Origin of the sequence: Methanomassiliicoccus sp. (assembly GCA_012719175.1) — an archaeon.
Lineage (GTDB): Archaea > Thermoplasmatota > Thermoplasmata > Methanomassiliicoccales > Methanomassiliicoccaceae > UBA6.
The window spans coordinates 1-230,686 of record JAAYAX010000004.1; the positions used below are offsets into that span (position 1 = coordinate 1).

At 56.3% G+C, this 230,686-nt stretch carries 226 protein-coding genes, 4 tRNA genes and 1 pseudogene (1 of these 231 cut by a window edge); 117 read left to right on the forward strand and 114 right to left on the reverse strand.

Features of this window, described 5'->3' with window-relative positions:
- The 3 genes from GXX95_00420 to GXX95_00430 all read left to right on the forward strand — a co-directional run.
- Window positions 1–324 (forward strand): hypothetical protein (locus GXX95_00420; GenBank protein ID NLT36610.1); only part of this gene is annotated, 324 nt, incomplete at its 5' end.
- Between the two features lie 206 nt (window positions 325–530).
- Window positions 531–836: a hypothetical protein gene (locus GXX95_00425; protein ID NLT36611.1), complete on the forward strand. Its 306-nt coding sequence runs from the start codon at window positions 531–533 to the stop codon at window positions 834–836.
- A 296-nt stretch (window positions 837–1,132) separates the two neighbouring features.
- Window positions 1,133–1,552, forward strand: coding sequence for a phosphate-starvation-inducible PsiE family protein (locus tag GXX95_00430; protein NLT36612.1), 420 nt, complete (start codon window positions 1,133–1,135; stop codon window positions 1,550–1,552).
- 109 nt (window positions 1,553–1,661) lie between these two features.
- Here the strand turns inward: GXX95_00430 and GXX95_00435 are convergent, their stop codons facing one another.
- Window positions 1,662–2,213, reverse strand: coding sequence for a DUF937 domain-containing protein (locus GXX95_00435; GenBank protein ID NLT36613.1), 552 nt, complete (start codon window positions 2,211–2,213; stop codon window positions 1,662–1,664).
- A 170-nt stretch (window positions 2,214–2,383) separates the two neighbouring features.
- Between GXX95_00435 and GXX95_00440 the strand changes: the two genes are divergently transcribed.
- The 4 genes from GXX95_00440 (at window position 2,384) to GXX95_00455 (ending at window position 8,643) form a co-directional block, all read left to right on the forward strand.
- A complete protein-coding gene (locus GXX95_00440) occupies window positions 2,384–4,780 on the forward strand; it encodes a DUF87 domain-containing protein (protein NLT36614.1) in 2,397 nt (798 codons plus the stop codon).
- A gap of 164 nt (window positions 4,781–4,944) precedes the next feature.
- Complete coding sequence (locus tag GXX95_00445; GenBank protein NLT36615.1) at window positions 4,945–6,210, forward strand: phenylacetate--CoA ligase; 1,266 nt, start codon at window positions 4,945–4,947, stop codon at window positions 6,208–6,210.
- A complete protein-coding gene (locus tag GXX95_00450) occupies window positions 6,207–7,655 on the forward strand; it encodes an aldehyde dehydrogenase family protein (GenBank protein ID NLT36616.1) in 1,449 nt (482 codons plus the stop codon). Before GXX95_00445 ends, GXX95_00450 begins: the two co-directional genes overlap by 4 nt.
- Window position 7,656: 1 nt before the next feature.
- Window positions 7,657–8,643, forward strand: a complete 987-nt coding sequence (locus tag GXX95_00455) for an NAD-dependent epimerase/dehydratase family protein (GenBank protein ID NLT36617.1) — start codon at window positions 7,657–7,659, stop codon at window positions 8,641–8,643.
- A 680-nt stretch (window positions 8,644–9,323) separates the two neighbouring features.
- On the opposite strand, the gene GXX95_00460 is transcribed toward GXX95_00455, so the two are convergent.
- Window positions 9,324–11,309 (reverse strand): PQQ-binding-like beta-propeller repeat protein, encoded by a 1,986-nt coding sequence (locus GXX95_00460; GenBank protein NLT36618.1) that lies wholly within the window; start codon window positions 11,307–11,309, stop codon window positions 9,324–9,326.
- Between the two features lie 288 nt (window positions 11,310–11,597).
- Here GXX95_00460 and GXX95_00465 point away from each other — a divergent pair, with 288 nt between their 5' ends.
- The 3 genes from GXX95_00465 to ccsA are packed head-to-tail and all read left to right on the forward strand — an operon-like array spanning window position 11,598 to window position 15,773.
- Window positions 11,598–12,530 carry a hypothetical protein gene (locus GXX95_00465; GenBank protein ID NLT36619.1) on the forward strand — a complete coding sequence of 311 codons (933 nt, stop codon included), beginning with the start codon at window positions 11,598–11,600 and terminating at the stop codon, window positions 12,528–12,530.
- Window positions 12,521–13,801 carry a 4Fe-4S binding protein gene (locus GXX95_00470; GenBank protein NLT36620.1) on the forward strand — a complete coding sequence of 427 codons (1,281 nt, stop codon included), beginning with the start codon at window positions 12,521–12,523 and terminating at the stop codon, window positions 13,799–13,801. Before GXX95_00465 ends, GXX95_00470 begins: the two co-directional genes overlap by 10 nt.
- Before the next feature lie 4 nt (window positions 13,802–13,805).
- On the forward strand, window positions 13,806–15,773 hold the full coding sequence (ccsA, locus tag GXX95_00475) for a cytochrome c biogenesis protein CcsA (GenBank protein ID NLT36621.1): 1,968 nt from the start codon (window positions 13,806–13,808) through the stop codon (window positions 15,771–15,773).
- A 28-nt stretch (window positions 15,774–15,801) separates the two neighbouring features.
- Here the strand turns inward: ccsA and GXX95_00480 are convergent, their stop codons facing one another.
- Together GXX95_00480 and GXX95_00485 are read right to left on the reverse strand one after the other, a co-directional pair.
- Window positions 15,802–17,019, reverse strand: a complete 1,218-nt coding sequence (locus GXX95_00480; protein ID NLT36622.1) for an MFS transporter — start codon at window positions 17,017–17,019, stop codon at window positions 15,802–15,804.
- A gap of 170 nt (window positions 17,020–17,189) precedes the next feature.
- Window positions 17,190–22,529: a PAS domain S-box protein gene (locus GXX95_00485; protein ID NLT36623.1), complete on the reverse strand. Its 5,340-nt coding sequence runs from the start codon at window positions 22,527–22,529 to the stop codon at window positions 17,190–17,192.
- A gap of 617 nt (window positions 22,530–23,146) precedes the next feature.
- On the opposite strand from GXX95_00485, the gene GXX95_00490 reads away from it, so the two are divergent.
- Window positions 23,147–23,860, forward strand: coding sequence for a class I SAM-dependent methyltransferase (locus tag GXX95_00490; protein NLT36624.1), 714 nt, complete (start codon window positions 23,147–23,149; stop codon window positions 23,858–23,860).
- Window positions 23,861–24,002: 142 nt separating this feature from the next.
- On the opposite strand, the gene GXX95_00495 is transcribed toward GXX95_00490, so the two are convergent.
- The 5 genes from GXX95_00495 to GXX95_00515 all read right to left on the reverse strand — a co-directional run bounded on the left by GXX95_00495 (window position 24,003) and on the right by GXX95_00515 (window position 29,917).
- Window positions 24,003–25,133 (reverse strand): hypothetical protein, encoded by a 1,131-nt coding sequence (locus GXX95_00495; protein NLT36625.1) that lies wholly within the window; start codon window positions 25,131–25,133, stop codon window positions 24,003–24,005.
- A gap of 90 nt (window positions 25,134–25,223) precedes the next feature.
- On the reverse strand, window positions 25,224–25,730 hold the full coding sequence (locus GXX95_00500) for a hypothetical protein (protein NLT36626.1): 507 nt from the start codon (window positions 25,728–25,730) through the stop codon (window positions 25,224–25,226).
- Window positions 25,731–25,797: 67 nt separating this feature from the next.
- The gene (locus tag GXX95_00505; GenBank protein ID NLT36627.1) at window positions 25,798–26,019 is read right to left on the reverse strand and encodes a hypothetical protein; all 222 of its coding nucleotides are present in this window, start codon (window positions 26,017–26,019) and stop codon (window positions 25,798–25,800) included.
- Between the two features lie 210 nt (window positions 26,020–26,229).
- Window positions 26,230–29,211, reverse strand: coding sequence for an FtsX-like permease family protein (locus tag GXX95_00510; protein NLT36628.1), 2,982 nt, complete (start codon window positions 29,209–29,211; stop codon window positions 26,230–26,232).
- Window positions 29,198–29,917, reverse strand: coding sequence for an ABC transporter ATP-binding protein (locus tag GXX95_00515; GenBank protein NLT36629.1), 720 nt, complete (start codon window positions 29,915–29,917; stop codon window positions 29,198–29,200). Before GXX95_00515 ends, GXX95_00510 begins: the two co-directional genes overlap by 14 nt.
- A gap of 382 nt (window positions 29,918–30,299) precedes the next feature.
- Here GXX95_00515 and GXX95_00520 point away from each other — a divergent pair, with 382 nt between their 5' ends.
- Complete coding sequence (locus tag GXX95_00520; protein ID NLT36630.1) at window positions 30,300–31,631, forward strand: hypothetical protein; 1,332 nt, start codon at window positions 30,300–30,302, stop codon at window positions 31,629–31,631.
- Window positions 31,632–31,755: 124 nt separating this feature from the next.
- On the opposite strand, the gene GXX95_00525 is transcribed toward GXX95_00520, so the two are convergent.
- Complete coding sequence (locus GXX95_00525; GenBank protein NLT36631.1) at window positions 31,756–33,384, reverse strand: hypothetical protein; 1,629 nt, start codon at window positions 33,382–33,384, stop codon at window positions 31,756–31,758.
- 305 nt (window positions 33,385–33,689) lie between these two features.
- Here GXX95_00525 and GXX95_00530 point away from each other — a divergent pair, with 305 nt between their 5' ends.
- A complete protein-coding gene (locus tag GXX95_00530; GenBank protein ID NLT36632.1) occupies window positions 33,690–34,196 on the forward strand; it encodes a hypothetical protein in 507 nt (168 codons plus the stop codon).
- Between the two features lie 191 nt (window positions 34,197–34,387).
- Window positions 34,388–35,071, forward strand: coding sequence for a class I SAM-dependent methyltransferase (locus tag GXX95_00535; GenBank protein ID NLT36633.1), 684 nt, complete (start codon window positions 34,388–34,390; stop codon window positions 35,069–35,071).
- 26 nt (window positions 35,072–35,097) lie between these two features.
- Here GXX95_00535 and GXX95_00540 read toward each other — a convergent pair whose 3' ends face one another.
- Entirely contained in the window at window positions 35,098–35,922 is an 825-nt protein-coding gene (locus tag GXX95_00540) for an alpha/beta hydrolase (protein ID NLT36634.1), read from the reverse strand.
- Window positions 35,923–36,154: 232 nt separating this feature from the next.
- Between GXX95_00540 and GXX95_00545 the strand changes: the two genes are divergently transcribed.
- Window positions 36,155–37,435 carry a hypothetical protein gene (locus GXX95_00545; protein ID NLT36635.1) on the forward strand — a complete coding sequence of 427 codons (1,281 nt, stop codon included), beginning with the start codon at window positions 36,155–36,157 and terminating at the stop codon, window positions 37,433–37,435.
- Between the two features lie 166 nt (window positions 37,436–37,601).
- Window positions 37,602–38,036, forward strand: coding sequence for a hypothetical protein (locus GXX95_00550; GenBank protein NLT36636.1), 435 nt, complete (start codon window positions 37,602–37,604; stop codon window positions 38,034–38,036).
- 89 nt (window positions 38,037–38,125) lie between these two features.
- On the opposite strand, the gene GXX95_00555 is transcribed toward GXX95_00550, so the two are convergent.
- The 6 genes from GXX95_00555 to cfbA form a co-directional block, all read right to left on the reverse strand.
- Complete coding sequence (locus tag GXX95_00555) at window positions 38,126–41,596, reverse strand: PAS domain S-box protein (GenBank protein NLT36637.1); 3,471 nt, start codon at window positions 41,594–41,596, stop codon at window positions 38,126–38,128.
- 260 nt (window positions 41,597–41,856) lie between these two features.
- Window positions 41,857–43,212, reverse strand: coding sequence for a hydrogenobyrinic acid a,c-diamide synthase (glutamine-hydrolyzing) (gene cobB, locus GXX95_00560; protein NLT36638.1), 1,356 nt, complete (start codon window positions 43,210–43,212; stop codon window positions 41,857–41,859).
- Entirely contained in the window at window positions 43,209–43,988 is a 780-nt protein-coding gene (locus tag GXX95_00565; GenBank protein ID NLT36639.1) for a P-loop NTPase, read from the reverse strand. Before GXX95_00565 ends, cobB begins: the two co-directional genes overlap by 4 nt.
- Window positions 43,985–45,070 carry a Ni-sirohydrochlorin a,c-diamide reductive cyclase catalytic subunit gene (gene cfbD / locus GXX95_00570; protein ID NLT36640.1) on the reverse strand — a complete coding sequence of 362 codons (1,086 nt, stop codon included), beginning with the start codon at window positions 45,068–45,070 and terminating at the stop codon, window positions 43,985–43,987. The genes GXX95_00565 and cfbD overlap by 4 nt, the downstream gene beginning before the upstream one ends.
- Window positions 45,067–46,362 carry a coenzyme F430 synthase gene (gene cfbE, locus GXX95_00575; protein NLT36641.1) on the reverse strand — a complete coding sequence of 432 codons (1,296 nt, stop codon included), beginning with the start codon at window positions 46,360–46,362 and terminating at the stop codon, window positions 45,067–45,069. Before cfbE ends, cfbD begins: the two co-directional genes overlap by 4 nt.
- 2 nt (window positions 46,363–46,364) lie before the next feature.
- Window positions 46,365–46,763: a sirohydrochlorin nickelochelatase gene (gene cfbA, locus GXX95_00580; protein ID NLT36642.1), complete on the reverse strand. Its 399-nt coding sequence runs from the start codon at window positions 46,761–46,763 to the stop codon at window positions 46,365–46,367.
- A 189-nt stretch (window positions 46,764–46,952) separates the two neighbouring features.
- Here cfbA and GXX95_00585 point away from each other — a divergent pair, with 189 nt between their 5' ends.
- From GXX95_00585 to GXX95_00615, 7 genes are read left to right on the forward strand one after another with little or no spacing between them, the layout of a single operon-like run.
- Window positions 46,953–47,561 carry a bifunctional precorrin-2 dehydrogenase/sirohydrochlorin ferrochelatase gene (locus GXX95_00585; protein NLT36643.1) on the forward strand — a complete coding sequence of 203 codons (609 nt, stop codon included), beginning with the start codon at window positions 46,953–46,955 and terminating at the stop codon, window positions 47,559–47,561.
- Complete coding sequence (locus GXX95_00590) at window positions 47,562–48,872, forward strand: glutamyl-tRNA reductase (protein NLT36644.1); 1,311 nt, start codon at window positions 47,562–47,564, stop codon at window positions 48,870–48,872.
- Window positions 48,823–49,791: a porphobilinogen synthase gene (gene hemB, locus GXX95_00595; GenBank protein ID NLT36645.1), complete on the forward strand. Its 969-nt coding sequence runs from the start codon at window positions 48,823–48,825 to the stop codon at window positions 49,789–49,791. Before GXX95_00590 ends, hemB begins: the two co-directional genes overlap by 50 nt.
- On the forward strand, window positions 49,788–51,062 hold the full coding sequence (gene hemL, locus GXX95_00600) for a glutamate-1-semialdehyde 2,1-aminomutase (GenBank protein ID NLT36646.1): 1,275 nt from the start codon (window positions 49,788–49,790) through the stop codon (window positions 51,060–51,062). The genes hemB and hemL overlap by 4 nt, the downstream gene beginning before the upstream one ends.
- On the forward strand, window positions 51,059–51,934 hold the full coding sequence (gene hemC / locus GXX95_00605; GenBank protein ID NLT36647.1) for a hydroxymethylbilane synthase: 876 nt from the start codon (window positions 51,059–51,061) through the stop codon (window positions 51,932–51,934). Before hemL ends, hemC begins: the two co-directional genes overlap by 4 nt.
- 3 nt (window positions 51,935–51,937) lie before the next feature.
- Window positions 51,938–52,681, forward strand: coding sequence for a uroporphyrinogen-III C-methyltransferase (cobA, locus tag GXX95_00610; protein NLT36648.1), 744 nt, complete (start codon window positions 51,938–51,940; stop codon window positions 52,679–52,681).
- Window positions 52,678–53,478, forward strand: coding sequence for a uroporphyrinogen-III synthase (locus GXX95_00615; protein ID NLT36649.1), 801 nt, complete (start codon window positions 52,678–52,680; stop codon window positions 53,476–53,478). The genes cobA and GXX95_00615 overlap by 4 nt, the downstream gene beginning before the upstream one ends.
- 119 nt (window positions 53,479–53,597) lie before the next feature.
- Here the strand turns inward: GXX95_00615 and GXX95_00620 are convergent, their stop codons facing one another.
- Together GXX95_00620 and cbiQ are read right to left on the reverse strand one after the other, a co-directional pair.
- Window positions 53,598–54,788, reverse strand: a complete 1,191-nt coding sequence (locus GXX95_00620; protein NLT36650.1) for an ATP-binding cassette domain-containing protein — start codon at window positions 54,786–54,788, stop codon at window positions 53,598–53,600.
- 3 nt (window positions 54,789–54,791) lie between these two features.
- Complete coding sequence (gene cbiQ / locus GXX95_00625) at window positions 54,792–55,589, reverse strand: cobalt ECF transporter T component CbiQ (protein ID NLT36651.1); 798 nt, start codon at window positions 55,587–55,589, stop codon at window positions 54,792–54,794.
- Window positions 55,590–56,218: 629 nt separating this feature from the next.
- Between cbiQ and GXX95_00630 the strand changes: the two genes are divergently transcribed.
- From GXX95_00630 to GXX95_00655, 6 genes are all read left to right on the forward strand, one after another.
- Entirely contained in the window at window positions 56,219–56,476 is a 258-nt protein-coding gene (locus GXX95_00630) for a response regulator (protein ID NLT36652.1), read from the forward strand.
- A gap of 305 nt (window positions 56,477–56,781) precedes the next feature.
- Complete coding sequence (locus tag GXX95_00635; GenBank protein ID NLT36653.1) at window positions 56,782–57,192, forward strand: hypothetical protein; 411 nt, start codon at window positions 56,782–56,784, stop codon at window positions 57,190–57,192.
- Between the two features lie 371 nt (window positions 57,193–57,563).
- Window positions 57,564–58,169, forward strand: coding sequence for a hypothetical protein (locus GXX95_00640; protein NLT36654.1), 606 nt, complete (start codon window positions 57,564–57,566; stop codon window positions 58,167–58,169).
- Window positions 58,166–58,810, forward strand: coding sequence for a hypothetical protein (locus tag GXX95_00645; GenBank protein ID NLT36655.1), 645 nt, complete (start codon window positions 58,166–58,168; stop codon window positions 58,808–58,810). The genes GXX95_00640 and GXX95_00645 overlap by 4 nt, the downstream gene beginning before the upstream one ends.
- A 336-nt stretch (window positions 58,811–59,146) precedes the next feature.
- Window positions 59,147–59,377: a hypothetical protein gene (locus tag GXX95_00650; GenBank protein ID NLT36656.1), complete on the forward strand. Its 231-nt coding sequence runs from the start codon at window positions 59,147–59,149 to the stop codon at window positions 59,375–59,377.
- A gap of 239 nt (window positions 59,378–59,616) precedes the next feature.
- On the forward strand, window positions 59,617–60,174 hold the full coding sequence (locus GXX95_00655) for a TATA-box-binding protein (GenBank protein ID NLT36657.1): 558 nt from the start codon (window positions 59,617–59,619) through the stop codon (window positions 60,172–60,174).
- A 116-nt stretch (window positions 60,175–60,290) separates the two neighbouring features.
- Here GXX95_00655 and GXX95_00660 read toward each other — a convergent pair whose 3' ends face one another.
- Window positions 60,291–60,716 carry a hypothetical protein gene (locus tag GXX95_00660; protein NLT36658.1) on the reverse strand — a complete coding sequence of 142 codons (426 nt, stop codon included), beginning with the start codon at window positions 60,714–60,716 and terminating at the stop codon, window positions 60,291–60,293.
- A 331-nt stretch (window positions 60,717–61,047) separates the two neighbouring features.
- Between GXX95_00660 and GXX95_00665 the strand changes: the two genes are divergently transcribed.
- Window positions 61,048–61,743 (forward strand): MBL fold metallo-hydrolase, encoded by a 696-nt coding sequence (locus tag GXX95_00665; protein ID NLT36659.1) that lies wholly within the window; start codon window positions 61,048–61,050, stop codon window positions 61,741–61,743.
- Window positions 61,744–61,864: 121 nt separating this feature from the next.
- Here the strand turns inward: GXX95_00665 and GXX95_00670 are convergent, their stop codons facing one another.
- A complete protein-coding gene (locus tag GXX95_00670) occupies window positions 61,865–62,233 on the reverse strand; it encodes a dinitrogenase iron-molybdenum cofactor biosynthesis protein (GenBank protein ID NLT36660.1) in 369 nt (122 codons plus the stop codon).
- A gap of 216 nt (window positions 62,234–62,449) precedes the next feature.
- Window positions 62,450–62,959, reverse strand: coding sequence for a DUF134 domain-containing protein (locus GXX95_00675; GenBank protein NLT36661.1), 510 nt, complete (start codon window positions 62,957–62,959; stop codon window positions 62,450–62,452).
- Between the two features lie 237 nt (window positions 62,960–63,196).
- Between GXX95_00675 and GXX95_00680 the strand changes: the two genes are divergently transcribed.
- Complete coding sequence (locus tag GXX95_00680) at window positions 63,197–63,685, forward strand: DUF2124 family protein (protein ID NLT36662.1); 489 nt, start codon at window positions 63,197–63,199, stop codon at window positions 63,683–63,685.
- 81 nt (window positions 63,686–63,766) lie between these two features.
- On the opposite strand, the gene GXX95_00685 is transcribed toward GXX95_00680, so the two are convergent.
- Window positions 63,767–64,312 carry an inorganic diphosphatase gene (locus GXX95_00685; GenBank protein NLT36663.1) on the reverse strand — a complete coding sequence of 182 codons (546 nt, stop codon included), beginning with the start codon at window positions 64,310–64,312 and terminating at the stop codon, window positions 63,767–63,769.
- Window positions 64,313–64,543: 231 nt separating this feature from the next.
- Here GXX95_00685 and GXX95_00690 point away from each other — a divergent pair, with 231 nt between their 5' ends.
- The 3 genes from GXX95_00690 to GXX95_00700 all read left to right on the forward strand — a co-directional run bounded on the left by GXX95_00690 (window position 64,544) and on the right by GXX95_00700 (window position 66,925).
- Window positions 64,544–65,323 carry a GNAT family N-acetyltransferase gene (locus GXX95_00690; protein NLT36664.1) on the forward strand — a complete coding sequence of 260 codons (780 nt, stop codon included), beginning with the start codon at window positions 64,544–64,546 and terminating at the stop codon, window positions 65,321–65,323.
- A 107-nt stretch (window positions 65,324–65,430) separates the two neighbouring features.
- Window positions 65,431–65,946, forward strand: coding sequence for a DNA-deoxyinosine glycosylase (locus GXX95_00695; GenBank protein NLT36665.1), 516 nt, complete (start codon window positions 65,431–65,433; stop codon window positions 65,944–65,946).
- A 283-nt stretch (window positions 65,947–66,229) separates the two neighbouring features.
- On the forward strand, window positions 66,230–66,925 hold the full coding sequence (locus GXX95_00700; protein NLT36666.1) for a zinc ribbon domain-containing protein: 696 nt from the start codon (window positions 66,230–66,232) through the stop codon (window positions 66,923–66,925).
- A 38-nt stretch (window positions 66,926–66,963) separates the two neighbouring features.
- Here GXX95_00700 and GXX95_00705 read toward each other — a convergent pair whose 3' ends face one another.
- A complete protein-coding gene (locus GXX95_00705) occupies window positions 66,964–67,413 on the reverse strand; it encodes a hypothetical protein (protein ID NLT36667.1) in 450 nt (149 codons plus the stop codon).
- Between the two features lie 398 nt (window positions 67,414–67,811).
- Between GXX95_00705 and GXX95_00710 the strand changes: the two genes are divergently transcribed.
- The 4 genes from GXX95_00710 (at window position 67,812) to GXX95_00725 (ending at window position 75,191) form a co-directional block, all read left to right on the forward strand.
- Window positions 67,812–69,683, forward strand: a complete 1,872-nt coding sequence (locus GXX95_00710) for a hypothetical protein (GenBank protein ID NLT36668.1) — start codon at window positions 67,812–67,814, stop codon at window positions 69,681–69,683.
- Window positions 69,670–71,910, forward strand: coding sequence for a hypothetical protein (locus GXX95_00715; protein ID NLT36669.1), 2,241 nt, complete (start codon window positions 69,670–69,672; stop codon window positions 71,908–71,910). The genes GXX95_00710 and GXX95_00715 overlap by 14 nt, the downstream gene beginning before the upstream one ends.
- A 339-nt stretch (window positions 71,911–72,249) precedes the next feature.
- Window positions 72,250–73,779 carry a hypothetical protein gene (locus GXX95_00720; protein NLT36670.1) on the forward strand — a complete coding sequence of 510 codons (1,530 nt, stop codon included), beginning with the start codon at window positions 72,250–72,252 and terminating at the stop codon, window positions 73,777–73,779.
- A 656-nt stretch (window positions 73,780–74,435) separates the two neighbouring features.
- Entirely contained in the window at window positions 74,436–75,191 is a 756-nt protein-coding gene (locus GXX95_00725; GenBank protein ID NLT36671.1) for a hypothetical protein, read from the forward strand.
- Between the two features lie 159 nt (window positions 75,192–75,350).
- On the opposite strand, the gene GXX95_00730 is transcribed toward GXX95_00725, so the two are convergent.
- Window positions 75,351–76,841, reverse strand: coding sequence for an amino acid permease (locus GXX95_00730; GenBank protein ID NLT36672.1), 1,491 nt, complete (start codon window positions 76,839–76,841; stop codon window positions 75,351–75,353).
- Between the two features lie 193 nt (window positions 76,842–77,034).
- Here GXX95_00730 and GXX95_00735 point away from each other — a divergent pair, with 193 nt between their 5' ends.
- The 4 genes from GXX95_00735 to GXX95_00750 all read left to right on the forward strand — a co-directional run bounded on the left by GXX95_00735 (window position 77,035) and on the right by GXX95_00750 (window position 81,208).
- Window positions 77,035–77,931 (forward strand): AsnC family transcriptional regulator, encoded by an 897-nt coding sequence (locus tag GXX95_00735; protein ID NLT36673.1) that lies wholly within the window; start codon window positions 77,035–77,037, stop codon window positions 77,929–77,931.
- 81 nt (window positions 77,932–78,012) lie between these two features.
- The gene (locus tag GXX95_00740) at window positions 78,013–79,011 is read left to right on the forward strand and encodes an ABC transporter ATP-binding protein (protein NLT36674.1); all 999 of its coding nucleotides are present in this window, start codon (window positions 78,013–78,015) and stop codon (window positions 79,009–79,011) included.
- Entirely contained in the window at window positions 79,008–79,658 is a 651-nt protein-coding gene (locus GXX95_00745; GenBank protein NLT36675.1) for an ABC transporter permease subunit, read from the forward strand. The genes GXX95_00740 and GXX95_00745 overlap by 4 nt, the downstream gene beginning before the upstream one ends.
- A 218-nt stretch (window positions 79,659–79,876) precedes the next feature.
- On the forward strand, window positions 79,877–81,208 hold the full coding sequence (locus GXX95_00750) for a hypothetical protein (GenBank protein NLT36676.1): 1,332 nt from the start codon (window positions 79,877–79,879) through the stop codon (window positions 81,206–81,208).
- A 228-nt stretch (window positions 81,209–81,436) separates the two neighbouring features.
- Here the strand turns inward: GXX95_00750 and GXX95_00755 are convergent, their stop codons facing one another.
- The 3 genes from GXX95_00755 to GXX95_00765 all read right to left on the reverse strand — a co-directional run bounded on the left by GXX95_00755 (window position 81,437) and on the right by GXX95_00765 (window position 82,801).
- Entirely contained in the window at window positions 81,437–81,880 is a 444-nt protein-coding gene (locus GXX95_00755; GenBank protein NLT36677.1) for a DUF1801 domain-containing protein, read from the reverse strand.
- 383 nt (window positions 81,881–82,263) lie between these two features.
- Window positions 82,264–82,500, reverse strand: coding sequence for a hypothetical protein (locus GXX95_00760; GenBank protein ID NLT36678.1), 237 nt, complete (start codon window positions 82,498–82,500; stop codon window positions 82,264–82,266).
- Between the two features lie 106 nt (window positions 82,501–82,606).
- On the reverse strand, window positions 82,607–82,801 hold the full coding sequence (locus GXX95_00765; GenBank protein NLT36679.1) for a 4-oxalocrotonate tautomerase: 195 nt from the start codon (window positions 82,799–82,801) through the stop codon (window positions 82,607–82,609).
- 177 nt (window positions 82,802–82,978) lie between these two features.
- On the opposite strand from GXX95_00765, the gene GXX95_00770 reads away from it, so the two are divergent.
- The 4 genes from GXX95_00770 (at window position 82,979) to GXX95_00785 (ending at window position 88,071) form a co-directional block, all read left to right on the forward strand.
- On the forward strand, window positions 82,979–83,347 hold the full coding sequence (locus GXX95_00770; protein ID NLT36680.1) for a helix-turn-helix transcriptional regulator: 369 nt from the start codon (window positions 82,979–82,981) through the stop codon (window positions 83,345–83,347).
- Between the two features lie 257 nt (window positions 83,348–83,604).
- On the forward strand, window positions 83,605–84,498 hold the full coding sequence (locus GXX95_00775; protein ID NLT36681.1) for a hypothetical protein: 894 nt from the start codon (window positions 83,605–83,607) through the stop codon (window positions 84,496–84,498).
- A gap of 9 nt (window positions 84,499–84,507) precedes the next feature.
- Entirely contained in the window at window positions 84,508–85,650 is a 1,143-nt protein-coding gene (locus GXX95_00780; GenBank protein ID NLT36682.1) for a fibronectin type III domain-containing protein, read from the forward strand.
- A 126-nt stretch (window positions 85,651–85,776) separates the two neighbouring features.
- A complete protein-coding gene (locus GXX95_00785) occupies window positions 85,777–88,071 on the forward strand; it encodes a fibronectin type III domain-containing protein (protein ID NLT36683.1) in 2,295 nt (764 codons plus the stop codon).
- A 1,276-nt stretch (window positions 88,072–89,347) separates the two neighbouring features.
- On the opposite strand, the gene GXX95_00790 is transcribed toward GXX95_00785, so the two are convergent.
- On the reverse strand, window positions 89,348–89,593 hold the full coding sequence (locus GXX95_00790; GenBank protein NLT36684.1) for a hypothetical protein: 246 nt from the start codon (window positions 89,591–89,593) through the stop codon (window positions 89,348–89,350).
- Between the two features lie 61 nt (window positions 89,594–89,654).
- On the opposite strand from GXX95_00790, the gene GXX95_00795 reads away from it, so the two are divergent.
- Window positions 89,655–90,014, forward strand: coding sequence for a hypothetical protein (locus GXX95_00795; protein NLT36685.1), 360 nt, complete (start codon window positions 89,655–89,657; stop codon window positions 90,012–90,014).
- A 597-nt stretch (window positions 90,015–90,611) separates the two neighbouring features.
- The gene (locus GXX95_00800) at window positions 90,612–91,274 is read left to right on the forward strand and encodes a hypothetical protein (protein NLT36686.1); all 663 of its coding nucleotides are present in this window, start codon (window positions 90,612–90,614) and stop codon (window positions 91,272–91,274) included.
- 198 nt (window positions 91,275–91,472) lie between these two features.
- On the opposite strand, the gene GXX95_00805 is transcribed toward GXX95_00800, so the two are convergent.
- The 7 genes from GXX95_00805 to GXX95_00835 all read right to left on the reverse strand — a co-directional run bounded on the left by GXX95_00805 (window position 91,473) and on the right by GXX95_00835 (window position 98,752).
- Window positions 91,473–92,258, reverse strand: coding sequence for an ABC transporter permease (locus tag GXX95_00805; protein ID NLT36687.1), 786 nt, complete (start codon window positions 92,256–92,258; stop codon window positions 91,473–91,475).
- The gene (locus GXX95_00810) at window positions 92,255–93,274 is read right to left on the reverse strand and encodes an ATP-binding cassette domain-containing protein (protein NLT36688.1); all 1,020 of its coding nucleotides are present in this window, start codon (window positions 93,272–93,274) and stop codon (window positions 92,255–92,257) included. The genes GXX95_00805 and GXX95_00810 overlap by 4 nt, the downstream gene beginning before the upstream one ends.
- A gap of 920 nt (window positions 93,275–94,194) precedes the next feature.
- On the reverse strand, window positions 94,195–94,797 hold the full coding sequence (locus tag GXX95_00815) for a YraN family protein (GenBank protein ID NLT36689.1): 603 nt from the start codon (window positions 94,795–94,797) through the stop codon (window positions 94,195–94,197).
- Between the two features lie 180 nt (window positions 94,798–94,977).
- On the reverse strand, window positions 94,978–96,063 hold the full coding sequence (locus tag GXX95_00820; GenBank protein NLT36690.1) for a hypothetical protein: 1,086 nt from the start codon (window positions 96,061–96,063) through the stop codon (window positions 94,978–94,980).
- 261 nt (window positions 96,064–96,324) lie between these two features.
- Window positions 96,325–96,930, reverse strand: a complete 606-nt coding sequence (locus GXX95_00825; protein ID NLT36691.1) for an acetate uptake transporter — start codon at window positions 96,928–96,930, stop codon at window positions 96,325–96,327.
- A gap of 71 nt (window positions 96,931–97,001) precedes the next feature.
- Complete coding sequence (locus GXX95_00830) at window positions 97,002–98,096, reverse strand: hypothetical protein (GenBank protein NLT36692.1); 1,095 nt, start codon at window positions 98,094–98,096, stop codon at window positions 97,002–97,004.
- A 2-nt stretch (window positions 98,097–98,098) separates the two neighbouring features.
- Entirely contained in the window at window positions 98,099–98,752 is a 654-nt protein-coding gene (locus GXX95_00835) for a cobalamin-binding protein (GenBank protein ID NLT36693.1), read from the reverse strand.
- 254 nt (window positions 98,753–99,006) lie between these two features.
- Between GXX95_00835 and GXX95_00840 the strand changes: the two genes are divergently transcribed.
- The gene (locus tag GXX95_00840; GenBank protein ID NLT36694.1) at window positions 99,007–99,252 is read left to right on the forward strand and encodes a ribbon-helix-helix protein, CopG family; all 246 of its coding nucleotides are present in this window, start codon (window positions 99,007–99,009) and stop codon (window positions 99,250–99,252) included.
- 34 nt (window positions 99,253–99,286) lie between these two features.
- Here GXX95_00840 and GXX95_00845 read toward each other — a convergent pair whose 3' ends face one another.
- Entirely contained in the window at window positions 99,287–99,586 is a 300-nt protein-coding gene (locus GXX95_00845; protein ID NLT36695.1) for a hypothetical protein, read from the reverse strand.
- A gap of 1,042 nt (window positions 99,587–100,628) precedes the next feature.
- On the opposite strand from GXX95_00845, the gene GXX95_00850 reads away from it, so the two are divergent.
- From GXX95_00850 to GXX95_00915, 14 genes are all read left to right on the forward strand, one after another.
- The gene (locus GXX95_00850; GenBank protein ID NLT36696.1) at window positions 100,629–101,036 is read left to right on the forward strand and encodes a fasciclin domain-containing protein; all 408 of its coding nucleotides are present in this window, start codon (window positions 100,629–100,631) and stop codon (window positions 101,034–101,036) included.
- Between the two features lie 1,082 nt (window positions 101,037–102,118).
- Complete coding sequence (gene heR / locus GXX95_00855) at window positions 102,119–102,895, forward strand: heliorhodopsin HeR (GenBank protein ID NLT36697.1); 777 nt, start codon at window positions 102,119–102,121, stop codon at window positions 102,893–102,895.
- A 1,255-nt stretch (window positions 102,896–104,150) separates the two neighbouring features.
- Window positions 104,151–104,414 (forward strand): hypothetical protein, encoded by a 264-nt coding sequence (locus GXX95_00860; protein ID NLT36698.1) that lies wholly within the window; start codon window positions 104,151–104,153, stop codon window positions 104,412–104,414.
- Window positions 104,404–104,790, forward strand: coding sequence for a hypothetical protein (locus tag GXX95_00865; GenBank protein NLT36699.1), 387 nt, complete (start codon window positions 104,404–104,406; stop codon window positions 104,788–104,790). Before GXX95_00860 ends, GXX95_00865 begins: the two co-directional genes overlap by 11 nt.
- Window positions 104,790–105,026 (forward strand): hypothetical protein, encoded by a 237-nt coding sequence (locus tag GXX95_00870; protein ID NLT36700.1) that lies wholly within the window; start codon window positions 104,790–104,792, stop codon window positions 105,024–105,026. Before GXX95_00865 ends, GXX95_00870 begins: the two co-directional genes overlap by 1 nt.
- A gap of 123 nt (window positions 105,027–105,149) precedes the next feature.
- Complete coding sequence (locus GXX95_00875) at window positions 105,150–105,743, forward strand: hypothetical protein (GenBank protein ID NLT36701.1); 594 nt, start codon at window positions 105,150–105,152, stop codon at window positions 105,741–105,743.
- A 1-nt stretch (window position 105,744) separates the two neighbouring features.
- Window positions 105,745–106,044: a hypothetical protein gene (locus GXX95_00880; GenBank protein NLT36702.1), complete on the forward strand. Its 300-nt coding sequence runs from the start codon at window positions 105,745–105,747 to the stop codon at window positions 106,042–106,044.
- Window positions 106,045–106,218: a hypothetical protein gene (locus GXX95_00885; protein NLT36703.1), complete on the forward strand. Its 174-nt coding sequence runs from the start codon at window positions 106,045–106,047 to the stop codon at window positions 106,216–106,218.
- A 2-nt stretch (window positions 106,219–106,220) separates the two neighbouring features.
- Window positions 106,221–106,841 (forward strand): hypothetical protein, encoded by a 621-nt coding sequence (locus GXX95_00890; protein NLT36704.1) that lies wholly within the window; start codon window positions 106,221–106,223, stop codon window positions 106,839–106,841.
- On the forward strand, window positions 106,841–107,002 hold the full coding sequence (locus GXX95_00895; protein NLT36705.1) for a hypothetical protein: 162 nt from the start codon (window positions 106,841–106,843) through the stop codon (window positions 107,000–107,002). Before GXX95_00890 ends, GXX95_00895 begins: the two co-directional genes overlap by 1 nt.
- A gap of 539 nt (window positions 107,003–107,541) precedes the next feature.
- On the forward strand, window positions 107,542–110,223 hold the full coding sequence (locus GXX95_00900; protein ID NLT36706.1) for a hypothetical protein: 2,682 nt from the start codon (window positions 107,542–107,544) through the stop codon (window positions 110,221–110,223).
- Window positions 110,224–110,283: 60 nt separating this feature from the next.
- Window positions 110,284–111,360, forward strand: coding sequence for a site-specific integrase (locus GXX95_00905; GenBank protein ID NLT36707.1), 1,077 nt, complete (start codon window positions 110,284–110,286; stop codon window positions 111,358–111,360).
- 483 nt (window positions 111,361–111,843) lie between these two features.
- Window positions 111,844–112,662, forward strand: a complete 819-nt coding sequence (locus tag GXX95_00910; GenBank protein NLT36708.1) for a sensor histidine kinase — start codon at window positions 111,844–111,846, stop codon at window positions 112,660–112,662.
- The gene (locus GXX95_00915) at window positions 112,628–112,945 is read left to right on the forward strand and encodes a hypothetical protein (protein NLT36709.1); all 318 of its coding nucleotides are present in this window, start codon (window positions 112,628–112,630) and stop codon (window positions 112,943–112,945) included. The genes GXX95_00910 and GXX95_00915 overlap by 35 nt, the downstream gene beginning before the upstream one ends.
- 97 nt (window positions 112,946–113,042) lie before the next feature.
- Here the strand turns inward: GXX95_00915 and GXX95_00920 are convergent, their stop codons facing one another.
- Window positions 113,043–115,961, reverse strand: a complete 2,919-nt coding sequence (locus GXX95_00920) for a class I SAM-dependent DNA methyltransferase (GenBank protein ID NLT36710.1) — start codon at window positions 115,959–115,961, stop codon at window positions 113,043–113,045.
- A gap of 256 nt (window positions 115,962–116,217) precedes the next feature.
- Between GXX95_00920 and GXX95_00925 the strand changes: the two genes are divergently transcribed.
- From GXX95_00925 to GXX95_00975, 11 genes and pseudogenes are all read left to right on the forward strand, one after another.
- Window positions 116,218–116,814, forward strand: coding sequence for a hypothetical protein (locus GXX95_00925; GenBank protein ID NLT36711.1), 597 nt, complete (start codon window positions 116,218–116,220; stop codon window positions 116,812–116,814).
- The gene (gene terL, locus GXX95_00930; protein NLT36712.1) at window positions 116,783–118,150 is read left to right on the forward strand and encodes a phage terminase large subunit; all 1,368 of its coding nucleotides are present in this window, start codon (window positions 116,783–116,785) and stop codon (window positions 118,148–118,150) included. Before GXX95_00925 ends, terL begins: the two co-directional genes overlap by 32 nt.
- Before the next feature lie 47 nt (window positions 118,151–118,197).
- On the forward strand, window positions 118,198–118,371 hold the full coding sequence (locus GXX95_00935) for a hypothetical protein (protein NLT36713.1): 174 nt from the start codon (window positions 118,198–118,200) through the stop codon (window positions 118,369–118,371).
- Complete coding sequence (locus tag GXX95_00940) at window positions 118,368–118,916, forward strand: hypothetical protein (protein ID NLT36714.1); 549 nt, start codon at window positions 118,368–118,370, stop codon at window positions 118,914–118,916. The genes GXX95_00935 and GXX95_00940 overlap by 4 nt, the downstream gene beginning before the upstream one ends.
- Entirely contained in the window at window positions 118,907–119,137 is a 231-nt protein-coding gene (locus tag GXX95_00945) for a hypothetical protein (GenBank protein NLT36715.1), read from the forward strand. The genes GXX95_00940 and GXX95_00945 overlap by 10 nt, the downstream gene beginning before the upstream one ends.
- A gap of 520 nt (window positions 119,138–119,657) precedes the next feature.
- Window positions 119,658–119,873 carry a hypothetical protein gene (locus GXX95_00950; protein NLT36716.1) on the forward strand — a complete coding sequence of 72 codons (216 nt, stop codon included), beginning with the start codon at window positions 119,658–119,660 and terminating at the stop codon, window positions 119,871–119,873.
- Window positions 119,874–120,333: 460 nt separating this feature from the next.
- Window positions 120,334–120,540, forward strand: a complete 207-nt coding sequence (locus GXX95_00955) for a hypothetical protein (protein ID NLT36717.1) — start codon at window positions 120,334–120,336, stop codon at window positions 120,538–120,540.
- Between the two features lie 454 nt (window positions 120,541–120,994).
- Window positions 120,995–121,081: pseudogene (locus tag GXX95_00960) on the forward strand (cell division protein SepF).
- A 1,769-nt stretch (window positions 121,082–122,850) separates the two neighbouring features.
- Complete coding sequence (locus GXX95_00965) at window positions 122,851–123,813, forward strand: hypothetical protein (protein ID NLT36718.1); 963 nt, start codon at window positions 122,851–122,853, stop codon at window positions 123,811–123,813.
- A 242-nt stretch (window positions 123,814–124,055) separates the two neighbouring features.
- Window positions 124,056–124,694, forward strand: a complete 639-nt coding sequence (locus GXX95_00970) for a recombinase family protein (protein NLT36719.1) — start codon at window positions 124,056–124,058, stop codon at window positions 124,692–124,694.
- Between the two features lie 357 nt (window positions 124,695–125,051).
- A complete protein-coding gene (locus GXX95_00975; GenBank protein ID NLT36720.1) occupies window positions 125,052–125,252 on the forward strand; it encodes a hypothetical protein in 201 nt (66 codons plus the stop codon).
- Window positions 125,253–125,454: 202 nt separating this feature from the next.
- Here the strand turns inward: GXX95_00975 and GXX95_00980 are convergent, their stop codons facing one another.
- The gene (locus tag GXX95_00980) at window positions 125,455–126,225 is read right to left on the reverse strand and encodes a hypothetical protein (protein NLT36721.1); all 771 of its coding nucleotides are present in this window, start codon (window positions 126,223–126,225) and stop codon (window positions 125,455–125,457) included.
- Window positions 126,226–126,373: 148 nt separating this feature from the next.
- Here GXX95_00980 and GXX95_00985 point away from each other — a divergent pair, with 148 nt between their 5' ends.
- The 4 genes from GXX95_00985 to GXX95_01000 all read left to right on the forward strand — a co-directional run bounded on the left by GXX95_00985 (window position 126,374) and on the right by GXX95_01000 (window position 130,487).
- A complete protein-coding gene (locus tag GXX95_00985; protein ID NLT36722.1) occupies window positions 126,374–126,637 on the forward strand; it encodes a hypothetical protein in 264 nt (87 codons plus the stop codon).
- An 87-nt stretch (window positions 126,638–126,724) separates the two neighbouring features.
- Window positions 126,725–126,913, forward strand: coding sequence for a hypothetical protein (locus GXX95_00990; GenBank protein ID NLT36723.1), 189 nt, complete (start codon window positions 126,725–126,727; stop codon window positions 126,911–126,913).
- Window positions 126,914–127,108: 195 nt separating this feature from the next.
- Window positions 127,109–129,325: a bifunctional DNA primase/polymerase gene (locus tag GXX95_00995; GenBank protein NLT36724.1), complete on the forward strand. Its 2,217-nt coding sequence runs from the start codon at window positions 127,109–127,111 to the stop codon at window positions 129,323–129,325.
- 184 nt (window positions 129,326–129,509) lie between these two features.
- Entirely contained in the window at window positions 129,510–130,487 is a 978-nt protein-coding gene (locus GXX95_01000; protein NLT36725.1) for a site-specific integrase, read from the forward strand.
- Here the strand turns inward: GXX95_01000 and GXX95_01005 are convergent.
- Window positions 130,469–130,541: transfer RNA gene (locus GXX95_01005), tRNA-Ala, on the reverse strand. The genes GXX95_01000 and GXX95_01005 overlap by 19 nt on opposite strands.
- A gap of 509 nt (window positions 130,542–131,050) precedes the next feature.
- Between GXX95_01005 and GXX95_01010 the strand changes: the two genes are divergently transcribed.
- Window positions 131,051–131,353: a hypothetical protein gene (locus tag GXX95_01010; GenBank protein NLT36726.1), complete on the forward strand. Its 303-nt coding sequence runs from the start codon at window positions 131,051–131,053 to the stop codon at window positions 131,351–131,353.
- Complete coding sequence (locus GXX95_01015) at window positions 131,329–132,624, forward strand: amino acid permease (protein ID NLT36727.1); 1,296 nt, start codon at window positions 131,329–131,331, stop codon at window positions 132,622–132,624. The genes GXX95_01010 and GXX95_01015 overlap by 25 nt, the downstream gene beginning before the upstream one ends.
- Window positions 132,625–132,947: 323 nt before the next feature.
- Here GXX95_01015 and GXX95_01020 read toward each other — a convergent pair whose 3' ends face one another.
- Entirely contained in the window at window positions 132,948–133,328 is a 381-nt protein-coding gene (locus tag GXX95_01020) for a DUF3795 domain-containing protein (GenBank protein ID NLT36728.1), read from the reverse strand.
- A gap of 256 nt (window positions 133,329–133,584) precedes the next feature.
- On the opposite strand from GXX95_01020, the gene GXX95_01025 reads away from it, so the two are divergent.
- Both GXX95_01025 and GXX95_01030 read left to right on the forward strand, forming a co-directional pair.
- Window positions 133,585–134,172 (forward strand): thioredoxin family protein, encoded by a 588-nt coding sequence (locus GXX95_01025; GenBank protein ID NLT36729.1) that lies wholly within the window; start codon window positions 133,585–133,587, stop codon window positions 134,170–134,172.
- 100 nt (window positions 134,173–134,272) lie between these two features.
- Window positions 134,273–134,557, forward strand: coding sequence for a hypothetical protein (locus tag GXX95_01030; GenBank protein NLT36730.1), 285 nt, complete (start codon window positions 134,273–134,275; stop codon window positions 134,555–134,557).
- 234 nt (window positions 134,558–134,791) lie between these two features.
- Here the strand turns inward: GXX95_01030 and GXX95_01035 are convergent, their stop codons facing one another.
- Window positions 134,792–135,049, reverse strand: a complete 258-nt coding sequence (locus GXX95_01035; GenBank protein ID NLT36731.1) for a hypothetical protein — start codon at window positions 135,047–135,049, stop codon at window positions 134,792–134,794.
- A 386-nt stretch (window positions 135,050–135,435) separates the two neighbouring features.
- Between GXX95_01035 and GXX95_01040 the strand changes: the two genes are divergently transcribed.
- Window positions 135,436–138,906: a PAS domain S-box protein gene (locus tag GXX95_01040; protein ID NLT36732.1), complete on the forward strand. Its 3,471-nt coding sequence runs from the start codon at window positions 135,436–135,438 to the stop codon at window positions 138,904–138,906.
- A 107-nt stretch (window positions 138,907–139,013) separates the two neighbouring features.
- Here the strand turns inward: GXX95_01040 and GXX95_01045 are convergent, their stop codons facing one another.
- Both GXX95_01045 and GXX95_01050 read right to left on the reverse strand, forming a co-directional pair.
- The gene (locus tag GXX95_01045; GenBank protein ID NLT36733.1) at window positions 139,014–139,511 is read right to left on the reverse strand and encodes a flavodoxin; all 498 of its coding nucleotides are present in this window, start codon (window positions 139,509–139,511) and stop codon (window positions 139,014–139,016) included.
- 104 nt (window positions 139,512–139,615) lie between these two features.
- Complete coding sequence (locus GXX95_01050) at window positions 139,616–142,231, reverse strand: pyruvate, phosphate dikinase (GenBank protein ID NLT36734.1); 2,616 nt, start codon at window positions 142,229–142,231, stop codon at window positions 139,616–139,618.
- A 235-nt stretch (window positions 142,232–142,466) separates the two neighbouring features.
- On the opposite strand from GXX95_01050, the gene GXX95_01055 reads away from it, so the two are divergent.
- Window positions 142,467–142,928 carry a hypothetical protein gene (locus GXX95_01055; protein NLT36735.1) on the forward strand — a complete coding sequence of 154 codons (462 nt, stop codon included), beginning with the start codon at window positions 142,467–142,469 and terminating at the stop codon, window positions 142,926–142,928.
- A gap of 85 nt (window positions 142,929–143,013) precedes the next feature.
- Here the strand turns inward: GXX95_01055 and GXX95_01060 are convergent, their stop codons facing one another.
- Window positions 143,014–143,520 carry a hypothetical protein gene (locus GXX95_01060; protein NLT36736.1) on the reverse strand — a complete coding sequence of 169 codons (507 nt, stop codon included), beginning with the start codon at window positions 143,518–143,520 and terminating at the stop codon, window positions 143,014–143,016.
- A 132-nt stretch (window positions 143,521–143,652) separates the two neighbouring features.
- On the opposite strand from GXX95_01060, the gene GXX95_01065 reads away from it, so the two are divergent.
- Window positions 143,653–144,492: an MBL fold metallo-hydrolase gene (locus GXX95_01065; GenBank protein ID NLT36737.1), complete on the forward strand. Its 840-nt coding sequence runs from the start codon at window positions 143,653–143,655 to the stop codon at window positions 144,490–144,492.
- Here GXX95_01065 and GXX95_01070 read toward each other — a convergent pair whose 3' ends face one another.
- The 5 genes from GXX95_01070 to GXX95_01090 all read right to left on the reverse strand — a co-directional run bounded on the left by GXX95_01070 (window position 144,493) and on the right by GXX95_01090 (window position 147,807).
- Window positions 144,493–145,854 carry an adenylosuccinate lyase gene (locus tag GXX95_01070; GenBank protein NLT36738.1) on the reverse strand — a complete coding sequence of 454 codons (1,362 nt, stop codon included), beginning with the start codon at window positions 145,852–145,854 and terminating at the stop codon, window positions 144,493–144,495.
- A gap of 91 nt (window positions 145,855–145,945) precedes the next feature.
- Window positions 145,946–146,902 carry a tyrosine-type recombinase/integrase gene (locus GXX95_01075; protein NLT36739.1) on the reverse strand — a complete coding sequence of 319 codons (957 nt, stop codon included), beginning with the start codon at window positions 146,900–146,902 and terminating at the stop codon, window positions 145,946–145,948.
- 74 nt (window positions 146,903–146,976) lie between these two features.
- Window positions 146,977–147,321 (reverse strand): hypothetical protein, encoded by a 345-nt coding sequence (locus GXX95_01080; GenBank protein NLT36740.1) that lies wholly within the window; start codon window positions 147,319–147,321, stop codon window positions 146,977–146,979.
- Window positions 147,318–147,530: a hypothetical protein gene (locus GXX95_01085; GenBank protein NLT36741.1), complete on the reverse strand. Its 213-nt coding sequence runs from the start codon at window positions 147,528–147,530 to the stop codon at window positions 147,318–147,320. The genes GXX95_01080 and GXX95_01085 overlap by 4 nt, the downstream gene beginning before the upstream one ends.
- Window positions 147,531–147,654: 124 nt before the next feature.
- Window positions 147,655–147,807: a hypothetical protein gene (locus GXX95_01090; GenBank protein ID NLT36742.1), complete on the reverse strand. Its 153-nt coding sequence runs from the start codon at window positions 147,805–147,807 to the stop codon at window positions 147,655–147,657.
- 144 nt (window positions 147,808–147,951) lie between these two features.
- Here GXX95_01090 and GXX95_01095 point away from each other — a divergent pair, with 144 nt between their 5' ends.
- Window positions 147,952–148,116: a hypothetical protein gene (locus tag GXX95_01095; protein NLT36743.1), complete on the forward strand. Its 165-nt coding sequence runs from the start codon at window positions 147,952–147,954 to the stop codon at window positions 148,114–148,116.
- A gap of 91 nt (window positions 148,117–148,207) precedes the next feature.
- On the opposite strand, the gene GXX95_01100 is transcribed toward GXX95_01095, so the two are convergent.
- The 3 genes from GXX95_01100 to GXX95_01110 are packed head-to-tail and all read right to left on the reverse strand — an operon-like array spanning window position 148,208 to window position 149,098.
- A complete protein-coding gene (locus tag GXX95_01100) occupies window positions 148,208–148,495 on the reverse strand; it encodes a hypothetical protein (GenBank protein ID NLT36744.1) in 288 nt (95 codons plus the stop codon).
- Complete coding sequence (locus tag GXX95_01105) at window positions 148,495–148,779, reverse strand: hypothetical protein (GenBank protein NLT36745.1); 285 nt, start codon at window positions 148,777–148,779, stop codon at window positions 148,495–148,497. The genes GXX95_01100 and GXX95_01105 overlap by 1 nt, the downstream gene beginning before the upstream one ends.
- 1 nt (window position 148,780) lies before the next feature.
- Entirely contained in the window at window positions 148,781–149,098 is a 318-nt protein-coding gene (locus GXX95_01110) for a hypothetical protein (GenBank protein ID NLT36746.1), read from the reverse strand.
- A 172-nt stretch (window positions 149,099–149,270) separates the two neighbouring features.
- Between GXX95_01110 and GXX95_01115 the strand changes: the two genes are divergently transcribed.
- Together GXX95_01115 and tcmP are read left to right on the forward strand one after the other, a co-directional pair.
- Window positions 149,271–149,657, forward strand: a complete 387-nt coding sequence (locus GXX95_01115) for a MarR family transcriptional regulator (protein NLT36747.1) — start codon at window positions 149,271–149,273, stop codon at window positions 149,655–149,657.
- Window positions 149,657–150,547: a three-Cys-motif partner protein TcmP gene (gene tcmP, locus GXX95_01120; GenBank protein ID NLT36748.1), complete on the forward strand. Its 891-nt coding sequence runs from the start codon at window positions 149,657–149,659 to the stop codon at window positions 150,545–150,547. Before GXX95_01115 ends, tcmP begins: the two co-directional genes overlap by 1 nt.
- On the opposite strand, the gene GXX95_01125 is transcribed toward tcmP, so the two are convergent.
- Entirely contained in the window at window positions 150,548–151,447 is a 900-nt protein-coding gene (locus GXX95_01125; GenBank protein NLT36749.1) for a hypothetical protein, read from the reverse strand.
- 307 nt (window positions 151,448–151,754) lie between these two features.
- Here GXX95_01125 and GXX95_01130 point away from each other — a divergent pair, with 307 nt between their 5' ends.
- On the forward strand, window positions 151,755–152,054 hold the full coding sequence (locus GXX95_01130; GenBank protein ID NLT36750.1) for a hypothetical protein: 300 nt from the start codon (window positions 151,755–151,757) through the stop codon (window positions 152,052–152,054).
- Window positions 152,055–152,176: 122 nt separating this feature from the next.
- Here the strand turns inward: GXX95_01130 and GXX95_01135 are convergent, their stop codons facing one another.
- The 4 genes from GXX95_01135 to GXX95_01150 form a co-directional block, all read right to left on the reverse strand.
- Window positions 152,177–153,166 (reverse strand): serine protease, encoded by a 990-nt coding sequence (locus GXX95_01135; protein ID NLT36751.1) that lies wholly within the window; start codon window positions 153,164–153,166, stop codon window positions 152,177–152,179.
- Entirely contained in the window at window positions 153,166–153,339 is a 174-nt protein-coding gene (locus GXX95_01140; GenBank protein NLT36752.1) for a hypothetical protein, read from the reverse strand. The genes GXX95_01135 and GXX95_01140 overlap by 1 nt, the downstream gene beginning before the upstream one ends.
- A gap of 98 nt (window positions 153,340–153,437) precedes the next feature.
- Complete coding sequence (locus GXX95_01145) at window positions 153,438–153,752, reverse strand: hypothetical protein (GenBank protein NLT36753.1); 315 nt, start codon at window positions 153,750–153,752, stop codon at window positions 153,438–153,440.
- Window positions 153,749–153,958: a hypothetical protein gene (locus tag GXX95_01150; GenBank protein ID NLT36754.1), complete on the reverse strand. Its 210-nt coding sequence runs from the start codon at window positions 153,956–153,958 to the stop codon at window positions 153,749–153,751. Before GXX95_01150 ends, GXX95_01145 begins: the two co-directional genes overlap by 4 nt.
- Before the next feature lie 246 nt (window positions 153,959–154,204).
- Between GXX95_01150 and GXX95_01155 the strand changes: the two genes are divergently transcribed.
- The 3 genes from GXX95_01155 (at window position 154,205) to GXX95_01165 (ending at window position 156,873) form a co-directional block, all read left to right on the forward strand.
- Entirely contained in the window at window positions 154,205–155,854 is a 1,650-nt protein-coding gene (locus GXX95_01155) for a site-specific DNA-methyltransferase (GenBank protein NLT36755.1), read from the forward strand.
- Between the two features lie 89 nt (window positions 155,855–155,943).
- Window positions 155,944–156,429 carry a DUF4352 domain-containing protein gene (locus GXX95_01160; GenBank protein ID NLT36756.1) on the forward strand — a complete coding sequence of 162 codons (486 nt, stop codon included), beginning with the start codon at window positions 155,944–155,946 and terminating at the stop codon, window positions 156,427–156,429.
- 81 nt (window positions 156,430–156,510) lie between these two features.
- On the forward strand, window positions 156,511–156,873 hold the full coding sequence (locus tag GXX95_01165) for a hypothetical protein (protein NLT36757.1): 363 nt from the start codon (window positions 156,511–156,513) through the stop codon (window positions 156,871–156,873).
- A gap of 6 nt (window positions 156,874–156,879) precedes the next feature.
- On the opposite strand, the gene GXX95_01170 is transcribed toward GXX95_01165, so the two are convergent.
- From GXX95_01170 to GXX95_01365, 40 genes are all read right to left on the reverse strand, one after another.
- On the reverse strand, window positions 156,880–157,122 hold the full coding sequence (locus GXX95_01170; protein ID NLT36758.1) for a hypothetical protein: 243 nt from the start codon (window positions 157,120–157,122) through the stop codon (window positions 156,880–156,882).
- Between the two features lie 9 nt (window positions 157,123–157,131).
- Window positions 157,132–157,464 (reverse strand): hypothetical protein, encoded by a 333-nt coding sequence (locus tag GXX95_01175; protein NLT36759.1) that lies wholly within the window; start codon window positions 157,462–157,464, stop codon window positions 157,132–157,134.
- Window positions 157,465–157,468: 4 nt separating this feature from the next.
- The gene (locus GXX95_01180; protein ID NLT36760.1) at window positions 157,469–160,009 is read right to left on the reverse strand and encodes a hypothetical protein; all 2,541 of its coding nucleotides are present in this window, start codon (window positions 160,007–160,009) and stop codon (window positions 157,469–157,471) included.
- A 115-nt stretch (window positions 160,010–160,124) separates the two neighbouring features.
- Window positions 160,125–161,255 (reverse strand): hypothetical protein, encoded by a 1,131-nt coding sequence (locus GXX95_01185; protein NLT36761.1) that lies wholly within the window; start codon window positions 161,253–161,255, stop codon window positions 160,125–160,127.
- Between the two features lie 12 nt (window positions 161,256–161,267).
- The gene (locus GXX95_01190) at window positions 161,268–161,939 is read right to left on the reverse strand and encodes a hypothetical protein (GenBank protein NLT36762.1); all 672 of its coding nucleotides are present in this window, start codon (window positions 161,937–161,939) and stop codon (window positions 161,268–161,270) included.
- Entirely contained in the window at window positions 161,936–162,766 is an 831-nt protein-coding gene (locus GXX95_01195; protein ID NLT36763.1) for a hypothetical protein, read from the reverse strand. Before GXX95_01195 ends, GXX95_01190 begins: the two co-directional genes overlap by 4 nt.
- On the reverse strand, window positions 162,763–164,175 hold the full coding sequence (locus GXX95_01200) for a hypothetical protein (protein NLT36764.1): 1,413 nt from the start codon (window positions 164,173–164,175) through the stop codon (window positions 162,763–162,765). Before GXX95_01200 ends, GXX95_01195 begins: the two co-directional genes overlap by 4 nt.
- A gap of 3 nt (window positions 164,176–164,178) precedes the next feature.
- On the reverse strand, window positions 164,179–167,367 hold the full coding sequence (locus GXX95_01205) for a phage tail tape measure protein (protein NLT36765.1): 3,189 nt from the start codon (window positions 167,365–167,367) through the stop codon (window positions 164,179–164,181).
- Window positions 167,348–167,554, reverse strand: coding sequence for a hypothetical protein (locus tag GXX95_01210; GenBank protein NLT36766.1), 207 nt, complete (start codon window positions 167,552–167,554; stop codon window positions 167,348–167,350). Before GXX95_01210 ends, GXX95_01205 begins: the two co-directional genes overlap by 20 nt.
- Before the next feature lie 29 nt (window positions 167,555–167,583).
- The gene (locus tag GXX95_01215; GenBank protein NLT36767.1) at window positions 167,584–168,042 is read right to left on the reverse strand and encodes a hypothetical protein; all 459 of its coding nucleotides are present in this window, start codon (window positions 168,040–168,042) and stop codon (window positions 167,584–167,586) included.
- 9 nt (window positions 168,043–168,051) lie between these two features.
- Entirely contained in the window at window positions 168,052–168,384 is a 333-nt protein-coding gene (locus GXX95_01220) for a hypothetical protein (protein NLT36768.1), read from the reverse strand.
- A gap of 9 nt (window positions 168,385–168,393) precedes the next feature.
- Window positions 168,394–168,804: a hypothetical protein gene (locus GXX95_01225; GenBank protein NLT36769.1), complete on the reverse strand. Its 411-nt coding sequence runs from the start codon at window positions 168,802–168,804 to the stop codon at window positions 168,394–168,396.
- 89 nt (window positions 168,805–168,893) lie between these two features.
- A complete protein-coding gene (locus tag GXX95_01230) occupies window positions 168,894–169,673 on the reverse strand; it encodes a hypothetical protein (protein ID NLT36770.1) in 780 nt (259 codons plus the stop codon).
- A complete protein-coding gene (locus GXX95_01235; GenBank protein ID NLT36771.1) occupies window positions 169,670–170,050 on the reverse strand; it encodes a hypothetical protein in 381 nt (126 codons plus the stop codon). The genes GXX95_01230 and GXX95_01235 overlap by 4 nt, the downstream gene beginning before the upstream one ends.
- Window positions 170,047–170,370, reverse strand: a complete 324-nt coding sequence (locus tag GXX95_01240; GenBank protein NLT36772.1) for a hypothetical protein — start codon at window positions 170,368–170,370, stop codon at window positions 170,047–170,049. Before GXX95_01240 ends, GXX95_01235 begins: the two co-directional genes overlap by 4 nt.
- The gene (locus GXX95_01245) at window positions 170,367–171,137 is read right to left on the reverse strand and encodes a hypothetical protein (protein ID NLT36773.1); all 771 of its coding nucleotides are present in this window, start codon (window positions 171,135–171,137) and stop codon (window positions 170,367–170,369) included. The genes GXX95_01240 and GXX95_01245 overlap by 4 nt, the downstream gene beginning before the upstream one ends.
- Window positions 171,085–174,750, reverse strand: coding sequence for a hypothetical protein (locus tag GXX95_01250; protein NLT36774.1), 3,666 nt, complete (start codon window positions 174,748–174,750; stop codon window positions 171,085–171,087). Before GXX95_01250 ends, GXX95_01245 begins: the two co-directional genes overlap by 53 nt.
- A gap of 4 nt (window positions 174,751–174,754) precedes the next feature.
- Complete coding sequence (locus tag GXX95_01255; protein ID NLT36775.1) at window positions 174,755–175,114, reverse strand: hypothetical protein; 360 nt, start codon at window positions 175,112–175,114, stop codon at window positions 174,755–174,757.
- 9 nt (window positions 175,115–175,123) lie between these two features.
- Window positions 175,124–175,675 (reverse strand): hypothetical protein, encoded by a 552-nt coding sequence (locus GXX95_01260; GenBank protein ID NLT36776.1) that lies wholly within the window; start codon window positions 175,673–175,675, stop codon window positions 175,124–175,126.
- 35 nt (window positions 175,676–175,710) lie between these two features.
- Complete coding sequence (locus GXX95_01265; protein ID NLT36777.1) at window positions 175,711–176,592, reverse strand: bacteriocin family protein; 882 nt, start codon at window positions 176,590–176,592, stop codon at window positions 175,711–175,713.
- 1 nt (window position 176,593) lies between these two features.
- Window positions 176,594–177,493 carry a hypothetical protein gene (locus tag GXX95_01270; protein ID NLT36778.1) on the reverse strand — a complete coding sequence of 300 codons (900 nt, stop codon included), beginning with the start codon at window positions 177,491–177,493 and terminating at the stop codon, window positions 176,594–176,596.
- 2 nt (window positions 177,494–177,495) lie between these two features.
- Window positions 177,496–178,560, reverse strand: coding sequence for a hypothetical protein (locus GXX95_01275; GenBank protein NLT36779.1), 1,065 nt, complete (start codon window positions 178,558–178,560; stop codon window positions 177,496–177,498).
- A 71-nt stretch (window positions 178,561–178,631) separates the two neighbouring features.
- Complete coding sequence (locus tag GXX95_01280) at window positions 178,632–178,778, reverse strand: helix-turn-helix domain-containing protein (GenBank protein NLT36780.1); 147 nt, start codon at window positions 178,776–178,778, stop codon at window positions 178,632–178,634.
- Between the two features lie 2 nt (window positions 178,779–178,780).
- The gene (locus tag GXX95_01285; GenBank protein ID NLT36781.1) at window positions 178,781–179,440 is read right to left on the reverse strand and encodes a hypothetical protein; all 660 of its coding nucleotides are present in this window, start codon (window positions 179,438–179,440) and stop codon (window positions 178,781–178,783) included.
- Window positions 179,437–180,828, reverse strand: coding sequence for a hypothetical protein (locus GXX95_01290; protein ID NLT36782.1), 1,392 nt, complete (start codon window positions 180,826–180,828; stop codon window positions 179,437–179,439). Before GXX95_01290 ends, GXX95_01285 begins: the two co-directional genes overlap by 4 nt.
- 155 nt (window positions 180,829–180,983) lie before the next feature.
- The gene (locus tag GXX95_01295; protein ID NLT36783.1) at window positions 180,984–182,456 is read right to left on the reverse strand and encodes a hypothetical protein; all 1,473 of its coding nucleotides are present in this window, start codon (window positions 182,454–182,456) and stop codon (window positions 180,984–180,986) included.
- Window positions 182,416–182,910, reverse strand: a complete 495-nt coding sequence (locus GXX95_01300; protein ID NLT36784.1) for a hypothetical protein — start codon at window positions 182,908–182,910, stop codon at window positions 182,416–182,418. Before GXX95_01300 ends, GXX95_01295 begins: the two co-directional genes overlap by 41 nt.
- Before the next feature lie 666 nt (window positions 182,911–183,576).
- The gene (locus GXX95_01305) at window positions 183,577–183,759 is read right to left on the reverse strand and encodes a hypothetical protein (protein ID NLT36785.1); all 183 of its coding nucleotides are present in this window, start codon (window positions 183,757–183,759) and stop codon (window positions 183,577–183,579) included.
- Window positions 183,760–184,040: 281 nt separating this feature from the next.
- Window positions 184,041–184,274: a hypothetical protein gene (locus tag GXX95_01310; protein NLT36786.1), complete on the reverse strand. Its 234-nt coding sequence runs from the start codon at window positions 184,272–184,274 to the stop codon at window positions 184,041–184,043.
- Complete coding sequence (locus tag GXX95_01315; protein NLT36787.1) at window positions 184,274–184,438, reverse strand: hypothetical protein; 165 nt, start codon at window positions 184,436–184,438, stop codon at window positions 184,274–184,276. Before GXX95_01315 ends, GXX95_01310 begins: the two co-directional genes overlap by 1 nt.
- Window positions 184,435–184,767 carry a hypothetical protein gene (locus GXX95_01320; GenBank protein NLT36788.1) on the reverse strand — a complete coding sequence of 111 codons (333 nt, stop codon included), beginning with the start codon at window positions 184,765–184,767 and terminating at the stop codon, window positions 184,435–184,437. Before GXX95_01320 ends, GXX95_01315 begins: the two co-directional genes overlap by 4 nt.
- Window positions 184,764–185,090 (reverse strand): hypothetical protein, encoded by a 327-nt coding sequence (locus GXX95_01325; GenBank protein ID NLT36789.1) that lies wholly within the window; start codon window positions 185,088–185,090, stop codon window positions 184,764–184,766. Before GXX95_01325 ends, GXX95_01320 begins: the two co-directional genes overlap by 4 nt.
- Complete coding sequence (locus tag GXX95_01330; GenBank protein ID NLT36790.1) at window positions 185,087–185,311, reverse strand: DUF4102 domain-containing protein; 225 nt, start codon at window positions 185,309–185,311, stop codon at window positions 185,087–185,089. The genes GXX95_01325 and GXX95_01330 overlap by 4 nt, the downstream gene beginning before the upstream one ends.
- On the reverse strand, window positions 185,308–185,577 hold the full coding sequence (locus GXX95_01335; protein ID NLT36791.1) for an Rrf2 family transcriptional regulator: 270 nt from the start codon (window positions 185,575–185,577) through the stop codon (window positions 185,308–185,310). The genes GXX95_01330 and GXX95_01335 overlap by 4 nt, the downstream gene beginning before the upstream one ends.
- Entirely contained in the window at window positions 185,577–186,521 is a 945-nt protein-coding gene (locus GXX95_01340; protein NLT36792.1) for a hypothetical protein, read from the reverse strand. Before GXX95_01340 ends, GXX95_01335 begins: the two co-directional genes overlap by 1 nt.
- On the reverse strand, window positions 186,518–186,676 hold the full coding sequence (locus GXX95_01345; GenBank protein NLT36793.1) for a hypothetical protein: 159 nt from the start codon (window positions 186,674–186,676) through the stop codon (window positions 186,518–186,520). The genes GXX95_01340 and GXX95_01345 overlap by 4 nt, the downstream gene beginning before the upstream one ends.
- Window positions 186,673–186,999: a hypothetical protein gene (locus GXX95_01350; GenBank protein ID NLT36794.1), complete on the reverse strand. Its 327-nt coding sequence runs from the start codon at window positions 186,997–186,999 to the stop codon at window positions 186,673–186,675. Before GXX95_01350 ends, GXX95_01345 begins: the two co-directional genes overlap by 4 nt.
- Window positions 186,996–187,238, reverse strand: coding sequence for a hypothetical protein (locus GXX95_01355; GenBank protein ID NLT36795.1), 243 nt, complete (start codon window positions 187,236–187,238; stop codon window positions 186,996–186,998). The genes GXX95_01350 and GXX95_01355 overlap by 4 nt, the downstream gene beginning before the upstream one ends.
- Complete coding sequence (locus tag GXX95_01360; GenBank protein NLT36796.1) at window positions 187,235–187,417, reverse strand: hypothetical protein; 183 nt, start codon at window positions 187,415–187,417, stop codon at window positions 187,235–187,237. Before GXX95_01360 ends, GXX95_01355 begins: the two co-directional genes overlap by 4 nt.
- Window positions 187,414–187,770, reverse strand: a complete 357-nt coding sequence (locus GXX95_01365; protein ID NLT36797.1) for a hypothetical protein — start codon at window positions 187,768–187,770, stop codon at window positions 187,414–187,416. Before GXX95_01365 ends, GXX95_01360 begins: the two co-directional genes overlap by 4 nt.
- 795 nt (window positions 187,771–188,565) lie before the next feature.
- Between GXX95_01365 and GXX95_01370 the strand changes: the two genes are divergently transcribed.
- From GXX95_01370 to yjjX, 9 genes are all read left to right on the forward strand, one after another.
- Complete coding sequence (locus tag GXX95_01370; GenBank protein NLT36798.1) at window positions 188,566–190,095, forward strand: hypothetical protein; 1,530 nt, start codon at window positions 188,566–188,568, stop codon at window positions 190,093–190,095.
- 70 nt (window positions 190,096–190,165) lie between these two features.
- A complete protein-coding gene (locus GXX95_01375; protein ID NLT36799.1) occupies window positions 190,166–190,528 on the forward strand; it encodes a winged helix-turn-helix transcriptional regulator in 363 nt (120 codons plus the stop codon).
- 177 nt (window positions 190,529–190,705) lie between these two features.
- Complete coding sequence (locus GXX95_01380) at window positions 190,706–191,122, forward strand: winged helix-turn-helix transcriptional regulator (GenBank protein ID NLT36800.1); 417 nt, start codon at window positions 190,706–190,708, stop codon at window positions 191,120–191,122.
- 125 nt (window positions 191,123–191,247) lie between these two features.
- Window positions 191,248–192,105: a phosphoserine phosphatase gene (locus GXX95_01385; GenBank protein NLT36801.1), complete on the forward strand. Its 858-nt coding sequence runs from the start codon at window positions 191,248–191,250 to the stop codon at window positions 192,103–192,105.
- Between the two features lie 226 nt (window positions 192,106–192,331).
- A complete protein-coding gene (locus GXX95_01390) occupies window positions 192,332–193,021 on the forward strand; it encodes a hypothetical protein (GenBank protein NLT36802.1) in 690 nt (229 codons plus the stop codon).
- A 66-nt stretch (window positions 193,022–193,087) separates the two neighbouring features.
- Window positions 193,088–194,425: a signal recognition particle protein gene (gene ffh / locus GXX95_01395; protein NLT36803.1), complete on the forward strand. Its 1,338-nt coding sequence runs from the start codon at window positions 193,088–193,090 to the stop codon at window positions 194,423–194,425.
- The gene (gene trmY / locus GXX95_01400; GenBank protein NLT36804.1) at window positions 194,422–195,009 is read left to right on the forward strand and encodes a tRNA (pseudouridine(54)-N(1))-methyltransferase TrmY; all 588 of its coding nucleotides are present in this window, start codon (window positions 194,422–194,424) and stop codon (window positions 195,007–195,009) included. Before ffh ends, trmY begins: the two co-directional genes overlap by 4 nt.
- A 186-nt stretch (window positions 195,010–195,195) precedes the next feature.
- Window positions 195,196–195,390 (forward strand): DUF2116 family Zn-ribbon domain-containing protein, encoded by a 195-nt coding sequence (locus tag GXX95_01405; GenBank protein NLT36805.1) that lies wholly within the window; start codon window positions 195,196–195,198, stop codon window positions 195,388–195,390.
- A gap of 2 nt (window positions 195,391–195,392) precedes the next feature.
- Entirely contained in the window at window positions 195,393–196,358 is a 966-nt protein-coding gene (yjjX, locus tag GXX95_01410) for an inosine/xanthosine triphosphatase (protein NLT36806.1), read from the forward strand.
- On the opposite strand, the gene GXX95_01415 is transcribed toward yjjX, so the two are convergent.
- The 7 genes from GXX95_01415 to hmgA form a co-directional block, all read right to left on the reverse strand.
- Complete coding sequence (locus tag GXX95_01415; protein NLT36807.1) at window positions 196,359–196,583, reverse strand: hypothetical protein; 225 nt, start codon at window positions 196,581–196,583, stop codon at window positions 196,359–196,361.
- A gap of 188 nt (window positions 196,584–196,771) precedes the next feature.
- Complete coding sequence (locus GXX95_01420) at window positions 196,772–199,138, reverse strand: AAA family ATPase (GenBank protein NLT36808.1); 2,367 nt, start codon at window positions 199,136–199,138, stop codon at window positions 196,772–196,774.
- Window positions 199,139–199,179: 41 nt separating this feature from the next.
- A complete protein-coding gene (locus tag GXX95_01425) occupies window positions 199,180–200,100 on the reverse strand; it encodes a hypothetical protein (protein NLT36809.1) in 921 nt (306 codons plus the stop codon).
- Window positions 200,101–200,221: 121 nt separating this feature from the next.
- Window positions 200,222–200,308 (reverse strand) — tRNA-Ser (locus GXX95_01430).
- 40 nt (window positions 200,309–200,348) lie between these two features.
- Entirely contained in the window at window positions 200,349–202,004 is a 1,656-nt protein-coding gene (locus GXX95_01435; GenBank protein ID NLT36810.1) for a phenylalanine--tRNA ligase subunit beta, read from the reverse strand.
- Between the two features lie 35 nt (window positions 202,005–202,039).
- Window positions 202,040–203,092, reverse strand: a complete 1,053-nt coding sequence (gene amrS, locus GXX95_01440; protein NLT36811.1) for an AmmeMemoRadiSam system radical SAM enzyme — start codon at window positions 203,090–203,092, stop codon at window positions 202,040–202,042.
- A gap of 91 nt (window positions 203,093–203,183) precedes the next feature.
- Window positions 203,184–204,332 (reverse strand): hydroxymethylglutaryl-CoA reductase (NADPH), encoded by a 1,149-nt coding sequence (hmgA, locus tag GXX95_01445; GenBank protein NLT36812.1) that lies wholly within the window; start codon window positions 204,330–204,332, stop codon window positions 203,184–203,186.
- Between the two features lie 230 nt (window positions 204,333–204,562).
- On the opposite strand from hmgA, the gene GXX95_01450 reads away from it, so the two are divergent.
- From GXX95_01450 to GXX95_01470, 5 genes are all read left to right on the forward strand, one after another.
- Entirely contained in the window at window positions 204,563–204,976 is a 414-nt protein-coding gene (locus tag GXX95_01450; GenBank protein NLT36813.1) for an S-adenosylmethionine decarboxylase, read from the forward strand.
- Between the two features lie 210 nt (window positions 204,977–205,186).
- Window positions 205,187–205,264, forward strand: a tRNA-Ile gene (locus GXX95_01455).
- A gap of 669 nt (window positions 205,265–205,933) precedes the next feature.
- The gene (locus tag GXX95_01460) at window positions 205,934–206,080 is read left to right on the forward strand and encodes a hypothetical protein (protein ID NLT36814.1); all 147 of its coding nucleotides are present in this window, start codon (window positions 205,934–205,936) and stop codon (window positions 206,078–206,080) included.
- Between the two features lie 222 nt (window positions 206,081–206,302).
- Window positions 206,303–206,380 (forward strand) — tRNA-Ile (locus tag GXX95_01465).
- Window positions 206,381–207,041: 661 nt separating this feature from the next.
- A complete protein-coding gene (locus tag GXX95_01470) occupies window positions 207,042–208,160 on the forward strand; it encodes a hypothetical protein (protein ID NLT36815.1) in 1,119 nt (372 codons plus the stop codon).
- A 9-nt stretch (window positions 208,161–208,169) separates the two neighbouring features.
- Here the strand turns inward: GXX95_01470 and GXX95_01475 are convergent, their stop codons facing one another.
- The gene (locus GXX95_01475) at window positions 208,170–209,078 is read right to left on the reverse strand and encodes a DNA-processing protein DprA (protein NLT36816.1); all 909 of its coding nucleotides are present in this window, start codon (window positions 209,076–209,078) and stop codon (window positions 208,170–208,172) included.
- A gap of 475 nt (window positions 209,079–209,553) precedes the next feature.
- On the opposite strand from GXX95_01475, the gene GXX95_01480 reads away from it, so the two are divergent.
- The 3 genes from GXX95_01480 (at window position 209,554) to acsA (ending at window position 213,963) form a co-directional block, all read left to right on the forward strand.
- Window positions 209,554–210,069, forward strand: a complete 516-nt coding sequence (locus GXX95_01480; protein ID NLT36817.1) for a hypothetical protein — start codon at window positions 209,554–209,556, stop codon at window positions 210,067–210,069.
- Between the two features lie 1,063 nt (window positions 210,070–211,132).
- Complete coding sequence (locus GXX95_01485) at window positions 211,133–211,369, forward strand: hypothetical protein (GenBank protein NLT36818.1); 237 nt, start codon at window positions 211,133–211,135, stop codon at window positions 211,367–211,369.
- A gap of 812 nt (window positions 211,370–212,181) precedes the next feature.
- Complete coding sequence (gene acsA, locus GXX95_01490) at window positions 212,182–213,963, forward strand: acetate--CoA ligase (protein ID NLT36819.1); 1,782 nt, start codon at window positions 212,182–212,184, stop codon at window positions 213,961–213,963.
- A gap of 511 nt (window positions 213,964–214,474) precedes the next feature.
- Here the strand turns inward: acsA and GXX95_01495 are convergent.
- Entirely contained in the window at window positions 214,475–214,939 is a 465-nt protein-coding gene (locus tag GXX95_01495) for a phage tail protein (GenBank protein ID NLT36820.1), read from the reverse strand.
- Between the two features lie 684 nt (window positions 214,940–215,623).
- Here GXX95_01495 and GXX95_01500 point away from each other — a divergent pair.
- Together GXX95_01500 and GXX95_01505 are read left to right on the forward strand one after the other, a co-directional pair.
- Complete coding sequence (locus GXX95_01500; protein ID NLT36821.1) at window positions 215,624–217,393, forward strand: cation:proton antiporter; 1,770 nt, start codon at window positions 215,624–215,626, stop codon at window positions 217,391–217,393.
- Window positions 217,394–217,544: 151 nt separating this feature from the next.
- Window positions 217,545–218,948, forward strand: coding sequence for a response regulator (locus tag GXX95_01505; GenBank protein NLT36822.1), 1,404 nt, complete (start codon window positions 217,545–217,547; stop codon window positions 218,946–218,948).
- Between the two features lie 58 nt (window positions 218,949–219,006).
- On the opposite strand, the gene GXX95_01510 is transcribed toward GXX95_01505, so the two are convergent.
- The 6 genes from GXX95_01510 to GXX95_01535 form a co-directional block, all read right to left on the reverse strand.
- Window positions 219,007–219,171, reverse strand: coding sequence for a rubredoxin (locus tag GXX95_01510; GenBank protein ID NLT36823.1), 165 nt, complete (start codon window positions 219,169–219,171; stop codon window positions 219,007–219,009).
- Window positions 219,168–219,683, reverse strand: a complete 516-nt coding sequence (locus tag GXX95_01515) for a cation-binding protein (protein ID NLT36824.1) — start codon at window positions 219,681–219,683, stop codon at window positions 219,168–219,170. Before GXX95_01515 ends, GXX95_01510 begins: the two co-directional genes overlap by 4 nt.
- A 60-nt stretch (window positions 219,684–219,743) precedes the next feature.
- On the reverse strand, window positions 219,744–220,127 hold the full coding sequence (locus GXX95_01520) for a YbhB/YbcL family Raf kinase inhibitor-like protein (GenBank protein ID NLT36825.1): 384 nt from the start codon (window positions 220,125–220,127) through the stop codon (window positions 219,744–219,746).
- A 194-nt stretch (window positions 220,128–220,321) separates the two neighbouring features.
- Window positions 220,322–221,356, reverse strand: coding sequence for an LD-carboxypeptidase (locus GXX95_01525; protein NLT36826.1), 1,035 nt, complete (start codon window positions 221,354–221,356; stop codon window positions 220,322–220,324).
- Between the two features lie 2 nt (window positions 221,357–221,358).
- Window positions 221,359–221,784 (reverse strand): ACT domain-containing protein, encoded by a 426-nt coding sequence (locus GXX95_01530; protein ID NLT36827.1) that lies wholly within the window; start codon window positions 221,782–221,784, stop codon window positions 221,359–221,361.
- On the reverse strand, window positions 221,784–223,064 hold the full coding sequence (locus GXX95_01535) for a phenylacetate--CoA ligase (GenBank protein ID NLT36828.1): 1,281 nt from the start codon (window positions 223,062–223,064) through the stop codon (window positions 221,784–221,786). The genes GXX95_01530 and GXX95_01535 overlap by 1 nt, the downstream gene beginning before the upstream one ends.
- Before the next feature lie 213 nt (window positions 223,065–223,277).
- On the opposite strand from GXX95_01535, the gene GXX95_01540 reads away from it, so the two are divergent.
- Both GXX95_01540 and GXX95_01545 read left to right on the forward strand, forming a co-directional pair.
- On the forward strand, window positions 223,278–223,802 hold the full coding sequence (locus GXX95_01540; GenBank protein ID NLT36829.1) for a hypothetical protein: 525 nt from the start codon (window positions 223,278–223,280) through the stop codon (window positions 223,800–223,802).
- Window positions 223,803–223,922: 120 nt separating this feature from the next.
- Entirely contained in the window at window positions 223,923–224,975 is a 1,053-nt protein-coding gene (locus GXX95_01545; protein NLT36830.1) for a PAS domain-containing protein, read from the forward strand.
- 13 nt (window positions 224,976–224,988) lie between these two features.
- On the opposite strand, the gene GXX95_01550 is transcribed toward GXX95_01545, so the two are convergent.
- The gene (locus GXX95_01550; GenBank protein NLT36831.1) at window positions 224,989–226,506 is read right to left on the reverse strand and encodes an MBL fold metallo-hydrolase; all 1,518 of its coding nucleotides are present in this window, start codon (window positions 226,504–226,506) and stop codon (window positions 224,989–224,991) included.
- 446 nt (window positions 226,507–226,952) lie between these two features.
- On the opposite strand from GXX95_01550, the gene GXX95_01555 reads away from it, so the two are divergent.
- From GXX95_01555 to cooS, 4 genes are all read left to right on the forward strand, one after another.
- Entirely contained in the window at window positions 226,953–227,390 is a 438-nt protein-coding gene (locus tag GXX95_01555; GenBank protein NLT36832.1) for a fasciclin domain-containing protein, read from the forward strand.
- Between the two features lie 764 nt (window positions 227,391–228,154).
- Entirely contained in the window at window positions 228,155–228,331 is a 177-nt protein-coding gene (locus GXX95_01560; protein NLT36833.1) for a CooT family nickel-binding protein, read from the forward strand.
- On the forward strand, window positions 228,332–229,126 hold the full coding sequence (locus GXX95_01565) for an AAA family ATPase (GenBank protein ID NLT36834.1): 795 nt from the start codon (window positions 228,332–228,334) through the stop codon (window positions 229,124–229,126).
- A 134-nt stretch (window positions 229,127–229,260) separates the two neighbouring features.
- Window positions 229,261–230,686, forward strand: the 5' portion of a protein-coding gene (gene cooS, locus GXX95_01570) for an anaerobic carbon-monoxide dehydrogenase catalytic subunit (protein NLT36835.1). 437 nt of this gene lie beyond the right edge of the window; 1,426 of the gene's 1,863 nt are visible here — the first part of the coding sequence; it begins with the start codon at window positions 229,261–229,263; its stop codon lies beyond the right edge, outside the window.

The following is a 230,686-nucleotide window of genomic DNA, read 5'->3' on the forward strand; positions in this document are numbered from 1 at the left end:
CAGTTCCAGGAACCACGTACGGGTGAGACCGCGGAGGAAAGAGCGGTCAGGACGTTCTCAGGGATGGATTATGAGAAGGCATCGGCCAGTGCGAAGACGCTTCGCGAGGAGGTCGGTCAGTTCAGATATCCTCGCACCGGGCCAGAGTGCGAGCGAGGTCCAGGCGACACATCCCAGGGAGCAGGCGTTGTCCACAAGATGATGACCCGAGAGGAGGCTGGTCTTTACATGGACTGCCCCCTGTGCGATGTTGCTCTCAGCGGCGAGACCGAAGAGGACCTTTCTGATAAGCTTAAGGCCCACTTCCAGGAGCACCACCAGTAGACGATCTTCCATGGGGGGCTACCCCCTTCCAGGTTTTTTTCTAGCACCAGTACAAGGGAGGCACTGTGAAAATTCAGAAGGACGTATACTGACAGGAGTATATATCGGATTAGGCGAAGGTTCGTTTTTTTCTCACAAAGAGACCATAAAGTAATTAATCGCGCTGCCTTCGTCATTACGGTGATTTACTGGCAGAGAAGGTAGGATTGCTAAGCAAAATACGCAAGGCGCTCGGAGGCTCACCGAGCGACCGCCCTCATGAAGGCCAAGGTACCGTTGCCGAGGCTCCGGTGCGAGAACCCCTGGATATAGTTCGTGATACTGCCAGGGACCTATGCTCCGATGCTTGGCTGGCTAACAGCATGACCCTGGAGATAAAGGCCGAGGGCGGGAAGAAGACGCTCGTGGCAACACCGGCAGAGGCCTTGCCGTTCGTCAAGGCCGCCTACGCGATAAGGAAGGACGAGCTCCCCGCGGAAATGAAAGGAATGTTCGAAAGCTTCGCTGGATGAGCACTTCCTCTCTCAAACCCCCTTCCCAATTTTAATACGTGGGCAACAGGTCCCTCATCTTGGTCGATGGCCTGAGATCAGGGGCTACGCACGCTTCTAAGAATGAGGGGATCCTCTTTTTATCAAATCAGCAATATTGTACATTTTATTTGTCCAGTCGCTCTTATGCCGACGAGGGGCGTGCAGTCGAAAAAGTGCGCAGAAACCTAACTCAGCCACTCATTGAAAGAAATGATAATATGATATTCTTAATATAAATATAATAATAATAAGGTACTGGAGCAATGCAAAACCTGATGACGATCCTGCCAGTCTACAAGAAGATTGTGATGTATACCGCCATCGCCGTTATAGGTTTCGTCATTTTCCTCATTTTGCTGTCTACGATTATGGATGTTCTGGGTTCGACTCTGAACAAGGACCTGCTCATCTCCACCAGGATGACCGTCCTCAATCTCATCGGAAACTTCCTGTTGCTGGTGGTGTGCGTGGAACTCATGGACACCCTGTACGCCTACGCAGTCAAGCAGCAGATACATGTTGAGATCGTCATACTGGTCGCGTTGACCGCTGTCGCCAGGGAGCTGATAGTCTTCAACTACGAGACCGTCAGTGCCGAGGTCCTCATGGGAGTGGGAGCGGCAATACTGTCGCTGTCGATATCGTATTTCCTGATACGCCGCTGCAAGGTGAAGCCGGAAGGTGAAGCGGTCTAAGCGCGTGGAGTCGATCATATTCCCTGAAGCGGAGCGCCGACCGCATGTACTTCTTCCCTGGCATTAGCTTACTCTATCTCATATAGCCTGGTCCGAATATCGGGACGGATTACTTGAATAGCGCCTTTAGCTTGGCCAGGAAGCCAGTCTTCTCTCCTGCGCCCCCGGTGATCTGCTTCATGATGTCCGCCATGTCCGGAGAGGATTGCATGGCCATCTTGGACTGGTCACCAAGGAATGCGGTCAATCCCTTGTCATCCATCTTCTGCGACGTGAACATCTTGCTTACCTTGGCCATTATCATGGGTACAATCATCGCTAGCACCTGCCCTATCGCCGAGGCCGGCAGCCCGGTCTTTTTGGCAATGGCGTTCTGTATGGGGGCAAGCTGACCGCCCAGAAGGCCGCTGAGCATATCTGAACCTCCGGCCGACCCTCCGCCGCTGAGCATGGCGGCCATGTCTCCCGTGGGGTTGGCGGCATCCGCCTTGGACATCATTCCCTTGAGCATATCCAAGCCACCGGGCTTCGAAGCGTTATTGGCCATGGACCCTAATATGGCGGGGATACCCATCCCCAGCGCGGACTTTACGGCGCTAGAATCTCCACCTACCGTCTTGCTAATAGCTGAAAGGTTGTCCCCCGAGGACAACATTCCCATCAGACCCTCACTGATCGATTCCATGAAAAGGGAAAAGGACTCAAAGGTTATCATTTGTTGCATTGGTAAAAGACCAGCATGCTGGTAAAATCCGAGAACACCTGGACCCTGGCCGCGCATCATAAGCTATTTGTGCGATGACCCTTATAAAACGACGAGAGGAGCGGTCGATGCAGGACTTCGAGAAACTTGGGATATTCTACCTGGGACGTGAGTACGATCTAGCTAAAAAAGCGGCGAAGGAGAACCTTCTCCTTTATGACTCCAAAGACCTGGTCACGCATGCCGTCTGTGTGGGGATGACCGGGAGCGGCAAGACCGGCCTGTGCATATCCCTCCTGGAAGAGGCCGCCCTGGACGGCATACCTTCGATCATCATTGACCCCAAGGGGGATATGACCAACCTCCTGCTGACATTTCCCCAGCTGCGCAAGGAGGATTTCGCCCCGTGGGTCAACGCCGAGGATGCTGCCAAGAAGGGCCTGTCCCTGGACGAGTATGCGGCCAAGCAGGCCGAGTCATGGAGGAACGGCCTGGCCTCCTGGGGGGAGGACGGTGCCCGCATCCAGAGACTGCGCGATGCGTGCAGCTTCAACATCTACACTCCCGGGAGCAATGCCGGGACGCCATTGTCCATCCTCAAGTCGTTCTCCGCTCCCCCCCTGGAGATCATAAAGGACGAGGAGATGCTTCAGGAGCGGGTGAGCACGACCGTCACCAGCCTTCTAGGCCTCATAGGCATCGAGGGGGACCCCATCCGATCACGGGAGCATATCCTGCTCTCCACCATACTCTCGGAGGTGTGGAGGAAGAACGCCGATCTCGACCTCGCAGGCCTCATCCATCAGATCCAGTCGCCGCCTGTAAAGCAGATCGGGGTGCTAGAGGTGGAATCCTTCTACCCCTCCAAGGACCGATTCGCCCTGGCCATGCAGATCAACAATCTGCTGGCAGCTCCTGGCTTCCGCCTCTGGCTGGAGGGCGATCCCCTGGATATCAGGTCCTTTCTCTATGACGCCAACGGGAAGCCCAAGGTGTCCATTTTCTCCATCGCCCACCTCAGTGATGCCGAGCGTATGTTCTTCGTGTCCTTGCTCTTGAACCATGTGGTGGGGTGGATGCGCACCCAGTCCGGCACCACGAGCCTGAGGGCCATCCTGTACATAGATGAGGTGTTCGGATACCTTCCTCCGGTCGCCAACCCTCCCTCCAAGCTCCCCTTGCTCACCCTCATGAAACAGGCCCGGGCGTTCGGCCTGGGGGTCACCCTAGTCACCCAGAACCCGGTCGATTTGGATTACAAGAGCCTTTCCAACACCGGAACCTGGTTCATCGGGCGGTTGCAGACCGATAGGGACAAGCTCCGCATCCTGGATGCCCTGGAGGGGGCGTCCGCGGGAACGGGCACTCGGTTCGACCGTGGCCAGATGGACGAGATCATCGCTGGCCTGGGCAACAGGGTGTTCCTGATGCACAACGTCAATGATGATGTCCCCACGGTCTTCACTTCGAGGTGGGCTATGTCCTACTTGCGCGGCCCGCTGACGAGGGAGCAGATCAAGGTCCTAATGGATCCCATAAAAGCATCCTCACCTCGCCCTTCCCCGTCACCGACGGTCGCTGCCGTGACCTCAAGGGGCGCGATGGCTACCACTGCCACTTTCACAACCGGGGTCCAGCGTCCTGTGCTTCCGGCGGAGATACCACAATACTACCTGCCTGCGGGGACCTCTGCGGGAGGACAAATGTACCGGCCCATGATCTTGGGATCCGCTACGGTAAGGTTCGCTGATGCCAAGAAGAAGGTGGACGTGACGCGGGACATGTCCTTCGTGGCACCTCTGACCAACGACCCCATACCTCTGAGCTGGGACAACGCCAGGCCTCTGGACCTGGACCTGTCGGCCCTGGGAAGGGCACCGGTCGAGAGGGTCAGCTTCACCGAGCTCCCCCCAGCTGCGTCCAAGACCAAGAGCTACACCTCTTGGGAGAAGGAGTTCCAGGGCTGGCTGGCCAGGAGCCAGACCCTAGATCTGTGGTGGAGCCCCAGCCTGGAGAGGTTGTCCATGCCAGGGGAGAGGGAGAGCGACTTCCGGATACGCCTACAGCTGGCAGCGCGGGAGGTCACCGACGACAGCATGGAGAAGCTGAGGAAGAAGTACGCCCCCAAGTACGCCGCTCTGGACGAGAAGATACGCAAGGCCCAGATAATCAAGGAGAAAGAGCAGGAGCAGGCACGCAGCCAGAAGTACCAGACCGCCATGACCCTGGGCTCCTCCATTCTGGGAGCCATGGTGGGAAGGAAGGCGAGCACTGCGGCCAGTAAGTCGGCCAAGCAGCTCAGCCGCTCCTCCAAGGAGAAGCAGGACGTGGAGTATGCCAAGGAGAACCTGGAGGCCTTGAAGGAGCAGCGGGACAGGTTGGAGGAGGAGTTCCAAGTGGACGTAAGGGCTATGAGCTCGCGCATCGATCCGTTGACGGAGAAGTTGGAGATCATGTCCATCAAGCCCACGAAGACCAATATCACCACCAAGCTTCTGGCGCTTGTCTGGAACCCCAACCCCTGAGGTACGCGTCTCGCCTCCCGAAGGCTTGACCGCGCTCCTGTCCAATCGCAGGATAGGAAAGGGGAGCGAGCAGGTCTCATGCAATTCGCATGTCCGGCCTTGGACATGTGCCGCAGCCGAATAGCCGATTCCATAAAGATACTGGGTCAGTATATCTGCGTCAAATGACGGTCGAGGAAATTTTCCAGAGGGCCCGGACCAGCGCCCTCCTCTCCGATCCATATGTCAAGAAGGTGTGGAGCTTGGTCCACGAGGACCTCTTTTCCCTCCCTCCGGACACATTGGCAAGGCTCAGGAAGGAGCTGATGGGCGAATGCCTGAGGTTCTTTCAGAGGCGCAGCCCCTATTACGCCGACCTGTTCGAACGCACTGGTATCGATATCCGCGATCCCGATTTGACGGACCTGTCCCACATCGCCGTTCCTTCCGATATGCTCAGGGGCGATGGCCACAGGAGGTTCCTCATACCTGGTGTGGAGGAGGAGGGAGAGACGTTCTCCTCCTCCGGCACCAGCGGAAGGGCTCCGGTGAAGATCTACCGCAGCCCCTTGGACCTGGCCATCATGGTTCAGGCCAACACAGCATTGTTCGAGCACGTTTACGGGGGAAGCCTGGAAGCAGGAAAGGGCATCGCCCTCTTCATGGCGGCCCCCGAGCTGAGGTACAGGCTGAGCTTCGTGGCTTTTGTGGCCCTGACGCTGGAGTCCAAGGGGATCGATCTGCTCTACGGGATGGACCTGGAGGAGGGAAGGGACGGCGACAAGCCCTGGACCAAGCTCACACCCAACACCTCCAACATCATCAAGTTCCTGAAGAGCAAGGCCGAGCCCAAGCTCTTCTTCACGGCCCCCGCAGGGGTCCACCTCCTCACCAAGAAGATGGATGAACTGTCCTGGGGAAAAAGGTTGATGCAGAGGTTGGCCACGGGTACGCCCCCAGTGAAGCTGGGTAGGGGAGGCTTGATAGTCACCGGAGGTGGCACCAAGGGGTTCGACGATCTCCCGCCGTATAACGACATCGTGGATAACGCCCGGAGACAGTTCACTGCCCAGGAACGGGACGGAACCGCGGTGCCCGCTCCGTTCATGGACGTCCTGGGGATGACGGAGACCCTCACCGCTTTGATAGATCGGCTGGGGGTCATGGCCAAGGTGCCGCATCCCTTGTCCACCGTGTTCCTCATCGACCCCGTTACACTGGAACCACTTGAAGAGGGGGACACGGAAGGGTTGGCATGTCTGTTCAACCCCTTCGTCACATCTTGGTTGGAATGCTTCTATCCTGGGGACCTTATGACCTCCCGACCCTCCACCTCTTTCTACGGCAGGGAGTTCACCTACCAGCGCAGGCTGACGGTGAAGGAGGGATGGAGCCTGCAGAGGGCCTGCGGAGGCTCCATGGAGGAGATGATGACGGGAGGTCAGAGATGAGGCTTGTCCCTTGGATGTTGGGGAACGAACCGGAGACGGTTGTCACGACAGCGACCGAAGTGGAGGTGGAGGAGCTTACAGAGGGGTCGATAGACAATTTCCTGTCCGCAGGCCGAGCGGTGCAGGCAGAGCTGTGCAAGGTGCCCCTGGCCGCGCGTCTGACAGTACTGCACCAGCTGGGAGATATCTGGAGAGCCCGCAGCATGGATGGAGAGCTGCGCGGTGTACGATCGGAGCTGATGAGGTCCACCGGCTACTCCGAAGCGAACATGGACCTGGAGATGTCCCTGGTACCTCAGGCCCTGGACCAGGGTTCGTTGGAAGAGAACATCGACCTCTCGCTTCCCGGGGGGCGCGATAGCACCGAGCGATTCGTTCCCCTGGGGAGGTCGGGGGAGGTGCGCCACCTACCTGCTGGCCCCGTCCTTATCATAGCCTCGGGGAACTCCATCGTTCCTGCCGTGATCCCCACCGCCCTATCTCTGGCTTTGGGCAACTGCACCATGGTCAAGCCTTCCATGGCGAACCATCATGCCCTGCAACAGGTTTTCGAGCCCCTGAGGGAGCTGGCCTATCACGATCAGGCGGCGAACCTCATGGCCCAATCATTGGCCGTGGCCTACTTCACCCATGACAGCCCTCGCCTGCGACATCTCCTGAGCAACGGCGAGCTGGGCGTGGTGAACTACTGGGGCGGTGAGCCCGGCCGCTCCGAGGTCCTGGTGAGGGCAGCGACCAATCCCCACCATCCTCGCTGGCTGTCCCACGGCCCGCTGACCGGCTTCGCCATCATCGCCCAGGAAAGATCTGATGACAGGACCGCACGGGGGCTAGCCGAGAACATGGTCCTGTACGAGCAGCAGCTGTGCTCCTCCCCCACCCTGGGGGCGTTCATAGGAACAAAGGACGAGGCCGTCGATTTCGCTAGTAAGGTGGCCGCACACCTGCAGGAGATCGGAACTAAGCATGCGACCGCTCAGAGCGATGACCTCGGCTTCATCCGGGCCAGCTCCCTGAGGATCATGGAGCTGTGCGGTTCCACCGTCCTGCGGTCAAAGGATGGCAGTAATCCCTGGTCGATCGCCGTGACCCCGGGCGGGAGCGTTCTCGACGAGGCACTGATATCATTTCCAGCCTACGGACCTCATGTCCGAAGGCGTTTCATGGAGCTGGTGGTCGTGAGCGACACCGCCACTGCTGTGGACCTCATCGCTCGCCTGCCGGGGATGAAGGCATATCAGGGTGTGGACAAGGTGCAGACTGTAGGCCTGTCCCTGTCCGAGCATCAGCACGCCGAGGCCAAGGCGGCGCTGTTGGCCACGGGGGCGTATCGGCTGGTGCCTCTGGACGACATGTACCGCAGGGACCCTGCAGAGCCGTACGACGGCTCCCCTCTGGCGTCCCTGTTCGCATATGCCATGTACCACCGGGCCCGGGGGCCATGAGATGCGCCTGCTGGTCACCGGGGCCTCTGGCTTCCTGGGAGGCCATCTTTGCGAGGCGCTGTCTGGGAAACATGAGATAGTGGCCATGGTCCGGAAGGGCAGCGACACCTCCCTGCTGACCCCCCTGGGGGTGGAGCTGCGCTGCTGCGACCTAGCCGACCCTAGCAGCCTAATAGGGGTGGCCAGGAACGTGGACGCGGTGGTACACCTCGCCGCCTACTACACTTTCACAGGGGACGAGGAAAGTTACCGCCGCATCAATGTGGAGGGAACCCGCGCCCTTCTCGCTTCGATGATCAACAGTGGTGTCGCCCGCATCGTCTACTGCTCCTCCACGGAGGCCCTGGGGCCCACCGGGGCGGAGCCCGCGAACGAGGACCGTACCCCAGCTCCAGTGTACGCTTATGGACGCTCCAAGGTTCAAGGGGAGGAGCTGGTGCGGGAGCATGCTTCTAGGGGAATAGATCATACGATCATCCGACCGTCAGGCATCTATGGGCCTCGGAACTTCGAGGACATCTCATACTGGTTCATTTCTGCCTTCGGAGGCTCAGTGATGGGGCGCTTTGTAGTGGGTGACGGGCGAAGGCTCCTCCAATTCGTCCATGTGGACGACGTAGTGCAGGGGTTCCGCCTAGCCCTGGAGAACCCCCGGTCCATCGGGAGGACTTATCATATCTCCGACTCCCGAGCCTATACCTACGATGAGATATACGCCATGCTCGCAGCGATATTCGGGCGCAGACCCCCCCGCCTGCATGTCCCGGTCCCTGTGGCCAAAGCCCTGGTAGCCCCTGTGGAGGGTCTGAACAGGCTGATGGGTAAGGATTCCTTCATGTTCAGGTCGAGCACGATGGAGACCTTCCGCGAGGACCGTAACTACAGCATTGAGCGAGCCAGTATGGAGTTGGGATACTCTCCCCGCTGGTCACTACCGGAAGGGTTGGAGGCCACGGTCCGATGGTACCGGGAGAACGGCTACTTGTGAAACAGACGTAGTTCCAGTATCAGGGAAGGCTATCTAAGGAAGACCACATCTGGGTGAGTGCTCCACCTTTGTTATGAGAAAAAATGCTGAGGGGTTCAACCCCTGCAATTCAAAATGGTTTCATTTCTTGGTCCAGCGGATGCTTGGTAGCATCCCCTACGGGAACTTGATCCTCGCCCCAGTCCGGACTCGGATCAATATGGCCGTCCACAAGGCTGCGAATCCTATGACCAACTCATTGCCGAATGCCAACTCTAACATGTTCACCACTCCTCCGAACCTGCCTTGGGGGGCCTGATATAATGATTGGGAGGGTGCCCTATTTAACAATATTCTATTCGATAATATTTAAAATGCCGTCGATCGTAAATGCTGGACGCATCAGTATCAAATTTGACCATTCTTCTATAAAGACCGAATGGCACCAAGGTACGGCAACCCGCCATCGCTCGAGGTCAGCCCTCCAACGGCCCGTGGACGAAACAACACATTTTTCTTTCCCTATCGACACATATTGCCCGGTCAGCTATGTTGATACTTGGTAATGAGAACACGATGTCCTTGACATCCGTTTTCATATTATGAGGGGGGAAAAGGTCCCCTTCTAGGATCATTTGGGAAAGGTGTATGGGAGCCGCGCCCCGTCGTCCTGATCACCGCAGGCGAACCCTAAGGTCGACCTACCTTTTCCTTTCCTTTGCCCTTCTTATCCCCAGGGTCAACGCCAAGATGACCGCCAGCGCGATGATGCCCGCTCCCCACATCGTCCACCCTGATAACGTTACGGGGGAAGGGTCGGTGTCATCTATGGTGCCTCCAGGCTCCGGACCTGAATCCTGCGTCGGGCCTCTCAATACCACCATCTTGGTGAGCTCGCTTCTCAAGCCGGCAGAGTCTGTGATGACCAGGGTCACCTTATGGGCCGTGGCGTTCTCATAGGTATGGTCAACGTTCATCCCACTGGCCATTTGGCCATCCCCAAAGGACCAATTGTAGGTCAACCCCCCTTCCCCTCCATAGGATAGGCTGCCGTCGAAGTGCACGGTGGTACCGTTCACAGTATAAGCGAAGGAACTGACAGGAGGAACGATCCACTGCAGGTCCTCGAAAAAGAACGCATAAACGCTGCCCTCGCTCGATGTTAGGTATAGCATGTTATCGGAGATAGAAGGCGAGCTGGTTATGATCTGGGAGGGTTCGATGACCTCCTCCCATTCGACGAAGCCATGACTATTGACGGCCACAAGCCGGCCGCTGTCGCCCGTGGTCACTACCAGGGTCATGCCGTTCATAGCCAGGGGTGATCCGATGGGAACGGAGGGATCCAGAGGAGCGGTCCACTGGGGTTGGCCATCCAGAGATACCGAGGTCATCCCGTGAGAGGAAACGGAGACCACGCCATCGGGCGTGACCGCCGCAGAGCCTGGAGTGGGAGCGGTGGGGGCTTCCCATATGAGCGCCCCGTCGTACGATACCGCGGCCATCCCCCCGCCCGTGGGAATGCTATCTGTGTAGTTGGTATAGGTGATGACGACCCTATCGTCCAGTGCCACCGGCGAGCCGGTTATGGTGCCGCCTATGGTAACGTTCCATACCTCACCGCTCCCATTGCTCGCCATGGCGTACAGATTGCCGTTCTTTCCGCCGACCAGCAGCAGGTCCTTGAAGGCCGCGGGGGAGGACGCGAAAGTTGAGGGCACATTCATCGACCAGTAGAGGGAGCCGGACCTCGTTACCGCTAACAGCTCCCCGGGGTTGCCGGATATGATGATGAGGTTGTCGCAGACGATGGGGGATGTGACGTTGTCATCGGTCTTGCCTGTGCAGTAGGTCCATTTAAGATTGCCGTTCTCAGCATCGAGCGCGTACAGAACCCCATCGGCGGAGTGAACGTACACTGTCCCGTCCCACAGCAGGGGCGCGGCATCCTGGTGACCCTTCCCCACCTCCACCTGCCACAGCACATCGCCGGACTGAGCGAAGCAGAAGAGCTTGGAGCTGGTAACGTACGTGTCCATGACGCTGACGTGGACCCCGCTGCTGAGGGCGTACAGCCGGCCAGCCCCAGAGATTACGGGAACATCGATGGCCCCATTGCCTAGGTCCAGGCGCCACTTCATCTCCACTCCTGTAGCATTATAGGATAAGGCACTGCCCGAGTTCAGGAAATCATGCCTCTCGCTTATCCACGGGTCCCGGTGCTGCGGTGTGGCCGTTGGAGGCCCCATGTACGGATACCGCGTGTACATCAAGGCGATGGCCTTGGTGGCGAGGGGATCTACATCATCTATCATACTGGAGGTCCAGGTCCACTCGTCGACCTCATCGCTCCACTTGAGGAGTCTCCAGATATCATAAGGGCACACGGGACAGGAGTAGTTGTAGGTGCCGGTGTAGCCGTCGATGCTCGTGATGTAGTGGCCATTTGGCATTTGATATGAACTGCTCTCGGCCAGGCCCAACATGGCGGTGGCGTTCTCATACACGTCGAACCCGGTCATGCCCTCGGTCACGGGGACGTCTGCCCATAGTATCCTGCCGTTTCCGAAATCGATCAGAAAAGCGCATGTCGAGGGCTCCTCCGCAGCTGTGGCTGGTCCGCTGATGCAAAGGACCATCATCGAGGTGATCAGGATCGTTGCCACCGCTCTCTTAATTAGACCCACCGTAGGAGGCTCCTCCGTTACTCAGCGGTTTTAAGACATATTGTAAGTATAAGAACGCTCCTGCCGGACGCGCTCCTCGATCGGGGGGTAAGATGCCCTCGATCGATCAAGGTTTTAGGATGTACGTCGGATCGGAAAATTTATCGAAAATACACGAGAAGGCTACTTTTTTTATTATTGTATGAACAGAATGTTCTTTGAACCGCCCATTATACTGGTCATGATTACCTATTGCGATATTGACGGGCGAAAAGTTAAAGTTCTAGTACGTCTCCTCGGGACGGAAAAATGAGCAGACGACCATACCTTTTGGCTCTGGCCGCCGTAGCTTTCGTAGTTACATTACTCTTAACGCCTGTCACGGGATGGGCCGGGGGTGGCGGTAACAGCAATTTTCAGGCAGGCGATTGCAGCTGCCATGGCGCGGTTAGTAGTGCCGTCGTCAGCATGTCCGCGTCCCAGACCATCCTCTCACCGGGCGAGCAGGTTGTCGTTACCGTCACCGTCACCGGCGGGGAGGCGGAGAACAACCCCCTGGGCGTTATGATAGTTTCCAAGCTGAGCGGGGGGAACACCATGCCCACTGACTATGGATGGGCCATAGTGTCCGATACCTGGTCTACCCAGTACAATTACAACGAGATCACTGTCTACAAGGGAAGCGCTGAGTTCGTATGGACCCTGGAAGCGCCCGAGAAGCCTGGAGTGTACTCCCTGTACGCCAGGATGGAGAACAGCGATAATGGCATAGGATATTACAAGGACTACTCTGCGGGCATGGCCTTCACTGTCGAAGACGGCTCCTCGTCCGACGATACCTCCACCTTCCTATCGATCCTGACCCCGGTCAACGGGACCACCTTGAGCGGAAGCGTAACCATCGATGCCACCGTGGCAGCCAGCGAGGCCGCTGACATCACCTCGGCCAACCTTGAGATCGATGGCTCCCCCGTCGAAAGCACGGACGGCTCCTCCTACAAGTGGACGGTGAACACCTCTGATCTGCAGGACGGTGAGCACACGATAAAGGTCACTGCCATCACCACGACTGGGGAGACGGTGTCTAAGGAGGTCGATGTGACCGTGAGCAACCAGGCAGCGTTGATTGCGCCATTACAGCAGTTCAATCTCACCCTGGCCGATATCGGGTTCTTGACCGTGGTCGGCTTCATATTTGCCATCGGCATTATGGAGCTGAGGAGAAAGAACAGATGGCATTGAGGAACCCTCTGAAAAACACCCTCACCCTTGACAGATCCAAGCTCCCTGGCCCCTTGAAGGGCCGCACCCCTTCGCAGGTTTCCAACGTGCGATTGCCGGAGGCTGAGCAGCCTACCGCAGAAAACGTCAGGCCGAAATTGCCGAAGACGGTGTGGCGGAACAGCGAACGGTACCTGGGCTTGATGGCAGGCTTCTTCCTGTTCATCGCTCCCTTCGCGGTGTTCACCAGGCTGGCATATGGCATTGTGGGGTCAACCGATGAGGCGACTATACACTCGATCTGCTTCAAACTGCCGATGGAGCTTCTGATCAATGGGTCAGTTCCTGCGAGCATCGGCCCTATCGCTCTCGGCACCATGGTCGTGATCCTAGTGGTCGCGCTCCTCTTTGGTCCTCTATTCTGCGGACGTCTATGCCCGGTAGGGGCCATGAGCGAGATGCTCAGCAGGATAGTCCCGATCCCGGACCGATATCGCATGCGGATCCAGAACACCAAGGTAACCGCCAGCCTGCGCTACGGTTTCCTCGCTGGGTTCATCATCGTGGGATGGGCTATGGCCGGCCCGGTGGCCCAGTGCTCTTACGGGGTGGACCTGGGAAGGTTCTGCAGCCCCGCTCTGATGGAGTACATGTCGCTCGGTCTGTTCTCCACCGCTCCTGAGAACTTCTGGAACACCGGTGCTGTCCTGACCATGATAGTCTGGCTGCTCCTTGGAGGGATCATGATGGTAGGAGGACGAGGATGGTGCCTGTTCTTCTGCCCCCTGGGGGCGATATCGGGCATATCCCATGCCATCGGTGCCAAGCTCGGCTTCTATCGCCTGGAATATGAGGCCACCAACTGCCGGAACTGCCGGAAGTGCGAGGTCAACTGCCCCATGTGGGCCATAAGTATGGATGGCAAGATCGAGAGGTCGCTGTGCATAGGTTGCAGGGAGTGCGTCAACAACTGCTCCTTCAATGCCTATCACGGTGCCTATGGTAGAACCGGAGAGATGATACGAAGGAAGGTGAAGGACGTGGTGTCGAGGGTCCGTATTGCGAGCACTTTCATGCTGGCCGCGGCCACAGCACCCCTTGCGTACATGTTCACCGGCCCCTGCGCGGCCACGGGATGCGCCGCCTGTCCCCTGGGAGGTGCCTGCGCCGTATCCATCCCTCTTCTATATGGCGGTTTGCTGCTGTCGCGGACATCCACAAGGTTGAAAGCCGCCTGGTCATCGCTGCGAACCCGGCTCCGGAGGGATGGCCGAGAGATACGGTCGGAGTGAGTCGATGAACCTCGGAACGGTACTACTGGCGGCGGCGGCCGTGTCGGCCCTTGCGGCCAGCGCTGGCGGAGGCCTGTTCCTGGCGCGCGGGAACGGTCGATGGGAGCGCATCTCGCGTTACAGCGCCCTCCTGTCGCTAGCCTTCCTCACCGCCGTCTTCATTCTCATGGCCTACCTCTTCCTCACATCCGATCTCAGCATCGAGTATGTGTGGTCTCACTCTTCAGTGGGCATAGATCCCTTCTACAAGCTCGTGGGAGTGTGGGCGGGCGGTGAGGGCGGCCTTTTACTGTGGGCCTGGTTCATGTCCCTCGCCTTGGCCGTGGAGACACTGTTGGAGGGACGGCGGGGGCTCGGTCGTAGGTTCTCTTCAGCTTTTCGGATGGCGGCCGGCAGCATGGTGCTCCTCTTCGTACTGATCGTCATGGCGGCGGACCTCTTCGCCCTTACCGAAGCCTCTGAACTTGCACTCCACCCCCAGGGCCTGGGTATGAGCCTGTCCCTGCAGACCCTGGAGATGGCCCTCCATCCCCCTCTGGTCTTCGCGGCCTACGCGTTCTGCGTGGCCATATTCTCCGCGTCCATAGCCCGCTTCCTTTCTCTCGAGGATGATTGGCTGAAGGTGGCCCTTCCTTGGGCCAGGTTGGCAGGCCTCCTGCTTGCCCTGGGAATCGTGGTCGGAGCAGTGTGGGCCTACTACGAGCTGGGTTGGGGAGGATTCTGGGTATGGGACCCCGTGGAGACCGCCTCCCTACTCCCCATGCTCGTCGTCATGGCCTTCCTGCATGCGCATAGGTCCCGCGCCGCCGCTCAGGGATATCTGCTGCCTTTACTGGGCGTTCTCTCCTTTGTGTACGTGCTTCTATCCTCGTTCATAACCCGCACTGGCGGACTGTGGGGGTCCTCGGTGCACACCTACGGCAGCTCGGTGAGCGGCTCTATGGCCTCCCGCTTCCTCACCGTGATCGAGGGGGACAAGAGCATCATGGGCCTGTTCATCGTCATCGTGCTGCTCCTTCTCATCGGATGTGTCCTCAGCTACCGCATGTCGAAGAGGGAGAGGGTTAGGGTGGAGGACAGTGTCCTGGGTACGGTTGTCCTCCACGTGATGTTCTCCGTCCTGCTGCTCCTGCTGCTTATAAAGAACGTGGGTCTGGACCAGGGGGAGAACTTCATGGACTTCACCGAGAAGACCTCGTACCTGCTGACGATTATGCTCATAGCGCTCCTGGTGATGGAATCGTACCCCCGGTTGGGACGGCGCAAGGCTCTGATGCTGGGTACGGGCATCGGCCTGGCATCGGTCATGCTGGCCGTGGTCGCATTGGTGACAGGAAGCATTCCCCTGCCTGTTGCCATCATCCTCCCGCCGGCCGGGGCGACACTTACTGCATCGTTATTCCGGCTCGTAAGAACGGACCGTTCCCCGGCACGGCGTTGGATCAGGAGGGCAGGGCCGATACTGGCCCATGTGGGCCTGGTCATCGTGGTGCTGAGCTTTCTGATCTCATCGTACTACCAGTCCTCGTTGCCTGAGGACAGGGAGATCATGGGAATAGGGGACCAGGTATCGTTGGGCGACCGCACGGTGAGCCTCCTGGAGCTCGCGTCGGAACCATGGACATCATCCGCGGGGGTGCCGGGTGAGGTACGCACGGCCACCTTTGAGGTGACCGGCGGAGGGGGGACGCGAGTGGTCTCGGTGTCCAACCATTATGAGAACGGTTATTCTGGGTCCCTGCTGGTCCATGGAGGCACCCAGGTCCTAAATGGGCTGTCCGAGGACCTCTACCTCAGCTTCGATTGGATGTCCAACGAATCGGCCTTGGTGCAGGTCCGCCTCCTGCCAATGGTCAGCGGGGTGTGGCTGGGCTCGGCGCTGCTAATCATGGGCATGTCCATGATGCTCATCGCCACATCGTTCAGGGATGAGATGGACATCATCTCCGATCGGGCGCGCTCTGGAGATTGAACGAATTGATCCGATCCTTCTTAGGACCTCATGGTAGCGGCGGTTCGGACATGTGGCGGTGACGGGTGAATAGGAGCAGAAGGGCCAGCGCCAGCAAGCTCATCGCCCCGCCGTAGGCGAAAGTGATCTCAGGGCCCAGGGAATCCCATAGGATGCCGGCCAGGATACCGCCGGGTAGCATCACCAGCCCTACCGCGGTGTGGTAAATCCCTAGTGCGGTTCCGCAGAGGTCCCTCGGCACGACATCGATGACAAAGGCCTTGAACACCCCCTCGCTGGAGCCTTTGTACACACCGTACAGGATGAAGCCCAGCGCGAGCAGGGGCAGTCCGTCCGCCAGGCTCAGTGTCAGACAGGTGGTGGCAAAGAGAATGAAGGAGAACGCCAGGACCGGCCTCCTCCCCCAGCGGTCGGAGAGGATGCCAGAGGGGATGGACATGATCACGAAAACGACGTTGTACAGAATGTACAACAGTATCGTGGTCACTGTGCTGGACCCAAGACCTTCGGACCTAAGAACGAAGAACGCGTAGCTGATCTCCCCCAGGAAGAACACCACCACGACCAGTGCGAGGAGCCAGAAGTCCCTGCCTAGCCGCCTGGAGTCCCTGAAGATGCTGGTGGTGCACCTCTGTACCTTGCGGTCACCCTCCCTCACGTACAGAACGATGATGGCGACCGAGATCACCGCGGGGATCGTGGCCAACAGGAACACTGTTCGGAACGTGCCCTCGGTCACGGTGCCGGCGGCCAGCAGGATCGGCAGTATCAAAAGAGGACCTATCACTGCGCCCATGGAGTCCATGGCCTTATGCAGCCCGTAGGCCCTGCCCAGGTCCTCCTTTCCTGTGGAATCGGCGATGAGAGCGTCTCGAGGGGCGGCCCTTAGCCCCTTCCCGACCCTTTCCGTGATTCGGACACCAAGCACCTGCCAGTAGGATGCGGTCAGGACTAGGAGGGGCTTCGCCAGGGTGCTCAGACCGTACCCTGCGGTGAGGAACGGTTTCCTTCTGCCAAACCGATCGGAAAAGCGTCCAGACACCACCTTGAGGAGGGATGCCGTGGTCTCCGCAGCCCCCTCAATTAGGCCTATCACCGCCCCGCTGGCACCAAGGCCTGCCAGGAACAGAGGCAGTAGGGGGTAGATCATCTCGCTGCTGGCGTCGTTGAGAAGGGAGACCAGGCCGAGAACCAGCACATTGGTGGATATGCCCGTAAGCAGCCCCCTGCGCCTCTTGCCAGCCAATGAAAACCCTCCCTATGCTAGTGGTCGGCCACTGGAAATAACTTGCTGTTCCACAGTGAGCAGGGAGGGAGGCGAAGCGAGCATGGGACACAATGAACGATCGCATGGCCTATGGAACCATGAAACTGGACGTATCCGTGAGGAAGGGCCGATAGTTAGCGTGCGAGGTCCTAAAGATAAACGCCTCGCATCCCGTCCCTGGGGACGGACATGACGAAGCGAGCCCCCTTTCCCGGTTCGCCCTCCTCGGTCATGTTTATATCGGTTATGGCCAAGATCTCCCTCGATAGGAACAGGCCCAGGCCGTGATTCTTCCCGAAACCTCTATTGAACAGCTTGCTCCGGATGTCCGCAGAGATGCCCAGACCATCGTCCTCGCATACGATGGCGTGAACCCCGTCGACCTTCTCCACGGAGAAGCGTATGGTCGTGGCCTTCTCACCGTGACGGATGGCATTGTCGATGAGATTGTAGAAGACCTTCTTGATGAGAGGATCGGCGAAGACCTCTACCCCTGCTGGGACATCATTGACGATCCGTAGCTTGCTCGGTGGTACGTCCGCTACGCTGTCGATTACCAGGGCCTTCAGGTCCTGCCAAATGGCCTCGCGTACACCTATCTCCTCGTAAGCTTCGGCGAACTTGATGATGGCGGTCATGCTGTCCGCCGATGCTAGGGCCTTTTCCATGTAAACATCGAACGAAGGGTCCGCTCTCTTCATCTTCGCCAGGGCCATGTTGCCCGTGAGGGCGGTCATCTGGTTCTTCAGATCGTGCCGGGTGATGTTGTTCAGGAGGTTCAGCTTTTTATTGACCTGACGAAGGGCCTCGGAGGTCCTGATCCGCTCCGTAATGTCCCTGACCGCAGCCACGTGGACTTGGTTCCCCTTCCATGTAAAGTACCGACTGTTGACCTCCACTGGGAACATCCGGCCATCCTTTCTACGGTGGTATTCCAGAGGTATGATCACACTGCCGTTCCTGTTCTCGATTATCTTGCTCTCTGGTTCTCCCCTCTTTGCCAAGAGGTCGCGTGTATACGATTCCAGAAGCTCCTTGTGGGTGTAACCGTACATCTCGCTCGCAGCGGTGTTGCATTCGAGGACCCTTCCCGTTTCGTTGTCGATCAAGAATACGGCCTCGCTTCCTAGCTCGAAGAGCTCTTGATACTTCTCTTCCCCCTCCTTCAGGGCCTCATTGATCGCCTGAAGTCGCTTCTCTGCCTCCACTCGCTCGGTGATATCTATTACAATCCCCTGAATTTTGGTCACTATCCCTTCGGAGTTCCTCTCGAGGTAGGTGCGTTCGTCCACCCAGTGGTAGTCTCCGTCCCTGCTGCGGATACGATAAATACCTTCGTAGCTGTCCTCGCCCTGACGGATCTTTTCATCAAAGGCGGCCTTTAAGCCATCGAGGTCATCGGGATGAACGATGTCGGAGAAGAGCAATGAACCATTGAGGAACGCCTCCGGCTCGTACCCGAACCTCACGACGTTCCCGGATACCAGCTCCACCGGCCATCCCTCCTCGGCCCGCCAGCGGAACAGCATCACCGGGCTGTTCTCCACGATGAGGTTGGCCTCACGGAGAGCGTCATCAGCCAGCTTACGCTCGGCGATGAACCTCGCCTGCTGTATGTTCTGGTAGGCTATGGATGAGAGCTGGTTGGCCAGAGCGAAGAGGGTGTGCGCGATGTGCTCGAACCTCTCCTGAGGCATGACAGGCACCTGAAGGAAAGCCTCGCGGAACTGTGAGTCATCTACGCCTATTTCGCGTGCATACTCCACCATCTCCTCCTCGGTCTGAGCCTCGTTTCGGACCTGGCCGATCAACCAGTTAGCGATATGGCGGCCGCCGACGGTGATGCTCGCTCCCGCCCCCCACAGTCCGGCGCTCAAACAACGCTTGATCGTCGGTCCAGAGGGATTATGACCTCCGATTAAAGAGTCGGACGCGATACACTTCTGGCGCCCCTTCTCGTTCTTGCGGATGAACTCTGCACAGAAATGCGTGAAGTTGCTGGGACGGGTGATGGGGGTACCGTCCGGTCGGGTCAGGAGTACCCCGACGCCCCAGGCCTTCCCAAGCAGGTCCTGAAGGTGCTGGAGCTCCTGTATGTTGAAAAGGTCCTCGAAGACGATTTCCTCCATCTCGTCCAGAGGTCTGGTCAGCGCCAGTATGCGCTTCTCTAAGGCCTCCTCGGCTCGCTTCCTGTCCGTGATGTCCCGTAGGATGATCAGAGACCCGTCGTCATTGTTGAACCGGTAAGGCACGGCAGCGACCTCAACATCGACTGCTGTCCCGTCAAGCTTGATATAGACCTCGTCCGTCTTCTCCGTGGGCCTCTTCTCGACCTCGAGCTGGTATTTCCGCCTCCTCAACGTTGGTCTGAAGCGAGGATCGACGCGGTCCGAGACATAGGTCCCTAATATGTCATCTGCCGAGGAAGCGCCGAACAGTTCCATGGCGGCTGGGTTCAGGTATTTTATTCTGTCATCTACGATTATGAGCATCGCGTAAGGCGCGTTCTCGACCAGACGCCTGAACTTCTCCTCGCTCCCTCTCAACTCCTCCTGGATACGCTTACGTTCGGATATGTCCCGGAACACCAGCTCAACTGTAGACTTTCCTCCTTCGAGGAAGCTCGCGGCCGTGACCTCGACGTCAATAAAGTCCCCATCGAAGCAGATGAACTGCTCTTCGAGGATCGGCACCACGGTCCCAGGTTTAGCATACAGCTGTCGTATCCTCATCTCCGCTTGTTCCTTGGATTCAACGGTCAGGAACTCGACCAGGTCCTTTCCGATAAGAGCCTCCCTGTGCTCGGCACGAACGAGTCTGGCCGCTGTATCGTTGGCGAAGATGATCTTGCCATCACGGTGTGTGATCCTGGCGTCGAAGGACCTTCCCAACAGCCTGCGGTTCCGCTCCTCGCTCTCCTGCAAGCCCTGCTCGGCCAGCTTTCGCTCTGTGATGTCGATCACGATACCCTGGTAGTGAGTGACCCCGCCATCGGCATCGCGTTCCACCACGGTGCGGTCCTCCACCCATCGGTAGTGCCCGTCCTTGGTCCTGATGCGATAGGTCTGCTCGAACTGATTATTCCCGCTTCTAACGCACTTTTCAACCTTCTCAGCGGTGTGAGCCAGATCATCCGGGTGTATGATCGACGCATATTTTATCGATCCATCGAGCAGTTCCTGGGGATCATAACCGAACTGGGTGATGTTATTGGATACCAGCTCCACCGGCCATCCCTCCTCGGCCCGCCAGCGGAACAGCATCACTGGGCTGTTCTCCACGATGAGGTTGGCCTGCCGCAGGGCATCCTCCGCCCTCTTCTTCTCCGTGATATCGGTGGCCGTGCCCAGGATCCCGAAGACCTTTCCGTCCTTATCCCGCAGTGGGACCTTGCTTGTATCCAGCCAGCCGAACCTACCGTTAAGTCGTTGCTGCCTTTCGATGATGTGTAGCTTGGGTATCCCGCTCTCCATGACCTCAAGGTCGTCCGCCCTGTAAGCGTCTGCCTCGGTCTCGGCCCAGGGCAGGTCATAATCGGTCTTTCCGACATATTCAGAGGGGTCATCGAAGCCCACATTAGTGGCTGATTCCTTGTTCGCACCCAGGTAGACAAGGTTGCGGTCCTTCCAGAACACCACCCCAGGGAAGTTATCGATGACGATCTTGAGCATCTGCTCCGAGCGCTGCAGGGCCTCCTCGGCCTCCTTCTTCTCCGAGATATCACGACTATAGCCCATCACCCCGATGACCTCTCCTTCGGAGTTCATGTAAGGCGCCTTCCAGGTGGAGTATGTCGTCCTACGGCCCCTTATCATGCTGGTAGCCTCGTAGGTCCTGGCTTGGCGTTCCTTGATCACTTCCTGATCTTCACATCTTACCTGGGCGGCGACCTCGGTGCCAAATAGAGCTTCATCATCCTTTCCTAGCACATCATCGCTGTCCATCCCAAGGAGAGCGGCCCCTCCGGGGTTCATCATCATATATCTTCCATCAAGATCCTTTATGTAGATGGCATCGGGGATGTTCTCGGCGAAAGAGTTGAGGAGGTTATGATGCTCCTTCAGCTCTTCCTCGGCCTTTAGCTTACGCACGATGCGCCACATCCCGTCCATGAGAAGGGAAAGATCGGTCGTATCCTCTTCTGTATAGTCGCTTTCTTTATTGGCCACGCCTAGGACCGCCACTATGTGGCCACGGTCGAAAACGGGAACGGTCATGAAACGCTCGATCTTCACATGACCTGTGGGCAGGCCTCTCTTATTGGTGTGAGGTTCGCTGTAACGATTTACGATGATAGGCCTCCTTTGGCGTAGAGACTCCGTCCACGAACCCGTCTCCTCTATCCTGTATGTATTGGACTTGTTGGCCACCTTGCATTCTTCCATAGCCTGTTTCGACCAGTTCTGCATGTTCAAGGCCGTCTCGTCCTCGTTCACGAAGGCCACAAAGCCCAGCTTACTATCTGACAGTGAGATACAGCAGTTCATTGCCCTCTCGCAGAGGTCTTTGGATGTAGCTCCCGTCATCTGGGAAAGATCGTAAAGCGTATGGTTCCGGGCCTCCACTCTCTTCAGGGCATCCATGGCCTTCTCCCGTTCCCTCCTCATCCGCAAGGTGATGATCCCGAATGCAAGATCGCCCGCCATCTCCTCCAGAAGCTCCACCTCTTCCGAGGTGAAGCCATCGGTCTTGTCAGAGTAGATCATCAGGGCACCGAACGCTTCCATACTGTCCATCAGAGGAATGGCGATCAAGGAGCGGTAACCGTTCTTCAAGGCATGATCCCGCCAAAGGTCATACCTACCATCGTTCAACACGTCCTGTATGAAAGTTGTCCGTCCGGTCTTGATGCTCACGCCCGCAGGTCCGGTACCCCTCTCGTCATCGCCCCAGGTAGCTCTGACGCTCAGAACGTACTCTTCGTTGCAGCCGCTCCAAGCCACTGGGCGTATGTCCTTCTTTTCATTATTTTCCGCCAATCCCACCCAGGTCAATCGATATCCAGCGATATCGCAGACGATCCGGCAAATGGAGTCCCACAGCTCCTGTTCGCTCCTGGCCTTTATTACGGCACGAGCGCATTCCTTTATCGCCATCAGCTCACGGTTCAGCCGGCGCATCCTGGAGTCCAGAAGCAGGATGTCCGTGATGTCCCAGATGGCCCCCGACATTCTTACGGTCGACCCTTCGGTCTCTTCCATTATCTCCGCCACGGAGAGGACGATCTTGTTGGGTCCACCATCGGCAGGCACGACCTCGAACTCCATATCGTGCTCCTTCCTCTCGTTGAACAGCTGCCTCAATGATAGGCGTACCTTTTCAATGTCAGCGATGCAACGACAGATGGTCTCTATCGGTACGTATCCGTCATCCGGCACGATTATCCCGAAGATCCTGCCGATCCCCTCCGAGACCCATATCCGGTCCTTGTCTTTTTCCAAGGTGTATATCCAAGAGCCGGTGAGAACAGGATCCTGAAGTTCGTCCAACCCCCTCCCTCTCGCCTCGTTGCGGTCTCGGGACAGCCTTCTTCTAATGGCCCGCCTCGTCAATCGCTCCATTTTTGAGGTCAGATGGTTCTTCGAATTATCATTATCATGATCTATGTTTGGACCTGAACCTGCAGAGCTTATGCCGATCGCCTCCGAGGAAGAATGGTCGATGTAAAGCCGCATCTCATTGCTTCTCTAGAGGAGGATCGAGGATCCTTAGGTCTCATGGAAAAATGCCTGTCAGTTGAAGACCATGCAGGCGGAGTTGGTCCATACACTATGGATCTCAGCGTATCTTTGAACAGAGGCCTGCACCTAGGCATGAGCATATAGTTCATCCGCTCTTCTATCCCGGCCTCCGGTGCCATTTCGAATCACCCTTTAGAGATATATGGAAAGTACATCTGAACGTGAAAAACCATGAGACCAGGGGTTATTTATCTTTCGAGGTAATTGTCTAACAATGAGACGGACCTACGTAGATAGATGCCCTTCTGGATGCTATATGGAACCTAGATTCGATAATAGCCGGAACTAATCGCTTGATATGATGATGTTTATCGATTCATTCCAGGGAGAGAACGGATTAATGAGACAACAGCGAAGATGATAAAATGGATGAGCAGGGAAGGAGGATGGCCGAGATAAGATCGAACTTCTCAAAGAGCTCGGGAGAATATGATCAGTGGATTAGGAAGGTGATACCCCGATACGATGAGATGCTGGATGTCATCATCAACTGTGTGCGGCTCCCGGAGGGAAGGAGGTTACGGGCCATAGACATCGGCTGCGGTACCGGAACCCTGTCCGCGAAGCTTCTGGCGTCCCATCCCGCAGTGGAGCTGACCTGTCTGGACATGACAGAGGACATGCTGAACATGGCGAGGGAGAGGCTCAAAGGACACAATGGCGTCAGGTATCTTCTTCACAATCTTTATGAATTTGAGTACGATGGACCTTACGACCTGATCATCTCTTCCCTGGCCCTGCACCATATGGTCACCGATGAGGACAAGATCGATCAGTACCGTAGGATCTTCCAGGCGCTCTCTTCTGGAGGTTCGTTCTTCAATGCCGACGTGGTTCTCGCCTCCGATGAAAGGACGCAGGAACTCTATATGGAAAAATGGGCTGATTTCATGTATCATGGACTCCCACGGGAGGAGGTCGACGGCTCGGTCCTACCCCGCTATCACCGGGAGGACTCTCCGGCCAGACTAACAGATCATCTTAAGTGGATGAAGGATGCTGGCTTTTCGAAGGTGGACGTGATCTGGAAGTACTACAATTTCACGGTGTACGGTGGAATGAAGCCTTCTGCCCATTAATGCTCCCAGTCGGGAGGAGGGTCTGATGACACCGGCCGTGCTGAAAAAATATCCTGGTCCTGGACAGACCGGTGAAGATCAGGGATCTCCCCATGCTTGGTGAGAAGGAGAACCGTGAACAGATGTCCAGGAAGTGGGGCCGTCAATGCACGTGGGTCAGTGCCTCTTCGTCAAGAACGACGCTTAGATTAGGACCCACGACATACACTGGCCAGTAACCAAAGAAGTTGTGCTCGAAAAGATCGTAGATCACGATGCTGTAGAAGCTGGTCTCCGCATGATCAAGTATGTCGCAGCTAATGGTATCGGAACCGGTGTCACGGGCGAGAGAGAGGGCCTCCTCAACCGGAGCCAGGGCGTTCACTCTGATACTATCGATCCGATCGTTCAGCAGTGTGCGCGACATCCTCCTTCCGGAGATTGACTGAAGATGGCGCATAAGCACGATCTCGGCGATGAAGACCACGACAAGTATCAGGAGGTCAGAATCCACATTGATCTTCATGAAGGTCAACAGCTCCTCCCAGGTGCCACCGGGGAAGAGGATTGCACCTATGAACAGGAGCCCAAAGATGGCAAAGAAAAGGCCCACTATGGCGATGACGAACAGCACGGCCGTTATGCTCTCCCTGCGGGCGCTCTCGAACCTTCCTTTGAACCTGCGGGCAGTGCGAGCGAGCCCCCTCTCCTGAGGTTCCAGCACCACGAGTAGAATGAAGAAAAGCAGTATGACGATCATCTGCAGGATGAGATTGATGGCGCTCACCGGGTCGCTCCCGGGGGCGATGAAGCCGTAGTACCCTCCGAACAAGATGCCTGACCCGAACAGCACGAAAAAGCTCGGAGCCAGAGGGACCATCCCGCTGAGGAACATGGTGATGAGGATCTCCAAGCCCAGGACCTTCTTCTTCTTGACGATGTTCAGGAACGGGTCTTTGACCGTTCGTAGGGACAGATATTCCTTGCCCCATCCTTCCTGGTGCACGGTGCCCTTGGTGGTGGGGACGAACCAGATGATGAAGTTGAAGCTGTACAGGAGGAAGGCGACCAGGGCCCAGAAGAGGAAACCAATGGGATAGATTACGACGATGACCGCGGCCATCGCTAGTATGAGCAGGGAAATGACCCATCCCAATGCCTCGCCCCAGCGTGGCTCGTTCACGTCTGACAGCATCCGCTCCTCCCTGTGGACCTCATCTATGACCTCACGGCAGAACCTCTCTGCTTCCTCCAGGGTGCAATCGGACGCCTCAGCGAGCGTCCCTATGGCCATGTCAGGGTGTATCGCTCGATGATATTTACATGCCTTTCCTTGCAGCTGTCTTCTCGGCCCGTTCCACTCTGCTTTTTCAGGCAATGATGCTCAGCAGCCGCTCATGAAGGGCCACATCATTCTTAGAAAACTTACGATGGTGGCCACATTAGCACCGGAATTGATCAGCTGGTCCGATATACCCCACAGCTTACGCCGGGTACCGACCTTGTTGGCTTTACCCGTGCGGATATCGTCCAGCAAGGACCGGAGCTCCTCCCGAAGCTCACAGATCTCCTCCTCGAACTTGAGCTCGAGATCAGAGACACGCGACTCCAGCGCCTCGATGGTGAGGGCGAGCTCATCGTAATCGATGCCCGGGCCATAGGGGAGGTCGAGGGCATCGTATCCGGAGTCGGTGATGATGACCCTTCCTCCTACGATGTCCACATACCCCAGGCGCCTCAGCCTGGCGATGGTCGCTATGCATGCCTCCTGGTCCCTGCCCATGAGCTGACCGAGCTCATGCAGCCTGACACGCCGGCCTGATCCCTGCCGGGAGGTCCTAAGGAACATATCCTTCAGGAACAGGGACGCTTCCTTCTCCACTTCCATCATCTTCCAATATCCTCCATTGCACCTAAGTTCTCCATCCTCGAGGGGTAGCATCTGCGCTCATGTTACCTCACCGGCGGCACGCTCCGCAGGTCCCGCATCCATCCCTGGACGGCAACCCCCGGTTCTCTTGGCGGCCTGGGGTAAGTCCCCCTCCCTCCTTGCTGATGGTATGCAGCGCGGCCTCCACCATGAACAGCGCTGGGCATTGTTCCCGGTGTTCCGCCCCTACCTCATCCTCGATCCAGTTCTTCAGGATCGTCCAGTACGTCTCCAAGTGCTCTCCGTCCATGCTATCACATAATCCTTACCGGACGCGGGAGTTAAATGAGTGACAGGGAGAGGTGCCCGAAAAACGAAAAGCCAAAGGGACGGTTTCCACAAGAGGGTCGAGAAACGACTGGGAGAAATGAAATCGCCGAGACGTGAGCATGCCCCGTGAGAGCTGTCTCCGGTCCGAAAGTACCCTCCAAGTTCCGGCGTGCACCTTACGTCTTTGTGCTCACTCGAACCTCAGCACCTCGGCCGGAGATATCTTGCTCGCGCCCCTGGCTGCAGGGAAAACACTGAGCAGGGTCGCCAGGAACGCACCGATGCCGACGACGATGATCTCCACCCACGGAATGACGAAGTCGTAGCCCAGCTCCTCGAAGGCCTCCAGGTACACGGTGTAGCCGATGGATATGCCCAGAAGGGTACCTATCACGATGCCCAGGAAGGAAATAAAGGAAGATTCCAGGGCGAAGTTGGTCACCACCATCCTCTTCGTATAACCGATGGCTCGCATCATGCCGATCTCCAGGCGTCTCTCCCTGATGGAGCGGACGGTGATGATGCCCAGGCCGGTCACGCCTATAATGAGGCCTAGGCCGAGGAAGGCCCGGAACAGAGTGAACACTCCATTTATCTGCTGGACGATCTCCTTGGCGACGGTGTCTATGGGTATGGTCTGCATCCCATAGGCCAGGAACTCCCTCTCCAGAAGAGCGGCCTGCTTGTCCACGTCCAGTCCATCCTGGACATTGATGAGGTACACTCCCGCGTTGGTGATGTTGAGACTATCCCGCATGAACACATGGCTGACGAAGAGGCCAGTGAGGACGGGCTGCTTCATCACCCCCACCACCGTGAAGGAGTAGCTGCCGTTGGATGTGGTCATGGTGATCACATCCCCGATATCCGCCTGTGGCCCGGCTGTGAAATCGCTCATCTCGGTGCTGAGCATACTGCCGTCCACAATGACCAGGCTAGTATTGTCCAACACACCGTTCCACACCTCGTCCTCGGTTGGAAACCGCTCCTTGTCCCAGTCTGCCAGCCAATAATTGCCTTCAGTATAGATGCGGCTGTCGAAACCCAGGATGTTGTAGACCGTCTCGTTCATCACCAGATTTCCTGAGGAGTCCGTAGTGGACGTCTTCAGCAGGCCGCTACCCGTTTGCATGGAGACCACGTTGGTTATGTTCTCCCCATTGATGAACGAGGTAGAAGCATTGGTCCGCTCCCACAGGTCCCCATCCAGAGGCGTGAGGGGGTTGGTGGTGGCGATTATGTCATAACCCCCCGAGGTCTCCGCGGCCAGCTTTGGTATGCCCACGTCCAGAATTGCTGACACCACGGACAGGGTGGTGATCGTGAATATGACCAGTCCGAATATGAAGATGGTGAGGGCAGTGCGGAACTTCGACTTTAGGGGGTAGGAGATCGCGGTCTTCACCACTGCCCTGTAGGCCTTCTTGACGCGCAGGACCTTGGTGAAGAACCAGATGATCTCGTCGGAGTTGAACATCACCAGTATCAAGGCTGCGGTAACCATGAAGATCCCCGCGACCACGAACAGCTCGATGAAGCCGGAGTAGGGGAAGATGGAGAACGGCAGGGGGAGCCATATGAAGAGCGTGGCCACGCCCGCGATGTTCCACGCGATCCTGTCGCCCACGGCCTTGCGCAGCAGGAAGCCCAGGGACATGGTCGCGCAGGAAAGACCGGTCATACTGAAGAGCTGTGACTCCAGCATTATGCCGACAGCCATGAGGACCGCGCCGAGGGCGAAGAGCATAAGCCCCATTATCCAGCCTTTGCGGTCCTCACGCGAGAGAGGCGGCTCCGGGATGTTCCTGACCGCCCTGACGATGTTGAGATGGGATATCCTGCGGGTGGTGATGTACACTACCAGGAGGGTAAGGATGAACCCGATGAGGTAGGATAAGGCCAGTGAGATCGGGGTGAAGGTGAAGTAGTCGGCCAGGGGCAGGTCGCCCAGGTCGATGCTGGCCGCTGCCATGTTCACCAGGACATATGCAAGAAATAGTCCCACCAGGGTCCCTATGCCTGCTGCCAGAGCCGCGTACAGCATGCCCTCATAGGAGAAGACCCGGACCAGTTGCGACCGCTTCATGCCCACGGCGCGCGAGATCCCTATCTCGCTCTTGCGCTCCTCCCCCAGCATGGTGAATATGTTGACGATGAGGGCGATCCCGGCAATGATGGAGAACGATCCCAGGAGGAAGAACAGGCTGGTGTAGGTGGCCATGTTGTCCAGGCCCTCATCGATGATCTTCTGCCTGTCCAAGGTTATCGTGAGACCTTCTTCCTGGTAGTTCTGGAGGGTGGTGTTTAGGTTCTCCCGGGCACGTTCGAAATCCCCCTCCCCTTTCTCCGCCAAGGACAGGAAGAGGATGTTCTTGTGATCGGGACTGCCGGCCAGGTCCTGAGAGGTGGCCAGGTCGAGATAGGTTTGCGGTTTCAGGCCATAGCTTCCCAGGCCCTCATACAGGACTACGCGCTGCACCACTACGTCGATCGTTATGTAGCCGTTAAGCAGCGTGAGGTGATCTCCGATCTTGGCGTCCATCTCCGTGGCCAACTTCTCGTTTATATAGGCCTCCCCTTCCCCGGGAAGCTCCCTGATCCGCTCTCCGTTTATGTCCTTGAGCTCGTACGAGGTCAGGAGGCTGTCCGTTAGGCCCATGTAACCGGCCCCGGCGTCCGAGAGCTGGGTCTCGTTGTCCAGAACTCCGGCGGAGGACCACACGAAGGATTCCACGATCTGGACGTTCTCAATGCTTCTAAGGTCCTCCTCCAGCTCTCCGACCAGAGTGGAGTTTAACATGACGTTGCCCAGTTCGCCTGGCGCCTCAATAACGAAATCGGCTCCCCCGCTGCCCTTGGTGGTGTCGCCGATTATCATGTTGTCAAGGGTGTCCCCCACGATGAAGGAAGCGGAGATGATGGCCGTCCCTACCATGAGGCCGCAGATGACCAGCACGGTAGTGCCTTTCCTCCTGAGGATATTGCGGCTTCCGATGATCAAGAGGATGCGGTTCCTCATAGCGTCCAGAAAGATGAACGCTACCACCAGCACGATGCCTACCAGAAGCGCGTAGGGTGTTGGCAGCATAAGCAAGGCGACGACGAATAGGGCGATGAGGATGAGCGAGATGAGTACCGTACTTGATCGCACCAAGGCCTCACCCCATTTCATCTATTTCCTGCGTTATCCTGTCGACGCTCCCGTTATCGCTGACCACCAGTCCGTCCCGCATGTGAATGATGCGGTCACACCTCGCGCCCACCTCGGGGTCGTGCGTCACGATGACGAAGGTCTGCTTGTTCTCCTGGTTGAGCTGCCGTAGAAGGGCTACGATATCGTTAGCTGTTTTCTTGTCAAGGTCACCGGTAGGCTCGTCGGCGAACACTATAGCAGGGTCGTTCACGAGCGCGCGGGCGATCGCCACCCTCTGTCTCTCACCGCCGGACAGGGAGGACGGGCGCTGTAGGGACCTTTCGCTCAAGCCTACCCTGTCCAGGAGCTTCAGGGCCCTCTCGTTGGCCTCCTCCCTCTTGGTCCCGCTGATGAGCAGGGGCAGCTCCACGTTCTCGGTGGCCGATAGGACCGGCAGCAGATTATAGAACTGGAACACGAACCCCATCCGAACTGCGCGGAGCTCGCTCTTCTCGTCGTCGTCCAGCGCTGTGATGTCCTTCTCCTCGACGAGGACCTCACCGGAGGTGACGTCATCTAGCCCGGACAGGCAGTTCAGCAGGGTGGTCTTGCCGCATCCTGACGGCCCCATGATGGCTACCATCTCACCCTTCTCGATCTCCAGCGTGATGCCCTTCAAGGCCTCGACGCGGACGTCGCCCGTCACATAGGTTTTGGTCAGTCCCTGACAACTTATAATGGACACAGGACACCCCGTCTGTCCGTGGTTGATATGTCCAAGACCCTATAAAGTCTGTCGAGGGAGTGAAGGCAACGAGCATGCAGGTATTTCATTCGAGCTGTGCTTGATTCGCCCCAATTAGCGTCCTTCAAATACTCACCATCCTTTCCTTCAAAGACCGAAGGGGCCAAAGGCTCATTGAAGCAGCATCCTCCCAGGATCAATAATATTAGGGAGGCTTAGGCGTGACAGGTTTTTATTATCATTCAAACATGACCATCCTGGTCCACATTATGCGGGATCACATTTGTGGAGGGTGCGTGGCATTCTGAGAAGAAGTGCTCCGAAGGGAGATGCAGATGTAGATCGGCCGGAGAGACTTCCTTCCACATCCCTTGATAGGTTCATGAGCCTGGGAAATGACTTCATGGATAGCCAGGCCCGCATCCTGGTCTACTTCCACGGTCATGTGGATGAGGGCAGGCTGGAAGAAGCGGTGCGCCTCACGCTTGTGGCCTGCCCGTGGCTGGCATACCGGTACGTCGATGATAGGCACCGACCTTGCTGGCAACGTGTGGAAGAGGGGGAGTGGAGCCAGTTCTTGGACATGGCCGTCTGCCCCCTCACCGATCCCCGTTTCTATCAGTTCATCAACGAACCGCTGCTGACGGATAGCGCTCCCCAGGTAAGGGTGGGTCTGTTCCGCGGGGAAGATGATGTCCTGTGCATAAGGTCCAACCACATGGCCTTGGACGGAGGAGGTGCGGTTAACTACCTCTCCCTCCTGGCCTCCACATATAAGGAGCTGGGGAAGGACACGCGGCATTCCTCCATTAAGGTCACCGCAGATCGTCCGGGCCCCCTTCAGGTACTCAGGGAGGTGGGCGTTCTCAACGCCATCAGGGCCTTGCCCCACATCGATCTGCCCGGGAGGCCCTGGGGGGTCCCGCGGACCGGCGACGATGATGCCCGGGGGGTCTACACGGTGACGCAGCTCAGTCCCGAGAGGCTGAACGCCGTTCGCGAATACGCCAGGGTGAGAAAGGTAACGGTCAACGACGTTCTGTTGGCGAGCTTTTACCGCTCCCTCTTCGAGGTCTGCGCACCACCGGCGGGAGCGAGGCTGATGGTGGAGGTCCCCGTGAACCTCCGTAAATACCTTCCCCGCTCGCAGACGGATGTGCCCAGCGACCTCTCCGCTGTGTACCTCGTTAACATCGAGCGTGTGGAAAACGAAACCTATGAGCAGACCTTGGACAGGGTGCACCGGCAGCTGAGCAAAAAGAAGAGCAACAGGGTGGAGCTGGCGGAACTGGTGCTGCTGGAGCTGTTCATGTTCCCAGGCCCCTGGTTACTGAAGAAGTTGAAGGAAATTGTAGGCTTCAAGGCCGCCCATCCTGTCCTATCCAACTTGGGCGAGGTCAATACGAGGAGCGCGGACTTTGGAGGCCCTGAGGTGAAGGACGTCCATTTCATCGGTCCGCTCCTGTACCCCCCGAACATCGGAGTAGGCATCTACACCTTCCGCGGACGGCTCAACGTCAGCCTGAACTATCCTTGCTCGGCGGTGGACGAACGGACCATGGAGCGCTTCCTTGACCTTTTCCTGAAGGAAATACCAGGGCCGGCCGAAGTGCCGTCCAGTACTGAACTGGATATGGAGGGGGACAATGAAAAGAAGGCAGAACGTACCGTCACATCGGAGAAGGTGGTATGCATCTGTCCTCCTCCAACCTGATATCCGGCGAACGCTCCGTGCCGCCGTCCCGGTCCCCATGAGGTGCCCTCCAATGATCCATTATCGTCTCACGATTATGATGAGCGCTCCTGCGGACGTTGACGGCTGACGTTTTTCGGCGTGCTCAGGAACGGGTATGGGAGAACTTTTCGTTCATGACACGGGCGAACTCCTCCTCACCGGACATGACGTAGATGTGCTTGGGCTTCAGCTGTCCATAGGAGCGTCCCTCCCGGATGCGCCTGTCGATCTCGGCCTGTATCGCATCGTATGCGCTCGAGGGCAGGATGATGACCTCCAGCTTCCCCAGGTCGTTCGCGGTCTGGAACGAGTGGGGGATGTCCGAACGCTCCTCGGTCAAACGCTTGACGATCTCCGCCTTGAACTTCCTGACATCCGCAGGTTCCCTTTCCGGGACCACCACCACGGCCAGCCGTGCGGGCGAGCCCTTTATGTTGTACATCTCCCACCACCGGACATTGCTGGACTTGTGGAGGGCCTCGTTGACATAGCGGGAGTAGAACTTCATCCCCAGGAAGTTTCCGGACTCGTCCTGGGCATCGAAGTCCAAGGTCTCCACTGAACGGCCCAGGACGCGTATGAGCGGTAGACGGAACGTTACCTCGCCGCCATTTGCCTGATATCTGATCTCATGCGCAGGGTCCAGGACCTGTATCACATCGCCGGTGGGATAGCGGACGAGCGGAAGGCACTGCCCTGGACGGGTGATGACGAGCTCGCCCACCATCCCTTCCTTCCAGTCAGGCCACATCACGCCCTTGACCTGATGCCGGGGGTCGGCCTTTCCCTTGTGCACTTCCTCCGGGGAGGCTATCTCCGGTATGATGGTGTTTATGATCATGCTCAGACCGTTGACCGATGGGTCGATCTGGGCGGCCATGATGGGGTTCTCCGTGCTCCCGTAGAAGTCGTAGATGCGAAGCTGCGGGTAGCACTTTCTCAGCTCACCCATATAGGGGTTTAGCGGCTCCGCGTACGATATGGCGGTGCTGGCATGGAGCGTCGTCTCCTTTAGGGAGTCCAGGTCCACCCCCCTCAAGTACACCTTGCTGACAAGCTTCGCCAACAGCCGGGGAAGATGGTAGGATCTCACCGCCTTGTCCTCCACCAGGCCGCTCAGGAACCCCGGCTCATGGCTCATGCGCCCGATAAGGTACAGTATCAGCGCTGGGCTTGCCAGGATCTCGATGTCGCTCTCGGAGGAGGCACGGCGGAGAGCATTGATAAGGTCCTTATCGTCCTTGAGGAGCGTGGAGAAAGAGCCCCTCATGTCCATGAACTCCCCTACTTTGGTAAGGAAATAACCCGAGACGTCAGGCAACGGCCCTCCCAGGTTCCAGGCCTTCCGGCCGGGATCGATGCCGATGATGCGGGAGACCATGGCATACTCTTCCACGATCCGCTGAACATCCTCTTTGCCGTAGTAAAAGCGTTTCGGCCTGCCGGTGGAGCCGGAGGTGTGGAACGCCTGCTCCACAGGCGCCAGTAGAACATTGTCGACTCCTTCACGCTCGGTGCATTCCAAGATATGCTCGTATGAGGTGAGGGGCAATTCGCCCAGCTCTTCCAGCGAGGATACGGGCGTGATGCGATCAGCATAGATGGGCGACCTTAAAGCACTGGTCGTGATAACTCTGAGAAGGTCCTCATGCCTCGTCCTGTACAGCTCATAAGGAACGGCCAACTGCCGTACGACCTCACTGTCAAGGCGAGGTCCGATCGCATCTGCCATAGGATGACATTGAATGTCGTTCTATATATTATTAATTATTTTGAATAAAGAGTATTAACACCCCGCTATCCATGGGGACATCTTATGGCTTCACTTCTGATCGATGCGAACAATATCAATACCCAAAATATCGGGAGAGCTGACGTACGCTCCCGGGGCTGTTTTCCCTGCATATGCTTATTTTCCAATTGATGCATTCTTGATTACCGATGGATGTTGACGGGAGAGCGGGAACGACAGGGACACCACCCCCTGATGCACGGCCTAACGGTTCCATGTCCACAAGGAGGTGGAGCAGAAGAAGGATGGGTGTGGTGATCGCGGTCGTCGTGGTGGTCGTGATCGTCCTGATGGCCTGGGCATTCAGCTCTCCCCTCAAGGGTATAATCGCCCAGGCCTACCTTCATAATGGCGACTACATCCTCTACGAGGTCGAGGGCGATACGCTCCTGGGCGAGGTGACCGGTATAGTAAGGATCGACATATCCAACGTGACCATCGATGGATTTACCGCAACGATGACCTCCTCGGGCGTGCCCTTCCTGGATGACACTTCGTACGATTATTCCTGGGACGATCCCGTGTGGGGAGATATGAACCTGGGGTCCAAGGTCAACACCACTGAGGTCTCGACGCCCTGGGGTCAGAAGGCAGTAGATGTGTACATTGCTGATAACAGCAGCGGCAAGATAACCACGTATCTAGGGACAAACCCACAGGTGGTCTATCGTCTGGAGGTCGATGCGTTCCTGTACGCGCTCACAGCGGAGATCTCTGATACCAACATAGGGATGATCAAGAGCGGGAACTGATGAGCATGGAGGAACACGGAGTCCGTATTCTTTCACGAGCACAATGAGACCATACAGAAGTGAGCTCGTTCCTATGGGGCAGAAGAGATAGATTCGGAGAACCGAAAGAAAAGATCGGAGCTCCTCATGCTCTCTTATGCTGTTGCTGCGGGCAACTTGTTATTATCTCCAATGTCCGTGCAAAAAAGGAGATGAGAACCGGGAACAGCACTCCCCACCTCCCTGAGGACTACGATGCTCAGGTGATTAGGACCATACCACATTATGAGACGATTCACGGGGAGGTCATCGATCTCATCCTCTCCCTCCGGTGCCCACCGAAGGTGTGGCTGGACACAGGCTGCGGGACCGGGGCCATGGTAAAGCGGGCATTGAGGGTCATACCCGATACCCAGTTCGTACTGGTCGATCCCTCACCGACGATGCTGGAGCAGGCAAGAACGAGGCTTGCCCCCGAGCCTAGGGTCCGCTTCCTTGAACCGTGCCGGACCCAGGACCTCCTGAGAAAGGTCGATGAGGCCCCGGATGTCATCACTGCCGTGCAGTGCCATCACTATCTTTCCCGTGAGGAGCGGGCCGCGGCCGTCCAGGTGTGCTATGACCTCCTGACCAAGGGAGGGATATTCATCACCTTCGAGAACATAAGGCCGTTCACGGATGTGGGCACGGAGATTGGCAAAAGGAAGTGGGGGCGGTTCCAGGTGGCCAATGGCAGGGTGGAGGCAGAGGTCGAGGCCCACCTCGCGAGGTTCGACACGGAGTACTTCCCTATCACGGTCGTGGAGCACCTTGAACTCCTCAGGAGGTCGGGCTTCAGGGCGGTGGAGCTACTGTGGTACTCTAACATGCAAGCTGGCCTCTACGGCGTGAAGTGATATGCGATCGATAGCAGCCGTGATGTTCATCCGCCCGTCTTCCTGGACTCACCTGTCTGCTGCTCCAAGCCTTGAGCGAGGAAATCGAGAACCAGCTGAACCACCAGCTCTGGGGCCGTTATGACCGCTTCATGTCGCTGCCCAGGCAGCAACGAGACGAGGTTGTTGGGCAAACAGGCGTGCACCGCCTCGATAGCCGCCTTGTAGAACGGAGTACTGTCCTCACCCAGCATAAGGAGTGTTGGAACCATCATGCTTTCGAAGCGGCGGGGGTCGAGCTTGTATCCCCGGGCACTGAAGAACTCTCGAGGCATGGTCGGTGCCGAGAGCAAGCGGGAGCGCCAGTTTGGTTGAGAGCGAAGCAACTCAACCTCCTCCGGCGGAGCATCTGCCAGTTCATATACCATCATCACGGCCTCCTCGTTCCTACCCTCCTCGAGGTAAGAGTAGTACCTGTCTGGGGCGTCTGGAGGGTAAGGGATATCGATGTGGGTGTAGATCGGCGGTTCATACAACACCATCCTGCGGATCCTATCGGTCAGCAGGGACGCTTCCAGGGAGCACAATGCCCCGTATGAATGGCCCAGCACGTTCACCGGCCCGCCGAGGTGGTCCACCACCGCAGCGACGTCCTCAAACTCGCGCTGGATCGAGTATGGCAGAGTGTCCCCGCTCTCCCCCCGCCCCCTCCTATCCATGACGGTGACGGTGAAGCACCTCTCGAGCATCGTTCTCACAGGCTCCCAGTAAGTGCGGTCGATCCCGGTCCCGTGGACGAGGATCAGCGGCGGTCCCTCACCACCCGATTCACAGAATATGGGAGTGCCGTCCTTGGAGATGATACGCTCCATACTATCATACCATAATAAAAATGGCATCTTCACCTACTTGACACCTGTTGGTGCTATTGGAGAGAACATTTAGGACATCATCAGACCGCAGCGATCTTAACAAACGGCAACAGGGTCATTTCGGGGAGGAGGGACGCGCCATGAATGAGCACCGTTCATGAGAACGTGGCTTCAGCGAGGCACATGTCATTAATATCCGCTTGCGCGTGAGGTGGTTCTGCTGGATCGTGAAATGGACTCTGAACTTATAAGGGAATTCTATGCCGGGCACCTGCCTGACCTGTCCCGCATTACGGATGTCAACAAGAGACATTTTCGCCTTCTCCTTCCTAATGGCAGGTTCTTCAAGGTCAAGGACGTCATCCGCACGCCTCAGGACCTCCAGCGGTGGCTTATCAGATTGAAACCCTTGGACGTGTACTACTCGACCTCGACATACCTTAACCCTACCTCGGTATCTCCACGGCCCAGGTCTGCCGCCGAGTATTGGGGCCCCGGTAACATCATCCTCGGGAACGATGTGGCCTTCGACCTGGACCGGCGACCTCTGTCCATATTGAACCTGGAGAGGGCCCGCAGGGATGCGGTCCGTCTCCTCGACCTCATGCTGGATAGTGAATACCACCCGAAGTACGCCGCGTTCAGTGGTAGCAAGGGCTTCCATCTCGTTCTCTCTGACCGGGATCCGGAGATGGAAGCGGACCATCGATCGAGGGAGAAGGCGATCATCGAACGGAGGAAGGCCTTGGTGGAAATGGTGTCACAGAGAGGGATCCAGACCGATACCTCTGTAACTGTGGACACGAGGAGGATCATCCGTCTTCCAGGGACCCTGAACTCCAAGACCGGGTACTGCTGCCAGATCCTCACGCTCGAGCAGCTTCGAACTCCAGTGGCGGAATGGCTGGACGATATAGAAAGGATCAAAGAGCATAGAGTGATTCCGAGGTTCGGGTGGAAGCCACTGTCAGGCCACAGGCCCGCCAGGACAGCACCTCAGCCTGACATTGCGGTCGGAGCGGGGTATACCACCTTCATCACCAGTTCCGTCCTGGGGACCAAGGGCCGCCACGCAGTGTTGCTGACCCTCCCCAAGGGTATGTTGGAAAGCGTCACCATGAGATTGGCGCGGGCCCAGCAGGAGTACGATCTGACGGACATCTACATCTTCGAGCTGCCGCGATCCTACCAGGTGATCTGCCTCAAGACTGTGCAGCGGAACCGTTATCAGAAGATCCTGGACTCGGTACGCTCACCTTCGGCGGGCCAGCTCAGGAGGTACGAACGGGTCTCCCTGAGAATGGGTCCGCTCATCGACCAGAACATGCGCGAGCTGGAGCCCTCAGCAAGGTTCGTGACCTTCCTGGAATGCCCTGAGGTCATCAGGGAACGCACCTTTGTGAGCCGTGGCCATATCGATTTCCTGGAGAAGCACGGGTTCACCACGATGGTGCATCCGAAGGTGCATGGTAGCGGGGAGTTCAAGCTGGTCGATGCCGAGGTCCGCCTGTGAAGGAGTCATAACCCACGATTAGTTTTTTATGTCCCGGCTCCGATACACAGCCGCACTCCACCTGATTCCTTCGGGAAGATGATGCGGACATTCGTCTACGAGTACTACCTCGGGCGGCTGAACGGGAGTGGTTCTCCGCCCTACCTTTCATCTTCAGAGGTCAGACATGGGACTGTTCAAGGGTCTTCTAGGTAAGGATGAAGCGGACGGGCGCGGGAAGGCACCACCGCTCAAGCTTGGTCCCCAGTACCAACGCCTGAACAGATGGATCGAGTCAAGGATAGGTCCTATGGATCCAGCCGACCCCAATCTACGAACGAGGTTAGATAACCTCCTGAGCAAGGAGATGAGGAACTTTCCATCCGCTAAGGGTTCTTTGACGTTCACGAAGGTCGGTAATGACACCATTGTTAGGGGGGACACCAGGCCGTTCAAGGGGCGTCTTCGCAGCCTCGGACTCGCCTATGACGGAAAGAACAAGCAGTGGGTGGCCAAGAACCGAACCGTCACCGAGGCTGACCTCGATGTTCCCAGCGAGCTTGCTGGCCTAAAGAAGTACATTGAGTCCATACCCTATAGGGCGCAGTTCGGGGAAAAATGAAGTAGGGCAGATCGTCCGTTCGATCGACATTGATGAGATGTTCTCTTCCTCATGCTGTGCATAGGTCACTAAGCAATGATGGATGGCGATTAGGAGGTGGCTCCATCGAGCCCGCCGTTGGTCTTCAACGTCCTGGAAATGGTATCCTCCAGCTCCTTCAGAGTATATGGTTTGGGCATGACCTCGACGAAGCCGAAGGCCCTATAGTTGCTCATTACCGGATCGTTGCTGTACCCGCTAGATACAATTACGCGGGCCCGTGGATCAAATTGAAGCAGGCGGGATACCGCCTCCTTGCCCCCCATGCCCTCGGGAATGGTCAGGTCCATGATCACCGCATCGAAAGGCGTCCCGTTCCTTTTCGCCTCTATGTACTTCTTCAGGGCCTCGGCCCCGTCGTGAGAACTTGAGGCCTCGTGCCCCAGCATGTGAAGCATCTCGCTGGCCACCTCCAGGATCATGTCCTCATCGTCCATGATCAGGACCCGCGCCTCATGGGGCCATTCACCGCAGGCTTCGACGGTAGAAGCTTCCTCCTGAGAGTGCACGCAGCTGCTTGCAGGAAGGTAGATATGGAAGGAGGTGCCGACACCCAACTTCGATTCCACAGTGATGTCCCCATCATGCTGTTTGATGATGGAGTGGGTCACTGCCAGGCTCATTCCTGACCTTCCCTGCTTGGTGCTGAAGAACGGTTCGAAGAGATGGGTGAGGTTGGACTCCTCTATGCCCAATCCCTCATCTCTGATGAGCAGGTGCAAGTATTTCCCGTCTGGCATTCCCTCATGGTCCAGGTGGACGTTCTCAATGGAGATGTATAGATTCCCTCCGCCGGGCATGGATTCATGAGCGTTCTGGACAACGCACGAGAGGGCTTGCTTCATCTGCCGGTTGTCCACATCCACGGTCATCAGGTCACCGGGGATGGACTTGTGAACCTCTATCGATGAGGGTAGGGACGCCTCCTTCAGAACCTCATCCACCAGGGTCGAGATCTGAATGGGGCGCTTCACCGGTCCTCCTCCGCTGGAGAACGTGAGAAGCTGGCCGGCAAGCCCCTTAGCCCTCTCCAGGACGTTCGCGGACTCCTCCAAACGGGCCCTCATCTCCCCCATGCTCAATCCATCATGCCTCATGACCTCATGGTGGCCCATGAGGATGGTGAGAACGTTGTTGAAATCATGAGCGATGCCACCGGCCAATATGCCCAACGACTTGAGCCTCTCCACCCTCTCCATCTCGTTCTCTAGCCTCTTCTCGGTGCTGACATCGTGCAGGACCACAATGGCCCCGATGACCTCACCCTTCCCATAGATGGGCGCGGCGGACTCGTTTATCAACATATCCCCCGAGATCGCTGAAGGAAGTACCTGCCTATAGTAGGTGAAGGGGGACTTCGTTCTCACTGCCCTCTCCACCGCGCTGATGACGCCCTCCTGGTCCCTTTGAGCGGGGAAGAGCTCTTCCAGCGAGCTGCCGAGGGCTTGACCGCGGCTCAATCCCAGCATGTCCTCCGCGGTCCTGTTCATGAGCAGGATGTGGTGCGAGGAATCCACAACCAGCACTCCATCGGTGATGGTGTTCAGGGTAACGTCTAGCCTGTCCCTCTCCAAGCGCAGCGCGCTTTCCGCCGCCTTCCTCTCAGAGATGTCCCTGTTGATCATGAGGAAGGCCTGCTGACCCTCATATTGCACAGGGCGTGCGCTGGCCTCAGAGATCATGTGGGTGCCGTCCTTGGCGATGCTAGTGACCTCTATGCAAATGCTGCCTTCGCGGAACAATGTGGCGATGGCCTGGGGGATCCTCTCCGCTGTCTCTGCGGTTACCAGGGACATGATGTTGGCCCCCAGCAGCTCCTCCCGCGACTTCTTCAGCCTCTCGCAGCCTTGAGGGTTGACCTCGACGATGTTCCCTTCCCTGGAGAGGATGAACATGGAGTCCCCGGCATTATTGAACAGGGTGCGAAACTTCTCTTCGCTTATCCTTATGGTCTCGTCGGCGATCTTCTTGTCAAAGGCCTGACCGAAGACGTTGGAGAAAGTTTCCAGGATGCGGACCTCCTCCTCCACCCACAAGCGCTCCCTGGTCACGGACTCTAGGACCACCAAGCCTTGTGGGCTGTCGGCCCACACCAGGGGGTATCCCAAAAAGGAGCGGGTGCCCTGCGATTCCAGGACCTTGCGTTCATTCGTGGCCTTAAGAGGGAGGTCATGAACGCGAGGGATGTTGATGACCTCTTGGGCCTGAATCTTTGCCCTGGACCAGGGGATGTGGTCACAGGGTATCTCTTGCAGCTCCCGAACGGGAGATGATATCCCTGGTGCACACCAGGACTGGACGACGCCGATGGTGGTACGGTCCTTGGAGTACTGTAGGAGATAGGCCCGGTCCACCTTGACAAGCCCCCCCAATGACGACAACGCTTCCTGCACCACACCCGGGATCTTCTCAGGAGTTATGGAGATCAGCCTCGAGGACACGGTGGCGAAAGCTGATACCACTCTCATCCGCATCCTTTGCTCCTCCTCCATCCTCATCCTGTTGGTCACGTCCCTGATGATGTACAAACAGCTCAGGTTCTTTCCCGACCTCGTGTATATGTTCGATCTCTGAACATCGAAGAAGCGCCCTTCGAATAGTTCCAGCTCAGTATATTCTTGATAGGTCATCCTGCCCTGGCGCTCTTTCACATCGACATTGAGACCGGGGATCAGATCACTGATGTGCTTTCCGATGTTATCGGACAAGCTTACCACGCCTAGTATGCTCCCCATCGCCGGGTTGAGGTAAAGTATCTGATTGAACTCATCGGCGATGAGCACCCCATCCTTCAGGGTGTGAACGGTACCATCGAAGGTGAACGGCAGCATCCTGAACATCTCGAAGCCGAACGTACCAATGAACAAGAGGATGCTGCTGAGGAGGATACCAGTGATGATCATGACCTCCGCCGGTATGTACTGCCACAATGGGAACAGCAGCGTCATGCTCATAAGCGGCAGGAGAACGGCCAGCTCCATGATCATGGTCCTCCTCTTCAGGGCCAACCCCACCTTGCGGTAGTTGGCGTACAGGACGCCAGCGGCGATGATCATGGTGCTGAACACGTATGTCACGTACATGTAGTACACCGGTCCGCGCTCAGCTTCAAATGAGCGTACCGGGTCCTGTAGAAGGGTCACATTCGTGTAGTGCAGGCCGTGAAGGGGGTTTGTTGCCACCAGGATGAAGATAAGGGTGCCAATTCCAAGCAACGGCATGATGTACCTTTTTGACAACCACTTCTCCTTTTGGGCGATGAAAAGGGAGAATATGAGGACCAATGTGGGGGAGAATATGTGGCCGAAATATTCCACGATGTTCCAGTATAACCGCTCATCTAGCGTTGCTGAGGATATCTCAAAAATGAAGCCTATAAGGATAACGAGGACACAGCCCAGCATGACGACGAAGACATACCGGCTACGCTGGTGGCTCACCCTCCAGACGATGATCAGAAGGGCTAGGGTGAGAAGGCCCACTATTACGGTATACATCGTAACGAGAGAGACCGCGTCCACTACTTCACCACCGTATAAAAAATCAGCAGACAGATATAATAAACCGGAGTAGCACATTATCAATTTCGGTTTCTATATTTTTTTAATGCATATACTAAACCCATGGCACCTCAGAACGGCAGGCGATAATCAAAATGAAAAAGGCGAAAACTGTTAGCGTCTCTCATTCTGGGTAAATGGTTCTAAGGAGTCCAAGTTCCCGGGCGGTAGCATTCGAGGTAGGATCCGACGGTCAGGGAGGTGTTCAGAGCGGTCAAGAGCTACGATCTCGACGCCGAGCGGACCATAGCTCTGCCCCAGGAAGGGTTCGCCAGGGCATGCTGATGCATGTAGGTGCCCATGGACCTTCTTAACATGATGCCGTCCATGGAGTGACCAATCCCTGTACCACGTTGTATCGAGAAACCGTAGGGGCCTGAAGGTATGGGCTCGAGGCGAGAGTAATGGAACTCGTGAGCCCGGAGGTCCAATCCCGGGAAGAGAAAGTTATCGGCGGTCCCCCGCGCCCTCACATATGCCAGGCCTTGGCGGTCCGCGGTAAGGACGGCACGGGCATCAAAGATGCCTGCCATGCGTCTAAGCTTGCCGAAGGCGTCGATGGAACGGCACATCACCATCATGCCCCCGCACTCGCCGTACACGAGGGCACCCTGCTCCGACATCTGCCTCAATCCCTCAAGGAAGTCGCTGTTGCCCTCCAGGAGCTCGGCATGTACCTCAGGGTAGCCGCCGCCGAGGTACACTGCGTCGCAGTCCGGTAGCCGCTCGCCCTCGGTGGGGCTGAAGAACAGGAGCCTCGCCCCCGCGGCCTCCAGCGATTCCAGATTCTCCGGGTAATAGAAACAGAATGACTGGTCCCTAGGGACAGCGACCCTCACCTCCTGGGCGACGTCGTTCTGGTATGGCGATCCCTTGTCCAGCTCGATCTCCGGGGCGGAACCCGCTATCTCCAGGATACGTTCCACATCGATCTCCGCCACCAGGTCCTCGAGGTCCCGTAACAATGCCCTGGTGTCCTCTCCCCCGTCCACCGTCATCAGTCCCAGGTGCCTCTCCGGCAGGCTCTCCCGACGCCTCTCGATCGTTCCCATGATCTCCGTACCGGTGAGCGATTCCACTGCCTCCACCGCCTTTCGCCTATGCCTGTCCCCGCCCACGTTGTTGAGTATCACCCCAGCGATGTTCACCGTCCGGTCGAGCATCTTGAAGCCCAGCACGTGCGCGGCGGCGCTCTTGGCGAGGCTCCGGGCGTTGATCACCAGGATGACCGGCGCCTGCAGGAACTTCGCGATTTCCGCCGTGGATCCCGTGTCCCCGGTCGCGGTGAGCCCATCGTACAGGCCTCTGACCCCCTCCACGACCGCCAGGTCCGCGTCCCTGCTCGACCACCCGAAAAGGTTGAGCAGGGTACCCTTCTCCATGAAGTAGGAGTCCAAATTCCGTGACGAACGGCCGGTGGCCGCTGTGTGGTACATGGGGTCGATGAAGTCGGGACCCACCTTGTACCCCTGCACCTTGCGCCCCCTCGACAGCCGGGACATGAGGCCAGTGGTGATGGCCGTCTTCCCTACTCCGCTGCCTGAGCCAGCGATCACAACCCGGGGCGGAGCGGTCATGTCATCTCCCGCAGGATAGCGCGGATCTCCTCGGGGTCCAGGGGACGGGGGACGCTCAGCTCGCGGTTCCCCAGCACCGCCTGGCCCAGGCGCCGGTAGGCGTCCGCTTGCATGTCCTGCGGCGCCCCCTCTATGACGGTGACCCCCCTGTTCTCGCACTCCCTGACCACCGGGCTGCGCGGAATAAAGCCGATGAGCCGGGAGCCGATCCGTCCAGCGTACTCGGCCACGGCCTCCTCCTCCCTTAGTACGTCCCGGGAATTGCATATGATCCCGCCCAGGGCCACATTGAGGTTCGCCAGACCCCTGGCGATGTTGTTCGCCGCGTACAGGGCAAGGTACTCACCGCTGGTAACGATGTAGACCTCATTGGCGTACCTCTCCCGCAGGGGGGCGGCGAAGCCCCCACATACGACATCGCCAGGCACGTCATAGATCAGGACGTCTTCCTCCTGCCGGAAGTGGTCCTGGGCCAGCTTCTGGACCGCCACGATGATCCCCCGTCCCGCGCACCCCACCCCGGCCAGGGGACCGCCGGTCTCCACGCACCTCACTCCCCCAAAGCCCGTGAACACCACCTCCTGGCCCCCTGTCCTCATCTGCTCCAGGAAGGTGGGTATGCTCCTCCCCTGAAGCAGGGTCATGCTCCCGTCGGACTTGGGATCGCACCCGATGTACCAGGTGCGCAGACCCGCCTCCGCGAAGGATGCCGCCAAGTTCGCGGAGATGGTGGACTTGCCTATGCCCCCCTTCCCGTAGATGGCCATCTGTCTCATGCCCATCCCCCGTCCACGATCTCCCTGATGGTGTTGCCCAGCTCACTGTGCAGCACCCTGCTCGTGCTCATGACATCGGCGTGAGTGTTGACCTCCCCCACCGACAGTGGGAACCCTTGCTCTATGTAGTTGCGAAGCTCCCGGGGCTGGTCGGTGACCAGGACGTCCTCCCTCCGTAGTCCGGGCACCGCATGGGGCAGGCCGGTGATGACGCGTAGGTCCGCACCGCACTCGCCCAGGGCCCGGGCCGCTGCCTCTCCGGCCACCGGGTACTCGTCCAGGCCTCCGGTGAGGACAACATCCACCACTCCCGATCCCTTGAGGTCCCTAAGAATGTTGGTGGCGTAACGGCGGATGCGAGGCAGGCCTATGTCTGGATCTAGGTTAGCTATGTGGATCACCTCCCCCCCGACCTTATCACGTGCGTACTGCACCGCCCGCATGGTATCGGCGAATCCGTAGGCCGTCTCTTTCTTTGCGTTCAGGGCCACCGCCACCCTCTCCCCCTCACGCAGGGCTTCCACAATCCTCAGCGCTACTGACATCTTCGTCGCCCCCGGATGGGGCTCGAGGTACTCCTTGCTGGTAAGCCCCCGCTCTCGCTCGATCTGTGTAGCCCTCAGCAGCATGCTCCTCTGCCGGTCCCTCTCCTTGAAGGTGATCACCCCTCTCTCCGCAGCTACCTCCAGGGTGCGTATGGCCCCGGAGGTGTTGGGGCCCGAGCAGCCGTGCACATCAATGGGCAGGACCGTGGCGCTCAACCCCGCCTTCTTGACCGAGCCATCGAGGTTCTCGCCTATGATCATGGATGCGCAGGTGCCCACCACCCCCATGAGGCGGGGGTGGAACATCTCATCCACGTTCCGGAGTATCCTTATAAGCTTCTCCTCGGCCCCGAAGATGAGGTCGTTCTCCTGCATGCCCGTAGTCATGACCCTCACCCCCGCCTCCTCCAGCCTGCGGGAGGCCATGAAGCCGCAGCCCGCTGGACCGTGCATCACGATGATGTCCGTGTCCAGGTCCCTGAGCGTGTACATGGCCGCGATGATGGGGTTGGGGCGGGGATGGAGCACGTCCTTCAGAGGTACCCCTCCTTGATGCAGTGTACTAAAACCTCATGCTTCCCCATGACGTCCCCCGGCCCATCGATGCGACGGTAGCTGCTGGACTCCCGTGTCAGGCCGGGCATATTGATGACATACAGCCCCGTCACCGAGGGGTGCCTCAAGAGCACCTTGTGGACATCCTCCATGTTTAGCTTCTCGCATATCTTCACGTTGACGGGATCGATGGCCACGCCGATGTCCGTTTGCGAGTAGTAATGCTCTAGCACATTGATGTTCCAGTCGATGGACCCCGCGCTGACCCCGGGGTTGCGCTCGCGTATGAGGAATCTGCCTCTCTCTCGCGTCACGTCCGCCCGGCCGGGGACCCCGTTGAAGGTGGCCAGGGAACTCACGGCCCTCTCCATGTCCACGCCCATCGCCAGGGCGGCCGCCAATCCGCTGGCCAGGGCGGTGGAGTAGCTTGGCGCCAGCAGGCTGCCGGGGAGCCTGATGACAGACCCTCTCCCGTTCCATCGCACAGTGAGCGATGCTCCCTTACCCAGCTCCAGACGCCCTGGGAGCGATATCTCCAAGTCACCTCCATCCCCGAAGGTGATTATGCGCGCGGAGGATGGTGCATGGGGGGCCCACATCTGCCTCTCTGGCTCGGGACAGACCAGCACCTTGGCGGTGGAGGCCATGTGTACCTTTCCATCGAAGGCGCTCCTGGTACCCCCCGCTATGGAGTAGTTGTCGTCGAGCCCAGTTATGACCGACACATCGGCTAGGCCCGTGCCCCCCAGGCTCACCTCGAACACCCCCACGTCCGCTTTTGGATGCTCCAGGGACAGGGCGAGTATGGAGGGTGGGGCTATGCTCACCTTATCACAATGCCTGACATGACGCTGGGCGTCCATCGTGCACAGCCCCCTGCTGGTGTGTAGAAGGACCTTTGAGCCGCTGAAGGCCAGGATGTGGGCGAGGACGTGACATGCCGACGTCTTGCCCCTGGCCCCGGTGACCTCCACCGTCGGTATGGAGAACTCAGCCAGTTCGCCCACAGCCTGGTGAGCGGTAATCCGCCTATCCAGAGTGGCCTGGCCTATGAAGCGGTCTGGGCAGTGGATGGGCACCACCCCCAGGTCGAAGTTCTCAGGCGGAGCCTTGATCAGGACGCGGATGCCCGCACGCGTCAGACCGTCCTTCTTCTCAGCGGAAGCGGTACCGTATATGTCCACGGCGGTGACGCTATCGCCGCGGGACGCGAACACCTGGGCCAGGACCTCCCCACCATGGGTGAGGTCCAGCACCAGGACCTTCTCGCTCATGTTTAAGCCCGCTGCATCCGAGCCCTGGTCCTATCGGCCAGGATCTGGGCGACGCGCTCATCGTCCCCTATGGGATCGCAGCAGCGGAGGGTGATGTCCTTGCCGTCCACGTTCATCTTCGCCTCGCTCTCTCCCTTTTTGAGGCCGATCTCCCCGGGTATGTCCTCGGTGAGATGGATACCAGACGCGAGGAAGCATGGCTGGACATATATTATGTTCACGCCCATGGCCACCAGCTCCCTTATGCCGGTCTTTATGTCCGGTTCGTTCAGCTGCATGAAGGCCGCCGTTACCGGCCCGAACTCCTGCAAGGAAGCCATCCTCTCTGCGGCATTGACCACCAGGTCTCTGTTGTGCTGCAGCTTGCTACCATGCCCTACTACAAGTACTCCGTTCTTCATCTTCGAAATCCCCTTGTCATTGACCGCAAGAGCGGTCTAGCGGAAATGCACCGGCCCCTTTATTAAGCTTCCATTCGAAGGCCGGCGAAGCATCCAGCGTAAATGGAAAATTAGTTGGATGATACATCCAATTAAATACGATGATTGTATTTACGTCCTTCACCAATACAGGTTCGACAAGGGGTAACGATGCTACCATTATGGTTAGATCTTAGTAGCCGTAGGGCTGTCGTTTTCGGCGGCGGCCCCGTGGGAAGGCGGAAGGCCGCTTACTTGGCAGCGGAGGCAGAGGTGGTTGTGGTATCGGAGACCATCGATGGTGACCTGCCCTCCTCAGTTAGTGCCGTCCAAGGAAGGGCCGAGGACCATCTGGTCGAGATGGTGGGATGGGCGGACCTGGTGGTGGCGGCGACCAACGATCCCGCTCAAAACGAAAATATAGCTAGAGAGGCCAAAAGGCAGGGGAAGTGGTGCAACCGTGCTGACGGTGTCTCCACTCTCCTGATACCTTCTGTGGTGGAGAGAGAAAGGTACAAGGTGGCGGTGTCCACGGAGGGTCGCAGCCCTGGTATGTCCAGGTACCTTCGTCAGGTCCTTGACGAGCACCTGGACCATAAATATGATCTCATGGTCTCCCTCCAGGAGGAACTCCGTGAGGCGGCCAAGAGGGCGGTCCCGTCCCAAAAGGAACGTGAGCAACGCCTTTGGCAGGTACTCGACGACAGGCGGGTGTGGGATCTGCTGGAAAGTGATCCTCAGGAGGCCCGTAGGATCGCCCTTGAGATGGTGGTGAGATAGATGGAGTCCATACTTAGCGCGCATATCACGCACAAGCAGGCTAGTGTGGCCGACATGGAAAGTTTGGGTAAGGTGGACCCGGAGCTGATGATGAGGAACGCCCTCTCCCTCCCGGGGACCACTGAATGTCTGGTACTTCGCACCTGCAACCGAATGGAGATTTACCTTGCTACCAGTGACTTGAACGCCACGCGCAAGGGCCTCGAGGACATGATCAACGCCCTGGTACCATTTGACGCCGAGCAGAACTTGGTGCAGTACCTCAATGGGAAGGAGTCGGTGAGACACATCCTCAGGGTGTCCAGCGGCCTGGAGTCCCTCATCGTGGGGGAGGACCAGATCCAATGTCAGGTAAAGGAGGCCTTCGACCTGGCGAAGCGCCATGGCAGTATGGGGCCGGTCCTCACTATAGTGTTCCAGAAGGCCATCTCGGTGGGGAAGATGGTCCGCAGCAGGACCAACGTCAACAAGGGGTGCGTGTCCATGGGCACGGCAGCCGTGGAGCTTGCCGAGGAGAAGGTGGGTTCCCTCACCGACAAGAACATCCTGGTGGTGGGGGCGGGGGAGATGGCCGATCTTATTGCCAAGCATCTCGTGGGCAAGGGGCCAAAGGCCGTGTTCGTATCCAACCGCACCTACTCCCGGGCGGTGGAGCTTGCCTGGGCGCTCAACGGAAAAGCGGTGCGGTTCGACAGCCTCTTGGAGTTCTTCTCGCGGGCGGACGTGGTTTTGGTGGCCACCTCGGCCTCTCATATGATCATAACTCCCGCGCATGTGCGCAAGGCTCAGGACCTCAGGAAGGTGGACGGAAAGATCCTGATTATCGACGTCAGCTTCCCCCGCAACGTGGATCCACAGGTCGCCTACCTGGAGGGAGTGGAGCTTTACGATATCGACGGCCTGAGAGGAAAGGCCGAGGAAAATCTCCTTAAGCGTCGCTCCGAGATAAGGAGCGCAGAGCTCATAATCACCCAGGAGCTAGACTCCCTCGGGGAGCGTATGAAGGAGATGAAGGCCAATGAGATCCTCGGCCAGCTTTACAGCAAGTACTTCAGCCTCCGGGACCGCGAAGTCAGGAAGGCCTTGAATCGTCTGTCCTCAGGACAGGAGCCTGCTGAGGTCGTCCTCAAGGAGTTCGCGGACGTGTTGACCAGAAAGTTCCTAGCGGATCCCACCGTGGCGTTGAAGGACGCCTGCCGCATAGGTAACGAGGATGTTTTCGAGAAGGTGCAAAGTTTGTTCAAATTGGAAGGTGTTTCGATTGTTCCCACAGAGCAGGGCCCGAAGGCTGCGAGCGAGACCGAACATTAGGGACCTGGTCCGGGAGACCGAGCTTTCGGTCCATGACCTGGTGTACCCAATATTCGTTAACGAGAACCTGTCCTCTCCCAGGGAGATTGGTTCAATGCCAGGGGTCCTATCCCTGCCCATCTCACGGGCGGGGGAGGAGGCCCGATGCGCCGAAAACCTGGGAATCCCGGCAGTGCTCCTCTTCGGAGTACCCAGCAAAAAGGACCCTCGAGGGACTCCCGCGGACGACCCCGATGGGGTCGTGCAGAGGGCGATAAGGGAGATGAAGAGGGCATCGGACATCACCATCATCACGGACCTGTGCCTCTGCGAGTACACCGACCACGGCCACTGTGGAATCATTAACAAAGACGACGTCGATAACGATGCCACCCTCCAGAGGTATGCGGAGGTAGCTGTGAGCCAGGCTAGGGCTGGGGCGGACATGATCGCCCCCTCAGGTATGATGGACGGGCAAGTGGCAGCGATAAGGGATGGGTTGGACCAGGCAGGCTTCGAGAGCATACCCATCATGTCCTACGCCGCCAAGTATGCCTCCTCTTTCTACGGTCCCTTCCGGGACGCCGCCGAGAGCACCCCCCAGCACGGAGACCGAAGGAGCCATCAGATGGACCCGGGGAACGCAAGGGAGGCGTTCCGGGAGATGAGCTTGGACCTCGAGGAGGGAGCGGACATCCTCATGGTGAAGCCGGCCTTGCCGTACCTGGACATAGTACGGAGGGCCCGGGATAAGTTCAATGTCCCCATTGCCGCGTACCAGGTAAGCGGGGAGTACTCGATGATAAAGGCTGCTGCCGCCAACGGGTGGATCGATCACGACGGGGCCATGATGGAGTCCTTGCGGTCGATAAAGCGTGCGGGGGCGGAGATCATCATCACCTACTTCGCCAAGGAGGCGGCGAGGATGGTATCGTCATGACCGGAAGATCCGAGTGCCTCTATCATAGGGCGCAGAGGGTGATGCCGGGAGGCGTATCCTCTCCGGTGCGGGCGTACCAGCCCTATCCCCGCTACATCGCCGAGGCCCAGGGGGACCGGATAATCGATGTGGACGGCAATGAGTACATCGACTACTGCATGGCCTTCGGCCCCCTCATACTAGGCCACGCTCACCCGTCCGTCGTCAGCGCCCTGCAGGCCCAGGCGGGGAAGGGAACGCTCTACGGGGCCCCCATCGAGGCCGAGGCCCAGTTCGCCGAGGACATATCCAGGGAGTACCGCTCCATGGAGATGCTGCGCTTTGTGAGCACTGGCACCGAGGCGACCATGCACGCCCTGAGGCTGGCGCGCGGCCACACCGGCAGGAAGAAGGTCCTGAAGTTCGAGGGTTGCTTCCACGGGGCCCACGATGCAGTCCTGGTCAAGGCCGGCTCCGGGGCCACAACCCACGGCGCTCCCAACTCCCTGGGTGTCCTGGAGGAGGTCGCTTCCAATACTCTCTTGGCAACGTTCAATGATCTGGGCACGGTGGAGCAAGCGCTGAGGGCGAACCGGGGAGAGGTGGCCGCGGTCATCGTCGAACCGGTCATGGGCAACGTGGGTCCGGTTCTCCCCTCCGAGGGCTTCATCCAGGGGCTGAGGGAGCTGACGACCGCACACGACACTCTCCTGATCTTCGACGAGGTCATCACCGGCTTCCGGCTTTCTATGGGCGGGGCCCAACGTCGCTACGGGATCACCCCGGATATAACCACTCTGGGTAAGATAGCAGGCGGGGGGATGCCCATCGGAGTGTTCGGCGCCTCCGAGGAGATCATGAGCAAGATATCCCCGCTGGGAAAGGTCTACCAGGCAGGTACATTCTCTGGGAATCCCATGTCCCTCGCCGCGGGTATGGCCACCGTGAAAGAGCTGCGCGCTCAAGGCCACGAGGGTCTGGACCGCAAGGGCGATCTGATGCGACGTGGCCTTGAGGAGGCGCTTGGCGACATGAAAGTGCCGCATCAGGTGGTAGGCATCGGCTCCATGTTCCAGCTCTTCCTCTCGTCCGCCCCGGTGCGGAACTACCGCGAGGCGTTGTCCTCGGACAGCGCCATGTTCGACCGCCTCTTCCGCCGCCTTCTGGAGGAGGGTATCTACCTGGCACCCTCGCAGTTCGAGACCAACTTCCTCTCCACGGCTCACACCGATGAGGACATTAAAAGAACGGTGGACTCCTTCGCCACATCCCTGAGCGAGGTGTCGGCATGATCCTCGGCACCCGCGGCAGCGCCCTGGCGCTGGCCCAGACGAGGATGGTCATGGAGATGCTGGTGGCCCGCAACCCGGACCTGGAGGTAGAGGTGCGGGAGGTCAGGACCATCGGCGACAGGGTGACCGATCGGCCCCTGTCCACGCTTGGCGGCTACGGGGCCTTCACCAAGGAGCTTGACCAGCGGATAGTGGATGGGGAGATAGACGTTGCTGTCAACAGCCTCAAGGACATGCCTGTGGACCTTACCCCGGGGACGATGATGGCGGCGGTCCTCCCCAGGGGGCCAGTGGAGGACATGCTCCTATCCGAGGTACCCCTACCAGAGCTTCCCCAAGGAGCGGTGGTGGGCTCGTCCAGCGTGCGGCGTCGCTCGCTGCTGGAGGCCAAAAGGCCGGACCTGAACGTTCGGGACCTGCGCGGGAACGTGCCCACGCGCATAAAGAAGTGGAAGGACGGACAGTACGACGCCATAGTGCTGGCCCGGGCAGGGCTAGAGCGGCTGGGCATCACGGAGAAGGGCTATGTCCTGGACCCCGAGGAGTTCGTTCCTGCCCCGGGCCAGGGGGCCATCGCCCTGGTATGCGCAGAGGACAGTCCTTATCTGCTTGACCTACAGGCTTTAAACCATGAACGGACGAGAGCAGAGGTGGAGGCGGAGCGCTACATACTAAAGTCCCTGGGCGGTGGCTGCTCGGTACCCATAGGGGTGTGGGCATCAATGCTCGGGAGCGAGATCAGGATAGTCGGTACGGTGACGGGAGGTGCTCACGTGAAAGGTGTTCATATTGACCAGAATGTGCCATTGAGCGATATGGGAACGGAGCTGGACAGGATCGCTGACCTGTTGCGTCCAGCGGTGAGGGGATAAGCTATGCCCGGAAAGGTTCACCTTATAGGGGCGGGTCCCGGGGATGCCGGCCTCATCACCGTCAAGGGAATGGAGATGCTGAGGCAGGCCGATGTGGTGGTTTACGACGAGCTGGCCAACCACGACCTTCTCCAATATGCCCGTACCGGGGCCAAGCTAATAGATGTGGGGAAGCAGGGTGGACGCCATAAGGTCCCCCAGGACGGCATAAACCAGATCATCGTTGATGAGGCCATGGCCGGTCACTGGGTGGTAAGGTTGAAGGGCGGTGACCCCTTCCTCTTCGGCCGGGGCGGGGAGGAGGCGGAGGAGCTCCGGAAGGCCGGGATCGATGTACACGTGGTGCCTGGGGTCACCTCGGCCATCGCAGCCCCGGCGCTGGCAGGGATCCCGGTGACCCACCGGGACCATGCACCCATGGTCACCTTCGTAACCGGTCACGAGCGCGGGGACCGTTCAGACGAGCGCATCGACTGGGGCGTGCTCGCCCGCACCGGGGGCACCATAGTGATACTGATGGGCATGAGCAACCTGGAGCATAATATGTCGCGCCTCATGGAGGGGGGCATGAACCCGGCCACCCCTGTGGGGGTCATCCACCGTGGTTCGACACCTCAGCAGAGGGTGGTGATCTCCACCCTATCAGAGGTGGTGAAGGACTGCCGGGACCAGGGCGTGGGCTCTCCCTCGGTCGTGGTCGTGGGCGATGTGGTGGGCTGTTATGACCGGCTGGGTGATCTGCGATGAGGCTGGCGGTCATGCGCCCACAGGACAAGCTCGACGAGTCTCTCCAGATGGCCAGGGAGAAGGGTTTGGAGGTGATCGCAGCGTCCCCACTGCTGGTGAGCCCTATAGACGGTGTTGAGGGTGCTACCATGATCGATATGCTTAAGGAGGGCCCCGCCGAGGTGGTGGTCCTGACCAGCACCACGGGGGTGGAGATCCTGGACAGGATATCGGCGCAGGGAGGTGAGGACCTGGCCTCAATATTGTCAGGAAGCTGCAACATCGCCATCGGGCCGCTCACGGCCAAGGCCATGACGGACAGGGGGATAAGGGTCGACCTAATTCCCGAAGAACACTCCTCTGAGGGCCTGGTCCGGCAGATGGGGCGGCAGCTGGCAGGCAAGAGGGTGTACCTGCTCCGTTCGTCCCATGGGGAGAGGTCCCTGTTCGACGGGCTGGTGGAGTGCGGGGCAGAGGTGACGGAGAGAGTCCTGTACCGACTGATCCCGAACCTCGGCAGCCTGGAGCTCAAGTACCTCATCGATGAGAGCATGGCAGGGAGGGTGGACGCCTTCGCCTTCACATCAACCCTCTCGGCGGAGACCTACATCAACGCCGCTGAGCTGTCATACCCGCGGGAGGACATAATCGCCATGCTCAACTCTCACCTGGTCGCGGCCATGGGAGGACCGACTAGGAGGAAGCTGGAAGGGATGGGCATCCGTGTCTCCGTGGTGCCGGCCAGTGCCACCTTCGCGGCCATGCTAGAAGGGATAACCACATGGAGAGCGCGGTCCCCTACACCTACAGCCTTCTAGCCGTGAAGCCCTCGATTGGAAGATTAGAAGGCTCCTGACGGGGGAAAGTGAGAGAATTTTCAGTAGCTCACACGATCAGGCGGAATGATACAGAGGCTCGATTATACCATAATCAAGGATCACGCTCGTTCCTGGTTGGCGCTGGTCTCCGCCCTCAGAACCAGTCCCGTCTTTTCCTCCAATCTCCGCAATTTCGATTCCACCAGCGTTATCAGAGAAGTGTCTGTGTACAGAAGATACTCGTTGCCCAAGCTTGCCTGGAGGATGGCATTGTCCATGGCATGGAAGGAGTTATGGACGCTAATCTTCCCCTCCCGAATCATGCGCCTGGCCTTGGCACCGTAGGCTCCTGAGTACAGTTGAGAATCACTCATCCTTTGTGAGGCCTCCTCGGCCAGGGCCATGCTCTCAGGGTCGTTGACATCGATTATGCGTACCTTGCCCCCCGGCCTCCCTGCCTCCGCCCACACCCCAGAGCTCGGGAAGCATTTCTCCGCCACCTCCATGAGGTTCCTGGGCAGGGGCACCAGCGGGGTTGCCTTGCGGTGGTGCAACTGCTGGTTCATTAGCACAGGGAAGGGAGGGACGAGCCTCAGGCGGTCCACAAGCCGCTGATCAGCGAAAAGAACCTCTGGGGTGCCGGAGAAGATGACCTTGCCGCGGTGCAATACCTTCATCTCATCCGCCCATTCGTAAGCGGTCTCCATGTCATGAGTGGACATGATCATGGTCATGCCCCGGTGGTTCAGCTCGTCCGATAGCTCGATGAGTTCATGAACCATCTCGGGGTCCAAGCCGGCCGTGGGCTCGTCCATGATGAGCACCTTGGGCCTCATGGCAAGAGCTCCCGCGAGTGAGACCCTCTTCCTTTGACCGAAGGAGAGCTGCTGCGTAGGCCTCTCCCTGAGGTCCTCCAGCCAGACCAGGTGCAGTGCCTCGTCTATGCGCCTCTCCACCTCCTCCCGGGGCAATCTCAGATTCATGGGTCCAAAGGCCACATCCTCCTCCACAGTAGTGGAGAAAATCTGGTCATCAGGGTTCTGGAGGACCATGCCCACGTTCTCACGCAGGAAGGAGAGTGAGCGCTTATCGTACCTCACCTCCCTGCCCTCGTAGAGCACCTTACCGCTCTGAGGCCGGAGGATACCGTTGAACTGGAGGAACAGCGTGCTCTTCCCCGCCCCGTTGGGTCCGAGAAACACCACCTTCCTCCCCCTCTCCAGGACCATGTCGACGCTGTCTAGGGCAAGGACCTTGTTGGGGTAGGAGAAGCTCAATCCCTTTGTCTGGATGATAGGAACCAGAGACATTGTTCACAACCGGAGGAGGGACACCACTGTGGCCAGATCGACCACATGGAGGTTTATGGAGAACAGTAACAAGAACACCGAGATGGCTGCGATCCCCCACTTGAAGGACATCCTCGCGGGCGGACGATAGCAGTGGAACTCCCCGATGAAGCTCCGACAGTTCAGGGCGGTCTGCGACCTTTCTGCCATGTCCAGGGACCGGATGAAGATGCCGACCAGGAGCTTGCCGGTGGTACGGAATCTGGCCCTCAGGCCTCGGAAGCCAAGGCGGGAATGGGCGGCCACGTACATGGTGTCGAGCTGTTCCAGCAGGAGGAACGAGTAGCGATACACCAGCACCGTCAGCTCCACCAGCTCCGCTGGTACCCTTATCTGCCGCAGTGCATTGGCCAGGTGCGGTATGGGGGTGGAGGTTGCGAAGAACAGCATCACCGTGATGCCGGCCATTGCACGCAAGAACACCAGGCCACCTAGCTCCAGCCCCTGCCTGGACAGTGTAAGGACGAAGAAGCCCAGGTCAACCGACCATACCGTGTCACCTGCGGTGACCAGCGCGATCATGAAGGAACCGAGGACAAAGATCCCCACACCCTCCAGCAAGGCAAGCGATATGACCCTTGGAAACCGCATGCGGCTCGACAGGAACAGGAGGACAAGGCCTATCAGGGTGACGATCAACGGTATGTCCAGTGAGGATGCCATCAGCGAGGACACCAGCAGGGTCATGGCGAAGATAAGCTTACCTAGCGGGGACCAGTCTCGGAAGGGAGAGGCATAGGCGATCTCATCCATCGCGTGCATCAATAATCACTCCCTATTGGTGATGCTTTTCCTCGTTGAGGCAACGAGGGACGATCGTGCAAATGATGCCTGTTACTTTGGGACATGAGGCTGGTACTGGGACAAGTGACCCTTACGCCAGGACAAATCACCGATTCTACGGGGCCTCTAAAAGGATGGGAATATGAGCTCCGTCCACGAGCCCAGGAGGCCCGTATCGACGTGGACATGGCGATGGGCTTCAGGAGTGTGATCGACCTAATGCTCAGGAGTTGAGGGCTTGTATACCTATGATCAAGTGATGACTTCAGGTGATCGATCGATCTGCCAGCCATCACAGGCGACCAAGGAGAGGGACACGATCTATACAGATGCCGTTGCATGTTATCGTTGAATGTGTCCATCGTGGTGAGGCCTCCTTGAGTTGAACCCGTTATCCCATTTCCGATAATAGTTGGATATATCATCCAATAAGCCTTGTTATCGGCCATCCTGATATTAAAGTTTTGGCTAGAACTTAGTCTTCTCCGCCCCCACAAAACAAGCTCCTGCACCATCGGTCCGATGGTAATCGCTCAAAGGTGCTTTACGATGGTGGGCACGATCAGCCATATGATAAGCAGCGGTTTCTGGAGATAGCCAATTCCTTTTTGGAGCTCTCAGGAAACATGATAGTGTATACCGCTAACTCCACAAGGGAGGCTACGTTGGTTATGGAGGGAGGCACGTATGACGCCATATTATCCGATTACCAGATGCCGGAGATGGACGGTATAGAGTTCCAAAGTTTCCTGATGTCCCAGGGTGAGAATGTCCCGTTCATACTCTTCACCGAAAAGGGCCGGGAGGAGGTATTCATCAGAACGTTGAGCTGCGGTACCGACTTCTACCTCCAGAAGGGTAAGTAACCGACAACCTTGTTCAGGGAGCTAGAGCATGTCGTCTGAACCGCGGTGAGGCACCGGGAGTCCGAGGAGGCCCTGAAGAGCAGCGAGGCGAAGTATCGCAACCTCTTCAATAACCTGGGCGAGGCCGTGGGGATATAACGGTACGTCGTCGATGACTGTCATGGGGTGGTGGACTTCACCTATTTCGACCTCAATCCTACTCTGTGACGCACCCACGGCAAGACCGAGGAGGAGATGAACGGATGTAACGTGGGACATGTCTTCGGCATGGATAATATATTGCCGAGTATCTCCCTGTCCTCAACATGTGGCGGAAGGAGAGCAGGGAGATCGAGATCGAGGAGTACCTCTCGCTCGTACGGGGTTACTTCAGGACCATCTGGGTACCGCTGAGCAGAAAGTTGTTCATCGCGTATTCGCTCGACATCACCGATCGTAAGTGGGCCGAGGAGGAGCTGGTTAAGGCTAACAATCTCATGAGCTACATCATCGAGCACAGCCCCAGCGGCAAAGCCGTGTTCGACAGAGAACTCCGGCACCTGTACGCCAGCACCTGGTTCTTCAAGGTTTACGATGTCACCGAGAAGGACCACATCGGCATGAGGCAATACGAGGCGTTCCCGGACCTGCCGCAGAAGATAAGGGGGGGGGGTGGTGCACCGTCGGGCCCTCTCCGGCGAGGTCGTGAGATCCGAGAGCGACCCCTTCGTCAGTGAGGACGGCACCACGTAATGGACGAGGTGGGAGTGCCGGCCGTGTCATCAGCACGACAGCGCCATCGACGGTATAATACTGTACAGTGAGATCGCGAACCAGAACATGAAGCTCAGTGGCTATAACGTTGATGAGAGTGACCGCTTCTATGGTCAGGACTTCGAATGAGGTCCATGCTTTTGGCATACAGGTACGACACCGCACCATTTTCCTAAATATTCTCTGTAGATACTGCCCATCAAAATTTTCTCACTAATGATCTACCTCTTCTCTTATTCTCCATGCTCGTCTCCCGGCCACCACGAACAAGAAGCACCGCTCAAGGAAAATCTTGAACTCAAGACCAGGGTTTATGGGGCAGGAGTACTGAATATTGGTCACTATGCATAACCCCTCCTCGAAGATAACGTCAGTGTACGTGGTCGCCTTGATGGCGATAGGTCTCCTGGTGGCCATTACGAGGGGGGACATCTACTGGGTCGGGATCGCCCTATGGGGGCTGTTCCTGGTGGCCTACCCTGCCCTCCGCCACCGTGATGTGGAAGTACCAGGCGCATACCGGCTCATGCCTCTAGCAACGGTCCCCTTCATCATCGGACTTTTTATGGACATGGAAGGAGGAGGTCTTCTTCCAATTACCTCGCCGTGGTATTGGCTCTCCTTCAGCGTGGCCATATTTTCATTGAGCTTGGTGACGGTTGCATATAGCGACATCTATGGGGATCTAAAGACCAACCTCAGTTTCGAGCTGCGGCTGGCCTTCATGCTTTACATGTCGATGGTAACGCTCCAAGGGCCCATATTCTACTACGGCGATCTTTGGCTGGGCACGGATATTCTGGCAAGTAATGAGGGCTTGATGTTCAATATTCTGATCAATGCCATCGCGGGCCTGGTCCTAACCCTCGCCTTCTACTATGCGACCATGAGGGCAGAGCCTAGAGGTAACGTGAGCGAACGAGAGGAGGGAGCGGTGTGAGACGGCAGACCATGGCCATCACCGTCATCACCGAGGCGATCCTCCTGGCCTTGCTGGTGTACGGTATCTCCAATTGGAGGACCTATTGGATCTCCACTGTCCTCCTATCCCAGGTTCTCATGCTCGTCCCCCTGGTCCTGGAAGCTAAGAAAATGATCCTGCTACCATGGCCCATTGTCCTGGGAGCTTCGCTCTCCCTGCTCCTGCACAGCCTCGGCCTTGCAACCGAGTGGTACTTCACCGTCTTCTGGTGGGACAAGCTGACACACATGACCTCCGGTGTCGTGCTCTCCACCCTGGTGGCCATAGAGGTCCTGCTCCTCGACCTGCGCAACGAATCCGTCAAGATCCCGTACATCTGGTATCTGTTGATAGTCCCGATAGCGATCCTCACCCTGGAAGGAATATGGGAGCTCCTGGAGTACACCATCGATGTTGTGCTGGGAACTGGAATGCAGCACGGCCTTACCGACACCGTCAACGACATTGCCACCAACCTTATCTCCGGGATCGTGAGTGGCGTAGGGGTGGTTTACTACCTAAGGCGGCGACCGGTGGACGAGTTCGTTGCCAGCCTTGAGGCCGAACGTCTAGAACAGTGGTTCCTGCGGAGGCTCGGAAAGGGAAGCCGCCTGTTATGACAAGTTCAATATTGAACACATTTTCCTCTTGGGGGTCTCACTAGGGTTGACGCGATAAGCGAGAGAGAATAACATTGAGCATTGAATTCATCGGCGGTCATCCGCCCTCACAAGCGGATGTACAAAACACCATGATCGATCGTGGGCGAGAAAGGAGGTTGGCCCCCGGGCCTCATTGAGGCAACGGACCCAACAGCCCCCCTCTTGTGCTGGTGACCTATGATCACGCCTTTGACCTACCAACTTAAGAGGAGCTGGCCCACTGCGAAGATAAACCGGAAAGGCATCTTTAATTCAAACGATTTTAATAAATATTGGAAGCTCCAAGTATCATTGGTGTTCGTCCGCATAACATCTTCAAGCAGCAATCTGGCGGCCAGGGTCTGGTGCAAGAGGTTCAAGACCGAAAGGGTCTGCTCGTTCGGATTCGATAACTTCGTCATGGGCTTTCTGAGAGATGCCAAGGAAGAGGACGACAAGATAATCCTTATGGTCGAGGTTACCAACCCTCTAGCCAAGCAGTATCTGTCGGAGATGAGCAAGGGTGAGAGAGTGATCAACAACTGATCTTTGTCCCCCGCCCAAAGTCGTTCGTCCACTGGGAACTCTCGATGATGTTGGTGTTCCGACCCGCCCGTGCGCTTCCAATGTTCCCAGATCAAATATTATGATCACCTCTTATAGATCGGGCGTTGAGATATCGAGGATGGCATTGAAATAGTAAGCTCAATTCTGAGCTGCCGGGGGTTTAAGAGGCATATATAATCATATATATTGTATTGAGTTATCGTCCCAGGGGTATTACCATTTCAGAATATGTCATCCAGAACATCGTAGCATCAGCGAATTTGGGCATTGAGCTTGACCTCGGAACGCTTGCGCTCAGCTTGAGCGGCGCGGAATACGAGCCGGAGCAGTTCCCAGGTCTGATATACAGACTGAAGAGCCCGAAATCTGCTACCCTGCTCTTCCGGAGCGGAAAGCTCGTGTGCACCGGGTCCAGATCCCTGGCAAATGTCAAACAGGCCATCGAGACCGTGGTATCGGACGTCAAGAACGCCGGCGTCCCCATCACTGCCTCGCCGGAGATCATAGTTCAGAACATCGTGGCCTCATCGGACCTGGGGCAGGACATCAACCTCAATGCCATCGCCATCTCCCTGGGTCTGGAGAGAGTAGAGTACGAGCCCGAGCAGTTCCCTGGCCTGGTATACCGCCTGGAAGAGCCCAAAGTGGTGGTGCTGCTGTTCGGTTCCGGCAAGCTCGTCTGCACCGGCGCACGGACCCCAAAGGACGTCGAGGCTGCTGTAAAGAAGATCACGGAGGAGCTTCAGTCCATCGGTATGCTGAAGGCGACCGGTTAAGACCCGGAACTCGTCTATGCCCCGCTCTGCGCGGGCGCAATTTATTCTTACCCGCTCCGGTCGGAAGATCTTTCGCTACCAGATCATCAGGATGGGTCTGGCTGTCTTTTTTTCGCTCACTGCCTCGTGTGCTTCCAGACGTCCTCAGTGAGGGAATCATATACCGACTCTTTGTCAGTATCCTCATCGGCAGCGGCCTTATTCTCGATCAGCTCACGGATCCGCTCCTTGCGGAACAACCAGTAATGGATCCTCCATTCCCTGCCATCATAGAGGGTGATCTGCTCCATCTCCGTGGTCAGGATCCCAGCGTCCTCTAGCATGTAGAAGGCGTCCCTATCCACGGGCTCGAGCATGTTATCGACCACGCGTTCGCCGTGGCCAAAGAAATTTAAAATGCGATGGGCAAGCTCCTGGGCCACTTCGTTGGGCATATCGTGTTCATCAATGGTTCTCTTTATCGCGAGCGCCAGCTCTTCTAGGGTTAAGGTCTGATGATGCTTGGATCGCTCCGTTATTGCGCTGCTGTCATCTTCTGTCATATGTGTGAACAAAACCGGTCGTTGAAAGATGCGAATGGACTGAATAGTATTTATTGAAGCATGTTGTCAAACACACTAACATCCCGTTCATGCATGAACAGTACCATAATTCCAGGGTTTTCCATGAATGATCTATTCTATGTTTCGATTAGGCTCCGTGATCGCCAGATCAAGTTATGATGTGGATATGAAGATGCACCCACAGAGATCGGAGGGAATGGAGAGGCGTTTCATGATATCGCCCTACTATCTCGACATTACAGTCCTAGATCGCCATTTGTCACAACAAATAATTTGATGTTGCATCCCTAGATATGATTAAGTGAACTTGATGGCTCATTGGCGAATATCCATAGCATATGACTCACCTGCCCTTTCCTCGTTTAGGGAGGGCTGGGGGTTTTCAGCGGTAATCTCATCGGATGCTGGCAATATACTCTTTGATTGTGGTTGGGACGGTAACATACTGCAAGAGAATCTCTCTCGCCTGGGATTCGCCTTCTCGGACATGGACCTGGTGGTCCTATCCCACTACCATTGGGACCACCTCACAGGGTTGCCGGTCATGCTGGCAGACCCATTGAAAAAGAGGACATTGGAGGTATTCGTACCGTATGGCTTCTCTAAGAACCTGATGAAGGAGATAAACCGGAAAGCGATTGCCTTAGATGTCAGGTCACCCCAGGAGATATCTCCGAACGTGTGGGCCACCGGTCCTCTGGGCGGCGATGTGCCGGAGCAGGCCCTTGTCCTGAAGGGTAAGGGCGGAGTGGCAGTTCTAACCGGCTGTGGACACCCCGGGCTGAAGGCAGTTCTATCGGCTGGCTCCACGCTAGGGGTACCTCGATGGCTGATAGGCGGTTTACACGATTGCACCCTCTCCGACCTTGAGGGCTCGCTCAAGGAGAACCCGTTCTTAAGGGCGGTGCTCTGTCATTGCACCCGATGCAAGGAGGAAGCTTCGGCCGCCCGCATCGACAGGGTCACCATCGGTGCGGCCGGTGAGATCTACGAAATAGAGCTATGAGATGGCCGGAGGACTTGAAGAAAAGAAAGGGTCAAGCGCCTGAAGCCCGGTTGGTTCAATAGTACCAAGGGCCCCGGCCGCTCTTTCCCATGGCCTTTAGAGGCTGAGTCCACAGTTAATCCTAATGGCAGTGGCTTCCGCCGCCGCAGACGTCCTTTACGGTCGCTTCCATGAGGCTACCGCCAAGGTAGTTCTGGAGGGCGTCCTTCACCGTTCCCGCCGCACCCACGAAAACCTTGATGCCGCAGTTCTGGAACTCCATAAGAGGACGGCGTCCAATGCCCCCGATCAGGACAGCGTCGATGCCTGCATCGGCCATCTTCCTCACCGGGATCATGCAGTTATGCTCGCCATTGTTATCAATGGTCCAGACTGACTTGATCTGGCTCTCCTCGATCTCCACTGCAGTGAACAGCTCGCAGTGCCCAAAGTGTGCGGAGACGCCTGCGTCAAGTCCGCCGGGGTTGTTGCTCGGTATGCCTACTTTCATTTCCTTACCTCTTTTTCGATGCTTAGTGGTCCACTCTCGATCGCTGGACCTGAAATGCTGGATGTTAGACCCTCTTGGGTCCGATGGGGCCTAAAGTGGATCCATATCCGCCCCTGGTTTCATCATTATGATAATGGCTTTCGGCATGTCTCTGTGACCATGCCTCCATTTTTGGATGAGGCCGGTCCGGAGAGGCATCGTTCGCCAACCATCCTCTCACTCCTCTTCATAGTCCCAGCTCCGCGCACCATTATTCTCGTCATAGCGGCATCGACATCTGTAGGTGGACCTCCTTTTGCCGACATCCTGCCCACTCCGCTGTCTCCTTACCTCATCCCGTCCGCAGCTAGGACAATGCGGCGGTTCGAAGTCGCCATCTGATTCCTCCCCTTCGCCCTTGCCCTCATGGCAGGTGCAATTCCGCCCGCCATCCAAGGCATAGCTGCCTCCCTTGATCTCGATGGCCTTCCCTGATACCAGGGCGTCCACGATCTTGCTTCTGGCACTTTGGAGGTCCTCCCAGAGAGCACGCCTTGATATGCCCATCCTATGCGCAGATTCCTCCTGGTTCAACCCTTCCAGGTCTGTCAGCCTTACGGCCTCCAGCTCCTCTAGTGTGAGGGACGTTACTTCTAGCTCTTTTAGGGGCACTCCTCGAGGCTTGAAGTATGTTACGACCGGCTCTGACTGGATCCTTCTTGGGCATCGTGGTCGTCCCGGCCTCATAATTTCACTCAATGACGAGGAATTACTTAATCTTAACTATGCACCTTTTTCATAATTTTCACCATTATAGTTGGTTGTGGTGGTGGGATGACCGCTCACCACCTACGGAGGAAATCGAGCTTTCTTCGCTTTGAATGCTCTCCGCGGCCCTGTAGTCTATTCTTCGGCAATGGTGCTGAAAGGTGGAATCGTTTATAGGCAATATTCACAGTACCAGCCTATGAGCGGTGATCACACATGGAGAATGGTAAGATCGAGGGCATCGTGGGTTTGACCAAGCTGTTCCGGAACGAGACCATCGAACTATCGAAGGGAGATGTCATCATTTTCGCAGGTTCGGAGGCCGTGTGCGCTCCCTTCGCGGAGCTGTTGGGATACTCCGTACGGGACAAGGACCTCGCTCTCTACTTCTCACCGCTGGCGAGGGAGAAGGATTGTCGACCGCTGCAGTGGAAGGATGGGACCGGGTACAATATCTCTTCCTCGGGTGAGGAGATCGCTGGAGCCGACCTTGTAGTGGTCCTGGGAGGACTGGCCATGCCCAAGTTCGGATGCCCTGTGGAGGCGGTGCAGCAGTTCATCGCAAAAGTGTCCAAGCCTGGAGGAACGAGGGTTGTCGGCGTAAGCTTCATGGACATCCTGAGAAGGTCTGGATGGCAACACCACATCAGGTTCGATTCTATCCTCAACGCGACCATGGAGACGGAAAAGGTATCTTTATCATGATATGTCGGACCGCGGCATTGTGGCCTTTGGACGTTGTACAGTGCCGGAGGGGAACGGCCCTCAATTATCCGATTTCCCTTATCATCCCCTGGGAACGGTCCCGAAGTTCTTTTCGAACAGGGCGATGCCGTTCTTTACACACTCCAGACCACTCCTCTTATCCTCCCAGCCCAGGATCTCCGTGTTCTTTCCCTCTTCTAAGTGTTTGTAGGTCCGGAAGAACTCGGCGTACTCCTCGAGATAGTGCTTCGGCAGATCGTACAGATCATGATACTCACGGTTCCGGGGGTCCTTTATGGCCGCACACAGCACCTTATCATCAGCTCCGTTCTCGTCCCGCATCCGCAGAAGGCCTATTGGCCGGGCCTCGATGACACAGCCGGGAAAGGTGGGCTCGGAGATTATTACCATCGCGTCCAGAGCATCCCCATCTTCGTAATATGTCTGGGGGATCATTCCATACTCCAGGGGAAAGACGACACTGGAGTGCAGCACACGGTCAAGGACTATGGCCTTGTAATTCTTCGATACCTCGCACTTGTTCTTGCTCCCCTTAGGAGTCTCGATGATGACGTTCACGATGTTGGGGGGGTCTCGACCGACAGGCAATGTCTTCCAAAGGGTCATATTTTCGCCACCAGAGAACGGTACGTGCCTCCCCCTCATAATCCTATGGCCTATTGTACGGGGAACCTACGGTAGGAGGCTGATCATTTGATAAAGCGGGCGCCAGTTTCTGCCAGCTAGGAACGGGACAGCAACATCATGATGGTCCGTTGATAGGCGGGGAAGGTACAACCTTAAACTTCGGTCGTTCGATGAGCAATGTATATAATCATTTACCTCGAATAATAATTTGTGGACCCCCTGATAGGCAGATGGCTGTGCAATGAGGCAGAGTACCTGCGCATACTTAGCGAGGTGACCAGTTCCCCAATGGAGGAGGACGATGAAGTCCTTATGGCCAGCATGAGGGGGACCCATCCGTTCTTTAACGAGGCCCTCATCAAGGACGCGTCCGCCGCACCGTCGCGCAGCTCGCTATGGACGATGGAGAGCTTCTACCGTCGCCATGATCAGCCATATATGGTCCATGCCTGCTGCACCCCCGATCCCGCGAGGTTCAGGAAAGTCATGTCTGATAACGGCTATGCCCTGGAGGCCATCAACACGGCCATGGCCGTGAACGCATCAACGTTGAACCCTGTGCCCCGGCCATCCGGGGTGCGCCTTCGGCCGGTGGGAACGTCCGAGGACCTGATGCGGTTCTGCCGGACAGCGTGCCGGGGGAACGAGCTCCCACCATCCCTGGAGGAGGAGCTGGTGCGTCTGATGTCAGGCATCGATCCTCGATCGGCATCCCGGCTGACGCCGTTCATAGCGGAACGGGGGAATGAGTCCGTGGCCACCTCCGTTCTCCTAGAGAGCGTGGATTGCGGCGTGTATTTCGTCTCCACCGTCCCCGAGGAGCGCGGGAGAGGCATCGGTGCATGGCTCACATACGAGACCGTCAGGCGAGGGCTGTCCGATGACTGCAGGTCGACCTTTGTGGAGGCTTCACCGGCCGGGTGCTCGATGTACCGCCGTCTGGGATTCACCGATATTGCCCTGGCCGATGAGTACGTGAAACTGCGGTGATCTTGCACAGACCATATCCTCCTCATCAATTGACAGAACAGAGGATGGTTCAACCAGGCTCAAGATGCCCGCAAAATAAAAAGTACCGAGCACGGTTACCGCGGGTGATGCATACGACCGGTCTCCCACCAGTCATCAACGGCTCGTCCCGTGTCATCGTGCTCGGGAGCATGCCGAGCATCATGTCTCTTAACCTGCATCAATACTACGGCAACCCCAGGAACCAGTTCTGGACGATCATGTACTCACTGTTCGGGATGGAGCCTCACCTGGATTACGGGGAACGTATCGCCTTTCTGATGGAGAGGGGGATCGCCCTATGGGACGTGATAGAGAGCTGTGTGAGGAAGGGGAGCCTGGACAGTTCTATCGCACAGGAGAGGACCAACGACCTGAACCGCCTCTTCATGAGCTTTCCCGCCATCGGTCTCGTGGTCTTCAATGGCATCAAGGCCGAGAGGTCCTTCCGGACCAAGGCGGTCCTTGAAGACACCGTTGAAGGAAGACTGCAGTTCTATACAGTTCCTTCCAGTTCACCTGCCAATACTGCTAGGCTCGAAGTGAAAAGGAAAGAGTGGTCTACCATCAAGGCATATCTGGATGAGCGGAGGGACCGCTACTAGATCACGACATCCGAGCTCCGCGTTTTTCAATTCTGGAAGGCCTCAGCGCCCCTGCCACGATTCAGGCCTTCTTCTCAACAATAACGATCCTGCCGTCAGGGGTTCGTGACGAAGGGAGAATACGAGCATATATCATCGACATGAATATCGGCATAGGCGAGATCGTGCTAGCAAGAAAGACCGCGGGCGTGCTGCAATGGAATCGATGTCGAGGCCTGCTCATGTCCATCGAACTGTATGATCACATTCTTTTGGAGGCATCTTCTCCCTTATGTGATATAGGATGGGAGGTGGCGGACTGGCAAGTTCCATAGACACAGCAAAGGATATGCTGGTACGCACGAGGCTCATCAACCAGCGCATCGATGGACTAATGGAGCTGCATAAGCAAGTGATAGGGCACAGGTCCCAGTTGGAAACGGGTCCTTTCACCAGGAACGATAGGCTCCGATCAGATTTATTGTTCAGGCTGGAGGGGATCGACAGGCTCATCAGGTCGGCTAATCATACTGAGGCCAGAGGTAGTTTGAACGCTTACGATCTGGCTTTCAAGTGGAGCCAACCTCTTTTGATCAGGATGTTGAGGGTCAAGGACCTATCCCAGGAGGGCGGTTCCGACACCCTTGGAAGGGTGGATGCCTCTCTGCAGGAGATCGAGAACAAGATAATTCTCGAGGACTACCTAGGTGCAGACGATGCCCTGAAAGAGATGGAGGCCTTGATAGAGGAACCCTCGGCTGACGTCGAGGCCGTTGTATCACAGCCCACCTTACCCACACCAGAGGGCATCCGCCGTGGTGATACGGTATGCGGCCTCTGCGATGCGGAGATAGCTCTCGGAGCGATCATGTGCCCCGTTTGCGGTTATGATCTAAGATCGGCCATATCGGAATGCGGCAGCTGCGGTCGAAAAGTGTCCGAAGCATTCAACAACTGCCCATACTGCGGAGCGGGAACGTCGAGAGGGAGAAAGATTTGACGCTTTTCAGGACCATCGCCCCTATGTTGAACGGGCGATCATCCTCTCTTAAGATCTCTCATCAGCTGAGCGAGCCCTATACCATCTTCATCGATCTCTAGACCAACCTCTCTGGCCCTCTGCATTTTGGATGTCGTTGTGATAATCTCTGTCTCTAACTGCTTGGTTATGCCGTTCAGTTCTTCAGCCTCGCCCAACGCCTTGTCCGCCAGCTTCAAGCATCGATCGTAGTACTTACGCTGGAACAGGTCCTCGCACACGGACAACCTCTCCTTGAACTCCGGCCGGGCGAAATCTGCCATCTCATCGACAGCCTTGGCGAGGCTGACGATCCTCTCCTTCGCTATCGGCCTCCTCTTGACCTCATCATGTACGATGAACCAGTACCCGATGGCGATGGCGCACAGGGAGATGACGAAAATGACGTAAATGTATGGCCAGAGCTCGTCTGAGATGAGTGCTGCTTCGACAGTGCTCAGAGCAAACAACGGTCCATAGCCTCCTTGTGTTTTGATAGAACGGGTGCGGGTGAGAGATGTCCGCTTATCGAGGGTGATGATCGGAGCAGGTCTGATCTCATACTTCCTGGACGCCTTCCGATGAGGTCATGATCAGACCGTCTTGTCGCAGAAGCGACCATGGTGCGGTCAGATGTTGAAGGGGCGTTGCTTGCCCGCGGCCCCATGGAGATCGCATGAACTGTTCCCGGCATCTTAGACCCACCTAAATAAGGCACCATAAGAAATAATAGATGCGGTGCCGCGGCACGAGATCGGACTTTGGACCAGGGGATGGCCAGAAGTAACTTTTCTTCCGAGCGTCGGTCCTTACCTCCGGTAGGGACCTTTTTATTTTAATCATACATTCGATTGACCGGTGAACGGGGGTGTCGGAAACAACCATCCAGACAGCGAGCGTCCAAGATGGCGGCTTCAACTGGAACACGGAGGAGGACCACTGCTTCCGCTACTCCGTGGGGAAGCACAGGACCAAGGTCTTCCTGGGCGGGGACCTGGTGACGTCGTTCGCCGACCACTCCCTGTCCAGGCTGAGAGAGCAGATCTCGAACGCCATGGATGGCTGGAAGAAGAACCTGGACTCCATCACCAGGGACCAATCCCTGACGGAAGCGCAGGCCAAGCGTAAGGGGTCCGATGCGGAGAAGGAGCTGGATAAGCTAAGGATCAAGATGGAGAGGTTGGACGCCCTTGCGCTGGACGATTATCTGTACGATGTCGTGAGAACGGTTTTCCTCGCGGACGCCGAGTTCGGCCAGATGACCCACCTCTTAAAGAAGAGCATCTCCGAAAGGAAGGGCCGTACGGAGAACGAGCTTCTGGTGAGGCATTGGGGCACCGTCGACGGCAACTTGAGCGATGAATGGGTATCGATCCTGAGCGTCAGGATACCTATCCGCTGCACCGACCTGATGGCCAGCGTCTGGGAGGCATCAGGAGCTGAAGAAAAAGGTCTGAACGAGGACCGGTTCATGGAGAGCCGTATCGTACCGTTATTGTGGCTTATGGAACGTTTCATGTCCACCGAAGCCCTGGAGATAGAGATGGGGCAGATGGCCTTGAGGACATCCAAGGTGTTGGCAAGGTGGGATAAGGACCTCGATGGGGAGCTCGGGCAACTGCACCGGGATATTGTCAGAAGGGCGTGCTACGTGAAAGGCCTCATCGACTCCATAGACCTTGAGCGCAGTCCAAGGAGGAGCACGATGTTCCTGGCGCTGAGGGAGGACTACATCGCCTCGTTCCTGTCGTCCTTCCAGGAGTACCGGGGTCTTGCGGACCGCCTGAACCGCTCTAAGGCGATGGACCAGGCGGGATTGGTGGTGGTGGGGATGGGCGGTTCGGGAAAGACCACGTTCCTGCGCAGGTGCTACGAGGTGATGAAAGATGACTATGGGAACGGAGGCCTCGATGAGGACATTGATCCGAAGAGCACCGCTTTCGTGGTCGGACACATGTTCAAGGACATCGAGGTCCCCCTCTTCAGCAGCATGAAGAAACTTTCCTTATGCTGGATGGACACAGCAGGTTCCGAGGACTACCGTCTACTGGGCCAGCAGCTGACGATCTCGGTGAGGGAGATGAGGAAGAAGATGTTCCTCGAAAACCCCGTGGAGTACAACCTGCTGTTCGCGTGGTCCTGTGAGCCCAGCTATGACCTGGTGAAGGACCTCCACGGGTTCGACGACGTCTTCGTCAAGTTCCTGGAGGAAGTGCACAACCTCTCGTTCTTCGACCTCGAGCTCCCGAACAAGATCTTTCTGCTGCTGAACAAGGCCGACAACGCGGAGAAGGCCGGCATCGCGGGGCAGTTCAAGAGCGATCACGAGCGGTGCTTCTTGACCGCCATCAGCGACCATGGGGAGGGATTAACGGGTGAGAGCCTAGGATTCCTATCGACATTGAGCATGAATAAGGTCGAGATCTCCGGGAAACTGCTGATGGCGGTCTTCGGGACGACCGATGACGACCGACGGAAGGCATTCACAGCGGTCCGACTGGGGATCAACCAGGGAGTGATAGGCAACCTGCTGCCGGGTGACGATGCCCAGAGCTTCAAGGAGGAGGTGTACGATGCACACGGCACCGAGGGGCCAGAGGAATATTTTACCGCCACAGTGGCCTGGATCGACCGATACATGTCAGGCCCAGGCCGGGAGAGGTCAGCGCTCACCAGAGCATTGCTCCTGAGCCTGAGGTCTTTCCTGGGAGAGATGAGGGAGGGGGATGAGATCGCTTAGGGCCCTCGACAACGAGCTGGTGAAGCACGACCTGCTCTTTGGGAGGGGGATGGAGAAGCGAACGCTGTGCCAGCTTCTAGCCGACAGCAAGGACGGCGTTCTCCTGGCGGGGCTGGGAGGTATGGGGAAGACCACCCTGATGCTCCATGTCCTCAGGGACCTGGGAGGGGTACGGTCAAGGATCGGCTCATCCCAGCACACCTGCTCCGAGTCCGGCCACTCCCTGTACTTCGAGGACCTGGAGTCCTTCGTCCAGTTCCTCAGAGTGAGAGGAAAACCGGTCCGGCGCTGCGCAGCCACCATAGTCGTGAAGTGGGATGCGGACGGTGCCAGAGAGGAGAGGAGCTTCCAGTTGAGTAGGGAGAACAACGGGGATGAGAGGTCGAACGTCACCACCATCCACGGGGCCTCCACCCTGATGCAAATGGACAGGACGCTCGTAGAGGTCCATCTGGAGGCCAACATCGAGCAGAGGTTCGATGATGCCCAGGTGACCAAGCTGGCATCATCGTCCCTGGTGCGGTTCTCCGAGGGATTGGCGCGGGCGGTCTGTGATGCCAAGAGGGCCCCGGAGATGCTTGACGATGAGCAACGCCCTCGTCGTGGAATGATTGAGGACGAATGGGGGCATATCCCGGCGCTGCTCGTCGACCACTTGAGGGGTTCCGACGCGACCTCGGACAGGAGGTACGCGATGCTTCTGAACCTCCTCGATGAGCGTGTAGGCTCGCTGGTCGAGGACATCAACAAGCATGTGTACATGTCCGCATCCACCTACCTACGGTCCGAGGACAAGCTCCGGCGCCGAATATCCCTCCACGAGTTCGAGGAGGAACTGACCGTCTTCCTGGAGAGCATCAACCTGGACAGGCTCATCCCCGGCGATTCCACGTTCTGGCGCTGGTACATCGGCATCGATCACCTGGAGCGAGGATCGTTCGGATGGACGCTGGACACCAAGAGGGAGGCGGTGAGGGTGCTGTACGAGAAGATCATGGGGATGGACGGTTTCCGCCTCATGACCGCCATCGAGAACAATCCCCGAACCCTCTTTCGTCATGTTGAGGATGGCGCCGGTACGGCCAGTTTCGTACAGGGAGGAAGGAAGATCAGGATGCTGAGCTTAGGGATGCCGGACCAGACCCAGTTCGTCCAGGAGGCCTCGTCCCTCATTACCGATGAGGTCGAGGACCTGGAAGGGTTGTCGCCGTCCGTTGTGGGCAGGAGCATTGCTCAATTATATGAACGATGTTCGGGCCGGATGCGCCTGTACTTCCTGGTGAGGAGCATCAAGAACCTGCCGTCGATCGCCCAGCGCGGTGTCGATGACATATCGCCAGACACTTCGTTCCTGGACAGGCAGATAAGCGAGGCGCTGTTACACCTGGGCATCCTGTACGAGTACGACCGCAGCATGGAGAACATCCCTGCGGTGCAGCCCCTGATCGTTCTAGCTCACATCATGAAGGATGATCGGTCTCCGAGCTCAAGGAGAGGGATCTCAAGAAGGGTGATGGCATGGCTTCTGGAGACCTTCGAGAACGTCCATACCATGGAGATCGAGCAGTACCTGGAGGCGATGGAGCTGTACGGTGTGCTGTCCGGGAATGGAGACAGGGTCGAGTTCTTCGACCCCGTGATCGAGCGGGAGTTCGATGGACTATCGGAGAAGAGGGCGATCATAATGCTCCCGTTGATCCGCACCTTCCAGTCGCGCTCGCGTCTAAGGGAGTTCTTGAGCTCGATGACAGTGGAAGACCTGAGCGATATCTCCGGTTATGCGGAAAAGTTCTTCACGAACACCTCCCAGACCTTCAGGCCGGACAACGGACCGTACGAACTGATGCTGGCCGAGCTCGACGCCGACGACGGCCAGCAGAAGTGGAAGGAGAAGATATCGATACTTCTGTCCCTGGCGGTGCTGGGGAAGGTACCCTTCTCCCCGAGCCAAAAGAAGGAACAATCGACCAGGACGGCCAAGCTCATCAGCGAGATGTTAGACAGCGTTAACGATAGTAAACTATCTTCCAACTTTTCCAGGGTTCTGCTCTTGCTAATGCAGGAAGGTTCGTCGAGGGCCTGTGTTAGCTGTGGTCAGCTCCTCGAAGAAGGCCATTTTTTCTGTCCTGCATGCCACACCGATCACAGGCCGGTGTGCGGCGGCTGCGGCGCCCGCAACTCCCCCATCTTCATGTTCTGCACCAACTGCGGCTTAAAGCTCAAATGAGCACCAGGTCCACACGGGAGCGTTATTGAAGGTGGATGTTAGGCCGCTCATTCTCGACAACCATCAGACCTTCATAGCTTAAGGGTTCGTTCGAGAAGGGCCCTCAATATGTGAGGCACGGACCTTGAATGCAGAAGGTCGGCCCGACTTCTAATTTTGTTATCGTTCACCGGGCCTTCCATTTATCTAGACCTGTGGAACGAGCGGGGAGGGCTTGTTCTGGCGACATGATGGGAGTCATAAGGGTCTGGAGGAAGCGAAAAGGAACAAAGTGAGAGAAAACGGGACATGGGGGAGAACGATGGAAAAAAGAATAGGCGAGATGAAGGGAGGAATAAAATGGACAAGAAGTTGATCGCGACCGCAATCGTCGCGGTATTGATGATAGGTTCTGTAGGCGTTTTCGCAAGCGCCTCATTAACAGGCAAAAATGGCACTTCGATAGCTCTGACACCGGTAGCGTCGGTCATTGAGATTGGTGAATCCATCCACATAGATGGAAAACTGCGGTCGGGTGGGGGCATGCCCGACACCATGGTGACCCTGATGATCACCAAGCCGGACGGAACGAGCGACTACCCTGTGCAGGGTGCTAACGTGAGGACTGACAGCTCAGGGGATTTCGACATCGACTATGTGGCGGCCAGTGAGGGAACGTACAAATTCACGGCGGCATTCGCTGAGACCGAATCCTACAAGGGATGCTCTGTCATCACTCAGGTATTAGTGGAGAAGAACCCTCTCCCCGTAGGAGATAAGAGAGAGACCACAGTAGTGCTGACCCTAGCGGCTTACGATGTTGACATCGGTAAGAACATGCATGCAGATGGACAGCTCACAGGTACTTCAGGCATTGCAGGAGTGACCATGACGCTGAACGTAAAGAAGCCTGACGGAAGCTCCGCCAACCCCTCTCAGGGGAAGAGTGTTGTCACTGATAGCTCAGGCAAGTTCTCAATTGATTATGTACCGACCGCGGTCGGTTCATACCAGTTCACCGCCACGTTCGCGGGAAATGATGAAAACAAGGGGTCGACGAAGACTGTTTACTTCACTGCGAACGAGGGGGGTAATAAGGTCTGCGCTATGCCGTGGCCATCCAAGATTGATATGATCCAGGTGCCGACCTCGATGATCGCCGGCGAGACCTACACTTTCAAGTGCCAGCTGTTCGTCAAGACGTACGATGAGTACTGCAAGGTATCTCCTTGGAAACCGGGTGCGGACGCGGAGATCACCTGGACCTTCAAGAACAGTAACGGGGTCTCGGTAAGCATCGAATCCACATCATCGCTTAAAGAAGGGATAGCGACAGTTGAGTTCCCCTGCTACATGGCGGGCCAGTGGAGCGTGGAAGCCCACTTCCCAGGCAACGAGAAGTACCTGAAGGTGGACGGGCACGCGAGCACCAAGGCTACTGGGAACACAGTTTACTGGCATGGCCTATGGATAACTGTCGAGAAATGGTACATAACCGCCGATCCCAGTAAATACCCGACCGATTTCGGCTGGGATATCGGATACATGTACGATCCCGTGTTCGTTCTGCTGAAGGTCAAGAACGCTCAGGACACCATCAACACGAACATGGTTGTCCAAGACCTATATGTGACGGACACTGACGGACAGGCCTACTGGGGCATGTCTGGCAATTTCATCGGAACGAACTTTTTCACCAGCGGTCTAGCCCCTGGCGGTGAGGCCAAGGTTTGGGTCTGCTTCTGGGTCCCTAACACTCAGTCACTGGTGATCAACGGACTGTACGGCGTGGTGCACACAAGCAGCGATTGGTACTACCAGGACTTCGGATACCTAGGTCCTAAAACCTACAATGTGAACATCCCGTTACCGGTGCAGTCACCTGCATAAACCCTCTCCTTTTTCCCTTTTTTTATTTTTTATTACACTGTTATTTATAAATTCAGAGATGGCCAACAACATCAATTCATCCTCGCTCGAACCCAGTATGAACCTCAGCTATCTGAGTGCTTACTCATTTTCGTAGAAGGTTCGTGGACCTTCGATTTTCAATAACCTTCCGTGGGACATCAAGATATCTAGCTCAAGGGATCGTAACATCGATCACTGATAAGCTGGAACAGGTGAAAAGCGTTCAGGGATCCTCGGGATGAGACCTTGATGAAATAGTAACAAGCGAAGGGGGAATGGTGTTGAAAATGGTGAGACTTTCAGCGCATTTGGTGGCCACCATAGCCATCATAATCACCGCTGCTTTTGTACTGGTGATGTTCATCGGCCGAAGATTTGGATCAAAGACCTGAAAGGCATGAGCGGGATGTTGCCAGCGTTCTGTAGACGCATGAAATGATTTTAGTGATGTCAGGTGAACGACCAAAATGAATAGGGAGATATGTGGCATTAGGCAGGTCGACCAATAAACAACTCTATCTTTATGCCTTCGAGGACGATACACCATCTCATACGGGTCAGACCGTTGAGGTTCCCTAGGTGCATCACAGGGACTGTCAGGCTCTGCCCCAGCAAGGTCGGTCCGAGTCGATTGCATGAAGGGCGATGGCACAAGTATTTGGAAATGGGGTTTTCTCGCTGTAATGGTGTTCGTGGCCTTGGCAGCTACCACATTGCTTCTGCCATCGATCTCCATGGCGTTGGTCTACGATGATCCACTCACCACCAGCAATGTGAGGATAAGGTCCGGCACCGGCTCTTTCTCGTCCTTAACTGACGAGGTCAAGCGTGTGAACGCCCAGCCCGGTGCCACCCTGTCGGGGACGATACGCCTGGACACCTCTAATGGGATGGACTCGGCCTTCGTCGCCCCCCTTATCTGGACCCGTTCCTGGGGTGCGCACTATGCGAGCTTCGAGACCATCGAGCCGTGGATAGGTACCGGGGTCCGCGAGCACACGGTCGATATTTCTTTCACCGCACCGGAGGAACCGGGTACATACTACCTCATCTTCGCCTTCAACGCTGAATACAATGGATCGCAGGTCGCCTCCCTCACGAACTGGCGTTATTATGATGAGAAAGGGAGCGTTTCCTGGGGCGATGGGAATGACGTGGCCGATCTGTCAAGTTCCAAGATCGCGGAGGTGCAGGCGAACGGCCGCACCAACGTCAGCTACCAGTTCAACGGGTGGTCGCAGGGGTGGACGCTGCCCGCGGACGCCGTCACCATCGTTGTCGGTGGGAGAAGTGATGGCGCTACTACGTTCCCGGACTGGGTGCCGATCGCCTTCGGTCTGACGGCGATAGCCTTCGTCGGGGTCATGCTCATGATCCGAAGGTCATTGTAATGGGGGGCGGTGATATGCTTTAATGAACTATTCTCCGTGATAGTTCTGAAACAAGGTCCTTTTTAACACATTACGTTTGACAACGTTCTCGATCAGCCAACAACTCCGCTGTTCGACCTTCCAGCCCATGAAATTTTTCATCGCGATGGAACGAGGTCGTTATCGTCTATCGTGTTCCACAATCTTGAAAGCGGGTTCCACGTCCTTCCTGCGGTAGATCAGCAGCTTGATGTGATGGAGGGGGTGGGCAAGAAATTTGGTGCTCTGGGCGGCGGCCCGGGCCAGCACCGCCTCGGTGGAAAGGAACGCCGCCTTAGCAGCGGCCAGCTCCTTCTTGGGCGAGAAGAACATGTATATAGGGACACCCACTGTAAGCAGGACCATGGATACCAGGATCTCCCACGGTCCTGTTAGGAATATCAGTAGGAGGGAGAATGCTGCGCCAGCAATAGGTACCGCTAGCTTCCCTCTGAACGACCTCCCCCGTTCGGGATATTTTTTCATCAGTCCGATGGTGGACAGGCACGTGCTCAGGTAGACGAAGGATAGCAGGAACACGGACGCGTTGATGAGGGACGACAACCCTCCAAAGACGCTGATGATGAACGCGCTGGAACAGAGGACGATGATGGCGACGTACGGAGCATCGCTCCTCTTGCCCTTTCTAGCCAATGAATGGGGCAGGAGACCGTCCAGGGACATGGCGTAGGCCAGTTGAGTGGAGCCAATGGTGCCTGACTCGTCCGCCCCCATGATGGAGAACAGGGCCCCTATGCCTACGATCGCCAGGAGGATCGGGGCTACGGCAGTGAAAGGATCGAACAACAGATGGGCGGTGGTGATGAGCGGTGTGCCTGAACTTATCAGAGCTTCCTGGCTGACGCTACCGACCACTACCAGGTTGGTCAGTAGGTAGAAGGCGATCACGATCATCATTCCGATCATAATGGAGCGAGGGATGGTCCGCTCCGGCCGTTCCACGTTCTCCGCCGGCAGCGTCGAGAGCTCGAACCCCGCGTAAGCCCAGAACACTAGCACTAGGGCGTTGCCAAACGACCCGGCATCACCGGTGAAAAATGGGCTCAGGTTGTCGCCCACCGTCGATGGATGGATGAACATGAAGAACAAGCCACCTATCACAATCATCACCAGCGGGAGCAACTTTATGATGGTGAGGACATCGTTCGCCCGTCCCGCCGCTTTAACGCTGACTATGTTGGTGACCATGATGAACGTGACGAAGCCGGCTTTCAGCAGTATGACACCGAAGGCATCGACGCCCGGTACCAAGGTCGTGAAGTACTGGGCGAAGGCCACCGGGAACACCGCTAGGGAGAACCACTGAGCCAAGAGCAGGCTCCACCCAACCATGAAGCCAGCGAAGGGAGTGGATACGTCCTTCACGTAGGCGTATGGGCCTCCCACCCGGGGGAGCAGGGTAACGCAGTAGGAGAAGCTCAGGGCGATGACCATGGCGATTACGCCGGCGATTACCCATATTACAAGCGCAGCAGGACCAACCAGATGGGCCGAGAGCCCCGTAGCTATGTATATGTCCGCCCCGATGATGGAACCGACCACCATGTTCGTCACATCGAAGGTATTGAGCTTCCTGGTGAGCACGACCTTCTCCTTTGTCGGTGGTCCCATTGAGAGTGGATTCGCCTCATAGGGTATTTTTAAACATCCATGGTGCTCTCTTTGACAAGTAAACAACTTTCTTGGTAACTATTAGGCTGTTCTGAAAAAGGGAGGGACAATATCTAGTACCGACAGCAGAAAAGTTTGGTCTTCAGAACGTGGACGCCTCCTTTATCTTCGCCAAGGTCATTAGGGGCCGGCGATGGACGAGACGGACGTTCTTATAATCAAGGAACTGGCGATCGACGCTCGACTGCCGTACCGGGACCTCGCCGACCGCCTGTCCCTTTCCGTAAACGGACTTCATAAGCGCATCCAGCAGCTAATCTCCAAGGGCATCATCGTGGGATTTCGGGCCAACATCACTCCGCTGGTGACCGGCGGGAGCGTCATCGGCCTGTGCGGCCGGTCCTCCTCCACCGACCTGTCCGCTACCATCGAACACCTTGGCGGCCATGAATGCACCGCCAGGGTCATCGCCACCGGAGGCCAGTTCCTCTACGTGGACGCCTTCCTTCGCAACAATCAGGAACTGTTCGATTACCAGTCCTTCGCCCGTGAGGTTGGTAAGATCGACGACCTGAAGACCCTAGCATTGTTCACCATCGGGGAGCCGCCGTCGAAGGATCCCTTGACCAAGCTAGACTACCGCATCGTGCGAGCGTTGTCGGACGATTGCCGCCGCCCCCTGCAGGAAGTGGCCGCTGATATAGGCTCAACCGCCAAGACCGTGAAGCGGAGGATCGAGCACATGGAGGCCAACCACTATGTGAGCTTCAACATCGACCTCATCCTATGCTCCTCCGGAGACCTCATATCCATCGTCCACGCCAAGCTACGGCCGGACCGCCGCCTGGAGGACATGTTCCCGGTATTGATCAACAGGAAGGACCCCCACACCCTGGGGATATCCGCATCGAACGTGGAACCGGGCATGATGATATTCTCCATGTGGGCGCGGGACCTCAAGGAGCTGCGGGAGGCGGAAAGAAGCCTCAACTCCGGCGACGACTTTGAGTCCATGTTCTCGAACCTGTACTACGACATGCGCATCTACCCCACTTGGTCGAAAAAGCTCGTCGAGGCGCGAGCGAAGTGACTGGCATTATGGCCGGTCGTCGTTCCGTACCCTGCCGGGGGGACGAACTGACCATATTTATGTCAAAGATGACGCTTTCCGTTGGCCGCCAGGGTACATGACCTCAAGAGCCCGCCCCTCGGTTCGATGTTCCAGAGAGTTGAGCACATGGAAGCTATCATCATCGAGGACCTGGTAAAGAAGTATGGACAGTTCACGGCCGTGGACCGCGCCACCCTGAGGGTGGACGAGGGTACTGTCTACGGGCTTATTGGGCCGAACGGAGCAGGCAAGTCGACCATCATCCGCTCCCTGCTGGGGCTCATCCCCTACCAGAGCGGGAAGGTGATAGTGTCGGGGACGGACATGAGCGGCCCTGATGCCCAGAGGAAGATCAGGGTGGGCTACCTTCCCCAGAAGGCGGCGTTCCAGGAGTGGAGGACCTGCGAGCAGGCCCTCCTGACCCTCGGGCGTCTCTCCGGCCTGGAAGGCGAGACCTTATCCACGAGAGTGGACGAGGTATTAGCCCAGCTGGGCCTGGAGGAGCACCGGAAGAGGAAGGTCAACAAACTTTCCGGGGGGACGCTGCAGAAGCTGGGGCTGGCCCAAGCGATGCTGCACGAGCCATCCGTGCTGATTTTAGACGAGCCCATGGCCTCCCTGGACCCGGCCAGTCGGTTCATGTTCAAGAAGATCATCAGGGAGCTGAGGGATTCTGGGACCACTATCCTATTCTCGTCCCACATATTGTCTGACGTTGAGGACCTGGCCGATGCCGTGGGACTCCTACAGAACGGAAGGGTGCGCTACTCCGGACCGATTGACGGGCTGGAGAGGATGGTGTCCCTGCGCTCGGAGCTGGTGGTGGAGCTGGCGGACGATAAAGGGGAGTGGAGGTCGGTGAGCGTCCCCGGGACGGACATCCGTCAACCCTCGCCCGGCTGGCTTGTTGTGCACATCGAGGATGCCGCGCAGTGGGATGCTCTGGCATCGAGGATCGTGGAGGCTCTGATGAAGGCTGGCTGCCACATCCGGGCGTTCAACCGCCACGACCCCAAGCTCGAGGACGTGTACATGGCCTACGTGGGGGGATCGCAATGAGCCTCGGCCTGCTGTTCAGGGACGAGGTCAACGGATTCTACCGCTCCAAGGTCATGATAGCCCTGCTGGTCGGTATGCCCCTTATCGCCGTTCTAATGTACCTCCTGTCCCCGGACCTGGAGGGGATGCCCCTGGGCGCCTTCACCGCAGTGACCATATCGTCGATGGCAGGGCTGCTGGCCTCGACCACGCTCGCTGTGAGCATCATCAACGAGAGGACGCAGGGCGTGTACGACCTCTTCCTGGTGCGGCCGGTGAAGCGCTCTCACCTCCTGCTGGCAAAGTACCTGGCAGTGGTGGCCTGTGTCATCGCAGCGGCCATCTTCGCTCTGCTGGTGGCGAACGCCTATGACTGGTCCGTCTTAGGTTATGTGGAGCTGGATGGGCTGGGGCAGCCGGCGCTGGTCGTGGTGACCATGGCGGCCGTGTCCTGCGCGGTAGCGGTGCTGGTCGGCACCCTCGTGAGGTCAGTGCTGCTGGGCGTGATCCTCACCATCTACGGAGGGAACCAGCTCTCGGCGGTGATAGTCCTCAGCTCGCTGGAGAACGTGGTGTCTATGGAGATGGCGGCGATGATCGGCCTGGCGCTGGCAACGATCGTACTGGCATCGGCCCTGGTGCTCTTCTCCCGCAAGGTCAGCAGCTGAGGATTGGACCCGATGATCCCTGGGAGGGTGAGGGTTTTTCCTGGTGATTTTTAGAACACATCTACGCGCCGTTGACTTTCTCTTTCCTTCTTGAACGAGATCCGGTCGAGGTCGGGTCCTAATGAGACAGGTGGTCCAGATACCTTATTCCCTCATCATCTGGAAATTGAGTTTCACGGACGATTGTTGATATATAAAGAAAATATGAGATTTAATGCATGGCGATGTCCAAAGGCTCCAAGAATGGAACTATCACCATCGTGACAAGCCCCGTCACGGAGCATGAGAAGGCCATCAGCATAGATGCTCCTATCGTGCTAAGGGACATCATTGAGCTAGACCGACTGCAGAAGATCATGGACGATTTCTTCGAGCTCACCAATATGGGCATCTCCATCATGGACATGAACGGTGAGCTCCTGGTCCAGTCAGGATGGCACAATATCTGCACCCAGTTCCACAGGAAGAACCCTGAGTCGCTGAAGAACTGCATCTACAGCGAGATCCATCCCACCAGATCATTGAAGGTGGGCGAGACGGTCGGATACAAGTGCAGGAACCACATGTGGCATGTCGTCACCCCCATCATCATCGAGGGACACCACCTAGGTAACGTCTTTCTTGGACAGTTCTTCTACGACGATGAGGACCTCGACATCAACGTGTTCGCCGATCAGGCGGACAAGTTCGGGTTCGAGAAGGAGGAGTACTTGGAGACACTGGAGAGCGTTCCTCGATATAGCAGGAACAAGGTAGAGACATCGATACGTTTCTGCGTCAATCTTACCACGCTCATCTCCATGCTCAGCCTGGGCAAGTTGAACCTGCTGAGGGAGAACGCCGAGCGGAGACGGATAGAGGAAGCGTACCGGCGGACGAACGAGAAGCTGAACCTGTTGTCCAACATCACCAGGCACGATATCAATAACCAGCTTCTCGTCCTGAGAGGCAACCTCGAGCTGGCCCAGAAGGGGACCACCGAACCCGGCATGCTCTCCAGGATGGCGAAGATCGAGAAGGCCACGGACAACATCTGGGCACAGATCCGTTTCACCAAGGACTACCAGGAGCTGGGGTCGACCGCCTCCCGCTGGCAAAGGGTCGGGGACCTCGTGGCCGAGCGCGGGCGGGCGCTGGATATCAAGGAGATCAACTTGTGCGAACAAGTGCTAAGACTGGAGCTCTTCGCCGATCCCATGCTCGGCAAGGTGTTCTATAATCTCATGGAGAACAGCGCGAAGTATGGCGGAAAGGCGATCACCGCGCGATTCTGTTGCCATGATGACAAAGAGGACCTGCTGCTCATATATGAGGACGATGGCAACGGCATATCGGCCGCGGACAGGGAGCACCTGTTCAAGCGGGGCTTCGGCAAAGGGACGGGGCTCGGACTCTTCCTTTCAAAAGAGATCCTAGGCATAACGGGCATCACCATCCAGGAGACCGGCGAGTACGGCAAGGGAGCAAGATTCGAGATGAGAGTCCCCAAGGGCATGTTCCGGTTCGCTCAAGGGGACCCGGGACGAGATCCGCGAGAAAAGACTGGTTAATCTTGATGGTTAATGTCTCTAACCATACCTTATGATACGGCTGTTGTCGATCATGAGCATGTCGCTCGTTTGCGGTATAGCTAATCACCTTATGGATATGGGTGTGTCGATACCAGCAGAGAGCAAGTCCTTGAGCGACGAGCTACGTCATGAACGATAGGCCTGTGGATCCTGTTCAAACGCGAATCTTGATCCCATCAGATTGAGGCCCAGGGTAGGTCACGGGCGTCAGCTCACCGCTCTCCTCACGAGATCGGCGATCTTTTTCTCCTCAGCGGCGGTCAGCTCCGTCAGCGCGTAAGCGACCGGCCACATATTCCCTTCGTCGAGGTTAGCCACATCGTCGAAACCGAACGTCATGTACCTCTCCTCGAACTTGTTCCCGCCGCGGAAGAAGCAGACGACCTTCCCGTCCTTGGAGTACGCGGGCATTCCGTACCAGAGTCTCGGCACCAGGGCCGGTGCCGTGGTCCTGATAATGGCATGGATCCGCTCTCCCATTGACCGATATGGCTGTGGCATCTTGGCGATGGCCTCGAGGACGGCGCTCTCCCCGTCCGCTTTGCCCGCGCCCGGGCCGGGGGATTTGGTCAATCCCTTCACGCCCACGTCGGCAGAACCCTCGCTTGACCTATGCACCCCTTTGCGAGATGGCTGTGGTGTATTCGCCATTTCTTACCTCGGCATTTACCTAGTGTTCACAAAGACTATTAGTTTTCTTTCGATCTCATCTAGGCTACATTGTAGGTTAATACCGGATGTCTGGTCGTTGAAAACATTCGATTTTCTTATCTCCCGGGTGCCCCCTAAAAATAGACTCGTAATTATGAGGACCATCAATGGCTGGTTACGGCCCCAGGTGACTTCCAGCGAGGCCGTTGAACTCGACACCTAACATGATGTTCACGCCGGCAGCAGCAAGGGAAGTGGCTTTCACAGCGTTCGACTTTCAATCGATCGGGAATGGACCTTGAACGATGATGTGGTGGATGGCTCGTTATAACAGTCTTCAGGAGAACATCGGGGAAAAGGGCGGTTTACTTAGGGTTCCCCATTCATCTCATCGGAGTTGCTTCCTTCCTCCACATCTTGACACCATAGGCTGATATAACAAAGTACGCCAGCCACATCGGGAGCTGCCCGAGCATGGACGGTTCAAGGATGCACAGCGCACCCCACGCCCCGCTGGTGAGCATCCAGACGTAGAATCCCTCTATCCGCCCTCTCGCGTTGATGATGCCCCCGATCACCGAGGTGATAGAAAGCAAGAGGCCAAGCCAGATCGGTATCATGTCACATCTCTCCTTTCTTACAAGGGTTAAGAAAAAAGGGGTAAGCGTTTCATGCCCCTGGAGCTCATGCATTCCATCGCGGTACCTCGGTCTGACCACATGGCCATCATCGCCTAACGTTCATAGAGGACAGCTGGTGGCCGCCCACGCCCATATTCTCCCTGCTGAGCTCACGTATGAGCACGACCATCGCCTCCGGCGGCATGCCTGTCACGTCGCAGACATCCCGGGTGAATGAGATGATCAGCTTCTCCTTCTGTTCGCTCGACAGCGGCCCCATTTCCAGTGTAATTATTGGCATCGGTTCATCTCTCCTTGTCCATTTTCCATGCATCCTTTTACATCTTTTTTCAGGCAGCGGAAGATTAACGGTTCGCTGCAACACAGGATATGCGGTATCGATACATAGCGTGAACAGAATACACCTTGGTATTAGCTACCAAATTGTATACTGGTGGTCGATAGGGGAGCTTTGCCTATGCGTCAGAAGAAGTACCATGGTCCGGTCGAAGCGACCGTTGACATTCTAGCCGGCCGGTGGAAACCGCTGATCCTCTGGGCTCTCCGGGACGGAACGCTCCGGTTCGGGCAGATCGCTGACGAGCTCTCTATCGTCACTCCGAACATCACTCAGAGGATGCTCACCAAGCAGCTTCGCGAGCTGGAGGACGATGGGCTCGTTGCCAGGAAGGTGTACCCTGAGGTGCCGCCCAGAGTGGAGTACACGCTCACCGAAAGATACAGGACGCTAATGCCAATAGTTGAGATGATGTACATCTGGGGAAATGAGCACATGGCCGACCGGATCGGAAGTGGAAGCGAAGATAAGGATCCTCAGCAACGGTGATGTTTCCATTATTGTTGGATCACCATACCGAGGTTCGCTCGAAGATCGCCTCGCATGACATGAGGATGCTGGCCTAGATATCGTTAACATCAATGGAACTAACTTCAGGGTCAACAACTAAAGGTTCGATTTTTCTCGTAGATTAGAGCGCTCATCCTTTTATTCTATGGATTGATAATGTTTTGATTCTGTCGAGGGAACTCTAAACAGAGTCATAGGGGAGAGGAAAAATGAGGCATAATAGGGAATGTGCTGTCTTGTTTTTGGCACTAATGATGGCCATCTCGGCAGGTGCGTCCATCGTTGTGTCCATACCTGGAACGGCAGAGGCTGCGGATGCGGGGGACCCATCGATCCTGACGATCGACTCCGTGGGGGACGTTGGCGAGCGGAGCTCGATAGCCATCGATTCAAAGGGTTACGTCCACATCTGCTACTATGATTACGACAATGGGGACCTAATATGGGCCACCAATGTGAGCGATTCGTGGGCCAAGTGGATCATCGACACCGAGGGAGATGTAGGCTACAATCCCTCGATCGCGATAGATTCACAGGATAACGTCCATATAAGCTACTACGACGCCACCAACATGGACCTGGACTATGCTACCAATGTAGGTGGTTCGTGGAACCGCTGGATAGTCGACGGCGATGGGGATGTGGGGGTGGACTCGGCTATCGCCATCGACTCTCAGGACAATGTCCACATCAGCTACTGGGACTATACGAACGAGACTCTTAGATATGCCACCAATTCTGGGGGTCCATGGAGCATAGATATCATCGACAGCGAGGTGGCGGTCGGCTACCATTCGGCGATCGCCATCGACTCCAAGGATGGCGTCCACATCAGCTACTATGACGCCGATAACATGGACCTGAGGTACGCCAACAACACTGCAGGTACATGGCAGAAGTTCATCGTGGATCCAGAGGGGGATACGGGGTACGACTCCTCTATCGCCATCGACTCCAAGGACGGGATCCACATAAGCTACAGTGACGCCGAGAACGGGGACCTCCTGTACGCGACCAATTCCGAGGGCGATTGGAAGCTCTATATTATGGAGGATACGGTAGAGGTGGGATATCACTCCTCCATAGCCATAGATTCGCTTGACCAGTTCCACATCAGCTACTATAGCTAAGAGGAGGGGGTGCTCTGCTATGTTACCAACCCAGGCGGAGAACCAAGCTACTGGGTGATCGACAGCGAGGGTGATGTGGGAGAAGACTCGGCCATCGCCATCGGTCCTGATGACGGGGTCCACATCAGCTACTACGACTATATCAATGGGGACCTCAAGTATGCCACCTTCTCATCGGTGGGGTCGCCATCTCTTGGGCCTCCGATCGGACTGACCGCTACCCCAGGGCTCGGTCAGGTCCAGCTCGATTGGACCGCCCCGATGAATGATGGAGGTTCGGAGGTGGACCACTACGTGGTCTATCAGAACGGGACTGCCGTGACGACGGTGACGAACACCACCGTGGTCATTGACGGCCTCATCAACGGCGTCAGCTATGATTTCGCCGTAGCCGCCAACAACTCTCTGGGGGAGGGTCCGGTCAGCGGAACGGTGAGCGCCACGCCCTCAGCGATGCCATCACCCCAATACACGGTTCCGGGAGCTCCTGACCAGCTGAACGTCACACCCGGAAGCGGTCAGGTGCAGCTCTCGTGGAACGAGCCTGCGAGCGCCGGTGGTGCGTCGATAACCGGCTACGTGCTCTACTGGAGCCTGAACCCGCACGCGGACTTCAAAAGCATACCGGTCCAGGGAACGAGCTTCCTGCACACCGGCCTGCAGGGCGGTGAGACGTACTACTACTATGTCACCGCCCAGAACCAGGTAGGCGAGGGCGAGCCCAGCGGCCAGGTGAACGCGACTCTGGTGAATGAGACCATGGTCCCGTCGGAGCCCACGAACCTCACCGCCGGCGTGGTCGGCGGCGACATCAAGCTAACGTGGGATGCGCCCTCGGACGACGGAGGCTCACCGGTGATCGAGTACACCGTCTACCGTGGGAACGACTCAGCAAACATGACGCAGGTCGCGACCGTCACTGACACCACGTTCGTGGACACCAACGTGAGCGAGGGCGTCGATCACTTCTATCAGGTCAACGCCAAGAACGCCAACGGCCTGGGGCAGTCGTCGAGCAAGGTGACCGCGTCGGTTGGCGGCACCACCGGTACGAGCATCCCGCTGGAGTACGTGGCGGTGGCCGGCGTGGGAGGAGCGGCAGTGATCGGAGCGGCAGCGGTAATGCTCAGCAGGAAGAGGAGGGCACCATAGGAGAGAGACCTCCAGAAGAGACAACTCTACACCCGCTTCAATCCTTTTCAATTCTTTTTTTCCTTTTTTACAAAAAGAAACACTTTGGCATAATGGTGTGCATAGATCCAGGGAGGGAGAAGTACGATGGCACGGGAGGTCTTGGTCCTCACATTCACAATGGCAATCATCATCACCACGGTCGGTCCGATGCTCATAGTCTCAATGGACGTCGTGTCAGGGTATCAGCAGAGCGATTACAACTTCGAGGTGAGGGACGGCGAGGTCACCGTGACCAGGTACACCGGCAGCGCCAGTTCTGTAGAGGTCCCGAGCGAGCTAGGGGGATACCCGGTGGTAGGCATCGGGTTCTACTCCTTCAAGGAAACCAAGGTGACATCTGTAGTCATTCCCAAAGGCGTCACATGGATCGGGGACGATGCGTTCTACAACTGCATCGACCTCACTTCAGTGGCCATACCGGACACTGTAACGTTCGTTGGGGACTACACGTTCTTTCAATGCTCCTCCCTGCAGTCAATAACGATCCCTGAAAACGTGACCAGTATAGACAACGGGACCTTTCGTGGCTGCTCCGCCTTGAACTCCGTGATCATCCCGGGCAATGTGACATACATCGGAAACCTCGCTTTCTCCAACTGCATCGGTCTGACACAGATGACTATACCCCAGAGCGTCACGTGGATCGGCTATATGGCCTTTGACGGCTGCCGCTCCCTGACCGACATCGATGTGGAGGTAGGCAATCCGAACTATACTAGCGTTGAAGGCGTGGTGTACAACAAGAACCTCAGCGTGCTATCCGTATGTCCCGGAGGAAAGAGCGGATCGTTCACCGTCCCTCACGGGGTGTCCACCATCGGGTACAGGGCTTTCTTCCAGTGCTCCGCTCTGACCTCCGTGAACATCTCTGGAAGCGTGACGGGCATCTATAACTTCGCGTTCGAGGAGTGTTCGCTCACATCGGTGGACATTCCTGACAGCGTGACTAGCATTGCCTTGGGGGCGTTCAAGAACTGCCGCAATCTGACGTCGGTGAACATTCCGGACAGCGTCACGAGCATAGCGGACGGTGTGTTCTACGGCTGTTCCGCCCTAACTTCGGTGAACTTGCCGGTCAGCTTGAATTTCATAGAGGACCATGCGTTCTTAGGCTGCGGGTCCCTGACGTCCATCACGATCCCTGAGAGCGTCACATCCATAGGGTATTCCGCATTCGCCATGTCCGGCCTGACCTCGATAACCGTACCGGACAGCGTCGTTCACATGGGGTACGATGCGTTCAACGAGTGCCCTCTGACGACGGTATCAATTGGACAGGGAATGGAGGCGATACCGAACGGCACGTTCGCCAAGTGCAGTTCACTGAGCACGATCACCATCCCCACCGGCGTCACTACCATCGGAGGATGGGCGTTCTCCGAGAGCGGCCTAACCTCAATATCTTTACCTGAGGGCTTAACACACATCGGGGAGGGGGCTTTCAGCTACTGCCCTCTTGAATCGATATCCATCCCTTACGCCGTTACCTACATCGGAGAGGCGGCGTTCCTAGGCTGTCCGTCCCTGACCTACTTAGTCATTCCAGAGGGAGTGACGTCCATCGAGGGGTACACGTTCTGGAACTGTTCCTCACTTAGCCACTTATTCATTCCGGAGAATGTCACTACCGTCGGATATGGCGCGTTCGCCTACTGCGGGTCCCTGAACGCTCTAAACATCCCCGACAACGTAACGGATATCGGAGGTTACGCCCTTTACGAGAGCGGTCTGACATCGGTGACGCTGGGGAGCGGTCTAAAGTCCATAGGGGACATGGCGTTCTCTGGCTGCATCGATCTGACCTCTATCTCCTTTTTGGGTTCGGTCGCACCAACCCAGATCGGTCAGAACTGGATCAATAACACATCGGCGGAGATAAGGGGTCATGCGTTCGCGGCCTCAGATTTCCCTTCGCCGGGAGAGGTGTGGCATGGGTTGACCATGGGCGACAACATCGAGAGGCTCTCACCTCCCAGCGAGCCTTCCGGTCTGACCGCGGTCCCCGGTGATGCTGATGTTACCCTGACATGGAACGATACGATGGCCGACGGAGGCTCACCGACGATCGGATATCACATCTACTGGAGCACAGAGATCGATGGTGATGTTGCAGTCATTACCACCAACAGCACGAACTATACCCATCAGGGACTTGACGAAGGGAGCACCTACCATTACCAGGTCAGCGCCTTCAACTCGAACGGTGAGAGTGAGCGAAGCAGCATCGTGAACGTTACGTTGTCCACAACATCTGCTCCGTCAACACCAGCACCGTTCTTGAATACCATCGAGGGTCAAGTTGCGCTTGCCGGTCTGGTGATCCTCAGCGCGGGGGTCGGGACGCTCTCACTGTGGCGATGGAGGCGTCATGGTCATTGAATTTATCCCTAATGTCAATCCATTTGAGTGAGATGGTGCTGACTCCGGGCAGATCGTCCTTCACCACTGTGGTCAGCCTAAATGGCGTGGATGCAGTTAGGCATCCTAGAGTTCATTCGTGAACTAGACCATCGTGCTCAGAGACCAGATCAAGTTCAGGACCTTCTCTTGTGACGAGTTTTTCCAGTAAGTCATTATGAATGCTTTCTCGACCGGTCGGAGAGTATCAAGCTCATGACCTGATCTTAGAAGGAGGCGGGTTCTTCTATTTTTTTTATGTTTCCTCAGGGCCTTTCGAGGTCATGTCCTCAGAACGGGACTGGACAGGCGCCTCCCAGTTAACTCAGGAAGGGACATTGATGGAAGTTGGATGTTTGAAACTGGATTTATAGGTGAGGATGTGAGACAGAGAGGTATTGACATGAAATGTCCGGAATGTGGGGAGTACAAATTCGGCAACCCTGGTGGGAGCAGCGATAGATGGTGTCCGAAGTGTGGAACTAGGATGAGAACCCTACCGGTCAAGAGATCGGAAGACCGACAATGCCATAGTGGTATGCGATTCAGTTTGGGAGATTTCGAGGATCGTCATTTTAAAATTAAGAATAGAGTTGTGAGATGACGAGACCAATTTGGACGGTTTGAAGAACATCCGAGAGCGGACCGGTCGTACGCTCTCCGACCATTTCCTAAAAAATTCGGTCACCAAGGGACGACATTAATTAGGATCTCCAAACAGATTGAAGTTTTACTCAAAGAGATCGTATTAGAGCCCGACCTGACGGCATCTTCGGTAAGGCCTATTGCCTTGATAGAGTTGATCAAGAAATCATATGCTGTCACCTCGATACCTCCATATTCAGGATCTAAAGTATCTGATCCAACCCACTTCTAAACCGGCCCTTTGAAATTATCTCAGATTGAGTATATCTTATCGCGGATCAGGATTGAATACAGGTGGTATCAATTATGATAGCCAGATTTTATTGTTTTTCATAATTTTTTTTCAATAGATATATATAATTTAACCTGCAAATATCATTATCAAATCTAACTATCAGGAATCAAAATCAGGAGAATAGAAGATGAGAAAGAAGGCAGTACTAAGCGTAACAGTAACGATGATGCTGATGTTCAGCATGGCCGCCGTCTATGTTTTTAGCTCCCCCGGTCCCAATCCGGAGGGTCTGGTCGTTGGCCCGCTGCCGAACATCACCACGACCGACGACACGCCCAGCCCTGTGAGCGAAGAGAAGGCCATAAACAACTTTGACAGCTACAGCGGCGACGCCGAAGACCAGGGATCGACAGAGGGCGATGATTGCGAGGTCCCACCCGAGGATGAGTGCGGGAACAGCGACCCATGTGATCCCTGCAACCCTTGCGACCCTTGCAACCCATGTGATCCCTGCAACCCTTGCGACCCTTGCAACCCATGTGATCCCTGCAACCCTTGCGACCCTTGCAACCCATGTGATCCCTGCAACCCTTGCGACCCCTGCGATGATGAGTGCGGATGCACTTACACCATCGGCTACTGGAAGAACCACGCTGGCATTGGGCATGGTAACCAGGCCGACCTCGTGACCCCGCTGATCGCATCGGCCGGTGGGGTCATCTGGCTGGGAGACAAGGACGGCACAAAGAGCGTTCAGGTGAGCACTGCCGCCGAGGCTAAGAACATCCTCGACCGCCAGGGCGTCTCCTCCAACGGGATCAACCGCCTCTACGCTCAACTGCTCGCCGCCAAGCTAAACATACTGAACGGAGCAGGCGACAACGCTGTGGATGAGACCATCGCCGCTACTGAAGCGTTCCTCGCGGAGCATGGGTCCGCGGACTGGGATGGACTAAGCTCAGAGGATCAGCAGAAGGTCAACGAATGGAAGGATGTGCTGGACAACTACAACAATGGGCTCATTGGACCGGGCCATTGCGACTGATGGCACAAACCTCTTCCTAATTTTTTTATTACTTTTTGCACTGGTGTCACCTGTTCACATCATTTTTCTCTCACAGGGACTAAAGACTTTTTTCTGATAAGCTGGCAAAAGGCGAGCTTAACAAGGAGAAATGCAGCAAGGAAAACAACAGAGCCCTGGCCAGCTACTGCCCTTGGGGAGGTGAAGTAGAGGTGAACAGATGATCGCAAGACCCATCCATCACTTTCCTGGCAACAGGGCAATGAATGAACAACGATTATCTATAAAAAGAATTTTCCTAATTGATCAGATGGGGCACCACTCTCAGGTCATGTCTGCAAAGTGAAATAGGCCGTCGCCGCGCTCGCGTTGCCGATGACGTCCACTACCTGCACCGTTACGGCATGTGCTCTAGCGTTCACTTACAATGTCGAGGCGCCCTACTCGATGAGGTTCGCATATTATGAGGCTCGCATGAAACTGCCGCGTAGGCGACCTTTCTCCAACCGCTCTCGAGGATGAGGCGGGATTAAATATGATGAGGTGCTGGCCGAGAGGCCGGGCTGTCCGAGCCGGTGCGTGGTCCACATCCACGAGAGCAACACGGAATGATCCACTATGATATCTGTCAAGGTCTGTAGGAAGTGCGACAAGCAGTATCCGTCCAATATCATGTTCTGCCCCGACTGCGGAAGCCTCATAATGAAGATTAAGGAACCGGAGCCCGAGCCTCGGCCAAAGGCGGTTAAGGTGAAGCGCGCCCCCATGGTCGCGCCCACCATCAGGGAGGAGCCGAGACCTCGGCCTCCCAAGGTACGAACGGAGCACACCCGGGACGACTTCTTCAGGGCTTTGGCCGAGAACTCCATCCCCCAGGAGGACCTCGAGACCATCAGGGAACTGATGGCGTGGTCAGAGGGACTCGCATGCTCGGTGTCCTTCGGTGACAGCGTCACCGACTATGGAAGGATGGTCTTCCGGCCGGCGGTGCGCCTGGGCGAGAGAGAGGTCAGCCTTTTCTGCGTCGGCACCAACGGCGGAATCGACATCCACTTCAAGGATTGGGTCGACCTGCCTCCGTTCGACTCCCGCGAGAAGAGGATGGAGATGCTCAGCATGCTAAACCGGATCAAGGGTGTGAAGATACCGGAGGCCAGGATAATCGAGCGCCCTCCGATGCCGGTCAGGGCGCTGAGGGACAAGGATGGCCTTGACAGGTTCGTCGGTACCTACCGCTGGTTCCTGGAGATGGCCGGCGGGCAGTGCGGCTCCAGCGCCTAATGAGATGAACATCACCGCAACGGGCTCTTTGAGCGAGCATCTGCGATGGTCCTGGCAGCACCCCATCCACTTTTTTTTCGACGAGCCACCAAATCACTTCCCGGTGAGCTGACCGGTCATTTCTATTTTTCCAATGGTGCACAACATCGACCACCCCCCCCTTCTCAGTTAAGGACCAACATGTTCCGCACCGCTCCGTCATCGAGAGACAGCCCTCCTGAAGAGGGCGATGCTCGCTCCCAAGCTGACAATCCCAATTAAAATTATGACGATAATGGCGTTGCCGATCGACTCCCACTCAAAGCCGCGGATAATCAACCCCTGAATCGCATTGGCAATATAGGATATGGGATTGACAGCTGCGACTGTTTGCACCCAATTTGGAAGTAGCTCTTTAGGCATGACCGCCGTGGAGAGGAACAGCAGTGGAAAGGTGGTCAGCAAACCTACCGATAGAGTCGTCTCGGTGCTCTTGGTCCGAAGACCGACGAACAGAGAGATGCCAGACCATGCTATGCCAAAGGCCATCGCAAGAAGAAGTAACAACGCTATTCCGACCACTCCGGTAGCGATGTTCACCCCGACGATCAAGGCCAATGCAACAATGATGCCTACCTGTATCAAAATGCTGATGCCATCGCTTAATACCTTGCCGAGCAGGATCGAGGACTTGCGGATGGGTGCGACCTTCATCTTATCCAGATAGCCGCTGTCCAGGTCGTTGACCATACCGATCCCGGACTGCAACGCCGACGACGCCACGGTCTGGATGATGACAGCCGCGGTGAAGAAGGTGATGTAGTTGTTGGTACCCGTGATCTGCTCAAAGTCTGGTATGTTACCTATGGCCGAGAAGGCCTGGGTGAACAGCAAGAACCACACCAGCGGTTGGATCAGGGAGAAGAACAGGTAGATAGGCTTCCTCCGCAGCTTTATTATCCACCTATAGAAGACCACCCCGATCTCAGAGACCCATTCCATCATAATCGGGCTCGCCTCCTGCGCTTGCTCATCAGATCACCGTTCGCCTTCTCGCTCACCTTAAGCGTTTTGCCGGTGAGGCTGAGGAACACATCATCGAGGGTAGGTGTGGAGAGGGTCAACTTACCCACCTCAACGCTCGCGGCATCCAATGCCCTGACGACCTGTGGCATGATCGAGGAACCGTCCCCAATCGTCAGCACCAGCCCATTCTCGCATATGTCATCGAGCTGGCACTCCCGGATTTCCTTTATGCCGGTAATGGAACCCAGGGCATTTTTAGCCCGCTCGAGCACCGCAGCATCATACTCCCGGAGGCTCATCGTGATGGTGTCCGCCCCTATCTTGGCCTTTAGCTCCTCTGGTGCTCCCTCCGCCACAATCCTGCCCTCATCGATTATGCACAGCCGGTCAGCCAGCTGATCGGCCTCCTCCATGTACTGGGTGGTGAGGAAAATCGTGGTGCCCTTCTTGTTCAGCCCCCGAATATAGTCCCAGAGCTCCTTGCGGCTCTTAGGGTCCAGTCCGGTCGTCGGCTCGTCCAGGAAAAGTATCCTGGGATCGGACACTAACGCCGTGGCGAGGTCTAGGCGCTTTCTCATTCCTCCAGAGTATGTCGATAGCTTCCTATCCCCGGCCTCCACAAGATTGACGGTCCTTAGCAGATCCTCCACTTTTTCCCGTGACTTCTCTTTAGGGATGTGGTAGTACCGGCACTGGATGAAGAGGTTCTCCCGTGCCGTAAGGTCGTTATCGACGCCGACCTCCTGGGACGCGTAGCCGATGATGCGTCTAACCTCATCGGCTTGCGCGTCCAGGTCCAAGCCGTCGATGGTAATCGTTCCGGAGCCCTTCCCGATCAGGGTGGTCAGGATCTTGATGGTGGTGGATTTCCCTGCTCCGTTGGGGCCGAGGAATCCAAATATCTCCCCTCGTCCAACATCGAAGGAGATGTTTTCGACCGCCTTGATGTCCCCAAAGGATTTCACTAGCTCTCTGACCTCGATGATGGTATCCATCGGACGGCCTCAACCCCTCCTTTTCCTTTTGTTCACCAATGGTCTTTGATATAACTGTTATGATTTTTATCCCAACGATGCGGTGAGAGAGTCTCCACCCTGAGGACGGGGGCTCCAAAGGTTCCATCGATCCGCTCGAGGTTCTCCGCACCATCAACTATCTTGGTCACCTTCACTGGTAGTTAAAGACGACAAATGATGGCCGTGCATTTTTTGCTCTGTGGAGCCTGCTTCCGCTAGCCAGGTTGCTGTCGAACAAGAGCATTATGAGGGCCTGCATGTTTTGTCCCGCAGGCCTAGAAGCCACAGAGGCCTGATCATATCCCCTCGTTAATTCGGAAAATCCGCAACCGATCGTTTGTTATTCACGTGCCGGTCGTTCTTCAATCTCATCATTATTGGCCGTCCGACGGAGTCGTAAGTTTTTAGGAACTCAACGGGGTCCTCTGCATACTTTTTATAAAAATTCACAGCGATTGTTCGACGGATGTGAGCATATCGTTTGGTTATCTCGAAAGCGAATGTTTCTTCGTATCCTGGACGACCTTTCTTGGACCGGCCTCATGGACATGCTTCGGTGAAATGAGGTAGTTGGTTTCGAGATTCTTGTAAGTAGCACCGGCGGCTACCCAAAGATCATCGGCATTGCGATAATAATCCTTGGCGACTGTCAACGTGAGTAGAAGGACATGTTCCAACGAGCCCTTTTCACACCTTTGACATTGCATCATCTGGCATTTCGGTTCGATCGTGGATCCCGGTGGAGGTGAACAGGGAAAATAATTCGGGGGCATTGGTCCTTCGCGTTCGACATCGATGGTAAGTGCCAACGATAGCTCTCATTTAACCTATTGATCCTCAAATATCTAGCAAATAAAAAAATCAAAATGTATGGCAAACACAGGAAATGCCAAATCTGGTTAGGTTCTCTCAAAGAAGGTGACCGCGAAGTCGCAGAAGTCGATGATGGTCTGCCTATCGAGCTTGAACTCCTTTCGATAACCAAGATAGTTCTTCGACGAGGGAGATATCTCCATTCCAGCTTTGAGCTCCCAGAAGGAGATGCATTTTATGTGTTTCTTCGAGACTATTACGAAGTAGGTGTTCTCATATGGATAGTTGGATGGTAGATCCGCTATGCTGTACTCTTCGCTGGAGCGATATTTGACCTCGATGAAATAGACCTTATCGCCTCGTTGTACAACGAAATCAGGCATCAATCGGATATTATCGGCCACATCGTTCCTCATGCCCTTGAGCAGATCCAAAATGCCTGGAACGGTGTTCTCCATTCCGTACCTGAACACGTTGTATCCCAGAGATAGGAAGAGCTCCTCTATGAGGGTCTCAGCGATCCTGCCTTTGATCATGTTGTATCGGAAGTTAAGCTCCTCCCCAGAGAGCCCATTTTCTTCCTGAGAGGTGACTGATTCTTTCTTCGACCCTTTCGATCTGAAACAACTGAGGCAGAGATCATGATGTCCATTAAGGGTCTCTGAACCGCATACCCTGCAGGAAGTCATGAATATTATAATTAAATTATAACGATAAAACTACGCTGGAGATTATCAAGAAACGTTCTCTCAGTATAGCATTCGTAACAGATCATGTCATACTGATCGAAAGCTCATATCCGCACGTTCGAATAAGGTGGTTATTGATATACATTATCGATTTATGCTCCCAATAATCATTCTAATCGTTCAATGTCTCTTCCATTCCGGCCCTTCGGCGAAATCGCGTGCCGCTCTCACCATGGCGTGAACATTCACCGGAGAGCTCAGTGCAGGGAGTTCACAGCCCGGAGCGACCATGTATCCCTTGGGACAGCGGTTAGCCGCCATCCTCAATTTAGTCATGGCCTTATTGTAGATCCAATCCACGTCACCTAGCGTGAATTGGATGCACTCGATATTGCCAATGATCATAGCGTCCTTGCTAAACCTGGAGACACCCGTCTCCAGGGGAGTACGAAAGTCGAAGCTGGTGGCGAAGGTCCCCGGCATCTGGGCCCAATACTCGATGTTCTTGGTCTGATTTCCACATGGATGAGAGATGAATTTGGTAGCACCGGCTTTCATTGCCTTTCGGCGGTATGACATCATGGGAGGCAAAGCGAACTTTTCGAACTGCTTAGACGTGATGAGGTCGTTGGAGTCACTAGGCCCGCCATCAAAGAAGTAGATGTCCCCGACATGGGTCAAGGCATATTTCACCAGCTCGACCTGGAACTCGCTGACCTTGTCCAAAAGTTTCTTGGCAAGATCAGGTTCGTTCTGCAGCCAAATGAGTAGGGTATCAAGACCGACGATGTTACCGGCCCATGTGAACGTGTCGCCTGTCACCAGGATGGGGTTCCTATACCCTTTCGGGTAAGAGTCCATGACGAACTTCGCACCTGCAATTTCTTTGGGGATATCTCCCGCCTTGTGCGGGTCAGGGACCTCCAGCTTGTCGACATCCTCCGGTTTGTTCACCGGCCTCCGTGTTATAACGGGAAAGAGTGCCCGGGAGTTGCTGCGAGGGTACGATAGTCTGCCGCCGAACTCCTTGACCGCGAACGCTGGGTGTCCGAACAACGGCCCCGAATCGAAGCCCAGCATCTGCTGTACGCTATGAAAGGCCTTAGCGTATCGGATCGGATATTCATAGCACTCTCCGATCGTCAGGTTCCCGGTCATCTTGGGTATGAAGCCGGTGGCCAGAACGAAAGCTCCAGGGCGGTCGGCGAAGCCTGTTTCATGGAGTGATTCCATTCGCTCCGATGGTGTCATTTTCTCGTGGAACATCTAGGACTCTCCTGGGCGGTTCAGCCGAGGTTCCCCAAACAACATCTTTCGATCGATGCTCCCCATACCTCGCCCAATGTTGGAATTCTGCATAAGTTTAGAGGTATTTCATCGTTGTTAATTTCCCACTCCGTCGATCGTGCGTCCCATGATCATTGATGTATGGAGAGGGCGGGGGACGCGGTGCCCCCTAAGAGGTTTAGAGGAGGGTGGGAAAGGAGGAACCCTCGTTCTTCATGTTAGATCTCATTCCGATCGGCCTTATTTCTTCACCTCGCACATCATGAGGGGGAGAGCCATTTTGCCGTACACTGTGTTCAGGGTAATGGCGCATCCAGTGTACAGGGCGAGCACACCGACGAACATTCCCCAGATGCCCCAGACCAGTTGCAGGGTGTCACCGCCAAGAACTGCATGGAGGCCTACCATGAAGAAAAGCAGAGAGGCGGAGAAGATGGTGATGCTCAGGAGACGGCAGGGCATCTTCAAGGTGATGAATCCGAGCACTCCTACAAAGGATGCGAACACCATCAGGAACGCCGCCACCTCACTCGCCGTCGGCGCCGGTATTATGCCAGTACCGGGCAGCAGGGAAAAGCTGGAGAAGGCCCACACGAACACCGCTATCGCTCCGAAGGCGAACAGGGTGAACATCTCTCCTCTCCTGTACCCTATGAACGAGACGAACAAGAAGCCAAACCCTGAGAAGAAGACGGTAAGGAGGACCATTCCACCCATCGGAACGACGTTAAAGGCGGTAAGGGCCAGCAGTACGGTCACCCATCCCAGCAGCATCGAGCCAAGCGCGTCCGGGCTTGCAGTTGTGTCTACCAATCTGACGTTAGTTTCCACTACATTTTCGACCATTTTGATACCTCAAGTCCATTTATTTTTTACAAAATAAAAAAATGATGGAGGGACCAACGGTCCCTCGATGCTCACCGCGGACGCCTCTCCTGCCACTCTTTGCTTTGGGCATAGTCCCTGGTGGCCTGAAGCATAGCACCAACATGTAGAGCTGGGGTGTCGGTCGGTATCTCGCAGCCGGGGCCGACCATGTAGCCATGCGGACAGTTGGTGGCGGCGATCTTCATGTAATCCATGGTGGTCTTGTAGATGTAGTCGTAGTCGCTGTACTGGAACTTTGCTGGTTCGATGTTCCCGATGATCATTGACTTCGGGCCGAACACCTTGACCACCTTCTCCAATGGAGTGCGGAAATCGAAGTTGACGGCAAAGTTACCTGGCGCTTCAGCCCACATCTCTATGTTCCCGTTCTGATCGCCACAGGGATGGCACAGGAATCCGGGAATACCGGCCTTTAGCGCTCCCTCGCGGACCTTCTTCAGGTAGGGCAGGGCAAAGGTCTCGAACTGCTTGGGGCTGATGAGATCATTGGCCTCGGTCGGGCCACCGTCGAACAGCATTATCGGACCAACGTTGGCGACGATGTACTTGGCCTTCTCGATGAGGAACTCGCTCATCCTGTCCATGACCTTGTGGACCAGATCCGGCTCTTCGATCATCCACAGCAGCATCTGCTCCACGCCGATGGCGTTCCCTCCCAGGGAGAAGGGCGAACCACAAACGATGGACGGACCATTGAAGCCTGCAGGATAGTTCTCCACGACCCAGTTCGCGCCCTTGCATTCGGAGACCACTTCCTTGACCTTAGAGATCTCGGGCACCTCCATGGCGTCGACCTTCTCTGGAGTGTCGATTGGATGCTTCCTCACCATCGGCGACTGTGCTCTCGAGTTCGGAGCTGGATAGCTCAGCTCGCCGCCGAACTCGGCCGCACCTAGCGAGGCATGGCCGAACATGGGGCCAGAATCGAACCCAAGCGTCTGCTGCACTCGAATATACGCCCTGGCAAACTTTTCTGGGTCCAGGTAGCACTCCCCGATGCTGAGCCCAGGGGTCATCTTGGCGATCAGGCCCATAGCGAATGTACCCGCTCCGGGACGATCCGCCCAGCCGGTTCCATAGAGAGAGCCTAGCCTCTCCCCTGGCGTCATTGACTCGGACCACATGTTCAAGCACCTCTGAATAGGGTGGTGGCCAACTTAACGGCGGTCTCAGCATTGGTGGCGGTCATATCCGCACCGATGCGCTTTCTGAAGTCCTCATTGACAGGAGCGCCTCCGACGGCCACCTTGTAACTGTCGCGGACGCCCTTGCTATTGAGCATGGACACGACATCTTCCATTCCCGCCATGGTGGATGTCATCAACGTGCTCATGGCGATCATGTCCACATTGTCCTTTTCGGCGGTCTCGATTATCGTGGTGAGGGGTACGTCAGCTCCCAGATCGTTGATCTCATAACCGGCGACCTTCAGCAAGGTTCCCACAATGGTCTTACCGATGGAATGCACATCCCCCTCGACCGTGCATATCTGGATCTTCTTCTTGACATCAACGCTGCCATCGGCCTTGAGGTGAGGCATAAGAATGTCCAGAGCGGCGTACATGGCCTTTGACGCAGCCATTACCTCTGGGAGGTACATCTGCCGGTTCTCATAGCGCTCTCCTACGACATTCATCCCTTCGCTCAGTCCGGACGCGATGGCCTCCTTAGCATCGATGCCCGCAGCGACAGCCTGGTTGGCCATGCTCACGGCTTTCTTGGTATCGTGACTCACCACGCTGTCCATCAATCCAGCTAATATCGCTTTCTTGTCGGTCATGTTTTTCCTCCTGTTGTTTTATTAATGGCTCATGTCAGCAAACGGATCTCCATAGCGTTTGCTAGTACATGAGCAAGTTGATATGTTGGCTTTTTCAATGCCTGGCAAGCCCATGTTTTATTGAACTTGCCTCATAATTCCTGTAGTTATAGTGTATTACACTTGTATCATTTAATACTTTCTCGTCTTGCTTAGAAGGGGTTGAGAACCATGGAAAGATTATTATTAAATGCTGGGACGTTAGGGGGGACGACATGCCAAGGAAATCTGTCAACCAGGAAGAGTCCAAGATCGTTAATCTTCGGATGCAACCAGCCCTGGTGGCGGAGATCGATGAGTTGGTGGCGAGAAAAGGTTTCATGTCCCGTTCTGATTTCATCCTGACCGCTGTAAGATACTACATGGATAGGGTGACGTACCGTGAAGAGTACCTGCAGAACATGCAGGAAAGGGGCATGATCAAGAAAATACCTCCACCCCCAGAGGAAGAGGAGCCTTAAGCTGGATTTCTTCAATCGGATGGATGTATATCCTTCACTCTTCCCCCTTCCAGTTTGCCACCACAGCACCGCACTTCGGGCACCGATGTGGGAAGCAATCCCCTTCCAGGTACACGGTCAACCGCATGGGGCCAGTCCAGTTGCACTTTGTACAGTAGGTCGGCCGGTCGCTCTCCTGCCATATCTCGTTGACCGGGTATCCATCCTCATCGAATACCCACTGCCAGCCCTTGATATATCGCCTACTGCAGAGAGGGCAGCGAACGTTCTGTCCCTGGACTTCCTGCTGCAGGATGCTAATGATAATGTGACATTGAGGGCAAGCTGGTGACATCCGTAATCCTTACCTTTTGACCTTAGTCGCGCATTATGGGCAAAGCCTAATGTCCAGCGGGATCATCCTGTCGGAATTTCCACAATGGAACTTAGGAGCTACATGTTAGCGAGGAAGATCAATCCAGCGGCGATCAAATATACTAATGATGCATAAATATTTCAAATTGTGTTATATTTGTAGCGTTAATTCTGCAGACCTTTAGACAAAGATATACTTGATCGCAACCTGCATTGCTCATGAGACCAGCGTTCTAATCGTTAATACCATCGAACCGGGAATGGAACGACCATTTCATGTCCAGCCCGAGGTCTTCAGGGCTTCGCAGAAATGATGACTAAAGCAAAATAATCTTCACCCAAGACGCTCTAGGCCATCAGAAGTTTTCCTACTATTCGAACAACTCCATGTAATATTCATGCCAAGTGACAAATACTAAATAAACGAGCACTGGAGCGATCCTCTACGATGACTTCGAGGACATGGACTCATCTGATTGAACTGGTAGCCCGACATATGGTACAAAATCATTCGATGCCGGAGCTGCTCCTTACTCTCCGACAGTAAAGCTGACCTGCCCCGGAAGCGGCTCACCGTACGTTGAGCGCTCCTTCACGGCGCAGACCGGCGATTCGATCATATAGGCGGAGGTCAAGGCGAACGAGTTGACCAGGAGCTATTTCGAGGCATATGATGGAAGCTATGCAAGAGCTCGCTCGAGCATCAACAATGGATACCTCCAATGGTACACTGGAAGCGCCTGGACGAACCTCGCACCCTGTTCCTTGAAAACCTGGTGTGATGTCGGCATGTACATCCATCCACCATCAAATATGATATCATTCTCGACGGAAAACTGGTGAATACCCGTTCACCTTTGCTAAGCATCGGCAATATAGGCAAGCTGCATTTCACGGTCAGCGCGACAACTCAGAACAACATATGGTTCAATGATTGCCGAAATCATCATTCCCGAAAATAATTTAAACACTGGCTTCCAAATAAACAGCTTAGGTAATAAGGAGGAGTTCGTACGGACGACATTGTTGATGCAGCCGTTAAGGCAGGAAAATTCAACACGCTTGTCGCGGCAGTACAGGCGGCCGGCCTCGTGGACACGTTGAAGGGCGCAGGACCGTTCACGGTCTTCGCTCCAACCGATGAAGCATTCGCGAAACTGCCAGAGGGGACCGTGGACAGCCTCTTGAAGGATGTTCCGAAGCTGAAGAACATATTGCTTTATCATGTGGTCCCCGGAAAACTGATGGCCGCCGATGTGATCAAAGAAAAGAGGCTAAAGACCGCCCAGGGGGAGGAACTGAAGATCGATGCTGTACGATGGCATCTTCATAAGAATGTGAAGGTGAACAATGCGGACATCATCCAAACAGATATTGCGGTTAGTAACGGAGTCTGCCACGCTATCGATAAGGTCCTCATACCCAAGTAGATAAGAATGGATTTTCGTGATCCTCTCATCTTCCCACCTTTATTTTTTTCATTATTTTTGAAATATAACTTCTCCCAGATGTTCCTCGCGGACCGTTAAAAAGAACGGGATGAACGCTGGACCCCTACCTGCAGTTCGTATATGAAAGCAGGCTTTATTGCACCATCAATTTTCGGCACATGGGACATCACCAAATGTATAAAAAAGTAGTGGGAGACAGCCATTCTAAAAGGTGACCAGCAATAGAGATGGAAGAGAGGACCAGAAGGCGGTGAAACATCCGGATATGGGAGCCATGTACATGGTAATGCTAGGTGGCTATTTCCTCCTGGACCATGCGTTCTCAATATCGCGTGCAGTAACAAATTATGATCAGTGAATGGCAAAAATTTGTTATTAACATTTTTATTCAACGATCTAGGGTGTAGCATTTCTCCCCTGGTGATCTTGTGAACCCAGGTGTCCAAAAAATATGACATATGGACCACATTAGGATTCACCTCCAACATCCCATCGATTTGGAAACGGAAGGTACGAGATTGTGAAGTTCGTTCAGAGATCATGTCATCCCGTCGAATGTGACGATGTCAGGAGTATTGGTGTAGTCCAATCCAGAGGTGAATGGTCGTACCTAATCCCCATCAAACCTCGCGAGTTGGGTAAAGAACTCATCCTTTGTCGATGGATCGTTCAGCCGAACTATCATTTTAAAGGCAAATATCATCAGATATCCCCATGTACCAATCGACCTCAGGTTCGTTCAGGTTGCTTTTCACCAACCGATCGATTCTCTTTTCACGATCCGTGGGGATGCATCGATACTGCTCGGAATGGAACTAATTGGTGGTGGACCGCCGCGCGCTCGAGCGCGAACGTATCCAGGTGAGCTTGCCAGGAAAACTTGAACGCGTCGTTCGGCATCACTATTATCGTGCCTTCCAATCTTTCTGGAGATAAAAATTAGCATCAAAGACGACCAGGTGAGCCTCATCTCGGCCATTATCTCCGGGCGCTCCATTTAAGGGTAGTTCGATCATGATCTTTGCTATTCTATTTTGAACTGCAACTTCCTACCGGACGGCATGGTGGTGGAAGAGGACAAACAGATTGAAGGGCTTCGTCGTTTCAACCTGGTCACCGGCCTGGCGCATGCGGTCCAGGCGACACTCTTACTGGCCTTCAGTAATGATCTGGCGCTGCCGATCCAGACCTATTTTCTGAGATATGATCCAACGACTTCGACGATGCTGCCGAGCCCGGAGACCTGGTTCTATCTGCCCATCGGTCCAACCATCGCCCTGTTCATGTATCTGACCGCCGCATCGCACCTACTGGTGTCCACTGTCGGATATCACTGGTATCGCCGGAACATCATCAGGCATCGCAACCCCGCCCGATGGTACGAGTACTCCATCACATCGTCGATCATGATCCTGGTCATCGCGCTGTTGTGTGGCATCAACGACTTAGCGGCGCTCATTCCCCTAATGGGCATCAACGCCACTATGAACCTGTTCGGCGATCTGATGGAACTTCACAACCAGACGACGGAACGGACCGACTGGACCTCCTTTCTGTACGGTACCTTCGCCGGGGTGGTCCCCTGGATGGCAATCATCCTGTACTACCTGGGAGCGGTGATACCCTCCTCGGACGCCATCCCTGGGTTCGTGCTCCTTATCGTCCTCTCAATGATGGCGTTCTGGATTCGCTTTCCCATCAACATGATACTGCACTATAAGAAGGTGGGAAACTGGAAAGATTACTTGTACGGCGAGAAGGGGTACATCATATTGAGCCTGGTCTCCAAGAGCGCGCTGGCCTGGCAGATGTGGTTCGGCCTACTGAGAGGGGGATAAGGTCGAGGGCCGGAGAGTGATGTTGGATAGAAGTTCATCGCCTTCTCCCCACACATCCCTCTCACATTATCTTTCGTTTACCGCAAGCTGTGCTGACGACCGATATGGTGACAATTCCGACCCGCTCCTCCGTTCGGGTAGTAAGCGTGCGTTGCCCGATACCTACGAGGTGATCTACTACACCTTCGTGTCCATACACAGCCATTCATGTAAGTTCGTTAAATGATCCTGTATCGAAGGAACTAGGCCACGACGGGGCGGTGAGCTCCGCCCCTACAAGCGGACGGCGGTCGATGAGCTGGTGAAGGCCTTCTCGGAGCGCACCGGGTTACCGTACACCAACCACGTCCTACGAAGGCAGTTCGCCAAAGACCTACACCTATCTGGCGTGCCCATCGAGACCATATTCTGAGTGTTGGGACACAATGACCTGAAAACGACCTAGATATACCTTGGGATCGATTTGGACGATAATTAAAACGCCATGCTGTAGGCGGCACAATTCCGGGCTTTCGTCGGAGCGGTAAATGTTTACCGAGCCAGTAGAAAAAGTGGACAGAGCGGGATTTATGCCCACGAAACCATCTGGATTCCTTCAAATCTGCCCCGAGTCAGGGCACCATAAACTCATTCTACCGCATCACTCGGGGACATAAGACAGAGGGCATAGACCCTGAAATCCAATCGAATAGCGATAGGGCGTTGTTCGCTCTATCCGTTATTCCTTTCTTTTTTCTATCTAAAAGATACTGTTCTCCTGTTCATCTGTTCAAACATACCTTACTGGCCATTGTGAACAGGAGGTGAACAGAGCAGCGGGTTACTGTTAAAAACCCTCTAAAAACGTGCTTTTGCTTTTGCCGTGGGGGGTCCCTGCCGCTGGGCTAGTATGTTGTCTCGTTCACCGTCATGGAGTCCGGGCCCGGGCGATCTAAGCAACTAACCCAATCGTATATTATTTCTACAAGTGTGCCTAACTAGCGGGATCACCCGGGGGGGCCGATCGCCCGTCGCCATGATGAGCGAGGACAAGGACAAATAGAATTATTCTGGTACTTCTTATAATTGTAAATAACCCCTAATGCCAGTAATTAATTCTCATTGTGATATTTAGAAAGCAGGGTTTATAAACCTGGCCCCCAATACCTTTACGTTAGTGGGGCGTATTTTTTCCATCCCCACCGGGACCGGGACCGATCCCCCGGACACAGTTTCAGGACGCCAGCATCAGATGTTAAAAATGAGGTTTTAGAGCATGTTAGATGATGTTTCATTAGCCCTGGCCCTAGAGAGATTCCTGGCCAATGGGCAGACCTGTATAACCAGATACGAATGCCCCGATGGTATGCGCAGGGGCCTCAAAGGGACCATCACCGCCTATACTGACCGCAACGTGACGGTCCAGCGCCCCAAGGGGGAGATCGTGGAGCTGCCATTGAGGTGTGTTCTTGAGATCGTCACCCCCAGGGAGCCCAGGCAGAGGACCCCCGGCAGCAGGAGAGATTGGCATGGGCCTTGAGGACCACCAATGTCAATTCATCAACCCCGAGACCGGCGAGCGCTGCAAGGCTTACGCTCTCCACTCATCCACTCAAGGTCATTGCTTCCACCATGACGAAGCGAGCGCAGACCTCGCAAACGAAGCACGATCACGAGGGGGCAAGAGAGGCTATTCGGTCACGGTCCCAAAGAACGCTGTTCAAGAGGTCCAGACTTTAGAGGATCTCAAAGAATACATGAGTGAGATTTTGATAGCCACTCGTGCTGGCAAGCTGGCACCCCCGATCGCTCAAGCGTGTTCATCCTGCGCGGGGCAGATGGCTAAGATACTCGACCTGGGCGAGCTATCTTCGAGGCTCGAAGCGGTCGAGCGCAAGATCGACGGTGGCCGCTGATGGTCGAGCGATCGCGCATCCGGCAACTCAGCAGGAAGCTAGCCCCCTTAACCGAGGACGAGATCCTTCACCTGAACGTCTTTAGCAACTATCACCCCCCGGTGACATGCTGGAAGAGCGCCGAGGTCGTCACCCTGGCCGAGTGCCAGGAGTGCCACAGCGGGGCATGTAGGGCCATCCATCTAAGAAGGATCGACAGGGACGGGAACGAGTGCCTCCCGGGGGCCAGCGAATGAGGGCCGACAAGCTGAGGGCCATCGAACGCAGAACATCGGCTCATAAGCCCCGCGTACACGTTCTGTTTACTATCGAGCACGATGACCATACCGAGGTTTCTGGATGCATCCCCGAGGACGCCCATGAACATGATACATGTCTTAGAATTTTATGGGATTTTACCGATACTAACGAGGCACAAACATATGATATCAGCAGCAGTCAATAGAGTAAATGATCTAAAAAGAGAGCTAGCCATCGCGGAGAATGCGGTTATAGAGGCCACCAGAGCCCAGGAGCGCCTCTGTTCGACCCGCCCTTGTCCGGAGGATGGGACATCTCTCAACATAGGCCCCCTGCCCGATAAAGAGGGTCCACAAGGCGCCCGTACCAATACCGCAGAGTGTGAGAAGTGCGGCCGCTTGTGGTCCGTGCATATCGTGTACTCAGGCGGAGATCGCCTAGAGCCGAAATCGTACTTTTGCGATTTCGACCACCGGGGCTATATTTGGGACGATGCCCCGGTCTCGAAGCTAACCAATGAGCAGCTCCAGCTAAGTAAGGACCATATCGCCCAGTTAGGTGAGGCCGCGATCCCGGCGCAGAGGGACCGCCTGAACGCTTTGATTCATGAGGAAATTCTGCGCCTGGATGCTAGAAAATTAGACATGATTCAAAGCCAAAACGCTTCAATTATTGAATTACTAAAGCAAGCTATATTCAAGGATGGGAATTAAAATGACAGACCCTGTATACACCATAACCAATATCAGCACGAGAGTGACAGGCGATCTTCGCCTAAAGCACCTGAAATTCACGGTCTCGAAATACGTGACAGGTGGCATCGCCATTGACCCAACTAACGATCTTGGGTTTATCGAAGGAAGCTTCGTCTCCACCCTCGGAAATGGGTTTAGCCCCGGCAAGGGCTTCTTTGTGTATGATGGCGAGTTGCTGAAAGTATACACCACCGCCGATACTGAGGCCGAGGACGGTTCCGACGTGGGAAGTTGTGAAATGTTCATGTGGGGCAAGTAAATGGCCGGAATAAAAGGGGCGGTCTCGGAGGTGAGTGGGGGGCCGGAATCGATAAAAATAGCTATCGACGCCATGATCGGGGCTATATCTGTGGCCAGTGGCACCGTGCCTAGCATAGCGATTGTAGGATCCCTCCCCCGCTTCGAGGTCATATTCGTTTACCGCGAGGCTTGAGCATGACAGAATATCTCAAGATTCAGCGGCTCAACGCCTTAGAGAGCAGGACCAAGGGCAGGCTCGAAGAGCGTAAAAAACAGAACCTACCGCCTAAAATGAAGGAACTTCTGGACATGATGGACCGTGAGCAGCTCGCCATGATCGCCAATGACCGCAAGGAAGCCCAGTGGGAAAAGCGAGAGCTGGAGCGCCTGTATAAGAAGGGAGAACCGGGGGACCTTTTTGACCCCCACCCCGAGCTACATCAAGGAAAATATACAGAAGAACAGCGCGAGCAGATCCGGGTCCGGTGGGGTCTCCCTAAGTATATCCAAGAGATCAGGGGACTGAGCCTGGACAAGGTCCTAAGCATCGGCGCTTCGTTCTCTAAGGCGGTGGACGAGTTCAACGCCAGTGGGCAAAAGATAGACTCTAGTGAGTTCGAGGTCCTCAAGGTGGCCGTCCAGATGCTCAATCAGCACGTTGGCGATTATGCCGAGGAATATACCAAGCGTTACGACGAGATAGCGCAAATGCAGGACCACGGGGCGAGAAACTTAGGTCGTTCAAGGCCAGCCCCTCAACCTCTAAAAAGGATGCTGGCCGACAGCGGCAGACCATCTAACAAGAGGGACTACTAATGGACGACACCGAGGCCCACCGCGACGAGCTGGAGGGGGGCATCCTGGCCGCTTCCAAGGTCCTTATGTTCTCAGCCCCCAACACCGGAAGCTACCGGGCCGCATTGAGGAAGTTAAAGGACCTCATAATGAAGCTGGACCTAATGGAGCCAGCAAAGTGACGCTCGCTGGCCCTTCCTGTCGTTGGTCGTCACATCCCAGCGTCAGCGGGGCTTCGAGAGGGGCTGATGGCCTGATGTCCTTCCAAGACGGTCTAGGCTCCTGGCCGTCAGGGTGTACCTTCTCCGGCATCCTGGCGGCCAAAACCCACTTTCAGTCACCCCATAACAAAGCATTTACTATCCGTTCAGATTAGGAAACATGTCAATAACACTGGGTTTAAAGCGAAAGGTGCTGGGGTACTCCCCCATCACCCGTGGAACCAGATAGGGATGTTATTGGAACCAATGAGGAAGGAGGAGATGATTTGGAGTGAAAAAAGAATAAAAATGTAAAAATTTTAAGGATTAGATATACATGCCAAACAATGACAACAACAGATCATCCCAGACGTTTGGGGTTGTGTTAGAAACCGATATTTTGAACGTGCCTGCGATTTTGGACGCCCTTAACACCATTCCTGGCGTGAGGATAAGAAGCCAACGCATATCTTCTGGAAGGCTTCGCTTCGTTGAGCTAGATAAGTAAAGGGGGCGTCAAGATGGGGAAGGAAAATTCGCTATCCTCAGTGGATACTCTCAAGCCGAACGATGGTCCCCCAGAGGACCAGAAGAACTGGCTTATGGTGCTGGATATAGAGGCCAGGGCTCTCCATCATCCCATTATGGTTCAAAGGGCTCCCGACTTCAAGGATGGGAGGTGGCTATTCTGCGATGATATTGGAAGAGGATTCATCCACGCCCGGACGATCCTTCCCAATGAGCTTGTCTTTGATTTCGACACTGAGGACTGGCTAATCGTCAAGGAGGAAGGCGACAAGCTCTTGAAATTCATGGACGGGCAAGATATCCCATACCTTCTTACATATACCGGAGGCAAGGGAATCCATGTCCATGTATTCTTCGACATCAACGCTTTAGGTCTGCCACCGGAGCTGTTGCCGGGAAGGGAGGGCAGAAGTAAGACCGGAGTTGATACGTTTAACGAACTCCGGGTCTGGCTCTACAAGAACATAGTTAAAGCAGCCAATGTCGATGGGAAACGGGCCAAGCTTGACGCAACCCGATATAAGTGGGGTGCGGATAAGAGTGGCCAGCTCATAAGAGAATTGGGGTGCGTCCGAATCGATGGGGGGCGAAAGGTGATTTTACCTTCGATACCGGACCACCGACCATCAACGGGTGAATATCCAGTCTGGTTTCCCGATGATGTAAAGTTGTGGGACCCTGGGGTTCTTTCACAAAGTGCATTGGAAGAGCTGGCTAAGAAGGATAAGAAGGTTAAAAAAGAGTCTCTGTCGGTGAATGCCATCACCTCCCCCCTGATGGCTTTTCCCTGCTATCGTTACATAATGGAGAACGGAGCCCCGAAGGGTCACCGCCATAATGGGGCTTTAACCTTGGCATTGATGAACCGATACAAGGGCCGTAGTGAGGCCGAGGCCGCAGAAGATATCAAGACATTTACAAAGGTATCCTTCGAACCCTCTCCTGAGCAGGAAGTCGAGAACCTGGAGACCCTTTCCAACATCTATAAGTCAGACATGGGTTGGAGTTGTGTCCTTATCCGGGATGCGTTCGAGAAGTCCTGTAATAAGAGCTGGTGCCCCTTGTGCCAAGCTCCGAAGGTTGAAGGGAAGGACGAACAACTGGAAAAGGACATACCATCCAGGATAGTAGAAATTGCGTTAAATGGGGAGGAAAACACCCTATTCCACGATGATTATGGAGACCCATATATCAGAGCCCGTCAGAACGGGCATTGGGAGATAATGCCGATAAACGGCTCCCTGGGCAAGTGGTTGTCATATCAATATTGGAAAAAATATAATAAAGTGCCGGGGTCCGATGGCATCAATTCGGCGCTTACCGTTCTCAAGGGGCGGGCGATCCACGAGGGAGAACAATATTCTCTTCATGTTCGAGTGGCAGAGCATGACGGGGCTTTCTGGTATTATCTCAGTGACGAGCAGAGACGGGCGATAAGGATAGATGGCAACGGCTGGAATATCGTTGAGCCCCCGATTCTGTTCAAGCATTATGCCCATATGCTCCCCCAGGACGAACCGGAACGTTCGACCAGGGGTGGGCATCTCGATGATTTCCTTAAGCTATTGAACCTAAAAAAGACCGACAGGGACTTTTTCAAAGTAATGCTCGTGGTCGATCTGGTCCCCGGCATACCTCAGATAGGGTTAAACCTGACCGGCCAGCAGGGGTCCTGTAAGACCACCGCAATGAAACTTGAAAAGATGCTGATCGACCCGTCGAGCGTCGTTGTCGTCTCCAAGATCAAGGATGAGGATGAGCTGATCCGCATCTTCGCCAAACACCATATCGTCGCCTTCGATAATGTTTCTCGCATCCCTGGAGACATTGGCGATCTGTTCTGTCAGGCCATCACCGGAGGGGCCATGACCACCAGGGCCAAATACACCGATGACGACGATTTCATTCGCTCCTTTAAGATCATATTGCGTCTAAACGGGATAAGCAACGAGGCGCGAAAATCGGACCTATTGGAGCGGCTCATAATCCTCGACCTGGACCGCATTAAGGATGATGAAAGACGGTCTGAGGAAGAGATATGGTCAGACTTCTATACAGATCGCAAGTACGTTCTAGCTGAACTATTGGACCTATTATCTGAGGCCATACGAAAGAAAAAAGATATGGCGAGATCCACAGCCCCCCGGATGGCCGATTGGTTCCATTGGGGGGAGGCCGTCGGCATGGCAATGGGCCATGAACGAGAGTGGTTCCGTGAAAAGTTCAAAACATACGAGGACCGCCAGGACAATGAGGCCATAGAACAATCCATATTGGCCACCCTCATCGAGGAAATTGTTAGGGTGGGGGAGCCATTCATTGGGACCGCTACCGATCTCCTTTCTGCGCTAAAAAACCAAGCGGATATGGATGGGATAAACACCAAGGTCCGAGAATGGCCTTCGGATGGCGTTGTCCTCGGAAAACGTCTAACCCCTCTTATCCCGAATCTTGAAAAAAATGGCATCCATGTAGAGCGGATAAGATATGATAAGCTATCCATGGAACAAGAGGAGGATTTGGGCAACAGGGACCCCAACCGGATATATCGCCCCCAGGATAGGATAGTCGTTATCGAGCGGCCACCGGAACAGGACAAGAACAAACCGGGTTCTGAAAAGAAAGCTACCTGTTCAGGGAAGCCAGATGCTAATTTTAAACAGATGAACAGGTGAACAGGAAAAATGGCATTGTAAGAGGTCCCATGTCCGTTCTTATATCTTCGCAGCTCCATAATGGGGTTCACTGAGATGCCGTCGAAAGAGCGTCGTCTCGGTGATGCGGTAGAAAACTTCTTAGAAACCAAGAGAAAGAAGAAGAGGCCTGAGCAAACGATCAAAGGATATAGATGGATGATAAAGAAAGTGAACCGTGCCCTCACGGAAGCGGGATATGACCCCTATCCCAACAAATGGACAGAGGACACGGTGAACTTTCTGCTCGATGATGTCTATTGCGAATCGCAACCCGGGGTCGTGAGGCGGGAGTTCAGCATCCTGAATTCTTACCTAATGTTCCACGGGAACGACATCAAGGAGAAAATGGAGCTGGAATGGCAGGAAGATGAACGTAAGAACGTGCATTGGCTGACATTCGCTCAGGCCCGGACGATCGAGCAAGAGGCAAAGGGGTTTGAACGTATCGTAGTCCATCTGGAGCTTCACATCGGGCTAAGGCGCGTGGAAGTGCTAAGGCTCACCGTGAAGGATATCCAGATGGGTTACTTCAACGTCCTGGGCAAGGGGCGACGGGGCGGGAAGTGGAGACAAAACCCCTTCGACCCCGAAACCAACGCCGAGCTAAACCATTTCTTCGAGCTTAGGGACATGGAGATCAGGAAGGCCAGGGCAAAGAATCCCGCCGTGGTCGTTCCTGATAACCTCTTGATCTATGAGAGAGGGGGGGAATTATTCCCATATAAGCGGACCGCTGTGGATGGTATGCTAAAACGTATTCAAGAGCGGACCGGGGTTGAGTTCTCGAACCATGTCCTTAGACGGCAGTTCGCCAAAGAGCTGCATATGTCCGGGGAACCTATCTCCAAGATAAGCGAACTGTTAGGACATAAGGACGAAAAAACGACCAAGCTCTATATCGGGATCGACATGGACCAAAAGGTAGATTCCATGAACCGCCTCGCCCAATGGAGGGCGCAACAAACGGCCCAAATGGGCTTGCCCCAAAATCGGGGCATTTTTGACGAAGCCAGTAAAGTGAGTGGACAGAGCGGGAATCACCACTCCATTGAGCCAGATGGTCCGTTTTCAAATGTCAATAACCTATGGCCGTTCGTACTGGCAGCTGCTTGCTAAACCCATTACATCTTTTTTTCTTTGAACCTTATAAAATGGGGGCAAATCTCCTCATCTATCTTTTTCTTGGGATGTTGGGATGACATACTACTCTACTACTACTGGATAGGAAGAAAGTAACGTCCCAACTATGGGTTGGGATGGGGTTGGGACGTTTGGATAGGCCGGGGAGCGGACGTTGTGATTCAATCACGCCTTCTCCTCGACCCCCTCTTCGGAAGCAGCACATAGTGCAGAATTCAAAACCATCAGCATCGAGGCCGCCCGGAGCGGCCGGGGGAGTCGGTAGGTTGTATGGGCTATAGGGCATTTGTTATCAGATTCCTCCATCGTTCCCTGCGAGGGCCCGCCACCTCTGACATATAGTCGCTAATAGTGTTATGAAAGCTGTGAGCGCTTGCCATTTAAGATGTTCATGGTATTTTTCGGGCTGTGTGTTTTAAAGCCAAATTATTAATTTTGTGTATTTCCTGCTATACTGCCGTGCCCGTTCCATCAGGCCTATTAGAAAGCTATTTGGGCTATGCCTATGTCCAGAGCAATTATTTTACATCGGGCGCTATAGACCTCAGTGGGATTAGTTGGATTTATCCTACAACACTACTGCCTTCAATTGGTTTGTTGGTAAATCATCCAGACGCTACCTATGTCCCACCTAGAGATCCAAACGTTGCGACATACATAGATACCATGTTGATGCGGGATTTTCACCATGTATCTAGTAGCGCTTCTTATGTCCCAATCGTCGCACTTCCAGAGAACGAGAAAGAACTTGATCCTGTCCTTCGTCGTTTATATGGATTAAATAAAGATGGCAAAGACTACGGTGGTCAAAATGCCTTTAAATACCTAGTTGGCGAGCTAGTAACGAACGTATATGAGCACTCTGGCTTTTCACATGCATTAGTGATGGCACAAAAATACCAAAGCAAGGGTTTTGTTGACATCAGTTTTTACGATGATGGTAGAACAATACCAGGTAGCTTAAGCGCAGCAGGCATGATTTTTAATAACGACGTTGAGTCTATCGTAGAGGCCGTTAACGGTCTTTCTTCGAAAGAAACCGAAGGACGGGGTTATGGGCTCCAAACCAATGTTCGAATTTGCACGGAAGGGCTGGGTGCAAAAATACTAATTGTTTCCAGAAACGGAGCTCTCTCATTTGAAAGCCCTGAACCGAAAGGATATATGCTTAGAGATGCATACAAACTACAAGGCACAAGCATAAATATAAGATTGCCATACCCGGCGCAGGAGGTCGACATCATTGAGTATATCGAAGGAGAAAGAGTTCGAGATTAGGGCTTATCTCTCCGAGGATTTAGCTACAAGGAACAGGGCAATCCAGTTCTTCGACATTATAGAATCGACCGACGCAGAGAACATTGTCGTTAACTTCGCAAACACTCTCTCGATATCTCGATCCTTTGCTGATGAATATGCGAAGAGGAAAAGGGCTTTTAAGGCTCCAATTAGGGAGATAAATGTTCCTACCAACATCCAAAAAATGTTTGATGTTGTTAACTCTCCAGCTAAGAAGAAACAGGTTGTCAACACAGAGAAGTTAAAAATTATGATGCTGTGAGCGGTGACCTTTTGAATATTTTTCATCGAATTAAATGACTCAGGGCATCCATTTGAAAAGGAAGTTAAAGGAAGGGTTGAGGTTTTACGGAATGTGATTAGGGTGAGGATGAAGGCATATGTACGCAATCGTCCGAAGTGAATCCCTCTTCCCCTTCACAGAATGTTGGAAGACCTGGGCCGAATATTTTTTTCCCCTCTTTTTCAAGGGCTCCACACTTTTGGTTCAGCTCGAACAGTAATTTTAATTCCTGGGTCTTTTTGTACGTTTTTGATTTAGGATATGTATATGCTTTTAACACCGCCTTATCTAGCCTCTCGTGAGCATCTCGGAGCGGATTGTTACCTGGCATTTCGAGAGTTCTATAGAGTTCCCTCAATGACCAATTATGCTCCAATCTTAATTCGTTTCTAATTTTTCGTAAATCTCTTCCCGCAACAGCTATTTCTTGAGCAATTGATACGCATCTAGAGAATGGTTCAGGAATTGAAGGATCGTGATACTCAATATCTATCCCCCATTGTGGCCATGGGTATGAGTCAAAGACTGTCTCTGTAGTATACCTAAACCTCTCAGTAAGGGTTGAGCATCTAGCTTTAAACCATGCCCAGTGAAACGAACTTTGGAGAATTCCATAAGAGTAGTCATCTTGAAGTGGAAATGCAATGAGAGCGGCATTAGGATGTATCTCCGATGAGACAAATTCGAAGATAGGGCGCTTTGTGACCTGCCCACATGCGACATAACGATCGATACTTGCGATTTTCTTCATGAGATCTCCCCTTCCCCTCCAGAGGAGCCACCACTTCTCTAAATGCAGCTGCCTAGCTTTCACCTTCCTTTTAGTGACTTTAAACTCCTCAGTCTCTTGTTGCGCGTTCTCAATCATTTTTGGTAATACACGCTCTTGAATAATTTTGAATGTTTTTGGGTATCGCATCACATCAGGCAAAGTCTCCCTAGGTTGAAAGTCAATAACATAGCGTTTAGGTAGGGAATCCTGATCGCCTATCAGCTCCTCCGCAATAAGAAATGGAAAGGTAATTTCTTTAGCCATGGGCTCTTCTGATACAAGAGTTTCTCGCTCCTCAGGTGTTAGCAGAAAACCTTCATGACCTTGTGTCTGGCCTTGATAACAAAATCTCGGTTCTAGGTTGGCTTTCAATACCAAGGCTTTTGTGACATCAAAATCCGCAGATAACGTTGGTGGAATGACATCCAACTCCCATTCTTCCCAAACCCCCTTTTTCTTTTCGCCTAATAATCGCCTTAACTTCTTTTTCCCGACAGAATCAGTTGGCGATTTTATCCAATTGACAATAGATACATGTACTGCTGCTGAGCCGCTCCAAGGCATGGTTGAAATTGCATCACAAATAACACCGCCATTAGATACAATATAATCTAATCCTCCAATCCTTGAGTATGTCTCACGGATAGTGTTGGTTCCTACAAGGCCAGCCCTACCATCAGCAGGCAGTAAATCATGAGCCTTCCTGAACCAGTAAACGCAATAATCAGCTCGCCCTGGCATTTCTGGAAAGACCTCATGGAGATGCTCGACATACTCTGGACTGTACTCATCCTGCATCTTATTTTTTGATTGATATGGTGGGTTTCCGATGATTGCATTAGCTAGTGGCCAAGGAATCAACAGTGCATCTTTCTGGATAAAATTGTCATCTAGATTATCGAACGGTAGCGGGTCTTCTACCTCGAATAGTCGATCGATTTTGGTGAACTTGTTGAACTCTTCGATTGTTATCTTCTTTGCCATGGCTAATGTGATCTTAGCAAGCTCGATACCGAGCGGATTTAGATCTATACCATAGAATTGGTTGCACTTTATTTTTGAATGTAAGCTATGAAGCGAGACTGAGTATTCAGTAACAATTTTTTTAAGAAGATGAATCTCCAGAGCTCGAAACTCACGATATGCGACATAAAGGAAGTTACCGCTCCCACATGCGGGATCAAGCACAATGAACTTGCCCATTTCGTCATGTATTTGATAAAGTTCTTTGAGTGTCTTCGCCCCTTCTATTCTTTCCCTCCAGGGTCGTAATATCGTTGGCTCAACTACACTCATGATCTCGGATAATAACGTGTAGTGAGCTCCTGTAACGTGCCTTTCCTCTTTTCCCAAACTATCTTCAAAGATGGTCCCGAAAATCGAGGGTTGCACTTTCGACCAGTCCGAAACAGAAGCTTCTTTCAAAATTTGCAGTTCGTCAGGGTTAAGTTCGATAGGATAAACGGTGGAGAATATGCCTCCGTTGAAATATTTAACACCCTTGTATTTGCCTCCTGAGGCTACTTCCTGGTTGTTCATCTGCTTAAATAAACCCTGAAATAAATCATAAGTTGATTGACCATTCAGACAATCCTCAATAAGGGATGTAAATAAGGTGCTATCTGGAAACATTCCAGAATCCTCTGCGAATAGACAGACAAGACATTGAAGAGAAAATCTCCTTGCTTTAACATGATCAATTTTTCGTTTAACTAGGCTGTTATATAGTTGGGCAATCTTATCGGCGGCCTCTTCGGTGACTTCAACGAGATTATTACCAAAAATGGGCTTAACCGGTTCTGGACAAAGAAATGCCAATGCTTTCCATCGTTCTTTCAGTTGTTTTAATGGAACTTTATCAAGGGGTTCCCTCTGAACGTTCCAATCATATATCCAGAATTCGTCAAAGTTACACAAAATAACATACTTGGGACGGTTCCCATATGTATTATCCCAATAGATCTTTGCCTGTTGAAAGTGGTCGGCAAGCTTCTCACCGCGCGCCTTCATCTCGAATAAGACGATATGGGGCCAGAGTAGATCACAAAATTTAGTCCTCATATCGACGACAATCTGTTTCTCCAGAGCTGCTCCAGCTTCAATTACTCCCTTATTACCATATGCGATAAATAATCGGTCGAGGAATAAATGAGCTTCACCCTTCTCATATCCACTCAGTCCAGAAGCATACTCAATAAATTCAACGACCTTCCCCTCTTCCATACAACCATAATTGATATTATACCGATAAAACTAGGCGCCCTGGTTCCTCGTTAATGAGATAGGTATGGAGAAGTCGTCAGATATTAAAAGAGTCGAAGAAAAGGACACAAAAGGGCTTTTTTACAACCAGCTTAGAAAGAAGATTCCTCCGCCGTAACGAGCTTTACCAGCTAGCTTCAAGTTCATCCTAAACTAGGGCTACTTTAGGATTGCTGGACCAAGATTCATTAGTACCATACGACATGATTACGACATCATGCCAGATGGGGATATTTGGAAGCGACTGGAGGACGAACCTCCGAGAGCATATCAGGCCTTCGAGCAGCACCTCAACCTCGGACCCGGGAGGTCAGTGGTGGAGCTCTCCAAGACCGATAAGGTGAACGTTTCCCTTCGACAGCTCCAGCGGTATTCGGTCGATTACTCTTGGAGCGAGAGAGCTCTCGCCTGGGATGATCACTGTTTTGAACTCTCCCGACAGGCCAGCGAGCGGGAATATGTGAAGATGTCCCAATATCACGCCGAGGCCTCGCGAGCTCTCATCAAAAAGGGCATGAAGCGACTTGAGCAATTGGATTCGGAGAAACTCACCCCGGCCGACGCTGGACGTTTTATCGTAGATGGCATCAAGGCCGAGAGACTGGCCCGAGGCCTAACCACGGAGAGCACGAGTACGAGCCTAAACGCCAACATGAAGGTAGAACATGACCGCTTCCTCACCATCCGAGCCCTCCAGGACCCTGGAGTATCAGCAACCATCGACCAGCTCCTCGAACAGCTCGCTAACCCTAGCCAGACTCTCCCCGGCCGGACTAGCGATAATGGCCAGCCGTGGGAAGTGGATTCCCGCTAAACATCTGAGGCTCCTGGACCACAAGCTCCGGGACGTGGCTACGGGATACTGCCCGAGGCTTATCATCACCATGCCTCCCCGTCATGGGAAGTCCATGCTCGTAAGCCAATACTTTCCGCCCTGGTTCCTGGGCACGTTCCCGGATAAGCGGGTCATGCTCGCCTCCTACGAGGCCGGATTCGCGAGCTCCTGGGGCCGGAAGGCCAGGGACATCATGGAGGCATACGGTCCAGCCGTGTGGGGGATCCAGGTCAGAGAGGATTCCAAGGCCTCCGACCGATGGGACCTCAAGGGACACCCAGGAGGCATGGTCACGGCCGGAGTGGGGGGACCTCTCACCGGGAAGGGAGCGGATGTCCTCATCATTGATGACCCCATCAAGAACGCGGAGGAGGCGAGCTCCAAGGTCATCCGGGAGAAGGCCTGGGAATGGTATCAATCGACCGCCTACACGAGGCTAGAACCGGGAGGAGCGGTCATCCTGATTCAAACGCGATGGCATAAGGACGACCTCGCCGGGAGGCTCCTGAGCCAGAAGGCCAGGGGAGGGGAGAAATGGGACGTGCTCAACCTTCCCGCCATCGCCCCGGAGGGAGACATCCTCGGCCGAGTTCCCGGAGCTCCGCTCTGGCCGGAGCGGTTCGACCTACCCCGCCTCCGAGCCATCAAGGACACCGTGGGGACCTATTTCTGGATGGCCATGTATCAACAATCACCGACCGAGCCAGGAGGGAATATCCTCAAGCGGGAATGGTTCACATACTACCGCGATGTCCCCGAGCTCCATTTCATCGTTCAATCCTGGGATTGTGCCTTCAAGTCCGGGAAGGCATCGGACTATTCGGCATGTACGACCTGGGGCCAGACGCCCGGAGGCTACTGCCTCCTGGACGTATGGCGAGGCCGAGTAGAATACCCGGACCTCATCCGTATGGCACGAGCTCAATACGACAAGCACCGCCCCCACGCGGTCATCATCGAGGACGCCGGGAGCGGCCAGTCGCTCCTCCAGGACCTTCGCCGGGAGTCGATCATTCCCGCTCTGCCCATCAAGGCGACCAAGGACAAGGAAACGAGGGTCAATGTCATATCCCCGCTCTTTGAGTCCGGCCGGGTCCACTTCCCCGAGAGACACGAGCTCCTGGCCGACCTCCAGGAAGAGCTCTTGAACTTCCCCAACGCAGAGCATGACGATATGGTCGATTCCATTTCCCAGGCTCTCGCCTACCTCAAGGACGGCGAGAGCGTGAGCTCGGGGTGTTCCGACGTGCTCCTATGCAATGATACCGGACTGGATGACCTCTTTGAGAACCGTCGCTGGAGGGAGATATTTTAGTCTGATTAGCGGAATAGTAATAACCTCTAGCAAATTTAACATGTATAATGAAGCGAATCCTCTTGTCCATCACGCTCCCCCCGAGCGTCCTTTCTAGGGTCGATAACGAGCGGGGACTAATTCCCCGGACCCGGTATATCGAGAGCCTAATCACCTATGCCATGAAAGAGAACGCCCCCATGCCCAAGGCCTCCACCGCCATACCGGGGGCGAGCTCGTGATAGGCCGGGAGGATATCGACTTCCTGGCTAAGAAGCTCGGATATGGGGACATGAACGCCCTCCAGGAAGAACGCAAGGCCGAGGCTCGAGCTCGTGCCGAGGCGAAGCGAGCGGAGGAGGAGCGAGCCCGTATGGAGGAGGCCAGACGCTATCAGGAGGCCATCGACCGGGAGATCGTTGAGGGATTCCCCCGGATGACCGTCACCATCAACGGCCAGAACGTCGAGCTCCAGGATATCAAGGACCTGGGGAAGATGACCTGCCCGGAGTGCGAGAAACCCCTATCTTATGCTCGGGACCTCATGCTCCAGGCCGTTCGCGGAGCTAACCTACACGGCGATGATTACCGCAATCTCCTTAACAAGCCGTTCGGCCACTACTTGACCACCATATCGGCCGATAACGACCGCCTCCCCCAGATACCCGAGGTTATCACCTTCCAGGGGAAGTGCCGTTGTCCCGAGTGTAAGGCATCCTTCCCCATTTACATTCGGGCCCTCTGCGTCCACGATGGCGAGCTCGTGCGGAGGCCCTCATGTCCGTAATCGAGTTCACCCCTGAGGAGGCCCGGACGGGCCGTTTCCGAGGCCCTGTGGCCATGCTCCACGGACCGACATCTTCCACCGAGAGGACATCGCCCCCAACGATCGACCTAAGCGATAAGGAGGTCCTGGAGCTCCTGAACGCTGGCCAGTGGGAGGAATACGTCGCACTAAAGAAACTAATCTTCGCCCTCATTAACGAAGCCAGGAGGATATCCATCTGACCATGACCGGGGAGTTGGGCAATCGTCCTTCTGGTTCATCTCCCCGGCCGTTCAAACCTCTATTTGATATCTCTGGACCATCATACGGTCCTGGGGGAGGTGGCGTCCATCGGACCCTGCCCCCACCATACTCTTGGACCGGGAGGCGATGCGGTCTGGGGGAGAGCACCTGGGGACTCCTCCCCCCAACAACTTTTACAACCAGTTCGGTTAAAAAGAATGATGAAGAACAGATCTCCGTGAGGGAGGGTCAGCGCCTTTCCTTAGATTCTTGCCGTTCCTTATCTTCTGCCATCATTGCAAGGACAGCCTTCTCGACCGCAAAAGACCGACTTGCGAAAGTACGGTCCTCCACCTTCCTATCGAGCCATTCTAAGACCTCTGGGGGTAGGGTCAAGGATATGGTTTCGCGCTTTCTCTTCATGCAATGCAAGATAGTGCACGACAGTTTAATATTCATCTATTGTGTAATGGTGTATTGCCATGTTATGCACGACATAACAATATGGAGGAAATGAACATGACACGACAAGACACCTCAATGGTGAGGAAAGCCCTGTTCCAGGAAGGCCTCGGAAAGGACCTGGACCGCACAACCAAAGAACTGTTGGACAGCGCCGAGCGCCTGTCTTGGACAAACGGCATGAGCATTGTTGCTATCGAACGCTGGCTAGACTATGTGGAAGCCGCTGTGAGGATACTGCGGGCTGCACGACTCAGTAACGGAGGGAGTTGAACATGGTGATACTAGCCATAAGGATCGAGGAACACGATTTGACCTTACTTAAAAACAAGGCAGAGGAGCTTCGCATACCTTTCACCGTCCTAGCCAGATCATTGATCGTGACCGCCTTGAATGAGAAAGAGTCCATTGGACCTTAAGCATCAAGGTTACGAGAACAAACCCGGGGCCGTGGTGTCACGCCGGCAAGCAGAAACACCCCGGACCGGGCGGCCAAACCCCTTCACGAAACCACAACGAGCGAGGTTAAGGCAAATGTATGTTAGAGACAAGTTGGAACATAAAGGTGTCGAGGACCCAAACGAGCCCCGCGGCACCATTGCTGTTGTAGCGCGAATGTACTTGAAGGACATGCCCGCCTTCGTCCAATCGGTTGAGGGAATCCCAGGGGCACGGCTAATATATCAGAGGACCAGCGCCGGTAAGTTGCGCATTGTGCCTGAGGAGTGAGCTCATGCATCAGGATGGGAGAGAACGCCGCCGGCGAGGCGTGATCTACGCGGTAGCCAATCGCTATAACGTCCTCATCGAATCCGAGCTCCTCGATGCCCTACTGGACCTATTCAGCGATCCAGTCGAGGCTGTGGGCGAGGCTGTCGGCAATATGCGGCCGGATGAGATCGTGCTCAACATCGACCACTTCATGGGGGCGAGCTCGTGACGTCTGATGAGACACTATTCTCTAAGGTGGAGGCCTACCTGGAGGAGGTGCCAGGAGCTGATCCCCGCTGCTGGGTAAATGTACTCCGTCCGGGTATGAAGAAGGCAGAAGAGATCAGCTATCGCGAGCTACTGGCCCGTCCGTCGGTCATCCCTGAGGACAAGATCATCAAGCAGGAGGCGAGCAAGCAGTACAGGGCGCTAATCAAGGAGTGGAGGCTCAAGGCCGTCGAAATCAAGCCGGTCGCCCCTACCTTCGAGATCAGGAGCGTACAATCGGACCGCTCTCCCCATGCCAAAGGCTTCGACCTCACGAAGCACATAACGATTTACTACATCCTTGACGGGAAGGAGCACCAGGACGTGCCGTCCTCACTGGACCGCATGATCAGGGAATCGCCCGAGAGGTTCCCTCCAGATGTGGCGGCGATCGCGCGGAAAGCCGTTCTCGACAAGGTGAAGAGCCTCCGGGAGCAATGCAAGCCCATAGAGACGGCCGCCAGCGTGTCCGAGGCCGAGGAGGTCCAGGACATCGCCCAGGCACCGGAGGACGTGCCAGCGGCCATGACAGAGGCCTCGGCGCCGGACATAGAGACGCCAGCCGAGCCGGTTCCAGGAGCAGAGGTGACAGAGCCGCAAGCTGTCTGTGAGGCAGAGAGCATCAACCGATTTCTGAAGATCTCCCGGGAGCAGGGAGAGGGGCCCGCGATCGCAGCCAAGCGGGCGGAGGAAGCCCCGCGAGTGGCATTACAAGAACAGAAGGCCGAGAAGGTTCGGGCAGAAGATGAGGAGCTTCTCCGGAACGGAGGATGGTGGGACGTGATCGATCAGGCGATTAATGAGTTCTTAGCAGGGGAGCCACAGCTGAGGAAAGCCCTCATTTACTCCGCCCTCTCCTCCAGCTTGGAAGATAATAAGTTCCATATGATGGCAATCGGGGACTCGCAGATAGGTAAATCCTACGCCATGAGGACGATCGGAACCAAACTCTTTCCCGACCGCTTCATGAGCGTCGCCAGCATGAGCGGCAAGGCACCGTTCTATGCTGCGAAGGATGCCGGCAATCCTCAACTGTTCAAGGGGAAGGTGCTGTTCGTCGATGAGTTCGCGGATCAATCAGAGGCGACACAGGACTTCGTGAAGGCGGGGATGTCTCCCGGTGTGAAGAAGCTCACCAACATGACCCTTGATGAGCATAGGAAGTCAAGCGTCCAGGACCTTGATGGGCTCCCGGTCTTTTGGTTAACCGCGGCGGAGGTCCTGGAGGATGCCGAGGGGCAGATCATGAACCGGCCATTCGTCGTGAATCCTGACGAATCGCGGGACCAGACTGAGAACGTCCTCAAATTCCAGCGGGAAGCTGCCTCCGTTAAGCTCATTGAGTTCATCGAGTCAAAGATCCCCCAGGCCCAACGGCTACTGGAGCGCGTCCTGGAAGAGAAGAACCTCATCGTCTACAATCTATTCGTCGATCATGTCAAGATCGGAGGGAAGGATGCAAAGGCCAGGAACACTCTCCCGATGTTCTTCAACCTGGTGGCCGCTGTTGCCTATGCTCACAGATTCGCCCGGCCGGTGATCGAGCTCCCTGATGGTCGTAAGCTTTTATTCGCCAACTATCAGGACAACGTCGAGGCGGCGGAGCTTTGGGGATGGGCGAGCGGTCCCAAGTCCACTGGGCTACCGGCGCGGCATATCGAACTGCTGAAGATCCTCCCAGTCTTCGCCGGGTCCATCACCGGCGGGCTGCTGCTCGATGACATTGTGGAGATCTACACCTCCAAGACCGGACGGAAAGTAAGCCATAAGACCGTCCTTAACTACCTCTCCGACCTGTCGAGCAAGGACAAGGCGACCTATTACGAGACCGAGGATGAACATGGTAAAAAGCTTCATTTATGGTATTCGACAGGCTCATCCCACACCTTCCCAATGGCTTCCCAACTGCTAATTGGGATGGAATCCAAGGAGGGAAATAAATTACTGGATGAAGCGCTAAAATCGTTAATAACTGCCTCATCCCAACTTCCCAACGAAATTAGAAAAAGAATAGATGGATTGAGAGAAGAGCTCCTCGGGCAAAAAAACGGCTTCTAGGGTAGGTACGATGAAAACTCCTTTACCTCCTAGCCGGCTACCGTCCTCCGAGGCTAAACCTCATGCAAAACGCAAGAGGCGCCTCAGCTGCACGGCCGCGGAGGTTGAAGCGTTGAGATTAGGACGCTATCCTTTCGCCGCTGCGATTCGGTATTATCTTGAGCGGAGATATGGGACGGTAGCCGAATCTACGTTCAAGGAGGAGGAGCGGAAATTGAGGTATATTGCCGGGATATTTGAACAGCTCAAGGTCGAGGCAGACCAACGGGACGCCGAGACCGCAGGCAAGGCTAGGGGCTTCGAGAACCTCAGGCCGTTCACTACCGATCCCCGGCACATCGGACGGAGGGAAATCCAGGACTTCATGGCATGGATGAGGAAGCAAGGCCTAGACCCCAACACCCAAGCGAAATATCTGGCCCACATGAGGTCTTTCCTTAAGATCTTCAAGAACCACACTATTGCCGATATGGACGCGGACGGGGTCCGGTTCCCCAAGGGAAACAAGAAGCCGATCAGGGTCCTGAGCACCGAGGACCTCCAAGCCATATTCACCACCCTGGATGATATGCTGGGTTGGAGAGGATCAGTGGCGCGGGGGATGATCGCTCTCTCCTTCGCAACAGGCACTCGACCAAAGGAGTTCCGGCTCTCTCACCTGGAGGACCTCGATCTAAAGAAGATGACGTTCTTCGTCCGCCACCCCAAGGGCGAGGGCTCTTGGGCATCGGCAACGGAGATCGACATCATCCGAGAAGATATGGTCCCCTTCCTGGAGCGCTACCTCCGGGAGAGAACTGCCTATCTCAAGGAGCATGGCATCTCCAAGGCGGTGCCCATGTTCCCTAACCTCTATCGGGGGCTGGATGAGTTCTACTCGGCAAACGCCTTCTACATCATCAAGCACGATGTCGAGCTCGCCTCGGGCGTGGACTTCAAGTTGAAGGACTTCCGCTCGACGCTGACCTCGATCACCGTGAACAGTGACATGAGCCTCCTCCCCGCCATGTCCGCGCAGCTGAGGCATAAGACGATTGGCCAAACCCAAAAATCATACTACCGCATGGAACAGGGGGCGGCCGGCAAGCAGTTAAGGAATGCCTGGAAGAACGGTCCTGCAATAGTTCCCCAAAAAGGGGTTATTGACTCGAAATACGAACCATCTGGATATAATTAGAGTGGACAGAGCGGGATTTTAAACCGAAAAACTGTCTGGATAGAGTCTGATTTGTACCATGGCCAGTACAAAGAACAAACTCGAAGGAACGCTGCTATTGATCGGGGGAAACTTCTTTGAACAAACCTCTTCCCTTTCTTTTTCTTAACTTTTTTAACTTTTTTAACTTTTTTACGAAGAGGATAGGATACTGGCTCATTGAAAAATGGAGTTGTGTTTCAGGTTAAAAGGAGGTTAATTTGGTGAAAGTTGCTCTATACGCGAGGGTTTCCACAGAGGACCAAGACACCGACGTTCAAAAGTTCAGACTTGAAGAGTATGCCAGGCTCCAGGGGTGGGAGGTCTTCGGGTATTTCAAGGATGAGGCATCCGGAGCTGACGATTCCCGGCCGGGACTGGACCTTATGCTTGAAGCAGCAGGGATATCGAAGGACGGCAAATCTTCCAGGCCCAGGTATGACGCGATCGTCATAACAAAGCTAGACCGCATAATGAGATCTCTCGTTTCCTTGGAGCTGCTAATCTCGAAACTCGATAAACAAAAGGTATCATTGATAGTCATGGACCAGGGGATAGACACAGGGGCAGATGGCAACGACGAGACAAAGAAGCTGATCCGGCGCATCCTAGGGGCCGTTGCGGAGTGGGAACGGCAGATGATCCGGACTAGGGTCAAGGAAGGCATGGAGAAGGCCCGGAAACACGGCACAAGGAGTGGGGAGCCTATCGGACGGCCGAGAGCTCGCGTTCCCCCCGAGGCCCTTACTGCCGTCCGATCGGGTAGGCCCTTGAGGGAAGTAGCAACCGAGTATCACCTTTCACTTGCTACTCTGCAAAGGCGTTCCAAAAAGGACGGGTCCCTTTCTTTAAATAAGAACTAGCCCAAACCACCTTGTTTCACAACCTTTAGGTTATGAGACACACACAGGGCAATAAGCCCGGTAATACATACTCATTATTTTTTTAGGTGCTTCGCACAACTTTAAGTCCGATGCTCTTTGGCTTGCTCCTGTTCTGCCTGCATCATCCGTCTTATCGTTACCTCTATTCCGTGGGAACGGTGGGCGAAGGTCCGGTCCTTGACCTTACTATCCAACCATGCGAGGACCTCTGGGGGGAGGGTGATCGTTACCTGTTCCCTCTGTCGTGTCATATATGACATAACCTTATACCAACATATATATTTTAGTAATGTTATATAGTCTCTTGTAAGGTGATACCTTACGAAGGTCGATTAAATGAGTGAAAATCGGGTCGGTATGGATGCCAGGAGCATCGAATATGTGCTAGGAGTGGAGGACTGCGCCGGGATGGTCTACGATATGCTTGAGGAAGGCAAGAACCAGGAAGAGCTCAAGAGGGTCCTTCATAAGCTAATGGTGGTCGCAGGGAACGTCAGGAGCCAGCGGTTCATGGAGGATAACGGCCTACTTCAATAATCCTTCTTTAATGCCGGAGTGTTCCGGCGACCCCCCATCCCTCCTTTCTTAATGTTCCTTCTTAACAAATAAATGTAATAGCTTTATTTTGTGTGTGGTAAGCTTTACATTCATATCAGACTACTTTCATATTGTCCTTCGGACAACTATCGAAGTAAGAACCTCTGGCCTCGCAACATTAGCCAGGCAATGATAATATGTCTCAGATCCCTTTTGTCTTGTCTTGCTTCTCCTTCTTCCTTTGTTTAGAATCCTTAGATGCTGAATCCAGTTCTTCGATGACCTTCATAAAATACCACTTCCATTCCGGGAGACTAGGGTATATGATAACATATAATTCGTTGTTAGTAAACTCGGGATTTAGGTATAAGCGATCCTCCTTTTCATTCACTCCTTCAATATCTGCCCCGGCGATCTTGACTGGTATTCCTCCAGTACCTCTGAGGTCCTTCCATCCGAAGAGCCCCTTCCAAAGTGGAGGGTTTTCCTTCTCGAAAAAATGCCAGGGTAAGGTTAGGGAATAGCCTAGACTTTCCAGATACGCTATATGACCTATCACTGGGCGTATTTCATTGCATATTTTCCGTATCTTCCTTTTATTCTTCCAGGCGTCGTCCTTCTCAATGGCTTCAACGATTTCCTTTGCCTGATCAATAACCATCGAGACGAGAACCCCCTTTGAGACCGGGAGAGTCGCTTCCTCTTTTGAAAGATCTATCTCCTGTGTGTTCGGAGGTAATAAAAGTTCATCAGTAGGTATGAATTGAGTCGGACCCTTTCCCTTTCCGTGATGGGGTTTAGGTGTTAAATTCCCATCCTTAACAAGATCGGCCCTATGTTTTTGATGAGAACTCAAAGAGATACCTTGCTTATGAAGGATCTTTTGGGCTTCATCCTCTGTTTTACCCCCACTATATGCCTTCTTTACCGTTTCCCGGGTCTTATCCTTTTTTGCAATCGTTGCAGAATTCATCCAGCACTTCCTTTTTTTACATTATTGCAACCGGAAATTGCAACGGTCATTGCAAGAGCCAGTTGGCATTATTTTTATTTATTATTGCAACCGTAATTGCGACGAAAGTATATATTTTTCTTCATTCTTCGCTCAATGTGGTAAAATCATGAAGAAACATTACAACATGACCCTAGACGAAGAGGTAGTGAGAAAAGCCAAGGCCCTTGCCGGACCTATCCCCTTCTCTCACTACCTTGAATCTCTAATGGTAAGGGAGATCTCCCTTAACGAGAAAAGAAGGACCGAACAGAACACCAGGAAGGAAGTCCCTCCCCAGGTCCCTGCTCCTGCAGATCAGTCCAAGCCGACCCGGAAGCGGCTTAGAAAATGGTATGATGGTATGCCTTTCTTGAGAGGGGGAGCGAAATGAGAGCGCTAGCCTCAACTCAAAACAGACGAAAAAAGAGGAAAACATCCGGGATATTTGTGTGAAATATAGGTAAAAAGGAGGTGAAAAATGAACGACTGGAATATTGTAAGCAAGGAAAATATAAACACCAATAGAAAGAGCAGGGCGATCGTCCTGCGCTGCTCCGATGCGACGTATAACGACCTTATGCAGCTCATCAAGACCCTGCCCGATTGCTACATCGTCTTCTCGAAGTCTAGCAACCTGAGGTTAGTCGTTTGTGAGGAGGGCTGGTAGCAATGCCTTGCGAGTACTATCCCGGCATTACCGTATTCAGAGCGGACAAGGACGTTTTCGATGCCTTGAAAGGATTGCTCCAATTCCGAACTAATACCGTCCAGGTTGAGAAATATACTCTCCGTAGTATCTCGGAGCTTGACTACTACCGAATAATGAAGATCGTGGATCGTCTTTGTCCTAGGAAGTGGTAGTGTGGCCATTTCCATACCTGACAGGCTCCGAGAGCCGTCATTCCGTTTTGTTCTGGTCAAAGCGAAAGACAAAAGCCCCATTGAAAAGGACTGGCAGAAAAATGCGAACTATCCATGCGAGGACCCCAAATTATCGAGACACCTGGGCAAGGACGGCAACTATGGAGTGCTCTGCGGTATCAATGGTCTGGCCGTTATTGACGCTGATTCCCCGGAAGTAGCAGCAGCCGTTGAAGAGTCCCTACCTCAGACCTTTACGGTCCAGACGGGAAGGGGAGGGCGCCATTTCTACTATCGCTGTGCAGATCTGCCGGGTCCCCTCCGCCTAGCACGTCCTGGGGACGCCAAAGGGACGATAGGGGACGTTCAATCCACCGGGAAACAGGTCATTGGTCCAGGTAGCATCCATCCGAACGGGAACGCCTACACGGTCCTAAAGGACCTGCCCCTCGCCTCGATTAAGGCCGAGCAGATCAGGACGGCTCTCAGCGACTTCCTGCCCCCTCCGGAGACAGACACGCTCGAAGATATGAAGAGAGAGCTGCCGAACAGGTCCAGGGACGTTGAACTGGACTCCCTGAAGGTCCAGGACGTTATCTCTATGGGTGGCCTCAAGGGGCTGGGCGGTAAGTTCCGTGGTTCCTGTCCCTGGCATGGCAGCAATACAGGCCATAACTTCGAGGTTGATATTTCTAAGAACGCCTGGTATTGCTTCCGGCACGGGACGGGAGGGGGACCCCTTCACGCCATCGCCGTACAGGAGAAGGTTCTGGATTGCGGTGATTGCGTCCCAGGAGCCTTGAGGGGAGAGAAGTTCAAGAGAGCCCTGGAGATCGCCCAGGATAAGCATGGACTCTGCCGGAAAGAAGCCATGTCGTCAGGACGCCTTGGGCGGAAGGGAAGCAAGGGTATTGAAAAAACGGCACCGATCGGCATACCATACGATTTGGAGCACGCCGAGATTTACAAAGAGGATGGTAAGCTTGGAGCGGCATTAATTAAGGACGGTATCGAGATTGAATTTCATACCGTCAAGGAATGGCAGGAAATCGATGATAAAATTGTGAAATACCTGCATTACAAATTTTTGAGCATGGATGAACTTCCTTGGAATTTACCAGAAAAGCCGGAGATCAACGAGGATTCGTCCCTTCTTACAGACATCATGAGATGTAATGATGAATATATAGAATTCCCAGACGATATCACTCCTGCCAGCCTTGCGATCTGGCAAATCTCGACAGCTTTTGTTCCGTTCATCCCTAGGTCTCCGCTGCTATCACTTTTTGGACCTCCCATATCGGGTAAAGGGCAAATTCTGGACCAAATATATCTGATAGGGTATCGTGGTTTCAAGATGTCCAGACCGACACCGGCCGTCCTATATCGGGGAAGCCATTGGAACAAGACTACCTGGGCAATGGACGAACTTCAAGATTTAGGCCAGGAAGATTGGAACTCTTGCATGAACATCTTGAAATGTACCTACGACGGTACGCCAATTCCTCGATGTAACTGGACCAATACTGGCCTGGATATTTTCCGCCTAAGACCTTTCATGGCGGTTTCTTACAAGGATCAGGTCCCCCCTAATGATGTAATGAGCAGGTCCATTAGCATCACAATGCCCAGGGGAGCAGGAAATAAGATATTGGTCGATGAAACAGAGGAACATATCCAGCTTAGAAGCAGGCTGTTAGCTCTGAGACTACGCCTATTCACACGTCCAGATTTAGTGAAGGAGTATAGAGATAAGGCGACAGAAACCCTCAATCTTGACGAAGTCGGCTTGAAAAATCGACCTAAAGATATTGCTAATTCTCTTTTGTTCGCAGGAAGTATGTTTAATCAAACCGAGGAAATAATAGAACTTATCAAACAGAGCACCGAGAAAGAAATCGAGCAGAGCAAAGATACCTTTGAAGCCTTTGTTTATTATGGATTGGACGAACTCTGGAAAGATTTTCACAAGGATAAGATTTATACTACCTTTGTCCGGGAACGGGTCGCTCAAACCCTGTTTGACCTGGGAGACCTGAAAGATAAGGCAGATCTGACCACACGGAGAGTTAATAAGGCCCTATACATCCTTGGATATAAACTTCCGAGGGGAGGGCAACACATCCCCTATATTGACAAGCTAGATAGGACTAATATAAAAGCGCATGAAGTGAATGGCCGCCGCTATCCTCCACTAATGGATGAGAATAAGAGATGAATCTTAACCTTTTAACCTCCCCTTACCTTTTTTTAACCTCGATATTTTGGCCTATCCAGATACGGGCCGACGTTAAGAAAGTTAAGAAGGTTAAGTTTTTTGAAAGGGGTGAGTGGGAGAGCGAATACAACGGACAAATTGTTTCTTTTCGGAATGCTATAGGGCATCTTGGAGGGACCTGATAATGGCAAGACCTCGATGGTCCCTCGATCAAGAAGTAGCAGAATATCTTCGAGAATTGGAGGACGGCGGAAGGAGCCCTATGACAATTCAAGACTACCGTTGGGCATTGAATCACCTATTCAATGGTCTTGAAGATGCAAAGATGACCCTTAACCCTCGAAAGGTAGGGAAGAAGGAAATCGAGTATCTTAGGGATGACTACCTTACCCAATGCAACAGGACGAGATCAAACCTTATCAAAATCCTTTTAGGCTTTTTGAGGTGGGCGGGGAATACCCAGATAGCTAAACTCCGATTCAGTTTCGGAGACACTTCCCCTAGGAATATCCGATGGCTCACCGATGATGAAGCAACCACCGTTAGGTTGAACGCTGTGGGATTGGAAAGGATAGTCACGCATTGCGAGCTGGACCTAGGCTTGAGAAGGTGTGAGGTCCTAAGGCTCAAGGTGAATGACTTCAAGGATGGCCGACAACCGGCCATCTTCATCCACGGTAAGGGCCGAGACGGTGGGAAGTTCAGACAGATAAGCTGGCATCCAGAAACAGCCTCGTTCTTAGATGAATATCTGGATATGAGAAACATGGAAATCAAGAAGGCTAGAAAGAAAGATCCTTCGGTCAAGATTCCCAATATGTTGCTCATCTACGAACGGGGAGGGAAGCTGAACGCTTACCAGAAAACCGCCGTGGACAATCTATTGAAGGATCTTGGTCAAAGAATTGGTTTCGAGTTCTCGAACCATGATCTCAGACGCACCTGTGGGCGTATGATGTACCGTGCGGGCGTGACCCTAGAAGAGATCGCACGTATCTTTGGACACGCCGACACTAGGACAACTGCGCACTATATCGGTCTAGACCTTGAGGATATGGACCACGCAATGGCGAAATATGCCAGCTATCAAAAATCCTTTGTTGTACCGCAAATGGTACAAAATGAGCTTAGCCAGGAAAAAAGTGGACAGAGCGGGATTTGAACCCGCGGCCTCGACATTGCGAATGTCGCGATCTTCCAGCTGATCTATCTGCCCGTGATAGACCCAGGTAACGAAAGGATGGATATAATCCTTTTTCTTCCTCGATGGCGATGGATATTATTGCCAGATGTCTCAGCTCCATTTTATCTCATCCTTTCCTCTAAGGCAGAACTAAATCTCTGAGAGCGCGAAGTATTTCCATCAGGGGAATGTCGCGAGCAGGTGGATAAGATGGTCGCGGATATTCGTGAACTCCTCTGTGATTGTCCGATAAAAAAGAAGTCCATATCGTTGATGAGAAAGTCAGTGGAGTTTCTAGTATCATTACTTTAATGAACAGCTGAGCAAACAGGATACCTTCTGCTGAGTTGAAAAAAATTTTTTGGCTACTTAAACCATGTAACCATTTAGGATCGCTCTTCAAAGGAGTCAAACGACAGAACCAGACCTCAAAATTTTTATGCGACAGTCACACGGATCTAACCCTTCATCGTTTTTCAATGTTTTTTGTGCGAGCGTACTAATATTGGCTCCTCTCAAAAACCACCGAGGCTAGTGTTGTGATGGCCATCCATGAACACGCGATAGAAAGCTGGAAAATGTCATTTGAGGAGGATCTAAAAAATTGGCTGGCCTTGAATGCGATGACACAGAACAGCATTCCCTTGGTCCCCCCCAACCGAACAGATGTCGATAATGTCAATTTCGTTATCAGCACCCAGAACGACACCGACAAAGCCACGAACCAGGAAAGATCTGGAATGTGCTGGCTTATCTTGATCGACGCAGATGCATCCTACCGATACAATCTTAGGATACTAAATGTCGGAGATGGCCATACATGGAAAAGCTGCAACGCTCCTTAGGCTTCTGGGGAGCAACGACCATCGGGATAGGGGCGATCATTGGTACGGGCATATTCGTCCTCGTTGGTGTGGCCTCTGGTATAGCTGGTCCGGCCGTCATAATATCGTTTATCATCGCAGGTGCAGTCGCCCTTCTTTCCGGCCTCTCTACAGCAGAGCTGTCCTCTTTCATACATGAGGCAGGTGGAAGTTACATCTATACGACCAAGGCCTTCGGCAAATTTCCAGGATTTATCGTGGGTTGGATGAAATCCTTTGACTATATCGTGGGAGCGAGCGCGGTCAGTGTGGGGTTCGCCGCCTATTTTACCTACTTTGTAGGGATTCCAACGAGCACCGCTAACCTGGTTGTCATCGGAACCATATGGCCCATCGTCCTGATGACATTGAACCTCAAGGGCATAAAGGAAGCATCGTGGGTCAACAGCCTCCTAGTCGTCCTCAAGATCATAGCATTGCTGATATTCATCACCACATGCGCTGTGGCCATACTCTCCAGCGGTGATTATTCAAATTATCAGCCATTCGTCCCCGAAGGCTTCTCAGGCATAATGTCCGGAGCTGCCATCATCTTTTTCGCCTTCATCGGATTCAACACCATCGCCGTCATGGCCGAAGAGATCAAGGAACCCGAAAGGAACGTTCCGCGGGCCATTCTGTTCTCATTTGCCATATGTACAGCCATCTACATCGGCGTGGCCATAGTGGCCGTAGGGGTTGTGAACTGGCAGCTCCTCGGCACATCCAGCGCGCCTTTGGAATATGCCTTAAGAACGGTCACCGATAATGTCTTCATCCTTCAGTATGTGGCGATTTCTGCCCTGTTCGCAACGACCTCGGTCATTATGTCTTCCATTATGGGCGCGTCCCGGGCCTTGTTCGCCATGGCCCGCCAGGACGTAATACCAAGCAGGCTTGCGAAGATATCGAAACAGAATGTTCCGGCATTGACGGTCTTACTATGCGGGATCATCATCAGCGGGATCGTTCTGTTATCAAACGGCGACCTTGAGCTACTGGCATCGATCTTCAATTTCGGTACACTACTAACATTTTTCTTCATCAATCTGAGCTTGATAAAGCTTAGAAAGACCATGCCTGATGTACCGCGAAAGTTCAAGGTTCCCCTGTATCCCTACACGCCAGTGTTTGCCATGATAAGCTGTATCGGTATTGCATTCTACCTGAAGCCATCAGCTGTCGTCACTGCCATTTTCTTCCTGATGATAGGAATCGGAGTTTACATCTTGAATAAAAAAGTGAAAGCCTGAGATGGAGAATTTCCGAAGGACTTCCACCAGCTCAGCGGCAAATCCTATGTGTATGCGTCTCTGGTCACTGCAAGTACTCCCGGGGGCTCTTGCCATGAGCGTTCGCATCGTCCACGCCCAGTGGGTCGGGGGGAGAGCATCGAAGAAGGTAGCATGGAACATTTGCCCGGCTAGAGGCACAACGGTTCAGGGCATAACTCGCCGACATGATCGAGGTGATGGATGACCCACCGGTCGGGTGAGTGGCTCGGCCGCTGGGTGGACCTCCTCAAGAAGATGGCAGTAAGTCAGGCTGGTCCTGGCAAAAGTGATTTCCCTTGAGTTCAGGGACCTTTTGCCAGCTCCTTCTTCAAGATCACCGCGTGATCGCCCAGGAATTCAAATTTCCCGCATCCCTGTAAGTCACCGCACTGACCGCAGGAGGAGAGCCCTTTCTCCCTGGAGCAAAGTCGTATGGGGCAGTTCGGATCGCCACCCCCATTAAGGCAGCCCGAGCATCTCATCATGTTACTGACCCATACGAGGTTTTCATCGAGCAGCTTGAAGTTCACATCGCTACCTCCCGGCAGCATATGGGCCCAGCTGGGCACATCGTACCTCTTGAGGTATCCCTTCAGGTTGATCGCTGCCTCGGCCACACAGCCCTTGCCCATCTCGCAATCGCCGCACCGTATCCCGCACGGGGCCACCTGGTCCTTGACCACAGCATAATCATCAGGAAGCATATAGGGAGAATTGTGCCGGTGAGCAGTTATAGATGTTGTTCGACCTCAGCCCTCGGGCATCTTGTTCTTTTCAACAGGTGAAAATGTTCGCATCATAAGGAACGCTCTTGTCTGGTTGTCCCCGCCTTCAATGCCAACATATTCATAAGCGAGGAGCTGAAATGGGAAGGGGATAAGCTCGATCCCGTCCAGTTCATGATCGATCAGCCAACGAAAAGTTTCATGGAGAGATAAGATGACCTCACCTGACCAGCCGCACGCTCTCGCCATCGATGATAGGGCTCCGTCGTTCCAAGGGTTGCTGGGAGTCGACGGAAAGATGTATTCAATGTCCTCGTTCGATGATAGGAAGGTCCTGGTGATCATCTTCATGGCTAACCGCTGCACCACCAACCTGGCCTACACCGAACGGATCGAGGCGATACAGAGCGATTACAGGGACCAAGGAGTGCAGATAGTGGCCATAAACTCCGATAACGCGGACCTGCTGCCCACTGAGAGCTACCAGGAGATGATCAGGGTCGCCCATGAGCGAGGTTACTCCTTCCCGTACCTGAAGGACGAGGACCAGACGGTCGCAAAAGACTACGGCGCCATATTGACCCTCCATGCCTTCCTGCTCGACCAGGATAGGAAGCTCAGATATCGTGGCAGGATCGACGATTCGCCCAGGCTGGCCTTCATAACGACCAGCGACCTCAGGAACGCGCTGGACGACGTGCTGGATGGAAGAACGGTCAGGGTCGCGGAGACCAGCCCGTTCGGTTGCGCCATAGATGTGTTCGTGTCGTGCCCCTCATGCGGGAGCCGTTTCGAACTTTGATACTAACGGGCTTCTATCGTTCCACGTTATGAGCTGTTGGGCATAAGATCTGTCCTTAAATGGGTAAGGATATCTAGACCTTCCTCCCATAGGTGAGTTCATGGGCATCGTGTATGCGGTCTTCAATCATACCAAGAAGGAGTATGTTCATCCCGAGGGGCTGCCGGTAGACCGTAGCGATCCGGTAAGCTACCCTTACTCAGCGTTCATCACCAACCTGCTGGTGAACAGTTGGAGGCACGACCATGTGGTCATGTTCGATGACTCCGGCGACATCCAGTGCGACTGGGAGCTATCAAAGAGGTACAAGGATCGCAGCAAGGAGCTATGGAACGAGTTCGTCACTCTGTATGGCGGCTTGCTTCCAGATATAGCACCATTGTGATGCTTTGAGGCATGGTCGCTTGGTCTTGATATAGGTCGATCCTCCAGGAGTCCATGATCAGGAAACTGGCCAAGTGCCTGGACATAAAAGGGAACCATGCTTCTGGCTCGAAGGAATTAACTTGATATGCTTGGGGACGTGGGCAGTGCACCTCAATGGATCGCCGCAGGCCTCGTCCTCGAGCGAACTGCCCCGACCTCCATCGATAACTTATTTACGATTCTCTGAAGACAGCTAATCCTCCGTGTACTGGTCCTTCACAAGCTCGACCGACACGGTATCCTTATGCTCTCCCGCCTTCCTTTTCTTCTTACCACCTTCCACGGTCCCATCCCAGCCGCGCATGAAACCTTCTTCGGTGGCCGTTATCTCATCGTTCTCGAGCATCTCATCTCTGACCTCTTCATCGTAGATGTCCTGAGGTTCTTCGCCCTCCTCGAAGACATACTCCTCAGAATCGTCAGCTAACTTCTTGCGCTCCTTCTTTGCCATGCCCCTCACCTCTGATCATTAGAGGAGAGCAGGGAGTAGAAATAACGAGGGTCGGACCCATCGGTTAGATTCCTAACCAAATGTTTGGAATAAAATTGTTCCCGTAGAGTAGGCCGACCACAACATGTAACTAGCTCACGAACCCCCTCTCGTTGCGTCCGGAAAGTGCCTCATCCCGAAACAGTGATGAGGGCCTCGATGATAGACGAATGTTCCGACGCTCTGCATCTCGCCATCCTAGGTGACAGAATAGGATGAAGTCCGACATCGCCTTATGTTAATAATATATTATACTCTATAATAAAAAATAAAATAATTATCAATATCGAGTCGAAAGTAAGTATGTTATTTATACGCTGGCGTGACTTCGTTCCGGGTAGCATGCCATGATGGACGTCCTCTACATCGACGACGAGAAGGCGTTGCTCGATGTCTGCAAGGCTTTCCTGGAGCTTTCCGGGGACATGACCGTAGAGACCACCACATCGGTCAAGGGAGCGAGGACGCTGATGGCCGAGAAGAGATTTGACGCCATCATCTCCGACTACCAGATGCCGGAGATGAACGGCATCGACTTCCTGAAGATCCTACGCTCGCAAGGAAATGGCATACCCTTCATCCTCTTCACCGGGAAGGGCCGTGAGGAGGTTGTCATCGAGGCCCTGAACTCCGGCGCCGACTTCTACCTGCAGAAGGGCGGGAACCCCACAGCTCAGTTCAAGGAGCTGGAGTATAAGGTCAAGGAGGCCGTCCGACGCATTCGGGCCGAGAGCGCCCTCAAGATGAACGAGGCCCGGCTGTCCAAGGCCCAGGCCATCGGACAGATCGGGAGCTGGGAGTATACCTGGAACGGAGCGTCCGGTATGTTGTGGGGCTCGGACGAGAGCTGGCGCATCTTCGGCATGCCCCGGCCGAGCGATGGGACCATAGGGTGGTCCAAGATCGCCGAACGCATCGTGGGGAAAGAGCGCGCCGTCCAGGCGCTGAGGGACCTTATCGACAGGGGCCCGGCCTACGACATGGAGTACCAGGTCCTGCCTGCTGATAACAGCCCACCTCGCTTCGTGAGGTCGAGCGCTGAGCTTTTGTGTGACCAGGACGGGACGCCTTCCAAGATCGTAGGCGTCATCCAGGACATCACCGTGAAGAGGCAGGTAGAGGCGCGCCTGAACCGCCTGAACAAGGAACTGATGGCCATCAAGGAGTGCAACAAGGCCATGATCAGGGCCCGGACGGAGCAGGAGCTGGTAAACGACATCTGCCGCATCGTATGCGAGGTCGCGGGGTACAAGGTGGCGTGGATCGGCATGGCCGAGCGCGATGAACAAAGGTCGGTGCGGCCGGTGGCCTGGAGCGGCGATATCGACGATTATCTGAGGGACCTAAGGGTGAGCTGGACCGATGATGAGAACGGAAGAGGGGCCATGGGCACGGCCATCCGGACCGGGAGGTCGGTCACTATGCGGAACCTGGAAACCAACCCCCTGATGCGGCCATGGCGGGATAAGCTGCTGAAGCTGGGTTTCCGTTCCATGGTGGCCATACCTATTGTGGACTCTTCCCTTGCCTTCGGCGCCATGGGCATCTACACGGATGATCCGGAGGGCTTCACCCCCGAGGAGGTCGAGCTCCTGGAGGACATGACCGCGGACCTCGCCTTCGGCATCCTGGGCCTGAGGGCCAAGGAGCGCCAGCTGAGAGCGGAGACGGCATTGAGGAGGAGCGAGGAGCGCTTCCGCACCCTGTTCGAGGAGGCGCCCATTGCCATCAGCATCTCCCCCGACTTCGTGAGGCGGGAGTGCAACCGGCGTTTCGTGAAGCTGTTCGGATACGATGACATCGAAGAGCTGCGGGACAAGCACATCCTCGATCTCGTCTCCCCCCGCGAGCGCCCGCATATACAGCCGGTGCTGGACCGCGAGCACCTGGGCCGGCTGGAGGAGATGACGACCTTCGGCCTGCGGAAGGACGGAAGCGAGTTCCCCATGCACGTACTCATGACGGAGGTGGAGATCTCATCGCGCAGGGCCTTCCTGGCCTTCTTCACCGACATGAGCGACAGGTTCGCCATGGGATCGATGCTAAAGGAGAGCGAGGAGAAGTACCGCACCATCATCGAGCAGGCCCCTCTGGCCTTCGCCCTCATCGATGCCTCTGGAACCATCATGGAGGTGAACCCCCAGTTCTGCGACATGATGCGGTGCTCCATGGAGGACGTGCTCGGCAAGAGGCCGCAGGACCTCATGCTGCCGGACGACCAGCTCCGCATGGAGGATCAGCTGCCCGCTCTCCACGACAGAGGCTCGGGGTCCATGCAGGCCCGCCTGTTCCGTGGCGACGGCACTTTCGTGACGGTCTCCGTTTTCGCCATTGAGCTGGCCAACGGCAGCACCATGGTCTTCATCGAGGACATCACCGAGAGGAGGGACTGGGAGAGGACACTGGGCGAGAGGGAGGAGGAGCTGCGGAAGAGCATGCAGAAGTTCCAGGCCATCTTCGAGGGGGCCGCGGTGGGCATAGTAACCGCGGACCTGGAAGGGAGGCCAGTTGAATTCAACGACAGGTTCGTCCAGATCACCGGATTCTCTCCCCAGGAGCTTATGGGGATGAGAACCGCAGACCACGCTCACCCCGAGGACGCCTCCGTGGTAAGGAGTCTGTACGCCTCGCTGAAGGCCGGCGCCATAGACCACTTCGAGAAGGATGTCCGCTACGTCCGAAAGGACGGGGCGGTGGTGTGGGCGCGGCTGTACTGCAGCATGCTGGTCGATCCCCGCGGCCGGCCGGAGAAGGTCCTGACTATCGTTGACGACGTGAACGACCGCAGGAGGATGAACGATGCGCTGCGCGTGAGCGAGGAGATGCACTCCAAGCTGGTGTCCACGATCCCGGACATCGTCATCAGGACCGACATGGACGGCACCATCGTCCTGGTGAACGATCCGGCCCTGGAGCTGAGCGGGTACGCTCGGGACGAGGTGCTTGGCCACGTCCTGTTCTCCTTCATCGCGGAGGAGGACCGGGATAGGAGCCTATACAACGCCGTGCGGATGCTGGAGCGGAAGATCGGTCCGCAGGAGTACCATCTTGTTATGAAGGACGGAGAGAAGCTGCTGTTCGAGGCCAACGGGGACGTTCTAAGGGACGTTGACGGGGAGCCCACGGGGCTGGTCTTCGTCTGCCGGGACCTCACCGAGCGCAGGCAGATGGAGACCAGGCTCAAGGAGGCGGACCGGAGGCTGAGCATACTTGACGGGATCACCAGGCATGACACTCTGAACAAGCTCGTGGCCCTCCAGGGGTACATCGACTTGGAGCGTCTGGGGAACAGAGAGGCCAAGAGAGCGGAGAGGCTGGACAACATGGAGAGAAACGTCCGCTTCCTGCGCGAGCAGGCCGACGCTACCAGGGAGTACCAGGGCATCGGAATGGGGCGACCGGAGTGGCAATCGTTGCGACAGGTCTGGTTCCGGGCGGTCCGTAATGCCGATCTGGGAAAGGTAGCGGTGGATGCTGAAGTGGAGGACGTAGAGATACTCGCTGATCCCCTGGTTTACAAGGTGTTCCATAACCTCATCGACAACTCCCTGAAGCACGGGGGGAAGGTGGACAGGATCGAGGTGCGCACCGAGAGGTCCGGATGGGACCTGATGATCGTGTACGCGGACAATGGGAACGGCATCGCGGACAAGGAGAACCTGTTCAAGAGGGGGCACGGGACGAACCACGGCCTGGGGCTGTTCCTGAGCAGGGAGATCCTCGACATCACCGGCATGGCGATGACCGAGAATGGCGAGCTTGGCAGAGGTGTGAGGTTCCAGATCGTCGTACCCGCGAACTGCTTCAGAACGGTTTAGCCGGTATACGTAAGTTCAAAACGAATGCAATTAATGAAGGAAAGCGCCGTGCAACGCTATCGTTCTGTAAGTGACCATTCCTCATCGCCCGTAGCCAGGATTGGGGATCATCGAGAGGCTTCTGTCAGCACCATTCTGGCGAAATCCTCCGCATGGGCGAGGTCCTCGACGTTCGGCCTCCCTTTGTTCAGCCCTCCAAAGTGACGGATGAAGCTGTTAGTGTTTAGGCCGGGGCAGCTGAACTCCCCTGAGATGGAATAGCCCTTGTAGATCATCTTCTCGCGTAGGGGAGCGTGGATCTCGCCCATATATTCCTGGAAGCGCTTGCTTCCAGCGTCGCCTACCATGACCGCGCTGCTGGTAGAGAACAGGAACGCCCTCTTGGAGGTGACCGGAGGCAGCCTTTCGGCGAGTTCCAGGAGGGCCTGGTGGTGCCTACCACTGTAAATACCGGAACCCATTCCCAGGAGGTCGTAACGCGAGGCCTCTTCAGGGGTGACATCCTGCGGCGTCCTGACATCGGCATCAAGGACCCTGGCGATGACGTCCGCGACCTTCTTGGTGTTGCCGTGATGGTATGAGAGCAGGACCACTAGAACGTTCATCATTCCCTCATTGACGGCCCATCCCCTTATCTCTTATCATGCCGCTCCGCTGGCCATCGTGCGCGGGATGACATGTCTGAATTTTTCCTGTTCAGGTATCTCGCTCATTCCGATGAGCAATCGAAGTAGCAGGTCAGCTTCTGTTTCAGCACATCGGAGCTGACGCAGATGCGGGAGATGTCCTCGCCGTCGATGACCTTGATCACCGAACTCAACGGCTCCGCGTCCGGCAGGAGAGCTGTCAACTTGTTCTCGGAGGAGGCGAAGAACTCACTATTGAGCACATGCCCCTCCCTTGCGGGGTAGACGGCGCAGTAGAGCATGTCGTACTCCACCAGGTCATTGAAGAAATGGGTGCCCAGGGACGCCTCCGGTACCAGCCCCTCGTGCATGGCCACCACCTCGCACAGTATGGACACGGTGTCTATCTCCGAGAAGGACACGGGGACCCCCAGGAAGGGATCGGCGGTGGCCCACCGCCCCGGGCCGATGAGCAGTATGGTGGGCTTCCCTCCCTCTTTCTTCAGGTGCGCCAGCTTGCCTACGGTCCGTGCGACCGTGTAACGGTCGGAGAGCTTCATCCCGCCGTAGACCTCGGGGACGACGTAGATGATGCGGTCCACGGTGGCGGCGATGTTGCTGCCGATGACCGGACCCGCGGACTCCAGGACCTTCTGCTCCGCGGTGACGGAGCAGGTGTTCTCCACGCTCAGGATGTCCCCTTTGGTCTGGAACGGCCGGCACTGCACGAGATTGATCCTGTAGTCCGACAGATCGTTGAAGTTGGCCGTGAACTCGATGTCCACGGGGTGCTGGTACGCCTCCTCCAGGACGCTCATCATATCCCGCATGTCCTTGACGAAGGAGCCCTTGGATAGGAGCTCATCGAAGGTTAGGGTCCATGAGAACACCTCATCTCCGCCCGCGTCCCGGACCCGCCTCTCCAGTGCCAGGTCGCGGCTGGCGAATATCTCCAGGGGGAAGTCGTTCAAGGGCTCCACGATCTCGCGGAAGTCTCGCGACGTGTGGCGGTTGGCCGTCAGGTCCAATATGTCCGCCTTCTTCTGCGAGTATCTCCTCACGTCCTCGGAGCCGGCCTCGGGGCGGCGCAGCGGGGCATTCAGCGCCACGATGCGGGTGTAGTCGTCATCGATGCGCTCTACCGCCCTCGTGCCCAGGCCGAACACCAGGCGGAGCATTCCCGCTTTAGGGTCTATCTCGCTGTTCCACACGTAGGGATTGAAGGAGTCCCCCACTCCGGCGATCTGCGGAAAGAACTGGTCCCCGTTCACGGAGCCGGAGACACGCTGAACCAGGATGGCCATCTGCTCGTCGCGGTCCAGCAGGTCCCAGTGGGCGCGGTAGGCGAGCGCCTCCTTGTTGAGCGTGCTGGTGTACACCCGACGCACGGCATCGAGGAAATTCTCCAACCTTTCCTGGGGCGTCCCCTGGTTAGCACAGAAGACGCTCTCGTACTTCCCCGAGAAAGCGTTCCCGTAGGCATCCTCCAAGAGGCTGGAGGAGCGAACGATTATGGGCGACTGCCCGAAGTACTCCAGCATCTTGATGAACTGGGCCTCGATGTCCTTGGGGAACCTACCCGTGCGTAGACGGCTTTCCGCATCCTCGTCCAGGACGAACCCAGAGCTGGGATCGTTGAGCCTCCTGCGTATCCACCAGCAACGATTCTGGATGAGGTAGGTGTAGAACACGTCGGAGCCTATGAAGAAGGAGTCGTGCGGCTCCAGCCTCACCGTCCATCTTTCATCCTTCTTCTTCAGGATAGCCCGGGCCAGGAGCATGCCCACGGACTTGCCCCCTATGAGGCCGGTGCCTATCATCCGCTTACCGATGTCCACCAGGTCGGAGAACTCCAAGTACTGCTCGATGAGCCTCGTCAGCCTCTCGTCGCGGGTGAAGGCCATGCGCACCAGGCGGTTGAACAGGCTGCTGCCCCTCCAGTCCTCGCTCCGGTCCGCGCTGGTGGCATCGACGACCTTGTGAGCGTGGAGGAAGCACTTGGTCCAGATGTCCTGCTGGTGCAGCGAGTAGTCCAGCCATGGCTGGGGGACCTCGGTGAGGATCTCCGCGGTGGTGGTGCTGGTGAGCACCGGCGCGAACTCCTCTCCCTCCCAGCGGTGCAGCATATACATGGTCTTGGACTGCCGTCCATCCACCTTGAGGGGGTGCACATAGATCTCGTCCCTGTGCGTGTATACGTCCATGACCACCTGGGCCGTCGAGTGTATGGCATCTATGGCGAAGGTGGTGTGGTGGTTGCGATAGAGGGCGAAGTAGGCGACCGTGTCGTAGTCATAGAGGTAGGGACAGGTGAGCATGAAGAAGTTGCCAAGCATGCGGTCGCTATACCAGTCCACAGTAAGCTCGGAGAGGCAGTCGAAGACATAGAACGCGCCCTTGCCGAACTCCTCGATGACGCTGAATATCTCAGAGATGAAGTTCTCGAAGCCGGCCTCAGGATGGAGCTCGTAGATGTGGTCGCACGATCCCTGGGGAATGACCACCCGGTGATCTGCGAAGCGGAAGTAGATGAGGTCCTTCCCTCCCTTGCGGGCCTCCAGGCAGAAGGGGCTCACGAAGCGCATGTAGTCCTCGATGTCGTCCACCTGGAAGACGACGTTGTCCCCCAGTATGACCCCGTTGAGTATCTCGTCGAGACCGGGGAGCCCAGTGTTGGTCATCTTTTCCGAAATGCTCACATTTTCAACTCCAATTAGATATTTGTCTATTGATAACAAATGTTAATAGAAAAAGGGGTACTTGTTCCTTCCTGATAAACGATACGGCCTCTCCATCAAAATAGCTTTCGATGTGCTCTCCAGACACTCACTGTGATCGCTAACCCGATTTGTGAGGAGTCACCTGAACGTTACATCGTCAATTCAGAAGGTTGGCCGACAGTGTATTTATCCGTGAAGGAGAGAAACAGTTGGCATGTACTACAGGGAAGGTAACATCGATCGGGACCCCGACGCCGAACAGGGGCCGATGTCCGCTAGATCTTCTCTGGTCGACATCGTCCACAAGGCCTTGTACCACCGCACGGGAGAGCTGCTGAAGGAGCACCCCGGTGCGAGGGTGGAGCATGAGTTCGAGGACCGCGAGCCCCGGGCGGTGCTGTGGGTGCTGGACAAGGACGGAACGGTACTTAGGAAGGAGTTCATAGAGAGCGTGTTCTCCGCCGGGAAGAAGGAGCTGGACAACGAATACATCGAGGCCGCCCGCAAGTACGGGAGGCTGGCCATCCACTACCCCGGACTCATCATGCCTGAGGGGTCGGTGATTAAGAGGATATCAGAGCTGTGGGTGGGCATCCAGGAGCAGGATGTCCGGGACAAGGTGACCATCCAGGGGTTCCTGTACTCCAATGACGGACGAACGCTGCAAGAGGTCTAAGAGAACGTCGTGACCTGGTCCGTGCATCTCCAAGGACAGCGTAAGCTACTTACGATGCCGGTGATGAGGTCTCTGACGAGAGAGCTCAAAGTAGGTCCTTGATGACCCTGCGGGCGAACTCCCTGCTCTTGTCCAGCGCGTCAGGGGCTAGCGGTCCCTTCAATCCTACGACCTCGGCCCTGAGCACCTCCGGATGGACCTTCATACCCATCTCCTCGGCGAACGCCTTGATCTTGGGCCCCGCTCCGTCCTCGGTCCACTTCGCAGACTTAGACCTCTTCTCGGGGTCCTCGGGAAGTTTCAGTACGGTGTCGAAGGCGACGATGGTATGGGCGCTCCAATGCTCCTTCTTGAGGCGCTTCAGGAACCTCCTGGTGCGGCCGGTCATCTTCGCCATCCGCGTGGGAGAGCCGATGAACGCGAAGTCCGCCTCGGCCCCCCAGGGGATCCTCTTGCCCAGGTCCATGACCTCGATCTCCTGGCCCTCCGCCCTCAGCTCCTCGGCGATGGCCTCGGCCACCTTGAGGGTGTTGCCGTACACGCTGTCGAACGCCACGATGCCCTTCATGAGATTGACCTTATGCCGACCCATAATGAGATCGACGCTACGTGATACGGAGCACCCCCTATGAAGTTTGCCCGAGCCCCTATCCTCGGATGGCCCTCAGGGGCCTGGTAAGCGGAAATGCCTTAATACCGAAGCGGCGTAATGTGGCCGAGCGATATGGTCTCCATTCATCCCATCACCATACCTTTCAAGGTGCCCATCTCCCCCACCGTCTCCCTCGACCGCTTCGTCAACATCTTCCTGGTGGAGGGGAACGATCTGACCCTCATAGATTCCGGGGTGAGGGGGGCGGAGAGCATCATCCTGCACAAGGTGCGCTCCCTGGGACGTCGTCCCAAAGAGCTGAGGAAGCTGGTCCTGACACACTCCCACCCGGACCATATCGGAGCGGCCAGGGAGATCGTCGACGCCACTGGCTGCGAGGTCCTGGCGCATGAGGGCGAGAGATCATGGATTGAGGACCCCGCGGTGCAGAAGGCGGAGAGGCCGGTCCCCGGATTCGACTCCCTGGTGTCCGGTCCCGTGTCCGTGGACACTGTGCTCAGGGACGGGGACCGGATCGACGTGGGGAGCGGGGAGCTGTCGGTGGTGTTCACCCCCGGGCACTCTCCCGGGCATATCTCCCTGTGGTCCTCCCAGGGACGCACGATCATCACCGGCGATGCCGTCCCCGTGCCCGGGGACCTGCCCATATATGACGACGCCTTCTCCACTCTGGGCTCGCTGCGCCGCCTGCGCGGCCTGGGGGCGGAGATCATGCTGTCCGCCTGGGAAAGACCACTAGAGGGGCGGGAGATCAATAAGCGCCTTGATGACGCTTCCCTCCTGGTGCAGACCGTCCACCGCTCAGTGGTGCGCAACTCCACCGGCCCAGAGGTCTCGCCGGAGCTGATGGCGGCGGTGATGAGGGACCTGCATCTCCCCGAAGCACAGGCCAACCCTATGGTCGCCCGTACCATCAGATCACACTTACGCTACAAGTACGATGGGCACTGATCAGATGATCTTGCGCCCCAGCGTTGCCTCGGCGTAGGCGACGGTGCGGTCGACCATCTCCGGGGCCTGGCCAACGTAGTTCGTGGGGTCCATGACCATGTCCAGCTCCTTCCCTTTCAATAGTTTGGAGACCGCACGATTGGCCTTCAGCGCCTCCTTGAGGTCCTTGCCCTCATCCTCGGCCTTCCTGCTCACCTTTCGTACCAGCTCGTGCGCCTCCTGCCGCCCCATTCCCTTGCTGGCAAGGGCCAGGAGAACGGACTCGGCCATGATGAACCCCCCGGCGGAGTCGATGTTACGCAGCATGTTGGCCTCGTTCACCGTGAGGTGGGCGAACACATCGTTCATCTTGCTGAGGATATCATCGGTGAGCACGGCAGCGTGGGGGAGGATGAACCTCTCCGCGGAGGAGTTGGTAAGGTCCCTCTCGTGCCAGAGTACCATGCACTCCAGCTGAGGGTCGAGGTACGCGCGCACGATCCGGGCCAGACCGCAGACGTTCTCCGAGAGCATGGGGTTCCGCTTTTGGGCCATGGTCGAGGAGCCTACCTGTTTCTTGGCGTCGAAGGCCTCCGCCACCTCCGCTATCTCCGAGCGCTGCAGGTTCCGCACCTCGGTGGCGTACCTCTCGCAGGAGGTGGCGATGATGCTCAATAGGAATACCAGCTCAGCGTAGCGGTCCCGGCCCACTATCTGCGTGGCCGCCTCTTCCACCCCCAGGCCCAGGTCCTGCATGACCAGCTGCTGTATCCTGAAGAACTTGTCCCCGAAGCCGGCGCCGGTGCCGATGGCCCCGGACATCTTCCCCACACATATGCGCGGCCGGGCCTCCCGCAGGCGGTCTCGGTGGCGCAACATCTCCATGACGTAGCCGGAGACCTTGAAGCCGAAGGTGGTGGGGATGGCGAACTGCCCATGGGTCCTGCCCATCATCACCGTGTCCCGGTGCCTCGCCGCGAGGGCGCAGAGCGTGATTATGAACTTGTCAAGGTCCTCCTCGATCATATCCAGGGCGGCCTTGAACTCCAGGGCCGCGGCGGTGTCCACGATGTCGTTGGACGTGGCGCCCAGATGGACGTAGCGGCCGGCGTCCCCGCACTGCTCGGAGATGGCGTTGACCATGGCCATGACGTCATGCTTGGTCTCCGCCTCTATCTCCTTGACCCTCTCCAGTTTCACGTGCTCCGGGGAGCACTTCTCTGTGATGATCTCCGCAGCATCATCGGGGATGTTGCCGACCGCGGCATGGGCGCGCGCTAGGGCCGCTTCAACGAGAAGCTGGCTCCGGAGGCGGTTCTCCTCCGAGAATACGGCCTTCATCTCCTTCTTTCCATAACGATAATCAAGAGGACAAATGAGCATGATAACCCCCATGGATTATGGCTGCGTAATAAATAGTTAATCCTCCGCCCCCGTCCTGATTTCCTAGGAGCGAACTGGCGCCGAAAGGAGTTTACGCGCCGGTCTCCGACTGGCTTGACATTTCGGGAGTCAGTGAGTCTAGCGCCGCCCTCATCTCGCACGAGTCCACGCCGATGTACGCTCTGAACGTCTGACCGCAGTCCTCGTGCCTCAGTATCTTGGCGATGGTCTCTATCGGCCATCCCCGGCGGTGCAGCCGGTGGCCCAACGTCCGGCGCAGATCGTGCATGCCGAACCGCAGTTTCATCCTCTCGGAGAGGATGATGGCGATGTCCCGCATGTCGTCCTTGTCTGCCCGGCGCATCCTGGCCGGTCGGAAGTAAGTCGTTTCCTTCCACACCAGGAACTCGGACGGCGGGGCATGGTTCCTCTCGAACATCTTCTCGCGCTCGGCGAGGTACCGCTTCAGCGGCCCGATGGTGTACTTGGAGAAGGTCTGCAGGGCCATCTTGCCCCCGTCGCGGCCCTTCCCTAATATCTCGCTCTCCCCGAAGTCCAGGAACTCCAGGGCGTTCTCCATCGTCAGGTTGTGGATGTCCACGCACCGCAGGCCGTTGTCCACGGCTAACGATATCACCAGCTCTGCCAGCGGGCCGAGCCTTGCCGCCTCCTGGTGCAGCTTCGCCACCTGCCGCTCGCTCAGGAACACCCCTCCGCGATATGGCGTGGGATGCCTCGCAACGCGCCATTTCAGCGCGTCCTGGTTGCCGCTGTATCTCAGGAAGGCCCGGATGACGGACAGCTTCTTCGCGAACGTCCTCTCCGAGCCGCCCGAGATCTGCGACTCCAGCGCCTTCATCTGAGCGAGCGTCACGTGCCTGGGGTCCGGTAGGCCGAGCAGCTGCCCGGCCTCGTACAGTATCCCCTGATACTCGTAAACGGTCTTCTTCCTCACCACGCCGCGCTCGGTCCTGGCGTCCCTCGGGCGCAGTGACGTAAGGTATTCTCTGATGGCCTCGTAGAACGCCCCCTGCTTCGCATAGGGCATAGCTACTGCTCCGTGAATGTGAACTGTGAATATTTAATCTGCATCCCATCCCTTCTCCCATGCTCCTTCCCCTGTCAATCTCGAATTATTCCCGATGCCTCGTCCACGAGCTCGTGCTCGTCGGCCGTTGTGATGCTGGCTCGTGCCAGCCTGCGGTCCAGTATGCGCTGCATCACCGCGTCCAATCTCCCCTGGTCAATGAGCCTGCTGATGCTTTCCTGGAGCACAGCTTCGACGATCCTCTCGGCCTTGGTCTCGATCAAGTCCTCGAGGCACTGATCGCACAGCGGCCCGGCGTCCCGGCCGCACATCTCGCACACGAAGCGGCGGTCTTCCTTTCGTGGCAGGTCCCTGTCCTTCATGGCCGGGAGCTCTGACGCCGGCACGAACTGCATGATCTCCGCCTGAGTGCGAGTCACGCTCTCCCTCCTGAGATGAATGGACGGTGGGCTCTGGGGGGGTCCAGACAAGAGGAGCTGGCGGCCCGGCCGTCGTTCAGAGTAATGGCGAGATGCTCACGGCGGGCGTTGGCAGGATCGATGCACAGATCCCACGGCCGTGGCAACATGGGGATGGTTGTCCGTGAGCCTTCGGCAGCGCCCTGTACCGGCATGACGCTCATGATCATATTCACAGGCCTCCATTGAGAACGTCCCTGGCGGCCTCCAGCTTCGCGGCCCACCGCTCCGAGGGATGCATGGCCATGTGGTACTCCAGCTCCCTGATATACGTCAGGAGCTGCGTACGGTTCATCATTGATACTGCCCCCTGGTGAGCTCGAGACGCAGGACGCGCTCGTTGCCGTCATCGGTGCCGAGGTGAGCGGCCAGGTACTCACGGCGCTCCTCGGGCGTCATGTTCTCCCAGGAGTAGATCCCTGCCGGATAGAGCGAGAAGGAGGACACGCTCAGGCCCCCGTGTTCGCAAAGCTATCGCTAATTATCCTATCATTCATCCCGTACATTTTGCCAAGTCCTGCAAGCATCTGGCTTGCTTGCATAGGCATCGCCATGCACAGATATATAGATTGGCATGATGGTTTGCAAGACATGGCTAGGCGGCGGGAGTCGGTTACTGTGACCCTACCACCGGAGGCCACTGATTGGCTTGACAAGATGGTAGGGGAACGTATCTTTGCGAACCGTTCCCATGGCATCGAGCTTGCTCTTCTGGAACTTAAGAAAAGAATGGAGAGGGGTGACCGGACCCCATAGAAATGTCGGACTTGGCAATCCTGTACGTTCAACAGGGCCCGGCCATTGTCAGTATCATAGGGCTGAGTAGTTAATCTTTCGGGCACGACGCTCAGGCCCCCATCGTCCCGCCGAGCTCCTCCACGAGCCTCCGCTTCCCATCCTTGTCCAGCGTGATGCCCATGAGCAGGTCCGCCCCGCGCATTATGCCGATGATGGACCGTCCGTCCGGGAGGTGCGTGAAGCCGAGGACCTTGTCGCAGCTGAGGCTTCCGCAGGAGCAGGGTACGATCGTCTCCTTGACCCCCTCGCCCTTGAGGACCTCCGCGAGGATGTCCTGGATCCTGAGCACGTCCCCCGGCCCGGTGATCGGGATCATAAGGACCTTGACGTTGGCCATCAGCGATCACTCTCCATGACGGCCACGAGCCTCTCTGCCGGTGCCATCGGAGCGGAGGCGGCCTCCACCAGGTAGGACATCAGGTCCGCCAGGTGCTGCACGCCGTCCAGCGCTTCGGCCAGGCCGTTCTCCACGAGCTTCCGGACCTTCTGCACGTCCACACCCTCGGAGGCGAAGCAGGCGGCGCTCTCGGCGTAGCCCATGGCTTTATTGAGGCACATCCTCGCGGTGTCGGCGTGCCCGGCCGCGAGCTTCATGTAGTCCTCGAAGTACCGGGGGTCCATATCAAGCGCCCCCGTTGGCGGCGTAGGCAGCGGCAGCCTTGGCCGCGTCGATCCTGCGCTTCGTGCCCTCCTCGTCGAGGAAGTCCACGTAGGCGTACCATCCGATCTCCTTGGTGCTGCCGACCTTCTCTATCTTGTCGAGCGGCCTCGATGTCGGTGCGTCCAGCGTGATGCTGACGTCCACGCCCATCGCCCGGAGCATCGTCACGTGCGAGTCCAGCTCGTCCAGCTTGGCGTTCACTATCTTGGCCTGCTCGGCCGTCCTCTGCCGCTCCTGCTCCTCCAGGAGCGCGTCGATCTGTGCGGTGTTGTCTACCATTCGCCCACTTCCCTTGGTGCCGGGGGAGCGCAGTAGTGTATCCAGTGGGCTAGAGAACAGGGCGCTCCCCCTGGCTTTTGTCGAGAGCTTTCGCTCATGGGTTGCTTCTCTGCCCCACCACGGTCCGGATGGACCGGGATACACTGGTGCTTTCGGTCTTGCCGAATGCAGAATGGTGATAGCCTGGGTGAATATTAATGCTTTCGGCTTTGTAGAATGCAGAACACCGAAACTAAATTATAATATTCTACATAAATATACATGCTTGATGGCTTCTGCAGTGTACAAAGCACAACTCATGGAGGAGAGGCTATCAATTGCTGTTCTTTTAACCCTGGCAGAGGAGAAAGAGCCTATTGTCAAAGGTGTTCTCGCAAGTAAAATCGCGAGGAGCGCCGGAACGGTGATCGACCGAGTTAATGAGCTATTGGAGGCAGGCCTTGTCACTGAGTCCAAAGAGGAGACTCGCCCCTTCCGTAAGTTTGTTGAGCTCACCCCCCGGGGCCGCACCGTTGCTGAGCACCTTGCGGCCATCGAGGAGATCTTGGAGGAGAAATAATGGCAAGACCCAAGATAAAAAGAAATGAATTGTTTGCGCGGGTCAGGGCCAGGCGGGAAGGTATCCTAGCACAAGAAATCACGCCAGATGGACGTTTGTTGCCTGCTCGTACAATAGAACAATATGGGGAACAAAAATTAACCTATCTTAGAAAATACCTCTGGATATATAGTGCCATCATTTCAAATCATTTTGATAAAATGTGGTACTTAGAAACCTGTTCCGGTCCAGGGGTGAACCAGATAAAAAACTCCGAACGGAGGGTTCTCGGGACCCCAATGTTGGCTTTAACGAACGAGCCTAATTTCACCGGCTATAGGTTCGTTGAGCTGAACCTAGATTTAAAAAACGCACTCGATGCACGTATCGCCCATTACTGTCCGGGAGTAGATGCAAAAGTGGAACATGGGGACTGTAATCTTGCATTCGAGAGAGCGCTGGCCGACATAGGCCATAATGATCATTTCCTGGCCTTTATGGATCCAGAGGGTTTGGAGCTCAAGTGGGACAGGACCGTCGCCTTAGCTGGCCGTTTCCCTCATTCAGAGCTATACATAAATTTCACTTACCATATGGCCATCCAGCGTCTGATCACTACGCCAAGCTGTGAACAGACTGTTACTGAATATATGGGTTCTGACAAGTGGATAGCCATTAGAGATCAATATGTCAGTGGAAAGATCAATCACAATCAGTTTAGGCAGGGCATGCTGAACCTTTATCTTGATGGATTGCGAAACCTTGGTTATTCTCTGACAACGGTTTCGGATGTAATCAGGGGGGCCAATCATCAACCACTCTACTATCTCATTCACGCTACCAAGGCCGAGGTAGCTCAGGATACGATGAAGGACGTTATGAGGGTCAAAAAGCAACAGACGTTATTCTGATCATAACGTGCAGTTGCACTTGATCTCCTTGTAGTCCAGGCCGACCCTTTCCCACATGTCCACAGTCTCCTTGCATAAGGCTACGTTGGAATAACCGTGGTCCTTCTTCAGCTTCCTGATCATGAACTTATACATGTCGACCCTGGTCTCGGTCGCGATCTTCCGGCCCCAGTTGGACTTCTCCTCCAGGAACGGGACCCAGGACTTGTCGCGTGAGTTATTGATCGTGCTTTGAAGCCCTCTCAGCGATCCCATGGTGATACGGGACGGCACGAACCGGTCGAAGATCAGGTCCAGCAGAGCACCGTACTCCTTCTTCCAGCCCTCGATAGGGACCATTGGATCTATCCGCGCCCGGACCTCGAAGCCCGCGTCGGCGAGCTTACCGGCCGCTTCTATGCGGTCCTGTACCGCCGGGGCCTTCTCCCACTGCTCCGCGACCTTCTCCGCGTTCAGGCTGAAGCTTACGATCGCCTGCTCCTTGTTAGGTACCTTGAGCAGATTGTCCACCCTGTTGGACTTGGTGACGAAAAGGACCTTGTGCAGGTCCTGCTTGGCCATCAGGTCCATGATGAAGGTCGAGAACGGATGATCGCTGTTCTCCATGATCATTGAGTCCGAGAGCTCGCCGGCGTTGAGCAGTTCGGGCCGGACCCCATCGCCATCGATGAACGCCTCAACATTGTTCTTGATCCTGATGTAGTTCTTCGGCATGGGCTTGGTCTTGTACTCAAGGAAACGAAATGTTCCTTGCAGGTAGCACCATGCGCAGCTGTAAGGGCAACCGGTAGCCCACTTCAGCTCAAGGAAGTGGGGGCAGACAACATCCGTCGGTTCTTTAGGCAGAGGGGTCTTATCAAAACGGGTGATGATGGAACCATCGCCTACCCTGGCGACCATGCGTTCTTTGGATCCATCTAATTTTTCATATTCCTCTGTCTTGACCTTCAAATCGCTGACCGTCCTCGAAGGTGTGTGTACAGCACCGTCCGATAAAGGTTTTGCTGGATATAATGTCTGCTGAGTAATCATTAGTGCATCACCATTCATTGTGATATTACTGGCATTTTAATATAAAAGAAATCCAGAGGGTGTTGTGAAAGTGCCTTATTATTATAGTTAATAATTCATGATAACTGGTTTGTCGTTTTTTCGATATTAAAACCGATAGTAAGTATAAATCCTCTACCAGTGCATATATCCGACAATGCCCAAGGAATGCCCTCAATGCCACATCATCATTGGCATCCTGCAGCAGGAGGTCCAGGGACAGAATGTCCGCTGCCCCCTCTGCAATAGACGCTACGTCAAGGGCTGGCAGTGGGTCTTCGATAATGAGGGCTTCCCGGTCAATGAGGTATGGCGGGAGAGCGACCGGCCGACCTACTGCACGAAATGCAACTGGGCTGGCCCAATGCGGTTGACCACGTACCTTGAGGGTGATTGCTTCCCCCACCGGTGCCAGAAGTGTGGGGCTGTTGTAGCGAACAGGAAGGGCGAGGAGTAGGAATTTGGCTTATATGAAATCGTTATAGATATAAGCGTGGTCGCGCTAAGAAGCGATTGACCTAATGACGTTCTGCCACTAAGGTGCGACGTTTGATCCAAGGAGAAAATGTGTCGACATTCTTACTCCGTAACGATGTCAACGTTCTTCTGCTGCCTGTCATGGATTCCCTGGTTAATCGGCATCGTTTTTACGTAAGCCTTTCCAAGGTTGTTCTCGATGATTTTCACGACTGGTGAGAAGTTGAATGTATGCATTGTCGCGTGAAACGTCGATAGGACCGCATCTTGGAAGTCCTGATCAGACTCAAGCTCATCGACCTTTAACCCATAAGAACGGACAGTAGCGCAATCCAGCGGCCGCCCATGGCTGAGCATCGCATTATGATCTGATAGCTTTTCGGCGATTGCCATCCCCTTTTCTGTGGCATCCTGTTCACCTTTGAACATGTAGTTGGTTAGCCACTGGGAAACGAGCACCTTGGACAAGGTGATAGCGTTGGTACATTCTATCAAGAACGATGGACCATATTGGCTGAGCATGGGTAGCCATGAAGTGAGCTTCTGCGGATCCTTACACTCTTCCTGCGCCCTTTTAAACTGGTCAAGGACAGCGACCGCTGGGACCATCTTAACTCCCAAAGGAGTCATTATGGTGAACTGCGGGTCCACTGGCCCAAGCACGGAGTGCTTGCCCATGATGACCCTGTCTGAGGAGCAAGCAATCATGGTTGCCGCTGACATGGCGGCCTGAGGTACTACCACCCTTACATCGGAGAATTTTGCTCTTATATACTTCACCAAAGCCTCGGCTGCCGTTGGGCTCCCGCCGGGACTGTGAATGACCAGGTCGAGCCCCTTAGAGTAGTCGAGGTCGTGGATCGCCTCCATGAAGCCATGGATATCTTCATTGTTCACCATTGTCAACCCAGGGTTGAGGCCCTCAGTAGGGACAGTCCACCTACTTGAGTAAAGGATGGTATTCCTACCTGATACTTCGCTCATCCTGGCCAGGTACTTCCTCCTGATGTTGTCCAGGGAATGAGGCCCGTCGGTTGCAAGTCCTATCTTAATCTCTTTTAGAATGTCTCCCCAAGATGGCGCTTTTACCACTATCCCGACCGGTCGGAGGCAATACAATACTGGATCGGTTTCATCGCGAGTTCATAAGGAACAATCTGATCCATGACCTCCTGGGCGTCGCGATAGATTTTCATGATAGCCTCTATACCGGCATCACTCATTGCTTCTCTCTCCAACTCCTCCGAGGTCTTCTCATCTACCATTGCCATTCCCCGATATGATAAATGATAAACCGAGATAGTTATAACAATATCGCTTCCTTTCCGTTATTCTATATGGTCAGCCAGATTATTTACGATGCTCACTCCATCCGCAAAACCTGCTCAAAGCACACCCGGTGCACGTACCCGTACCGTAGCCCCCAGGCCTTGCTCCGGAGGAAGAGCTCGTAGCTTACGGTGAGAACGTCCAGGGGCTCCCCGCACAGCTCGCACTGCGTGACGTGCCCGAGATCATAACGTGAAGGGCCGTCGTACTCCAGGACCTCCAGGCCGCTATCCTTCAGCGCCATCTGCAGGTGCATGACGTTGTACAAGCGGTCCTGGGCGAGGCGCAGGACCTCGACCTCCTCCCGCAGGTCCTCGATCTGCCGGTGGATCGGGATCACCTTGCTCATCGCCGGCACGCTCCGCAGCTCTTGCACCACTCCCTCATCGGCAGCACCGACGGCAGCCCCAGGTCGTAGGATATCTCCGCGCTCGTGCTCGTCTCTACGGTATCCAGCGCCGCCTCGATGATGTATATGGCGGGGCACTCCTCGCGATGATCATCACCTACCTCGTGCTCTATACGATCTCTCAGCGTACGAAGATACTTCTCCAAGCGAATTGCCTCCTGGTTCACTCCTCTTCCTCGAGGACGCTCATCGCAAGCTTCCCTTCATAAGCGGAACGGGGGGAGGTGCCCGAACATCGAATATATATCGGGCAGAAAATAGAGCAAAAATCGATATTTTGCCTGGCTTTCGCGTTTTTCCCGGGACGTGGATCCGCAGCGAGAGGCCAAAAAGTAAACTGAAAGTAAGCATAGCATCCTTTTTAGATTCGTACAAACTTACTGCGCGCAGACATGGCCGACGATCCTAAGGAAAATTTTCTGTATTATGGGGATAACCTGGACATCCTCCGCCGTTATATCGAGGATGAGTCCGTAGATCTCGTTTATCTCGATCCGCCGTTCAAGAGCCAGCAAGATTATAATGTCCTGTTCGCCGAGAGGAACGGTGAGCAGGCCGCTGCTCAGATCAAGGCGTTCGAGGACACGTGGCGATGGGATCGTTCCGCCGCTGAGGCCTACGAGAGCGTTGTTCTCCTTGGAGGCAAGGTCTCCGATGCCATGTCGGCCCTATATAAATTCCTTGGACCGAGCGACATGATGGCCTACCTAGCCATGATGGCACCACGTCTGATCGAATTACAACGCGTTATAAAACGGACTGGTTGGTTATATCTTCATTGCGATCCCACGGCAAGCCATTATCTTAAATTGCTATTGGATGCTGTTTTTGGTCCGGAAAACTTCAGAAATGAAATTGTTTGGCGCCGATCGCAACCGAAGGGTCACGCAGTCCTCAGATTCAGCAGAGCTCATGATACCATCTTATCATATGCAAAAACAAATGATGCAATTTTTTATCCTCAATATAAAGAGCACGATCCGGAGTATGTCGAAAAATTCTATAGATTCATAGAAGAAGGTTCTGGTCGACGCTATAGATTAGATAATCTCGCAAATCCAAATAAAAATCGTCCAAACCTGACCTATGAATTCCCACCAGGATCGGGTATTGTTCGAGTATGGCGTTGGACTGAAGAGCGTATGAAAAAGGCATGGGAGGATGGTCTAGTCGTCCAGACAAGGGAAGGCGGGGTGGTTTCCCAAAAGCGGTATCTTGACGAAATGGATGGCACACTAATTACTGATTTTTGGGACGACATAGAACACTTACATGGGTCTCATCATGAAGCGCTGGGGTACCCAACACAAAAACCTGAAGGGCTGCTCGAGCGAATAATCCAGGCTTCCACAGCCGATGATGCTTTGGTTCTAGATCCGTTCTGCGGCTGTGGGACGACCATAGCTGTGGCGGAGAAATTACACCGCCAATGGATCGGCATTGACATCACACATCTTGCGATCTCATTGATGAGACATCGCCTGGACGATTCGTTTGGCGATCAAGCCATCTATAAGGTCATCGGTGAGCCAGTATCTTTGCCGGACGCGGAGGAACTCGCCCAGACAGACCCGTACCAGTTCCAGTGGTGGGCTCTGGGTCTGGTCGGGGCCCGTCCTGCCGAAGGGAAGAAAGGCGCCGATAAAGGCATCGATGGCCGCTTGATGTTCTTCGTTGAGAACGGTAAGCCCGAGCAGATCATCTTCTCGGTCAAGGCTGGTAATGTCACTGTCTCCCATGTGCGGGATCTTGTGGGTGTGGTGCAACGTGAGAAGGCGGCCATCGGTGTGCTCATCAGCATGCACGAGCCGACAGCACCGATGAGGGCGGAGGCCGCGTCGGCCGGTTCCTACATATCTAAGGAGCTCGGCAATCCAAGATATCCGAAGATCCAGCTACTAACGATCCAGGACCTGTTAAATGGTCGGCGGGTCGACAGTCCACACTCTGTGAGGTCTTCGGAGCGGAACACAACCTTCAAAAAGGCCCCGGTCGTCAAGAAGAAAAAGAAAGAAGACAAGAAGCAGGCGAAGTTGATGTGATGATCTGAACTTCGATTTTCGGACATCCCTAGGTTAGCTTTATCGTAGAGGATATCTCTCAATCCCCCTAACTTAGGGAGGAAAGGAAAATGGCACTAAGCAAGAAGATGCTGCTGGTCATCGCCGTCATCGCGGTCGTGGCCATCATAGCCATTGCTGCCGTCGCCTTGAGCGGCGGTAACAACAACGCATCGAACGATAACGATGATGAGAAGAGCGCCGAGAACTCAACGTTCAAGATCGTTGTGACCGATGTCGCCGACATGGGTGCCGGCGAGGCGAACCTTACGGAGATATTCTTCAACCCCTCGGATGGCAACCATTTCGTGTTCGTCAATGTGCAGATCACCAGCAAGATATCAGAGGCCGGAACTGCTCCTGCGCTGCTCTGGTCACTGTACACGTCCGATGGGCAGATCCACTCCATAACGTTCCTGGCTGAGAACACTGTTCCGAGCGGCATCCAGGGTGGTGCCACCGTGAACTTCGTCCTGCCGTTCGAGGTAGTGAACAACACCACGCCGACGAAGCTCGTATACAGCGGGGCCACCACGCTCGAGGTCGACCTGACTTAAGTTTAACTTAAGTCCCCTTCCCTTTTATTATTTGTAGATTATTCATAATGGCTAAGATTAAAAAAATGTGGATGAATAAACATGGATAGCCTTCTCGATTATATGGCAATCACAATATCGTTTATAGCGCTGGGGCTGAGTGGGTACCAACATTTTTACGTCAGATATGTAAGGCGGCAGGATGCCCTAGTTTTTCTAAGAGATTTCAATAATGCAGGATGGCCACCAGGGGTCCTTGCATTAGGCGCAGAAAAAGAGAAATGCGATAAATTCTATGAGAGCGTCGAGCGTTTGAGGAGTTATCGTAGTGCATATCCAAAAAATATGCATTCTATGATTGACGAATTCCTGGAAAAGGTATCACAGAGGGTAGACCGCTCTCGGCTCGAGGAGCTGCAAACGCTATTAAAGGCCAGAGCACGAGAGGAACTAGGAAAAACATAAAGAGTTTCATGGCCTCGCCCATAGCCGGTCCAGTATCCACATGAGCACGGGGACCATGACGCAGACGGCCCCCCCAACCACGGTGACTATCGTCTCCAGGCGGGTGATCCGCCGGTCGTGATCGCCGCACATGGGTGAGGGGCACTGCGGCCGGGACTCCACCGTGGTCTTGAGAGCCTTGAGCTCACCCACTACCTCGATGAGTATCTCCCGGTCCGTCATGTCCTGATATTCTTCCCCGAAGCCCACTATGCCACCTCACGCTAGGGCCTTTCCGATCTCAGTTGCCACCGCGAGCAGCTGCTGGTAGTACTCCTCCATCTCCGGGGTCTTGGTCTTGCTGTCGGCCCACCCCTTCTCCATGGCGCTCAGGATCTCGTCACCCTGCGCTATGTAGAGAGCGGCCTTCTCGTTCGGCCCGTAAACTGCCTTGATCAGCTCCCATACCTTCCTCGCGGAGGACATGATCAGGTCGCCTTGCTCCGCCGCTTCCGTATACTTCACCCGATACCAGGCGAAGGCACCGGTGGCCACTACGGTCGCCAGTCCCAGGATCGCCTGTATCACTTCCGCTGTCAGTATCTCTGCCATTCCTTCACTTCCTCTTGAACAATCTGCTGAGGATCTCCGCGATCCTCCGGGCGAGCTCCACCAGGACGTTCCGGCCGGTGCCGGGGGTCGGAGAGCTCGGGGTCGTTGGTGACTCGACCACCGGGTCCTCGGGATCCTCCGTCACCAGCTCCGTGACCGGGGGATCGCTGATCTCCGACTCCGTAGGCTCAACGACAGGCGGTTCCTCGACCACCACCTCCGGAGGCTCCTCTTGCCCTGGTTCCGTGGCCTCTCCAGGCGTCTCTATCACCGGCTCCTCTGTCGTTTCCGGCGTCTCCTGCGCCGGTGGTTCAATCTCAGAGGAGGTAGGATCTTCGACGGGGGTTTCATCCGGCGCAGGAGTGTCAATGGTGGAGCTCGTGACCACGGGCTCCGATGTCAGCGGGAAGCCGTCCCTGGGCGCGAGGCGCATGGCGCAGCTGTAGAGGCCGGCCAAGCTCATGGCGTCCTCGAGGTCCTTGAGGTACCATGCCGCAGCAGTGCGAAGGTCGCCATGCTCCCCTACCAGCCCGGTGACGGCCCTCCCCTTGCAGTACGCGGCGAACGGCGTGATCCAGTCGTTGGTGAAGTCGCTGACCGGAGCGCCGAATGAGTAGGCGTGGATGGACGGCACCGGGCAGGGATCGTTCGGGATCTTGAGGTAGTCCTTGCCGTTCCTCGCATAGTTCCACGTATCGGCGATGTACCTCCCGTCGCTCTCGCTCCAGTGATAGGTCTCGACGCAGAACATCGCCCCGATGAGCGCGTGACCCATGGTGATGACCGCATGCCCCTCGCCGGCGAGCTGTCCTGACAGGTCGACCGCGGCCTTGACCCAGGCGCCGAACTTGGCCAGTCTCGTGGCGTAGTCCGGATACTTCGGGAGCCAGTGGTTGAACGCATAATAGTCATGATCAGGCTCGTTGGCGAACTCGATGCAGTAGACGCCACGATGGCCGGCGAAGTGCCTAGCCACGTCACCGACGAATGCGCAGGCATCGGCGAAGTCCTGCGAGCTCGCATCGTAGAGCGTGACCCTATCCTTATCATAGCTACCATCAGCGAAGCCGAGGCAGGTGATCACCAGCTGGAGGCCGTGCTCGAGCGCGGCGTCGGCATAGGCATCGAGGGCCTGGTAGAACCTCGTCGGGTTGTTCTTCCACGCGCTGTACTGGATCTTCGATGACCACGTATCGCCGGCACCGATGCGCAGCAGCTGCACCCCGAGCTCGTGCAGGCCGGCCATGGTCTTCCGGGCCAGGTCCCGCACGTCCGAGGCGTTCATGGCGGTGGTGGGGTCGAGCTTCGTGCTCCCGAGGAAGAGGCGGTTCTGACCCACCTTGCCCTCGAGGATCCACGCGAGGACGCACTGATCGTTGACGCCGATGCGGCCCGCGATGACAGCGGCAGGCTCCGAGGCCTCGGGCTCGGGTGTGGAGCTCGCAGGCGGCGTGCTCTCCTCGAGCGCGGTGGTGGTGAGGATCTCCACCGGCGGGACGATCCTATCCCCGCTGACCGAGTTCCCTGAGATGGTCTGATCCGCCAGCGATGCCCCTCCGGACGCCACGATCCCACCCCGCAGGTGGCGTATGACATTGTCCTTGAGGGTGTTGCCGTTCGGTCCGCTGTTATAGACCACGCCCCAGCCCGTTGGACAGTCGACGTAGTTATGCCGGTGCACGTTCCCGGTGCTCTCCTGTCCGTGCCAGTTGCGCACGGTGATGCACCACGGCCCCTTATTCACATCACTCTCACTGAGGCCGTACACCCACGGACAGCCGAGATAGTTGTCCTTGACCGTCCACCCTCGGCCGGGCTCGCAGTTCACTGCGCTCATGGCGATGTGGTGGATGTAGTTGTTCTCGACCAGGCACTTGCTCGCGCCAGTATCCCATCCCCCACCGCCCCCGGCCACCCCGGACCCGTACTCCCGGTAGCTCTTGTTGTACCGCAGGCCGCAGTAGGCCAGCTCGCAGTTCCGCACCGTCGCAGAGTATCCTGTCGGATTCCCACGGTGAGCGGCGTAGACCGCCGTATGCGTGACGTTGTGGATGTAGCATGAATCGATGGTGGTGCCCTCGCTGTTGTACAGCCCGATGCCACCGAACAGCGCCCTGGACTGGACAGCGTCCGCAGCGGACAGCCCCCCGTCGATGTCCAGGTAGGCAATGGTGATCGGCGTCTTGTAGTCGTTCCTGCGGAAGATGAACGAGTTGATGTTGTTCACCGAGGAGACGATCTTCGAGACCGGCACCGCCACGGTGGCCTTCTTGAACGTCATGCTGGCCCCGTCCCACACATACCCGGTGCGGTTCTCGACAGACCCGAATATGTTGGAGGCCTTCAGCATCGGCGTCCCCGCGGTCACGAACCTGCCCGGAGCAAGGAGGACGTTCTCACCGGCCGGGCAGTTGTCGATGGCCCACTGGATGGCCTGCGCTGCCGTGCCCCTGTCCACGATGGTCCCGCCGTTCTCGCCCGCCCGCCCATCGGGGTGCACGATGTAGTCATAGTCCTTGCCTATGTGAGCGACCCTGGCGGTCATGGCGACCCCGACAGGACCCACTTCAGGTACTCGACGATGTTGATCACGATCCACACGGTGGCGACGGTCAGGAACGTGCCACAGATCCAGTATGTCAAGCTCTCTCTGTCTAGTTTCATAATATCCCAACACCTCCGAAGATCATGCAGCCCCCGGAAGGTCCCGCTCCCCCGGCCGAGGCGGTCAGGCTCTCGATCCGTATGTTATCGATAGCGTACGGCGTGCTGCCGATCTGATAGAAGAAAAGGACCGAATCATTGACGGCCTGGTTGATGCCCATCATCTGATAGTTGTTCGGAAGGCTGGATTCCGTGGCCGCGTCCACGACCGAGCCCCAGGTATCGGTCAGCGCGGTGTACTTCTGATAGTACACGTGGCTGGTCGTGGGGAAATCCTGCCAGGCGATGAAGAAGTCGCCGCTATCCTTGTTCACGGATACGGCGGGCACATCATCATAGTCGCAATTGTGCTCGATCTCCACGGCGGTACCCCAGGAGGAGCCGTCGAACTCCCGGCGGTAGATATTGAAAAGGATGTCCTGGGCGTTCCATGCTAGGACGACCTTGTCCCCGTAGGCGCGGGCATCCCATCGCGGGGTCGCGGAGCAGATGATGCTCGATGCTTGGACGCGAGAACCGAGCGCGGAGCCGTTCCAGATCTTCTCGTAGATGTGCCCCCCAGTGACGCCGCAGTACAGGCACATCCACTTGCCCGATGTTAGGGCCAGGACCTTGACGTACATGTTCACGGAATCCTCACCGGAATCGGATACCGTCATGGGGTACCCGAAGGCCACGGACCAGGAGGAACCGTCGTAGGTCAGCTTCGTGACCCTGGCCTTGTTGTCGGCATAGTACCCGATCAGGATAGCGCCGTCGGGATCGATGTCCATCGATGTGATGCGCATCTGCGTCCCGGTGGCCCCCGTGGCCTCCGCGTCCCAGGATATCGCTCCTCCGGAGCAATTCCCCCGGCGGATCTTGATGGGGTTGGAGTCCGGCGTTACTGATGCGAGGTAACAGTACTCGCCCTGTAACAGCGCCTGGAAGTAGCTCCCATCGCTCCCCGCCTTGATGGTCGTGGGGGAACCGAAGTTGGCCGGGGCGCATTCAGGGTCATCGTTGGAAACGTACACGATGTTGGTGCCGTTGCTGTATGGCAGGAACCAATAGCCTCCGGCGAATCCGGGCTTACTGCCCATGCCGTAGTAGAGCGCCGAGGAGCTCGTCGAGGTAGGCTGCGTCATGGTCGATCACTCCTAATCGCTGTACGCTCCGGTGTACTCGAGGTAGATGCCGAGCAGCTTCGCATCGACGGCCAGCGTCCCTTGCTTGCGGTACGCCTTGAACACGACCCATTCCCCTCCGGCCGGGGTCCCGGCCAGCGTTACTGCGGAGCCGGTGATGATGTGCAGGGCATTGGCCGACTGGAAGGCGTCCGATGCCTCCACTGCGGTACCAAGTGCCTGATCGAGCGATTCGCCGTCGCCGAAGGAACGGCCCTGAATGCCCCATATCACAGTGTTCCCGGCGGTACCTGATGCCGCCGTCCAATAGAAGCGAGGGACGAACGTGCCGGCATTGTAGCCGTCCGGCAGAACGAAGCCCCAGGAATCATACTCCTGCGTGCTGGCGTCAAAATTGGCCGTAACGACCATGATGTCGTTGGTCGGCAGCTCCAGCTTCGCGGCCGGGGCGCATCCGTTGGTCGTATTCGGCGTCCCGCCCCCGGCCGAGAGGAAGATGGGCTTGACGGCGGCAGGGAGCCTATCCTTGTTGATGGTCCCGGTCAATTGCGAGGCCGCCACGGCCAGATCGCCGGCCGCCAGGTCGTCCTCGATGCAATCGGCCTGGGTCTGCACATGGTTGCCCCAATCGGCCGTCAATTCCTGCCCTATGCTCCTGGTCTGCTCCACGAACGAGTTGGTCATGCTGACTCCCACCTCATGATCGCCACTACCTGCGCTCCCTTCCCTACCTCGATCTCATACGGCCCCGGCGTGATCAGGCCCCGAGCGAACAGGGCCGGGACGGATACCGGCGGGGTGCCGGTGTTCGTATCGAAGTACACCCCGGCCTCGGCCAGCGTCGATCCGTTGTACTGGTCCGGGGCGATGGTATAATAGAGCGTGAGCTGGCCATCGGCCGATGCGGTTGAGGCCAGGGGCAACGGGGTCATGGTCCAGGGATCCGCTAGCCCAGTATCGGCCACGCTCTCGGATACGGTACCCTGGCCGCATAGGAGCGCCGTTAGCTTGATGGTGTACGCACCCTCGCTGTTCGCTAGCTGCGCGAACATGAGGCATCCCAGGCGGGAATTGGTCCCGCCGAATACCACGTCGAATTGGAAGATATAAGCGAAATCTGCGGTCTTGTCGAGGTCGTCGATCACCACGCGGGCGAAGGCATTTCCAGCGGTGGCCGGCGCTATCCATACCTCGCGGATGGTGTGCCCGTTCAGTTCATCCTCGTTTATCTGCTGGACGGCCCGGAATCGCACCCCGTTGACGTACTTGGTCGTCACCTCGGAGCATAGCAACGGCGTCTGCCCCCACGTTTGGGATGGGACCACGGCGGTACCGGAGGAGCCGACGCCGATAGCCTCCAATCTGAATTCGTTGCCGAGCATGGCGTCCCGCAGCATGTTCAGCCCCGTCGATAGGACGGCATTATGCGCCCGACGCACCAATTCCTTGCGACCATCGCGGCCGAGGCGGTACACCAGGACGTTGCAGTACACGCGGGAACGGACGATCACCAGAAGGCCGCCCCCCCGTCGAATGTGGAGCCGGAGCCGGCCCCGTCGCCGAATACCGCCTGGGGGCGGGATATGACGGAGAAGGTGTGGCTCATCACCACGGTGGCCTCCACCTTGCCACATTGGGTGATGGTTTCGTCCTCCCTCTCCTCGTACTCCTGCCGGCTCGTCAGCATGCGGTAAAACTCGACCCAATCCTCCCGGCGCTCCCCGGTCACGCCCTCCACCTTGTAGGATAGCGATAGGTCCGCGTCCTCACGCTCCTCCGCTTCCACGGATGTGATCAGGATCTGCGTATCGATGCCGTAGTCCGTCAGATGCACCGGTATCACCATGCCCGCCCGGAGGCCCGGCGCATAGGTGCTGAACTCCGCATCCAGCTTATCGTAGGGATTCTGCTTCATCTCCGTCTCGGCCGCCGTTACAGCCGCGTCCAGGTACGGGATGCTGGAATCGTCCACGAAGGTTTCATAGCGCCCATGCTCGGCGATGCTGGCCTTATCCTCTAGCATGACCATGATGCCGAACGTCCCCACGTAGGTGATGGCCAGGGTGTCCGAGGCCGTCAGGACTGTCCCTGCGTCATCCTGACGGATGATCTTGTCACCCTCGTTCCAGTACCAATCGAAGCCGGATTCGACCCCCCATATCCCTACGGTCTTGCTGACGCCGTTCACCTTGATGGTCGGCTCATGCAATACCTTGAAACGGACCTTGAACTCCGTCCGGGTGCCATCGCCCACCATCGATTCCGTCCGCTCGTCAGTGATGCCCTTGGCCGAGCCCCGGTAATAGACCACGTTGCAGAAATCGTCCAGGGATTCCTCGATGCTCAGGCTGATGTAGTCCTGATTGTCGTCAGTGATGGCGAACGGCGCGACGTAGGACTCCTTGGCAATGAAATGCAGCTTCTTCTGATGGTCAATGAACCAGATGTAGCCCTCGCGGTCGGCCATCTCGTTCAGCACATCCGTCGCCGATTGCCCGTTGTACTTTACCTTTGATACCGTCCCGCCGGCCTCAATGGTCCCGGCGGTGACGCCATACTGCGCCAGCTTGGTCGTGATCAGGTCCCGCACTATGGCGTCCGACGTGGTATCCGCATACGCCTTGAGGACATGGGCGCGGTCGGCGAGGGCCGAGAAATCGGTGAACTTTACGGTCCACTCCATGATGTCCGAGCCCGGGATCATCTTCCGCTTGGCCCGGTACACGATGCCGCCGAAGGCCGTCTGCGCCTTTTCGGTATCGTAGAAATAAACCTCGTCGCCCTTGTACGGCCGCCACGCGCTCCCTTGGTGGAAGGTGAGCCCGCCGATGGTCCTGGCCCCCAGCGTGGACTTGAGCGAGGTAGTGCCGGGCACCGTTAGCCCGTCCACATTGGTCCCGTTGATGGTCACCTGGTACATGGCTCAGATCCCCATCAGCTTCAGCTCGCTCCGGAAGTCCTTCATAAAGGACCGGACGTTGTTGGGCGTTCCCATCTGCATGACGATCTGGCCGACGTATACCGTTTTAGAAAGCCCGGCGGGATTGATGCCCACCGGGACCGTGGCCGATAGGCCCATGCTCTGCCCGAGGTTCGACATGATGCTGGCCATGGGGGCCGAGGAGATGATCTGCGAACGGAGGTCGAGAATGCTCTGCATGATGCCGTCCGGCACGATCCATTCCGGGCCGGCTTCGCCGAAGATACCTAGCGTAGGCTTGTCGGCGTAACCGCCCTTGGCGTACAGTTTGAAGCCCGGTATCCATTCCCCGTCCGGGACGAGGTCGCCCACGGCCTTGCCGATGGCATCCCCTACCTTGCCGATGCCCCCGGTGATGCCGCTGACCACCTGGTCGATGATCTTGGCCCCGATGTCCCATATCTCACCCAGGCCGCCGGTAATGCCATTCACGAAGTTGCTGATCCACTCGGCCGCGCCCGATACCAGGTCATCCACGCCGCCGGCGATGCCGTCCACGAAATTGGTGACCCAATCCGCAGCGCCGGAAACGAGCTTGCTCACTCCCCCCGCTATGCCATTGATGAAATTGGTCACCCATTCGGCCGCCCCGGAGATGAGCTTCCCCACGCCTCCGGCGATGCCGGTAACGAAGTTCGTTACCCAGGCCAGGGCACCAGATATTAGCTGCGATACGCCGCCCGCTATCCCGGTAATGAAATTAAGCACCCAGGCGGCGGCCTGGGATACGAGCTGGATGATGCCTCCGGCGATGCCGCTCACAAAATTGGACACCCATTGTGCGGCCTGTCCGATCAATTGCCCGATTCCGCCCCCAATGCCAGTGACGAAGTTCAGTACCCAGATGGCCGCTGAGGTGATCAGCTGTAGGGCCCCGTTGCCTAGACCAGTGATGAAATTCAATACCCAGGAGGCGGCCCCGCCGAGCAGAGAGGAGATGCCGCCGGCGAGGCCATTTACGAATCCGGTGATCCACGATACGGCGGTATCGACAAGGGATGTGACCCCGCCGGCCAGCGTGTTGTACATCCCGTCCAGGTTGAACAGCCCGATGATGAAGCCGCCGATGCCCTCCAGGATGCCCAGGACGGTATTGCCGATAGCTACGACGAGGCCCCACCAATCGATCGTTGCGAGGAAGGAAACGACGCCCTGGATGGCCCCTATGATGCCGTTCCCTATGCCCTGGATAACTCCCCACCAATCGATGCTCATGACCCAATTTACGAGGTCCTCTATCAGCTTGCGCAGCCCGGTGCCGAACTCCTTGCCTACCTGGCCCCAATCGATCTCGGAAACCCATTTCACGAAGCCGTTGACCAGCTTGCCGGCCTCCGCCCCGAGATTGCTGAACATCCCGCCCCAGTCGATGTTCTTGAACCAATTGATGACCCCGTTTATCAGGTCGCTGGTGCTGCCGAGGGAGTCTGACATGCCGCCGAGCCAATCGATAGAATTGAACCAGTTGGCGATGCCGCTAACTATCCCATCGGCGAAGCTCCCGAGGTCCTTGGCTAGCTGCCCCCAATCGATGCCCCCGAGCCATTTCGCTATGGCATCAACTACCTTCGGCCCGAAGGCCAGAATCTTGTTGGTCAGCTCGGTCCAATCCACCGAGTTTATGGCATCCCCTATCTTCTGCCCGATGCCACCCAGGAAATCCGTTACCCCTTTGATGTCCTGCCCCATGGCATCGACATCGAAGTCACGGATGGCGGCCCATGCGGCAATTCCCCCGATAGCGGCCACAGGGGCGGCAACGGCAGCAGCGCCCGCTAGCCCGATACCTCCGGCTGCTGCACCCCCAGCAGCAGCTCCGCCACCGCCGAGAAGGCCGCTCAGGCCGCCCAGGATACTGCCCCCTCCCCCTAGCCCTCCGACGATGCCCATGACCGAGCCGAGGCCGGATACCATGGGGCCGAGCATCATCAATAGCGGGCCGATGGCGGCCGCCAATAGCCCGATCTTGACGATCCAGCCCTGCGTACCCTCGGATAGGTTCGAGAACCAATCCAGCGCGGGCATGAGGTAGTTGTTCACCAGGTCCTCGAAGATCGGGAACAGCTTCTCGCCGAGGGTGATGGCGATGTCCTGGAGCTTATCCTGCATGATCTTCATCTTGCCGGCGGCAGAGTTGGCCATGATATCGGCCGCCTCCGCAGCAGCGCCCCCGCTGTCCTTCATGTTCTGGATCAGGGTGGCGAAGTCCCCATCGCTCGAGGAGATAAGGGACATCATGGGACCCATGGCCTCGACGGAGAAGATCTTGGCCGCATCCCCAGCATCGATATTGGCGTTGCGCAGGTTCCTGAGGGCCCCTTCCAGGCCTGCGACCTTGGGGTTCACATCATCCATGGTGAGGCCGTACTTGGCCATGGTCTTGGTGAGCGCATCGGAGGGCGTCTGGAGCTTCGTCAGGCCCATCCTTAGCGCCGCGCCCGCGGTGCTGGCGTCGTAACCGGCGCGGGACATGACATCGAGAGCTGCCGCAGTTTCCCCTATGGACATGCCAGACAGCCTCGCGGACGATGAAACGTATGTGATGGCGGTGTTGAACTCCTCGGCGGTCCACATGGAGTTTTGGAACGCCGCTGTCAGATTGTCGGCCACCTCGCCGGACCTGGAGGCGTCGATGTTGAACGCCTTCATGGTGGTCTGGAGGTCTTGCGCCGTGTCGGCTAGATCCGTACCGGCGGCAGTGGAGTAGTCCATCGCACCGGCGAGATACTCCTGGATCTCCGCTGCTGTGCTGGTCGAGTCCGCAAGCCAGTACATAGCGTCGGCGACCTCGGTCGATGAGAACGTGGAGTCCCTGGACATCTGCCGGGCCGCGTCGCCCAGGTCCGAGATCTGGTCCGCGGCCATGCCAGTGACGGCCTGGATCTTGCTCATGGCCTCGTCGAAGTCCTTGTAGGCAAGGAGGGACGCGGCGCCGACCGCCGCCAGCGGAAGCGTCACGCCGGCGGTCATGGACCGGCCGACGTTGCTCATGGTGCTGCCTATGGCCTTGAAGGAGGAGGATAGCCGGGTGGCTAGGTTATCGGCTTCCTTCTGGACGGTCGCCATGCCCCGCGTGAAGTCGGCGGTGTTCGCCGTCACGTTGACGTTTATGTCACCCAGATTTCCTGCCATGTCTCTTCCTCTTCAGCTCCTCGTAGTCCCTCTTGGCATCCTTGGCCGTTCTCTTCCTGCCCTCCAACTGAGCGATGGTCGGAAGGCGGTCCATGCGTTGGAACACGGCCGTAAGGTAGGCCGCGTTCCTGATCTCCTCGTCCCGGCCGGCGATTCGTAGCATGATCTCCGCCGGGGTCTGGTCCATAAGGGCCGCAGCGTTGACGTTGAGGCGTTTTATCCCTGTCTTGGCGAATCGCCACCAGGAAGGGCCTGAGCTAAGTGGGTCGTCATCTTCTGGCCCAAAGGGTCAGATGCCCCCTTCTTCTCATCCCGCTTGATGTGCGGCATGGCGATGAAGAAGGAGTCGAGCATAGCCCGGGAGAACTCTTCCATGGGGGCCATGGTCATCAGTATCCCCACCTCGTCCAGGGTAAGGGTCGGGTCCTCCCATACGAGGCAAGCCCATACCGCAGCGCACAGCGCATTGGTGTCGATCTTGATGGGCGGCTGCTGCTCCGGCGGCAGAACCTCGCCCTTCTCGTCCTTGGCGTGCTGCGGGAAGACCTCCATGAGGTCCTTCCCGGTCTCGGCCTGGAAGCGCCGCATGGCGTTCAGGTCCATCCTGAAATGCCGCTCGATGTCCAGCACCATCGGTACGCTGGGCAATTGCATGTTCCTAAGGTGCAGTGCCATTCTACCACCCTAAGGAACTTCGATGGCCGCCACGGTAACGGTGGCAACGGCCGAGCATACGAAGGAAACGTAGCCCTGCGCGTCATCGAAGCGGTTCTTGTTGAACGGCCCTATCTTCTTGGTATCCCCGGCCCCCACGGCAACGACGAGGTCGTGATCGACGCCGAGATCGCAAGGGGTCTTGGCATCCACGGTGACGGTGATCTCGGCCGCGCTGCCGTTGGCCACCTCGATGAAGGTCCGGCCGGAGTTGTAGAACTTGTCACCGGTAGAGGCGGTCGGAGCGACCATGCTCGGTTCGATTCCAGTGGGCACGATCTTCTGAACGGTCAATGTGGCCATTCATTCACCTCAGGGGGTGGTATCGAGGACGCCGGTTCCCTGGAACTCGATCTTGTAGGTAGCCTCGTCGTCGTATGGCCCCTCCAGGTCCCTCGATTTCAGCAGGGCGGTTCCCAGGAGTGTCGCGGTCCCCTCGACGTATATCTCAAGCTGCACGTTGGTCTTGTTTCGGAGCGCGCTCTGAAGGGCGAGGTATCCCGCGTCGTCGTCGATCCATACACCATCGGCGCTGACGGACCAGGAGCCGAATCCATACTTGAACTCCTTCATCTTCCCGGTGGAGAGCTTCGAGGTGTTCTCTATCATCTCGTTCTCCTCCGACAGGGTCGCACCCCTCTGGCCGCCAACATCGGTCCAGGTCGGGGATTGAACCGTCCCGGTGTTGGCCTTGATAATTATGTCGCATCCAGATACTGACATGTCATTTCCTCGCGGCCTAAGGCCGCCTGAACATCAGCTGCGCCGGTTATTGGACTTTCTACTTTGAGGTCATTTACTACCTGAATGTATCAGGCTGACGACTCTAGTCGGACGCGACCGGTAGGATGCACCATGGCCGAGAAGCGGAGGATCGATGCAAAGGAGGATCGATGCTGGGATACGAAGGCATCGAAATTGATGGATAGCCCTATCTCCGAGGGGAACCGGACCTCGCAGGGCCTGATCACGCCGGACGTCGCCTCGGCGAAGAAGGAAAGGGATCCTCCTTCCTTACGGAGGGTGCCGACGATCTCCATGGGCTCGAAGCCCGGCTTCCCCGGCTTGTACTCCTTGAACGGGGAGGCCCGATACGATACGTCCCTCGCGTCCACGTAGGCGATGAGGTCCCCAAGGCTGAGGATCTCCGCTACCTCGGCCCCGTTCCAGTAGAACTTCGTCCCGGCGGCCAGTGTGCCCATGGCATCGAAGGATAGCAGGACGAGGAAGTTCTGCCCTATGATGAAGGCCCCGCTTTCGTCGGTACCTAGCGGCATAGGCTCCTGCATCGCCTTCACGCCGAGGTACTTCACGCCGGATATCGTGACATTCTCCATGGTCGTCAGGGCCGCCCTTGCCGCGTCCAGCCTAGCCCTGGCGGCATCGCTGTCGGTATCCCGCACCTGGACCTGGAGGCCGGGGTGCAGGATCCATTTTCCGTCGAAAGTTACCTCCGGTACCTCGCCGGCATCGCCGAACAGGGCCATGCATACGACCGGATCATCTGGCATAAGGTCGCGGAATACGTTATCAACGGTCCCTGCTCCCTGCTCTATGATGTAGGATTGAATCTTCTCTATCCAATTGGTCAAATGCACACTCTCCTGATGATGTCCCTGATCTCCCCCTGAACGGTAGGAACCAGGTTCGGCTTATCGCGCAGGAAGGGATCGATCAGGAACTTGGCCTTCCCATGCTCGTGCCGGTACGATTGCTCCTCATGCTGCCTCCGCGCATAGACGATGTTGTACCCCGACTTCACCGATACGGTGGTCCGGGTGCGCGTGGGCTGGTTCACCTGCCCGGTGCGGATCATGGCCCTGGTCTGATACGGGGATTCGTCGTGGCTATGCCCCATCATAATGTTGGACCATTTGTACAGGCCCTCCCCGGTGGCCGGCATGATGTCTCCGTCCAGCGCGGCCGCCCTGGCCTTCACCTTTTCCACGCCGGTCACGGTCGCGGTCATACGTCCACCCGCCAGTACGCTAACTGCCCATCCAAATCGTACTGCGGGGCCACCAGGAGGATGATGGGCACGCTCCCGTCGGGGAGGATGATCTGGTCGCCGATCTCCACGGATGCGGTCCTATCCACGAATATGCGGGCATTGCTCACCTTCTCGAAGCGGTTCGTGAGGCCGTCCCCGGAGCTCGTCCGGACGAGGCGGGGCTTATGCTCCACCCTGGCCCGATACTCCTTCGGAGTGCCGTAGGTATAGTGGCCCTTGCCATCGTTCCCGGTCCGCTTGGCCACGGTGATCGTCTGATTGAGGAGGTCCTCTATCATGCATCCTCGCTGTAATTCGGGATCGTGCTGCCGTCCAATGCCAGCTCCGGCATGTCAGCGTCGCTCCTGGCCCGCATCGGCCCATCCTCGAAGGAATCCTGGTCCAGCAGCCGGGCCAGTTCTCGCTCGTATTCCTGCATGAAGGAGCTCGTCCCGCTAGGCTTGGCGTACTGGTAGTCGCCCAGCTTCTCGGTCTGCATGACGGTCCCGCCTCGCGCCACCTCGTACAGATGGAGGATGGCCAGCAGGTGCATGTGGTCGTAGGTGTCGGCCGGCACATCGTCCGGCAGATCATTATCGAGGTACACGGTCTTGGCCCTCGCGGCCAGGAGGTCGAACTGCGCCGAGGTGAACTTGGAGCCGGGCTCGTCGCTCACGGCATACTTGGAGCATAGAGCTACTTGAGCCGCCAGGCCGCTAGGCTGGCTCATGGCGACGGCCTTGGCCGTCAGCGCCCCGTAGGCCACGGTGTACACTTCGTCGGCCAGCGTGGTCATCACGACCTCCCATCGATACTCGCCGTTCAGGGCGGCGGTATCGGCCGGCGTCAGCACGATGCGGGTCGTTCCGGCGATAGGGCTCAGTATGGCTATGCCCTGGTTGATGGTCTTCTGTAGCTTCAGAACGCCGTACTTGTACACGTTGAAGGCCAGCATGTCGCCCGTCAGCCCGGTGAGATCGATGGCGTTCCCGTCATCGTCCTTTATAGGCATTTCAATCGGTAGGGTATCCCCGGCCTTCACGCTCAGCGGTTGAGATTCTTCCATTCACATCCTCCTTCCTTTTCGTTCCCTCGATCTCCGCGTCATCCTCGATTCCGGTCAAATCCTCTCCGAATATCTGGCTCCGCATGGCGACGACGCGCGAGAAAATGCATACGGCCGTCTTGAGGGCAGTGGCCTCATCGGTGGCGATGCCTTCCGATTCGTATATGGATTTTGTCAGGGCCAGGGCATCGTCGAAGGATATGGCTTCACTGATCAGCATCGACTTCAGCAGCAGGCCGCTCTCCGTTAGCTCCAAAGCCTCACTGATCAGTAGCGCCTTGACCATCTTGGAGGCATCCGATAACTCGACAGTATCCCCGGCCAGGATGCCGTAGGTGGTGGCATCGCTGACCCCTACGGAGTCGGGGGCGGTCAGGCCGAGGGCAATCGCGTCCAGCAGTCCGGCGTAGTCCTGCGTCCGTATGGCCCGGCCAATGACATCCTCGATCCCTATGGAATCGAGCAGCCGGAGGCCGATGTTCACTGAATCGTCATGGATGCCTATGGCGTCGAGGATGATGAGCTCCACCATCTCCCCGGCCCGTTCCACGATGGTGGCGATGTCCTCGGCGGTTATACCGTCCGATGCCAGTAAAGATCTGATGAACACAGCCGCCTCCACCGCGGTAATGGCATCGGAGGCCACCATGGATTCGAGCAGGGATACTGCATCCCCTACGGAGATGTCCTCGCCCTCGAAGATCTCCTTGAACAGCAGGGCCGCATCATCGGTGGTGATAGATTCCGAGGCCACTAGCGCCTTGAATATCGCCTCGGCATCTTCTACCTCTAGGGATTCGGTTGCGAAAAGGGCCTTCGCCAGCGAAACGGCATCAGAACCAGAGAGGGAATCGTCCTCGATGATGCTCTTGACGATCGTGCAGGCATCGACTCCCGTTACTGTGTCGGCATCTTCGAGGGATTTTACGAGAGATATCGCTTCCCCGGCCGCTAGGGCATCTTCTGAGATCAACAGGGCCGTCAGCGCAGCAGTATCGGCCGTCCCTATCGTATCGGTGACGAGGAACAGGAGCCCGATAGCTAGCGATACCGCGTCCTCCGCGGCGATCACATCGGCGCTCCGGAGCGAGGCGATGAGCCTCACTGATTCGGATACGCCGAGGGTATCGGCCTCGATGATGGCCTTGGCTACCGCTACCGCGTCGCCGGCTGTGAGGACCTCGGCCGCGACGAGGGATTGAATGAGCTTGACGGCATCGGCGAGGCCTACGGCTTCCGATTCGACTATCCCCTTGACCAATGCCATCATGTCCGAGGCCGTCAGTGATTCGGCCAGCAGGACCGCCTTGCCTAATGGGGAGGCATCCACGGCCCCGATGGCCTCGGCGAGCTCCATGGTCTTGCCCAGCGCCTCGGCATCGGCCCCGGATATGCCCTCCGGCGTCCGGTAGCCCATGCCTACGCCCTCGGCGGCCGCTATGGCCTCGGCGGCCAGCAGCGCCTTGATGAGCTTCTGCGCATCGGCGAGGCCTATGGAATCCACCAGGGCGATGCCTAGCGCCGCCGGCCCCTCGGCAGCCGCCAATGAATCGGTATCGAGGAGGGATTTGAGCATGGCGACGGCATCGGCGAGGCCGAGGGATTCCGCTATCGTGATCAGGGCGGTGATGCTCGTAGCCTCGGTCAATCCGATGCTCTCGGCTGCCTTCATCAATTTGGCGGCGATGAGCGCGGCATCGGCCGCCGTGATGTCATCCGCGTCCATGATGGATTTTATGAGCCATGGCGCGTCGGAATTGGTCACAACATCAGGGGTTCTTATGCCTAAAATGGCCCCGTTCTCGGCCATGGCGGCGCTATCTGCGATAAGCAGGGTCTTCGCTAGGGCCTCGGCCTCACCGGCCCCTATTTCATCCGCGTCGACCAGGGCCTTGATGAACATAACGGCCTCGGCGGTGACGATGCTCTCCCCCTCCACGATGGCCTTTATCAGCAGGGCCACGTCCGCGGCCGATACATTCTCGGCCGTGAGCAGGGATTTGATGAGCGAGGGGGCATCCACCAGGCCCACGGCGTCCGGGGCGAGATAGGCTAGGATGCTCGGCCCCTCGGTCGCGGCGATGGCATCCACATCGAGGATTGATTTCAATAGCGAGGCCGCATCGGCCCCGGTGATCGTTTCGGCCAGCAGCAGGGCCTCTACTAGCTTCTCGGTATCGGCGGCCGATATGGCCTCGGCCAGGACGATGAGCTTGGCCGCGAACTTCGGAACATCGTCGGCCGCGATGCCCTCGGCGGCAATGATGGCCTCCACGATGCGGTGCACCTCCGCGCTGGATATAGTATCCGTTTGCAGGAGCAATTTAGCGGCGATCTTGTGGATCTCCGCGTAAGCTACCGCATCCCCCTCGAGGATGGATTTGGATAAGGGCGAGGCCTCGGTCGCGGAGATGGCCTCCGCGAAGTACGCTATCTTGGATAGCGGGCTGGCTTCCGAGGCCGCTATGGCCTCGGCATTGAGGAGGGCCTTGGGGGCAAAATATGGCGAATCAGCCGCCCCCACGGCATCAGGATCGAGCATGGTCTTGGTCAGCACCGGGGAATCCGTGCCGGCGATGCTCTCGGTGGCCGTCTTGTCATACTCATTGATGGTGCCCGGTATGTAGTATCCATCAATCCCGCATATCTCGTACGTCGCGTTGCTGGAATAGAACTGGATGATTCCACTGGCATCGGTCTTGGTGGGGCAGGTGAATCCGCAGTAGCCATTGTCCTCTGCCTCCATGGCCGGTAGGTACCGCGCCGCTGAGGAGCCCTTCATCCGCACGCCCACGTTCACCTCGCCCGAAACGAGGTTATGATTGCAGACGCAATCCACGACCTGGCCATCCGAGCCGATGTACGAGGTGCAATCCATGTCTGTCCAGGTATTGGCGCTGGTGATCGACGCGGCGCAGTTGCCCCGGTACCTATCGACGTAGCCCATGTTGGCATCGAATACGCCGGTGATGTACACATCGACGTAGGTGGTCGATTCGACATAGTACTCGATCTGGTTGCTGGCATCCGTCTTGGTGACCATCATCTGCCCGGTCACGCCGCCCGATTCCGCTTCGTGCAATTGCGTGGTCTTGTTATAGACCGCATCGCCGGAACGGACGCCGGCGCTCATCTTCGTAGTCGTCCGGTTATTGCATAACGCGAAGGTGCAGACCCGGCCGGCGGCCGGGGAGTACGATGATAGGGAAACGTGATTGCTGGCATACGTCCCGCCGGACGTGGTGAGGGATAGCTCCGCGAAATATTCCTGGTACGTCAGGCCCATCCAGTAGCCCATGATGTAGAACGCGGTATCGGTATGGTCCCCGGTATAGTACTCGATCTTCCCATCCGCGCCCACCTGGACGTACCATCCGATGAGATTAGCGCCCCCATCCTCGGCCTCGGTCATGTTGAGGTACCGATCCAGGGAGGAGCCGCTAGTGCGGAGGCCCATGATGTTGTTGGCAGCATCCGCCAGGTTCGCGGCCACTATGTACACGATGGCCCTCGCAGGGATGCCGTTGTTGGCTAGGATGTCATACGAGGTCCAGGTGTCCGATGCGCTTATGGAGAGGGCCGTTCCCGCCACTTCCGTGAACGAGATCTGCATGGCCTCAGTCCTGCATCACCATTATTCTGGCCCTGCGGCAGAAGGCGGTCACACCGGCCTGACCGCTCCGGAATTGGAGGGTTAAAGAATGCTCCCCCTCGGTTAGCAGGACTCTCCCAAACGGAGAACAGATGCGGGGATCCTGCGCCACCAGGGGGCGGTAGGTTTCTTCGTTGACGACCTCGCCGTCCAACAGGATGCGGAGATAGACCGGGGTTTGGGCCAGGTTGCTCGATACCTCTACGCACGTCCAGATATTGTGGTATCGGGCATTGGTAGGCCCGGCCGCTTCAACGACGGTGATCCACTCCCCCGTATCCGAGGTGAGCAGACCTTCCACGACGTTGTTGGCGACGACGGTCATCTAGCTACCTCACGAGAGGGTTACGTCCACTTCCATGGAGTAGCTATCGCTGGCCCCCTTGGTGCCCCACGCGCCTACCTTGCGGTTCAATCCGGTGCCGGTGCCGTTCCCGGTGAGGACGATCACTTCCTGCCAGGTGAACGATGCCACGCCGGCTGCGAAGGTGGATTTGAACTGCACGGTCTGGCTGGACCGCTTGGGATAGGTGCTGTCCATGGCCGCATACGCCTTGTTGGTGGCGGCCTGGAGCGCGGTCTGTGTCGCGACGGCGGCGGTAGCGGAATCACCCACGCCGATGTACGGAGTGGCCCATGTGGGGGTGGTCTGCGCCCCGATGATGAGGTCGATGATCTGCGCGAGGCCCGCATTGAGGGCCACGTTGCCCTCGGTATCGACCTTGCCGAGGTAATCGCCGGCATCCTTGGCCATATCGATCACCTGCTGCTGAGGCATGCCCTGCTGGAGCATCTTGGAGTACTTGTTCTCCGGGTCGTAGAACCCGGTCCGCCTCATCTTGGTTTCCCAAATGTGGGTCTTTTCTGCCTTGTCGTGGATTGCCATGTCAATTACCTCCAAAATGAAATCATGGAAGTGGTTTAGATGGCCGTCAACGTGCAAAGCGCGTCGGCGTGCTTCACCCTCGGGAACAGGGACTCCCAGGTCCTGCCATAGACTGGCGAGGTCTGCGGGTGCTTGCTATCGATGCCCAGCTCGTTCTTGGCATCGCTGGCCCGAACGAGGTCAAAGTAGGTGCCGGCGTTATCGACCGGGACCATGAGGCCCTTCCCCGCCACGATCTTGGTGCTCTGGATCACGGTTCCAGGGTACGCGCCGGGTACGGGATTGAGGAGGCGCAGGACCTTCTGCATCTCATCGATGCCGGTATCCTGGGACGCATCCAGTTCAGCGAACTGGGCGGGGTTGATGACGAGGTTGAAGTTCACCCCGTTGACCGCCTTCTCCCATAGCTTCGATCTAGCGCCGGATACGGCCGCGATGGCGTTACCGAAGGTGCCGAAGTCCTTGCTCGTGGTGTAGGATTGCCCGGCCACGTTGTAGAGCCCCTTGATGACGTACTTGGCGTCGTCCTTGGGAGCCCATCCCTGGATGAGCAGGTCCTCCTCCTTCTCGGCCAGCTTGCGGGCGGCGTTAAGCATGGATGCACTCTCGATGTTGATGCCCTCGGAGGCGAAGGCCTCCAGGTCGCTCCGCACGATCTCGTAGTCCTTCCAGAGGAAGGGGAGCCGGAAGTTCTCGCGGGTGATGTTGATAGCATCGCGGGAACCCTCCTCGCTCGGCATGCCGTAGGCGATCTGCGCCTCGTTCATGTCGCTGATCCTGTCCACATCGACGTTCCATTTGCCGGCGGGCAGGGTGTACACTTTCTGGAACAATCGCCGGGCGATGAGCGCCTGGCGAAGCGGCTCGACCATCTGGCGGTCGAGGTAATTCGCGGCCCTTTCTAGCGAGCTAGCCATTTCAGATCACCGCCTCGACGATTATGTCGCCATCGGCGGACGAGGCATCCTTGCCGGCAGCGGCCTTCCCGACCTTGACGACGCCGGGACTGATCACTTTCAGATAGATGTTCCCGGCCACGGTGGCATCGGAGGTCGTATAGGATAGGGACCGGGCCGCGTCCACGGCGTATCCGGGGATCTTCTTCTGCGAGTAGAACAGCGGGGTGGTATCGGCGGTCTTGATGTCCGTTTCGACGAGCAACGCGCCGAGGGTAATGTTCGCCGCAGTGGCATCGACCATGTTATGCGCGACGAAGCCGGCGACGGCGACGGACTCGCCATCGATGAGGCCGTCCGCATCCCCCCCGCTCTCGGTGGACAGGGTACCGATGTCAATGGTGGCCGATTCAGCGACGGTTACCGCCTGGACGATGACGTCCTCGATGATGATGCCGGCCGGGAAGATGATGCCGGTATCGAACTCGGCCGCCTTCTTCACGTATGGGACGCGGATGGCGGGAACGCCGCCCATCATCATACCGGGCACGACGCGGCCGTTGGACCAGGAGAACAGGTCCTCGCCCTGGACGGCCACGAATCCCTTGGCCAGCTTGCCGAGGATGGCGTATCCGCCGCCCACTAACAGGGGGGCCTCGATGCCTATGTCATCGGTAGCGGCCGCGAAGGCCACGCTCCGGTCGGTAGGCTTGGAGGTAGGATCTGCTCCCTCCAATCCGATGAAGCCGAGGACGGGGTTCACGCCGTCGGCGACCTTGATCTGCTTGTCGCTGGAGCCGCGTATGGCGAGGCGGCCGGCGTAGAACTCGGTGGCATCCTCGACGGTGCGGAACTTGGGCCTGGGCTTGCCGTCAACGAGGACGCGGCCCACGCCCGGTGCAATGTAACCAGATTCTCCCATGTCTACTCCTCCACGTACTCACCTTTCTTGGCATCCCATCTACCGACGGTGGTCGCGGCCTGCTTGTTCTGGTGGGCCACCTGCTCAGCTCCATCCTCCCCTCCGGGGGCCGCATCCTTCTTGTTGAGCAGCTCCTCGAACAGGGCGGCGCGATCGTTCTCGAACCGCTGGCGGGTCTCCGCTTCCTTGTCCTTGTGGAGGTATCCCTTGGGCACCCAGGCCTTGTTCTTGAACTCGTTCCAGGCCGCTTCCTTCCTCTCCTTCTCGAGAACATCGGCCTTGTTCTTCAGGTCCTGGAGCTCGGCGTCCCTGGCCATGATGGCCTCGTCGCGCTTGTTGAGCTCCGCCTGCAACCTCTCAATCTCGGCCTTTCCGGCCTGGTCGTTGGCGTTCATGTCTTCCTGCTCCTTGTCCTTGCTTTCCTCGGGCTTGTCACCCGCTGCGTGATCATCAGCCCCGGTCCGGTCCAGGTCGATGTCCGGGTACTCCTCCTTGATCTTCTTGCGGAGGAAGCCGAACAGTCCCTTGGCCTGCTTCTTCTCATCTTTCTGCTCGTCGCCCATGTCCTTGGTCTCCTTATTCAGAAATCCGGCGCCCTGGTCCCAGGGCTGATCGCTCTCGGTCTCCTCGAATACCAGGACGTGGTGCGGCCGGACCGGGCCGGCCAGCGCTCCGTCGCGGACCGGCGCCCGGAACCCGGTGCTCAGCGACAGTTCGCCGGCCGCGATCTTGGCGTCCATCGAGGCGTCATTGAACCGTGTGTCGCCCAGCAGCCGGGGGTGCCCGGTAGTGGACAGCTTGGGGTTCTCCACCTTGCCGACGATCCTGCCGTTGATGCGGGCAAGCTCGACGGCCGGGTCGCTGTCGTAGGCGCTCATGTCCGGGTGGTCCTTGGCATAGATCACCGGGACGGTGGCCCAGGCGTCGACGGTCTGCGCGAAGCATCGGGCGTCGTAGAAGGTCTTCTTTGGCCCTACGCGACGGTTGAGCGTCTGCAGTAAGGTGTCGTGCTTCGAGTTGAGGTGCTCGGCGTTCGAGAAGTGCTGCAGCTCGGGATCGTCAGCCATGCTATTGGCAGAGCATTGCCTGCGCGGGTTATTGGACTTTCTACTTTGAGGCCATTAATCGCCTGAATAGGTCAAGAGGCCTGCTTGCGCTTGATGTACCGCTTGACCGTCTTCCTTGCCACCTGGAGCTCCCGGGCGATCTGATTGATGAACATGTCCTCGATGTGCTCGTCGATGAATCTGCGCTGCTCCTCGCTGAGGGGATGTCCGGAGGGCATGGTCACCCCCGCACCGCCGGCTCCGGGCCGTAGTACGCGTCATAATACCTCGTCCCGTTGGGGTGATCGTCATGGGTCATAGCGTACTCCTGGGTCCATATCTGCCCGTCGATCTCGTTGCATGCCTGGCAGGAGCCGTGCGCGTGTCCGTCATGCACCGTTACCTTCTCCACGCCGTGATCATGGAAGGTTTCCAGCGTGGCCTGGTTCTGGATGCGGGCCACTTCCGTCCTGGCGACGGTGGAGGCGTGGGATCTCCGGGCATTGAAGTAGTCCTGCAACTCGGCGGCAACGCTCCCCTTGGGGTACCCTCCCTTCTTGTACTCCCGCACGCCGAGGGGCTTGCCGGCCTTGATTCCCTCGTCGATGATGCGGGCGATCTCACTGCGCTCCTCCTTGGCCAGGTCGCGGAGCCATGGAACCTCCTTGCCGCTGATCACCGACGCGCCCTTCTCGGTCAATGTTCCCCGGTATCCGACCGCGTACCTGGTCGCGGAATCCGATACCATGTTGAAATCGAGGCCGCCGATGACGGTGCGGCCAGCGTGGAGGGCTCCGGCCGCATAGGACGCGGCAGCCCCCTGGACGAGGATATTGACCAGGCCGGGCTGGAAGGCCCCATAGGCCGCGTTCACCACCGCCTCGATGCCGGGATCGATCACTGCCCATCCCTCGCAGCCAGGCGGGCATAGATGTCGTCTGCTAGCCGTGTGTAGGCATCGCCGATGTCGCCCTCCAGGGTCCGTTTCCGCTCCTCGCTCCTATCCGGCTCCTTGTTCTCGATTTCCTCCTCGCCCTCTGCCTCCTCGGCGTTGGGCGGGACCAATGCGGGCGGGGCGGGATGGAACAGCTCCTTCTCGGCCAGCAGCTCCTGCTTCCCCTTGTCGTCCAAGGGCGGCAGCTCTAACTTCTCCCTTACCTCGTTGATGAGGGCCACGCCGGTATCACTGGCGATCTTCGCTTGCTGGAGCATGATGTTGGCCCGGTCCTTCTTGGGGGCCGGTATGTCGATCTCTGCGCGGTAGTCCTCGAAGCCGTTCACGTCGAGGTACGTCTGCACGAGGGGCTGGAACGCTTGCTCCAGAATGGAGTGCCAGCCTAAGATGTAAGCGTCGGTGGCATCGTTCTCCGCGTTGCCCGTACTGCCCAGCGTGCCCTCCTGCCGCTTTATCATGCTGGACGGGGAGAAGAAATCGTCGATCTCCTGCTTCAGCTCCTCAATCGTCATGATGGCCACCTTCGTTTCCGTCACGTCGATGCCATCCACCTCCATGTTGGCCTTCAGGGAGAAGGCGGTATTGTTGCCCCAATTCTCGAGGATGGCGTTGGCCCAGGCGATGTCGTCCTTCGATGGCTTGTTGGTGAACTTGATGAAGATGTTCCCGGCCCCGATGCGGTTGCATTGCTGCATCTGCACCTTCCGGCAGAAATTGTACTCTCTGATCAGGCCGACGAGGACCGCCACCTGGGATTCGCCCGCCATCTGGGAGCATGTGGGATCCTTGACCATGTACACGTTCCTGACCAGGAACGGTCGGGAGGTCATATCGAGAGATTGCCAGAACTGCACCTCCCCTGTATCCTCGTCCAGTACGATGCCCGGCAGCAGTTCGGAAAATTCATGCTTGGCCACTGGTGCTTGTACGGAGAATGATTCGGGAGGAAGATGGCGCAGCGCTTTCAAGACCCACTCGTTGCCCTCCTTGGCCCATACGGGATTGTACAGGGCCGGCCCCCAATCGATAATGTCGTTGAAGGCCATCATCATCTTGGACCATAGGGCCACGCGGGGCGAGTCGAACATGCGCTGCATGTACTCGGCCAATTCCTCGTCCGGCTCCCCCTGGGGATTGGTGACATTTAGCTTGTACTTGTCCCTGAACACCAGGCGCTTCAATTTGGTCTTGGACTTGACGATAAGGTGATTCCGCAGGACCTCAAGGACGACGTCGGAGTCGATCTGCCTCGGTATGAAGCCGATGCCGCCACGGTAGACGTAGACAGCACCTTCCTGGGCGCTGTTCGGCTCGTACTGTATCTCTTCCTGCATCGCCGCGCCGGGTGAGGCGGGAAGGGAGGCGGATATCTGGGCATCTGTCGAGCTGGACGTTGGCTTGGATCCTTTCCGTGGCGTTGAGTGCACCCCATTGACATATCGCACAACGCAATCATTAGCCTTTCTGTGATATTTCTATCCTGTATAGGTTAGTAGGGGAACCTGGAGCCGCCGAACGCTCGCATGCCCGCGTAGGCGTCCTCGTCCACATTTCGGGCGATGGCCTTCTGAACGCTGTTGCCGCCGGCCCGGTTGAGAGCGTCATAATCCCCGTCACCCGATTCCTCCCGGCTCGTCCATATGAGATATCTCATGGCATCCATGGCGTGATCGTTGAACGGGACCGGCTCGTCCAGGACCACACCGTCCTTGGTGCGCCGCCACCTGTACCCGTGGATCTCCTTGATTAGGTTCACCGATTCCGCACTGATGATCAAGCGCTGCGCCTTCACGTGATCGATGCTCGCCTTCAATGATCTCTTGTCCGCCGGGAGGACGTTGAAGGAATCGATGGCCACCTCCCGCCCGTCTTCCAATTTCCCCTCGAACCCGGAGCATTGCTCCTGGATGCGGTCCGGCTCCGCGCTATCGGCATAGATGGGCGCGGTATGGTCCACGCCCTCCGCGTCCATGCGGGCCATCAACGCGTGGTTGGTCAGCTTCGATTCGTACAGCACCTCATCCAGGTACCAGGCCCCATCATAGTTCCAGCCGGCCACGATGGCCGAGGGATTGTTGTATCCGAAATCCTCCCCGTATGCCGTGGGGTCCCGGTCCCGCAGGGCCTCAGGCCATACTGCGTAGGGCAAGATCTCGTACCGCGTGTAGATGAGGTCCTGCAATACGCCCGGCTGGCCGAGCGCATAGACTCGGTGCCAGTTCTCATCGAGATCGATGAGGTGCTCGATCTGCGTGACCGTCGCCTCGTCCAGGTAGGGATTGTTCAGGTATGTGCTGTGGTGGCGGCCCACGCGGGGATCGGCGCTCTCCACCAGGTCCTTGATGACCCAGTGGTTGCTGTCTATGGGATTGTAGGTAAGGATCAGCTTATTCGTCATGAGGTTCCTGATCTTGAGCTGTCGCTTCTTCCGCTTGGCGTCCTCCCCCAGTAGGAGATCCCAGTTCGGCGCCCTGGTGGAACGCCGGCACCGGAGGTCGAGCTGCATGAAGTCCTCCCTGGTGAGCTCGGTCGCCTCCTCCGCCCACACCACGTTCGTCTCGTAGCTCTTGATCTTCTCCTGGTCGTCGAGCCCTATGCCGTCAATGATCGATCCCGTGGCCTCGCAGGTGAGCGTGAGGTCGGTCTTGTTCTCCAGGACGTCCGCGTTCTTCGTCCCGACGCTCAGGCCGAGGCGCCGCAGCTGGTCCTTGAGCACGCGCCAGCTGCTGTGCTTGAGGCTCGGGCGGTACTTGCGGACAGCGCTGATCACCAGGTCATCGGTGCAGATGAGCAGCATGCAGAGGTGCTGCGAGACGCTGAAGGACTTGCCGCTGCCGGCGCCGCCCCCCATGACCTTGACCCTGGTGGCTGGATCTAAAAGGAAGTCGTGGAAGTGGTCAAGGAACTCGACCGGCTCCGGCTCACTTTCGCCGGTAGTCGGCCGGGATGTGGCGGATGACAATGGACGGCCCTCCTTTGTGCTCTATCTTGGCGTCGATGCTCTGCCTTTCGGCGTAGTTCTCCGGGTCGCTGTGCGCGAGCATGTACCTAGCGGCGCTAAGGTCCGGGGCGGTGGTCTTGGAGGCCTCGACGTTGAGGGACTTTATCCATCGCTTCCTGGCCGCGGCCCTGGCCCGCTCTATCGCCATCGAGAATTCCGTGTATGCCGGGCTCTTGCCTTCGCGTCCCCAGCGCTGCCAGTCGGTGACTGTGGTATATCCAATGCCGGCGAGGATGGCCGAGTCCTTGAGCGATAGCCCCTCCTCTAGGTTCTTGCAGATCGTGTCTGATACCTTTTGCGTCAGTAGGGTGGGCTGACCGGGGCCTCGCTTGGCTGGAGACTTTGCGGGACTCTTCCCCTTGCTCGTGGGTTTGGCGACCTTCTTTGATATCTTGGGGGGCTTCTTCGGCGACATAGGCGCCCTGATAATCTAGGTGGCAGTGTTATTGGACTTCTCATCCGTGTATGGACACTCGAATAGTACCATCCAGTATTTTCAAGCGCGAATTACCGACAAACATTTTCCGAGGATGTATGTTCGGCTGGGCCGAAGATACATATATTAAGGTATGGTAGATAAATATTCGATAAAATTCTGGATCGTTTCCCACTTGAATGAAATCGCTAAGGTGTCCCTTTGGTTGTTACGAGCTTATCTTGGTGGAGGGTTCGATAACCTCATTTGAGTAATTATTAGAGGAAAGGGGAGGGCGGTTGACCCGCCTAATGGTTTTTTTACCCCAAGAGGTCTTTAAGGTAGATGCAGGCGACATATAGGCCTATTGCAGCAACTATCAGCTTCTTGAGGTGGTTCACTATGTCGATGGCTACCGCTATTAACATTCCTATCAATAATCGATCTCCTGCCGCGAAGGTTTTATAAGTTCTCCAACGGCAGAATAGAAAGTATAATATTCAGTATAAAAAATTAACTTATTAAATTCAAAAATAAAGCTGTTAGCTTATTTTTACCTCGTCAAATATGGCCATTCTATACCCTCTTAATTTCCTTGTAGCACACTTAATGGTTCCGGGCAGCATCGCGGACATGACGAGATGTAGATAACATGCCCCCGCATGATCACGCGCTGCTCCTCGAGCTCCTGCCCGCAGTCCTCACAGCATCGACGGCCAGATGACCGTTCGGGCACTGCGGCCAGATGTCCCTCCGTCGACGGCTTGTTCTTTCCACCTGAAGGCGGGGTATCTGGCCGCTGTTCGCTTCGGGGTATCTGGGCGCGAGGGAGGTACTTACCGCTCCCATCCCGGCGGCGCTTTGGTTTTGTCAGAACGATCCCTCCGCGAAATCGTCTGCCATGAGCTTAAGCCCCAGGACAGTCTTTCGACCGTCCATGACCGATGCTCCACCACTAGGAAGATTGAGACATCCAGCCGAAGACCTCACCTTTGGTGCTGACCTGACCAAGAACCGTCGACCATTGAACCGGGACCAATGGATCCAATTGCTCCAAGTTCTTGTCCCGATGTTCTTCTCGCTCTGGGCTTTGTTCCATTCGTATGGTGTGTTCTGATACTGGTATACACTCAGCGGACCACTCTCCTGTTTGCCGGATCCTTCATCGTCCACTGCACGATGTGGTCGCGGTTCAGCACCAGAGGGTCCGTGCCATCTGCTCTCAGGTCCTTTATCACGCGCTTGGTGAACTGCACCGTCTGCGGGACGGTCAGCAGGAAGTCCAGAACATCCGGGGATATGAGCACGTTGTCCCTGGCCACGGCATAGATCAGGGGGATCCTGAGATCGTGGTTCGGGGTCACTACTCTCGCCCCGTCATGATCCCGCGGTGCTCCGGGCATTCCGTGATGGTCTTATCGCGTTTACCCTTACGCCTGGTCACTGAGCGCCAGCCCAGGGCATGCAGCTCTCCGACCGTCCCCTCGGCGGTCCTCCCGCAGCAGTTGCACTTTAAGCGGACGTTCATACCACTCGCCTCCGTATCTCCTCTGCGAGCATATGGCCGTCCGTCGTCAGGACGTACACGTAAGCGTAAACATGGCCCTGGCGGGCGTCGGTCCGGTACTGCACGTCATGGAGCTCGATAATGCCGTCGTGCTGCATCCTCTTCAGGAGCGGGGCCATCGTAGGGTACGGGATCTCGGTGGCCGCCGATATGCCAGTGGCGGTCCGTTTGTAGCCGTTCGGGTCGAACTTGGTCTCCGGCAGCTCATTGAGGCCGCCTAGATGCAAGACCACGCGCTCCTCCGGCGACTGGTCGATGGACAGCCGCCCGGCCTTGACGCGGAGTCTCATATGGCCCGCCTCCGGAGCGCCTCTGCCAGGAGATTGCCCTCCGGGGTGAGGACATAGACGTTGGAGTAGCCCCCGACGGTCTTGGTCTTGAGGGCTATCGGATGGTGCGCTATGATCAACTCCTCCATCATGCTCTCGAGCAGAGCGTACAGAACGGTGCGGGTGATGTGCAGGGCCTCAACCATGCGTGCCACGGTCCGGGGGAGCGCCTTGACGTCGTACTTGCTCTCCGGCAACGGCAGGTCCTGGGCCAGGTAGAGGATGATCCTCTCACGGTCATCCAGCTCGATGGTGACCTCTCTGTGCTGGGCCCTGAGTATCATGGTCCGGCCTCCGCCACGTGGTGCTCCTCCATGACCTTGACGATGCAGATGCTCGGCCAGCCCTGGGCAGTGTTCATCAGGGCGGTAAGCTTTTTCTTATGCACCTCCAGCGCGGCCCGGGCCTTTGTGAGCGAGATGTACGGACCCAGCGTTAGCATGTTGATGCCGCCGATGGGGGAAGGGCGAGGGACCTGAACGTAATATTTCGCGCCAGTGGTCAACGTTCCTCACCCCGCACGAGCCTGTAAACGAACAGGCCGCCCCCGGCCCGCTTGGTCTCGATCGTGTAGCCGCCGTTCTCCTCCTTACGCAGGTTCCGGATCTGGGCGCTCACGGACGGTTCCGGGGCGTCTATGAGCTGGGCGATGGCGGCGACGGTATGCCAGCGCCCGTCCTCGAGGACGTGCCTTACACGTTCGAGCTGAGTGGTGAGGCGTGCGCCATCCTGCGCCTCGTCGTAATATGCCCCGTCAATGCGGGCGGACATCACGAGCCCACCTCCGCGAGCTCCCTCTCAAACCTCCGCAGCTCCCGCTCCTTCGTCCTCCTCGCCGCGTGGACCCTATCGGCCATCGCCTCGGCAGCTGCTGCCCTGCGTCTTAGCTTCCTCTCGACCCTCTTAAGCTTGGAGATCTCACGGCCGACCCGGATGCGGTGCTGCTGCGCGAACAGGGCGAGGGGATCCTGGAGCTTGGACAAAGGTTGGACATCGTTGGATGAGGTCTGCCTCTGGCTTAGTACCGGTTCCTGGACGTCGTTGGACTCTACCTGGGCCGTTAGCATTACGGCTGCAATCTTCTGGTCCGCGCTCAACGGTGGCACCGTGTCGTCTATCGGCTCCGGCCCCTCCGTCAGCTGTTGGTCACTTCCTGGAGGATCCCGGGCGATATCGAGCACCATGGTTTCGACGGGCGTCGATGGCTCCTCCATTCGCTCCTTGCGCTTCTTGGTGGCCACTCCCGGCGGTGTCCTGTGGTCCGGGTTCTCCTTGCAGTAGTTCTCGTGCTGCCACAGGTACTTCTCCACGATCTTCCCGCAGAACTGGCACTTGTTCTTTGGCCTCGCCTCTAGGGGGAACCAGTCGGGCGCCGCCCTGTCGGCATCTGGGTCCGGGGTCGGTATCTCGCCGGCATCGATCTTCCGCTCGTACCCTGCGAGACGGTCCTTCTGCGCTGGTGGGGAGACCCCCTTGGCCTTCATCGGCCCCGGGCACGGGTAGTACATGCAGTAGCCCTTGCCGTTCCACGCGCTGTTTATGACATGCTCCTCGACGAGGCTCTTGAGGATGCTCTCGACGGCGGAGCGCTTTATGCCGGTGCCTATGGACGCGCTGATGCAGCTGACGCCCTCGTTGCAGTCATTGACGTACGTCAGGACGCGGTCCCTCTCGCTCCTCACGTCCTGGGGCTGGAGCTCGGGATCGGTGCTCATTCGTCAATCACCACCCTGGCGAAGCGATTCCGTATTAGCCTGGCCGCGGACTCCTCGTCCAGTTCGTACCTCCGGCCGACGATGGGGTCGATGTAGTTGCCATCCGCTTGGTAGATCGACGGGGTCGGGCGCAGGATCTCCACGGTGACGATCATCCCTCGCACCTCCTCAGCTGATGCACGGCACGGTGGCCCTTGTCCGTCAGCACATAGTAGTTAGCCTTGCCCCTGAGGCTCGTGGCCACCTTCCCGGGGCTTTCGATGAGCTTGTTCTCCACCAGGTCGAGGACGCTCTTGTAGACCGTGGCTGTCGGTTCGTTGAGGCCCTCTATGATTCCGTTGACGGTGTGCCGGCGCTTTTCGGCGTCGTTGCCCTCGCCGTGCCAGTCCGCGAGGAAGATCATGATCCTGTCGCCCATGTCATCGATGACCGTGGCGATCTCCCCGCAGTGGGGGCACACGCAGGTAGAGGCGGTCACTGCACCACCCCTCGCTCCCTCTGCTCCTCGTATTGAGCGATGCATAGGTCGAGGTCCGCCCCGTCGGCCATGGGGCACCGCGCGTCCACGAGCCTCCTGGCCTCGTCCATGGTCTTGCCGTGCATCCTGGAGACGTGTCCTATCATGCACTCCCTTGCTGACTTCTTGCCGTGCCCGTGGCCGTAGCGGGTGATGTGGCCGCATCCGCAGGGGCAGGTGATAAAATGGAGAGGGGTCACCGGACCACCTCCTTAATCCTCCGGACGATGACGCCCTCCCAGCGGTGAATCTGCTCTATGTCCTCTACCGAGTAACCGAGTCCCTGGTAAACCTCCAATGTGAGCTTGGCCTCGCGCCATAACGGGTCGTTTCCGATCTCCGATGGCAGCGGTTCCGTTGCGATCTCCGAGCCGCTCATCGCGACCGCCTCTTGTCGATGAGCTGCACGTCACCGGCGTTCACGAGCTCGGCGTCGATCATACGCTCCTTCGCGGCCCTATATATCGGGGAGTTCCTCCACGCTTCCTTGGCATAGTGGAGGTTCCCAGTATTCCCCAGCTTCACGATGAACCCGAGGTCAACGCAGCGGTTGAACCAGTCACTGATGCTCCTCTTATCAACCACGCAAAGCGCCTCGGTCACGGCGCAGCGGAAGTCCTTGGTCGTCAGGACATATCCGCTGCTCTCATCATACTCGGTCCGGCCCTCGATCGCGCTCATGACGCGATAGAACCGCTGCACACGCCCCTCTTGAGTGCTCCATTGATCCATTATTTCCGTCCTCCTTGCACCGATTTCCTTTGTGTGTGTGCGCACCCCTTCTGCCTCTCCGGGGCGCTCCGGACGCTTGTCAGCGTCCGTCCGCCCCTCGTGCGCTAGCGGCGCTTTCGCTAGCCCGACCCCGTCGGGCTGCTCCGCGTCGGTGCCAGCCGGGGAAAAAGAGGACGGGAGGCGACGGTCCGAGCGACCGACCGAGACCCTTTATTCCTCGATTTCCCCCTTATCCAGCAGTCTTTCTGCGGTCCTTTGACCACCCTTTTTGGCGGGGGGTGGTGCACGCACACAAAGGAATTTTGCATCCCATCCGGGGTGCATCCCTAGATTTTGAGCTAAGGATCGTGAGCAGTGAGAGGGGTACGATCACGGGCACCCCGCCTTGATGAACAGTGAGAATAATCCGAACACGACAAGGACGCACATGATCCCCGCGATCGCGGCGTAGGTGATCCGCTCCCGGGTCATCGGATGCATCACACGCCCCCCGTCCTAGTTGCGACTAGAACATCCAGGCTTTTCGTCGCATCGATCCGTATTTGAGCGCGTTCTGCGAGGTCATCGAGCGCGTCTATTTGCGCTTCATAAATTGTTTCTAATTCTGGCTCCCTTTTGGTTCTTCCAGTGTGGTAATCGGGCCGAAAGGAGTTTATATTGATACGGCAAATTATGCGGCCAGCAATTATGGAAAGGGCTGAATATATGTTGTCCTCCCCATCCTCGGAGAATCACAGGGGTAAGATACCCCAGGTACTGTTGGATTTCATGCGAGCGCCGGGAGGGCATTCGCTGATGCTCAAAGGAGACGCCGGTACCGGTAAGACCACCCTTGCCCTGCAGATCATTGAAGAGCTCGCGGAGGAGCAGCCCGATTATTATCTCTCTACTAGGGTCTCGGACGAGGCCCTGTTCCGTCAGTTCCCCTGGGCACGCGATCGTGCTAAGAGGGACAACATCCTCAAGGCCGGCAAGACCTTCCTCCGGCGTAATAAGGAAGCACCCATGCTCGCCGAGTCGCCCGGCGGCCAGCAACTGACCATCGCCGCGGCGAAGGACCTGTTGAAAGCTTTGAACCACCAGGACAACAGCCTCACCGTGGTCCGCTCCGAGCTGCAGAAGCTGGAGGGGCAGGTGGAGGCGGGAGAGGTAGGAGGGGAGGAGGAAGGAGGCTTCACCGGGGAGATCACCGATGACGAGATCACTTTGGACCTGGGCATCATGCTTCCCGAACTGGAGGTCGCCTACGACCTCGCGGAGTCCAACCTCCCGCGCAAGACCCTGATGGTGGTCGACTCCATAGACGCTCTCTCTGAACGCTACGGCATAGGGTCAGCGAGGATCATCAACACGCTTCAGAAGGACCTCGTGGAGAACTCTGGGACCAATATCGTGTACACTCTGGAGGAATCGGGCAAGACCATGCTCGACTACCTCGGGGACGGGGTCATCCAGATGGTCTCTGAGGACCGTGGCGGACGCCGGGTGCGGCAGATGGTCATAGAGAAGCTCCGCGGCGTGGGCGTGGACCAGTGGAAGTATTACCTTACATTGACAGGCGGCAGGATGTCCGTCTTCGAGCCCACATGGGTCAAGATCCCTGAGAAGATGAAACGACATGAGGTCATACCGGACCCCACTCCCAGGACAGTATCGTCCGGGAATGCCTACATGGATAAGTTCATAGGAGGCTTTCCCCGAGGATCGCTTGTCCTTTTGGAGTTCGATCTGGACGTTCATCAGGACGTGGTCCGCTGCCTGGAGCTGGGTGTCATCAGTGACTTCCTCATGAAGGGGCGGGGCGTGGCTTGGCTTCCCATGTACGCCACCGATTACACCCTGATAGATGAGCAGATGAAGATGCTCGTGAACGGCGAAGCGCTGACCAAGGGCTTCCGCATCCTGGACACCGAGGCCTCCCAGGAACAGAATCTGCCTTTCATAACAGCCATCGAGGGCGAGGACGCCGGACAGGACCTGCGCATGTCCTCGATGAAATACATGCTAGGAGAGTCCTCCGGGCCCTACCTCAGCATACTGGGCTTCGATGCCATGGAGGGAGTGTACGGCTCCACCGTCTTCAAGCAGACCCTGGCCCACATCGACGCCATGAGGCGGAACGGGCACGTGGTCATGGCCATAGCCTCCTCCACCTCTTGCTCGCTGGATTCCCTGAGGGAACAGGCTAAGATACACATCAGGTTCGAGAACATGGCCGGCTGCGTGATGGCCGGAGGGATGAAGCCGCACACACCATATTACTATCTGGACTTCGCAGGCATGGATGACAGACTACCGTCTCCCCGCCTAGTACCGATGATCTGAGGGGGTGGTACCTATCAGCTATGATATTAATATAAGAAAAAATATAAATGCCTCGGACTTTTCTAGTTCGATGGAAGAAAATGTCTCCCGCGATGAGGAGCTCTCCCGGCTCATCTCCGACGATTATGCCGGCAAGATCCTGACCGCGACGTTCAAGCACCCGATGTCGGTGCAGCAGCTCAGCCGTAGCTGCGGTATACCCATCGCCGTGGCCTATCGTCGGGTGGCACGCATGGAAGAGTTCGGCCTGGTAAAATGTGTAGGCTACGAAGAGGTGTACCGGGGCAAGAAGGTCTCCTACTACCAATGCGCCGTGAGCGTAGCTAAGGTAACCTTCACCAACGGCCGGTTCAATGTTGAGATCGATTACCTCCCGGAGACCGAGATGGTCCATGTAGGTGAGCACCACGGAGAGCAGACCGGAAAGGCTTAGTTGGAGAAAGGCCGGGTCGGTATATATACTAACAAATCTATCTGAAAATAGAACGTTCCACAACCATTATTACAGTTCAAACATTCTCCTTGAGCAGAAAAACGGTGTTGGGAAGAGGACGGGCGAACAATGGATACAACGGCCAGGGCAACCGCTGAAAATGGACGCCCGGGGGGGATGGCTATAGACGTACTGCAGGTATCGCAGTTGCTGACCGATGAGTACTCCGTCAAGATCTTAGTGGCCACGGTCAGGGTGCCTCGTTCCGCCCAGGACATCGCTATGAAGTTCGGGATCCCCATCGCTGCTTGCTACCGGCGAATCAAGGACCTCGAGGACGCTGGCCTACTGGTATGCCAGGAGCGTCGATTGTCACAGCAAGGCAAAAGAGTCTCGCTATACCTGTCCATGCTCAAGAACGCCTATGTTTTCTTCGAGGACGGCCATCTGAGGGTCAAGTTCCAGCTCAAGACCGGGGGCGCCGATCGCTTCGGGAACGACTGGCATGAGGTCCGCTTGGAGCCTGAGTCCCGCTCTGACAGCGGTGAGGGTGAGGATTTCGACAACGAGGCCTCCGACGAGGGTGAAAAGTAATTCTCTGGCCTGGCTGCAATGCCAGACCTCAAAATAGCAAATATTATAAACGAGTGTCAGTATGCCCATATTTGCCAAGCAATTTTATTCGCTTGCTAATAGAGTGTGAACGTATGACTGAACTCTTGGAGGAGCTTGAACAGAAGCGTCAACTCCATAACGTCGAGGCTGAAAAGCATCGTAAAGTCCGCGACGAATTGAATGAGAAGACCAGGGAATGGGTTGAGAAGAGGGACTCTCTGAACGCGAAGGTCAGAGAACTTGTAGATCAGGCTGCCAAACACCGCGAGGCCAGGGACCAGCTTAACGTGAAGGTCCGTGAGGCCAAGGAGGAGCGGGACAAATGGAACAAGCTGGTCAACGAGCTGAACGAAAAGGTCACTAAGATCAAGAAGGATAACCTCCCCAAGAACGGACCCCCGGTCTCCAAGCTGAAGAAGGAGCTGAAGAACCTAGAGTTCAAGCAGATGACCTCCGTCCTCACCAAGGAGAAGGAACAGGAGCTGATCGACCAGATGGGGCAGCTCCAATCCCAGATCAAGGAGAGGGAGAAGGCCTACGACCAGAACGAAGAGGTCAAGAACGCCATCAAGGAACTGCGCGAGGCCAAGGATAAGGCCGAGGGTCATCACCACGATGTGTCCGACTGCGCTGAGAAGGCCCAGTCGGAGCATGATTCCATGATCGAGCTTTATGAGCAGGCCGATTCCCTTAGAAAAGAGGCCGACGCCGCTCAGGAAGCGTTCATCGCCAACAAGCTCAATGCCGACGAGGAGCATAAGAAGCACATCGAGAACATCCGACAGGTCCATGACTACGATAAGATAATCGCAGGCATGAGGCAGAAGGCCCGCAAGGCTAAGAAGAAGGATGATGAGGCTTCTGCGAAGGAAGAAGCGGAAAAGATCTTCGACCGCTTCAAGGCCGGAGAGAAGCTCAGCACTGAGGACATCATGGCGCTTCAGAAGTCTGGCTATCTCTAAAATGCTTACTCCCAAACCCCTTTTAATGCCATATTTTTTCTACAGTATAATATTCATTACCTGTTGCACAAGCTATAAATATCACTGAGATGATATTAGAAGCGGGAAGCGTTGGGCTAGTTTACAGAGTGCATCCCATCCCTTCTGACAGAGCTAGCCCTTCCCACTTCCTTTTGGATATTCTACAATACTTAAGTCATGTTATCGCATTATACCCTGGGTCTTTTTGAAGGTCCGATGGTACCCGCAGTCGTTCGTACAAGTGCGGACGGAAAATCACATAGTGTACATCGATCCCGCCATGATGGGCTCCATGGGGGACATCCTCAGGTCGCTAATTCCAGTGGGGAAGGGGAGATCTCTGCCCCAAGGTTTTGGCACCGCCGATCTGATCCTGATCTCGCACCATCACTCCGATCATGTTGACAGGGACATCGTCAGGCAGCTCACCGCCGAGAAGACCGTCATACTGGCACCTCAAAAGAGCCTGAGCAAGATATCCCTCGGCGGAAGAGCGGTGACCGCGGGGCAATCGATAGAGCTTGAGGGCATCAAGATCGAGATGGTCCACGCCTACACTCCGCAAGGCTCACGCTCCATGACCTTCCACAAGAAGGGAGAGTGCGTCGGTTTCGTCCTGGAGGTGGAAGGACGTCGCCTATACCACGCCGGCGATACCGGGCTCATCGAGGAGATGAGAGAGCTGGGACACATCGACCTGGCCTTCCTTCCCATAGGCGGCAGGTTCACCATGGACATCGCCGAGGCGGTGGAGGCGGTGAAGATCATATCCCCCTCCACAGTCGTGCCCATGCACATGCTCAAGGCCGATCCCGTGGAGTTCAAGCAGATGGTGGAGAAGAAGACCTCCACCAAGGTATCGGTCCTGAAGCCCGGGGAGGCTCTCACCTTCTGACCTGGGAGAACTATCGGAGGACAACATTTAAAGCGGTATTAGGCTCTCAGCTGACCTGGTGCGCAGATGGTACTGGAAAACCTCGGGCAATCTCTCCGGAACGTGCTAAAGAAGATCACCGGCGCCTCCCATATCGATGAGGCTTTGGTCAAAGAGATCACCCGGGACATCCAGCGGGCACTGCTGCAGTCCGACATCAATGTCAAGCTCGTCCTGGAGATGACCAAGGAGGTTGAGCGTCGAGCGTTGAGCGAGGAGCCCCCTGCCGGGACCAGCCCCAAGGAACATGTGGTGCGCATCATCTACGATGAGCTGATACGCATCCTGGGACAGCCCCGCCCCTTGCCGGTGGCCAAGCAGACCATCATGATGGTCGGTTTGTACGGTCAGGGGAAGACCACCACCACGGGGAAGCTGGCCCGTTACTTCCACAAGAAAGGATTGAGCGTGGGGGTCATCGCCGCCGATGTGCACCGCCCTGCCGCTTACGATCAGCTGAAGCAGATCGCGGACAAGGTGGGCGTCATGTTCTACGGGGAGCCCGGAGAGAAGGACGCTGCCAAGATCGCCGCCAACGGCATGAAACACTACTCCAGCACCGACGTCGTGCTGGTGGACACCTCCGGGAGGCACGCGCTGGAGGATGATCTCATCTCCGAGCTGAAGCGTGTGTCCGACGGGGTGAGGCCGACGGAGCGCATATTGGTCCTGGACGCCGCGGTGGGGCAGCAGGCGGGTCCGCAGGCCAAGGCCTTCCATGATGCGGTGGGTGTCACCAGCGTCATCATCACCAAGATGGACGGCACCGCCAAGGGCGGCGGGGCGCTGAGCGCGGTGGCCCAGACCCAGGCAGCCATCGTGTTCATTGGTGTGGGAGAGCACCTCACCGACCTGGAGCCTTTCGACCCCACGCGCTTTATATCCCGGCTGCTGGGCATGGGCGATCTGCAGAGCCTCCTGGAGGCGGCGAAGGAGACCGTGTCCGAGGAGCAGGCGGCGGAGACGGTCAAGAAGATGATGGGGGGGCGTTTCACTCTCAAGGAGATGTACGAGCAGATGGAGATGCTCACCAACATGGGCCCCCTGAAGAAGCTGGTGTCCATGCTCCCAGGCATGCCCGGGCTCAGCGAGAAGATGAACGTGGAGGAGTCGCAGGAGAAGCTCCGGCGATTCAAGTTCATCATGGACTCCATGACCGACGAGGAGATGGAGGATCCCAAGCTCATAAAGTCCACGCGCATCAACCGCATCGCTCGCGGGGCGGGGGTGGAGGGCAAGGACGTCAGGGAGCTGCTGAAGCAGTACAACATGTCCAAGAAGGCGGTGAAGGGCTTCATGGGGAACCGCAAGCTGCGCAAGCAGTTGATGAAGCAGTTCTCGTCCGAGATGGGGCAATCCGAATGAAGCGCTTCGTGGTCATCGGCCACAAGGCAGCGACCTCCGGGGACTTCAAGCTGGACGACATGGCGGGGGGCGCCGGAAGACTGGATATCCTGCTCCGATGCATCAACTCCTCGTTCTTCCTATCCCACGGGATCCGCCGGGACGCGGAGGTGTACCTGGTGCTGCAGGGAGAGCCCAACGCACCGCGGACAATACGCATCAATGGCTCCGAGGTCCGTTACCTCAACCCCGATGAACGCTCCACCGGTGCCTTGGTGCGCAACGCCCTGCTGAAGCACCTGGACGGCGAGGAGATGCGCTCCTCCCCTGGGATATACGTCTCCAAGCGCTCCTTCAAGGAGGTGCTGGACACCTTGCAACCCATCTCCCGCCTGGTCTACCTCAAGGAGGACGGCGCGGACGTGCGCGCACAGGAGCTGGACGGGGACCTTACCTTCATCATCTCCGACCACCAGGACCTTAAGGAAGAGGAGGAGGCCGAGCTCCTCTCCCGAGAGCCTATCAAGCTCACGCTGGGGCCGCTCTCGTACCATGCGGACCATTGCATCACCATAATGCTCAACGAGCTGGACCGAAGAGGGTAGGGACCTCTCGTGGGATCCTTCAGTAACCATAGGGAATGGGACCGTCAGAGATTTTTTCCTAACGCCGTTATATGTGCCTGAGCCTATGAATCCGGTGTCCAGGAAGAGGACATTTCCGAAGGATATGAGGATTAGTAAAGAGAAGGAACAGCAAAGGCTTTATCGCCAGGCGAATATGGGGCGAGCATGACCGAGAAGATCCCCCAGCATCGCCATTGCTCCAAATGCGGAAAGGCCTTCCTAGGGGAGGATCGCTTCTGCTCCGAGGAGTGCAAGGTCACTAACAACGAGCTGCTGAAGAAGAGGAAGCGCCAGCTCCTCATCTTGTACGGATTGACGGTAGTGGTCCTCATTGCGGCCCTCCTGTTCGTGGGCGGCTGATCATGAAGGTGGGGTTGGGCGGTACCTTCAACATATTGCACCGGGGGCATCGTGCCCTCATAGACAAGGCCTTCGAGACCGGGGACCAGGTCATCATCGGACTGACCTCCGACGAGTTCGCCGGTCAGCGCAAGACCAGAGTGCTCCCTCTGATCGAGAGGGAAGAGAGACTTAGGGCGTACTTGCGCACCAAAGGGGAAAACTGGGAGATCGCCGTCATCGAGGACGTGGCCGGTCAGATGGACCGCCGCACGGACATATCGGCATTAGTGGTCTCTCCCGAGACCCGAAGATCGGCCGAGGGCATCAATCGCGAGCGCATCGCCCGCGGTCTGCAGCCCCTGCAGCTCATAGAGGTCCCCCACGTTCTGGCAGATGATTTCCTGCCCATATCGGCCCACCGCGTCATTAGGGGGGACATCGACGTTGAAGGCCGCCTCCTACGGCCCCTGAGGGTGAATGTAGGCTCCCTGAACAGGATCAAGGTCGATGCCGTCACTAACGTCCTCTCCCGGTTGTACGGCGAGGTGGTGATAGCGGGTACGGACGTGGACCCAGAGGTGCCGGAGCAGCCCATGGGGGAGGATACCCGCAGGGGGGCGATGGTACGGGCGTCCCAGGCGATGCGGGACGCGGACCTGGGAGTGGGCCTGGAGGCGGGGGTCTTCGACACCGAGGACGGGCTATACGATATCCAGTACTGCGCGGTGATGGACCAGCGGGGACACTATACCATCGGCCATGGCATGGGCTTCCGCTATCCTCCGGCCGTGGCGGAGCTTGTCCGCGAGGGGTGGACGGTGGGCAGGTCCTTCCAGGAGCTGTACGGCTGGGAGAGGGACGAGAAGAAGGTAGGTGCCATTGGATTTCTCACCAAGGGGGCATTGGACCGCACAGCTCTCGCTGAGCAGGCGGTCATGGCGGCGATGGTCCCGCGCGTGCGCAAGGAGCTGTATACCGACCTGTGATCAGGTCTTGGCCTTCTCCCTGCGGACCCGGGCGTGGTCCTCGATGCTCCCGGTGCAGTTGGAGATGCCCACGCAACCGAAGCGGCGGTACTTGCTGCAGTAGAAGCCTTGAACATAATGTTCACAGGGCGGGTCCTTCTCCGCCTTGCATTTGGCACCTATGCACGCGAATCCCTTATAGCGGCCGTCGCACTTTCCATCGCTCTGAAGGTAGTAACACCTCATACGCCCATCCCCCCGTCCAACAGGGGAGCGGATGCGCGCTCTTGAACCCTCAGGCACCGTCCCCCGGGACAACAATCCTTAAGCGGGGTTGTGGCCGGTGGTAGGTGCCCCTGATCATAAAGGCACATTTTCCCATCCCGGCCACTATATGTATATTTATGAATTTATATGTTGTCTGGATTCACAGTTCAGGGGTGGAAGGCCTTCACCGCCTCGGCCATGGCCTGCAGCCTCTTCTGCACCAGGTCGTTGATGCTTCCCTCCTCGAAGGTCCCATCCTCCTTCATCGCCCCCGCCGGCCTTGACGTCAGCACCTCGATGCCCTCATCGATGGTCTTCACCGGCCAGATGTGGAACTTTCCTTCCTTTATGGCCTTGACGACCTCCTCCTTGAGCATGAGGTTCTGCACGTTGGAGAAGGGGATCATGCACCCCTGCTCACCTGTAAGTCCCAAGGCCTTGCACGTCTCATAGTACCCTTCGACCTTCTGGTTCACCCCTCCGATAGCCTGGACCTCGCCCTTCTGGTTAACGGAACCGGTGACGGCTATGTTCTGTCGTATGGGCACGCCCGACAGAGCGGACAGTATGGCATAGAGCTCGGTGCTGGACGCACTATCACCGTCCACGCCGGAGTAGGACTGCTCGAACACCAGGCGTGCGGACAGGGACAGGGGCACGGTGCGGGCGTATCGTTCGTGCAGGAAACCGCTCAGGATGAGGACGCCCTTGGTGTGGGTCGCGCCACCCATTTGCGACAGCCTCTCGATGTCCACGATGCCCTCGCGCCCGATCCCCACGGTGGCGGTGATGCGGGACGGCCTTCCAAAGGCATAGTCGCCCACGCTGAACACGGCCAGACCGTTGATCTGCCCTACCTTCGCACCAGTGATGTCGATGAGGTATTGACCCTTGGTGACCGACTCCTCGATCTTCTTCTGGATCATGTTGGAGCGGTACTCCCTCTCCTCCAGCTGCTGCATGATATGCTTCCGGGAGATGGTCTTGGAGCCTTCCTGCTGCGCGTAGAAGGACGCTTCACGGATGATGTCCGCGATACGGGCGAACTGGGTGGTCATCTTCTCCTGGTCATCGGCCATTCGCGAGGCGTGCTCGACGATCGCCGCGAGGGCCGAGGGATCTAGATGCAGGAGACTTTCCTTCGTTACCAGAGAGCACATGAAGCTGGTGTACAGCTCAATGTTCTCAGGCGTACGGTCCATCTCCGTGTCGAAGTCGGCCTTGATCTTGAACAGCTCCTTGAAGTCAGGGTCCAGGTTGTAGAGGATATTGTGGACTTGGGGGTTACCGATCAGTATTATCTTCGCATCGAAGGGTATGGGTTCCGGCCTCAGGGTCTTGGTCACCATGTAGCCTAATCTCGAGACGGGGTCCTCCAGTTCTAGCTTGCCTGTGGAGATGGTCTGCTTCAGACCCTCCCATACCATGGGGTCCTGGAACATCCTCTCCACCGGTATGATGAGGTACCCGCCGTTGGCAAGGTGGGCGGTGCCCGCGCGGATCATGGTGTAATCGGTGACCAGCGCCCCGAACCTGGCCTCCCTTTCGGAGTAGCCGAACAGGCGAACGTACGTGGGGTTGAACTCGGACAGGACCGGAGCGCCGACCGTCTTGGAATGATCGACAATGAGGTTGACCCTGTAATTGCGGGTGGGATCGACCACCGGCGCGTTCGGTTCTTTTGCAGGAGTGCTCAGGAACAGGGGCACGTTGTCCACAATGTCGTTCTGCACCTCCTCCAGGTACTCTATGACCTCATGGTTCTCGCGGAACTCGTCGCGCACCCCGCCGATGTAAGGAACCACGGCGAACGCTGCCACCCTACGGTTCAGGTCCAGCAGTTCCTTGTCCACCTTGCGCATCGTTTCCTGGAGAGGCCGGAACATCTCCCCCATCTTGCTGTTCAGCGCCTCGCGTTCCTCGTTGATCTTCTTCTGCAGCGCCGGGGGAAGCTGCTGGAACTCGGCATCGTTCAGGGGCCGACCCTCCACGATGGGCGTTAGGGCGATGCCCACGGGCGAGGGCTGCAGGAGGAACCCGACCTCCTTGGCCAGGGCGTTGATGTTGGCCACGATCTCGTTCCTCTCCTGGTTAATCTTCTGGACGACGGCCTCACGCTGCTTGGCGTACTCCGCGCTTTCGAACGCTTCCCTCAGGGCAGGCGGTATCTGCGTCACCAGGCGCTCCATGGCCTTCTTGAACAGCGCCCCCTGACCGGCCACCAGGGAGATGGCCCGTGGACGCGAGGAGTCCACGAAGTTATTGACATAGCACCAGTCCGGCGGCACTGGCTGCTTCACCGCCAGGGCCGTGGAGAAGTCCTGGATGGCGGACTTCCTGCCCGTTCCCTGGATCCCCGAGATGAATATGTTGAAGCCCTTGTCCTTGATCCGCAGCCCCAGGTTCAGGGCCCTGACGGCCCGCTCCTGTCCCAAGATCGTGTCCAGGGGCTTGATCTCCTCTGTGCTGTCACATGAGAACGCCTTCTCGTCCATTGCCCTTCGGGCCTGGTCATAGGTTAGCTCAGGGATCATGATGTATCGACATAGAATGGGAGGCGAGATTATAAAAAGCGTTATTGACGGGGGGCTGGACGCTTTTCGTGGGGATACAGGTAGTGGCTGAGGAAGATGAGCCAGGCGATGTCCACGGTCATGCATATGGTGGCGGGCATGGCCGCGACCTCTCCTAAAAGGGCTATGGCCAGTGCGGCCGCCATCCCGGTGTTCTTGTGGGTGGCGAACAGGATCTGGGGCACCCTCTGAGCCCACGGTACGGCCCTGCGCCGGGACAGTCTCTCCCAGGCGATCCCTAAGACGAAGGTGCGCACGAAGGCCATCGCCAATAGGGCGATGAGGAGACCCTGTTCGGACAGGAAGACAGCGCGGTTGGCACCGGCGACGGAGATTACCAGGACCGCGAAGGCGATGTTGATGACCATGCTCCTCTTGTAGGGATCGATGTTCGCCCGCCTGAGGGGGCGGGATACGATCACAGGGACCGCTATGAGCATGCCCACGTACCACAAGAGCGTCACCACGCTCACCGCATGCCCGATGAACGCCAGCGTGAGCAAGGGGGTCAGAACCAGCGCTATAAGGTAGAGGGCGGCGGAGGATACCAGGGTCCCCTCGAGGTCGCCTCCCAGGACGAGGGTGAAGGGTATGACGGAGACCGCCGAGGGCACGGCCGCCATCAGGATCCACCCGTTCCTAACGTCTCCCACGAACAGGAATGCCATTGCTATCGTCGTTCCCGTGGACAGGATGAAGGATAGGGCGAAGGCGGCGCGTACCGAGAGAATGTGGTCCCTGAGCTGCAACCCCTTGAAGGTCATGCTGCAGAGAGAGAAGGACATCATGACCATGAGGGCCCCCATGGCCACGTCCTTGTTCATCTTCGGATAGGCCTCGGGGAAGCCTCCGAAGACCAGGGCGATGAGCAGCGCGGTCACCATCATGTAGGCGTTGTTGCCCAGGAAGTCCCTCGGTCGCACAGAGGGGGGATGGTGGGCGTGAACTTCTATGTTACTGAGATGTTACGTCGGTTAAGGTATTGTCCGCTCTTGGCGGCGACCTCACTGACCCGGGCTTTGCAGAAGCATAGGAAAAGGAGAGCGCCGAGGGGGAGATTCGAACTCCCGGGGTGCAGAGCACCACCAGCTCTCAAGGCTGGCGCCGTGATCCGGACTTAGCTACCTCGGCCTGTGGTGGCCACATTCCTTGAGGGTTTTAACGATTTCGGTCACGCCACGCGTTCCAGCTTCCCCTCGGTCATGGCCTCGAGGTCCAGCTCGAAGGCGGCAATTGGGTACCCTAACTCGAAGTCCACGATGACCTGGGGGTGCATCTCTCCGAAGTTGCCGATGCACGCCCCGTCGACGATGACGTCGGCGCCCCGCCCCTCAAGGTAGGTCCCGACGGAGGATGGCTGGATGACGTACTTAACCGAGAGGTCCCTCATGACACTCTCCACCAGCGACTTCACCTCGGTGAAGGAGGCGCGGGCGGAGATGCTGACGCCGGCCAGATGTCGGCGGCGTTTTATCCCCATCATCACGTCCCCGACCTCGAAGAGGCGCTGCGGGAGATCCCGATGCTTGTTACGGCGGAGCACCAGCATAAGGCTGGGCAGCAGGGACACCCGGAGGCAGGTATGGTCCTCGCTGATGGGGTTCAGCACCTCAACGACATCGCCGGGAGACAAGCGCATCTTTTCGAACTGGTCCTTAACCGACGATAGCGTTAGCGTGGTCGCCTCCAGGTATCCATAACCCACCATGAGCTGGCGGGCCACGTCCGCGGCCTTGTTCACCAGAAGCTCGGAACCGAAGGTCTGGTGAGTGGGCAGGCTCTTGCCGAAGTTCTCGTACCCGTAGCCCTTAGCGACATCCTCCATTATGTCCACGGGGTGTATGAGGTCCAGTCTCCATGCGGGGGCCAGCACGCGAACCTGGTTACCCGCCGGCTCCGAATCGAAACCCATCTTCGCCGAGGCTTTGGCCATTCCCTCCGCGTCCAGGTCCATGCCCAGGAGGGCGTTCGTGGCCGCAACGTCCAGCGTCCACTCGCGGGGCTCCAGGTCGGGGGTCATGCCCTGCTGTGTGCCCTGCAGGCGGACCCGCTTGATCTTCCCTCCCCTCTCGGCCATGGCGGTGGCGACGATGTTGAGGGCGCCGGAGATGGCGTTGAGGTCGGTGCCGGTGACGTCTAGGAACACGTTCTTGGTGTCCTCGGTGACCGTTGTCAGGACTCCGTTGATTATGGGCGGGAAGGACAGCACCTCTCCCTCGCTGTCCACAAGCAGCGGGTACCTCTCCTTGCCGTCCAGGATGCGAGCGTAGTCCACACCCTTCTCATGGCGTTGGAGTATCTCCCCGAGGTCCATGCTCTCCGTCTTCCCCAGGGGAACGAAGGAGACCGATCCGGGCTCCACGGCTTTGTAGGTGAAGGGCGGGGTGACCTTGTCCATGTCATGGATGCCGATGGACACCTTGGAACGCTTCCTACCCATGGTAAGGTGCAGCTTCTCCTGCATCTCCATCAGGGAGCGGATGAAGGAGTCGGTAATGGTGATGTCCTCGACGACACCGGCCACCATGTACGGACGGACCTCCTTGATGCTCTCGTCCAGGTTGAGGACCACGTCCGAGTCCTCCACGTTATAACGGGTGAGGCCGCTCTCATGGCCCAGGAAGGTGCGGAGGGCGCGGGCGGCGCCCTCCACGCTGTAAAGGTCGGGGCGGTCGGGGAAGAACTCTATGGACATCTCCCTGGTCCCCTCATCATACGAGTGCACGTCGGCCCCCAGCTGGGGGACCCTGTCCATGAGGGTCTCCAAGCTGACCTCCTTCCCGATCAGGGAGATGAGGTCATCGTAGGAAAAAGTCACTACTGGCATCGCGAAGCGATAGGGGAGAGACTATTTTTACTTTATCAGAGGGGCACATCCCGCGGGACTATCGCGATCCTCTCCCCGCAGCTCGGGCACCGGCCGTCGTCCAGGTTTACGTTGATATCGGCGAAGGTTGGGCAGAAGCGGCTCATCTCCCCATTCTTGAAGCACACCTTATCAGCGACCTGCAGGCTCCTGCGCCGCACCACCACTTGCCCGCAGGAAGGGCAGAGCGTGTCCTGGTGGCACTCCCCCACGGTCCCTCCGAAGTACACGTATCGAAGGCCTGCCGTGATGCCGATGCAGTACGCCTCCTCCATCCTCTCCATGGTCTGTTCGGGGATGTGCGCGGAGAGGTGGAACGGCCGGAAGCGGTAGAGGAACAAGGGCGTGTCGCACCCCATCCTCTCCACGGTCCACCGGACCAGTTCCTCCACCTCCCGGGACGAATCGTTCATGCCGGGGATGAGAAGGCAAGTGAGCTCCACGTGCGCTCCCTGCCGGCGCGCCTCCGCACATGCCTCCAGGACCTCCTGGAGGCTGCCCCCGCACTGCTCTCGGTAGAACTCCTCGCAAAAGCCCTTGATGTCTATATTGGCCACCTGCACGGCCTTGAAAAGCTCCGCCGAGGCGGGCGGCAGGATGTAACCGTTGGTGTTCACCATGGTGAAAAGACCGTGCTCGCGGGCGAGGCGGGCGGTATCGATGATGAACTCCGCCCACACGGTGGGCTCGTTGAACGTCCACGCTATTCCCTGAACGCCTTGCCCTATGGCCATGTCGACCACCTCCCGGGGGCTCATGTACGTGCATTCCGCATCCTCCACGCGAGCGTTGACGAGCTTGGCGTTCTGGCAGTTCAGGCACCGCAGGTTGCAGCCGAACGTCCCCAGGGACAGCACCATAGAGCCAGGGCGATAGTGGAATATGGGCTTCTTCTCGATGGGGTCGACGTTGCGAACGCAAACCTTCCCGTAGGTCAGGGAGATCATCTCTCCGCCGATGTTCCTGCGCGCTCCGCACCGGCCGGTCGCGCCGTCAGGAAGGAGGCATCGGTGGGGGCACAGGTCGCACCTGACCTCTCCGCCCTCCATATGCCACCATCTTGCCCTCATATTAGGCCCATATCACTTCGTCGTTCATACCTGTTGCCAACAATAGCGCAATGCTCGACGAACGGCAGCATCATCTTCCTAACCGGCTGTGCGCCGACCCCAGCTGCCCCGCGGACTGGGCGCTCAGCGTGGAAAGCTCTCCTGCCAGGACGGCCGCCCCCACGATCTCCGCCAGCTTCCATGCCTTCCCCTCGCCGACGCATCCGATCATGCTGAGCGCCTCCGCCTGGCACGGCAGCCGTGTACCGCCGCCCACCGTTCCCACCTCCACGCACGGAAGGCGAACGGAGATGTATAGGTCGCCGTCCACTACCTCGCAGGTGGTGGTTACCATGCTGCCTTCGGCCACCTGGGCGGGGTCCTGGCCAGTGGCTATGTACAGCGCGGCCAGCATATTGGCGGCGTGGGCGTTTGAGCCGAGCGAGGCGGCGAGGGAGGAGCCGATACTGCACTTACGATAGCAGGTCTCCGCGACCGCCTCGGGAGTGGTGTGCATCTTCTCCTCAAGGATGGCGCGGGGGATGGTAGCATCGGAGAGGACGATCTTGCCCCGCCCAAGAATGGAGTTGATGGCCGCCGGCTTCTTGTCCACGCAGAGGTTGCCGGACACGGATATCAGGACCGCTCCGGTCTCTTTCTCCACTACCTTGGCTACGGCCTCAGAGGCTATGGTGGCCATGTTCATGCCCATAGCATCACCGGTGCTGTAAGAGAGACGAACATACATGGAACGGCCGACCACGAAGGGGTTGGCGCTCAGGAGCTTACCATGCCTGGTGGTGCCCTCTGCCGCCTCCTTCAGCATGGTGAAGTTATCTCGCACCCACTCGCCGGCCTGGACCGCGTGGCGGGTGTCGCGGACGCGGAACACCGGCGCGCGCGACATCTCGTCCTTGACGACCACGCTGGTCGCGCCTCCGGAAACGGTTATCACCGAGCATCCTCTGTTGACAGACGCGAGCAATGCGCCCTCGGTGGTGGCCATGGGTATGAGGAACTGCCCCACGGCATGGTCGCCCTTGATGTCTAGCGGCCCCACGAAGCCCACCGGCACCTGTATCGTACCGATCATGTTCTCGATATTCTTCTCCGCGACTGCGGGATCAATAGATGTCGCTCCGATGTGCCGGAGATCGGTGCCCGTGGCCTCTTCCACGGCCCTTCGGCGTTCGTCGACGTCCTCGCGGGTCTTCCCCCGGTTCTTCAGCCCTGCTCCCATCGTATCGGAATCCATATGGCCTTTTTCTCTTAAGGCTTCTGACCTCGTCCAGGGATGTTTCGAGAGCTACGTCTGAGGGAAGCAAACTATATCGGTTACCGATATTCGATGAACGGCGTTTGAAAATGCATGAAAAATTTCTATGGAATCAATTTCAAATACCAGGATTTCATCATGCATTCCCAATCCAAAAATGGATCTCGGTAAGGTGATAATAGGACATGTATAGCATGAGTCCAAGGACGGGCAAGTGTTTGAGCGATGAGGAATGCATAGACAAGTTCAAGAAGGAAGAAGAGTGGGGACTCCTCACTTCCATTGACCTTCATGACTGCGACCCCAAGAAGATCTCCAGTAAAGAGGTTATTTCGCAGTTCTCTATCGACCTCTGTGAGTACATCAGTATGAAGCGATTCGGCGATCCGATCGTGGTAAGGTTCGGGGCCGATCCCAGAGTAGCAGGTTACTCGCTCGCTCAGCTAATCGAGACCTCGCTGATCTCCGGCCACTTTGCCGAGGACACAGACCGGGCGTTCATCGACGTCTTCTCCTGCAAGGAATATCCCCCTCAGCTGACGGCGGAGTTCTGCAAGAAGTACTTCGGGGCCAAGTCCATGGAGTACTCAGTGGTCTTTAGGACTTAAGCTATTATCTCCTTACTCTTCAACAGAAGAGCACAAATCCCTTCCAACTTTCTCTCATATTATCCTGACATTGTGGCACCTCAGGTTTACACGGATTTTTCAACCTTTGACGAGCCGTCCACGATTTGTTTTTATTTTTTATTTCTTATATCTCACCGAGCTCGATCAGAGAAAGCTTTAAAACCGTTGGCAGTATTCCCTCCATTCAACGGGCCCGTAGCTTAGCCTGGCTGGAGCGCCCGGCTGATAACCGGGAGGTCAAGAGTCCAAATCTCTTCGGGCCCACCACATTCATCCGGCTTGAGTCGCTTTTGACAAGAGCCTTTTTCATCTCTCCCCTCACAGGGGAATTGTGATATAGGATCCTTACAACCCGGTTCTGAAGCTACTGATTAATGACATCCTTTTACCCTTGTGTTAGATGCGATCGTCTCTCTCTTGTGATGTAGGACCATGCTCACTTCTTCTAATAACTCTCTATGAAAAAACGGATGACTTCGTACAAATCCAGAAGGATGTGTTCGAGAGCATCGATTTCTTAGCTCAATGATGATACCTTAAAATTCAACTATTCGTCAATCCCTTACGTTTTTCCAAGGTTTTTACAAAAAACCTGAATCATTCTATCGGCATTTCTGAAAGGTCAATGCAAGAATTCGAAGGTTGCAATATATTTATCGAAGATCATATCACTTAACCCCTCCTACTGAAGTAGTGGAGAAAAATGGCAATGTCCAAAAAGATGTTGATGATCATTACCGTGATCGTTGTGGTGACCATCATTGCCATCGCCTCCACGGTGGCCAGTGGAGACGCAGATAGATAAAGTCACCTTTACCGGCACCACGGACATGGTCACGGACTGGTCAACCTGCAGGCCGGGGTCACGATCTTCCATCTCACGTCCGACGGTACTAGCTACTTCATCGTCACTCTCAAGCATTATAGGGTAAGCAGTTGGACCTTCTCGCCAATGATATCGGCAATTATATCGGTGAGAGGTCGGTAAAGGTCAACAGCGGGATCTTCAACGCCTCCCCCGGCATACACTGGATGAACATCGACGGGTGTGGAGATTGGATGATCAAGATCACCAAGATGTGATCTCAAACTCCTTCATACTTTTTATTAGCCAGCATTTCCTTCATCGAATGTTTGACCTTCTCACAGTAATGCTCTTCGATCCTCCTGATATTCTTCCTCGCATCGGCCATATTAAATTAAGCCATTTTTTCAGCGCGATACCTGTTCTCTTTCCAAGGATTGCAGGAATGTTCTTGCCTATGGCAAGCCTTAAAAAGGGAGGTGCTATTCCCTCCATTCAACGGGCCCGTAGCTTAGCCTGGCTGGAGCGCCCGGCTGATAACCGGGAGGTCAAGAGTCCAAATCTCTTCGGGCCCACCATACCTATCAAGTGGTTTCTCCTTCACCAATTCCTTTGGGAAACGCCTACCTAGCGAACGATGGCGGGTTGATCTGTTCCAACAAAGCCTCGGGGTTCGCTCTCAAACTTATTCCTATCAACTCCGGGGTAGAACACCATCCTAGCTCTGTCCTTCCGAGGACATGGTTTGATACATTCTCCATTGGTATCCCAGCCCTTCTTGCTGCCAACCTTACTAGCTTATCGAGAGGAACGTCGTGGTATGCCCCTGGATTCCATCCTTTTTGACAGTATTTCTTTCACTACTGTGGGATTTTCGCATAGGGGTCATTCACCGAGGCCTTTCCACTCATCTCTCCCCTCTTCTCCTGGTAGTGTTGGATCTAGTTTATCGTATCTCAAGCTCAGGGGACTGTTCTCCGCTTGCCTTGACTGTGCCCTTTTCCGCTGACATCTATTGTATTCACCCTTACATCGTACATGGTCAGCCTTTCGACCTCCACCCGATGAATAAAAAGCAAGAACTCAAATTGGGAGATCGATCGTTCTAGAGATACGGTCCTTTCAGTGCGGGACATAGATGATATATCCCCCATATCCATACAACCCCAGCCTGGTCGACGGACGGCTTAGGGGACCGTGCCATGCTGATCAACTAGGCGATGAACAGGTGGCAAGCAATTGGCAATGAATAAGAGTGGTCCGCTCCCGGGCGAGGTGGAGGAACTGCGCACCAGGGTGCAGGCGGAGATCGATCTGGAATTGAGAAACCAGAAGGCGATCGAAATGCAGCCCATTCGGGCCAAGAAGTTCCTCCCGGTCCTGTTCGTTATGCTCGCGATCAATGTCGTTCTCGCCTTGACCACTGAAAAATACACGCTGGTCTGGATCGTATCCAGCTTCTGGGTGTACATGTACTTCTTTGTCGTGATCATGTTTCCTACCACCTGGAGAGTTGAGGTACTGTCGGAAAGCGCCCAGGGAAAGAAGGTGCCCTTCAGGATCGCCGGAATTCGGGGAGTGCTCAAGAAGGGGAAGAAAGCTGTAATAGTTACTTTCTGGAACAGCTTCTTCGTCGGCACTCAGACCATGGCACGAGGTATCTGGGTGTTGCTGGTAACCACCTTCATCTTCGCTATCGTCGGATGGCTGGTCTTCAATGAGATCCCTGCTGTGGCTGTCGCCATAGTCCTGGCCCAGGGGGCGGCGATCATCTGCTATTATGTGTTCATCATGCGGAACCGCCCCTATTCCAAGGTGTTCATTCGAAACCTCTACAACATTCGGAGGGATCAGAATGTGCATTGGGATATCTATCTGAAGGGAGCTGTCGCGATCATTCTCCTGATGACGGTCTTTGCCATACTGATGGTCACCGCCATGTTCTTCCCCCGGATAACCCTGGACGCGGTCATCTCCTACCTGGAGTCCGACGGCTTCCAGATCGACCTCCTCGACCTGATCCTGATCTTCGCGACCCAGTTCGTCATAGTCCGTTATATTCAAGGGTTCGATAGCGCCAGGTTTTCCTCCGCGTTCATCAGGGACAAGATCGAGTTCCTGCGCAACGACGTCCTGGCCGGACTGGACTCGCTCGATGGTCTGTCCGATGAGGAAAGAACCACCAAGTTTCACTCCATAAAGGAGCGGTTCCTCGTATCCAAGCTTTACATGATCGCTTACAAGAACTTCTTCGGGTACCTACCCAGCTATCCCCTGATAGTGGACTTCCGGGCCGTCCTGCAAGAGGATGTCATCGAAGCGTTGGGTGCGGAGATCCCTCTGGACATAACGGCGTAGACCGTTGCATCAGAAAAGCTTCAGTTGCTTAGTCCCCGTGGGAGCCGCGTCATCCGGGTGCATGATCGGTATGGCCCCCAGCGCCTTGAGCTGCACGAACGAGGCCCCATGGTCCCTATCGGTGAACTTGCCGTGGTCGACAGCGTAGACCCTCCGGCCCTGCCTGATCGCTACCTCCACCTGACGGTGGATGCCGCTGCCTCTAGCCGATTCCATGACCACCACGCTTCCTGACATCCCGGTGATTATCCTGTTCCTGTGGACGAATCGCCCCGGGTTCATTTGCGCTTCCTCGGTTATCTCGCTGACCAACGAGCCATTCCCCTCGATCCAGGAGGCCAATTCCCTGTTCTCCTCCGGAAATATCTCGGTGACCGGGGTGCCCATGACCGCGATGGTGTTCCCCCCAGCTCCCAGCGCTCCCTCGTGGGCTTGAGCGTCGATGCCCCTGCCCAATCCGCTCACGATGGTGTGCCCCCTGCTCGCCAGCCTGGCCCCGAACTCGTAGGCCAGTTCGAGCCCCTTCGGTGAGGGATGCCTGGTCCCGATCAGCGCCACTGGGGAGCTTCCGGGGAAGACCGTCCCTTTGACATAAAGTATCAGGGGAGGGTTCTGGATGAGCCTCAAGATTCCCGGATATCCGGGTTCCCAGTAGGTAACGGCCCTTATTCCTTGCTTAAGGTAACGATCGGTCCGATCGGTCGTGCGGTCAAGGATGTCATTCGACACCGGCCGCTCGTTGAGTCGCATCAACGCCTGGTTCCCATCCTCCCCTTCCATCCCCTGTCGACCGGACAGATATGCTTCGAGAACCTGGTCGGCGACGTCCGTGGGTAGCTGCTGTAGGAACCCGACGATATCGGCCGCGGTATTGTCGTTCAGGCAGGCGATCAGACCGAGCTTCTTCAGGTTGAACAAGGTATCCTCCCGTGGCCTTCGACATCGGTGCGGCATCAGACGACTCGGAGATCCCGCGACCGATGGGCGGAACGGCGCCATCAAAGCGGCCGTCGAAGCCTGTGGACGTATCATCTAACCTCGTTATATCAATGACGAGCAGGGCGGAAAACGGCCCGCCCTCGCCCGGGCATACCACCCTTAACCGCTCTCATGGTGTGCATGGACAGTATGTTCTCCGGTGATGGTGGACCGGTCTGGGGTTATGGCTGCACGACATGGCCTCCTGGCCCGAGGTCGGAGGATGATGTCGTATGAAACGACCTTTGCCACACCCAATACATCAACTATCACCCTTAGCTACTGTCGCACCGGCTCGCGTGCCCGAACATTACTACCTCCAGGGCCCAGTTGATCAGGCATAATGGTCAGTTCCGAGATGACTATTTTCTATTGTGATAACATTTAAATGGATTGAAATGAAATGTTAACTGCCATGGCGATTACTGAAGGTGTTATCACACCCGCTGTGCTGATTATCGGGGCGTTGGCTGCGTTGGCAATAGCCTTCTTTGGCAGGAAGGGAAAGCTGGAGTTCAAGACAGATACCGAGTTCAACAAGAACCTGAGGGTCGTTAGCGGCATCATCGGGGCCATTATGATCATCTGGGCCTTCCTCATGGTCTACGAGTCCACGTGGAGCGAGTTCCTGATGCTGCTCATGTTCATCATCCTCGGGTTGGGGCTGGTCCTCCCCCTCCTGCCGAGGACGAACCTGGGAACAGTCATCTCACTGATCCTCGCGGCGATCGTGGGCATCATCGTCCATCAGAGCACCACCCTCAATATCTGGCTGGTGATCATCACCGTGCTGATCGTCTTCTTCGCGTTCTTCCTGATATTCAGGGTGGTGGCCGCGTCCACCAAGCTGGTCGGCACGACCATAGGCTCCCGATGGGTCCTCCTGGTCCTGGGCATAGTCTCCCTGGTCATTGGGATCTGGAAGTTCTGACAGGACCTGGATGAAATCCTTTCCCCTTCCCATCGCTTTTTTCTTACCTATGCTCGGTCCCGGTGGCCGAGCCACATCGCCCCAGGGCTGATGTCGTAACAATGACAAAGCCCCCCCTCCGGCGATAAGCGCAGGCGATCCAGATCGCTTCTCGTCCCCCTGACCCGCTCAAATCGAGTATTGGTCAAGCAAGGGGTTGAGCCGATAAGGGGCTCAAAGCCCATCGCAAGACGATAAAATGCTCTCCCGGATAGATTGGACCGATTGGACACGATCTTCCAGGAGGGCTCGATGCATTCCCACGGGAATAATCATCTAGGTCTCTATCTTGATCTCTCCAGGTTCTAATTTCTGGGTCTTCCTCATTATGTCGACACTCCTGCTCGATATGTCCTAAATGGAGTGGGGGAATGAGCATTTGCCAGCGCTCCTGGTGAGTCCAGATCTCTTCGGGCCCACTCACTTCCCTAGCTCATGCCCGATTTAACAGAGGTCATGGTAATCGGGTATCGTGCCTTCATACCCCGCCAGTTTTTTTTTACGATGACGTCAGGATTACCATTTTGATCAAATGCTTTCGAAATCGATGGTCAGGTTAATACCGGTAAACCGGCATGAACTTTTTCGATCCCTTATACGCCATACCTGATGTATCGTCTAGATAGATTTTAGGGAACCTTCAGGCCTTGATCCTAACCTATTTGATCTTCCCTATATTTTATGATAAATTTTTATTCCACGGTTAGATTCTATCCATCATAAGGTTCGTTTTGGATACCTCTAAAGCTCAGCGGAATCTACGATATGATCACCTACGATCAACATTGGGGGCGTTCTGTCCCAATCTATCCTGTTTGTGTTTAGAGAAGCGTACATGAATGAGGGGATAATGCCTCGTCAACCTTCATTAGAGATATCTTCAAAGCCCATGAGTCAGTGTTGGATCGGTCCTAGCAGGGCATAATGTGTTTATTTTAAATATATTTTATATAATGTGAAGAAAGAAATGGAAAATTTACATTATTTAGATTGTCCATATCTCGGTTAGAGAGGATTGAGACAGATGTACTATAAAAAATACCGTGAGGCGGTCGAGGCCTTGAAGGCTTCAGTCGGGGATGATGTTCTATACAACGATGGGTCAACGGACTGGAAATTGAGCAACCTGCTGAGTTCCATCGACGATGATGCTAGGGAATTAAGCGCCGGCGGTTACTTTGTCGATGAAGGGGGCATTAGTGAAAGGAGCGTTCATGGTGGTTTTCGCGGCCGCCGGATACTAAAGGTAAAAACGGATTAAGCGTAGCTCAAACAGTAATTTAGGGTGGCGAGAACCGGCATCCAACAGATATTGACAACGAGGGACTGACCCCACGTTTGGTTCAAGGGAAGGACTGTTTGGAAGCATACATTAGTTCATGATTTCCTCACATTCCACATCTTAAGCTGATCGTATGACGGTTTCAGTTGACCAAGGGGAAGGACCCTCGGGCTCATCAGTTCTCAATACCCCATGTTAAGCCATGAGTCAGAGGTCTTTTTCAAACCCAAGAGGAGAAAATTTTCATTTCTTGATCTATATTTTTCGGGGCGTCCGGCCGACCTCCGTTCTTTTTCGTGGCAGTCGCAAGTGGTGAATTCATAAATATTAAGATGTAAATAATTATAGGTCTGCTTTAAAAAGGATTGCATTCATTTGCATGCCCTTATTCCATGGTATGAGTTCTACCAGAGTCTTTACGGGTAGAAGTCTGTGTGAGATGGAAGAGGGTAGGTGTCGACCGTCCGCGTTGATAGATAATATTAATTAAGCTCTGATTTATGTCCCCCCGTGCAGCAGAGTGCCATGCTCTTTGACAACCAGTCTCTTCTTCCGGTCAAAGTAGCGGTATCTGTCGTATGACTGAGGCGCCCTGTCCTTAACGGGTGTCCTCGCCGATCGTTGGAGGGTGAAATCATGGAATACCACATGGTTAGTGAAATCAAGGTCTCTGAAAAAATGGCATTGGTAGTGCGATTGAGGTCAATCATAAATGAAGGTCCGCATGGATGGCAGGGTGCCACGACCATCAAAGAACGACCTAGAACAACACCATGGAAGGAGGATGTCTTATGCAGATAGACGAGAGCGGGGATGAGAGCACGCGTTCCCCGGACGAGGCGACCATCAGCCGTCTGACCGAGGTCCTTCCGGCGGTCACCCCGGGAAATCTCGAGGATTATGAGAAGGGATGCTGTGAGTCCAACTGGACCTCTGTTTACAAGGAGTTTGGTTGGTCCAATAGCGGATCCTACAATGTTGCGGTTGAGTGCCTAGACCGTCATGCTCATAACTGGAGGAAGAACAAGATCGCCCTGTTCTCAGTGACAGCGAACGGGGAGACGATGAAATACACCTTCAGGGAGATGTCCCAGCTCACCAGCAGATTCGCCGATGGCCTGATGAGATTGGGTGCCGTGAAGGGCGATCGCATTCTCGTTTACCTTGACCGCACGTCCGAGCTGTACATGGCAGTGCTGGGCATCGTCAAGATGGGGGGTATCGTGGGACCCCTGTTCTCGGCCCTGGGGCCGGAAGCGGTCAAGGACCGAGCCCTGGACTGCAGCGCCAAGTACTTCGTCACCTCACCGTATCTCTACAAGAGGTTGGAGCCCATCCGCGATGAGCTAGTGGATGTTGAAAAGTTCATCATTGTGGGCAACGACTCCGACCTGAAGGATAGGACGGTGTCCTTCGACGATGTGATGGCCCAGGGCGATCCACGCTTCCGGGCCATGGGCATGAGCCCGGCCGACCCATACATCATACACTACACCTCTGGGTCGACGGGTAAGCCCAAAGGGGTCATGCTGGGCCAGAAGGCCCTGGTCCAACAGTGGTTCACATCCAAGAACGTCCTGGACCTTCGGGATGATGATGTCTACTGGTGCACCGCCGATCCTGGATGGGTCACGGGGACATCATACGGGATATTCGGCCCTTGGAGCCTGGGGACCTCCCTGATATCGTTCGAGGGTCGGTTCGACCCCGGGAGGTGGTATTCCATCCTGCAGGACTTCGGGGTCAACGTCTGGTATACTGCCCCCACAGCACTGAGGATGCTGATGAGGGCCGGTGATGAGCTGGTCAAGCAGTACGACCTTTCAGCCCTGAGGCATGTGTGCTCGATCGGCGAGCCGTTGAACGCCGAGGTGGTCCGCTGGGGGAACAAGGTCCTGGAGAGACGCATCCACGATACCTGGTTCCAGACGGAGACGGGTGCCATCATGATCAGCAACTACCCCTGCATGGCCATCAAGCCCGGCTCTATGGGCAAGCCTATACCGGGAGTGCAAGTGGGGATCGTCGATGAGGAAGGCAACGAGGTCGAGCCTGGTCAGGAAGGGTTCCTGGCGATACGGCCGGGGTGGCCATCCATGATGCTGGGGATATGGCGTAACACATCGAGGTTCAAGGAGTACTTCAACGTTCCTGGCTGGTACATCTCCGGTGACCAGGCCTACAAGGACAACGAGGGATACTTCTGGTTCCTGGGCCGTGCGGACGATGTCATCAAGACCTCCGGCGAGAGGTTGGGGCCGTTCGAGGTGGAGTCCGCTCTGATCGAGCACCCGGCCGTGGCCGAGGCCGGTGTCATCGGCAAGCCGGACGAGCTGCGAGGCGAGATCGTGAAGGCGTTCATCACCCTTCGTCCAGGGCACCGGCCCACAAAGGAGCTTAACGACGATATCACACAGTTCGTCAAAGCCCGTCTGGCATACTATGCCTACCCCCGGGAGATCGAGTTCGTGGAGAAGCTCCCCAAGACCCGTTCCGGCAAGATCATGAGGCGGGTGCTCAAGGCCATGGAGCAGGGTCAACCGCTGGGGGACCTGTCGACGTTGGAGGACTGAGGAGAGGTCCTGATCTCCCCAATGGGCGACTATGGGGGGCGGCCCTGGGCAAGATGGTCTACCAAGAGGGCGCTGGACGTACTGGTATGATGCTAATAAGAACATCCAGCTCCAGGTTTGGCCTTGAGGCAGGTAAGGCCCCAGGAAAGCGGCCCCCAGCCCCACCTATTCAGGAGGCAACGGCCAAGGGAGAATACCGTCAGTTAGCGGGCCTCAGTGGCTGGCGGTCGTGTTCCACTTTCTCCATCCTCTCAAGGAACTCCAAAGCCTCCTCTTTCCTCGCTAGACGAGCCGTCCTAAACGGAAGACGGCCTCTGTTCGTATCATTGGACCAGGCGCATATGTCCCTGGGCATGGCCTACCTTTTCTGTTGAAGATAGTCGATGGATCGAGCACATCTCTATCGGCTAAGTGCCATAAGGTCTACCTGAGGAGTCTCGATGCCGGGAGGTTGTGATGAACTTGGGACACATTGGAAAAAGCATAGGATAGAGGTTCTAGCTATGATGTATCATTCCTCGATCATAAGGCCCTTGGTCTCCAGGACCAGCTCCTCCATGCCCATCTTCCCAGCGTTCGCGTCCAACCCCGGCTGGATGATGAGGTCTATTGGTAAGCAGTTGATGAGGGAATAGCTTGCCAGTACCTCTCCTTTCTCATCGACTATCTTGATCTCGATGTCCTTACGGGCCTCACCTTCGTTGCATGTCGGGTCCCTAGTGGACTCGAACCACTCCCAGAAAGCCTGATCGGCATCCTTGCCTCGTTTAATGACGACCTGGAACCCCTTGCTCTGGCCCATAAATAACCTGTCCGGAGATGGAAGCTTCTTCCTCGATGGTAACAGCGGTCCGGGGACATTTCCCGATTGCAGTACCTTGACCACTCCGTACACCTCCTTTCCATCCCAGCACACGATGAGCCGGTGGCCCTTCTTGATCAAAATATGCTTCCCGTTCAAGAATAATTCTGGCATGGTGAAACCCCCGGTGGTCGCATCATCTGTTCTGAAAGGCATGGAGGCGAGTTACCGCTCCGGCGATCATGCGTGCGGAGGCCTACTATCCTCACCTTCTTCGACAGGGACCGTTCTCCTTTCGTCAACAAGCTTCCTTTCTTCTCCCTTCCTCCTGTTCTCAATCTAAGGCCTGAGCGTTATTATGACCGACCGGGGAGGCCGCGTACTGCGGCCTTTTCACACGCATCCAGTTGTGTGCCCGGTCGGTCGAGGGCGGGTGGTTTTTATTTCGGTAGTTCTGACCTGTGAGGACGGACCCCGCAACCTCTGATGATTTGATTGCAGGAATTAGTTAATAAATATTTCTAACATAATAAATTTGAAAAAATATTTAATTGAATGAACGCCAACGGAGAATGAGAGGGACGTCCTGACAATAGGTCAGTGGATAGAATGGCTTCTTGAATTACGGTCTTCATTCCCAGGTTGGTGGATGGTCGCGAAAAATGTGATCATCTCACTACCAAGGAAAAATAAGGCTCACTTTTTTATCATGGTTTGAGCCTTTGTATAGATGGCGTGGAATTCACACGCCGACTTATTGATGGCCTGTCCTTCTGGAGTAAAGGGCGGACCTGTTTGTGATCAGCAATATGAGCGGAGAGACATGAGGGAAGCAACTTCAGGGAGTAACTACAGCAGATGAGTGCGGATGTCAGGGTCGTCGTTGACATGGCTCTCCTGCTGGGCCTGTCAGGTGTTTTGTCCATCATCTTCGTCAAGCTGAAGATGCCGCCCATCATTGGCTACCTGGGTGCAGGCATAGTCCTTGGCCCGTCCATGCTTCCTGAGCTGTGGGTGGAAGGGAACACCGTTTCTCTGCTGTCCAACATCGGCATCGTGCTGCTCATGTTCTACATCGGCCTGGAGACGGACCTTCGCAAGCTCAAGGCCACTGGATCGAAGCTGCTGTTCATCGTGTGCCTGCAGATGCCCCTGGTGGTGGCGATGGGCTATCTCACCGGCATCCTACTGGGCTTTAATTCGGTCCAATCCATCTTCCTGGGAGCGATCATATCGGGAACGAGCACGGCAGTGGTGGTGGGGGTCCTCTACGAGACTCGCCACATCGACAAGGATATGGCCAGGACCATAGTGAACATCACCATCTTCGAGGATGTGGGCCAGGTCATCCTCCTGACCATGTTCTCGCCTCTCCTGGCCGGTGACTCCCCCGCCCTGGGATCCACCATCAACATGATCCTTGGTCTGATACTGTTCTTAAGCCTGGCCATCGTCTTCGGGACTGTACTGGTCCCGCGCCTGCTGAACTATATTGGAGGGAAGTTCTCCTCCGAGATCTTGCTTATCGTGGCGGTGGGACTGTGCTTCTCCTTGGCGGCCATATCCGCCGAGATGGGGTTATCCATCGCCATCGGGGCTTTCATCATGGGCATGATGATCTCTATCTCCAAGTACAGTCCGAGACTGATGACGGAGGTGGAGCCACTGAAGGAGCTGTTCATGGCGGTGTTCTTCATCTCCATCGGACTGCAGATAAGCCCCCTCCATATCTGGGAGAACATAGTGCTGGCGATTATCATCGCCGTGGTGTTCATCATCAGCAAGGTCGCGACCATTTGGCTGGGCTGCTACCTGACCAACATGACCGCCAAGGACAGCTTCCTGATCGCCACCAGCCTCATCGCCATGGGTGAGTTCGCTTTCATAATCTCTAAGGCGGCTTTCGATGCGGGTGTGGTGAACGAGGGGTTCTACTCCGCGGTCATCGGCGCCGCCCTGATCACCATGGTGGCCATGCCGATCATCACCAAACGCCAGCTGAAGCTATTCGATCACATAGGGAAGCTCCTCCCCGAAAAGGTACGCTGCAGCCTCGCCCGGATCGACGATATCCATCAGACCATAGACTCGAAGAACTCGCGGACCCCTAATGCGGCCAGATCGGAGATCAAGAAGTATCTGTCGCTCATCTTTGTCGATATTCTTATTGCACTGGTGGTCATGATCATCTTCACGAACCTGGAGCGTTTCTCCGCACGCCTTTTTGACGCTCTATCTGGCCTCTTGCTCCTCCCGAGCGAGCTGCTGATGATCGTCCTGATCGTCATCATGGCCCCCATCGTGTACAACATGTACTCCAATGTTCGGGCGATCGCCAGAGTGCTAACCAAGCAGGTCATGGAATCATCAAGAGGCTCCTGGATGAACGAAAGGGGCGTCTATCTCATGTTCGCCAACCTAGGCACCATCGCCTTGGTCCTCATCTTGCTGTTGATCCTCCTGCCCTTCATGCCCCAGGTGGTCTTCAGGCCAGTGGGGATAGCGCTGGTCGGCCTGGGAGCGATCCTCATACTGTACCTATCCTGGGACACCATAAAACGGGCCTACGATCGGTTCTGCCAGTTTATCGCCTCCGAACCGGAAAAGGAAGAGAAGGAGGGGCCTTAGCGGCCTGTTACGCTTTTCGTATCCTGACTGATGGTTTATTATACTGCTCATGTAGGAAGGAAGGTGTCCGCACAACATCGCTGGAGACATCTATTATATCGTTGTCTGCCAATCTAGTGATGGTAGGGGAGAGTCAGTTACGATAAGGGCATTGCTAGTCAATGACGACCAGGCGGTGTTGGAGACCGTCGCGGGTCTGTTGTCGGCGGAGGGTGACATCTCTGTCGATATCGCTCTGTCAGGAGAGGCCGCACTGGAGAAGCTAGCCACCGCTAAGTTCGATGCGGTCATTAGCGACTACTTGACCCCGCCGGCCATGAACGGGATAGATCTTCTGAGGAACGCCCGGGCCAGAGGGTACATGGGTCTTTTCCTCATGTTCACGGACAAGTGCGACGAGGCCCTGGCCCTGGACGCCATACTTAACGGCGCGGACCATTTCCTCCCCCGTTGCAACGGCTCGAGGACGGATGTGGCCTTGATCAGGTCGCTTATCCTGAGGCGGGTTCAGCGGTCCGAGGATGAGGGGGGCAGGCAGGACGCTGAGGCCTATCACTCCCTTCTCATGCGTTTACCTGACGGATTCGCCTACCATCAGGTCATCTACGACAATGCGGGCGGATCACCGACCACCATGATAACTGATGCCAACGAGGCCTTCGAAAGGACGTTCCTTCCGTCGGGAGAGTCGGTTCTGGGCAGGGATGTTCGTGACCTTCTCAACGGCCAAGATATCTTCGAGAAGAGGTTGGCCATGGCCATCGACAATATCATCACCAGCGGCATGGAGGCGCGTTTCACCGAGAGGTCACCCGACCGGGAAAAATGGTTCTCTGTGGGAGTGTACATCTCCGAGCCTGGGCACTTCGTGACCATGCTCTCCGACGTGACCGCGCTGAAGGTGGCGGAGAGGGACCTGGAGCTCTATAAGCGGAAGATGAGGTTTATCGGCTCGCAGGTGCGGCATGACATCCTAAACCAACTGACCGCTCTCAATGGCTTTCTCTCCCTATCCCAGCTGAAGGTGGAGGACCGCTCGGTCATAGAGTTCCTCTCCAAGGCGGGGACGTCCGGTAACCGCATGCGCAGGATACTGGAACTGTCCCGGGAGTTCGAGCAGCTAGGCATGTCGCCACCGGTCTGGGTACCGGCCAGGTCGGCGGTGGATAAAGGGATGGAGCAGGTCCAGGGGGACCGCAATGCAGTGAAGGTAGATCTCGAAGGTCTGGAGATCTTCGCCGAACCGCGGGTGGACCTGGTGTTCCGCACGCTGGTGGACAACGCTTTCCTGCACGGTAAGGCCACAGAGGTCCACATCTATTCGGCGAAGGCCGGGGAGGAGCATAAGATAATATGCAAGGACAACGGGACTGGCATACCGCCGGAGAAGCGCAAGTTCCTGTTCGATGATCGCCTCGATCACAGCCTCTTCCTGACCAAGGAGGCTCTGGCGATCACTGGCATTCGCATCGAAGAGACCTCTCAGGGAGGGGGGGCGTGCTTTGAGATCATGGTGCCCCGGGGCTGTTTCAGGCTCACGTCCAAGCCTCAGTAGTATGCAGGATGTATGAGCTCAGGACCGTACATGTTACCTCGGGTGTGGCCTGCGGAGATCACTCGTCCAGGGGCTCGAAGTCGGACTTGGGTGCACCGCACATTGGGCATACCCAGTCATCAGGCAGGCTCTCGAAGGGAGTCCCGGGGGGCAGATCGGACAAAGGCTCTCCGACCGCAGGGTCATATACATAGCCACATACTGTACAACGCCATTTTTTCATCTTCTCTCTGCTCCTTGCACTAATTTCTCATACTTCTCGTGGATGAGGCGACGGTCGAAGTCCGCGAACGCCTGCAGCATGACCTCACGCTCCTGAGGGTCCAGATATTTCATGGCCTGAGGAAAGAACGACCTATCCTCCCGGTAAATATGATCTGGATAGTTTAGCACCAGTTCCGCGAGGATGCGCGAGATGCCTTCCGTCACCGTGCCGTCCCCCTTCCGGAGCCTTTCGTTCAGCTCCCGCAGCTCGCCCGTTAACTTCCGGGAATGCTCGTGGTCGGATACCAGCCTCTCCATGTCCGACCTCATGTCGGGGGTCAGAGGCTTATCGGCCAGGGCACGGAACAGCAGCTCCTCCTCCTTTCCGTGATGGCATCTGTCGGCGTAGAAACTTAGGAAGTCGATGATATCATCATGGAGCCCGGGATCGGGATCCTGCCCCCCATCGATCTTCTTCTGGTATTTGTCCATCACCGCGACCATTCTTTCGATCAGACGGTGTTCGATCATCAAGGGGCCTGCTGGTAGCATCTGCGCAACAATTGTGTGCCCTAGATATTTGATGGTATCTCAGACCCGCTGGAAGGTGGCCATGGCCTCGCCGTACTGCAACACCTTACCCACCATCGCCTTCTCAAGACGCACCTTCGAGGCCCCAGGACGGAGGTCGAGAGGTTCACCAAGACCGTATACCTTGAAATAGTAACGATGGGGCCTTCCTCTCGGGGGGCACGGGCCCATGTACCCCAGCTCCCTTCCGGTGTTCAGACCCTGGGATGAACCTGGCAGCTCCGTGGGATGCTCCTCATGAGATATGTTCTCCGGTATCAGGTTCGTGCCCTTGATGTTCCATATGAGCCAGTGATCGAAGGTCCCTGTGGGGCAGTCAGGGTCGTCCATTATCAAGGCGAGGTATTCGCTGGTACACCCCCTGATACTTACCGGAGGAGACATCTCCTCGCCCTCACAGGTATATCTAGCTGGAAAGGTCTTGAAGCTCAGCTCGATCGTCAGGTCATCGTCCGCCAACGGTAATCACCCCTGGCGACCGTAATCAGAGGTCATCTGAGTATGGCCACCATGAGAACGATAATGCCCTGCCGCACAGTAATAGTTTACCTTCGCTCGCTCCGCGAAGTGGAAGAGTTCTAAAGTAGGGGCGACTCCTTCAACGTCAGCGTAGGTCCTGTGGGATCCACTTCCGCCCGAACGCCCAGGGGCAGTATCATCTGCGGGTCGGTGTGACCGAAGTCCATGTTCATTATGATGGGCAGGTCTGACCTGCCGAACTCCTCGGTCACCGTCCTCACGATGATGCGTTCCACCTCCCGTCGCTGCTGGGAAGTGTACCCACGCCATCGCCCGAACAGTAGCGCGGATATGTTCTCGAACACCTCCATGGTCCCGTAGTTGCGCATGATCTGCTTCAGCCGCGTGAGGGATGTCATTTGCTCCGTAGCCTCCATGAACAGGACCTTGTCCTTCCAGAAGGTGTGCGGCGGCCAGAACCGCGTGCCCTTCAGTACCTCCATGACCTCGATGCACCCTCCGAACAAGGTCCCCTCCGCTCTTCCCTCGCCCTGCAGAACCTTCCACCTCGGCGCCCTCTTCTTGCGAGAGATGCTTCCGACCGAGGAGTCCAGCGACCAGTCGGGATACCCCTCACTGTACGACGGCGAGGGCCGGTACGTGTGCTCCGCGCTGGGGTGGAACAACATCTCCCGCAGGTGCTCCAGGCTCCGAGGATAGTGGCGTATCTGCGATATACCGGCCATTACAGTGGGGCCGTAGAAGGTGACCATCCCCTTGTAGGCCAGGTAGGTGAGGAGGGTGGTGGTGTCGGAGAACCCCATGAGCACCTTCGGCCGCTCGATGATGTCCTGGATGCGCAGGTGAGGGAGCACCCGCACCGAGTCGTCCCCTCCTATGGTGGCGATGATGGCGTCGATCCCGGGGTCCATGAAAGCATCGTTGATGTCCTGACCTCGGAGGTGGGGGTTGAGGCGCATAAGGTAGTTCGGCCTCCTGGTGTGCTCCATCTCTACCACCTCCAGGCCTAGCTCGTCCCTTAGCACCGAGACGCCGTGTTGGTACACCTTGGGAAAGATGTACGGTCCCGCCAGTGATGGCGAGATCACCGCCACCACGCTCCCCTCCTTCAGGCGGCGGGGCTTGACCGGCACTGTCAATCCAGCTCCGACCTCTCCAGCAGCTGACCGCCGCCGTCCAGCAACGCGCGGATAGCGTCTTCGACCTGGTCCACGCGCAGGATAAGGACCGCGGCGGGACGGCCGGAGTAGGCGTAGGCGTACTCGATGTTGATGTCCGCGTCGCCCAGGATCTTGGCGATCTCCTTGAGGCCGCCGGGCTCGTCCCTCATCCTCACCCCGATGACATCGGTGGATGAGACCACGTATCCCAGGTCCGCGAGCCTCTGTTGGGCCTTCTCGGGATTGCTGACCAGGGCTCTTACCACGCCGAACCCGCTGGCCTCCGCTATGGAGAAGGCCAGGATGTTCACGTCCTCCGATTCCAGCACTTCTGCGATGGCTGCCAGGCGTCCTGGCTTGTTCTCCGCGAATATTGATAACTGCTTGATTACGTACTTCATCAGATCTGCCTCCTGTCCACGACCCTCTTGGCCTTTCCCTCGAAGCGGGTGAGCGTCCCTGGTGATACCAGCTCCACATCGACGGCCACGTTGAGATCGTTCTTTAGCACGTGGACCACCTTCCCCTTGAGCCGTATCAGGTCATCGAGCTTGTCCGAGAACGCCGCGCTCTTCAGCTCCACCCGCACCATCATGGTGTCCAGCGCCCCTTTTCGATCCACCACGATCTGGAAGTGCTCCCCCAGCTCGGGGATGGACATGAGCGAGTACTCCACCTGCGAGGGGAACACGTTGATGCCGCGGATGATGAGCATGTCATCGACACGGCCGGTGATGCGGGAGATCCGCGTATGGCAGCGGCCGCAGGCGCACTCATCATTATGGTAGGAGGTGATGTCTCCGATGCGGTAACGGATCATGGGGAGAGCTTCCTTCTGCAGCATGGTGATCACCAGCTCGCCCTTCTCTCCCGGACCTAGCCTCTCCCCGGTGTCAGGGTCTATTACTTCCACGTAGGCAAGGTCCCCCCAGATGTGGATCCCGTTCTGCTCGGTGCACTCGGTGAACAGGGGACCGGACAGCTCCGAGGTCCCGTAGATATCGTAGGCCTTGATGCCGGTGTTGTTCTGGATGCGGGTGCGCATCTCCTCGGACCAGGGCTCCGCCCCCAGTATGGCCGTTCTCAGCTGGGTGTCCCTCTGTATGTCCACACCCATCTTCTGGGCGACCTCCGACATATGCAGCATGTACGAGGGGGTGCACGCCACTGCCGTGACCTTCAGGTCCTGTATGAGCTCGATCTGTCGCTCGGTGTTGCCCACTGAGGCCGGGACCACGGTAGCGCCGATCTTCTCCGCCCCGTAATGGAGCCCCAGGCCACCGGTGAACAGGCCGTAGCCGTAGCTCACCTGAATTACATCCCTCCGCCCCAGCCCGATGGAGGTCAGGCCCCTGGCCACTGATGTGGACCAGTTGTCCAGGTCTCGTTGCGTGTAGCCTACCACGGTAGGCTTCCCGGTGGTGCCGGAGGAGACATGATAGCGGACAAGGTCCTCCTGGCTGCCTGTGAACATCTTGTCAGGGTAGTTGTCGCGGAGGTCCTTCTTGTACATGAACGGCAGCTTGGAGATGTCGTCCAACGAGCGGATATCATCGGGATGCACCTTGGCCATCTTCATACGGGAACTGTAGAAGTCGGAGAAGGAGTACAGACGATACACCAGGGTCTTCAAAAGCTTGAACTGCAAGGCCTCGAGGTCGGCCCGCGACATCTCTTCCATCCGGGGGTCCCAGTATCTCACATTATCACCTATCCGCTCCCTGTAGTGCTCGCATGCGGCGAACCCAGGGGGCTGGAAATGACTTAGCTTGCTAGAGCATGCCACGCAAGATATTTCACACTTACCACCACCTTCCACAGGATGATGGAGCCCGACGCTCCAGGGCAGCGACGGATAGACAGATTGATTACCTGGTCGGGGAGTACACGTGAGGTGGAACGGCGTAGCGTCCTGATCATCGAGAGCATCCCTCAGTACCAGGACCCCTCCGAGGGGGCCATGCTCAGCGAGGTCCTGGAGATGGCCAGTACAGACTATTTCGAGCTGCACACGGTGTCCAACAAGAGCGACCTTCTGGACATGCTCGAGGACCGGGCGTTCATGAGGCGGTTCAAGATAGTGCACATGTCCGGGCACGGTGACGAGGAGAAGCCGAACTTCCTCCTGCCCCGGGGGAGCATAAACGCCTCGGAGTTCCCCATCGACTGCTTCCGTAACAAGACCGTTTGCATGTCCGCGTGTACTTTGGGAAAGAAAAGGTTCGTAACACCGTTCATGGAGCGCACGGACGCCCGCTACGTAATCGGCCCTCGCCGCAGCCCCTACTTCATCGATGCCACCTTGTTCTTCCTCACTTTCTATTACTGGACGAACCGTCGGCGGCTGGGTATTCAGGCTTCCTTCAATAGGGCGATGAAGAGCGGGGTCAGAGGGGATTGGTCTCTATGGGTCCCGTGATACGGCCCTTTGTCCGTTCATGAAAAATATTATTCGTGTTATCCTATTTGTATAGGAAAGGTTAACGTCCTACCTAACCGCTTTCTGTGCTAAACAGTAGCTTGCTTGGGGAACCTTATTATGACCATACCGATAGGGATACTTGTCGTTGACGGTGCTGGCCGCATCCAGATCACCAACCAGACCCGCCAGGACATTTGGGGCGGGAGGGCGCCCACAACGGAGATCGACGAGCATAACGGATGCGATGGCTGGTGGCCGGAGACCGGCGTGCCACTTCGGCCCGAGGAGTGGCCTGTGCAGCGGGCGATCAGGAACGGGGAGGCCACAGTGGGGCTGATGGTGGATATTAAAAAAACCGATTGCACGAAGGCCAAGGTGCTTATCACCACGGTACCGGTTAAGAGCGAGAGCGGAAAGGTGGTGGGAGCGGTGACCACCTTGCAGGATTACACCGAGCACCTCCGCATGGAGCGGGAGATGCTGGAGGAGAAGGAGAGGCTGGAGCTTTACCTGGACGTCCTGTCCCATGATGTCAACAACCTGAACCTGGCCATAAGGGGCAACCTGGAGCTTTTCCGCGCGAGGGCGGGGGTCGGTCTGCAGGGAGGTGCCTACCTGGACAATGCCGAGCGCATGCTAAACGAGGTCGGCGATCTGGTCGAGAACATTAACAAGCTGCAGATGCTGGGGAAGGGGAAGGCCGTCCATCATCCCATGCCCCTGTCGCAGGTGCTGGAGGAGACGGTCATCTCCAGGCAGCGGACCCCGGGCCGCAAGGTAGTGATCGACACCGACATCAAGGACGGGTTGGTCGTGGAGGCCAACGAGCTCCTCCGGGACGTGTTCTCTAATCTGATCCACAATGCCATCAAGTACACCCCCGATCCGGTCCAGTTGACGGTCACTGCCGAGCGCACCCTGTTCAACGGCAGGGACACCTGTCGCGTGGTGGTGGAGGACAACGGCTGTGGCATACCGGATGACTTTAAGATCAGGATATTCAATCGATTCGAGCGGGGAAGCCCCAACACCACTGGTAGGGGGCTGGGCCTGTACCTCGTCAAGAATATAATCGAAGGCTTCGGCGGCAGCGTGTGGGTGGAGGACCGTGTGGCCGGCGAAAGGAACTATGGGGCAAGGTTCGTGCTGAACCTCCCCTGCGTCAGATGAATGTGTCTACTGCCTACTTAACCTGATAGTGATCGGCCACATCGTATCTCCTCATCTCACCGTAGGTATGCAGCCCGTCGGCCTCCAGGGTGGATATGGCCCCGTGGCCGCCGCATACCAGTAAGCGAGAGTTTCTGGCCTGGAGCACCGGGTCTAGGTCCTTGGCGATGCTGATGAGGTCCTTGCGTTCCTCCCTGGCCCTCTCCGAATCTACATTGACGGTCGTCATGAGGTTCTTGGCCAGGGTGGCGAATTCTTCCATCTCCGGGGTCAAGGAGTCGAAGTTGATCAGGCAGTCGCCGGTGAAGAGTAGGCCTTCATCCTCGCACAGGTAGAACACGTGGCCGTGCAGGTGCCCGCCCAGCGATTCCAGTATCTCGAACTTCAGACCGCAGATCTCCACCACCTCTAAGATTGGAAGGCCCATGCGCGTGCCCCTTGGCTCCGTGGGAATGAGGCGCACCTTGGATGGAGGATTGAACATGGAGAACAGGTTGATGAGCTTGGTGTACACCTCGCCCAGGATGGAGCCCTGCATCTGCGACCCGTAGGCGCGGTTGGCGGCACGGATGATGTCCACCGACCCTGGGTGGAGGTAGGCGGAAGAGTCGTAGAACGCCGCACCCCCAGAATGGTCAGCATCGGCATGGGTGATGAAAAGGCCCTCGATCTCCCTGACGTCCAGGCCAAAATGGCTGATCATCTCCACTATCTCCCGGTGGTAGATTCCGAAGCCTGTGTCGAACATGGCGATGCGCCCCTGGTTGCTGAGAACGTAGACCGATCCACCGCAGGGCAGCTGGAAGCAGTACAGCATCCCTCCAGTGCTCAGGGGGACCTGCTGCACCATGGAGTAAAAACCCATCCCCGTGGTCTGCCGCAGGGTACGCCCGGTCTTGAGTATGGACTCGAACACCATGTGTGGATCTCTACCCAGTGAGGTCAGCTCCTGGGCGATATGGTTGGAATCGTGCAGGAGGCGCATGAGGAACTCCTCATCCATACCGATGATCTCCCGCAGCTCCTGGGCGAAGCGAATGTAGAAGACGGTGTCGTCCAGCTTCTTGCCGGTGCCGTCATATTCCAGGATCTCCAATCTCCACCGGGCCTTGAGCTCGGTGAGGAGCCGGTCGGCTATACCATCGTTGTCCAGGGTAAGGGAGACGGTGAGCTGGCCGGGGTGCTTTCCCTTGTCATCAAAGTCCAGGAAGGCGATGTTGGCGCCAGCCCCGGTGGTGTGGCTAAGGAACTCGAAGAGCATTCCCGGCTCATCCGGCAGGTAAACCGAGAACTTGAGGAAACGAAGTGTAGCTAATGAAGTCTGAAGGTAACCGATGGCCTGGAGGTCCCGCGTGATCTTCTCCGGCGCCCCCTCCTCCGCATCCACCTGGAAGAAGACGATATGGGGATCGATCCTCCGGTCGTAATCGACACGATGGATATTGCCTCCATGGCTCTTGATGATCTCAGCGGCATGATGAAGAGCACCGGGATCATCTGGCATTCTAGCGATGAAAGAGAAAGTCTGCACGGACCCTCAGAGGGCTACCTTACCATAAAAAAGTTCTAGACTTTTTCACTTGGGAGAACTATATGATGAGAATGGCCAAAAGTTTTCCATCAATACTCATTCTTCATCCTAGCAGGAGACATGGAACTGTCTAATATTAAACACATTAGCTAATTAGTAAATAAATTTATGATTATACGTTATTTGCAGTAATAATATATGTATATACTAAACTGTTAAACTTTCTATTCTGTTGAACAAATAACGCTACTTCCGGTCAGACAGGTTCCAAAAGTGTAATAAAAATTTGGGCTCAAGAACAACGAAGCAGTTTATTCTCCCTGGCTTGAAAATAAATATATTCATTATTTAATATGATATTATTCTAAGGAGTAAAAACGTGATAGCCAGCCTGCATAATATCAAAGTATTTATATTATTTGTTCTAATCTAATTTTAGTGAGAACATGAACAACATCATCGAGACCATACGGGACATAGAAGAGCTATCGATGTTCGCCGACATCATCGATCTTGTTGGCATGAAACCATTGCTTACCGGCGAAGGTCCATTCACCGTATTTGCACCGTCTAACGATGCTCTTGTCCAAATAACAGACGAGGAGATCGACCAATTGGACCAGAACCCTACGTTGACGCGGGGAATGGTATATGCCCACATAGTGCTCGGCAAGCTCTTGTTGAGTGACATCATGGATAGGTCCATGATATTCACGATCACCGAGGATGAGATGACAATAAGCGATGTCGAGAACACTCTAAAAATAAATGCGTCCGAAGTCAAAACAGCAGATATCGAGTGTTCTAACGGCATCGTCCACGTTATCGACTATCCTTTGAAGGTAACAAGGAAGGTGATCATGGAGAAAGTAGAGGCGATATGAGCGATAAAGGTGAAACCTTTTCTTTTAATTATCTTATCTTATGAGACGTTATTATTCTCGTTTTGCTCATTAAGAGGAAAAAATTTAGGAAAAATGGCGGACAATAGGGTGATTTTTACCCTTCTTTTTCTTGTATCTCATACATGTCGCAAAGTTCGCTCAAGAACTGATCATAGGTCCTTCGGAATTTGAGCCGATACAATCTATCCCGGGTTTCGGGGGAGATCTGTATGCTAGTCTTTCCCTCCGTCGCTCTTTCGTCGGTCATATTGTCACTTCTAGGCAGTAGAGTTTTAAACTATGGATATGATAGATTTCATAGATATTATAATTTCTATGTTTTCCAATAGCAGCACTAGAATTATGTTGTTCAATAGTTTGTTGCGCTCATTTTTACATTATAGTCAACAACGGACTCCCGAATATCAAATTGAAATGCCCCAAGATCGCATCTTAAGCGGTTTTCGTTCTCGGAATGAATAACAATCATCGACTCCGTTCCCCCTTCCTTATGTAATGAGGAGGAGAACGCCGGGAGCGAGAACGATGTAATTTCTTCTTTTTTCATGGTAAAAATGGTGGGTAATTTGCATCAAAACTCCCGGCTTTTTAATAAAAAAACCGCTCCTCTAGGAAACTGGAATCGATAACTAGGGTGCGCCCGTCCTTAAGCGTGATCGACAAGCGCGGAGGACAGTTGATCGTTCGACCGGAAGTCCAATAATATATCACTATCCTTTCAAGGATAGATGTGTGAGTCCTCGGTGTTCTGCAAGGACAGGAATGGTGTGCGGTCGGTCCTAACGGATGCGGTGAGCGTAAGGAGAAGGGATGGCTCCTATGTATGCACCGATATCATCGGTAGGTCGGTCATGCTCAATGATGTCGTCCTGTCGGAGGTGGACCTTATCCGGCATCGCATATTCTTCGAGGAGCTGTGAATGTCGCTCAAGATCGCGGTCTCCGGCAAGGGCGGGGTGGGGAAGACCACCGTGGCCGCGGTGCTCGCCTCCCTCTACGCGCGCGAGGGTAAGAAGGTCATCGCCGTGGACGCTGATCCCGCGTCCTCGCTCCCGGCCGCCCTGGGTGTGCCCGAGCAACAGAGAAAGGAGATTGTTCCCCTATCTCAGATGCTCGATCTTATCGAGGAGAGGACTGGAGCTAGGCCGGGGGAGACCCCGTCGTTCTTCTCTCTGAACCCCCGGGTCGATGACCTGGTGGAAAGATTTGCGGTGCGAGGCGAGGAGGACATCGATATACTGGTACTGGGGACCATCCAGGCTCCCGGATCTGGCTGCTTCTGCCCCGAGAGCGCCCTCCTCAAAGGATTGTTGCGACACCTCATTTTAGATGACAAACATGTGGTGGTGATCGACCTGGAGGCGGGATTGGAGCACCTGGGGCGCTCCACCTCCAAAGTGGTCGATGTCATGCTCATCGTCGTGGAACCGGGCCGACGCTCGGTGGAAACGGCCGAGCGAATTGGGACCATGGCAAATACATTAGGCATTAAAAATATATTTATTATTATCAACAAGGTATCGACGTCACAGCAGGAGGTCGAGGTCACCACCCTGCTGAAGGGGTCCCCCTGGACAGTGCTTGGTTTCATACCTTACGTTCCTGAGATGATCGACGCGGACCTCAACGGCCGTTCGGCCTTGGACTGCGACTGCCCGCGGGCAGTGGAGGCTATCCAGAAGATCAAGGAGAATATCGATCTGTCACTTCGTTAGAGGGGCTTGCGTCCTATCGGCCAAAGGTGAATTATAGGCTCTTCTCTCAACGATACCTCATGACCGATCAGTATGAAGAGATCCTTTCCGTCGAGTGCATACGCGCTCCTCCCAAGCAGCTCAAGCCCGAGGAGATGGAGCAGAAGGTGGAGGAACGTACGCTCGACCCCAACTCGCAGGCCGTTCTCCGCAAGACCATGCTCGAGGGCACCGATACGGTCTGGGACCGCCTGGAGAGGCAGCTCCCCCACTGCAAGTTCTGTTCCTCGGGCATCTCCTGCCAGAGGTGCGCTATGGGGCCATGCCGCATGATGGGCGGCGACCGCAACCGCGGGGTATGCGGCAATGACCCCGATCTCATCGTGGCCAGGAACCTGGTGGACTGGGTGGCCATGGGGGCAGCGTCACACTCCGACCACGGGCGGGACCTGGTGGAGGCGCTGCTGAAGTGGTCCCGTGGACAGGCACCGGGCTACGGCATCGCCGACGAGGAAAAGCTACGCAAGATGGCCGGCGAGTATGGGACCGAGACGTCCGGTACGCTGAACATGATCGCTGAGAGACTGGCCCTGGCTATGCTGGAGGACTATGGAACGATCAAGGGCGAGATCCAGCTGCTCCAGCGGGCCCCTGCTGCCAGTGTAGAGATGTGGAGGAAGGCAGGCATCCTGCCGCGCAGCATCGACAGGGAGATCGTGGAGTCGATGCACCGTATCCACATGGGCGTGGACAATGAACCGGTGGGGCTGGTGTATCAAGGGTTCAAGGCCTCCATGGCCGATGGATGGGGGGGTTCCATGCTGGCACAGGAGGTCTCCGACATCATGTTCGGCACTCCGGACGTTAAGACATCGAGGGTCAACCTAGGAGTTCTGAAAAAGGATCATGTGAACGTCGCTCTTCATGGCCACAATCCGCTGCTTTCGGAGATGATACTCCAGGCCGCTCAGATGCCGGACATTATAAAAAGGGCAAGGGATGTGGGTGCGGAGGGCATCAACCTTGTGGGCCTTTGCTGCACCGGGAACGAGCTGCTCATGCGCAAGGGTGTGCCTCAGGCAGGAAACCACCTCGATCAGGAGCTGGCCATCACCACCGGGGCCCTAGAGGTCATGGTGGTCGATTACCAGTGCATCTTCCCTACCCTGGCCAACACCGCGGCGTGCTACCACACCAAGGTCATCACCACCTCGCCCAAGGGAGGCATGACCGGAGCGACCTACATCGAGATCGAACCGGAGAATGCCTTCGAGCAGTCGAGGCGGATTCTGGAGATGGCCATAGATAACTATCCCAACCGTGCTCGAGAGAAGGTGTTCATCCCTGATGGGCCTGTGGAGGCGATGGTAGGCTTCTCCATGGAGGCGATCAGCAAGGCCCTCGGCGGCAGCCTCAAACCATTGCTGGATGTGATAGTGTCCGGTAAGATCAGAGGATGCGTAGGTATCGTGGGCTGCAACAACCCTCACATACGCCATGACTCTGGCCATGTGGGGCTGGCCCGAGAGCTGATAAAGCGTGACATACTGTGCGTGGAGACAGGGTGCGCATCCATCGCTT

Bases quoted from the DNA above. Each gene is read 5' to 3' on its own strand.
- GXX95_01555 (NLT36832.1), top strand. From the start codon at position 226,953: ATGAACAACATCATCGAGACCATACGGGACATAGAAGAGCTATCGATG.
- GXX95_00900 (NLT36706.1), top strand. From the start codon at position 107,542: ATGGGGAAGGAAAATTCGCTATCCTCAGTGGATACTCTCAAGCCGAAC.
- GXX95_01245 (NLT36773.1), bottom strand. From the start codon at position 171,137: ATGGAAGAATCTCAACCGCTGAGCGTGAAGGCCGGGGATACCCTACCG.
- GXX95_00685 (NLT36663.1), bottom strand. From the start codon at position 64,312: ATGACCCTTTGGAAGACATTGCCTGTCGGTCGAGACCCCCCCAACATC.
- GXX95_00715 (NLT36669.1), top strand. From the start codon at position 69,670: ATGAGATCGCTTAGGGCCCTCGACAACGAGCTGGTGAAGCACGACCTG.
- GXX95_01450 (NLT36813.1), top strand. From the start codon at position 204,563: ATGAGTCCAAGGACGGGCAAGTGTTTGAGCGATGAGGAATGCATAGAC.
- GXX95_01305 (NLT36785.1), bottom strand. From the start codon at position 183,759: ATGGGAGCGGTAAGTACCTCCCTCGCGCCCAGATACCCCGAAGCGAAC.
- GXX95_01065 (NLT36737.1), top strand. From the start codon at position 143,653: ATGGTCTCCATTCATCCCATCACCATACCTTTCAAGGTGCCCATCTCC.
- GXX95_00725 (NLT36671.1), top strand. From the start codon at position 74,436: ATGAAGGGCGATGGCACAAGTATTTGGAAATGGGGTTTTCTCGCTGTA.
- GXX95_01320 (NLT36788.1), bottom strand. From the start codon at position 184,767: ATGAGACTCCGCGTCAAGGCCGGGCGGCTGTCCATCGACCAGTCGCCG.
- GXX95_01180 (NLT36760.1), bottom strand. From the start codon at position 160,009: ATGACCGCCAGGGTCGCTCACATAGGCAAGGACTATGACTACATCGTG.
- GXX95_00620 (NLT36650.1), bottom strand. From the start codon at position 54,788: ATGTCTCTGGTTCCTATCATCCAGACAAAGGGATTGAGCTTCTCCTAC.
- GXX95_00885 (NLT36703.1), top strand. From the start codon at position 106,045: ATGGCCGGAATAAAAGGGGCGGTCTCGGAGGTGAGTGGGGGGCCGGAA.
- GXX95_00895 (NLT36705.1), top strand. From the start codon at position 106,841: ATGGACGACACCGAGGCCCACCGCGACGAGCTGGAGGGGGGCATCCTG.
- GXX95_01565 (NLT36834.1), top strand. From the start codon at position 228,332: ATGTCGCTCAAGATCGCGGTCTCCGGCAAGGGCGGGGTGGGGAAGACC.
- GXX95_01240 (NLT36772.1), bottom strand. From the start codon at position 170,370: ATGATAGAGGACCTCCTCAATCAGACGATCACCGTGGCCAAGCGGACC.
- GXX95_00760 (NLT36678.1), bottom strand. From the start codon at position 82,500: ATGATACCGATCTGGCTTGGCCTCTTGCTTTCTATCACCTCGGTGATC.
- GXX95_01250 (NLT36774.1), bottom strand. From the start codon at position 174,750: ATGCAGATCTCGTTCACGGAAGTGGCGGGAACGGCCCTCTCCATAAGC.
- GXX95_00990 (NLT36723.1), top strand. From the start codon at position 126,725: ATGAACGACTGGAATATTGTAAGCAAGGAAAATATAAACACCAATAGA.
- GXX95_01360 (NLT36796.1), bottom strand. From the start codon at position 187,417: ATGAGCGGCTCGGAGATCGCAACGGAACCGCTGCCATCGGAGATCGGA.
- GXX95_01370 (NLT36798.1), top strand. From the start codon at position 188,566: ATGCTCAAAGGAGACGCCGGTACCGGTAAGACCACCCTTGCCCTGCAG.
- GXX95_01085 (NLT36741.1), bottom strand. From the start codon at position 147,530: ATGATCATGAGCGTCATGCCGGTACAGGGCGCTGCCGAAGGCTCACGG.
- GXX95_00670 (NLT36660.1), bottom strand. From the start codon at position 62,233: ATGAAAGTAGGCATACCGAGCAACAACCCCGGCGGACTTGACGCAGGC.
- GXX95_00830 (NLT36692.1), bottom strand. From the start codon at position 98,096: ATGTGGTCCGAGTCAATGACGCCAGGGGAGAGGCTAGGCTCTCTCTAT.
- GXX95_00660 (NLT36658.1), bottom strand. From the start codon at position 60,716: ATGACAGAAGATGACAGCAGCGCAATAACGGAGCGATCCAAGCATCAT.
- GXX95_00765 (NLT36679.1), bottom strand. From the start codon at position 82,801: ATGCCAATAATTACACTGGAAATGGGGCCGCTGTCGAGCGAACAGAAG.
- cobB (NLT36638.1), bottom strand. From the start codon at position 43,212: ATGACCGCTCCGCCCCGGGTTGTGATCGCTGGCTCAGGCAGCGGAGTA.
- GXX95_01105 (NLT36745.1), bottom strand. From the start codon at position 148,779: ATGGACCCCCGGTACTTCGAGGACTACATGAAGCTCGCGGCCGGGCAC.
- GXX95_00500 (NLT36626.1), bottom strand. From the start codon at position 25,730: ATGATGGAAGTGGAGAAGGAAGCGTCCCTGTTCCTGAAGGATATGTTC.
- GXX95_01165 (NLT36757.1), top strand. From the start codon at position 156,511: ATGGATAGCCTTCTCGATTATATGGCAATCACAATATCGTTTATAGCG.
- GXX95_00770 (NLT36680.1), top strand. From the start codon at position 82,979: ATGCGTCAGAAGAAGTACCATGGTCCGGTCGAAGCGACCGTTGACATT.
- GXX95_00980 (NLT36721.1), bottom strand. From the start codon at position 126,225: ATGAATTCTGCAACGATTGCAAAAAAGGATAAGACCCGGGAAACGGTA.
- GXX95_01200 (NLT36764.1), bottom strand. From the start codon at position 164,175: ATGTACCAGGTGACCATCAACGGGACCAATGTGGACGGGCTAACGGTG.
- GXX95_01010 (NLT36726.1), top strand. From the start codon at position 131,051: ATGGCCATCCATGAACACGCGATAGAAAGCTGGAAAATGTCATTTGAG.
- GXX95_01500 (NLT36821.1), top strand. From the start codon at position 215,624: ATGAGTGCGGATGTCAGGGTCGTCGTTGACATGGCTCTCCTGCTGGGC.
- GXX95_01235 (NLT36771.1), bottom strand. From the start codon at position 170,050: ATGACCGCGACCGTGACCGGCGTGGAAAAGGTGAAGGCCAGGGCGGCC.
- heR (NLT36697.1), top strand. From the start codon at position 102,119: ATGGTGGTGGAAGAGGACAAACAGATTGAAGGGCTTCGTCGTTTCAAC.
- GXX95_01300 (NLT36784.1), bottom strand. From the start codon at position 182,910: ATGTCGCCGAAGAAGCCCCCCAAGATATCAAAGAAGGTCGCCAAACCC.
- GXX95_00950 (NLT36716.1), top strand. From the start codon at position 119,658: ATGACACGACAAGACACCTCAATGGTGAGGAAAGCCCTGTTCCAGGAA.
- GXX95_01535 (NLT36828.1), bottom strand. From the start codon at position 223,064: ATGGAAGAGATGTCGCGGGCCGACCTCGAGGCCTTGCAGTTCAAGCTT.
- GXX95_01125 (NLT36749.1), bottom strand. From the start codon at position 151,447: ATGGTCGCCAGGGTAGGCGATGGTTCCATCATCACCCGTTTTGATAAG.
- GXX95_00550 (NLT36636.1), top strand. From the start codon at position 37,602: ATGGGACTGTTCAAGGGTCTTCTAGGTAAGGATGAAGCGGACGGGCGC.
- GXX95_01075 (NLT36739.1), bottom strand. From the start codon at position 146,902: ATGCCCTATGCGAAGCAGGGGGCGTTCTACGAGGCCATCAGAGAATAC.
- GXX95_01265 (NLT36777.1), bottom strand. From the start codon at position 176,592: ATGGCTAGCTCGCTAGAAAGGGCCGCGAATTACCTCGACCGCCAGATG.
- GXX95_00890 (NLT36704.1), top strand. From the start codon at position 106,221: ATGACAGAATATCTCAAGATTCAGCGGCTCAACGCCTTAGAGAGCAGG.
- tcmP (NLT36748.1), top strand. From the start codon at position 149,657: ATGGCAAGACCCAAGATAAAAAGAAATGAATTGTTTGCGCGGGTCAGG.
- cobA (NLT36648.1), top strand. From the start codon at position 51,938: ATGCCCGGAAAGGTTCACCTTATAGGGGCGGGTCCCGGGGATGCCGGC.
- GXX95_00590 (NLT36644.1), top strand. From the start codon at position 47,562: ATGGAGTCCATACTTAGCGCGCATATCACGCACAAGCAGGCTAGTGTG.
- GXX95_00845 (NLT36695.1), bottom strand. From the start codon at position 99,586: ATGTCACCAGCTTGCCCTCAATGTCACATTATCATTAGCATCCTGCAG.
- GXX95_01210 (NLT36766.1), bottom strand. From the start codon at position 167,554: ATGGACCAGACCCCGGCGGAGATCATGCTACGAATCGCCGGCCGGGAC.
- GXX95_00695 (NLT36665.1), top strand. From the start codon at position 65,431: ATGCATACGACCGGTCTCCCACCAGTCATCAACGGCTCGTCCCGTGTC.
- GXX95_00445 (NLT36615.1), top strand. From the start codon at position 4,945: ATGACGGTCGAGGAAATTTTCCAGAGGGCCCGGACCAGCGCCCTCCTC.
- GXX95_00545 (NLT36635.1), top strand. From the start codon at position 36,155: ATGGACTCTGAACTTATAAGGGAATTCTATGCCGGGCACCTGCCTGAC.
- GXX95_01345 (NLT36793.1), bottom strand. From the start codon at position 186,676: ATGATCGTCACCGTGGAGATCCTGCGCCCGACCCCGTCGATCTACCAA.
- GXX95_01175 (NLT36759.1), bottom strand. From the start codon at position 157,464: ATGGCAGAGATACTGACAGCGGAAGTGATACAGGCGATCCTGGGACTG.
- GXX95_00450 (NLT36616.1), top strand. From the start codon at position 6,207: ATGAGGCTTGTCCCTTGGATGTTGGGGAACGAACCGGAGACGGTTGTC.
- GXX95_01260 (NLT36776.1), bottom strand. From the start codon at position 175,675: ATGGCAATCCACGACAAGGCAGAAAAGACCCACATTTGGGAAACCAAG.
- GXX95_00745 (NLT36675.1), top strand. From the start codon at position 79,008: ATGAGCCTCGGCCTGCTGTTCAGGGACGAGGTCAACGGATTCTACCGC.
- GXX95_00870 (NLT36700.1), top strand. From the start codon at position 104,790: ATGGTCGAGCGATCGCGCATCCGGCAACTCAGCAGGAAGCTAGCCCCC.
- GXX95_01340 (NLT36792.1), bottom strand. From the start codon at position 186,521: ATGAGCACCGATCCCGAGCTCCAGCCCCAGGACGTGAGGAGCGAGAGG.
- GXX95_00455 (NLT36617.1), top strand. From the start codon at position 7,657: ATGCGCCTGCTGGTCACCGGGGCCTCTGGCTTCCTGGGAGGCCATCTT.
- GXX95_00755 (NLT36677.1), bottom strand. From the start codon at position 81,880: ATGGCGAATACACCACAGCCATCTCGCAAAGGGGTGCATAGGTCAAGC.
- GXX95_00735 (NLT36673.1), top strand. From the start codon at position 77,035: ATGGACGAGACGGACGTTCTTATAATCAAGGAACTGGCGATCGACGCT.
- GXX95_00750 (NLT36676.1), top strand. From the start codon at position 79,877: ATGGCGATGTCCAAAGGCTCCAAGAATGGAACTATCACCATCGTGACA.
- GXX95_00860 (NLT36698.1), top strand. From the start codon at position 104,151: ATGTTAGATGATGTTTCATTAGCCCTGGCCCTAGAGAGATTCCTGGCC.
- GXX95_01030 (NLT36730.1), top strand. From the start codon at position 134,273: ATGGGCATCGTGTATGCGGTCTTCAATCATACCAAGAAGGAGTATGTT.
- amrS (NLT36811.1), bottom strand. From the start codon at position 203,092: ATGGAGGGCGGAGAGGTCAGGTGCGACCTGTGCCCCCACCGATGCCTC.
- GXX95_00635 (NLT36653.1), top strand. From the start codon at position 56,782: ATGTGGCGGAAGGAGAGCAGGGAGATCGAGATCGAGGAGTACCTCTCG.
- GXX95_01335 (NLT36791.1), bottom strand. From the start codon at position 185,577: ATGTCCGCCCGCATTGACGGGGCATATTACGACGAGGCGCAGGATGGC.
- GXX95_01275 (NLT36779.1), bottom strand. From the start codon at position 178,560: ATGGCTGACGATCCCGAGCTGCAGCACTTCTCGAACGCCGAGCACCTC.
- GXX95_00665 (NLT36659.1), top strand. From the start codon at position 61,048: ATGGCTCATTGGCGAATATCCATAGCATATGACTCACCTGCCCTTTCC.
- GXX95_01145 (NLT36753.1), bottom strand. From the start codon at position 153,752: ATGAGCAAGGTGATCCCGATCCACCGGCAGATCGAGGACCTGCGGGAG.
- GXX95_01035 (NLT36731.1), bottom strand. From the start codon at position 135,049: ATGGCAAAGAAGGAGCGCAAGAAGTTAGCTGACGATTCTGAGGAGTAT.
- ffh (NLT36803.1), top strand. From the start codon at position 193,088: ATGGTACTGGAAAACCTCGGGCAATCTCTCCGGAACGTGCTAAAGAAG.
- GXX95_00985 (NLT36722.1), top strand. From the start codon at position 126,374: ATGAAGAAACATTACAACATGACCCTAGACGAAGAGGTAGTGAGAAAA.
- GXX95_00465 (NLT36619.1), top strand. From the start codon at position 11,598: ATGAGCAGACGACCATACCTTTTGGCTCTGGCCGCCGTAGCTTTCGTA.
- GXX95_00810 (NLT36688.1), bottom strand. From the start codon at position 93,274: ATGGATACCATCATCGAGGTCAGAGAGCTAGTGAAATCCTTTGGGGAC.
- GXX95_00785 (NLT36683.1), top strand. From the start codon at position 85,777: ATGGCACGGGAGGTCTTGGTCCTCACATTCACAATGGCAATCATCATC.
- GXX95_00495 (NLT36625.1), bottom strand. From the start codon at position 25,133: ATGGCCATAGGGACGCTCGCTGAGGCGTCCGATTGCACCCTGGAGGAA.
- hemL (NLT36646.1), top strand. From the start codon at position 49,788: ATGACCGGAAGATCCGAGTGCCTCTATCATAGGGCGCAGAGGGTGATG.
- GXX95_00815 (NLT36689.1), bottom strand. From the start codon at position 94,797: ATGACTTCCTGCAGGGTATGCGGTTCAGAGACCCTTAATGGACATCAT.
- GXX95_01095 (NLT36743.1), top strand. From the start codon at position 147,952: ATGGCTAGGCGGCGGGAGTCGGTTACTGTGACCCTACCACCGGAGGCC.
- GXX95_01480 (NLT36817.1), top strand. From the start codon at position 209,554: ATGGCGATTACTGAAGGTGTTATCACACCCGCTGTGCTGATTATCGGG.
- trmY (NLT36804.1), top strand. From the start codon at position 194,422: ATGAAGCGCTTCGTGGTCATCGGCCACAAGGCAGCGACCTCCGGGGAC.
- GXX95_00535 (NLT36633.1), top strand. From the start codon at position 34,388: ATGAGAACCGGGAACAGCACTCCCCACCTCCCTGAGGACTACGATGCT.
- GXX95_00935 (NLT36713.1), top strand. From the start codon at position 118,198: ATGAAGCGAATCCTCTTGTCCATCACGCTCCCCCCGAGCGTCCTTTCT.
- GXX95_01160 (NLT36756.1), top strand. From the start codon at position 155,944: ATGGCACTAAGCAAGAAGATGCTGCTGGTCATCGCCGTCATCGCGGTC.
- GXX95_00805 (NLT36687.1), bottom strand. From the start codon at position 92,258: ATGATGGAATGGGTCTCTGAGATCGGGGTGGTCTTCTATAGGTGGATA.
- GXX95_00430 (NLT36612.1), top strand. From the start codon at position 1,133: ATGACGATCCTGCCAGTCTACAAGAAGATTGTGATGTATACCGCCATC.
- terL (NLT36712.1), top strand. From the start codon at position 116,783: ATGGCCAGCCGTGGGAAGTGGATTCCCGCTAAACATCTGAGGCTCCTG.
- GXX95_01510 (NLT36823.1), bottom strand. From the start codon at position 219,171: ATGAAAAAATGGCGTTGTACAGTATGTGGCTATGTATATGACCCTGCG.
- GXX95_00470 (NLT36620.1), top strand. From the start codon at position 12,521: ATGGCATTGAGGAACCCTCTGAAAAACACCCTCACCCTTGACAGATCC.
- GXX95_00435 (NLT36613.1), bottom strand. From the start codon at position 2,213: ATGGGAATGTTGTCCTCGGGGGACAACCTTTCAGCTATTAGCAAGACG.
- acsA (NLT36819.1), top strand. From the start codon at position 212,182: ATGCAGATAGACGAGAGCGGGGATGAGAGCACGCGTTCCCCGGACGAG.
- GXX95_00520 (NLT36630.1), top strand. From the start codon at position 30,300: ATGAGCCTGGGAAATGACTTCATGGATAGCCAGGCCCGCATCCTGGTC.
- cfbA (NLT36642.1), bottom strand. From the start codon at position 46,763: ATGAAGAACGGAGTACTTGTAGTAGGGCATGGTAGCAAGCTGCAGCAC.
- GXX95_01485 (NLT36818.1), top strand. From the start codon at position 211,133: ATGTACTATAAAAAATACCGTGAGGCGGTCGAGGCCTTGAAGGCTTCA.
- GXX95_00525 (NLT36631.1), bottom strand. From the start codon at position 33,384: ATGGCAGATGCGATCGGACCTCGCCTTGACAGTGAGGTCGTACGGCAG.
- GXX95_01405 (NLT36805.1), top strand. From the start codon at position 195,196: ATGACCGAGAAGATCCCCCAGCATCGCCATTGCTCCAAATGCGGAAAG.
- GXX95_00675 (NLT36661.1), bottom strand. From the start codon at position 62,959: ATGAGGCCGGGACGACCACGATGCCCAAGAAGGATCCAGTCAGAGCCG.
- GXX95_01255 (NLT36775.1), bottom strand. From the start codon at position 175,114: ATGACCGTCGTCGCCAACAACGTCGTGGAAGGTCTGCTCACCTCGGAT.
- hemC (NLT36647.1), top strand. From the start codon at position 51,059: ATGATCCTCGGCACCCGCGGCAGCGCCCTGGCGCTGGCCCAGACGAGG.
- GXX95_01205 (NLT36765.1), bottom strand. From the start codon at position 167,367: ATGGCAGGAAATCTGGGTGACATAAACGTCAACGTGACGGCGAACACC.
- GXX95_01280 (NLT36780.1), bottom strand. From the start codon at position 178,778: ATGCCCTCCGGACATCCCCTCAGCGAGGAGCAGCGCAGATTCATCGAC.
- GXX95_00825 (NLT36691.1), bottom strand. From the start codon at position 96,930: ATGGTCGAAAATGTAGTGGAAACTAACGTCAGATTGGTAGACACAACT.
- GXX95_01270 (NLT36778.1), bottom strand. From the start codon at position 177,493: ATGGGAGAATCTGGTTACATTGCACCGGGCGTGGGCCGCGTCCTCGTT.
- GXX95_00840 (NLT36694.1), top strand. From the start codon at position 99,007: ATGCCAAGGAAATCTGTCAACCAGGAAGAGTCCAAGATCGTTAATCTT.
- GXX95_00505 (NLT36627.1), bottom strand. From the start codon at position 26,019: ATGGACGGAGAGCACTTGGAGACGTACTGGACGATCCTGAAGAACTGG.
- GXX95_00585 (NLT36643.1), top strand. From the start codon at position 46,953: ATGCTACCATTATGGTTAGATCTTAGTAGCCGTAGGGCTGTCGTTTTC.
- GXX95_01190 (NLT36762.1), bottom strand. From the start codon at position 161,939: ATGACCAACTCGTTCGTGGAGCAGACCAGGAGCATAGGGCAGGAATTG.
- GXX95_00800 (NLT36686.1), top strand. From the start codon at position 90,612: ATGATATCTGTCAAGGTCTGTAGGAAGTGCGACAAGCAGTATCCGTCC.
- GXX95_01000 (NLT36725.1), top strand. From the start codon at position 129,510: ATGGCAAGACCTCGATGGTCCCTCGATCAAGAAGTAGCAGAATATCTT.
- GXX95_01100 (NLT36744.1), bottom strand. From the start codon at position 148,495: ATGGCCAACGTCAAGGTCCTTATGATCCCGATCACCGGGCCGGGGGAC.
- GXX95_01130 (NLT36750.1), top strand. From the start codon at position 151,755: ATGCCCAAGGAATGCCCTCAATGCCACATCATCATTGGCATCCTGCAG.
- GXX95_01520 (NLT36825.1), bottom strand. From the start codon at position 220,127: ATGTCTCCTCCGGTAAGTATCAGGGGGTGTACCAGCGAATACCTCGCC.
- GXX95_01515 (NLT36824.1), bottom strand. From the start codon at position 219,683: ATGATCGAACACCGTCTGATCGAAAGAATGGTCGCGGTGATGGACAAA.
- GXX95_01045 (NLT36733.1), bottom strand. From the start codon at position 139,511: ATGAACGTTCTAGTGGTCCTGCTCTCATACCATCACGGCAACACCAAG.
- GXX95_01225 (NLT36769.1), bottom strand. From the start codon at position 168,804: ATGTCAGTATCTGGATGCGACATAATTATCAAGGCCAACACCGGGACG.
- GXX95_00925 (NLT36711.1), top strand. From the start codon at position 116,218: ATGCCAGATGGGGATATTTGGAAGCGACTGGAGGACGAACCTCCGAGA.
- GXX95_01375 (NLT36799.1), top strand. From the start codon at position 190,166: ATGGAAGAAAATGTCTCCCGCGATGAGGAGCTCTCCCGGCTCATCTCC.
- GXX95_01545 (NLT36830.1), top strand. From the start codon at position 223,923: ATGACCATACCGATAGGGATACTTGTCGTTGACGGTGCTGGCCGCATC.
- GXX95_01055 (NLT36735.1), top strand. From the start codon at position 142,467: ATGTACTACAGGGAAGGTAACATCGATCGGGACCCCGACGCCGAACAG.
- GXX95_01040 (NLT36732.1), top strand. From the start codon at position 135,436: ATGATGGACGTCCTCTACATCGACGACGAGAAGGCGTTGCTCGATGTC.
- GXX95_01415 (NLT36807.1), bottom strand. From the start codon at position 196,583: ATGAGGTGTTACTACCTTCAGAGCGATGGAAAGTGCGACGGCCGCTAT.
- GXX95_00540 (NLT36634.1), bottom strand. From the start codon at position 35,922: ATGGAGCGTATCATCTCCAAGGACGGCACTCCCATATTCTGTGAATCG.
- GXX95_01380 (NLT36800.1), top strand. From the start codon at position 190,706: ATGGCTATAGACGTACTGCAGGTATCGCAGTTGCTGACCGATGAGTAC.
- GXX95_00920 (NLT36710.1), bottom strand. From the start codon at position 115,961: ATGGAAGAGGGGAAGGTCGTTGAATTTATTGAGTATGCTTCTGGACTG.
- GXX95_01060 (NLT36736.1), bottom strand. From the start codon at position 143,520: ATGGGTCGGCATAAGGTCAATCTCATGAAGGGCATCGTGGCGTTCGAC.
- GXX95_01325 (NLT36789.1), bottom strand. From the start codon at position 185,090: ATGATACTCAGGGCCCAGCACAGAGAGGTCACCATCGAGCTGGATGAC.
- GXX95_01220 (NLT36768.1), bottom strand. From the start codon at position 168,384: ATGGCCACATTGACCGTTCAGAAGATCGTGCCCACTGGAATCGAACCG.
- GXX95_01155 (NLT36755.1), top strand. From the start codon at position 154,205: ATGGCCGACGATCCTAAGGAAAATTTTCTGTATTATGGGGATAACCTG.
- GXX95_00945 (NLT36715.1), top strand. From the start codon at position 118,907: ATGTCCGTAATCGAGTTCACCCCTGAGGAGGCCCGGACGGGCCGTTTC.
- GXX95_00510 (NLT36628.1), bottom strand. From the start codon at position 29,211: ATGAAATGGGGTGAGGCCTTGGTGCGATCAAGTACGGTACTCATCTCG.
- GXX95_00530 (NLT36632.1), top strand. From the start codon at position 33,690: ATGGGTGTGGTGATCGCGGTCGTCGTGGTGGTCGTGATCGTCCTGATG.
- GXX95_00680 (NLT36662.1), top strand. From the start codon at position 63,197: ATGGAGAATGGTAAGATCGAGGGCATCGTGGGTTTGACCAAGCTGTTC.
- yjjX (NLT36806.1), top strand. From the start codon at position 195,393: ATGAAGGTGGGGTTGGGCGGTACCTTCAACATATTGCACCGGGGGCAT.
- GXX95_01140 (NLT36752.1), bottom strand. From the start codon at position 153,339: ATGGTAGATGAGAAGACCTCGGAGGAGTTGGAGAGAGAAGCAATGAGT.
- GXX95_00975 (NLT36720.1), top strand. From the start codon at position 125,052: ATGAGTGAAAATCGGGTCGGTATGGATGCCAGGAGCATCGAATATGTG.
- GXX95_01530 (NLT36827.1), bottom strand. From the start codon at position 221,784: ATGAAGTACGTAATCAAGCAGTTATCAATATTCGCGGAGAACAAGCCA.
- GXX95_01185 (NLT36761.1), bottom strand. From the start codon at position 161,255: ATGACGCAGCCTACCTCGACGAGCTCCTCGGCGCTCTACTACGGCATG.
- GXX95_00820 (NLT36690.1), bottom strand. From the start codon at position 96,063: ATGTTCCACGAGAAAATGACACCATCGGAGCGAATGGAATCACTCCAT.
- GXX95_01420 (NLT36808.1), bottom strand. From the start codon at position 199,138: ATGATCCCTGAGCTAACCTATGACCAGGCCCGAAGGGCAATGGACGAG.
- GXX95_00880 (NLT36702.1), top strand. From the start codon at position 105,745: ATGACAGACCCTGTATACACCATAACCAATATCAGCACGAGAGTGACA.
- GXX95_01015 (NLT36727.1), top strand. From the start codon at position 131,329: ATGGAAAAGCTGCAACGCTCCTTAGGCTTCTGGGGAGCAACGACCATC.
- GXX95_00440 (NLT36614.1), top strand. From the start codon at position 2,384: ATGCAGGACTTCGAGAAACTTGGGATATTCTACCTGGGACGTGAGTAC.
- hmgA (NLT36812.1), bottom strand. From the start codon at position 204,332: ATGGGAGCAGGGCTGAAGAACCGGGGGAAGACCCGCGAGGACGTCGAC.
- GXX95_00865 (NLT36699.1), top strand. From the start codon at position 104,404: ATGGGCCTTGAGGACCACCAATGTCAATTCATCAACCCCGAGACCGGC.
- GXX95_00875 (NLT36701.1), top strand. From the start codon at position 105,150: ATGAACATGATACATGTCTTAGAATTTTATGGGATTTTACCGATACTA.
- GXX95_01315 (NLT36787.1), bottom strand. From the start codon at position 184,438: ATGAACGTCCGCTTAAAGTGCAACTGCTGCGGGAGGACCGCCGAGGGG.
- GXX95_00730 (NLT36672.1), bottom strand. From the start codon at position 76,841: ATGGGACCACCGACAAAGGAGAAGGTCGTGCTCACCAGGAAGCTCAAT.
- GXX95_00490 (NLT36624.1), top strand. From the start codon at position 23,147: ATGGATGAGCAGGGAAGGAGGATGGCCGAGATAAGATCGAACTTCTCA.
- GXX95_01070 (NLT36738.1), bottom strand. From the start codon at position 145,854: ATGCTCATTTGTCCTCTTGATTATCGTTATGGAAAGAAGGAGATGAAG.
- GXX95_01215 (NLT36767.1), bottom strand. From the start codon at position 168,042: ATGGCACTGCACCTTAGGAACATGCAATTGCCCAGCGTACCGATGGTG.
- GXX95_01290 (NLT36782.1), bottom strand. From the start codon at position 180,828: ATGCAGGAAGAGATACAGTACGAGCCGAACAGCGCCCAGGAAGGTGCT.
- GXX95_01115 (NLT36747.1), top strand. From the start codon at position 149,271: ATGGTGATAGCCTGGGTGAATATTAATGCTTTCGGCTTTGTAGAATGC.
- GXX95_00905 (NLT36707.1), top strand. From the start codon at position 110,284: ATGGGGTTCACTGAGATGCCGTCGAAAGAGCGTCGTCTCGGTGATGCG.
- GXX95_00835 (NLT36693.1), bottom strand. From the start codon at position 98,752: ATGACCGACAAGAAAGCGATATTAGCTGGATTGATGGACAGCGTGGTG.
- GXX95_00955 (NLT36717.1), top strand. From the start codon at position 120,334: ATGCATCAGGATGGGAGAGAACGCCGCCGGCGAGGCGTGATCTACGCG.
- ccsA (NLT36621.1), top strand. From the start codon at position 13,806: ATGAACCTCGGAACGGTACTACTGGCGGCGGCGGCCGTGTCGGCCCTT.
- GXX95_00720 (NLT36670.1), top strand. From the start codon at position 72,250: ATGGACAAGAAGTTGATCGCGACCGCAATCGTCGCGGTATTGATGATA.
- GXX95_01435 (NLT36810.1), bottom strand. From the start codon at position 202,004: ATGCCAGTAGTGACTTTTTCCTACGATGACCTCATCTCCCTGATCGGG.
- GXX95_00615 (NLT36649.1), top strand. From the start codon at position 52,678: ATGAGGCTGGCGGTCATGCGCCCACAGGACAAGCTCGACGAGTCTCTC.
- GXX95_01495 (NLT36820.1), bottom strand. From the start codon at position 214,939: ATGCCAGAATTATTCTTGAACGGGAAGCATATTTTGATCAAGAAGGGC.
- GXX95_00700 (NLT36666.1), top strand. From the start codon at position 66,230: ATGGGAGGTGGCGGACTGGCAAGTTCCATAGACACAGCAAAGGATATG.
- cbiQ (NLT36651.1), bottom strand. From the start codon at position 55,589: ATGCACGCGATGGATGAGATCGCCTATGCCTCTCCCTTCCGAGACTGG.
- GXX95_01365 (NLT36797.1), bottom strand. From the start codon at position 187,770: ATGGATCAATGGAGCACTCAAGAGGGGCGTGTGCAGCGGTTCTATCGC.
- GXX95_00565 (NLT36639.1), bottom strand. From the start codon at position 43,988: ATGAGACAGATGGCCATCTACGGGAAGGGGGGCATAGGCAAGTCCACC.
- GXX95_01110 (NLT36746.1), bottom strand. From the start codon at position 149,098: ATGGTAGACAACACCGCACAGATCGACGCGCTCCTGGAGGAGCAGGAG.
- GXX95_01025 (NLT36729.1), top strand. From the start codon at position 133,585: ATGACCTCACCTGACCAGCCGCACGCTCTCGCCATCGATGATAGGGCT.
- cfbE (NLT36641.1), bottom strand. From the start codon at position 46,362: ATGAGCGAGAAGGTCCTGGTGCTGGACCTCACCCATGGTGGGGAGGTC.